Here is a 230,686-nt window from a genome sequence, read left to right as displayed (position 1 = left end):
GGTGTCTACGCTTGTGATTTTTCATGACAATAACCCTGCTAAACAATCGTTATCAAGTTATCCAGGTAATCGGCGCTGGTGGGTTTGGCGAAACCTTTCTAGCAGAAGATGTCCACATGCCTTCTCGCCGTCGCTGTGTAATCAAGCAACTAAAGCCGATAACCAATAATGACCCGCAAACCTACCAAATTATCCAACAACGGTTTGAACGGGAAGCAGCAACCTTGGAGTTTTTGGGTGAAAGTAGTAACCAAATTCCGAAACTCTATGCCTACTTTTCTGAGAATGGGCAATTTTACCTCGTCCAAGAATGGATTCACGGGCAAACCTTAACCAAAATTGTCGAAGCTAAAGGATTTGAGAGTGAAACTGCTGTTCGCCAAATTCTCTTGAGTCTGCTTTCGGTTTTAGATTATGTCCACAGCAAAGGCATTATTCACCGGGATATTAAGCCTGAGAACATTATTCTCCGTTCTGTTGATGGCAAGCCAGTTTTGATTGATTTTGGTGCAGTCAAAGAAACAATCCGTTCGGTGGTGAGTTCTCCGGGATACCCGACGCGATCGCTCGTTATTGGTACGCCTGGTTATATGCCTAGCGAACAAGCGGTTGGCCGCCCAGTTTACGCTACAGATATCTACAGTTTAGGCTTAACGGCAGTTTATCTGCTGACTGGTAAACACCCGCAAGAACTACAAACTGATCTCAAAACTGGGGAAATACTTTGGCAAGATCACGCTCCTCATGTCTCTTCCCAATTGGCTCAGGTACTCAATCAAGCTATTAAGCCTCATGCTGGCGATCGCTATAGTACTGCTAGTAAAATGCTACACGCTTTGCAGTCTGCTAGTAATATACCTACTGAGTTAGCTGCAAATACTCCTACAGTTAGCTTTTCTCCCACGACAGCGAGACAAACTCAGCCATTGTATTCTCCGCAAAAAAATTCTGCTGCACCGTCTTCCTCTGATAGAAACTGGCAAAAACCTGCTGCGATTGTTGGTAGTTTGCTTATAGGCGGCTTGCTTAGTGCAGTAGCAATTTCTAACATCACTCGTCAGCAACAACCAGAAACAACTATTGCCACAAGCCCTACTCCATCGCCATCTTTGCCCACTCCTGCATCTAGCGAACCGCCTGTTTCTTCCCAAACTTCTCCAGTTCCAGTTGTGCCGACTTCACCAGCACGACGGCGAGTAATTCCCGATCCTTTGCCAACCTCTGATCCCCCAGTTATATCTATACCACAGCCAGAGAAGGAACCTGTAACTTCAGATACTCCAGCGCCAGTAGTCTCCACACCACACCCAGAACCAGAGAATGAGGCGATACCTGCTTTGGGCAATGCCAGCCCAGTTCCCACACCAGAAATGCGTTCTACGCCACAAAAGAAGCCGCGTAGTAAATTAGCTGCCACTACCAGCAGGCAAAGCGTTCCCGCATTTCCTACAGGTACATCAAGAAACATCGTAGAAGCTACCCTCGGCAAACCAAATCGAGATTTAAGAGGCGCATGGGGTAATACCCGTGCTGTCGTTTACAAACTAGTGCCAAACAAAATTGACCTCGGCTACTTATTTGATCGTAATTCTAAAGTACTGCGTCAAACTGAGGTATCTTTTGCCGAATCGGTAGACCCGCAGGTAATGGAGACTACCTTGAATGGAATGTTAGGTGGACAAGCTACGGAAAATATAAAGCAGGGACTCAAACAAGTACAACAGCGTCAATCTGATAATTTTAGTTTTAATAATGGCTCAGTTAAGGGTCAGATTATCCGCCAACAATGTAATTTTATTTACATTAGTATTTGGGATGAAAATTTACATGATTTTGTGAGTCCATCTACAGCCAAAAGCTGTTAAATTCCTGGGAAACATTGTCCTCAAAATTTAGATTTTTGTATTCTAGAAGACAGATTCATGATTTAATATAGTTATTTATTAGTCATTAGTGATTAGTCATTAGTTAAATTATGAGTCGTAACTAACTAAGTCGGTGCGAATAAATTGAACTATGTTAAATTTTGTAAAATTATTGTAATTGAGTTCGTATCAAGGACTTCAGTCCTTCTTTTAGGACTAAAGTTCTTACTACAAACCTTTAATTATTTACGCCATTTTACTTAATAGCCAATTCCCAATTCCCATTTTCAAAACTAAGTTTCAAATTCTTAATCTTCATAAAGTTTTAAATACCATTATTAACTTTTTAATAATACTTGTCTCAGCTTCTACATTCATGTCGTAAAGTGCGATGGTAATTGTGTAATCTAAAGACAGCAAAGCTAATTATTCAATTGAGGTCTGATGACTCCTACAATCATGCGTCAGCTTTGGTCAGTGGTTGAAACTGCCCAAGCCAAGCTCCTCTTACAACTGGATGATGCTAGCTTGGTGCAGTGGTTAGTGAAACAAACCGAAACACAAGTGTTGTTAGATTCTAACGAAACTGATTATCTGTGCCACTACATTCAATCTCGGCTAGCCCTTATACGTGATATTGCCCATGAACGTCAGTGTTCATGATAGCAAAATCACGATGAATTGATTGATAGTCAAGTGTTATTACTATTGACTATTGGCTTTTTGGGGAAAATAACCTTCCACTAAGCAGTCAGAGCCGACTACACGCCAACGAACACGTTCTAATGACAAAGCCTCAGTCATGGTAGTAAAACCTAAATCGCCCACAGGTGTGGGAGCAATGCTACCACCAATGATTTTCGGGGCAATAAATGCTAAAACTTTTTGTACTGCTCCTTGAGCGATCGCACTAGCAGCTAAGGTTCCACCACATTCCCACAAGACGCTACAAAAACCGCGCTCATACAAGTACGCCATAGCCTTATCTGGTGTAAGTGATGTTAATTCCACCACCTCCACTCCCTGCTTGAGCAACAGTTCTTGGAAGTCGGGATTAGCACCCTTCTCTGTCAACACCAAAGTTGGAGCATCCGCAGTTTGCCACAGACGGGCATTTTCCGGTAAGTTGAGATGGCGACTCATCACCACCCGCAGGGGATTATGTGCTTCCACCTGACGGGTGGTTAAGTAAGGATTATCTTGGCGAACTGTATTACCGCCGACAATTATTGCATCGCAAGCCGCCCGCAGCTGATGTACTTCAGTGCGGGCTTCTTGGCTTGTTACCCAGGCGCTGTGACCAGAGGTAGTAGCAATTTTGCCATCTAAAGTCATGGCATATTTTAAAATTCCTAAAGGTCGTTTGTAGAGAATGCGATGCACAAAAGCTTCATTTAGCTGATGACAAGCTGATTCTTCTACTCCTACCAACACCTCGATCCCCGCCGCACGTAAACGGGCAATACCACCTCCAGCTACTAGTGGATTGGGATCAACCATACCCACCACTACTTTTGCCACTCCTGCTTGGATCAATCCTTCTGAACACGGGGGAGTACGCCCGTAGTGATTGCAAGGTTCTAGTGACACATAGATTGTTGCACCACGAGCGCGATCGCCTGCTGCTCTCAAGGCAAACACTTCTGCATGAGGCTCACCTGCACGAGGATGAAACCCTTCGCCGACAATCTCGCCATCCTTGACAACCACCGCTCCCACTAGCGGATTTGGCGAAGTCCGTCCTAAAGCGCGGCGAGCCAGTTCCAAACACCGCAGCATCATGCGAGAGTCAAAGTCACTTCCGATTTTTTCCTTTGGTGGTGAATTCAATCCAACTGTTGACTCCACTAGATGTTTACTTTCCTGAGTGTAATTTACTAAGGATGCATCTGCTTGAGCGACCACTGGGGAATTATCCATAATTTTAGGCAATACTGTAAATATTCTGCACGCGATCGCACAGCCTTTCCACAGGAGAATCGCGCTTTGCTCCTGATAATTAAACAGATTAAATCCAGGCGCTATTATTGGCTATCTCAGCTTATGTGATATTTCACTCAACTGTAGCGTTAACTATCCCACTTCTAGCCAGGAGATATCAACATTCCTGCCTGTAAAGCGAACGGCACAGACAACTCTTTCAACCAGATGCACCAGTCCAAGGCCCAATCGGTTTCTCTGGTAGTTCTTGCTGATAGATTTCCTCTTTGTAGAGTTGGAAACCTCTTGCTTGGTAATTAGCAAGTGCATGACTACTATCCAAACTACACGTATGAACCCACACTCGCTTTGCTCCCATTGCCCAAGCTTTTTCTACACCAACACTCAGTAAATGTCCACCAATAGACTGCCCGATAAACTGTCGTAGTAGACCAAAGTAGGCAATCTCAACATTATCGCCTGGTTGTGCTTCTAGCTCAACATAGCCTGCGGGTGTTCCTGAAAGATATGCTACCCAGGTGTGGAGTTCTGGACGGTTTAGATATTCTAACCAGCTTTCGTAGCTCCAGTTTAAACGGCTAATCCAATACCAGTCGCCACCTACGCTTTGGTATAAAAAGCGATTTAACTCAGGGCATGGAATCTCAGCACGGATGACCGTAAGTTTTGGATTGCTTGAAAAAGTAGGACGAAGCTGACTTGGATCAAGCATTTCTAAATACCAGGTGGTCACATCAATTAACATCTAGGAATCCGGTTTGATTGCTGAAAAGGTTTTAAATTACAATTCAACCTAATAGCCTTTTTTATCTATTTGAACCACAATCTCTTGTAGGGTAGCACAGCTGGTTGTGCTACCTTACCATTTACAGCGTCGCTACAAGCTCCTTTAAGCGATCGCGTCCATCGCGGAAGACAGGCCAACCATCCCCCACCAACACTGCTTCTACCCGACTCAGTTCTGCTAACCTGCGAACAGAAGCAACAGCCTCCTCTCGATTCAGCAGCTTATCATCTGGTAAAATTGTTAAACTACCTGCTTTGCGTGCCCTGACTAAATCTCCTGTAATCAAAGTTGTCTCCTCCAGTAATAAAGCCAATTCACCGGGAGTTTTGGAGCCTTGGAGTTCAATTACCTCCAGTCCTGGCACAAATTCTTCACCGTCAGACAGCCAGCGATCGCAAGGTATAGGGAAAGTATCTTTTTCTGCCACAGGGCCAGCTATTTTAGCATAAGTTTGATCGGCAATATCTTTACTTGCCCTGACATGCTCAGAATTCGTCAGCACAATCCAAACCACACCACCGAGGGATTTGAGATGATTCCAATCATGGTTTGATAGGGCTACTGGGTCAATCAAGATGTTGCCATCTGGCCGAATCCAGGCAATCCCATTGAAATCAATATTTCTTGCCGGATTGAAATTAGACCAGCTATAGAGATCGGGACGGTGCAAAGATTTCATGATGATTCTGGATCAGTACTTCAATAATTGACTATTAATATCAATAATTAAGTATATAGATTATAAGGTTGCATTCCCTCTAAATCTGGAATTTGAGTATACTACGATAAATTAATGCCTATTACGTTCTTGCAGATATTTCCAAATTCGGCTACAAAACTGATGTTCAAATCGGAGTATTAGCTATTAAGACACCAATACCAATACTGCTCGCGTAAAGGATTTTTAACTCGGAATTGGGTTTCGGGAAAAGGTTACTGGGTTTAGGTTAAAGGTTTTTTCTTTCCCCTTTCCCGCAACCCCATTCCCCAAAACCCGAGAAGTATTGATTAAGACACTGGAATCTCAATGACAAATTCTGTTCCTTCACCAAGCACAGAATTGCAACTCAACCGCCCATCATGGGTTTCCTCAACAATTTGACGAGCGATCGCTAATCCTAATCCCGTACCTTTGCCAACCTCTTTAGTTGTAAACAGGTGGTCAAAAATCCGCGTTCTAACCTCCTCTAGCATCCCCTGACCGTTATCTCTGATGCGAATTGCTACCGTGCGTTGGTCACTGGATACTTCGGTGCGAATCAGTATTTGCTGATGATTGGCTTGTACTTGGGCAAAAGAACACCCTTCAGTGGATGTATCTAAGGCATCAATTGCATTAGCAATAATGTTCATAAATACTTGATTTAACTGCCCTAAAAAACACTTGACAGGGGGTAATTCTCCGTATTCCGTGATGACTTTGATCGCTGGACGTTTTTCGTTAGCTTTGAGGCGATACTTCAAAATCAATAGCGTACTCTCAATCCCTTCATGGATATTACAAGCAACTTTTTCGGTAGTATCGGCTCTAGAGAAGGTGCGGAGACTGATGCTAATGTCCTTAATTCGTTCTGAAGCCACCTTCATCGAGCTTACTAATTTTGGTAAATCCTCAGCCAAGAATTCTAGGTCAATTTCTTGGCCATGCTCAATGACTGCGATCGCAGGAGTCGGATGATGTTCTTGGTAGCATTGGATATGGGCGAGTAAGTCTTGAATATACTCTTCGGCATTGTTGACACTGCCTTTGAGAAACCCAATGGGATTATTAATTTCATGTGCCACTCCTGCAACCAAGTTACCCAAGGTTGCCATTTTTTCATTTTGCACCATTTGTAATTGGGCTTGTTGGAAATTTTGCACCGCTTCTTCTAAATCCTGAGATTTATGGCGTAAATGAGCTTCAGACTCTTGTAGTGCAGCTTCAGCAAGTTTGCCTTCGCTAATATCTATAACTACGCCATCCCATACAATCGATCCATCGGCTTGTCGCTCTGGCTGGGATGCACCTTGAATCCATTTCATGGTTCCAGAAGGTGTGATAATTCGCCATTTGTGTCGAAATGGTGTGATGTTTTCAGCAGAATAGATTATCGCCTGCTGAATGCTGGCAAAATCATCTGGATGTTCCAGAGAACGGAGATTTTGTGTTCCTGCCATTATTTCCTCTGCTTTGACTTCATAAAGTTTGTAGCAGCCAGAACTAATGTAGGGCATTGAAACTGAACCGTCAGGATTTAAACGTAGTTGGTAAATTGCCCCAGGAATATTATCAGCGACTTTCTGGAAGCGGGCTTCACTGGCACGGAGTTGAGCAAGCGATCGCTCTAGTTGATGGGCATAATTTTGAGATTCTTGATAAAGACGGGCATTATCTAAAGAGATGGCGGCTTGGGTGCATAGCAGTTGGATAACTTCAGTGCGATCGCTTGTAAATGCACCAATTGTCAACGGATTTTCTAGATATAGCAGCCCGATGAGTTTACCCTGATTTAACATCGGTGTACACAACACACTCTTAGGTTGTTGTTGCATGAAATATGAGTCGGCGATAAAATCAGTTTGTGCTGTTGCATCATCCAGCACAACAGTTTTTAAGGTGCGTTTGACAGAGTTTACCAGTGTAATGGGAATGTTTTGGCTGGTTGACAATGGCACAGATACTAAAGTGACTCCTTCATTGATGGTGGCTACAGCTTCAACCACTAAGTTGTCCTGTTGGAGTATAAGCAGGGCAGCTTTTTGTGCCCCAGCATTTTCCATCACCACTTGCAATAGGGTAGTAAGTAATTTCTCTAATTTAATTTCACTGGAGAGAGCTTGTGAGGCTTTAAAGATGGCGTCAAAATCGAGGGCTTCAGAAATACTGCTGCTAGAAAGGTTTGTGTGAATGGTTTGATGTGGGAATGATGATGCATCGACCGTTGAACTGAGTTGAAAGCGATTAAGTTGCCCTTGTAAGATGGGAGCCAGGAGCTGGGGATAGCGTTTTTCTAAGTCCTCGGTTTTAGCTTGAGCGCCCCAACGGGCATAGCAGTAATAAGCTTCTTGCATATAAGCTTGGGCGATTTTTTCTTTGCCCCAATCGAGGTAGAACTTGGCAGCTAGTTCATTGCCCAAAGCTTCTTCTTGGATGTATTCGTTTTCTTTAGCAAGAGAAATGGCGCGATCGTACAATTCCATTGCTGCCATCTTTTCGCCCAGAACCCGATAGCGTTCTGCTTCCACCAAATCAAATTTGTGCTGGAAATTCATCGGTGCGAATTTGGCTCGAAACTGCAATTTTTCCTGGTTTTCGCTAACCTTCAAAAGTAATTGTTCTTGTTGAGGTGGTTCAGCCGTTGGATAAACAGCAAGCCGGGACAAAGAATCGTAGTAGTAGAAGACAGGTACAGATAGCATTCCTGTGCCATCGTTGAGGTATTGCTCTCCCTGATTTGCATTCTCAACTGCCGCCGGAAAATTTTCAAACAAATAACTGAGTGTTAACTTATTTAAGAAAAATATATGGAGTGTTAATTCGTCGTTTTCTTTGATAAGCGTAGATAAAAGTTGTTCTTCTTGACAATATTCCCCAATGAGGCACTCTGGATTGTTGCTATATTCGGTTAGATTTTTAATACTTTGACAGATTATATTTGACCAATTTAATAAACGCTGATTTTTGGCGAAATTAGATTGGTAGGCTTTGATATCTGTTAGCAAGATTTCCAAAACTTCTGTGCCACTTAAATAGACATAGAATAACTTGAAAATCATGGATGAAAGTACATGGAAAAAATCACCTGTCTCTAATCCAATATTATGAGATTCCTGCAATAAACTAATTGAGGTGCGAACATGTTGTTTATTGCATTGATTCAATGCAGCTACCTTAAATATAGTCATGCTCTGAACAGATTTTGCTTGAAATTTATCTACAAGCATTAAACCTAGCTTGCCAAATTCATAACCTGACTCCAGTTGGTTACAACTATTAAGTACAATTCCAAAATCTGCGTACCCTGGTGCAGAGAGTGGTGCATTGCCGTATTTAAGAGATAAATTCACCTCTTCGCAGGCAATAATTGGCAACAGATTGGAGGAACTCTGATGGATGGCGGGAGCGATGCTAGCGATAATCCGCAAAGCAACCAAAGCTTTGGCATCATCCATCAATGGCAAATCAACTAAGCTCTCAATACTTCTGCCTGCCAAGGTGGAGAGCGTGTTTACGACATATTGCTGAATGTCTAAAGGCGTTACTGATTCGGGTAATGTCACCCCAAGTTGATTGAGAAGTTCACGCCCGGCTGCGATCGCTTGGAATGGTTGACCCTGCACCTGATAAGCTTGGAGTTGAACTTCATAAACTTTCACTCTATCCAATAAGGTAGTTGTTTGTTGGATAACAATCTGGATTAGAAATTCCATTAGCTCAAATTGATTGCTGAGAAAGGCAGCTTCGGCGGCTTCTTCGTATAAACTTAGAGTCAGTTCGTAGGCGATTTCCCAACTATTAATTGTCAGCAATTCCATTCCGGAATTTAAGTAATGTATTGCTGCACCATAAGCGGTAGCTTCTTTCGCTTTTCGACCAGCATTTAGATTTAATTGAGCTAATTTTTGACGTTCAATTGGCTGGGTAATTAGCAATATTCCCCGATTTAACTGACTAACAATCTCAAAAATTCGCTCCTCTTGCTGAGACTCAGAGGTATTTTGCAAGAGTAATTGACCAATTTTTAGATGGGTAAATTGTTTCTGCTCACCTGGAATTAGAGAGTAAGCCGCTTGCTGCACCCGGTCATGTAAAAATTTATAGGTGGGGACTTGGAAATTTGAATTGAAGGGGTTTGAGTCAGAATCATGCCCGCTATCTTGAAAGAATTTATAAACTTCACTAGTAGGTAAAATTAACCCTTCTTGCAAAGCTTTCCATAAAGATGCTGCCGTTTCGGTTTCCGATTGTTCAGAAACAATTGCTAAGGTTAGCAAATCAAACTGGTTGCCAATGCACGCGGCTAATTTCAACACATTTTGCGTTGCTGCTGGCAATTTCTGCAACTGTAGCGCTACGAATTCTACCACATCATCGGTGAGGGCGAGTGTTTTCACACCAGCAATATCACATTGCCAGTATCCTTGCTGAAAATTAAAAGTAATTAGTCCTTCTTCATACAATGCTTTGAGAAATTGCGTTATAAAAAATGGATTTCCCTGAGTTTTTTGATAGATGAGTCGCGTTAGAGGTTGGGCAGCTTCAACTGAACAACTCAAGGTATCAACCAGCAATTGATTTAAACTGGCTTTACTTAACGGGGCTAAAGTAATGCTGTGAATGGTGGCATTAGCTTTGCGAATATCCGTTAAAGTCAGCGTCAAAGGATGCGCGGTAGAGACTTCATTATCTCGATAAGCTCCAATTAAAAGTAAAGATCCACTTCCTGATTGGTTCATCAGCAACTGCATCAACTTGAGTGATGCAGAATCGACCCACTGCAAATCATCGAGGAAAATTACTAATGGATGTTCTTTTGTGGTGAATACCTGAATGAACTTTTGAAAAAGTAAATTGAAGCGATTCTGGGCTGCACTTGGTGAAAGTTCTGTTGCAGGTGGTTGTTGACCAATAATTTGTTCGAGTTCGGGAATTACCTCAAGAATAACTTGACCCTGATCACCCAGCACTTGTAAAATTTTATTTTTCCAAGTTGACAATTGGACATCACTTTCATTCACCAATTGCCCCATTAAGTCTCGAAACGCCTGGACAAAAGCGGAAAAGGGAATATTACGATTAAATTGGTCATATTTGCCTTTGATGAAGTAGCCTCTTTGTCGGACAATGGGTTTGTGAATCTCGTTGACCAAAGCAGTTTTACCAATACCAGAAAAACCAGCCACCAGCATTAGTTCTGTCTGATTGTTGGTAACGCGGTCAAAGGCTTTTAGCAGAGTTTCAACTTCATGCTCACGACCATAGAGTTTTTCTGGGATAATAAAGCGATCGCACACATCCCGTTGAGCAATTGGGAAACTTGCAATTTTCCCCGTTTTATTGAGTTGAGCCAAACAATTTTCTAAATCATATTTCAGCCCAAATGCACTTTGATAGCGGTCTTCGGCATTTTTTGCCATCAATTTGCTGACAATAGATGAGAGTACAGGCGGAATTTGCGGATTAATCTCATGTACTAAAGGCGGAAGTTTGGCAATATGACAATGTACCAATTCCATTGCATCGTGCGATTTAAATGGTAATTCCCCTGTTAGTAATTCGTAAAAAGTTACACCCAGAGAATAAAAATCAGTACGGTAATCAATTCCCCGGTTCATCCGTCCAGTTTGCTCTGGAGACAAATAGCCGAGTGTCCCTTCTAACACATTAGGACTCATAAGAACTTGAGTTTCCCGTGGCAGTAGAGATGCAATACTAAAGTCAATTAATTTAACTTCTTTAGTTTCTGGATTAATTAAAATATTGGCGGGTTTAATATCTTTGTGAATGATCCGATGACGAATTAGAATATCTAATGTATTGCACAGAGCGATCGCAATTCGTAAAAACTCCATCAGAGATTCTACGCTTCTCCCCACTCCCCATTCTTTAAGAGAAATTCCCCCAAAATCTTCCATTACTAACGCATAGCCATTCTGATAGGGTTCCAGGCTGTAGGTTTGGATGATTCCAGGTAGATTCAGATTTTTGGCGATAGTGAACTGATTGCGAAACTGTACCAATTCATTGAAACTGGGATAAGCACTTTTCATCAGCTTAATCACCACAGGCTTTCGGTCAGCTTCTCGATCAGCGCGATAAACTAAGGTTCGAGAACCATTGTAGAGTTCTTTGCTAACGTCATATCCGGGAATGCTGACCATACGACTTAATTTTTGAGACCTCAGTACTTAGGGTTCCCAAAAACATGGCAATATTTACAGCTAAGGTGGGCAGAAAATGAATGAATAGCTATAAAGATATTTTAGGAAAGAGACTAGAAAATCGTCTATGTGGTGAGGATGCTATTAATCACAAATATGTTCTTGACGATCATTGATAGTAAGCAACTCGTGCAGGGCGATGTTCTCCAAGTTCCTCTAAAATTGCTTCAAATTCTGCCCAACTGATCTCGCGCAATGTCAAGCACTGCCCTGGTTGAAGGTCGATCTGGCGCAGTTGCAGTGTAACAACCATTTCATTCTCCGTACGGTTCACTCTTTAGCTAAAACAAATAGCCGGACTTGTTAAGAGAAGCCACTACTGTACTCGGAGTCCAAAGTACAGTGTGTCTTTACGAAAGGGAGAAAATGTCAAGCAAAGGTAGAAAAATCTAGATTGGGTGGGATATCCTGAATTCTCCCTGGCCCGATCGCTCGCAACGCTTCTTTGAGTAAAATATCCCCAGTATACAAGGCACGTCCGACAATCACACCAGTCACGCCTTGAGGTTCTAATGCTAACAAACTCAACAAATCGCTAACAGAACTTACTCCACCAGAAGCAATTATTGGGATGGAAATTACTGCTGCAAGTTCTCGCAAAGCTTCTAAATTGGGGCCGATAAGTGTACCGTCACGGTGAATATCTGTGTAAATGATGGCGGCTGCACCCAATTCTTGCATTTGTACAGCCAGTTGGGTTGCTAAAACTTCTGAGGTTTCTAACCAACCGCGAGTTGCTACTCGGCCGTTACGGGCATCAATGCCAATAATAATCTGCCCAGGAAATTCTTCACACAGTTGTTGCACTAACTGGGGTTGTTCTACGGCAATGGTTCCGAGAATTGCCCACTGTATGCCTAGATTGAATACTTGTTGCACGCTGGTGCGATCGCGCAATCCTCCGCCAATTTCAATGGGCACTGACACCGCATGAGCGATCGCTTCAATTGCTCCCAGGTTTACTACTTTACCTGCTTTAGCACCATCTAAATCAACTATATGTAATCTGGTAGCACCTTGATCTACCCACTGTTTGGCAACATCAGCAGGATTATCGCTAAAAACTTGCGAACGATCGTAGTCTCCCTGATACAGTCGCACACAGCGACCTTCTAGTAAATCAATTGCTGGAATTACATCCATTTACTTTTTCCTCATTGCAATTAAAACTCTAGCTATAGCTGGGTTTATGATCTTTAATTTTTCATTTTTAATTGCCTTACAGCTTGCCCAAAACCCAGCACAAGCAAGATATTAGAAAGGGTCAAAAATACTTCTGCACCACCGTGCAACCAATCTACATCTGCCAAAGACTTGCCATAATGCAATACAGCATAAATTCCGGCTGGGATGGTGATGGCAACAAAGACGAGAGTACCGTAAAATCCATACAGCGCTAAACGCGGCATTTGCGGACTGCGGCTGATAAACCACAAGAAACCCAAATAGGGAAACAGTGAAAGTGCAAACAGGGTTTCTTTAGAAATCATTGCTCTGATTTAATAGGTTTTAGTTCGACAGTGTTAGGAGACTTGGTAGAACGCCAAATCAAATACGCTGCTGCCCAAAGCGTAAAATTACCAACTAAGGTCATGGTAGCTTGAAGTGTTACCAACCATTCTAGAGATTCGGCGTTGTCGAAATAATGCCAGGTACAGGCACACATGGCGCTGACTAAAGCTGGTAACATGGCAAGGGATAATCCCCACCAATTGCGATTACCAGTGAGTTCGCCGTAAGTCCAAATTAACCAAATGGCGACAATCCACTCAATAACGCTAGAAATATGAATAATCCAGGTGGGAATCGATAGGGCGTGCATAAGAAAGTTAGGAGTTAGGAGTTAGGAGAGACGCGATTAATCATGTTTGTACAAGAGAGACGCGATTAATCGCGTCTGTACAAGAGAGACGCGATTAATCATGTTTGTACAAGAGTTAGGAGTAGTGGTGTCAAGGTGATATGTAGCTTGAATTTTATATTTGTTTAAACAAAATCTTTGCTTGTTCTTTTAGAATTTTAAAGATTTCGAGTTCAAAGGCTCAACGTCCGAGTTCAGAGGCTCAACTTCCGAGTTCAAAGGCTCAACGTCCGAGTTCAAAGGCTCAACTTCCGAGTTCAGAGGCTCAACTTCCGAGTTCAGAGGCTCAACGTCCGAGTTCAGAGGCTCAACTTCCGAGTTCAGAGGCTCAACGTCCGAGTTCAGAGGCTCAACGTCCGAGTTCAGAGGTTCAACTTCCGAGTTCAGAGGTTCAACTTCCGAGTTCAGAGGGGGTTCTAACTATCTTCTGCACTATTCAAAGTAGAACTTAGGATTGAGTTTATCATTTGTATCGTGGACAGAGATTCATTTAACAATAACTATTAATCCAAAATCCAAAATCTAAAATCCAAAATGGTCAAGATACGGGCGTTATTATCTGGATATTACGGTAAAGGTAATGGTGGTGACGAAGCTTTGTTGGCAACGCTTTTGCAAATGTTACCATCTCATGTGACGCCTGTGGTACTTTCGGGTAATCCAAAGGAAACGCGCGATCGCTACAATGTAGAAACCTGCGATCGCATGGCTCCTTTAGCTGTACTGCAAGCTTTACGCTCAAGTGATGCCTTGATTTGGGGCGGCGGGAGTCTCATCCAAGATGTTACCAGTACTATTAGCCCATTTTATTATGGCGGACTGATGGCATTGGCGCAAAAAATGGGTTTGAAAACTGTTGCTTGGGCACAGGGTATTGGCCCATTAGTGCGTCCGCAAACTCGTTGGTTGGCATGGCAAACCTTTGGTAATTGTACCAAAATTAGTGTCCGCGATCGCGCCAGTGCTGCTTTATTATCTGATTGGCAAATTCCTTGTATTATAGCTCCTGACCCGGTTTGGGCGTTGGAATCAAAACCAGTTCCCGGACTTTGGGATTTACCTGCGCCGAGAGTTGCACTAACGTTGCGATCGCATCCTCAGCTTACAGAAACACGTTTAGCAAACTTAACTCGTGCTTTGGTTGACTTTCAAAAAGCTACACAAACTTTTATTTTACTACTGCCATTTCAAAAAAGTGAAGATTTAAGTATTGCCGAAGCCATTCAACCACACCTTAAAGATGTTAGCAAGATTTTATGTCTGGAAGATCCGCAACTTTTGAAAGGTGTGTTTCGCGGCGTGGAAATGGCAATTGGGATGCGCCTACACAGCTTGATTATGGCTGCATCTGTTGGTTGTCGCTGCTTTGCTCTCAGTTATGATCCTAAAGTAAATCGTCTCATGGAAGACTTGCAAATGCCTGGATGGGATTTAGCTAGTTTACCAGATGACCCTAATTTGATTAGTCTGACTTGGATGGAGCATTACGCTAATGGCGATCCGTTATCACCAGACCAAATACAATCTTTAGTAGATAGAGCATTAATGCACCGCGAGTTGTTGAGCGACGCTTTATGTAATAAGTAAGATTAAACAATGGTAGAGAACTTACAAGCTGTACAAAATAATCAGGTTATGTATATACGTAAATACGTCTTTCCCGGCTTTTATTAATCATTCTTTTGGGGAAAAGAGAGTCATTGTCAAAATTATATGAAGTAGTTATAAAGATACCTTAGTATTTATTATCTAGATTCACTTTAGCGATATTATTTACTAAATGCAAAAATAATTATAATGATAAGTTTTGGTTTTTGGAACCTAATTATAGTAATTTTAGTTGCTATAATTCTCAGAAATAATTGGCGATTAGATGGAGAAAAGGCAGCCTGGAAAAATTCTTTATTCTTAAAATCTTCAGTAATGCAACGGTTGATACAATTTTTTCGTCAACCAATTGTTAACTTCCTCATCCAAGCAGGTGTTGTATTAGTCGTTACAAGATTCCTCTGTTATACAGGTTGGCTACTTTATTTCCTAAATCAGCCAAATCCACCTTTATGGGATTTTCAGTGGTATTATGTGGCGAGTAAATTGGCTCATCAGCATCTGAGTCCTTTTAATGTCGAGATTTTTAATCAGACTTTCTGTAGCATAACTACGGTGTGTGGCTCTCTTCCACCGTTTGTCTATCCACCTAATATTATTCCTCTCATCTGGTTTCTCGGTTATTTTTCGATGAATACTGCATTTAAAATATCGATTTTAATGCATATATTAGCAATTGCTTTAGCCTTGTGGGGAGCGAATATTTTACTAGAGTCTAAGTCACGAAGTTTCAGAACTATTTGCACAATTTCGGTTGCCTTGATTTATGGCGTAGTTCGGGATCTTCAAGTTGGTAATGTTGCAATTTTTATTGCAGTTCTTATTTTATGGATGTTTATATTCGCTAGAAAAAATCAGGATATTCTAGCAGGAATTTGCTTAGGAATTGCCCTTTTTAAACCCACATTAGCTGCATTATTCATTCTGTATTTTCTACTTAAGAGACGATTCTCTCTAGTTTTTGTAGCTGTGATCACAGTAACTTGTCTAGCATTTTTAGGTCTAGCCTTGACAGATAATTCTTTAACACAATTTGTCTCGGATGCATTTCGTGGATTTTCCCTCTGGCAAACCGATCCCGCAGTTAGCCCTTATATATCGATTAGTCGTCTAGATTTGATGGTTGTGGGGCCGAGATTACTTCCCAATAACCCATTTTTTGCCAAGCTTTTGTCAAACTTAATTGTTTTGATACTTCTGGGTTTGGCGGGTTGGTATTGGTATCTACAGCAATCTTTCACCGAATGGTCAAAAAAAATATATTTAGCAGAAATGGCAATAGTTTCTTGCTTGAGTATTGGCATCACCTATTCGCAAGAAACTAGTTCTGTAATGTTAATACCTGCTGTTGTTTTTTTACTAAATGATTTGCTGTATCAAATCAGGAGTTGTAAATTTTCTAGGAGAAGAATGTCTGTTTGGTTAGCAGGGGTTTGCTGTCTTGCAGTGCAAACAGCAGTTATTCATGGCTGGCTCATCCACTCTCTAGCAAACCGATGGAACGTGAAAGCAGGGGAATTGCCATACATTATGAAAATAACTATCTTCGCTCTACCGAGTTATGCAGTTTTAGGAATCACTTTGAGTATTTTAGTCTTAGCAATTAGTTCCCTTCGTCAAAAACAGGTGATGAAATATGATTAGAGAAAATGCAATCTTTGGTGGATAGTGCCAAGCTACGCGCAGGAAGAAAACCTAAATCTAGATAGTTTGTGGGAAGTAATCGAAATCACGCCATAATAAAATCACACAAGCGCGTAAATTTTCTTGATATGACACAGGTATCGCACCCACGACGCACCCGCATTATACAAGCATCAACCTTAGCATCTGAAGAAGTACCCCACTATCAGGAAGAACGTGATGCTTTTGCTATAAAGTGTCGTGCTGTTTTTGAGCGCTTACGTCCAACTCTGATTGAAACGCATTACAACTGGCATATTGCCATCGATCCTAAAACAGAACAGTACCTCATTGACCCAACATTCTTAGGAATAACGCAAAAAATCCATGATGCTTATGGCAATACTAACGAAGTAAAACTCACCATATTCCGACTCAACGATACAGGAACCTGCGGCAGGTTATGATTGCAGGTTCGTTTGGGGATAATGGCGAGCTACTATTTGAAATTGAGCTTGTTGCTGCTAATGATGAGAAATTTTCTGTTGAAGCTTTATTCGATACCGGGTTTACAAATGGGTGGTTAGCCATCAATACCCAAGACTTGGAAGTATTGGAGTGGTCATTAATGAGCGCACAAATCGAGATGCAGACAGCGCGAGGGGAAGCACAATTTGATATCTATGAAGGCAAACTCATCATTGACGGAACTGAATTTGTAATTCCCGTTCATGTTGGAAATGATATTCCTGATACCATCATAGGTTCCTTGTGGCTGGACATCATGCAGTTGGTAGTTAACAAACCGAAATGTTTATTAACCCTTGAGATATTGGTGAGCAGTTAAGTTCCCTAAACCAATTCAGTCAAGACTTAGCAAGAATATTTTCCATTCTCCAAGTTCCAATCTTAGATGAGAATCTAATTTGAAAATAGGGGTTGCTGATTCGTTTCACCACTAACGATACCTGACCATTGAACTTTTTTCTCTTTCTCCCGGCGGTAAGAAAAGAAATGCTCTGGAGTTTGGAAAGTGCAATAAGGTGCGATCGCAATTTGTTCTGCACTAATCCCCATATTTTCCAGTTGTAAGGTATTCACTCGCCGCACATCTAACCTTACCTTTCCAGGATTAGGATCTTCTAGTAAGGGTGAATTTGGTAATTCATACAATGCTTGAACAATTTTTTCTTCGTTGTTATATGGTATAATACTAGCCCCAATTTCAGCAGCCACTTCGATAGAGACTTGGTAAACCTCACCAGCGATCGCTGGCCCCATCGCAATACGTAAATCATCGAGTCTACTGCCTTGAGATTGTAATCGAGCGATCGCTAAGGGGACAATCTTCTTAGCAGTCCCTCGCCAGCCCGCGTGTAATGCTGCTACCCGTCCAGTTTGCACATCCCCAATCAACACGGGTGTACAATCTGCACTAGCTACCCAAATGGCTTGGAGAGGCTGTTCGCTAAGTAAACCATCCGCCGATGCTAAATCCTCCTCAGCAGAGCAAAAGATGCTTTCAACTTCTTGAGGGGTGAGAACAGTATTGCCATGAACCTGCTTTAAGCGATAGACTGATGCCTCTGGTTGCAATACTTCTGTGATAACTTGTGGCGATCGCGGCCAAAACTGCTGGGTAAAGAAGCCGTGATGCCAACGTTCCAGAATACTACAAGTTAGATAGGGCAGTCCTTCCCAATTGTGCCAGTGCCAAGTGTGCATCTTCAACCAAACCTAAACAGAACTCACTCATCAGCCAATCAATGCTAACTTGAACAACGGAATTTGGGTTAATTGCTGTGGGATTTAATTTGCAAAACTTGGAAGCAGCCTTGAAAGCAGGGCGTAAGTATACATATTTACCATTTTCCCTCCACTTTTTTGAAAGTGTCTCTTCAACAAATCAAACCCTCTGGAACTTACTCAACCAAGGGGCAATTTCAGGAACAGTAGTAATCGCCACTGTACAATCTGCTGGACGGGGACAATGGGGCCGTGAGTGGATTTCTCCGGTTGGCGGATTATATGTTTCCGTAGCGATTTGTTTAGACCACAAAATAGAGGCTACTGACAGCTACCAGCTAACTTTTGCTACTGCTTGGGGAATTGCGTCTCAATTGCGCCAATGCGGTGTAGATGTTGGGATAAAGTGGCCCAACGATTTAGTTTTAAATGGTCGCAAACTAGGCGGCATTTTGACAGAAACCAAAGTAAACAAAGGACAAATCACTCAAGCAGTAATTGGTGTTGGTATTAACTGGACAAACCCAGTACCAGAAACTGGAATCAATCTGGAATCGTGGCAAGCTTCTCAAGATTTCAGAGCAATTTGTTGTCTGGAAATGCTCACCTCTAAAGTCTTGCTAGGAATAGAATCCGGTATGGAGTGCCTTTACCAAGAAGGAGTAAAGGTACTCTTGTCTCACTATTTAGATTTGCTTATAAATATGGGCGATCGCGTCTACGTCAACAATCTTTCAGGTAAAGTAGTTGGGGTGACTTCTCAAGGAAATTTACGAGTTGATTTAGAAACACATGACACAAAGGGACTAATTACACCGGAAATTTATATTGAACCCGGTACAATCAGTTTGGGGTACCATAAATCTTCCGTTTAAATTTGAGGTTTGTTCAAAATTCCGCTCTTTGGGCAAGACAAACCACTAGCATCATCTCTTTAGGCTAATTACTACACAACTGAGAGAACAAATGACGCAGCGCAATAATTCTGCCCCTCATCGTTTACATTACTTATGGCAGCAAGGTCTAACAAAAAAACGTTTTGCTTCAACACTACCAGCTCAGAGCCTCTGTTGGCTGAGTAGCGTCAGCCTCCTTAGCGGCGGCTTTGTGTTTGCCCAAACGGAAACACAAATAGACAACATAGTTCCCACAGTTGAAAATTCCAAGCCTTCAGCAGTTATAAATCCAATTAAAAAGCAGACTGTTGCGCCCGAAGCCGCTCAAGCACAACCGGAATTTTCCCAACGGCGAGCCAGACTCAGAAAGAGATTAGCCAAGCCAGAGGTTGCTCAATCAAAAGAGCCAGTTAGGCAGTCTACACCCAAAATCGAAGCTGCTCAACCTGTTGTGATTACCAGACAGTCAAAACCCAAGGTAGAAGCATCCCAGGTTACTCCTGCACGGGTGAGACAGGAAAAACCCAATACCCCTTTCCGCTCTTTACCTGAAAAACTTCCAGAAGTTGCTCAACCATCAAATAACTCGAACAGCGCTGTCAGTGCAACTGCGGAAAAAACCAAGGATTATAATAACGCCTATATTGATCCTAATAATTATGACAGTGGTGCCACGGCTACTTATCAAGCACCAAATTCTGTAATTCTCACAGAACGCTCCAGTGGTTGTCGAGCCATTTTGCCATCAGGGCAAAGTGTATTAGGCGGCGTTTGCGCCAAAGTACCGCAAAGGAGTGTAGCTGATTCTAATAGTAAACCAGCACCTACTTGGCTTAGAAGAAGTCAAAATGCACAATTACCAGTAGTTCCACCCGTACGGCAGATTGCATCTTCTTCTAGCAATACCAGCAGATGGCGTAGTACTCCAACTCAAAGTGGTTCTAGCGGCGTCACCAAGAGCGGATTTAGCCCTAATCGGTTTATCCCAAGTCCTAGCGAGTTCAGCCCCACGAGAGTGAGTGCAACTCCCATCGCACCCAGTGGCGGTACTTTACCTCCACCAATGGCAGATGGCAACATTGCACCTCGTCCCAGCAACGTAGCTTATGACTTCTCACTGGCATCAGTATTGCCGCAAATCCCCTACATAGGGAGAGTTGCCTATAGTGGTACGGGGATGATGTATCCATTGTCTATACCTGCTGCCATCACTTCTGTATTTGGTTGGCGAATTCATCCAATCACAGGTAATCAACGCTTCCATGCTGGTACAGATTTAGGTGCGCCTACGGGAACACCAGTTTTGGCTGCTGCTGCTGGTCAAGTGGAAACTGCTAACTGGGTGGGTGGTTATGGTTTAACCGTTATCCTAAATCACAAATCTGCTGAACAAACTCTCTACGGTCACATGTCAGAAATCCTTGTTCAACCCGGTCAGTGGGTACAACCTGGAACTGTCATCGGGCTAGTTGGCAGCACCGGGAACTCCACAGGCCCTCACCTGCACTTTGAAGTTCGTCACCTGACACCGAACGGGTGGATTGCTACTGACCCAGGCGTGGAATTACAAAGCGCCCTCAGCCAGTTAGTACGAGGCTTGCAAACTGCTCAGGTAAGCCAGGAACCAGGAAGTTAGAAGAAGCTGAGGGGCAGGGGAAGCAGGGGGAGCAGGGGGAGATGAGGGAGATGAGGGAGACAAGAACAATCCCCCATGCCCCATGCCCCATGCCCCATGCCCCATGCCCCATGCCCCATGCCCCATGCCCAATGCCCCATGCCCCATGCCCCATGCCCAATGCCCCATGCCCAATTACAAATACCCGTGTTCTGCTAAGAATGCGGGTGTGATGCCATCCATACTAGTTTCATCAGTGGTGGTGTGTGGGTTGCTAGGGTAAAGGAATTTTTCGACGTATTTGCCGAGAATATCTCCTTCTAGATTCACCAAACTTCCAGAAACCAAATAGCGAAGATTTGTATCGGTGTATGTGAGGGGAATTACTGCCACCTTGAATTGAGAGAGTTCTGGCTCATAAGCCGCTACAGTAAGACTGATGCCATTGACAGCTATGCTACCTTTGGGGACAATATACCGTGCGATCGCCTCGGAAGCAATAAAGGTCATTTCCCAAGAACTAGCCGTTTGTTCTGCCACTAGCAATTGACCGATGCCGTCTACATGACCCATCACAAAATGACCGCCAACTTTACTGCCCACCCTTAGCGATGCTTCTAAATTGACATATCGCTGTTGCGTTTGCTCACCTCCTAAAGTAGTGCGACGGAGCGTTTCCGGTGAAGCCGTGGCAATAAACCCGTCTTTTAAAACTTTTTCTACTGTCAGGCAAACACCATCTACTGCAACACTGTCACCATAAGCCAAATCTTGCATAATTACTTCACACGAATGGCTTACGCAAGTAATTTGCCAAGAATCACCCCCTAAGGGTTCCATCGTTCCTAATGCCTGGATTAATCCTGTAAACACGGCTTTTTTGTCAAACTAACTCTATTTATTGCCTATTTTTGCTTGAAATCAATTGGTAATTCTCACAGAAATCTCCAACATCCAAGTATATTTTCTGACTTTTTTCGTATAGGAATATTAACACATTAGCATCCTTCACAAGGCATACTTGGGTAAGAAGGTTATTGTCGAAGAAGACCAATTTGACTTACTCTGGTTTTCACCACAAGTTCGGAGTTTAATAGAAGCAATTATAGAGAACGAATGCTTATGTTTATTACTGTCGCAAAACCGCCAAAAAAGGGGTACTATTTGTTACACAGCATCCAAGGCTCTCGAAGCATTGTAGAGGCTTAGGCAATGATTGAAATGAAAGTCGCTGGCATAGCATTAGATGCCATAACTCGTAGCCCGATTGTCCTTTTGAAAGATTCTTCAGATCGGCGGGCTTTGCCAATTTACATCGGTCAGGAACAGGCTAGGGCAATTATGGGTGCGCTGGAGAATCAAAAGCCTCCCAGACCCTTAACCCACGACCTGATTGTGAATCTTCTAGAGACTTGGAATATGACTCTAGAAAAGGTGATCATTCATTCCTTGCAAAAGGATACATTTTATGCAGCTCTAATCGTCCAGCAAGGCGAGGTTAAAAAAGAAATTGATGCGCGTCCTAGCGATGCGATCGCCATTGCCCTCCGTACAAATACCCCCATTTGGGTAATGGAAGAAGTGATTGCTGATGCTTCTATTCCTGTCGATCGTGATGCAGATGAAGCCGAACAGCAAGCCTTCCGTGAATTTGTTTCCAATCTCCGTCCTGAAGATTTGATTAAGCGCTTTGGTAATGATGACAGTTAAAAAAGTTATGAGTTATGAGTTATGAGTTAGGAGTTAGGAGTGATTTTGCTTCAACTCCTAACTCCTAAGCAAAAAAAGTTAAAAGTTAAGAGTTATGAATTACTTCCTTTAACTTCTAACTTTTAACTCCTAACTTCTAACTCCCTAAGTCCTAACTCTTTGTTAAAGATGCAATACCGACGGTTTGGGAAAACGAATCTGCGCCTCTCGGTTTTTTCTCTGGGAACAATGCGCTACCTGGCTGATTTTGAAAATGCTCACCAGACTATCGAACAAGCCTTAGCGTTAGGAATTAATCATCTAGAAACCGCCAGAGGTTACGGCAAAAGTGAGGAGTATCTTGGTAGGGCGTTAAAAGCTGGGTTGTCAGTACCCCGAACGAGGCTTTATATCACTACCAAAATCTCTGCCACAGCAGATGCTGACACCATGCGTCGGTGCATCGACGAATCCCTAGAACGATTACAGCTAGATTATTTAGATTGCTTAGGCGTTCATGGCTTGAACACCTGGCAACATTTAGAGTGGGTGCAAGCCAAAAATGGCTGTATGCAAGCCGTAGAAGAAGCTGTTGCTGATGGTCGAGTGCGACACGTTGGTTTTTCTAGCCACGGGTCATTAGAGCTAATTCAGGCAGCAATAAATACAGATTTTTTTGAATTTGTCAATCTGCATTATTACTATTTTTTCCAACGGCACGCACCAGCGATTCAACTAGCTGCTGAAAAGGACATGGGCATTTTCATTATTTCCCCTGCTGATAAGGGGGGACGCCTCTATACACCACCCCAAACTCTAAAAGACCTGTGTTATCCGTATTCACCCTTAGAATTAAACTATCGATTTTTACTTGCTGATAGCCGTATTACTACTTTGAGTATCGGCCCAGCAAACCCAGATGAATTAAGGGAACCTTTGCGAATCGCTGACGATGATGAAGAGTTAACATCAGCAGAAATTTCTGCTTTTGAACGGTTAGAAAATCACCAAAAAGTTGCTTTAGAAACTGATAAGTGTAGCCAATGTTATGCTTGTTTGCCCTGTCCAGCAAATATCAATATTCCAGAGGTATTGCGGTTACGAAATCTTGCAGTGGCATACGATATGACTGACTATGGGCAATATCGTTACGGAATGTTTGAAAATGCCGGTCATTGGTTCCCTGGAATCAAAGGTAACCGTTGTACAGAATGCGGTGACTGTTTGCCTCGGTGTCCAAAAAAGTTAGATATTCCAGCTTTATTGGAAGATGCTCATCAAAGATTAAATGGGAAAGTAGGTAGGAGATTGTGGAGTTGACACTCTCCGGTCTAAAGACTTACTGTGTACACACAAGTCGGAAAACCTCATGCACATTGGCTTGAATCTGGTAGGGTGCATTATGGACATTAATCCTAATGCACCGAAAATCAGAGACTTTGTACAGTCGGTATGCAACAAGATTATTAGACCGTACCTCAGCGATCGCTGCCAACTGACGCTCCTATCTTCATTTTATCCAACCTCTTTGGGACGAACTTCAAATTCAGAACGCGCACGGAAGAAACAAACATCAAACTCAAAGAAGAAATTAGCTTGCCCTAAGATTAAAGGCACATTGGATGCTTGTGTCCAAGCAAATGCAAGATTAATGGTGGGGAATGAACTGACTTGAGCATCAACAACGACTGCACGAGCTTCAAATCGAGCCAAGTTTCCTGTCAATAGAACTGAGAGAGTTTCATCTTCCCAAATTAAGCCCAGTTGTAAACCCAACTCATAGGGCAAAACATTAACGCTTGCACCTGTATCCAATAAACCTTCAGTGTTCAGAGATTGATCATTAAGACTGAGCCTCAAAGGTATGTATGGCATTTGATCAACCATGCCAAGGCTACTATCAATGATTTTGTAGGGAAATTTTTGAGTGTCAACCATTCTTCTCTTGCTGCTTTGTCGCCAGAAGATTCATCAAGACATTGGCAGCCTCAGAACAATTGTACGGCGACCAGACTGGATACTCCCGGTTCGCAACAAAGAAGTTTGCATCTTCTTCCTTGACCAGTTCTGTAGCAAGGAACTGCATTAGCCGAAGCTTGTCAATTTTTGGAAGTTCTTGGATTTGTGACATTAGTTCAGCTAATGGCATTTGAGAATCTCCTCGTTTGAAGGCTGGTGAAAGGAAGCGATCGCCCTCTCATTTTAGCCTTGCGATCGCATCCACGGTTGCAGCTGAAAGTGCAATCTGGCTTCTGGTTAGTACTGCCAGAGACAAGTGATACTGGGTTTCCTGTTGCCAACCGAGCCTACGGCGATAGGCGATCGCCCTACTTTGACCTGTGCAATTGCACCCTCTGGAGCTATATGTATAACGACGTATAACAGCTAAGTTGAGCGACGGCTAGTATCCTTCGCATCCTCACCAATATCTCTCGCCCGTCCGCTCCAACGTGTTGTTAGACTGGGCTTTCGTGATAAGTTCACAACTTCTCTTCCGCCTTCGGCTTGCTGCTTTTGCAAATCAGCAAAGATGGCTTTCAAATCATGATTGAAGGAGCGAGAATACTCTTCACGAATTCTGTGGATCTCTTCAACAATCTCATCCTGATACATGATTAACCTCCGAGCAGTTCATAGGGTGTACAAAGAATCGGCAACTCGTATCCAAAATCAAGACTGATTTCTGCCAATTTTCTTTGAATTTGGGCATTGGCTATGTGCTTACAGTTCCATGTAAAGGTAATCCATACTGTGAACTGTTGCGACTGCAATATGAACAGCATCAACATCAGCTTTTGCGGGAAGACTACTGCCTTCCAAAAATTGCTCTGCTAAATCAAGTACAGGTTGGTTCAGATCGAGTAACGCAAGATTGCGAATAATCTCTAGTCGTTGAGATGCAATTTTGGCATCTCCTTGGGAGGTTTCTTTTACAACTGCTTGAGATGAGTAAAGTTGGAAGTCACTGCGGCGCGTATCCCACCACTCCCAATACGGTTCGGTTAAGGCAAGAGACGCGATAAATCGCCGTCTCTACAAAGGACTGATTATTGTAAAGACGGCGATTTATCGCGTCTTTGGATCTAGGGCGTGTCATCAAAAAACCTTATCCGAACCGTATTGCCACCACTCCCTCGTTATCTCAATATTTCTACATAACAGGGTAGGCTTTCCCAGCTATACTCTAAATCTTTGGTCTCATGCACACCTTGCAGAACGAGGAAAACTTTTGACCCGATGAGATCTGGACGACTGTATCTTGATTGAAAACATGACCATAAAGGAAGATCGAAAGTCGAAGCAAAATGTCCCAACTTTTCGTCAAGGAAAAACTCTATTCGACCTTTACTAGTTTCAATAAACACGGAGGTTTCTAGGAAATTAACTTTAAGTCAAACTGTTTACCACCTAACTATTTATTATACGGGAAGTTTCCGTATTGTAAAATTTATAAAGATTAATATAGAGTTAAGTAGATCCGCCCAAGCTGGGGTATCTCGCGGCAAGAAAAATGAAGATTAAAAAAAAAGAAATATCCTGCGCCAATCACTAACGGTTTTCCGCTACAGTGGACGGGCTGTAAGCCTAGTATGGACTACTAGCCGATCGCTTACTATTCTTCTGGCTAGTTTAACAATAGTTGCTGGTCTTTTACCGGGGGCGATATCTTACATCAGTAAGTTAATTGTGGATGCAGTGGTACTTGCCTCTCAAGTTAACTCACAGAGTAATGGTTTTGTCAATATTTATCCTTCTCTATCTTATGTAGGATTAGAAGCGATCGCTGTAATTTTACTAGCAGGCAGTCAACGGGGAATCACCATTTGTCAGTCGTTATTGCGGGCGCTAATGGGTCAGCGAGTGAATGTACTAATCTTAGAAAAGGCGCTGACACTTGATCTTAGGCAGTTTGAAGACTCAGAATTTTATGACAAATTGACCAATGCCCGCCGAGAAGCATCAGTTCGTCCCCTTTCTTTAGTAAACCGTACCTTTGGGTTAGTGCAAAATGCCCTTTCCCTATTCACCTACGGCATTTTGTTAGTAAATTTCTCAGGTTGGGCGGTGGTGGTGCTGATTTTGGCAGCTATGCCTGTATTTATTTCCGAAACAAAGTTTGCTGGAGAAGGCTTTCGCTTGTTTAGTTGGCGTGCACCAGAAACTCGTCAACAGAACTACTTAGAAAATCTGCTAGCAAGAGAAGATTTTGTCACAGAAGTCAAACTCTACCAACTGGGAGAGATGTTGCTAGGGCGTTACCGCAACCTGTTCGATCAACTCTATGGCGAAGACCGCGATTTGACTCTGCGGCGAGGATTATGGGGGTATCTGCTGGGTTTAGTTAGTACTGCTGCTTTTTACTTAGCTTATGCTTGGATTGTCCTGGAAACGGTGCTAGGTAAGATTTCCTTGGGAGATATGACAATGTATCTGACTGTGTTTCGCCAAGGACAGTCTACTTTCTCCAATGCCCTTACTTCTATTGGAGGGATGTATGAAGATAACCTATATCTCTCAAATCTCTACGATTTCCTGGAAGAAGAAGTACCAAAATCTTGGGGTAAGGCAACTATTGGTTTAAATCCTCAAGATGGCATCCGTTTTGAGAACGTCTCATTTACTTATCCAGGAAGTTCCAAACCAGCGTTGACAAATATTTCGCTGCATTTGAAACCTAGAGAGAAACTAGCAATTGTCGGTGAAAATGGTTCCGGTAAGACTACCTTAATCAAACTACTTACCCGACTCTACACCCCTGACTCTGGGCGAATTTTCTTAGATGGCTTGGATTTGCAAGAATGGGATGTGGATGTGCTGCGGCGTCGGATTGGTGTGATTTTTCAGAACTTTGTCCGTTACCAGTTCACTGTGGGGGAAAATATTGGCGTGGGCGATGTAGAACATCTCGAAAACAAAACACAGTGGAAAACTGCTGCTGAAAAAGGCATGGCCCAATCTTTTATTGACCAATTACCCCAAAGCTTCCAGACTCAACTTGGTCGTTGGTTTAAGGGAGGACAGGAACTTTCTGGGGGACAGTGGCAGAAAATTGCGCTGTCTCGTGCTTTTATGCGATCGCAAGCAGATATCTTGGTGTTAGATGAACCAACATCAGCAATAGATGCCCAAGCTGAGTTTGAAATTTTCAATCATTTTCGCGCTATTACTCAAAATCAGATGGTGCTTTTGATTTCTCATCGCTTCTCGACCGTAAGAATGGCTGACAAAATTCTAGTTATAGAAAACGGAGAAGTTATAGAACAAGGAACTCACAAAGAATTGTTACAGTTAGGAGGACGTTATGCCAAGTTGTTTCTGTTACAAGCAGCTGGTTATCAATAGGATGTGAGCTACTTTGTGAATTTAAATAGTAATAAGCTAATCGGCATTCAAGTTGCATAATCAGGGCGGGCAAGATGCCCACCCCACAAGATATTGAGAAAATTTTAATAACCCAAGTTGCTGGTTATCGACTGATATGCACTTGTTATCACTCAATTCATGCGATCGCGTACAACAAAGTTGGTGCCTAGCGCCAACGTGCCGATGCCATTGTTGCCAGCATTCAGCTACTTAAATGCCTATTAGTTGTATAAATTACTTATTCAATAAAAGCTTGTTGAAGAGTAAAAGAAAAAATGAATGCTTGTAGCTTAAGTAAAAACCCTTGATAAGTGACTGCATGTATTGATTTTGGAAAAACACAAGTGATACTACTAAACACAGTTTCGATATAATGCCGAGTATGTTGTTTAATATATTGATTCCAAGGCTGGTCTTGACGCTTGGAGTTCTTTTTCCTCATGACTTTTAAAGAAATGTGACTTGTTTGTTCCAAGTCATCCTCAATCGTGTAGTCGGTGTAAGCTGAATCACCATAAATTTCACTACCAGGTGGTAGATTCAAGGGTAAGGCATTTAAAGCACGTACATCGTTGGCACTACCAGGCATAAACACAAATTCGACAGGAATACCATTTTTGGTTGTTAATAACTGAACTCGAACCCCGTAAAAATATCGTTTTTTCGATGCGATGTAACCTCTATACTGCGCCGACTGTATTATTTTTACATTAAAGATACGGATGTTATCGCAGATGGGCACTGGGAACGAGTCTAAAAGATATTCAGTGGAATCACTAATTTCCTTCAGTGCCATTCCCACTTGATGAAACAAGTCGTTGATTAACATTGAGACACTGTGTAATCTCCGGTTAAATCGTGACTTTTCTAACATATTAGATATCAACTTATGTTCTTTCATATAGGTACAAGCCTTACTATGATTACCATTAAAGAACATCGCCGATGTTATTGCCGTTGTAATAATTTCTGCGTCATTCATCTCTCGACGACAATCTTCATTATGCCCAATCGCCTTTAACAGGTCGTCTATGATAGCATATATGGAAATTATTTCGTTTAGCATTTAGCCCTCCTAATTTTCTCTTCTTGGAGGGCATTTTATTGCTTTACTGTCCCAAAGCGATCGCCCATAAGAGTAACTAGCAACTTGGGTTAATATGCAAATTAGATGTGTTTTAGCTTACCTAGTTTGGGCTGCGCCTACGCTCACTTTGTACAAAGCACATAACATCTCTATCTAACCACGTTAAACTGTTCAGTAAACATGAGTCATTAGACGCTGCGTATCGTTAAACATTGCTACCTGATAAAATTATGCAAATAACAAAACAGCGATACTATACCCCAGAGGAATATTTAGAGCTAGAAGAAGCTGCTGACTACAAAAGTGAATACATTGATGGGGAAATAATTCCTATGGCGGGTGGAACAGTAAATCATAATCAAATAGCACTCAACTTAAGTACTGAGTTAAATTTCGCTTTTAAAAAGCAGAACTACCGGGTTTTTATGGGTGATGTTCGTCTATGGATACTCCAAAAGCGTACCTACACTTATCCAGATGTGATGATTCTGGCGGGTGAACCAGAGTTTTTTAACAACCGAAAGGATATAATTCTTAATCCACAGATTATTGTTGAGGTTTTATCAAAATCGACCAAAGGGTATGACCGCGAAGATAAATTTCAGGCTTACCGAACTATTTCAACTTTCCAAGAATACCTATTAATTGACCCAACTCGAATTCATGTAGATCAATTTTCTAAAACGGGGAAAAAGCAATGGACGCTTCGTGAATATGATGAAGAAGATGAAGCGATCGCACTTGTAACCGTACCTTTTGAGATTTCCTTACAGGATTTATATAACAAAGTGAAGTTTGAGCCTGTTGAATCGGAAGAGGAAAGTGCTGATATTGAAGGATTGGCATAAGGGTGCGTTAAAAACCTTGCTGTTGTCTAAGCTTTTTAGAAGCTATATTTAAGTCATACAGGTTCTGAAATGATACCTGTACTCAAAATATTTCAGAAGTATCAAAAGCAAAATAAGATGGTTTATAAGATTGCCTTATTCAATCACAAGGGTGGTGTCAGTAAGACCACAACGACTTTTAATTTAGGTTGGATGCTTGCTTCAAAGGGTAAAAGAGTTATCCTTGTAGATACAGATCCTCAATGTAATCTAACAGGAATAGCTTTAAAAGAAGAAACTGAAGATGACGAAACAAGGATAGAAAACATCTACAATACACATTCAAATATAAAAACTGGCTTGGCTGCTGCTTTTGAGTCACAGCCACGGGCTATTGAAGCTGTAGATTGTATTCCGATAGAAGGACAAGAAGGTTTATTTTTATTACCTGGTCATGTCGGCTTTGCTGAATACGAAGTAACGTTAGGTATCGCACAGGAACTCAGTGGATCAATTCAGACACTCAAAAACTTGCCAGGTGCTATTTCTGATCTCTTAGAAAAAACTGCTAATAAATTTAATGCTGACTATATTCTGATTGATATGAGTCCAAGTTTAGGAGCAATTAATCAGAACTTACTAATGACAAGTGACTTTTTCTTAGTGCCTACAACTGCTGATTTCTTTTCTGTGATGGCAATTGATTCTCTATCTAGGATTTTACCAAAGTGGTGTAATTGGGCAAGGATGGCAAGCGGAAACCCTATATTAAAGGAAGCTACTTATCCATTTCCAGAATTTACCTTGAAATTTTTAGGAACGATAGTTCAAAACTATAGAATTATTAGGGGTAAAGAAACAGCAGCATTTCAAACATGGATAGAGAAAATTGAGCGAAGAGTTGTTTCTCAACTAGTTCCAATTTTACGTGATAATAATCTGCTATTGCCTAATAATGTCTATTCTAATCAGGATATTAATAGGAATTTTACCCTGACAAAAATTTCTAACTTTAACAGCTTAATTGCTCTATCACAGCAACACAGGACACCTGTTTATGCGCTAACACCTGATCAGTTAAATCAAAAAGGCAAGGTGTTAGATAATAATCAGGCAAAGCAAGAGGAGTTTAAAAAAACTTTTTCTGACTTAGCAGATAAAATTATTGCACTATCATCCAGTTATGCAGTCAGCGCTTGACCAATTTCGCATTAGTATCCAGCGTGTTCGGGATCTGATTGCTCTTCATACTTCCGTCAAGACTCAAGCTACTGCTGCTTTGGATCTTTCAGACATTTTACGAGCTGCTCTAGTTCTAACTGTTAGTGCCTTGGATTATTATATTCATGAGGTTGTCACATTGGGTATGCTGGAAATTCATCGAGGACAACGTGCTGAACCAACATCTTCAGCTAATACCGCTCAATCGGCCTTTTCCCGTTTTCAAGTTTCCTTGGGAAGCGCCCGTGAGGATAGAAGAATAGCCATAGATATTGCCTCTTGGATAGAGAGTGATATACAGCAGGTTTATGGAGCTAACTTTTTACAGCAGTCTCATACTATTTCTGGTTTAATTCCAGCTATATCAAATAGTATTTTGAACAGATTAAATAATACTTCATGGTTAGAAGACGAGATTCGAGAACGTTTAAGTTATCAAAGCTTTCAGCAACCTGACAAAATAGCTGATGCAATCAGACAAATTTCGGATAAAAAATTGTGGGATGAAGTTGCTACTAAAATGAGTCAGCCTTCTAAAAATATTAAGCAACAACTTGCTTTAATTGTGGATCGCAGAAATAAAATTGCTCATGAAGCAGATATAGATCCTACCCTCAACATAGGTAATCGCTGGTATATCGACGAATCAATGGTTGGTGATACAGTAGATTTTATTGAGCAGGTTGTAGAGAGTATTCATCAAATTTTGTAACTTTGGGTGGATCAAGGGTAGATATTGTTGACTAATTGAGCAACATAGGCAAGCAATCGTTGTAGATAAATGAGGGCTAATATCGCCCTATTAGTGCAGAGTATCTTAAAAATATTTAAGCTACTTTTAACGGTTTTTGAGGAAAAGTAATTGGTTCTGGCAAAGGCTTTCCTTGCTCTTCATACCATTCAATCAGAGACTCAATCACCTCTTGCCCATGTTTAGCGGCTTCTTCATAACTCTTACCATGAGTGTGGAATTGCTGCCAAGGAAATTCTGGTAAGTGTACCAAGTAGCAATTATCCTCATCTGACCATTGAATTACCATACTGTAGCGATCGCTCATTATTCCTCCTCTATTTCTTCTAATTGTTTCAAAACACGATTGACTTGCTTTTCCAAGTATCGGGGTGCATCGTCTCCATCTTTTCCCGCAATCGTAACTGGTTCATCAGGTATCAATGGGTGAGTCCAGAAGGTATGACTACCTTTTGCAGGACGATAGACAAACCCAGCCTTCAACAAAATAGCTTTTAACTCTCTAATTTTCTTGGGCATCTACCCTAAATTTAAATCCTTTAATATTCGCCTAATTAAGTTAACCGAACTCTCTAAGTATGGTTGCTATCGGCAGAAATAGTGATAGTTCATTGTCTTGAAAAGGAATAAACTCATACTTGAGATAAAATTCCTTTGCTTGTAAATCGATAGCATCAACTCTCACGGCGTACATACCAATTTCTTGAGAAGCACGAACAGCACGATAGAAAGCATCAGCTAATAATTCACCTCCCAAACCTTGTCCTTTAATCAAGTTATCTACAGCTAATCTCCCAATCAGCATTGCTGGAATCGGATAGGCAGGCATTCCACGATTATAAGATTCCGGTAATGATTCATACTTAATAATGCTGGCACTGACAGTATAATAGCCATCAATCTTCAAGCTTCCTGATGCCGGAATTGCTACAAATGTTTTAGCAATTCCTTTATTATTATTTTGGCGTGCATATTTCTTAAGATAATCATTCAAAATTGTATAACCGCAATCAAAAGAATCTTTTTGATGCGTTTTATCAATTGGTACAAAATTCCATCTTGCCTCGCTATCACTTGTCATACTTCTGTCTATATTTGTGAATAGCAGATTTGAGTTTTCCCTTCAGTTCTGGCGGATTTTCCATTACTGACATAAACAAATCTCTATCACGATTTGACAGCACAAGCCTTTCATTTGCATCTATATCTTGCTTGGCAACTGACAAAACATGAAAAAGTGTATAAGCACTCAAAGAAATTCCTTTAAGACTCGCAGCAAGTTCTAATAGTTCTTTTTGCTCTTGCGTAACTCGTAAATCGATACGACAATCTTTTGCAGATGATATTTCTGACATGACTAATTCTCACCTTTAGCTGAGTCTCTATCTACAGCATAACTGATGTTAGTGGACAATGTACACACAATATTTGAACCCAGGATCATTTTTTCATCACCTCCAGGTGAACTAAAACATTAGCGTGGCGATAGCGATGCCTGCGGCAAAACGCACCATCCCCTAATAACTTCGATAAAATCACTATGGTGCTAGTTAACCCTCCCTAAATCTGATGAAAAGCGATCGCCCTTTCTCCCAAACCTCCCTTCAACGTCCCGAACTACTCGCGCCAGCAGGTAACTGGGACTGTGCTAAAGCTGCTGTGGAAAATGGGGCAGATGCGATTTACTTCGGTTTGGATCGCTTCAACGCCAGAATGCGGGCACAAAATTTTACTGAGGCGGACTTACCCCAATTGATGACATTTCTGCACCGTCGCGGCGTAAAGGGTTATGTCACTGTCAACACACTAATATTTCCCAAAGAACTAGCAGAAGCGCAGCAATATCTCCGCACAATTATTGCCGCAGGTGTGGATGCGGTGATTGTTCAAGATATTGGTGTATGCCGTCTCATCCGTCACCTGTCGCCCGATTTTCCCATCCATGCTTCCACCCAAATGACGATCACTAGTGCAGCTGGAGTGGAATTTGCCAAGTCCCTCGGCTGTCAATTGGTGGTGCTGGCGCGTGAATGTTCTCTTCAGGAAATCAATAAAATTCAGCAGCAGATTGCCCAACAGGAAACTTCGTTGCCCTTGGAAGTCTTTGTTCACGGTGCTTTGTGTGTGGCGTATTCTGGTCAGTGTTTGACTAGCGAGGCTTTAGGCGGACGTTCTGCTAACCGAGGTGAATGTGCCCAAGCTTGCCGGATGCCCTACGATTTAATCGCTAATGGCGAAGTTGTGAATTTAGGCGATCGCAAATATTTACTTAGTCCTCAAGACCTAGCAGGGTTAGATGTTTTGCCAGATTTGGTCAAATCAGGAGTAACTTGTCTCAAGATTGAAGGTCGTTTGAAAGCCCCAGAGTATGTTGCTAATGTCACCCGTGTTTATCGGCAAGCTTTGGATGGAGTAATGGCGGAATTAGAAAGACCTAACCCTCTAACCCCCGTTATGGAGAGGGGCTGGGGGAGAGGTCAATCAGATCAAGAACACTACAACTTAGAAATGGCATTTTCTCGCGGACTCTACACGGGTTGGTTTGGCGGGATTAATAATCAGGAACTAGTTCATGCCCGCTTTGGTAAAAAACGTGGGGTTTATTTGGGTGAAGTCAGCCGCATTCACAACGAACAGGTAACAGTAAAACTGGAAGCGCCTGTAAAACCGGGAGATGGAATTGTATTTGACTGCGGTCATCCAGAAGCGAAGGAAGAAGGCGGCCGGGTTTATGCTGTGGTGTCCAAAGGTAAAGAAACCATGCTGACATTTGGGCGAAATGACTTGAACTTGCGCCGAGTGCATATAGGCGATCGCATTTGGAAAACCAGCGATCCAGAACTCGATAAGCAACTGCGGCAGAGTTTTGCAGGCGAAAATCCCCAATTTCAACGTCCGATTGACTTGGAGGTTTATGGAGAAGTTGGTCAGGCCTTGATTGCGATCGCCCGCGATCGACTCGGTAATATTGTCCAAGTAGAGTCTGCAATTGTACTAGTGGAGGCACACACCAAACCCTTAGATGCAGACCGTTTACAAGAACAATTCGGTCGTCTCGGTAACACACCTTTCTGTTTAGGAACGCTAACTAACTACCTCAGTGGTACTTTTATGTTGCCCGTCAGTGAATTGAACCGGATGCGGCGGGAAATCGTAGCAAAGTTGGAAGAATTGCGAAGTCAACCCAAACGCTGGCAATTACGTTCTGACGTCTCTTTCCAAGACTTACTACCCTCCTCATCTCCCACCCTGCGGGAAGCAAAAGCTACATCTCCCTCACTCATCGTCTTAGTACGAAACCTCAAGCAACTCCAAGCTGCCCTGAAAGCTGGTATTGAAATCCTATACTGTGAATTTGAAGACCCCCGCGCCTACCGAGAAGCCGTTCAAATGGTGCGCCAACAACAGCAAAAAAACAAAGCAGACAATTCTTCACTCCTAACTCCTAACTCCTGTACAGACGCGATTAATCGCGTCTCCCCACTCCCCACAATATGGGTCGCACCTCCCCGAATTACCAAACCGGGGGAAAATTGGATTTTGCAGCAAGTACGTGCTTCAGAAGCAGATGGCTATCTAATACGCAACTATGACCAATTGCAATTCTTTGCTCAAGATCGTTGTATTGGAGATTTTTCGCTCAATGTTGCCAACCCCCTAACAGCAGACTACTTTCAGCAACACTTTGGTTTAGAAAGGCTGACGGCATCCTATGACCTGAATATTACCCAACTACAAGACCTGCTCACCAGTTGCCCACCCCAGTGGTTTGAGGTGACAATCCATCAACACATGCCGATGTTTCACATGGAACATTGTGTATTTTGTGCCTTTCTATCTACAGGTACAGACTACACTAACTGTGGACGACCTTGTGAAAAGCAGGAAGTGAAATTGCGCGATCGCATTGGTAGCGAACACGTCCTCAAAGCAGATGTAGGTTGTCGCAATACTGTATTTAACGGCACTGCTCAAACCGGAGCCGAGTACGTACAGCGTCTCATAGAACTAGGATTACGTCAGTTTCGCATTGAGTTTGTCAATGAAACACCAGAACAAGTGAATAAAACAATACATTGTTATACTCAACTACTGCAAGGTGAGATTACAGGTTCTCAACTCTGGCGCGAGTTGAAACTGCAAAATCAATTGGGTGTAACTCGTGGCCCTATGGGAGTGTCTGCATTGCGATAATAATTATTGCAAGCTGCCCTATTCACCACTGCTGGGCAGCTTGTTTAACTATTTCTACAAGCTTCAACACAGTTGGGGATGTCTCATTGTTTCGCCAAATCATTGCGATGGCTGCGCCAACGTCTGCAACGAACGCTACTTTTGGGATAGGTTCTTGTAAAGTTTTATAAACCACCCCAATCCGTTGCAAATTTTGCAAAGATGCTGGGACGATCGCCACACCCATCTCAGCTGCTACTAAGCTAACAATAGTTTGCATCTGGATAGCTTCTTGGGCAACCTTAGGACTAAAGCCTGCTTGCTGGCAAAGACTAATGATTAAGTCGTAAAGTCCTGGTGCTAATATCCTGGGAAATAAAATAAACGGTTCATTGGCAAGGGATGTCAAACATACATTAGATTGACTCGCTAGCAAATGTGCTTCAGGTAGTGCCACCATCAGCGACTCTTGAAAAATTGTTTCGCAGTTAAATCTATTTTCTTCAATAGGTGGACGCAATAATCCTACATCCATTCGACCCTCTCGTAACCACTCTAACTGTTGATCTGTAGTCAGTTCATGCAACTCGATGTTCACACCAGGAACGTAACTACGAAAAGTTCGCAAAATAATAGGCAAAATATTATACGCCGCAGAACTGACAAAGCCGACCACCAACTGTCCAATTTCGCCGCGACTGGTTTGCCGCCCGACTTGGATTGCCTGTTGTAATTGCCTGATAATTTGCTGCACTTCACTCAGAAACACTTGCCCCGCTTCTGTTAACTGTACTTTTCGTTTCGTGCGATGAAACAGTTCAAAACCCAATTCTCCCTCTAGCTGCCGAATTTGTTGACTTAGGGGAGGTTGGGCAATGTGTAATCGTTCCGCCGCCCGTCCAAAGTGCAATTCTTCGGCCAAGGTGACAAAGTAGCGCAAATGTCGTAGTTCCATCTGTTACCTAAACTCATATCTTTAAAATATTAGTTAAGGTGAAAATATATATTGGACATAGTTAAAAATATTTTCTACTGTGATAATTAGGCGGTGATGAATCGGCAAATCAACACACTGTAATTTCACTACTTATGAATAATCTTTCAATACCTAAAAATTCTTGGAATGCTGCTCTTTACCAAGATAAACACGGCTTTGTCTGGCAGTATGGTGAGGACTTACTAAAATTCCTCAACCCTCAGCCAGGAGAATCCATTTTGGATCTTGGCTGTGGTACGGGACAACTCACAGAAAAAATTGCCCAAGCTGGTGCTGAAGTCATGGGAGTTGATTTTGCACCCGCGATGATCGAAAAAGCCAGAGAAAACTATCCCCATATCCGCTTTAATGTTGCTGATGCTAGGAACTTTCAAGTAGATAAGCCATTGGATGCTGTGTTTTCCAACGCTGTACTACATTGGGTGAAAGAAGCAGATAGTGCGATCGCTTCCATCCATCAATCTTTAAAACCCGGAGGCCGTTTTGTGGCAGAATTTGGTGGTAAAGGAAATGTGCAAGCGATCGCCACAGCTTTAGAAAGCGCCTTAGAAGCAATTAATATCCCCACACAAGCCCTAAATCCTTGGTATTTTCCTAGTATTGGCGAGTACGCCACCCTACTAGAACAGCAAGGCTTCGATGTTATTCATGCCATGCTTTTTGCGCGTCCAACTCCTTTAGCAGAAGGAGAAGCAGGAATGGCCAACTGGATTGAGATGTTTGCTAGTCCTTTTTTAGCAGGACTGTCTAGTGAGCAACAAATACAAGTAATTCGCGTCGTGGAGGAATATCTCAAGCCAACGCTGTATCAAAAAGGAACTTGGACAGCAGACTATCGAAGAATTCGCATCGTTGCCATCAAAGTTTAAATTATGCGAATTTTTACTAATGCCTTAATTACAAATTAGTATCAGCTATGCATATACCTAAATTGTGCGATCGCCAGAGATTACTTTCATTATTACTAACCATTAGCCTCACCACTTTACTAGTCCCGCCCTCACTAGCACAAACCCCCTCAATACCGTCGCCTTCTAGTGCGCCTCTGGAACTAGACTTATTGACAAAGCCAAAAGACTATGTGATCACAGCCAACACCATAAACCCAAAAGGATTGACCGTCCCCAGTTTATGGTGGGCACAACAAAATTCTGAAAGAAAGCTATTGGATAATTGGATAGCATATCCAGGTTCTGAAAAAGAACCCGCACGAGTAGACTTAATCGTGAATCAGCAAATTTGGAGCTTACTAGACTATGTAGAGCGCTACGACTTCGTAAATCGCTTGGGTAGCAGTGCACGGAACTTTGGTTACAATGTCCGGGTATTTAATTATCAAAAAGAACCCCTAGCAACCTACACTTGCAACTTTAATACAAGTCCAGCTTTATGCAGTATCCAAACGACTGTTAAGAGCAAGATAGGGTTACAGCGTTTACTCTAAGTAGGTCGGTGTGAATATTTCTCATCAGGTTCAGGCAGGAGGCAGGAGCCAGTAGGGAAGAAGGTTTTAGTTTACTTTACCTTTGTTAACATAGTTTGGTTTTTCCAGATGTTCTACTTAGTCAAAAGTTAGGAATTAGAGGAGATGAGGGACATGGGAAAATTTCAATGCCCAATGCCCAATGCCCACTGCCCAATGCCCACTGCCCAATTCCCAATTAAACCTTAATTTTGGCAAATAAAGACTCGTATTGTTTTATTGCTGATGGGGGTAAGGGAAGCAAAAATTCGCTTTTATCAAAAACTTGACGATTGCTCTGTAAAATACTCCATAATGCTTCTTGGATATCGGAAGCGACCAGATTTGTAGAAATTGGCGAATTACTTTTGGTCAACACCGAAATTTGTTTAGCTGTGCTTGGTTGCCAACAAAAGTCAATCCATTGATCTGATAAAGTACTTTTAGTAGTAATACCTGCGGGACGTACCCACAAATCTGCCCAGATTGCTGTTCCTGACTGGGGGATAACTGCGCCAAGTTGCGGATAACGTCCCAGAACTGGCAATACATCGCTTGACCAACCAACCGCTAGCCAAGTGTCTCCCATAATTAGAGGTTCCAAATAATTATTGGAACTGTAGAACTTCACCTGTTGGTTTAATGTCTGTAATTCCTTTTCCAAGTCTGGTACTTGGTCAATATTCTCTATATTGTAAGATTTTCCTAACTTCTTTAAGGCAAGACCAATAACTTCTCGCGGTTGATTAAGTAGGGAAATACGCTGCTGCATTCCATCTCGCCACAAATCACGCCAATCTTTGGGCGTCCATCCCAATTTTTGCAATTTGTCACGGTTATAAACAATCACCGTGCTACCCCACCTGTAAGGCGCAGCCCAGACCTTTCCTTGAGTGTCCAAGTTACCTTGGTCGTTGCGCGTTACCAGTTTCTTCCACCTTTCATCTAAAGCAGACCACTGTTTTAATTGGTTTCCCTGTACCTCTTGGAGTGGTTGAATCAGTTTCTGCTCAATAGCTGCTTTTAGCCAGTAATCTCCCAATGTCACTAGGTCTGCATCAGCTGTTTTTTGACCTTGCATAAAGGGTATAAAGCGTCTCCATGTCTGCTCATCAGTGGCTTTTGGTTTCTGCTGCCAATTTTGTAATTGCTGAAATAAATCCTGTATCTGCTCAACTGGAGCAAACTTTAACTGCACCTGTTGCTGCAAACCTTTGTGGAATTGATTAACTACCTGACCAGGTATAGAACCTTTTAATAACTGTATTTTTAGTTGCGTCTGGTTGTTTCCACCACAGCCAAAAAGCAGTTGTGAGAGTGCCAATGTACTTGTACCTAGCAAAAAAGATCGTCGATCCATTGATTTTGGATTTGAGATTTTTAATTATACCTAATATTAAGCAGAGATTCACCAGAGGCTGACTAACTGAAAAAATCTAGTTAGAAAATTAAAGGTATTTTTTCTTGACAATACCGATAATTTTGACTATTTGAATCAAAATAGCGATTTTTTGAGCAAATAGCTACCTAAAAATTAAATTATCTCCATAATTTTCCTTATTAGTACTTATAGTTAAATTTTACTTATATTTATAAGTAATGATTGAAATGTTACATTTGCACCAAAAATTATCAATACTTAAATAATCCATAAGTATAGTTAAGGTCGAGAGTAAATTGAATAACATAAAGAAAATGTACGGATGAGGGTATTAAATGGAGCCATTACAGAAGCAAATCCTGACTTTAAGCGAAAAACTGGATGCGCTCTGCCAAGTGATTGAGAAGCTTGATGGTAAAGTCGCTCAAGCTTTCTCAGAGTGTTCTTTAGCGAATACACAAGCAAAGGATAATTATCAAGAAAATAGCGCGGCTGGAGGCTACCAGTTCAAAGGACGTAACAATTTAAATCCAGAAATGGAACACAAGGATGTCTTGACAGATGGTATTTATCTAGACATGCATCGTCAAGGTGGAGATAACATAACACCAGAAATTCAAATACAACGACTGACAGCGCAATTAACAGCAGCATACAATCGCATTGCTGCCTTGGAAGAACAATTACTTAGAGAGAGAATTCATTAAATTTAATCTCAGTTCTACTAATTAAAAAAATGGCTAGAGAGAAGGAAGTAAAGCTTTTAAGTTTAACTAATTTTGGGGTTTAAGTTGCATAGCAACTAACAAGCGGAAAGTTTTGTGGCTCTTTCTCTCTTAGCTCGACTTTATTCAAAATTAAGAACTCGGTTTTTTTATCCAGCAAAAACCCTGGTTTTTTTGGCATCTTGTTATCGAATTGGTTGATGACGAGTCAGACAGCTTTCGCTAAGATTGACCTTTTGCAACCTGCTCCTACTCAACCGCTAGGCTATTACGACTATTTCGGCAAACTACTTAGCCCTAAGAATTAATGAGATGCTGTACTTAGCCGTTCAAGTTGGGCTTCAATGGCTGCCAAAAGCTGGTGTTGCTGCCAATCTTGACTAAGATGGGCGGCTATGCAAGCGGCTCCAGCACCCATACCTTCTTTCACAAAGCCCTGCTCATAAGCTCTGAGTTGGGTATAACGAGAATCAGCAAAGCTTAGATGGGTTGCTAATAGGGGAGGTGTTCTTCCACTCTGAGTTAAGCTGGCTTTTTCTAAGCTGAGGGCTAAGTCAACTGTAGCGCCAGTAGGATCTTCTGCCACCCAGCGAGTTGTGCCTACAACTACTTCTTCTGGTTGCCATGATAAGGCGTAAGTTTGAGCAATCGCACTTATCAGCGCATAAACCGCCAGCATTTGCGTCCCACCAGCAAGCATTACACCACAACTTCGACTAGCAGCGATCGCCATCCCAGCTACCACCACTTGCATCGGATCACCCACAGCAGCGACGAGTTGCAAGGGGTTAACAGGGGAGGATGAAGGGGATGAGGACGACAAAATAAAATAATTTTCTCCCCCTGCTCCCCCTGCTCCCTGCTCCCTGCTCCCCCTCATCTTCTCCAGCCCAGCTTGCACTAGTGCCCACTTTTGCGCGTGGTTACAAATAGGGTGGCTACTGTTAACTTTTCCAGCAGCATCTATACCCAAACCAGTTAAGATTGCTTGGGCAGTTGTAGTGCCTCCAACGACGCACTCACCGAGAATCACATACTTATGTTGGTTATCGGCAGCAAGGCGTTCACCCCAAAGTAGCCCTTGTTTAAACAAGTGGTGTACAGTTGTAATTTCCATAGCAGCACCACTACTTAAACACCGAGCAGGCGTGCCGCCCAAATCAATTACTGGCACAGCCGGAGGCTGAGGTAAACCAGCATTAAACAAATGAACTGGTATCTTTAGTGACTCAAAGACAGCGCGAGAAATCAGCACAGGCGAAGCCCCAGCCGCTAATGGTGGTAAGGGATATTTGGCTTTATGTTCTGGGCCATAGTACAAAAACTCAGCATCGGCACAAGCAGTATATTTCCGATCCTCTGGAGTGCGACCGGCTGCTGAAATCCCTGGAATTAAACCAGTTTCAGTAAATCCTAAAACACAGGCAAATACGGGTAGACAGCCACGATACCGACGTAGCCATTCTTCACCCTGTTCTTTTTGCGTATAAATGCGAATTTGGGAATTGGGCATTGGGCATTGGGCATGGGGAATTGGGCATGGGTTATGAGTTAGGATTCATTCATTTAACCAATGACAAATGACTAATGACTATCCTTCATAATCCATGAGGACTTGTACCCAGCGTGGTGGAGGAGGAATGGGGTTACCTAGACGATCAAAAAGCAACCATGCTGCCAGGTGTACTATAAAAAGGTAGATAAAGTTGTTGAGTAGAATTAAAGCGATCGCTCCCACTTGAATTAAAAACACACTGGGACTCGTCAATAAACTCAAGTTAAAAAATACCCACTCTATGAACTCAGTCACCTGGGTAATTACATAAATCCATAGGTCTTCACCTGACAAAACAGACAGCAACCACAGCCGAAAAAAGACCCCCAAAGTACCCAACAGTGTACCCAAGGTGATGGAAGTAATCCAAGGAATACGACGACGATACCACGTTGCTCCTAAAAGCACGCCCATAAACCCGTAGGGCATGACAAACAGCAAACTACGGGCTGGCCCCATCAGTACCGTCAACAGTAACCCGGAGGTGAGTGCTGCCATCCATGCCGCACGCCTGCCCCAACGCAGATAAACTAAAGCGATCGGTACCGGAAAAAATATCCGCAAAACTGGCCCCAAGGGAAAGTAGAAATTAATAAACCAAATCAAGCTAGCGGCACTTGCTAAAAACGCTGTTTCTACCATTCTTAAGGGCGCATCAGCTTTGAGTTGAGGAGGCATTAACTGCTGTTCTTTGTCTAACCAATGATTGTTGAGAGTTGGAGGCTTAGGCGATGGATCTTCCTCTGGCTCATCTGGTAAAGAATCTAAAATACTCATATCTGACAAGTTTTAAACGATCATTCTTTCTAAGGCTGACAAATCGGGAATACAAATAGTGTCTTGATCCCGTTTAATCAAGCCTTTTTTTTCTAGCCTTGTCAACACTCTTGTCACAGTTTCCCGCGCCAGTCCGCTCAAACTACTCAATTCTCGATGAGGTAAATTGGGGATTTCGGTTCCTGTTTGCCCTTTTTTTCCCTGTCCTTCTGCCAAAAATACCAACGTATCCGCTACCCGTGATTGGCTATCAGATTCTCGCAACCGCAATCGGCGATTTACTTGCCGCAAACGTCGTGCCATTAGTTGCGCCAATCGAACTCCCGCTAAGGGTTCTATCTGAAGTAACTTGACAAAATCCTGAGCAGGCATACTACCAATTACCGTTGGGGCCAAGGTAATCACATCTGTAGATCGAGGCACTTCATCTAGCGCCGCCATTTCACCGAACAATTCCCCTTTACCAAGAATATTTAGCGTTACTTCTTTTCCCTCCAGATTGTAGGTGCGAATTTTTACCCATCCGTCCAGAATAAAATACACAGAACCGCCCCAGTCATTTTCCAGCAGAATTACCTGATTGGCTGGGTGATTGCGGGTAACAAGATGGATGAGGGCTGATTCTACAGCAGTTTCTGGCAACCCTTGAAAAAAGGGAGCCGACGACATGATCATCCAGGAATTAGCCTGTGCTTGCAAGCTATATCGGTCTTCCATTACGACATCTTTATTCAAGCGGCTATATATACACACACAACAAACAAGAGCGCCATTTTCAGCCTAAGCTATCATTGCACAGCTCCCTTTCAAAAAGAAAACTAAACTATGCTACATAAGAAAGCGACAACAACCTTTTTCTAAATAATCTTTACCTATAAGTTTAAACGAGGTAATAGTTTTGCAAAAAGTAGTTTATAGCCGACGGTTGTATTGCTTAGGGGCTAGCTGCACTGCAAACTTGATTAGTTCACAATATAGGCAAACAACATTAATGATACTAAAGGGAGTAAATTATTGCTCAGGTATTTTAGCCATTTTCAAAAATAGGCAATTTAATGATCTGTAAAACTAAGCTTCCACACAAAGGCTGACTGAAGATTGCCACGACTCGCAGTAATCCATAACATAATGACAGTCACAAGTCCAAGCAGGGGCTTTTGCCACTCAAAACTTCTCTTATGACCGACGTTGCGCGTAGCAATATATCATAAAGTACGCTGATTGTAAATTAATTGTCACATTAGTTGACATATATCTCTAAGTAAGGTGATAAAAGTGACTTCCAGTGCAGACGAAATTCAAAAGCTGATCGCAGACATTGACAACTTACTTGCCAGTGGTGGCAAGCGGATGTCTAGATTTCTGTCTGGTCAGGCGCAAGAGCCTAAAGAAGTTTTAGAACGAATTCGCAACTTCTTGGTGAGGCTAGAAGAAAAAGAAGCATTAGAGAACGGCATCCCAAATCAGTCTTCTAAAGAATCGCGTTCGCCTTTATTAACAAAATTTATTGAGCAAGGTTATAATCAGTCTCCACTACCCCGGCCCGAACCCAATCAGGAACAGAGTAGTGTTGGGGCAGGACAATTAAAAAGTGAGTTTTCAAGCTTGATTCAGCCATTGCGATCGGAATTAGAATTGCTCTTGCAAGAACGCGCCGCTCTCATACAGGAAATTAGGCAGCTAGAGCAAAGACGATTGCAAAATTACTCCTTAGCGCAGCAGTTGACAAACCAAGAGCAGATGATTACCGAGTTTTTACAGGTACTCATGAGTCGTCTTGTGCCAACTTTAACGCCACTGCTAGCACAGACGCGGGAAAATTCCGCCACTTCAGGAGCAAATAGTGCAAACTCAGAATCACGAATCTCTGCAACTCAACCGTTATTAGAATCACCAGACCCTGTGGAACGTTTAACTCACTTGTCCAGGGAGTTGGATCAACGTTTATTATCACTAGATGGGACTGTAAATGTAGTATTTGAAGCACTACAGCGTAACATTAATACTTATCACGAGTCCCTGTCGCAAGCATTGGCAAGAATGCATAGTCAGGGGATGCAAGGCGAACAGTTGATGGCCAGCTTTCTCAACAATTTGACCCAGGATTTGCAGCAGCAATCCCCTAGTTCCCAACCATCTCTTTTTGAGGTCGAATCTGATACACCAGCATCATTAACTGATCCCGCCGAGATTTCTGCTGGAGTTGCACCCCAACCCTTAGAGCTTATACAGCCAGAAACATCTTCACTTACAATTGATTCTAAGCAACAGGATACTAACATTACAGAAGATTTAGATGCAGCGCTGTTGCAGCTTGGTATAGACTCGTCTCAATCTTCCCAGCAGACTGAATTACCGCAAGATATTTCCGCGTTAATCGGTGATGAAGTAGACCAACTTTACGCCAGCTTATTTGGTACTGGTAATGTTAATAATCCAAGTATTGAAGTTTCCACAGCCTCAGAATCAACGTTGAACATCGCTGAAGGCGCATCTGTCCCTCCAAGTATGAATTCTGAGGCTGTAATAACAGATACGGCGGATCTGTTTGATCTGGGCAACGTTAACCCAGAAACAACCCAACAGACTCCAGTAGAAACTACAGCATTATCAGATTCACACGAAGAACTATTTTTTGAAGAAGATACAGATATAGAGCTTGTTAGTTTCTCTACTCCACAATCAGTTTCCGCAATTGACAGCTTGGAGATCGGCAATCAGCCAGCTAGCACTGATACAATTAATACTCTAACTGAGCTATTGCCTGATACAGGTAATGAGCAGGAACTACTGGAAGTGTCATTTTTTGAGGATAATGGCACAACTACAGCACCAGTTACTCCCGAAGTAAAGGAAATTGCGGAAACTGCGATCGCCAAACCGGAAGTATTAATTAACGATAATCAGCCAGAACTGTCTTCAGATGACTACATCGCTGCCTCGCCACAAGAAAACTTGCTTTGTATTGAGTCAAACCAGGCTCCAGCCGTACTTGATATTTCTTTAGATGAAGAACAGTTGCAGCAATTAGATCAGGATTTAGCTAATTTTGATCTACAGCTAAATTCTGAGTCGCAGCCAGCTACTAACTTGGATATTTTCTCAGGACTACTTGATGAAAATCTACACATAATTCCTATAACTTCCCCTGAGCGGTCAACAGAAAATCTCCAAATAGTAGAAAATACCTCAGCAGTTCCCCAGGTAGAAACTAAACCAGAAAAGGAAATCACTACTCCTGTTGAAGAAAGTTCTTTACCTCCAATTTCCAACTCCATCAACAATCCAGAATCGCTCGATGTTCTAGAATCAGTCTGGTATTTAGGAATTGATTTAGGTACAACAGGAATTTCTGCGGCATTATTAAATCGCTCTACTTTTGTTGTACATCCTATTTACTGGTCAGCAGAAAATCCGCCGGGAACAACTTCTTTTCAGCAATCATTTCGTTTACCAACAGAGGTTTATCTGCCTACAGCTTCTGTACCCCACGGAGAAAACGAAAGTATCGAAGTACATGAGCGGACTGCACCTGCGGCTGTTGCCCAAGATAAAGTACCCGATCAGATTAACACTCCTGCAACACGGACAACAACAGATGCGACGACAAATAATCTCTACTCGGCGCAGTTGAAGCCTTATTTACAAGTAGCCATTCCCTACAAGAGTGAACGGCAGAAATGGGAACCTGTTTTGCAATTAAATGAATTTTCCGCAGGCCCTTTAATTTGGGTTGTGCGATCGCTCTCTAAGCTACTATTAACCCTCAAATCTGAAAAAACTTCTACCACCCCTAGTTTAATGGCTGCTGCTATGGGGATCAGCGAACAAGATTTCCCCAAAATTATCAATAATATTGCTGGTGTAATTTGCACCTGTCCATCTAGTTGGTCGGAACAATACCGCTTCAACGTGCGGTCAGCTTTACTCACCAGTAAACTCATCCAACATCCGCAGCAAGTCTTTTTTGTCGAAGAAGCGATCGCTAGTTTACTCCCAGAACTCGATGCTGCTAACGGTGAGCAAATAAAATTAAGCCAACATCAGGGTTCTCATCCGGCAAAAACCAGCGAAGATCCCATTGTTGGCAATACCCTTGTGATTAACATTGGGGCAACTGCCACAGAAATGTTGCTGGTCAATCTCCCAGAAACATTGCAGCAATTGACATACAATGATTTCATGCTCCACAGTTTTGCTTATGCTGGTAAGGGAATTGAACAAGATATAATCTGCCAGTTGCTATTGCCACCGAAATCTCGGCAATCACGCCAAGAAACACAAAGCGATGGCAAAACTATCACCAATAATCCTTGGCAATGGCAATCGTCAATTCCCGGTTTAGACCAAATGCGTTGGCAGAGTTTAGGGTTGGAAGAATTAGAACTACCCAGAGTCGGAGAGCCAGATATCACCGCTCGGATTCGCCTCCAGCAGCGTCTAGAAAGTTCCTTGCTAGGACAGGCGGTATTAGATGCCGCACTAGCTCTAAAGCTGATTTTGCAACACCAAGAGTCTTTTACCTTAGAATTGGCCGATCAGCAGTGGATTTTGCAGCGACGAGATTTAGAAAGCCAGGTATTTATCCCGTTTGTGCGTCGCCTGAACCGAGAACTCAATAAGTTATTGGTAGCTCGTGGCATTCCCACAGAATCCATTAATCAAGCTATCCTGACTGGTGGGGTGGCTTGTGTCGGGACGGTGAATCGTTGGCTACGGCAAAAACTCCCCAGTGCTAAGATTATTCAAGATTTATATCTTGGCGAAAACGGCGCTCCTAATTGCAGCCGGGTTGCTCATGGTTTAGCGATGCTGCCTCTGCATCCCCAGATATTAGATATACCCAGACAACAATACACTGATTATTTCCTATTTACAGAATTGCTGCGGTTGCTACCAGACCGATCCCTATCTTTCGGTGAAGTTATCCAGTTATTTGAGGGTCGTGGGATCAATACTCGCACTTGTCAGCAACGCCTGCTAGCTTTTTTGGAAGGTGAACTGCCTTCGGGTTTGATACCTTCAGTTACAGATTCGGCTTGGCTGACTCAGAGTTCGCAAGAAAATCCTGATTATCAGGCGATCGCTACAGCACCACTTTTTGAAAAACAAGGGAGTCTCACATATCGTCCCAATTCCCAACAACTGTTGTCTTTGCGTCGCTATCTAGATGCAATTAAGGTTAGTAATCAGCAATCACTGGAGGAAGTATACTTAGCAAATTTCGCTTTAGAGGTTAATCATTGACATTAGTAAGTAAGTCGGTGCGAATAAATTGAACTATTTCAAGTAATGCAAAATTATTGTAATCGATTTCGTAGTAAGAGCTTCAGTCTTTCTTTTACAACTAAAGTCCTTACTACAAACCTTTAATTATTTACGCCGTTTTACTTACATCACGAATGAACCTATCCTACAAATAATATATGTGCTACAAAGCTCAAGCATATTGAGAACTGATTTTAGCTTATGGGATGAAATACTATAATTTTATAAATTCCCACCTTAATTAAAAGATTCTGTAAACTTTAGGTTTTCGGTTTTTATATTGTTTAATTTTTGTGTATGTTAACACTCAGTAGTATTGACAAAATCAATAGAAATCATTTAATAATTATGTTCATGTCTACACTACTGATTCAAAAAGTCCTGTTGTAGATAAGTTTAGTCGTTGTGAATCATCTTTATCTTTATTCAGTTAATTGCTCGCAACAGCCTTTCCACCCGTCAACCTTAAGCGTGAGAAAACGATTAATTGACATTGTTGGAGCCATTGTGGGGCTGATGATTACGTTTATCGTAGCAATTTCTGTAGCAATTGTTACTTTTATAGATGCTCCAAGCCCAATATTTTATTCCCAAATTCGCTGTGGTTTAAACGGAAAAACTTTCCGCATCTGGAAATTCCGTTCGATGATCGTCGATGCTGATAAACTCAAGCATTTGGTTGAAAACCAAGCCAAAGGTCACATCTTTAAATCTTTTGACGATCCTCGCATTACTCCTGTGGGTAAATTTTTGCGGCGTACTAGTTTAGACGAATTTCCCCAATTTTGGAATGTTCTGGTAGGAGACATGAGTTTAGTTGGTACTCGTCCACCGACTCCCGATGAAGTCAGCAATTACGATCCACATCACTGGGATAGATTGCGAGTCAAACCAGGTATTACTGGAGAATGGCAGGCTAATGGACGTTCCAGTATCACAGACTTTGAAACAATTGTCAAGATGGATCTAGACTATCAACGTAAGTGGTCTGTAACTTATGACCTGAGTCTGATTATTAAAACTATTGGGGTAGTTTTGAAGAAGACTGGAGCTTATTGAATTTGTCATTAGTTTTTTTCTAGGTTCGTGCATCTCCACTTTTTTATTCAACCCTTGACGCCGCTACCAGTTTCTGTGGGTACAATGTAACGTTGTAAAAATAAAAATAGTAATAATACTGGGGCGATCGCAATTACTGAACCAGCAGCTACTAACCGCCAGTCAAGGGAAAATGTACCTGCTAGCTTTGCGACTCCCAACGGAAGAGTGTATAAATTCTCATCTTGGATGACAATTAAAGGCCACAAAAAGTCACTCCAAGCACCAATGAATACAAAAATAGCTAAAGTTACCAATGCTGGGCGAACTGCTGGTAACATAATATGCCACCACAAACCTAACTCAGAACTGCCATCCATTCGAGCCGCTTCTTCTATCTCTTTGGGTACGCTCATAAAAGCTTGACGCAACAGAAAAATGCCAAAGGCAGAAGCTAAACTCGGAAAAATCATCCCTAAATAACTATTTCTCAAACCCAACTGGACTGTCAAAATATAAAGGGGAATCATCACGATTTGGAAGGGAATCATAATCGTAGAGACGATCGCCACAAAAATCCAGTCTCGCCCGACAAATGATAATCTTGCCAACGGATAGGCAGCTAAAGCGCAAAACAGCAGATTTAAGCCCACAGTCAGCACTGACACCAAAGTACTGTTATATAGGTATTGTCCAAAAGGTAAAGAGTTCCACACACTAAAGAAGTTATCTAGTGTAGGTGAGGCAGGCAATAACTGTGGCGGCGACTGCAAAATATTTTCTGTAGGCGATTTCAAGGCTGTACTAACTAGCCACAGTAAAGGAAAGAGCATCACCAGTGCGATCGCTCCCAATAGCGCATACATTAGCAGAATCTGCGATCGTGATTTTTTCCAGTTCAGCATTTGATTAATAACTTTCCCAGTTCTCTAAATATTTATTACAACTTTCTTTATAACGCTAAAATTTGCTTTCAATATTTTGCACTTGCTCAAATATTTGGTGGATGCTCACCCATTTTCACCCACATTTTCCGCACACGAGTTAATTGCAGACGATTCATTTTTAAAGTATAAATTGTTACTTTACCAATGATTGTAAGTCCTACAATTTCTGTAGCATCTTCACTCCAAGTAAAATGATCTGTCCACAATTGCTGTTGTGGATTAAATAATTTCACCTCATTCTGAGTATTAGGGTCAATTGCTGTTTGACGAGTTGCTTTATAACGATTACAAGATGGACAAGCCAAGCATAGATTTTCAAATACAGTTTTCCCTCCAGCAGATAAGGGAATGATATGTTCAAATTCAAAGATAGTGACTGTTAAAGCTTCAGCTGTGCGACAGTAAGTACAACAATCAGCAAAATAATTACGAATTTCCTTTTTTAATTCAACAGGAATGTAAACACTCACGCTAGTTGCTGTTTATTTTGAAAAATATTTAAGGTATATCTAGCTCTAGTTTTAAGAATATTTAATTGGTCAACCTGTGCCAATAATCTGTCTAAGGTTTCCGTTTCGTCATCTGACAAATCATTATCAGAATTTTTAACTAACAATTCCTGTAACTGGATCTGAGCTTTGGGAGATAAATAACTTTCTGCCAAAGCTTGCAACTCATCTAGATTTAAACCAATCAATAATTCCGAATCTACAGATAAGTTAGTTAGCTGTTGATAAGTTTCTAAATCTAACAGTACTCCAACTTTTTTTCCCTCTGCATTAGTGACATACTGAACTGAGTCAGACATGGCTTTACTTAAGAATTTAGTTAATTTTATTCTAACCTATCATTAAAAATCTGGTTAAATAAATTCACATAATTCTGTTATGGAATTTATTTACATATTAATATAATTAAGTCTCTTCACTTTCTGAATTCCCTAATTCTTCCAGAATATCAAAGAAGTCGTTCATTATTTTGGCATCTCATTCTTTTACATCACTCCATGTTTGACTGTTGTGAATGATATCTTGTGTTTCTAAAAGATAAATACCCAAAGCATTTTTTAAAATTCCAATTGATTCGACTTTTGAATTAACTACTCAATCTTAAAAATTTAATAATAGAAATAGATTTTTTTTCGGCAGATTCATTCAATATTTTATTCAACTTTTCAGTTAGTTCCTTATCGTTATTCATAGTTTTTCCCCAATTTATAAGAGGCATTATATAGCAATCCGATTTGATTTTTGAATCACTTGTAGAGGTAAGGGACTGGGGATTGGGGACTAGGAACTGGGAAGAAAGAATAAAGGTGTACTGAGTTCTGTTCAAAAATCAAATATGAGTCCTATATTGCAAAAATTAAATATTTATCATATTCTTGAACGATTAGTCTCATAAAAACAATCTACAGCAATTATAAAATTATTTATTCATTAAACCAAGATTACTAACTTATTTTAAAAGTCGGTAATCTTGGTATTTCAAGTTTTACTAATTAGATTTAATTGGCATAAAGTCCGATGTTGTACACACAGCTTTTAAAAGTTTATCTGACAGTTTGAAGCAAATTCACCAAAACAGTGCTGAGTGCTGAGTAAAAAGTAAAATTAATTGCACTCAGCATATAGGGTCTGAAGCCCCTAAATTTATTTATGAAAAAAATAAAAATATTTTTTTTGAGACACGTAGTGCAAGAAAAAATACGTCCTTTTTTTCAATCCCCTAGTTTTAACTATGGGGTTATACTCAGCACTCAGCACTCAGTACTCAGCACTACTGAAAGTGATTAATCTTCAACCGCTACATAAGGTTGTGGTTCCCGCGAACGTTGGGCAATTTGTTCTCGTCGATACTTCGCAAGTTCGCTGTAAAGCCTCTTGCGAGAGAGATTCACGCTGCCAACAGGCTCATGTTCTAGCAATGTATGCCAAGGGGAAAACAATATACCCTCATCTAAACGTTTGCGTTCTTCAAAGTCAAATTTCTGACTGGGAATGCGGACAGTTGCAACTTTAATAAACGGTGAATCTGCTTCTTGCCATTCTTTAACGTGGTCTTCAATCGGCGTTTTTTCATCGTCTACATAAAACTGAATTAAAAAGTCAAAAGACGCTTCTCGACCTTCTTTAGTCAAATATTTGACAATCGCTTCTCGGAGGTAATTTTCTGATTCTGGAAGTGTTTCTGGTGGTTGTTCAGGCTGTTGAGATTTGACAGACAATTTTACAATGCGATTACCAAACTTAAACGGAGCCATGCTCCAATATTGAATCAAAAGCGGATTTCCTACCTTGTGGCTGACAATTTTTTGTAAGATAGCGAAGGCATAACCAAGTTCTTCCAGGCGCTCTGGGGTAAGTTCTCCACTACCTGCTTTGGAAATATCAGCATAATCACGAACGTCTTTGGTAAAGAAAGTAGGATAATTGTTGAGTATAAAATCTTGAGTTTTTTGTTCATCATCCAGCACTTTTTGCCCGTCCACATTCATCACCTTAATGGCGATACCGCGAACATCAGGTTGGCTATCGGAGTTGAATTGACCACGCTTTTGAGGCGCACCACCATTAGAGAAACGAATCCACACAGGATAAGTTTGGGGCGTTTTGAACAAACCTACTCTCAGGTCTTCAGGAAGATTGGGTTCAATAATAAACTCTCCCGAAAGGAGTCCATGACTTTTGCTATGAATTTGGCGGAGGTCTGGGCCGGTTTTTTGTTGAGCTTGCAGGCTAGTTGCGATAATATCGTCGATTGTTGCTTCCTGCTCAATGGTAGATGACGTTGGGTTAGTCATAAAACATTTGATGATGTGTCCTCACCATCCTGAATCCTTTAGCCTTTCTGAGTCAATCCGGTTTCCGTAGAAACTGCTTGTAGTGGTTTATCCCAAGGTTCACTAAGTATTTCGGACAAATAGGCAAACTCGAAGACAATTCCGATAGTCGGCTTTGTCTGCCACTGCGGTAAACTGAGCAAGCGATCGTAATATCCACCGCCATAGCCTAAGCGATATCCTTGATAGTCGCAAGCGACACTAGGAACAAGAATCAAATCTACTTCAGCCGGATCTAATAGGGGAGCGTCGGGGTGTGGTTCAGTAATGCCATAAGCGCCGCTTTGGATAGAATCACTCGGTGTCCAAATATGCCAAGATAGGGATTTTTTATCAATGCAGCGAGGAAATCCCCAACGGTACTTGGTGCTTGCAAATAGTGGACTGAGATCGGGTTCTTGGCGAAAGCTGAAATAAGCGAGTATTGTTTTTGCTTGGGTAAACAAAGTAGAGTTTTGTAAATGAAAGCATAAGCGATCGCTTTTTTCTCTCCAGTCTCGAACGGGCATTGATTGACGGGTTTTAAGTAAAGTGCGCCTTAGTTCTGCTTTATTTAATTGATGATTAACTTTGTCCATGAAAATTTATAGCTTCAAACAAATAAGCTGGGCAATGCCCAGCTTATATCAGCTTACACTTAGCGATACATTGTTATAGAGCGTGTTGACGATACCATTCAATAGTATTCTTTAGCCCTTGCTCAAAGCCCACCTGAGCCGTGAAATTAAAGGCTTGCTTTGCTCGTTCAGTATCTAAACAACGGCGGGGTTGACCATTAGGCTTGTCAGTTTGCCAAATAATTTCACCCTTAAACTCCATCAATTCGCAGATTAAAGTTACTAAATCAAAGATGGAGATTTCATAACCTGTTCCCAGGTTAACTGGTTCTGATTCGTTATAGAATTGAGTTCCCATAACAATCCCCCGCGCTGCATCTTCTGAATACAGAAACTCACGGGTGGGACTGCCATCACCCCAAACTGGGAGTTGCTTTTCTGCCTTAATTTGGGCTTCGTGAACTTTGCGAACTAATGCTGGAATAACGTGAGAACTTCCTGTGTCAAAGTTATCTTCTGGGCCATATAAATTCACTGGCAGTAGATAAATTCCATTAAAACCGTACTGCTGGCGGTAAGATTGCAATTGGACTAAAAGGGCTTTTTTCGCAATTCCGTAGGGGGCGTTGGTTTCTTCTGGGTAGCCATTCCAAAGATCATCTTCTTTGAATGGTACGGGGGTAAATTTAGGATAGGCGCAGATTGTGCCAACACAAACAAACTTTTCTACTCCAGCTTGATAGGCAGCATGAATTAGCTGTGTTCCCATCATCAAGTTATCGTAGAACAACTCAGCAGGTTTTTCACGGTTCAGACCGATACCCCCAACATGAGCTGCTAGGTGAATAATTACGTCTTGCTGGTCAACTGCGCGTTGGCTATTTTCCCAAATACGCAAATCACAATCGCGCGATCGCGTTACTGTAATCTTCTCATGATTAGCCCCTGCTTTACACAGTTGATCTATCACCTGACGACCTAGAAACCCCGACCCACCAGTGACAAGAATGCGTTTATTTTTTAATTCTAAGCCAGTCATATTTTTATCCTCTGTGGTGCGAATCAGAAGTGCAAAGCGCCCAGTTGTTGACGAATAGTCGCAATATCTAATGGAAATTGCGAACCATTTCCATTAGGTGAAGTCTGACCCAATGCTTGTAAATCTGCTTCTACCATTAAGGAAACTAGTTCTTCAAAGGTTACTGATGGTGCCCACCCCAACTTCTGCCGTGCTTTGGTAGAATCGCCAATCAATAACTCTACCTCAGATGGACGAAGATAACGCTCATCAAACTCTACATAATTTTCCCAATTGAGATTTACGTAATTAAATGCCAGTTCTAAAAACTCGCGCACCGAGTGGGTTTCACCAGTAGCAATTACGTAATCGTCTGGCTGGTCTTTCTGCAACATCAACCACATTGCTTTGACGTAATCCTTTGCATAGCCCCAATCTCGCTTGGCGTCTAGATTACCCATGTAAATTTTTTTCTGCTTACCAGCAACGATACCAGCCACTGCTCTAGTAATTTTGCGGGTTACAAAGGTTTCACCCCGCCGTGGTGACTCGTGGTTAAAAAGTATGCCATTACAAGCAAACAAATTATAAGACTCACGATAATTTACAGTTTGCCAGTGGGCGTATACTTTCGCACAGGCATAGGGACTACGAGGATAAAAGGGCGTTGTCTCGGTTTGAGGTATTGCTTGTACTAAACCGTACATTTCTGAAGAACCCGCCTGGTAAAATCGCACCTGAATTCCGGTACGGTGCTGATAGTCCCGAATTGCTTCCAACAGACGTAACGTTCCCATTCCGACAGCATCCACCGTATATTCTGGTGAATCAAAGCTTACTCTGACATGGGATTGAGCGCCCAGGTTATAAATCTCTACTGGCTGGACTTCTTCTAAAATGCGTCGCAACGTTGTACCATCTGTCAAGTCACCATAATGAAGAAACAACCGCACTCCCTCTTTGTGGGGGTCTTCGTAAATGTGATCGATGCGGTCTGTGTTAAAGGTAGAAGTCCGGCGAATAATGCCATGAACCTCATAACCTTGTTCCAACAAAAATTCACTTAGATATGAACCATCTTGACCAGTAATACCAGTAATCAACGCTCGTTTCTGTTGCGTCATGCTTAATTATCCCTTATGTCTTTGATTAAAAAGTTACAGCCAATCTGATACAACCTAGCAACTAATTGCTCAATTGCCTAATGGTAAACCTACGAGTTATTTGTTGTTAAGAGACTTTCTCCGTAAATAGATATACTTAATAAAAAGTAATTTAACACGTAAGTTTAACCTAGATATATCAAGATTGTTTAAATATATATATTTCTTTTCCTATATAAATTAAGATTCTTTTTGTGTACGTTCTTTGTTTGTGAAAACTTTATAATGTAATAGGTTTTGTAAAGACTGAATAAAATAAATATTTTAAATTAGACTTTTGCCAAAAATCCGAATAAGAGCAAAGCAAACCACAGATACACACTCAAAAAAGTCTAAGTTAAGTAGAAACGCATAAATTATAGATAACTATATAGATAAAAAAGAACAATCGTTTAGTCTTAAATAAAAATTGGTATTTAGGGGCATTAACTGCCCCACATAATCGACCCTAAATAGTTATTTAGTATGCCCCGTTATTTTTGGGCAGAATAACCACATCAACAGTTTTCAAGATGATCCATAAATCAAGCCAGAGATTCCTAAACCTAGCATAATGCAGGTCTATTTGAACTCGCCGAGGGTAGGGAATATCATTACGCCCAGACACCTGCCACAAACCTGTAATTCCTGGACGGATTGTTAAAATCTCATCAATGTAAGAACCGTATTTTGGCAGTTCTTCTGCTACCAAGGGTCGGGGGCCGACTACACTCATGTCCCCTTTTAAAACGTTCCAGAACTGGGGAAATTCGTCTAAGCTAGTAATTCGCAAAAATCGACCAATTTTGGTAATCCGGGGGTCTTGTTTCAGCTTAAAACTGCTTTCAAATTCTTGTCGCAATTCGGGTGATGTTTCCATCATTTGCATGAGGATTTCATCAGCATTGCTTACCATTGTTCGGAATTTAATACAATTAAACGTTTTGTAATTTTTCCCTACCCGTTCTTGGACATAAAAAATTGGGCCTTCTGAGCTGAAAGCAATCAGCAAGGCCAAAATTAAGTAGACGGGCAAGAATAAAATTAACACTGACAGCGAAAACACTATATCGAACAGTCGTTTGGCAAACTCTCCGTTTAAACCCTGAAAAGATAAACCTTTAGGTTTAACTTTTGGTGTTTTCGTTTTTTGAGGGCGTTTTAAGAAACGCGTAGACGTTCTGGTGTCTTGCCTTACGCCTCGTTTGCCGGAGAGGAGTGAGCTCTGGGCAGTCATCATACTCCTTAATAATCCACACCACACATAGTCCCAATATTAAAGCCAAAATGAGGTGCTTCTGGGGAAAATTGCCAAAAGCCTAAAAAAATAAGACGTTATTCAAGACCATCATTGCAAAAATGGTCTTTTTTCGTTACATTTGTTTACAAAATCTAGATAACGATCTGCAAAAATTTGCGGTGAGAACTGCGCGGCGTGCGATCGCATATACTCGGAACTGAACGAACCCTCATACACTTCAAATTTTTCTACTGCCTCCACCAAAGCCGCCTCTGTTTGCGTCTTGAAGAATATACCTGTCCCTGTATCCGCACCAGAGCGGATATCTCGCACTGTTTCTAAAGCACCTCCTGCACCGTAGGCAATCACTGGCGTGCCACAGGCTTGTGCTTCCACTAGAGCGATACCAAAATCTTCACAAGCTGCATATACAAACGCCTTAGCCCTAGACATATAGTTTTTTACCACATTATCGGATTGCCATCCCAGTATTTGGATATTAGAGTTTGCTATCTCGCGAATTTTGTTCATTTCATCTCCTGTACCAATGACTACTAATGGTCGCTTTAGTTGATTAAAAGCCTTGACAATCAACGATATTTGCTTGTAACTCACTAACCGGGAAACTGTCAGGTAAAAGTCCTCTTTCTCAGACAGAAATGGAAATTGAGCAATATTCACTGGTGGGTAAATGACTGTTGCTTCTCGTCGATAGCAACGCCAAATCCGCCGAGATGTATGTTGCGAGTTAGCAATGAAATAATCAACGCGATTAGCACTCAATACATCCCACTGGCGCAAACGATGTAATAAATATCGTGTCACCCACCCAGCGACACCACTACCCATTTTGCTGTGGCGCAGATAATCAAAAGTCAAGTCCCAGGCATAGCGCATAGGGCTGTGACAGTAGCAAATATGCATCTGTTCGGGAGTGGTAAGGATTCCTTTGGCAACAGCGTGGGATGAAGACAGAATTACGTCATAATGCCGCAAATCAAGTTGTTCAATTGCCAAAGGCCACAAAGGCAAGTATTTTTGTATACCGTTGCGGGCAGATGGTAAGTTCTGGAGAAACGTCTTGCCAATTTGACGCTTATATAAATAACTTTCAGGATTACTGGATTCAAAATCTATGAGAGCATACAAATCAGCATCAATATGATTCAAAATTTCTCGTACAACGAGTTCTGAACCACCGGTGGCTTTGGGTGTCAGCCACTCATGAACCAGAGCATATTTCAAGGGCACAGCTAACTTGAATAAATTGAAATTACAAAGGGCAACTTGATGACGTTAACTGAAAAGTCTTCCCCTGTGATTAATTAATGGGAAGCGCCCCAGATTAGCACATAAGACGCAATTTTACCTTAGAGGTTCCAGATGGATGCTGCAACCTGATAATCTCAGAGTGGGGAATGGGCATTGGGCATGGGGCATGGGGCATGGGGAATGGGGAATGGGGAATGGGGAATACTAATAGTTATTCTTACCCTGCCTCCCCTGCTTCCCCTGCCTCCCCTGCTTTTCCCCTACTCCCCACTCCCTACTCCCTACTCCCTTGACAACAACTGATATAGAAATGGTGAATTTATGCGAATTTTAATTATTGGTGGTACTCGGTTCATTGGTGTCTATTTAACTCAACTATTAGTGGAACAAGGACATGAGGTGGTGCTGTTCAATCGGGGAAATCGGCCAGCACCTGCTTTAGAGGGAGTAGGACAAATTATAGGCGATCGCACTGATGCTACTCAATTAAAGGCAAAATTATCACAAGAAAACTTTGATGTCATTTTTGACAATAACGGGCGGGAACTTATTGATACTCAACCACTGGCGGAGATTTTTCAAGACCGAGTGCAACATTTTGTCTATATGAGTTCTGCGGGGGTCTATCTCAAATCTGACCAATTGCCCCATGTCGAAGGTGATCCAGTAGATCCTAAAAGTCGCCATAAGGGTAAACATGAAACAGAAGCTTACCTGACTCAATTGGGATTACCTTTTACTTCCATTCGTCCTACTTATATTTACGGGCCTCGTAATTATAATGAGTTGGAAGGCTGGTTTTTTGATAGAATTGTGCGCGATCGCCCCATTCCCATCCCTGGAAATGGCTTGCATATTACCCAGTTTGGTCATGTAAAAGACTTAGCTAAAGCTTTGACTCAGGTTTTAGGCAATGAACAAGCCATAGGACAGATTTATAATATCTCTGGCGATCGCTTTGTCACTTTTGATGGTTTAGCCCGTGCTAGTGCTGTAGCGGCTGGCAAATCACCCGATAATGTAAAAATCGTCCATTACGACCCGAAAAAGTTTGATTTTGGCAAACGCAAAGCTTTTCCGATGCGAGTGCAGCATTTCTTTGCTTCAGTAAATAAAGCGCAAACAGAATTAAATTGGCATCCTGAATATGATTTAATTTCTGGGTTGCAAGATTCTTTGGAAAATGATTATTTGGCGAATGCAAAAGATAGGGCTGATGTTGATTTCTCTGTAGATGAAGAGATTTTAGAAGCTGTTTAAAAAGCAAGGTTATCTTAGAAATCACTGATTCACTGTAGCTATCTGCAACTAATTGAAATGCTTGAAGTTTGTCAGTGTAGCGGTCAAACACAATGTAGTAAGGAACTCGTAAAATCCTCTCATAAACTTCCCATTTGGTTAGCGGTTGGTTAATCTCCCGCAAAGTTTGTCCTAAGTCTTCTTTTTCAGTGCCAGGAGAAAGCAATTCTACTACTACAAAAGGAGCAACCCCTTCTTGCCAGATGACATAACTCAGACGCAGGTTTTGCTGTTCGTAGAGACGTGAAACTCCCACAGCAGCAAACCAGTCCGGGCGTTTGTACCATAGTGTATGCCGAAGGTCATAGTAAAGGTTTAAATCAGTGCCAACAAATACCTCATCTACTGGATAGTTGGGTGGAAAGAACGTTTCGCGCAAAAGTTGGGGTTGAAAAAGGTGAAATTCGTCAGGCAAACCAGAGTCCTCCGGGTATTCACTGGGAAGATCGTACATGGTGGGTAGGGTTTCTATTGGAGGGCGTGGAGGGTCTGTTTGGTACATAAGGGGAATCCTGACCGACTAATTTTAAGTTAACGGATCACGATAAAAGTTTGACCAAAGTTAAAAGAAAATATTTTTTCTTATACCTGGGAAAGATGCGATAAATTGCATCTTTAGTTTTTACTGGAACAGGAATTTAAAAGTGGTATACAAACCCTGAACTTGAATAAAAAGGAAGAAATGGTGTAAATGTGTCGGAAATGTTTTACCTAATGAAAGCAAAGATTTAGGTATATCTTTTAAGGATTTAATATTTAAATTAACTGTTTATGGGGCAATATCCACTCCACAATGTTCTAGAAGCCAGGGCCCGTTTGGGTGAAGGCCCCATTTGGGACTCAACCAAAAACCTACTGTACTGGGTCGATATTTATAACCATCGGGTGCATCAGTTCAATCCTGCTACGGGGGAAAACTGCTTTTTTGATGTGGGAGATGTCGTCGGTGCGATCGCAACAGCAGGTGCAGATAGATTAATCATGTTACTGCGCCATCATCTGGCATTTCTCAATACCCAGACAGGTGAAGTCACCCCCATTTTGGAAATTGAAGGAGATTTACCAGATAATCGTTTCAATGATGGTAAATGTGACTCTCAAGGACGTTTTTGGTTTGGCTCAATGTGTTCTTTAGAAAAACCACAGGCTAGCCTATATCGTTATGATAATGATGGTTCATTGCATGTAATGGAAACAGGATTAACTATTTCTAATGGTTTAGGGTGGAGTCCAGATCAAAAGACATTTTACTTAACAGATTCTCCTCAGCAAAAAATATATGCTTACGACTTTAATTCAATAACAGGAAATATTAGTAATCGCAGAGTTTTTATTGATTTAACTCATGAATCCTTCCATCCAGATGGTTTGGCAATAGACAGTGAAGGGCATATTTGGTCAGCTATGTGGGATGGATGGTGTGTAATTCGTTTTAATCCCAAGGGTGAAGAGATATTGCGGATAAAGCTACCTGTGCAAGTACCAACTAGCTGTACTTTTGGCGGCGAAGATTTGCAAACACTCTACATAACCACTGCTTCAGTTGGACTCAGCCAAGCAGAGATCGAAAAAAGTTTTTACTCTGGTGATTTGTTTGCTCTCCAAACTGATGTTGCTGGATTACCTAATTATAGTTTTTCTAAATTATAGAAATTTCCAGGTAATTAAATTATTGTCTTATGTTTTATTGTCTCCAAAGTGCCACTTGCTGTTTAAGTTCTTTCATATCTAAAGAATCGCTAGCAAAAGCTTTTCGTAAAAGTGAATGAGGAATAAATTGATCATACTTTTGAATTTCTGGTGCTTCTGAAGTACTGAGTAAATCTTCTGAGGTAATTCTTTGCTCACACAATGAAGCAATTTCGTGATGAAGATATTTAAATTTATCCTTGCCTAATTTAATTGTTAAATAATAAGGATTAACTCCGCCAATACTTGTAATTTCCAACGATTCTCGACAGTAGGAGTTGAGTAATCTTTCTAAAGTGCGATAAGCAACCGTACCCATCCAGGGAAAAATGCAGCATTTACCCTTTTCTAATTGCAATATATTTTGTTTATCTAATCCTACCTGCTGCACCAATTGGCGAACTTTACGTAATCGTTGCAAAGCATTTTTTTGCAAATAGCTGTACTCGACATTTTCAAATAGAACTTGTTGCATTCGTTGTAAAACTTTGGTGTGAATAGTACCACTACCACCACGCCAATAAATACTAGCTTTACCCTCGGCTTGTTTAACAAAAATAGCTTTCTTTTTAAAGTCAACTTCTACGACTTCCCAAGTTCTCCCAGCTAAAGCAAATTGATTTCCAACAGCAGGCGGTGTGACGATACTGCCAATTTGCGTTGCACCTTGCTTAACAATATATTCTTGCTGTTCAGCAAAGACAGCATAAAACTGGAATTTTCTCACAATCTTTTCTCCTGCCAAACCCAGAATTAATTTACCTTGCTCAGTATGCTGAATATGACCAATATCAATTAAATAGCGGAGCAATAATTGAAAATCTTCTTTTAAAATAGCAGCAAAGGGCGGCAAGCTAAAAATTTGTTTAGCTAAGGCATTAGGTGAAATTTCTGCTGCTGCTGTTAAAATACTCATTGTTTGGTGATACAGCAAACTCAAAGGATATTTAATCGGTCTAATTGGTTCAATCCATTGCTCCTCTAAATAAAGTTGAATGATAGCAATAGACTGCAAAATTTGCCAGGGTATTTGCTCCGGTAAAGAAGCTTCTAATAATGGTTTGTCTTCAGTACAGATAAAGCGCATATCAGCAGCTTCACCTCTTCTGCCACTACGTCCTAAACGCTGTAAAAAGCTAGCTACAGACAAGGGTGATTCTAACTGAATAACTCGCTCTAAATGACCGATATCTATGCCTAATTCTAAAGTCAGAGTGGCGGCGGTAACTGCTGGATTGTTAGGTTCACGCATCGCATTTTCAGCAGCTTGCCGCAAGCTAGCAGATATACTTCCATGATGCACATGATATATATCTGGTAGCCTTTGTTCTGTAGCAATTTGTCGCAAAGATGCTATTACAGATTCAGTTTGCGTGCGATTATTAGCGAATATCAAACATTTGCTAGATTGGCTGAGGTTGAAAATATATTTTTCATAAGCTGTCGCCTCTGATTCATCTACTTCATCAGTAATATAAAAATGTTCTACAGCTAATTTAATTTGGCGTTTTATGCCGTCAGTTTGCGGTGTAATCACTGGCTTATCTGTTCCTGAACGCAACCAATCTTCCGCTATTGAGTAATCACCAAGAGTTGCCGACAAACCAATACGGCGCGGTTGCTTTTGCGTCAACTTTGCTAAACGTTGTAATTGACAAATAATTTGACAACCGCGATCGCTTCCCATAAAAGTGTGAATCTCGTCAATGATGACAAATCTTAAATCACCAAATAAGCGAAGGAGATCGTTATTTTTGTTGATTAACAAGCTTTCTAAAGATTCTGGTGTAATTTGTAGAATACCTTGAGGGTTTTTTAAAAGTTTGTTTTTTCGAGTTTGAGAAACATCACCGTGCCAGTGCCAAACTGGAATATCTGCTTCTTTAAGTAAGTTGTTTAGACGCTCAAATTGATCGTTAATTAAAGCTTTGATTGGACTTATATATAATGCTCCTATAGTTGCAGCAGGGTTAGCATGTAACAGAGTCAAAACTGGTAGGAAAGCTGCTTCTGTTTTACCCGCAGCAGTTGCAGCAGTAACTAGTAAATGAGCATTGGTGTCAAATATAACTTGACAAGCGGCAATTTGAACTGGTCGTAATTCAGTCCATTGGTGATGATAAATATATTCTTGGATGAAAGGTGCAAGTCGGCTAAAGGCGTCGCTCATATTTTTTATGGATAAATAGTGTGGACATTAGTTGCTTTCGAGCGATCGCTACCCTTAAATTTCTACCGTAGAAATTCAAGCATAAAAGCATTGGTGGCAGAAGTTCCCCCTGCTATGTCATATTGTCATATATGGAGATTGTTGCATAATTGTTTAATGTCTATTCAAGTCTACGGAATTCCCAATTGCAAGACTTGCAAAAAAGCTTTGACGTGGCTCCAACACAACAACATTAACCCCCTCTACGCTGTTTCGTTGAGGGGGTTGAGGGTAGGTTTCTTGTACCTCACTTAACCGAGAACTGGTATAGTGCAATCGCCTTTTTAGATTTGGTGCGATCGGAAGCCGATAGGCCCTTCACCAGAATATGTCGTAGTTCCAGTTAGGGTTTTCCCACTATCACTAGATGTGACGTTGAGCGCCACTACATTCTGTCCCACACGAGCACCGATTAGCCAAGTTCCACCAGGATTCCACGGTGCTGTATTACCACCCCACTGGTTTTCTACTGTGTAGTTGTTGCCGGCGATAATGTTACCTTTAAAGCCGATGGGGCCTTCACCAGCATAAGTGATAGTTCCAGTCAGGGTTTTACCACCGTCGCTGGATGTAATATTGATCGCAACAACATTTTGATTTGCCCGAGAGCCAAGTACCCAAGCCCCACCAGGATTCCACGGAGCAGATGAGCCTCCCCATTGGTTTTCCACATTATAGACACGGCCATCAACAGCAGCACTCTTAAAACCGATGGGGCCTTCACCAGCATAAGTGATAGTTCCAGTCAGGGTTTTACCGCCATCGTTGGATGTAACATCGATCGCAACAACATTTTGATTTCCCCGAGAGCCAAGTACCCAAGTCCCACCAGGATTCCACGGAGCAGATGAGCCTCCCCATTGGTTTTCTACGTTGTAGGTGTCGCTCCCAGTTAAGGTAGCCCTAAAACCGATGGGGCCTTCACCAGCATAGGTCGTAGTTCCATTAAGTGTCTTGCCGTTGTCACTTGATGAAACTTTGAGTTCGACAATGCGCTGATCTGCTCTAGCTCCAATTACCCATACTCCGCCAGGATTCCACGGAGCAGAGGCACCACCCCACTGATTTTGTACATTGTATAGATTATTAGCATTAGTTGTTGTTGTAGCTGTCATTGTTTTCCTCCAAAGTTTTGATTGTTTAGTCAAAGTGAATCTATAGCAATCCAATTTGATTTCGGAAAAAATTACGCACAATTAACAATACCTCCGCCAAATTACGAGGCTTGACATCGAACAAACCTAAGATTTTAAATACTTCTTTTTGCCATGTAACAAAAAATTCAGTCAAGAAAATTCTGTTCTGTATGGCTTAGTAGAAGTAGTTTTAACTGTTGTGTACATTTGAGTGCAGATTCTAGTTTCTGCCTCATAGTCAAGCAAGCGCTTGTCTTAGGCTATTTTGGCAAAAGTACTGTTAAACAGCAAATATGCTTGTTTTACGCTGTCGTATTTATACTAATACAATTATGCTTAAAAGCACAAGGGTAGTTAAGAAAATTTTTGATAAAAATGTTGTTTTGCTTCACTAACCGAGCCGTGACATAGTTAATAAATCCTTTAGTACAGCCCGGTGCATCAGTTATATTTATACTTGCAATCACTTTTTTCATGGGTGCTGAGTGCAATTATTGCTTTTTTACTCAGCACTCATTACGGGCTAAACCATAGCTATCCGCTAACAGCACTCAGCACTGTTTTGGTAAGTACTTGGGAAAATTTTGTTGATTTTTACTCCTATTGACTCAAGGCAGATTAACATCTGTCAGTCAAACTGAATTAACAGAGGGAAGTATATGATGAGGCAAAATCCATGAATAAATATAAGGAAATATTACGTGTCATCCTTGCTATATGCATCATTGTGGTTGGAGTGACACACTTCCTTGTTCCAGAAGAATATGTCAAAATTGTGCCGCCGCAACTACCTTACCCTTTAGGATTAGTTTATCTCAGTGGCTTTTATGAAATTTTGGGTGGTATTGGTTTATTAGTCCCGCCTGTAAGTCAAGCTGCTGCTTGGGGACTTCTTGCTCTTTTTATTGCTGTTTACCCTGCCAATGTTTATATGGCGGTTAATCTTATTAAGATTGAACATATACCGAATTCACCTTGGGTACACGTAGTCAGGCTTCCCTTGCAAGCAGTTTTAATTGCTTGGGCTTGGTGGTACACGAAATCTTATGATGGGGAAAAACAAGCTTCTATTATTCCCAAGTCGCTCATTCCCAAAGAATTAGAATTGAAATAAGGGCGTTTTTTTATATCGGAATTATGCGCGTTGCAACTTTGTTTGGGATAACACTCTCGTTAGCAATAAGCATTGGAGTTGCTGTTCCGGTGACTCAAGCGGTGCAGCTTAGAGATGGTACAGTCTACTTTGTAGAACCGCCGAAACTTGTTAAAGCGACAACTACTTACAAAGATGTGAATGTTTGGGGTGGAACTTATTATTTTACTATTAATGTGCCGGAGAATGCTGGAGAATCGCTCCAGAAGGTAACGATCGCACAAAAGGAGGGAACAGACAACATCCGCTACAATCTTAAGGATACCCGCGCATTTGTCGGAACTCGCGATGCCTCCGGCGGGCTACGCCTACGCAAAGAATCTCGGCTAACACTAGGCCCAGTCACAGCAGAACGCAAGACACGAACTATTACTGTAAATTTTGATCCACCTGTGACTCCGGGACAGACAGTTACAATCGCCCTCCGCCCTGTGAGTAATCCCAGCATTTCTGGTGTTTACTTATTGGGTGTGACAGCGTTCCCAGCAGGTGAGAAATCCCACGGACAATTTCTCGGCTTTGGACGGTTTCAGTTTTACAGCAATAGAAATAGCTGGTGGTTTCCATAAGCATCGCTATATCAATGCTATGAAAAACACAAGTTTGTGTAATCAAAGACAGCTTAATCTTATTGAGAATCAATACGGCAAGTGAGCGATCGCAAAACTTTGGAATAACTCTATATCGAAGTAGAATTAGTGAGCGTATAAGGAAAGCATTTTTATGAGCATCCCACTTGTAGACCAGCCCACAGAAGAAAAACTGGTAACTCTCAAGGATGTTTCTTGGGAGCAATTCAAAGGGATTGAGGCACAACTTCAGGAAAACCGCAATGTTAGACTGTCTTATTTGTCAGGAATATTAGAAATTATGTCCCCTATTGGAGATAAGCATGAAAAAGTGAAAAGTACTGTTGGCTTGCTACTAGAAGCTTATATGAAAGAGTTAGGCATCCGGTTTTATAGACGTGGTGGTTTCACTTTGGAAGAACCCGGCTATGCTTCTGGCACACCAGATGAGTCTTACAGTATTGGCACAGAAAAAGAAGTTCCTGACATTGTGATTGAAATTATCGTCACCAGTGGAACCATCAACAGGAAGGAGTTATATAAACCTAAAAAAGTGCCTGAAGTCTGGTTTTGGAAATCTAACTCTATCAAAATATTCCGTCTTAACAAACAGGAAGAGTACGAACAAGTAGACCGTAGTGGGTTTTTTCCAGATTTAGATCCAGCTTTGCTGCTCAATTATATCGCCATGCCTGACCAATATGACGCTGTTGTTGAATTTGAGCAGATAATCCGAAATCAATAAATATTTATCCCCAGATTATTTGTAAATTTAAAATAAATCCTGGTAAAACATTTTCTCCTGATAATTCTCGGGGAGATGTTAATATTTCTACTGGTTTCCCAACCCGATAGATTTCTACCTGAAGCATTTTCGGATTAATTAACCAACCTAATTTAACTCCGTTATTGATATATTCCTGCATTTTGGCTTGCGTTTCTCGCAAACTATCGCTTGGTGACATTAACTCTAAAACAAAATCTGGTGCGATCGGCGGAAACTTTTCTTGTTCTTCAGGTGTGAGTGCATTCCATCTCTCTTTTTTTATCCAAGCTACATCAGGAGAACGGTTTGCACCATTGGGAAGTTTAAAGCAGGTGGAAGAATCAAAGCCAACTCCTAGTTGAGTTTGGCGATTCCAAATCACAAAATCTGCCGAAATTTCTGAATTGCGATTTCCAGTCTCTCCGCCTGTTGGTGGCATTATTAGTAGTTTTCCCTCTGCATTCCGTTCAAATTTGACTTCAGGGTTTTCCCGACAGAGTTGATAAAATTGGTTGTCGGTGAGTTGGATAATGGGATTCAAGTTGACGGTGATAGCTGTCATGAGGATTATCTTGAGGGTGACATCAACTTTAGTTAAATTGTAAGCAATTATGAGTCAGAATATCGACGCAGCTAGGATTTCTATTATTATTCCGACTCTTAATGAAGCAGAGAATATTAAAGAGGCGATCGCAACTACTCAACCCAATACAAATATAGAAGTAATTGTGGTAGATGGTGGCTCTGATGATGATACTGTAGCGATCGCTCAGTCTTTAGGTGTCAAAGTTATCTCATCGTCTTCCGGTCGTGCTGTGCAAATGAATACGGGTGCTGTAGCTGCTACTGGGGATATTCTGCTGTTTCTCCATGCAGATACTTGTTTACCAACTGGGTTTGATGACATGGTTCGCATAGCTCTACAACAGCCTGAGACTGTAGCTGGTGCATTTAACTTACGGATTGATGCATCACTTTTAAGTTTACGATGGGTAGAGTGGGGAATAAATGTGCGATCGCATTTTTACCAAATGCCTTATGGCGACCAAGCAATTTTTTTAACAAAAGCAGTATTTCAGCAAATTGGCGGTTTTCCTGAATTGCCTATCATGGAAGACTTTGAACTCATGCGCCGTTTAAAACGCATCGGACGGATTGTAATTATTCCCACATCAGTTGTTACCTCAGCCCGTAGATGGTTACAAAAGGGAGTGTTTAAAACCACGCTGCTTAATCAAATAGTAATTATTGCTTATTTGCTCGGCGTTTCACCTGAGCGAATTTGTCGCTGGTATCGCCGAGAAAAATTTAAGAGAATTTAAGCTGTTTCTCATACAAGTAATATATCTTAGGGACATTAGATTTTACGTGTAATACCAATTGGAAAGAAGAATGCGACAAATAGACCATTTGTAGAGACGCGATTCATCGCGTCTTCTTCACCCAAGGATGTGTTGCAATCATTAATTGAATTGGTATAAGTTTCAAAATATGAGCCTCAGAAGGTCAACGTCGAGCCTCAGAAGGTCAACGTCGAGCCTCAGAAGATCAACGTCGAGCCTCAGAAGGTCAAAGTTGAGCCTCAGAAGGTCAAAGTTGAGCCTCAGAAGGTCAAAGTTGAGCCTCAGAAGGTCAAAGTTGAGCCTCAGAAGGTCAAAGTTGAGCCTCAGAAGGTCAAAGTTGAGCCTCAGAAGGTCAAAGTTGAGCCTCAGAAGGTCAAACTTATAAAAATGAAGAAGCGTTTGTTAAATTCCAAACTCAAACTACTACTCTTAAGTTGCCTAATTGTCACTCTCATAATTGTCGCTAAACAATTCAACTTTCAGGGACTTTTACAAACCTCAGTGATTTGGGTTGAGAGTCTTGGCGTTTTAGGGCCTATTGCTTACATAGTCATTTACAACTTGGCAACATTACTGTTTATACCCGGTTTCCTCCTAACGCTCAAAGGCGGTTGTCTGTTTGGAGTATTTTGGGGATCAATATATGTGCTAATTGCTGCAACAATTGGAGCAACCTTGGCTTTTATCATTGGACGCTACCTTTCACGGGATTGGGTTTCCCGACAAATGGAAAAACATCCTAAATTTCAAGCGATTGATTTAGCAGTTGCCAAAGAGGGATGGAAAATTGTCTTGTTGACTCGCCTCAGTCCCATTTTTCCCTTCAATTTATTGAATTATGCTTTTGGAGTAACACAGGTTTCTCTCAAAGACTATATATTGGGTTCCTTTGGAATTATTCCTGGTACTGTGATGTACGTTTATATTGGTTCGTTAGCTGGTAATCTTGCCATGATTAACACCTCTTATCAACCAACTACTCCAGAAACTCAAGTCTGGCAATGGGTAATGCGAGTAATTGGGTTAATTGCTACCGTTGCTGTGACTGTGTATACCACAAAAGTTGCTCAAAAAGCATTAGCTCAGAGTGTGGCATTAGAAAAAATAACAACCCATGACAAAATTAACAATAATTCAGATATTTAAAAGTATTAATACCAGAAACTTACAGAAGTTTTTTAGCTTAAGTGTATTAATATTACTAATATTGGCGAGTGCTTTGGCATTCAACACAGACCCAGCTTTGGCACAAGAATCTGCAAATCTAAATTCTTTCAATCCCCAAGCCATTTTACGGGACTCGTTGCAGTGGATTGATAGCCTGGGTGCGCTGGGAGCCATAGCTTTTATTGCTCTTTACATTATCGCTAGCGTCGCTTTTTTCCCAGGTTCTATTCTCACCTTGGGGGCTGGTGTAATTTTTGGTGCAGTTTGGGGTTCTCTCTACGTATTTATCGGTGCAACCCTTGGCGCTACTGCTGCTTTCCTTGTAGGACGTTATTTAGCAAGGGGCTGGGTTGCTCGGAAAATCGCAGATAACAAAAAATTTGCCGCCATTGACCAAGCGGTTGGTAGAGAAGGATTAAAAATTGTTTTGTTAACGCGATTGTCCCCAATATTTCCTTTCAATTTATTAAACTATGCTTTTGGTATCACGGGAGTTTCACTTAAAGATTACTTCATCGGCTCTGTAGGTATGATTCCCGGAACCATTATGTACGTTTATATTGGTTCCCTTGCAGGTAATCTGGCCATGATTGGTACTGAAGCTCAACCTACCAACCCAACTTTACAATGGGCAATTCGCATCTTGGGTTTGATTGCTACAGTAGCTGTGACAGTTTATGTCACCCGGATTGCACGTAAAGCGTTAGAAGAGGAATTATAAGGGCGCACAAATTGTACATTTTTACTGTGGTCTATTCAACTGCAAATTGCTCTAAATTATCAATTTAGGACTTACGCAAAAATTGCTAAAAAGCTTAATTTCTCGAACCGCCAAGACGCCAAGAGCGCCGAGAATTCGTAGAGTGTGCGTAAGTCCTACAATTGTTGAAATGTTTATACAGGAAAGCTTCAATTGTATCTGTCAATTCCCAAACGGACAAAACAATTCAAAGGCTGTATTCCTTATTAAACAAGCATAAAAAATAAAAGACTGAGCCGCCTAAATTCATTGGGATTCTTAATTTTGAATTTTGAATACTCCCAAAAGGCAGCTGACTTTAGTATTTTCAATTCTTAAAAGAGGTTTCGTCAATGACCAATTCAGATTTAGAGAGAGTTACAGTTCGCCCAACGGATGAGTATAACCAAAAGTTGGTGTCTTACGTTCATCCGCCAAATTGGGTTAATCCTCAACCCGCAGATGTTTACGATTTGGTAGTAATTGGTGCTGGTACGGCGGGATTAGTAGTGGCTGCGGGTGCGGCGGGTCTGGATTTGGGTTTAAAAGTGGCAATAATTGAAAAGCATCTCATGGGTGGAGATTGCTTAAATGTTGGTTGCGTACCATCTAAAACTATTATTCGGTCTGCTCGCGTTGTTGGCGAAATTTGGGATGCTCAAAACTTGGGTGTTAATATTCCCCAACATAATATTGATATTGATTTTCCCAAAGTCATGGCAAGAATGCGGCGGATAAGAGCTGGTATCAGCCCTAATGACTCGGCGGAACGGTTTCAAAAGTTGGGTGTCGATGTCTTTTTGGGTAGCGGGCGATTTGCAACTAAAAATACGGTGGAAGTTGGCGACAAGACTCTCCGGTTTAAAAAAGCTGTAATTGCAACAGGCGCAAGAGCTGCACAATTGGCGATTCCGGGAATTGAAAAGGCGGGTTATCTAACTAATGAGACGGTTTTTTCTCTGATTCAACGACCGGAACGTTTAGCGGTGATTGGTGGTGGCCCCATTGGTTGCGAATTAGCGCAAGCTTTCCGGCGCTTAGGTTCTGAGGTAGTACTTTTCCATAGCGGTTCTCATCTTCTAAATAAAGAAGATGCAGAGGCTGCTAAAATTCTCCAAAAGGTTTTGATTAGCGAAGGAATTCGCGTGGTGCTAAATTCCAAGTTGGAAGAAGTGGTAACTGTCACCGAGGGGAAACGGCTTTACTTTTCCTCCAATGGTCATCGAGATTCGGTGACAGTAGATGAAATTTTAGTCGGTGCGGGGCGATCGCCAAATGTTGAAGGTCTGAATTTAGAAGCAGTGGGTGTAGAATATGACTTGCGCCAAGGTGTGAAGGTAAATGATTATCTTCAGACGACCAATCCCAAAATTTATGCAGCTGGCGATATCTGCATGAACTGGAAGTTTACCCATGCTGCTGATGCTGCGGCGCGAATTGTGATTAAAAATACGCTGTTTTCTCCCTTTGGCATTGGACGCTCCAAACTCAGTAGTCTGGTGATGCCGTGGGTAACTTATACTGACCCAGAAATTGCCCATGTCGGATTATACGAACACGAGGCTAAGAAATTAGGTATTGAGGTGACGACAATTAACATACCTTTTAGTAGTGTAGACCGAGCGATCGCAGATGGTGAAGAGTCAGGATTTCTCAAAATCCACCATAAAAAGGGGTCTGATGAAATTATCGGTGCAACTATTGTCGCTAGTCACGCGGGTGAGATGATTTCAGAAGTAACTACGGCAATGGTGAATAAAATCGGTTTGAGTAAGTTAAGCAGTGTAATTCATCCTTACCCCACTCAAGCCGAAGCGATTAAAAAAGCTGCTGATGCTTATCGTCGAACTCTACTGACATCAAATACTAAAAAATTGTTGGGATTTTTAACAAAGTTATCTTAAGCAAAATCAGTAAATAGTTGTCTGACTGTTCACTGATAACTGTTAAGTACATAACTAGCCCATTGGCTCGAACGGAGCTTTCTGAAGGCATGACCTACACTGCCAATACTGCGTAGGTTTTGCCTTAAAAATCAAAGGCTTTGTTGGGTAACATAAATGTTCAATCCAACTTACAAATCTTTAAAACCTACGCAGTATTGCCTACATTGCTACCAGCCCTGGCTGTGTTGCCCACTCACTAAAATCGCATTTTTGCGATAAAGTTTCTAATATGCGTAACTTTATCCCAGACAATGCCAGAAACACGAATTATTTTCTTTCAGGATGATAGAGGAGAAGTTCCAGTCTTAAACTGGCTAAACAAATTACTCAAACAAGATCGTAAGGGATATGCGAACTGCATCGCCAGAATTGAGCAATTAGCTCAGTATGGTTTTGAATTAAGACGACCCGCCGCAGATTTTGTACGTGATGGTATTTATGAACTAAGAGCCAAGCACGTTAAAGTACAGTATAGAATTCTGTATTTTTTTCATGGTCAAAACGTAGTGATTTTAGCCCATGCCATCATTAAAGAGGATAACCAAGTTCCAGATCGAGAAATTGATTTAGCATTAACATACAAAAATTTATTCATACTCAATTCAAAAGTTCATACTTATATTCAAGCAGAGGACGAAACAGATGAAGAAAACTGATGATGCACTGAAAATTATTAAAAGAATGATGAAAGAAGATCCAGAATTACAAGAGATGGTTAGAGAATCATCAATAAATGCTCAAGTATCTCAAATCATCTACGATGCACGCAAACAGGAGGGACTAACCCAGCAACAACTAGCCGCAAAAGTCGGTACTACCCAGTCAGTTATTGCTCGATTAGAAGATGCTGACTATCAGGGACATTCTTTGTCTATGTTAGCTCGGATTGCAGCAGCTTTAAATCAAAAAGTAGAAATAAAAATGTTACCTAAAGAAGTTGCTTAAAACCTACACCCTGACGCTGAAAGTAACTTCAAAATTCAAAATCCAAGACATTTTCAGACGGGGATTTAAACCCCGACTGAAAGTGACGCTACGTCCATACGTAGGCGAATTAAACCATTTTATTTACAATCAAACCCATAACTTACGCATTGACAAGTAAGACTCTAAACAGGTCGGAAGCGATCAATCTCACCCCCGGTCAAGTTTGCATAGTACAGATTACCATCCTTTCCAGTGGTGATTTGTGTAGGGACTCCTAAATTTGGCCTGTCTGCTTGAGAAGCAAACCGCTTAACTGAGATAAGTTTCCCCTGACTATCAAATTTCAAAGCATCGATAGTTCCTTGACTGAAATCACCAACGAATAATGCATCTTGATAGATTGAAGGAAAAGTATTGCCTGTGTAAAAGTCACCCAAGACGATGGAATTAGAACCAAAATGTTTATAAGTGTAAGCCGGTGCTGTAACAGGTTTACCACTACTATAGAAGGCTTTCGCTGCATCTAAGCTAGAATACTTTGGTTGTTGCAGATTGACGATATTGCCATTTGTATCAAGGCCACCTTCATAGAATGGCCAGCCAAAGTTAGCTCCTGGTTTTCCGATATTGACCTCTTCGTAAGAATCGAAGCCAACATCACCAATTATGGGGGTATTGGTGTTTTTATCAATTGTGAAACGGAAGGGGTTACGCAAACCTAAGTTATAAACTTTGGAACGATTGCTATCAGGATCGCCGTTATAAAAAGGATTACTTGATAAGCCTTGACCAGTAATCGCATCAATCCGCAGGATCTTGCCAGACAGATTATTGACATCCTGAACACGAATTGCTCGCGGATCTATCCCATTGTAAGAAGTACCATCTCCTAAGCTCACAAACAGAGAACCATCAGTGCCAAAGCGCACAGAACCAACTGAGTGAGATTCACTATCGTTAGCTATAAAGTTTTGGACATTTTGGACTTTATCGAGATTATTGAGATAATCTTGTAAGCTGGTAAATGGCTTACCAGTATCTTTGTTGAGAATTCCTGATGGTGCCAAGCCAAGTGAGACATTTGTGCTATTTCCATCTGGGTGGCTAATATTTTCCCAAGTGCCATTAGTACCTAGCAGTACAACTTCACTACCAGCAATAGCAGTAGTGTAATTAGTCTTGGGGTCAGCTTCTACCCTAATTAGCCGTGCAGTCCGATTCCCATTCTGATCGGGATTGTCTAATGTGCTATTGGGATTGTTTTTAGAGTTGTTGGGATTGGTTTCTGGTGGATCGTAGGTATACAACAGGTAAACGTAATTTTTGGGGTTTGTGGCTTTGCCAAAATCTGGATGTACGGCAATTCCTAAAAGACCGCGATCGCGCGTATCATTAACCTGTCCAGAGATATTGATGAATGGTGTTGATAATAAAGTGCCGTTGTTCAAGACTCGCACTACCCCATTTTTCTGGGCAATGAACATGCTCTTACCGTCAGATGTCCAGTCAAAAGCTGTAGGCTGATTCAAACCAGAAGCTACTGTCTCTAAAGCAAAGTTACCAGCGTCATCATCAATAATTGTGATAGTTGTCTGTTGAGTATTTAACTGTACTCCAACTGCGTTACTGAACTTCAAAGTAAATGTTTCATTTACTTCCCCAACGGTGTCATTCTTAAGGACTATAGAAATGGTCTTGCTGGCTTGTCCTGCTGCAAAGGACAAGGTTCCAGATACAGCCTGGTAGTCAGATCCAGCTTTAGCAGTCCCATCCACGGTTATGTAGTCTAGGCTAGCAGCCCCCAAAGTGTTACCCCGTGTAACTGTCACCGTAGCAGTACCGTCATCCTCATTAACTACTGGCTTACTGAAATCGAGGCTAGAGCGATCGTTATCTTGAATCGTAATTCCCAGAGTTCTTTGAAGTCCTAATGTTGCTCCCTCTGTCTGATCGATGACAAAACTAAAGGTTTCATCTGTTTCTACTAAAGAATCGTCATTGATTGGAATGGATATCTGTCTACTGTTTTGTCCTGGTGCAAAAATAACTGTTCCAGCGCTTTCGGTGCCTTCACTTCCGTAGTCAACTCCTGCTGTTGCACTACCAGCTAAGGTTGCATACTTGACTGAAGATGTGCTGCTTAAATCACCAGTTCTTAACAACGTTATGCTTACACTACCAGCACCTTCGTTGACAGTCATGGAAGATGATCCTAATGTGATAACGGTCTGAATATTTGGTGAATATAGTTGTGACTGAGGAATGATTTCCTTGGTCTGAGAGGAACTTGACCAAGACAGTTGAGCAACTGCATCATATTTATTTTCGTAGTACTCAAGTTTAATATCGTACTTCTGACCTGCAACTAGTGCGATCGCGCCACTGTATTCTGTAGCAGATTGATTGACAAATTTATTGATGATTTGCTGACCATTCACCCACAGCCGCACACCATCATCACTTGTGGTGTAGAAGTTGTAAGTCTCGCTGTACTTGGCTTCTACCTGACCCGTCCAACGCACTGAGAAGGTATCTGCACCGATGGATGGATCTGGAGAACCAGCACCCCAGTTAAAGTTAACTGTCGCATCTGTGCGAGTTTGCTTCAAGTTGGTGAAGTCGATGTTGTCGTAGTACTCTGCTTTGAGTCCGTTACCATTACCAACTGTGGTGACATTACTATACAGTTGCGACTGAGGAATGATTTCTTTGGTCTGAGAGGAACTTGACCAAGACAGTTGAGCAACTGCATCGTATTTATTTTCGTAGTACTCAAGTTTAATATCGTACTTCTGACCTGCAACTAGTGCGATCGCGCCACTGTATTCTGTAGCAGATTGATTGACAAATTTATTGATGATTTGCTGACCATTCACCCACACCCGCACACCATCATCACTTGTGGTGTAGAAGTTGTAAGTCTCGCTGTACTTGGCTTCTACCTGACCCGTCCAACGCACTGAGAAGGTATCTGCACCGATGGATGGATCTGGAGAACCAGCACCCCAGTTAAAGTTAACTGTCGCATCTGTGCGAGTTTGCTTCAAGTTGGTGAAGTCGATGTTGTCGTAGTACTCTGCTTTGAGTCCGTTACCATTACCAACTGTGGTGACATTACTATACAGTTGCGACTGAGGAATGATTTCTTTGGTCTGAGAGGAACTTGACCAAGACAGTTGAGAAACTGCATCGTATTTATTTTCGTAGTACTCAAGTTTAATATCGTACTTCTGACCTGCAACTAGTGCGATCGCGCCACTGTATTCTGTAGCAGATTGATTAACAAATTTATTAATGATTTGCTGACCATTCACCCACAGTCGCACACCATCATCACTTGTGGTGTAGAAGTTGTAAGTCTCGCTGTACTTGGCTTCTACCTGACCCGTCCAACGCACTGAGAAGGTATCTGCACCGATGGATGGATCTGGAGACCCCTCACCCCAGTTAAAGTTAACTGTCGGATCTGTGCGAGTTTGCTTCAAGTTGGTGAAGTCGATGTTGTCGTAATACTCTGCTTTGAGTCCATTCCCTTGAGATAATACGCGATCAATGCTTTGTAGAGATGATTGAGGAGTTATTGGACTTAGAGATGTTGACAATAGTTGATTTTGTGAATCAGTCATTGAGATATATGCCTCACAATAGTACTAAAAGTAATTCCATAATCAATGTTCAATAATCAGTTTTATATTGAACATTTTCCAAAAATATGTAGCTTTTTAGGTGTTAATTTATTCACGAAAAAGCAGCAAACAACTGATTAATATATTCCTTAATCTCGATACTATTCCATTCAGTTACTAATACATTTTTGTGTGTCTAATATTGTGTTACTTTGCTTATCTATGCTGTTTATTTGTATTAAATTCAAAACAGTATAAAGTGACAGATATTGCTTTATCTTCCTTAAAAGCAAATATATATAAAAATGTGTATGACAAAAAATACTAAAGATTGCTTCAAGGGTGTATTAGCCCTTATAATCTTTGTTTTGTTTTGACAATTTTCTAACTTTTGATGGATGTAAATATAAGTTTGGTGAGTTTAATCAAAAATTATAAATCACCTCTCTTGAGAGCTTCTAATCTCAATAATATGCAGGTGCATGAAGTTGAGGTGAAGCAACCCCAATCGGGGCAGATACATATCTAAGTAGCTAAAATAATATCTTTACATATTATTACTTAAGTATTTTCATTGAATCAATTAATTTACCATTTGACAATAGTTTAGGGGTTATGTCTATCTTCTTTATGGAACCTTGTTTAAAGATTCATATTGATTTATCTTTTTTAAAGGAATATAAAAGTTTCGATAATTTTTAAATAAAAATTACTGATCTACCGGATGAAGTTTTTGTTTAGCCTTTACATAGTTATTAATTACATAAAATTTGGATAAAGAAGGCTTTTAATATTTAAAGATTTGAAAAAGTATTATTTATCTATGCTTCATATTGAGTGTTAATTCATATCCTTATTAGAAGATCCAGCAAAGAATAAGCTAATCAACATTCAAGTTGCATAATAAGGGCAGGCAAGATGCCTACCCACAAGATATTGATAAAATTTTGATATGTAAATTAGATGCAATACTGCTCGGGTTTTGTATTTTTAACTCGGAATTGGGTTTAGGAAAAAGGTTAAAGATTTTTTCTATCCCTTTTCCCTTTCCCTTTTACCCAAAACCCGACAAGTATTGAAATTAGATGTGTTTTAGCTTAGTAGTAATAGCGAGTGAAGCAAAAAGTTTTGCAAAAGCCTCACCAGTCATGTATTTAAGCTAGAGAATACAATCTGCTGGAATTAGAGATTATCGTACTTTTCGAGTAAACCTGTTGTCGGTGTATCCAGAAAATAGTTACACGACAACTTCTCTACATTCGCGCAGCGTGTGCTTTGCGCGTAGCACGATCCTCTACAGAGTGCGCTGAACGTAAGGAATTATCAGCGTCTGAAAGCTTGATTATTTACTTATTTACAAAAGTTTTCAATTTATTTAAAGTCAGAAAATCACAAGTTTAACCCTGTACATTCCCACTTTCCCCTAGACTAAGGGCAGCAACCTTGTTCAAACTGGCTGAGGAAAGTAGACTTTGACTGAGATCAACAATTTTAACTCTACCATCCAGAATGTCTCACGCAGGGAATTGCGAGATTTAGTGCGGACTCAGCTGCAAATGCTCCTAGAAGCAGGAGACTTGCAGGGAGCAAAAGCTATTCTCGTACCTGTGCAGCCTGCGGATATTGCCGAGGCGATTGAGGGTTTGCCAGAAGCGATGCACGCTTTGGCTTTTCGCTTGCTTTCTAAGGATGAGGCTATCGAGGTTTATGAATATCTCGACTACAGTGTTCAAGAACGCTTAATTGAGGAACTTAAAAGTCAGGAAGTCCGTGATATTGTCGATCAAATGTCGCCGGATGACCGAGCTAGGTTATTTGACGAATTACCGGCAAAAGTCGTTAATCGTCTGCTAGAACAACTTAGTCCAGCAGAACGCCAAGCTACAGCCCAACTATTGGGTTATGAAGCTGATACTGCTGGGCGAATTATGACGCTAGAGTTAATTTCACTAAAGGAAAACTTTACAGTATCTCAAGCTCTAGAGCGAATTCGCAACTTAGCTAATGCTAGTGAGATGATTTATTATCTTTATGTCATGGATGCTGAAAGGCGCTTAACGGGGATTGTATCGTTGCGGGAGTTGGTGACTTCTCAGCCTGAGCAAGTTATTGGCGAAATTATGACCCGTGATGTGGTGTTTGTCCACACTGATACAGACCAAGAAGAAGTTGCCAGATTAATCCAAAGATATGACTTTCTAGCTGTGCCTGTGGTAGATCGAGAACAGCGTCTAGTAGGTATTGTCACCGTCGATGATGTAATTGATATTTTGCAACGCGAAACCACCGAAGATATCTACGCCTTGGGTGGTGGTGTGCAGTCTGGGGGCGACAACTATTTTCAGATGAATTTACTGGAAATTGCTCGGAAGCGGGTTGTATGGTTGTTGGTGTTACTTGTAACCAATACCATTACAGGAACGATTATTAAGTCGCAAGAAGACCTTTTAGCAAAAGTGGTGACATTAACAGCATTTATCCCTTTGCTGACTGGTACTGGTGGTAACGTAGGTGCTCAGTCTTCTACAGTGGTGATTCGCGGGATGAATACCGATGAGATCCGATCGCTTGGTGTATTGCAAGTAATTGGTCGGGAGGCGATCGCAGGAGCATTATTAGGAGGAATGTTAGGCACGATCGCTACTGTCTGGGCTTATTTTCTGCAAGGACGATTAGAGGTTGCGATCGCTGTCGGCACTAGTCTAGTAGCTATTTCTCTTTTAGCTTCTATCTCCGGTTCCGCATTGCCGTTTCTATTCCGCTATCTCCGTTTAGATCCGGCATTAATGTCAGCACCATTCATTACCACAGCAGTTGATGTCCTGGGCGTTTTAATTTACTTCAATTTGGCACGGGTAATTTTAAACTTATGAAAAGAGTTATTGGTCATTAGTGAAGAATAAAGTCCAAATGACTAACTTTTACAATTCTGATTCTGTATCTGGGGCAACAATTTCGCCAGTACCTAATTGCAGTATCATGTCCTGGTCAGTAATCAATCCACTAAGTTCTTTTACTTGTAAATTCATGTCTTCACAAGCTTGTCTAAGTTCTTTGGCAAATTTGTTGAGGTCTTGACCATAGCCACATTGATAAGCAGCAGTTTCAATTCCTTGCTGGGCATTTGCTCTAGCACAATCTACTAGTTCTGTGCCATTCAATGGTGTAGGAGATGCCATAGACGTACTTATTATTTCTTAAATGTTTGCTGCTAGATAGACTATCAATATTCCCGCATTTCCTCATCCCTCCAATGGAAGACCATTAGGGTAGAGTTAGAATCTGAGAGCTAGAAGTTGAAAGTTAGGAGTTGAAAGTTAAGAGTTATAAATTAAGAATATATTGGTTATAACTCCAAACTCCTAACTCTTAACTATTTCACTTAGCCATTGACAACATCTCCACCATTGACATGTAACACTTGTCCAGAGACATAAGAAGCATCATCAGAGGCTAAATATACATAGCTAGGAGCAACTTCTTCTGGTTGTCCGGCTCGTTGCATTGGTACTTGTTTCCCAAAAGTTTCAACTTTATCTTCGGGGAAAGTTGAGGGAATTAAAGGTGTCCAAATTGGCCCTGGCGCAACAGCATTAACGCGAATTCCTTTGGATACTAAATTTTTTGATAAGGAACGAGTAAAAGCAACGATCGCACCTTTTGTAGAGGAATAATCTAGTAACTGTGGGCTACCTTTATAAGCTGTTACTGATGTAGTATTGATGATAGAACTGCCTGCTTGTAAATGCTTGAGTGCAGCTTTAGTCATGAAAAACATCGAGAATATATTAGTGCGAAAAGTTCGCTCTAGTTGTTCTTCGGTGATTTCTTCGATACTTTCTTTTGGATGTTGTTCGGCGGCGTTGTTGATGAGAATATCCAGTTTCCCAAACTCACCAACTGTTTGTTGGATCGCTTGCTGACAAAAAGTTTCATTGCCAATATCACCTGCAATGGTTACTGCACGACGCCCTTGTTTTTCTACCAATTGTTTTGTTTCTTTGGCATCGTCGTGTTCATTGAGGTAAAGAATCGCTACATCTGCACCTTCTTTAGCAAATGCGATCGCTACAGCACGACCAATACCACTATCTGCACCTGTAATCAATGCCACTTTATCTTGTAACTTACCACTACCCCGATACTGGGCATCATCTGCTTTGGGTTTTGGCGTCATTTCTGATTCAACACCTGGTGTTTCTTGCTGCTGTGGCGGTTGTAATTTTTGCTCTTTTGGGTCTTTTTTCTCTTTTGATTTAGCCATAGGTTTTGTCTCGCTAGTTTAATATTGATTGAATGTAATTGGATATTGGGAAAAGCCGTTTCCAATCATCTACTCTCCATTTCAAAAGTAAACCTTGGATCGAAACTTCAACCCAAGGTTTAATTTTTGCTTTGGCTCCCACTAGCCATTTGCAACTTTAGGCATTTATCCACTCGATGCTTACCAAACGTACTTATGACTGGCAATTGTACGCGGCTGACATTATTTATCCTCACACCTGACACACACTATTCACTTGACCACGAAAAACAAGTACATAACTCTCATGCAATGAAGAATTTCTGCTTCTCATGTGCTTTTAAGTTAACTATTATGTCGCTATACTTTATCACTCCATAGACGTAAAACAAGCTGCAATTTGCTCAACCTTAAGACGTAAAATAAATTTAATCAATTAGAGTTACTGAATTAGTCTATAATCAATAGTTATTTATTGCGCCTGAATAATTAAGCCATTTTCGCTAAATGAAAATCAAGATTTATATTTTATCACTTAGTGGTTACAAAAATACTTACCTCAATACCATCTATTTTTGTTAATGTTAATATTTATTTAGACTGATATCTGCATAGTTGCCTTGTTGCAGACTAAAAGGTATCTGACGACTAGTTTGCATAATAGTCCAAAAGCCTTCATGGTGCGCTACATTGAGATTATTAGAGGGTAGGGTTATGGCAATACTAAATATTTCTGAGTCAGAGCAGGTTGAAAAGTTTCACCACTTACAATTAACCCTGAGCGATCGCTGGAAAACGAGCGAGTCATTTGATAATAATGAAGCGGATATTTTAATTATTCCCTCCTTGAGTATCGACCAGCGCGAACTCCAAAAGATCGAAGGCTGCGAACATTATGAAGAAAGATTACTATTTTCTTTAATTCGGTTGCAGAATCCCCGGACTCGGCTGGTTTATGTAACATCAGTACCGTTGCATCCTAGTATCATTGATTATTACTTGCAATTGTTGCCAGGAATTCCGTTTTCTCATGCTCGCAATCGCTTGCTGCTACTTTCTACTTACGATTCCTCGCTTAAACCCCTGAGTCAAAAGATTTTAGAACGTCCCCGCCTGTTAAAGCGGATTCATCAAGCTTTGAGGCTAGATAAATCATTTATGATTTGCTACAACTCTTCGCACTGGGAAGGCGAGTTGTCTGTAAAATTGGGTGTACCTTTGTATGCTGCCGCACCAGATTTACAGATTTGGGGGACAAAAAGTGGCAGTCGGCAAATCTTCAAGGAAAGTGGAGTACCCCATCCAGATGGTAGCGAAAAAATTTGGAACCACACAGATTTAGCAGAAGCTACCAGTGATTTGTGGGAACGACAACCGACATTAAAACGGGTAGTGGTAAAACTCAACGAAGGCATTTCGGGAGAGGGAAATGCACTGTTGGATCTTAGACCAATTGAGAATCTAGCACCGGGTAAAGGTACTCATGTCGAAAGGGTAGCAGCAATTAGCGATCGCTTTTCAACAATGCGCTTTCAAGCAAAACTTGAGACTTGGGATAATTTTTCGGGAAGAATCCCTGAGTTGGGGGCAATTAGCGAAGCATTTGTGGAAGGTGAAATTAAGCGATCGCCCAGTGTTCAAGGACGGATCACACCCACAGGCGAAGTGGAAATCCTTTCAACCCACGACCAAATTCTTGGAGGCCCAGACGGTCAGATTTATCTTGGTTGTAGCTTTCCGGCTGATGAAAGATATCGATTGCAATTACAGCAATTGGGGTTACAAGTTGGCAGAAAGTTAGCAGAAAAAGGCACTTTAGAGCGATTTGGTGTAGATTTTATCGCCGTTGATCAGGGTAACGGTGAGTGGGATATTCAGGCGATCGAAATTAACCTGCGTAAAGGCGGTACAACTCATCCATTCATGACCTTGAAATTATTAACGAACGGTCGCTATGACCTTTCCACAGGATTATTTTATAGTCAGCAAGGCCGTCCAAAATACTACATTGCCACTGATAATCTGCAAAAAGAGCGCTATCAAGGATTATTACCTAATGATTTGATGGATATCATTGCTCATCACAGACTGCACTTTGACAGTGGTACAGAAACGGGTACAGTGTTTCATCTGATGGGTTGCCTTTCGCAGTTTGGCAAGTTGGGATTAACCAGTATCGGAGATTCCCCACAACAAGCACAAGATATTTATAACAAAGTCGTGAAAGTTCTGGATGAAGAAACTCGCAGCGAAAATCGTGATTTATCGGCGATTTCAGATTACTCTTTTCCCGTAGCTTGGGATGAACATAGTTAAAGAATATCGTTTGCAACATTCTTTTATATTATGTCCGGGTAATTAGTTCTGATTCCCGTAGTCATTGCACCCTACCCCGCCAAAGCTATGCTTTGTTTCTCCTAAGAGCAGGCGGGTAGGGCGATCGCGTTTCAAGATGTATTCTTTTGCCGTTAACCTGACTTGCTACCCGGATTTCTCAGTAAGAAATTGAGCAAGTCAAAATGTAAAGTCTTATAAAAATAATTCACTTTTGCATAAAACTCGCCTGATTAAGCCAGAGATAAAAATAGAGGGAAAGTAAACTTCTGGAGTGCCAGACATCCTCTCCAGCATTCAAGCTTGATTTCAAACAGCACTAACAGCAACTTGAGAATTGAATTGACTGCAAAAGTAGTGAAAGAATTGATTGAGTTAGGTAAAATTTATGGCAAATATTATTGAAACCAAGGGTAAACTGTTCGTTGGTGGCGATGGCAATGATAATTTCTCAATCGGTGGGTATCAATATGACCCCGACGCCTTCGGCTTTAGACCATATACTTCATCAGCCAATAACACCCTCAACGGTGGCGCTGGTGATGATGACTTGAGTGTTCAGGGTTCAGAAGGCGATAACCTGCTTAATGGTGACGCTGGTGACGATACTCTTGACACCAGTTATCTATTGGTAGGCGATAGTGGTCCATACCTTATTCCCTCCGAAGGTAATAACACCCTCAACGGTGGCGCTGGTGATGATCGTTTGTATGCTAATTCTTCATCAGGCAATAACTTGCTCAATGGTGACGATGGTAACGATTCTCTGTTTAGTTATGGCTTCTTCCAGATAGAGCAGGGTAGATATTATGACATTGTTCCTGGCAATAACACCCTCAACGGTGGCGCTGGTAATGATAGGTTAGATATTGACTATTCAACAGGAAATAACCTACTCTCTGGAGGCGATGGTAAGGATACGTTGGATATTGGCTATTCAACAGGTAATAACCTACTCTCTGGAGGCGATGACAATGATTCTCTTAGTGCCTCTGGCGGTTACGGATACAACGGCGGCCTCCCAGAAGTGTATCGTGAGGCATCCGGCAATAACACCCTCGACGGTGGCGCTGGTAATGATACGTTGAGTATTGACAATTCAACAGGCAATAACGTACTTTCTGGAGGGGATGGTAATGATTCTCTTAGTGCCTCTGCTGCGTTAGGCAATAACACCCTCAACGGTGGTACTGGGAATGACACCCTAATTGGAGGATCTGGTACTGATACCTTTGTTTTTAATAGTTTCAATGAAGGTATTGATAGTCTTTATGGCTTCAACGCTACCAATGAACTTATTCAAGTATCGGCTGCTGGTTTTGATTGCAGATTATCAATCGGTTCACTTAAGGCAAGTCAATTTACGATTGGAACATCTGCAACCACTTGCGCTCAACGATTTATCTATGACTTCACCACAGGTGCGCTGTACTTTGACCGAGATGGTAGTGGGGGTAGTTTTACTCAAATACAATTTGCACAACTATTTGGTGGAGTTTCACTAACCGAAAACAATTTTGTGGTTGTTTAATTACAGCAAAATTCAGAATTCAGAAGTTAGTACAACTTGAACCGTTTCTTGCGAATTTAACTGCAACTTTGAGTGAGCATTGCCGCTATTAATGGCAATTTCTACCCAGCCGTGACTGCCAACTAAAGCTATTATCTCTCCCACCTTGACATCACTGTAAGTTTCACAGCCTGGTATAGTCAACCCAGCAGCTTGCACAGACCAAGTTTTGCCTTGTACGTAACTCCCTGCAATGTTACTGACTAAGTTGCCAAAGTGGTCAATATATTGAATGCAACCCACTACACCAGTGGTTGTTTGCTTGCACTCGCCTATATCCAGTTTTACCAAACTTGCTGGATCAATTTCTCGTCCTAGCTGTTTGAGAGACACACCACTAGCAAGATTAGCTCCCACTGGTGCAAAAATATCTCTACCGTGAAAAGTCTTGCTTGGTTGAGGAGTTCGCCAATAGTTAAGATTTGTAAGTTCAACGGCTGCGATCGCTGGACTTTGACTAAGTACCCCGCTAAAGATACCATTATCTGGCCCTACCAGAAACCCTTGAGCAAATTCTACTGCGATCGCTCGTCGCTTGCTTCCCACACCCGGATCTACTACTGCCACATGAACTGTCCCCACTGGGAAATAGGCATAAGCATTCATCAGAGAAAATCTGGCTGCGGCTATGTCTTGCGGCGGGATTTGGTGCGTTAAGTCTACTACCCTCAGTCTGGGGTTGATTTGGGCTATAACACCCTTCATTATGCCTACATAAACATCGCGATCGCCGAAATCGCTTAGTAAAGTTAGGAGTGGTTGTTGACTTGCCTGCTTCTTAGGCATCTTTTTGCTAAAATATATATTAAGTTAGAAAATTCTGTAGCAACAGCTACAAAATTTGTGTTATGTTAAGAATGCAAGACATAAAGCAAAAAATTAAAGAAGGTAATCACTATGAATCAAAATAGACTACAAAGTGGCAGAAAAATACAAGAAGCTCACAGAGAGAATATTCAAAAAAGCCTAGAACATCGCTTGCAAGTAGCCAGAGCAAAGGGCGACGAACAGCTGATTCGTCAACTGGAAGCTGAGATGAGGTATTCCAGTTAGATCAAGTTTTCAATGTTCTTAGTTTGTTGTGTAACCCGCTGTAGCGGGTTTTTTTTATGGGCGATCTTCAAAATATCAAAACGTTAACCGAACCGTATTGACCCCACTCCCTACTCCCTATTCCCCATTCCCCACCTTCATACGCACCTTCCCACAAACATAAACTTAACGCAAAGAGTCTAAAAAAGCTTAATTTCTTGAACCGCTAAGAACGCCAAGAATCGTAGAGTTTGCGTAAATTATATTCTCTTCTTCACAAATTTGCTGGCTGGTGTGAATCACCAATCTCCAATTCAAGAAAATCAGCCCATAGGTAATTTATAACATCAAGCTATTACAACTATCCTTACAAAGGAACCCCTAATTTTTATATAACTCGCTATATGGTAGATATTTATATTATTGACCTATTTGTGATTGGTCTACTTCTACTGATGGTCACATTAGGGTCAGGTTGGATTGCTCGTTTACCTCTTTCTTTTGCTCTTATCTATCTAGTAGTTGGTATTTTGCTAGGCCCTTATGCCTTTGGGCTGATTCAATTTCGTCGAGATGACGTTTTTAATGCCGAAGTGCTGGAAAAAATAACAGAACTTGTAGTAATTATTTCTGTGTTTAGCTGCGGCTTAAGAATTGTTCGTCCTCTAAGGTTGAAAACTTGGGGCATTACGGCGCGATTGATTGTATTTCTGATGCCAATTTCAATTTTGGCTCTGGCTGTTGTGGGTAAGTTGTTTTTAGGGATGAATTGGGGAGAAGCGATTTTATTAGGAGCAATTCTTGCACCTACCGATCCAGTATTAGCATCAGAAGTACAACTGACCGATATAAACGATGAAGATGAGTTGAGATTTGGTTTAACTTCGGAAGGTGGGTTAAATGATGCTTTAGCTTTTCCCTTCGTTTATTTTGGTCTTCATGCAATAAAAGATGATAACTGGGGTAACTGGTTTAAAGACTGGATTGCGGTTGATTTAATTTGGGCGATCGCAGCTGCTATTGTTATGGGAATTGTTGTTGCAAAATCTATAGTTTGGATTGAAAAAAGAATTCAAAAACGCCGTCGTGCCGATAAGTTAATGGAAGATTTTATTGCTATCAGCACAATTCTAATAACTTATTCTTTAACAGAAATGGTGAATGGCTATGGATTTTTGGCAGTATTTGTTGCTGGATTAGTTGTCCAACGCAGTTACAGAAATCCTGAAAAACCGCTAGCACAGTTGGAATTTGTTGAGCAAGTTGAAAAACTGCTGGAAGTTGGAACAATTTTACTATTGGGATCAATATTATTATTCAAGCCAATGCTTAACTATGCTATGCAATCTTTATTAGTAATTATTTTACTATTATTCATAATCCGACCCGTAGGAGTTTGGATTAGCACAATAGGCAAACGCCCTGTAGAATCACACCGCCGAACCTTTCATCCAGGAACTAGATGGTTGATTGGATGGTTTGGTATTCGCGGTGTCGGCTCTTTATATTATCTGGCTTATGCCTTTGGTAATGGTTTAAAAGGTGAGGCTGCCGAACAAATTGCGTGGATAACTTACACTACTATTGTTGCTTCTGTGATTATACATGGCATCAGTGCAACTCCATTAATGAAATGGTATGAGCGCAATATTGCTAATCAGATAAAGCCTAATGTTCCCGCCACAATAGATGAATTTGAGTAAAAACAAATATAGGGTATGTTATGCCAAGACTAACGCACCTTAAATTGTTGATGGTACTGTACTCTCAACGATAACACACCCTAAAATTTAAATTTATAAACCTGTGACTCCAAACCCAAAAGAGGCTTTAAATATTACTCCCCAACGCTAGTAAGGAAGCTGTTGGGGATTAGATATATATTCCCTATTTACCTGTCACCTTTTCAATAACTTCTTTTGCTTTTTCACCAAAAGTTTCTGGCGGATTTTGTTCTTGTTCTGCCTTCAAATTCCTTTCGTAAGTCTTCTCTATAGTAGTAAGGTTTTTTGAATCTTTTATCGCTTGCTCATAAGCTTTTTGTCGTTCTTCTTCTTGAATGCCAACACCTGGGTCAAATTCGTTAGCACGATTAATTTTTTCTTCAGAATTTGGTTTATACTCTGGAGGTATTAGCTTTAATTCTTCAAGAGTAGTTGCATAACTAGGTTGCTGAACAAAAATGAAAGAACCTGACAAGCTAATGAAAATAATTAAACCAATAACCAAAAAGCTTGAACGTAATGCTTGTTTTAAAGTTAATAGAATTTTTTGCACGAAAAACTCCTCCTGTTGTTCTGTTATAAGCCCTGGTTATGTATAAATATGTTCAATATTTCAGGCTCACAGGCATCCTAAATGTTTAGGTACAGTTTTTACTTCTACCGCAAGGTATATTAATTTTCACATCTAGTACCGCAAGGCGGAAGTCAAAAGTCAAAAGTCAAAAGGAATATAGCGTAAGAGTTTTGTTGATTTGGAATGGGTGGTTTATTTACGCCATGCTGTACTAGTAGGGGCGTACATTTGTACGTCCCTACCCAATACTTCTCGGGTAAAGCATTTTTAACTCGAAATGGGGTTTGGGGAAAAAATTACTGGGTTTGGGTTAAAGTTTTTTTCTTTCCCTTAACCAACTATGATTAACTTTAATCCCTCGGCTTTGCATTACCTTTTCAAATAAATTTGTTGGGAGTGCTTCTTCCACAGCAAAAACACCTGGTTTCTTGAGTTTGCGTTCTAGCAATAACTGGGCAATACTACCTGTGCCGCAACCAGAAGCCACGGCTGTATTTTCATGCACTACAGTTGAACAATAAACGGCGGTTTCACCATCTTTTTGTCCTGTAACTTCCGAACGAACTGCTACACCAATCCCAGTAAAATTATTAGTGACATCTGTCATTGAATGGCTGACATGAGACAGAAATTCAATCATGTAACGACGCTGCATTAACCACTTGGGAAAAACGTGTGCCGCAATCCAAGTTAGATGATTATAAAAATCCGGAACAGAGCCAAACTTAGTAATTACAGTTTTTACTGATGGGAAAGCTTTGGGCAGTGTAAAGGTTTCTGGCATATCAAACCAGTAAACCCCGGTGCGTCCATAGGGAGGTGGAAAATCAACTAATTCTCTTTCACTATAAGGCTTGATTATCTTCCATTTTCCATCTATCCAAGTTTCAAAAGGATACTGCAACCCAAGAAAAGTTGTCCGCATCACTGTAATGCCAGCACCGCCAGAACCAGAAACTAAATAACTTAAATGGATCTTTTCTGGTTTATCAAATTGTTCAACACCTTGACGTACCATGCTGTTAGAAATACCAGGAAAAATGCCAGTATTAATAATTGCTGTCACTCCGGCGGCAGCAGCTTTTTCACTAAAATTGAGAGCTTTGCTGGTATAAGAACGATGGTCACTGACATCTACATAATTAACGCCTTGAGCAATACAAGTTTCAAGAACATTAGTGTCTCGATAGTGAAATGGGCCAGCACAATGGATGACTAAGTTAGAGTTTGCGATCGCATCTCGCAACTTGTCAACTTCTGCCAAGTCCAACACCAAAAACTGCACTTGTCCTCCTGAAGACAAGCTAACAGCCTTCCCAAATTCCGCAGAACGTCCAGTAATGGTAATTTGAGCTTGCGTATGGGTAGCAAGATCCTGAGCAACACTGCTACCAATCCGCCCCCGTCCACCAAGAATTAAAACGCTGTCTGTCATTACTCCAGCATTCGCAACAATAATTTAATTTGAACAGTTTTCCGTCCCCTTTGCCATCGGTTACAAGTATGACTTGCTTGCTAAGGGAGGAAGACTTTTTAATTACTGGTATTTGATAAGTTATTGCGCCTCAATTTGCCTAACTACCGTCAGCGCCGAATAACTCACCCCAGCCGTACCTTCGCCGGGATGGGTGGAATCACCAACTAACCATAAATGCTGGATGGGTGTACGATTGGCGAACCCAAAGGGGCCAAAAGTGGGAATCCTTTGACCAATACCGCCAACTATACCGCGATCGCGGGCTGTGAAATGGGCAAAGGTGCGCGGTGTTGCGGCTTCTTGATGAATAATCGTTTCTGGTTTGAGATAGAAGTATTGGGCAAGACGAGCGATCGCTTCTTGGGTAAACTTTTCTTTTAGTCCTTCATAATCATCAGTCTGCCACCACTGTGCAGGATCGACAAATGAAGAAGCGATAATTGTCGCTTTCCCTTCCGGTGCGCGGCCATCCCCAGGATGACTGACGGAAACAAACAGGGAATTATTCTCGCCAATGGGGCCATTGACATCGTACAGAAATTGCAGGTGGGGAGGGCATTCAGGCGGAATCGCGCTGGCATCTACACCTAAATACACTACAAATGCGCCCGATGCTTGGGGTAGTTTTTCCACCCGATTTTTATATCCAGATGGCGCTTGTCCCAACAACTGCACCAAATTTTGCACCGTGACATTGCTAACGATGTGGTCGGCGGCTTCTGTCCAGACTTCGCCAGTTTTCTGATTTCTAATGACTACAGCAGTAGCTTTGCCGTTTTCTACTTTGATTTGTTCTACAGTGTGGCGCATCAACAATTTACCGCCATCTCTTTCTAAGGATTGTACCAAGCGATCGCTTAATACTTGCATACTTCCCTGGAGGTGAAACAATCCTTGGGGCAGTTGGGATACACTCAACGCTGTGGCAGCATAAAGTAATGCTGTTTGTTCTGCATCCACCTGGGAGTATAGCTTCAATTGCAAATCTAAAAAAGTTCTCAGTCGTTGGTCATTTCCCAGTCCACATAACCGTAAAGCATCTCCTACCGTAAACAAAGTGAAGGGTACAGTAATTAATGTACTGGGACGCACCGCTTGCGCTAGTTGCCACAAATCCCATAAATTACGCGGTGGTAGCACCGGATCGCGTCCTTGAAATTCCCAACTGGCATTAAACAAAGTTGCCATCAATTGCCAAAACGGTTCGCTACCAGGAAACTGTTTTTGTCGTTCCTCTTGCCATTTCTCTTGGTCGCGCCAGACATTAATCGGTGTGCTTTCCCCAGGTAAATATACCGCACAAGCAGGATCGCAAGGCGTTGCTTGCGGTAAATCTATTGACAATTCTGAGAAAATGCGGTGGTGAATTCCCCCTGGTTCCAACCCCGCCACCTGAGTTGCGCCCACATCAAAGGTAAATCCCTGCCGTTTAAACGTCGAAGCACAACCCCCTGGTACGAGAGCCTGATCTAAAATTAAGACGCTGTAACCTCTATGAGCTAATAATGCTCCAGCAGTCAGTCCACCTATTCCCGCACCGATAACGACAACATGAGAGTTACTTTTGTCAAGAGAAATGCTGGACATTGATTAGTTTATTTAAAATTCTTAACATTTTTAATTATAATTTTACCTTCTCTGCGCCATCTGTGCCCATGCAAATATTTCTAGTATCGGTGAGAGCAGATTCTAACTTTTTGTAAAGATTGCATAGCAAAATACGTAAAGTTATCTGCTTGATATTGAGAAATTAATAGAGGTTTCCTTTAAGGATGAAATTACATGTCAGTATCAGCTTCTTTAGACCTGTCTAAAACTTTCTTCCTTAACAGCTTACCAGGAGCTAATCAGACAATTTATTTAGATTTCGACGGCAATATCACCTCTGGTACTCTCTGGAACACAAGTGAACGTCCGGCTAACATTATCACCCCTGCCTTCGACTTCGACGGCAATACAGCATCCTTTAGCTCAGTTGAACTTGAAAGAATTCAGTATATCTGGCAGCGTGTCGCTGAGGATTTCAGCCCGTTTAATGTTAATGTCACAACGCAGGCTCCAGCAGATATTAACGATTTAATTAAGAGCGGCAGTGATGATACTCGCTGGGGGGTGCGTGTTGCGATCGGCGGTAGCTATGACGATTGGTATGGTAAAGCAGCCGGAGGAACCGCCTATGTTGGTTCTTTCAACTGGAATAGTGATACTCCTGCCTTTGTTTTTGATGAAAATACGATCAACGGTGATGAGAAGGAGACGGCTGAGACTATCTCTCATGAAGTAGGTCATACGCTGGGACTTGAGCATGATGCACGAATAACCCCTGCTGAAGAATACTACCAAGGACATGGTAGTGGAGAAACCGGTTGGGCACCGATCATGGGATCAGCGTATTACCAGAGCCTAGCCCAGTGGAGTAAAGGCGAGTATGCTTCTGCTAACAATACTGAGGATGATTTGCAAATTATTACAACCCAAAATGGGTTCACCTACCGAGCCGATGATTCTGGTGATACAATTGCGACAGCAAAGCCACTAACCATTTCTAGTACGTCTATCAGTAGTAGTGGCATCATTGAGCGCAATACAGATCTAGATTTTTATAGTTTTGTCACAGGTACTGGTCTGATTAGCTTGATAGTGAATCCTTTTAGTCGAGGGCCAAACTTAGACATTTTGGCAGAGCTATACAATTCTGCTGGTACCTTAATTGCATCGTCTAATCCTACAGATTTACTATCTGCAAGTATTACAACAAATGTCGTTGCTGGAAATTATTACCTCAAAATTGATGGTATAGGAAAAGAAAATCCTCTTTTAACTGGCTACACGGATTACGGCAGTTTGGGGCAGTACTTTATCAGTGGTACTCTAAACTTTCTTAATATCCAGCGATGGGCAACTGGGCAAGGCGGGTTTTGGGATACTCAAAAATGGCTAGTCGGCAATTTTAACGCAGATGGGAAAGATGATTTAGTCAACGTCTTCAATGATGGTGGGGGTCTAGCTAGTATCGATACTCACTTATCTAATGGTGAGAGTTTTGGTATCCAGCGATGGGCAACTGGGCAAGGCGGGTTTTGGGATACTCAAAAATGGCTAGTCGGCGATTTTAACGCAGATGGGAAAGATGATTTAGTCAACGTCTTCAATGATGGGGGTCTAGCTAGTATCGATACTCACTTATCTAATGGTGAGAGTTTTGGTATCCAGCGATGGGCAACTGGGCAAGGCGGGTTTTGGGATACTCAAAAATGGCTAGTCGGCGATTTTAACGCAGATGGGAAAGATGATTTAGTCAACGTCTTCAATGATGGGGGTCTAGCCAGTATCGATACTCACTTATCTAATGGTGAGAGTTTTGATAGCCAGCGATGGGCAACTGGGCAAGGCGGGTTTTGGGATACTCAAAAATGGCTAGTCGGCGATTTTAACGCAGATGGGAAAGATGATTTAGTCAACGTCTTCAATGATGGTGGGGGTCTAGCTAATATCGATATTCACTTATCTAATGGTGAGAGTTTTGCTATCCAGCGATGGGCAACTGGGCAAGGCGGGTTTGGGGATACTCAAAAATGGCTAGTCGGCGATTTTAACGCAGATGGGAAAGATGATTTAGTCAACGTCTTCAATGATGGGGGTCTAGCCACTATCGATACTCATATTTTGATTACATAAGGAACAATAGGACTTGAGATAAGTTTGCTTTGGGGTATGATTACTTACTCAGTGTCGTTGGTAAGCGCAATGTTAAAGTTAATGTTTGGATTTATTTAGTGTGGCATTATCTTAGCCGATTGAAAAGAAGTACTAGGCAATGGCTGAGATAGAAGCATTTTCAATTGCCGATTCAACGTTTTAGCCTTAACGTGGAATTGCTAACTATATATTAAAGACGCGAGGAGCGATCGTGGGGCAGACACAGGAGCTAGGACAGATTATCATCCTGAATGGTGCCCCGCGATCGGGGAAGTCAAGCATTGTTGCAGTAATCCAGGAGACATTTGATGGTCTGTGGATGAACTTGGGTGTCGATAGGTTTATGCAAATGACTCCCCCACGATACCTGCCTGGGATCGGTCTGCGGCCAGGGGGAGAACGCCAGGACATCGAACCCCTTGTGCCCATTCTGTACAGCGCTATGTATGAGTCCATCGCTGCCCACAGCCGCTTGGGTCTGAATGTCGTGGTTGATGTTGGACACCATGACGCCTACGCAATCTCACGGGGCATTCTGGCCGATAGTGCCCGGCGTTTGAACGGATTGCCGGTTTTGTTCGTAGGCGTTCGTTGCCCCATTGAAATCATTATGGAACGGCGACAAAAGACGAGGGGGAAAGTGGAAAATGCAGCCTACTCGTTAATGCCACATCCGGTTCAGTTATGGCAACGTGAAGTCCACATCCCTGGCATCTATGATCTTGAAGTCGATACCTCGTTGTTAAGCCCAGGTGCGTGTGCCGAGGTGATACGTAAGCACCTCGCAGATATTCCAACACCGTCAGCATTCCAACGACTCGCTGCACACCATACTTAACCTGTCGTTATCAATAGACTTCTTGCATAAGTCGGGAAAAGGGAAAGGGGGAAGGGGAAAAGGTTCTGTTTTGTCCCCTTCCCCTTTAACTTTTACCCTTTTCCCCAAGAGTGCAAAAAGCACTTTTGCAAGAGGTCTAATATTGCAACTGTAACGGGAGCAACGCGAAAAAGTGAGATCGGGGTTTAGTTCTCAATTACACCCCTATATTCTCAACAAAATCTGGTTTTTTAGTTGCGATCGCATCCTGAAACAAGCTATATACGTCCCAGATTTTAGCACCTCACAAAATCGCGTTGCTCCCACTGTAACGGTCTTCGAGTTCACGGGAGCGGTCTTCGAGTTCACGGGAGCGGTCTTCAAGTTCACGGGAGCGGTCTTCGGGTTCACGGGAGCGGTCTTTGGGTTCACGGGAGCGGTCTTCGGGTTCACGGGAGCGGTCTTCAAGTTCACGGGAGCGGTCTTCAAGTTCACGGGAGCGGTCTTCGGGTACACGGGAGCGGTCTCCCTTGCAACGTTAGTCACTAACACCCAGTTTATGTATGCTATTAGAAGGTTTGAACTCTAAAACTGTAACTAAAATGATTGCCCAAGATTAAGACGATGTTCGTCAGGCTATGCGCTAAAGAATTGTTAAACCTTAAGAGCAAAATCACCGCTAAAAGCCTGATTAAAGTTCTCTGTTCACCGTTTCCTTATATTACGGAAAAATCGTGGTGCTGGAACACGGTTAGAGTATCGGATAATTTCTTTGCCTCATCGCGTCTTCTTTGAGCTTTTGCGTTTCACTCATCCCCCGAATCGACTTTTGCCAAATTGGCGTGAGATTATTGTATGTTTATTACTACAATTACTATTGATGCTAGATAATGGGAAAGCTTTGACATTTGCTTGCCAATTTAGCCCGGAAACAATAACTAAGACTTATGCGAACTCACTATTGCGGCGAACTCCGAAAAGAACATATTGGAGAAACTGTTACCTTTTACGGATGGATAGACCGTCGCCGCGATCACGGTGGTGTGATATTTTTAGATTTACGCGATCGCTCTGGAATCGTCCAAATCGTCAGCGATCCGCAACGCACCCCAGATTCTTATGAACAGGCGAACGCCCTGCGAAATGAATATGTTGTCGAAATCACTGGTAGAGTAACACAACGTCCCGAAGAATCGCTGAATACCCGCATCCCAACAGGCGAGGTGGAAATCTACGCTGATAAAATTCAACTCCTGAATGCTGTTCGCAAACAGTTACCTTTCCAAGTTTCTGTAGCTGACACCGAGACAGTGCGGGAAGACTTGCGGCTGAAATATCGCTATTTGGATTTGCGGCGCGAACGTATGGCGCAAAATTTGCAACTGCGTCATCAAATTGTCAAAGCCATGCGTCGTTATTTGGAAGATTTGGAAGGTTTTATCGAAGTCGAAACCCCAATACTTACCCGTTCTACCCCAGAAGGGGCGCGGGATTATGTTCTACCCAGCCGCGTCAATCCTGGCGAGTGGTATGCCTTGCCGCAATCACCCCAGCTATTCAAACAATTGCTGATGGTATCCGGCTTAGATAGATATTATCAGATTGCGCGTTGCTTTCGTGACGAAGATTTACGCGCCGACAGGCAACCGGAATTTACCCAGTTGGACATGGAAATGAGCTTCATGTCCCAAGAAGAAATTATCGAACTGAATGAAAACTTAGTTTCCCATATCTTCAAAACAGTTAAAGGCATTGAGTTGCAGCGTCCTTTCCCCCGCCTAACTTACGCTGAGGGGATGGAACGCTACGGTAGTGATAAACCAGATACCCGCTATGCTTTGGAATTAGTTGATGTCTCGGATATTGTCAAAGACTCTGGTTTCAAAGTCTTTCGAGACACTGTTACCAATGGCGGTATCGTCAAAATCCTGCCCATTCCCAATGGTAACGATGTAATTTCTAATGTCCGGATTAAACCAGGCGGTGATTTATTTAAAGAAGCCAGCGAAGCCGGTGCTAGGGGTTTAGCTTTTATCCGCGTCAGAGATGATGGCGAAATTGATACCATTGGTGCGATTAAAGACAACCTCAGCGTTGAACAAAAAGCAGAAATTTTACGCCGCACAGGTGCTTCTTCTGGACATTTGTTATTGTTTGGGGCAGGGGAAGCTGCTACAGTTAATAAGACATTAGATAGATTACGGCAAGCGATCGCTAGAGAATTTAACTTAATTGATCCAGAAAAAATCAACTTACTCTGGATTACAGATTTCCCCATGTTTGAGTGGAATGCTGACGAAAAACGTCTAGAAGCACTGCACCACCCGTTTACAGCACCACATCCTGATGATTTGAGCGACTTAAAGACTGCACGCGCCCAAGCTTACGACTTGGTACTCAATGGCGTAGAAGTTGGCGGCGGAAGTCTGCGGATTTATCAGCGAGAAGTTCAACAGCAGGTGTTTGAAGCGATCGGTTTATCTCCTGAAGAAGCACAAAGTAAATTTGGCTTTCTCTTAGAAGCATTTGAATATGGTACACCACCGCATGGTGGCATCGCTTACGGTTTAGATCGTTTGGTAATGTTGCTAGCTGGAGAAGAATCTATTCGAGATGTCATTGCTTTTCCGAAGACACAACAAGCACGTTGTTTGTTAACAGATGCACCTTCGAGTGTAGATGCTAAACAGTTGAAAGAATTGCACGTTGCTTCAACTTATAAACCAAAGTCTTAGTTAACCAGGGAATTGTCTAAGTAGGGTGGGCAATGCCCACCGATTACTTGAATTGAGAAAGGAAATATTTTTCTTGATTTCACCTCCCATTTCCCTTAACAAAGCAGTATTGGGTATAAACTGCATTGAAGTTACAAGGACACTCAATGGAAGTTTTATTGGCTAATATTAATCATCTTGAAAGTGTTTCAGTACTATTTGATCGGTATCGTATTTTTTATAATCAGCCATCAAACCTTGAAGCTGCCAAAGAGTTTCTCAAAGAACGTTTCAACAATAATGACTCGGTAGTATTTGCAGCTAATGACAATGGAGAATTAGTTGGATTTACTCAGCTTTATCCCGGCTTTTCTTCAGTGGCGATGAAACGGATATGGATATTGAACGATTTGTATGTGGAAGAGCCGTATCGTCGGAAGGGAATTGCAAAGTTATTGATGAGTGTTGCGGAAGAATATGCAAAAGAGAGTGGAGCCGTTCGAGTGATTTTAGCTACTCAAATTTCTAACATAACAGCGCAAAAACTTTATGAAGCGCGAGATTACGTTAAGAATGAAGAGTTTTACCATTATGCTTTACGGTTGCAATAATAGGATGACAACAAACAAACTCAAAGCCTTAGAGGCTGTTTGAAAAGTTTTGAGAGTAGGACTTACGCACACTCTACGAATTCTCGGCGCTCTTGGCGTCTTGGCGGTTCGAGAAATTAAGCTTTTTAGCAATTTTTGCGTAAGTCCTAGAGAGGTCAAATTTTATGCTAATCGCCTCACCATGATCCGGATCATAGCAATGTAGATAAACGTCTCCGATGTTTCGGGCAATAGCTCATAGTCTCTGACCAATCGCCGACACCGCATGACCCAACCGAAAGTGCGCTCTACTACCCAATGTTTTTGAGTAATACGAAGCTTTTGGTTTGTTCTGGTCGCAGTACCATCTGCACAATCCAACAGGAAAAGTCTATCACCCACTGCATGAACAGCGCACCATCAAAGCCGCCATCCACCCAGATGGTTGTCAAACGAGATACCTGCTTGCTAGATTGTTTGACCAATTTGAGAACTTTTTTGCCGGTATGTTTTACTCATGCTGCTCTCTCAGTGGTGTCTATTATCTATTCACAGCTTATACTTAGAGAGTTTTTTTACCACCTCTTTGACTTTTCAAACAACCTCTTATCCCTGGTCTATAGGAATCCGGTTTTATTTGGAGAAAATATACGTAGGATGTGTTAGCACAGAGAGTACGGCATCAAACTCGTGTTCATAGTGCGTTACGAACTCCGTTCTAACACACTCTACAATACTTAATTTCGTTCAAAAATCAAATAGTAATCCTATATATTCCCTACTTTCTCACTTAGATATCGCTCATTTTAGTACAAATATACTATAATAGATATAGCGTCCACAAAGCCTAGTAAAACGTATAACGGCTCTGTGAACACCTTCTGGAAGATGGATTCAAGGGTTAGTTCGATGATGAAGCATTACATTCTCAACCTCAATCCGACTGCCAAGCATGAATGGGATAGGTGTATTTTACGTGACCCGTTGACTGCCAAACGCCCAGACATTGCCAAATTAATTGCTGAAGCGGTTGGTGCTGATACAGGCAGTTATTTAGTGAGCGTAAATATCGAAGTTCAAGTTTTAGAGCAAGCCGCAGTCCCTCAAGCCGAACAACTCTCGCTTTCATTTCCAGAAGTGAGTGTGCCGTCACAAGCACAACTGCGGGAAGCGGCTTGAGCTATAGTGCAGAGTTTAGCAGAAATATAAAGCCTGCATAAGCAGGCTGACTTCGTGTAGCCGCAGACTGAAGTCTGACGGCTAACGGAATCATGAGTAGATTTGAAAAAACGAACCGCCAAGTACGCCCAATACGGTTCGGTTAAAGGGGAAAGGGGAAAGAAAAAACCTTTAACCTAAACCCAATTCCGAGTTAAAAATCCTTTACCCGAGCAGTATTGAATCAGGTAGTTATAATCTGCCAGACAGAAGTTGAGCAATTTGCTGATTAATTATTGCAACATCAAAACGCCGACTAGCAGTAGTCCGGGCATTATTAGCTATAGTTGCAGTTATTTCCGTCTCCTGAAGACAGGTGATAATTATTTGTGCAAGTTCCTGGGGTTCTCCTGGTGTCACTAGAAAACCATTAAGTCCATGTTCTACTAATTCCATTACACCGCCAGCTTTTGCTGCAACTACAGGTTTTGCACATAGCATTGCCTCTACAATCACTCTACCAAAGGGTTCTGCGGAAATAGAGGTATGTGCTACTAAGTCACAAGCTGCCATTAACTGGGGAATATCAGAACGAAATCCTAAAAATTTGACGCGGTTTTCTAATCCTAGTTCAGTAACTTGTTCGTGTAACTGTTGGACATAATCTTGTTCGCCAAATAGTGCATCACCCACTAAAATTGCCGTCACCTCTGACGGACATTTGGCAAGGGCATCAATTAAAATATGCTGCCCTTTCCAAGGTGCAAGACGGCTAAAGTGTCCGACTACAAATTTTCCTTGTAATCCTAACTGTTGCTGTAATTTATTAATGTCAGACTCATCAGTTTGATAGTTTTTTGGTTCAAAGCCGTTATAGACAACTTCGATGATATCTGGGCGTCCTCCCGCTTGTATAAAGGCTGTTTTACTTGCTTGAGAATTGGCAATTACTAATGATGCAAAACGATTAACTAAGTTAACAGCAATGCGAAGATTAGTTTGGCTAAAATGTTCTGTGGAAAGAATATCATGTAAATGATAAACCAAAGGGCGACGGCTGAAGAAACTTGCTAATGCTCCGACAACTAATGCTTTTTGGGTGTTGGCATAGATTAAATCGTATTCACGCGCTATTTTAACTACTTTAGTAATCAAAGGCGCAAGTTGTCCCAGACTCTTTAATCCTTGTAGCAAACTGCTTTCTTTACGAACTTGGATTACTTGAGTTGCAAGAACTTCTACTGGGATATGATTTTGCTGCAATAAATCTTTAAATGGCCCATCTGCAAATAAACCTACCAAAGTGTTATCTCTGTACGGTTTAGCAATATCTATTAAACACAATTCTGCGCCACCTGGTTTACCACTTTGATCTAGAAAAAAAATTCTCATAAAACCTTCTTGTAATACAATATAGTTCAGACGCGATAAATCGCTACAAAGCAATTTTCGCGTCTCTATTTTATTAATTTAATAGAACATTCCGTACTTGTTGGGCGATTTGATTCCAGTCATAGTTTCTGGTAGCGTACTGGCGACAGGCTTCTCGTGAAGGTACGGGGATATTTCGCAATAGTGCTTGTTCTAATTTTTCAGCAATAGCTGAGGCTTCTGTTGAAGTAGTAATTAAATCGGGTGAAAATCCTGATAAAATTTCTGGCATTCCTCCAACTGGGGTACATAAAACAGGAGTACCACACGCTAAAGACTCAATTATTACTAATCCAAATCCTTCAAAAGATTGGCTAGGCATGACAGATAATTCAGCAGCTTGATAAGCTATAGGCAATTGCTCATCAGGTAGAAAACCTAAAAATTTAACGTTGTCGTCTAGTCCTAATTCTGTAGCCTGTTGTTGTAGTGCAGCTTGGATGTGACCACGACCTGCGATCGCAAGCCAAACATCTGGTATTCTGGGCTTAATTATAGCCAGTGCCTGTAATAACTTATCAACTCCGGTTCGATGCACTAAGCGGCGCGATGTAAATAGGATACGGCGATTAGTTGGCCAGCCTAGCTTTGTACAAGCCTCCTGGGGTGATAAATTTGGCTGAAACCAGTTAATATCAACTCCACCAGGAATAATATTAATTTTGCCCCACGGTACTTGATATTTATCATGTAAAATTTTACCAAATGCTTTGCTCAAAACAATGAAGCGATCGCAGCGATTATAAGTGTTTTGTTCTATTAGCCAGTGCTTGATTAAAAGACTAAGGTTTTTATTAACTACCTCTTGCTGACTCTCAGAAGCCCAAGGGCCATGAAAGTTAAAAGTAACTGGGACTCCCTTTGGTAAAATATCTAAAATAGGAAAGCTATATAATGCAAAGTGCAAATTAATAGCATCTGGTTTGCCTACTCTTGTTTTCTGAAAATTAGTGCGAATAGACCATAATCTTTGCCAAATAGCACTGTCAGGACTCGCTAAATTAGTCAACTTAATCGGCGAATTTCTTTCAGCTTCTGGTAAACCGACTCCGCATAATTCAACCTGGTCTTTATTTGCAGATAATTTATGAGTTAATTCATAAATATACCTTTCTAATCCTCCGGGGCTTTTGGGAAACCAGCCCAATCCGAGAGTGAGAATAGATGCAGATGATGAAGCATAATTTTCTGGTTTATTTTCCACTGATATATCTCCTATAAATATATTAAAACAGATGCATTTTTACACGCTCTTACATCTGTATCCAAACCTGAATCAATAAAATTTTCAAATATACATTACCAATAAAAGTTTTTGTATAGAACACCAATTTATAAACTATTTATATGTCAACGTCAACAAGGAATTGAAACTGTGTTTTTAGTAACTAAATAATACTTAGTTAGACATGTAACCTGCCAATCAAGAAAGCTGAATGCTATATATAGAAAGAGAGAAAAGCTGATAAAAAGTAATAAATTTAGAATTATTTTGTATTAGTTTTTACCACTGATATTAAATAACAGGTAAATATTAATACCTGAAATATACTAATTGAAAAATCAAAGAATCAGGTGAGTTTTATAAAGCTTATGTAAAACTTGCTATTAAATGTCATGTCTATACATAGCCTGTATCTTAGCCACTTCAAAATAGTTATATTTTTTGCGGATTACCGAAAAAGTGATTGTATATAAATAATTAAAAGCTTAAAAAGTATATGAAAAATAAATTCCTGGCGCAGTTAATAAAACTCCGTCACCAACTCAACCAGCACCTCAAAAGAATATTTAAAATTCGATATATAAAAAAAACTAAAACTTTCAATTTTTTACTCAGTTTGACTGTTGGACTAATTGTTACTACCCTTGGAATTACAACAGACTGGGCAACAAGTGGAACACGCACGCTTATCTACAAAACCTCATCGATAAGTAATACTATTGACAGCGAAAGACTGGTACAAAACAATACTGAAATACCTATACTTACACACAAAGAAATCTCGATAAGTAATACTATTGCCAGTGAAAATCTGCTAGTACAAAACAATACAGAAACATCCACACCTACCTATAAAACATCGTGGATAGGTAACACGATTGGCAGTGGAAATCTGCGAGTACAAAACAATATTGAGGCAATGTATGTTGCTTCTGATGGCACAGTTTATACTAACAGCCATTGGGATGAAGCGGGAATGGAAGCAGCCATCTATAAGGATGGTAAGGTTATTGGTGCTATTGGGGATACTCACGGCTGGAGTCGTGGTGGTGGCATAGCTGTAACAGCAAATAGTAAATATATTTACATTGCCATGACTCAGGGATCTAAGGGTAAAACTAATGAAGATTACCCAGCAGAAGGAACAGCTTGGCATTGCGTTAGACGCTATGATTTGTCGGGAAAACCTGCGCCTTTTTCTAAAGGGCGTGGTTGGGATAAAAGTATGTTAATTACCAGTACTAAAAATGAAGTCACTGGATTAGCAACTGTGGGAAACGAGTTGTATGTGAGTGATTTTGCTACCAATCAGATTCGTGTCTATGATACTGATACGATGAAAGAACTACGCACTTTTACAGTTGCTAATCCCGGAGCAATAACTATCGATCCACAAAAAAATCTGTGGATTATTCAAAGCAAAAATGGTAGTAAGCCTGCCAAGATTCTTCATTATTCGCCGAGTGGAAAGCAATTACCGCAACAGATTGCAGATATTGTTGAACCAACTGCGATCGCAATTGATCATCAAGGTAAGCTGTTGGTGGCAGAAAATGGGCCGCGTCAGCAAATGTTGATTTATGACATCAAAGATAAGCCGACGCAAGTGGGTAGTTTTGGTTCTAAAGGCGGTATTTATGCAGGAGTTCCTGGTGAAGTTGGAGATTTGAAACTTTATGGACTTACCGGAATTGGTACAGACGCTTCAGGCAATATTTATATAAATAGTAATGGTTTCAACAAATCAGGAACAGATTTGCGGAAATTTTCGCCATCGGGAAAACTAATATGGCGATCGCTAGGATTGATATTCGTCGATAATGCAGATGCCGATCCTAAAACTGATGGTGTAGATTTATTCACCAAACAAGAACACTATCTCATGGATTACAGTAAGGCTGCTGGTAAGCAATGGACTTACAAAGCCTACACCTTAAATCCTTTCAAATATCCTCAAGATCCCCGTCTGCATACATCGCCAGATGGAACCTTTGTTCGCCGCATCCAAGGAAAGCGGTTTCTGTTCCTCACAGATATGTATAATAGCTTTCTGCAAATATATCGTTTCAATCCAGACACAGATGGTAAAGTAGCTATTCCAACCGGAATGTTTGTCGGTAGCAATGGCGCAGATAAACCATTTCTCAAGGGGAATTGGCCACCGAATCAACCAAAACAAGGGGAATGGATCTGGCGCGATCGCAACGGAAATGGCAAATTTGAAAAGAACGAATATGATACCAGCAAAGATTATCCCTATATCGGCGGCTGGTGGGTAGACAGCAAAGGAGATGTTTGGAAAGCTTTGCGAACAGAAGATGGCATTCGACACTATCCTTTACAGGGAATAGATGCTAAAGGCAACCCCATCTACAGCTATAGTTCGATGGAAAAGCAAACTACTCCCAAGATATTTAACGACTTGCGGCGGCTCGAATATTTCCCCCAAACAGATACTATGTACTTGTCAGGCTTTACAGGAGATCACCCTGCATTCGGTGACGATACTGGAGTTGCTGGATCTGAGATTGCCCGTTTTGACAACTGGAGTAAAGGAAATCGTACTCCCCGTTGGCGAATTGTGATTCCCTATGACACCACGGGTAAACGCGAAGTATCTACGGCGGCTATGAGTGTGGCGGGAGACTATGTATTTGCCGTAACAGTCAAAACCGCAGAGGTATATGTCTATAATGCCAAGACAGGAGCGCAAGTACAACAGTTAAAACCAGGCCCAGAAGTTGGCAGCGAAAGTGGCTGGATTGATATACCTTATGGTATCCGCGCTTTTCGTCGTTCAAATGGTGAACATCTGGTATTTGTGGAAGAAAATTGGAAAGGAAAAGTAATTATCTATCGGCTACCAGGGTAAGCGTTTAATATCGTGTGCGCTTAAAAAAGGTTTAGGAAATAGCTATAGCAATCCTATCTGATTTGTAAAAATTTGCGGTGTCCAGATCCACGACTTATCAAATAAATCGAAGAGCTAACTTTTCACGAATAATTTAGGATTCTATAGCCGCCCTAAATCATTTGTGAAAATTCTACATCCCCCCATATTTTTTTACCACAATTGAATAGCTAGTTGATAATCCAAGACTTGTCCATTGTCGCCAACAGCTTCCAGAATCTTGGTTTTCCAGACTTGCAGTTGTGCATCTGATTCTGATAGCAATTGCGCCATTAAGTCTCGGAATGCTTTACCCCTAGCTACCTAAAAGCAGTAAGCGCCGTGCATCGAATGTATTTGGATTAGTTATAGAATATTCATCAATTACCTTATGGAACGCCTTTTAAACTATCTTTTGTTGTTTTTGACTTAGATGCATTGCAATTCCTTTCTCGTAGTAAGCTGCTTCATTAATAAAAATAGGATAAACAGTAAACTCTCCTTCATAGAAAATTTCTTTTCCTTCAAAAGTTATAAACATTGGATCGCCTGGATTCAAAGGTTCATAATCTCTAAACTGAAGGTGGGGGTGAATCATGGCTTTAATCTCCCCGCGTTGGCGCAGCCCGCCGTAGGCATCGCTTCTTGGATAATCGATAGTCCTAATGTATTGATAAAATGTAAGCGTACTGCTTTTCTGCGGAATATTACCTTGGTTGTAAGCTTCAAAATAATCTAGAATTCCGTAGATAAGTTGTTCTGTTTGCTGAAATAATTCGGCATTTAAGATATTTTGAGCCACAGCACCAACTTCTATAACAAAACCCAATTCGCACAAAGAACGGAGAAAACCACCTTCTCTAGATTGTTGATTAACAAAAACCTTTACCATCGGATTTGTAGAACTCAAATAAGCGCCTAACCGGAGTAAAAAAGGATGCATGTCACAAAAAATCAGACTTAACCCCATGTTGGCAGTTGTGCTATGCAAATCAACTATTACATCTACAGAGGGCTGATTTTGCGGTTGCAATATCTGTTGAATTGCTTTTGCCCGTGTATCTTCATAACTTGAGAGTTGAGGATTTTGTAAGCCTTGATTAGTGAAGCAACGATTTAAATCTTTGTCAATGTATCGTTTGCCTTCTTCAATAGCTTTGAGATTACCAAGTAATGCCAGAGTTTCAAAACTTGCTCTGTGGATTAAATTTGGATACTGCTGAAACTTTTTGACAAGATGTACTCCTGTTAACTCATTACCGTGGTTTCCTCCAACGATCGCAACTCGTTCAATCTGACTCATAACAACCTCATCTCTAAAAAATTACCCTACGGTTATTGAGAATGGTGCAAGATACAAGATAGAAGTATACCTGCTGCTGACTAAATCTTGTAAAAGGCTGACGCGATGTCTACGACGGGCTACGCCTACGCCCATATTAGAGCCAAAATGTGATAACTGTTAAGCTGTTGGTTTTAGTACAAAAGGGGAGGAAATTTATGGAGTATAATTTTCAAGCGCTCGCTGAACTTTACAAAAACGCTCTCCTCAACGACGTACTCCTCTTTTGGGAAAAATATTCTCTCGATTGGGAGCAAGGCGGCTATTTTACCTGTCTTGATCGCTACGGCAAAATTTATGATACCGACAAATTCATTTGGCTGCAAAACCGCCAGGTGTGGACTTTTTCCATGCTTTACAACCAGCTAGAAAAACGCGAAAACTGGTTAAAAATTGCTAGCAATGGCGCTAATTTTCTCGCCCAACATGGCAGAGATGGTGATGGTAACTGGTACTTTGCTCTCACTCGTGAAGGGAAACCACTGGTTGAGCCTTACAATATCTTTTCTGACTGCTTTGCAGCAATGGCATTTAGTAAATATGCACTCGCTGGCGGCGAAGAATGGGCAAAGGATGTGGCGATGCAGGCTTATGATAACGTATTACGCCGCAAGGACAACCCCAAGGGCAAATATAATAAAACCTATCCCGGCACACGCCCGATGAAATCGTTGGCTGTACCAATGATTTTAGCTAACCTGACTTTAGAAATGGAATGGTTGCTACCAAAGGAAACGTTAGAGAATGTCCTAGCTGAGACTGTCCGGGAAGTGATGGCCGATTTTCTCGACCAAGAACGGGGACTAATGTACGAAAACGTTACCCCTGACGGTTCCCACATAGATTCTTTTGAGGGACGGCTGATTAATCCAGGTCACGGTATCGAAGCTATGTGGTTCATCATGGATATCGCGCGTCGCCAAAACGACACTAAAACAATTAACAAAGCTGTTGATGTCGTGCTAAACATCCTGAATTTTGCTTGGGATAGCGACTACGGCGGATTGTATTACTTTATGGATGCAGATGGTCATCCTCCACAACAATTGGAATGGGATCAAAAGCTGTGGTGGGTTCACCTAGAGTCTTTAGTTGCATTAGCAATGGGTTATCGCTTGAGTGGGCGTGAGGTATGTTGGAAATGGTATCAAAAGATGCACGATTACACTTGGTCACACTTTGCTGATTCAGAATACGGTGAATGGTTTGGCTATCTCAATCGGCGGGGAGAAGTATTGTTGAACCTTAAAGGTGGCAAATGGAAAGGATGTTTTCACGTACCGCGTGCATTGTACCAATGCTTACAGCAATTTGAGGCATTGTGATGCCTGCGGCAGTAAACAACGCAGTCAGTTTAATCTTCAGGGAAAACGCATCTGATTTTTTATGCTCAAAGAATTATTTGACATAGACTATAGAACCGATCCACACTGGATAGTCAAGTCATACTTTAATGCAATAGCGGGTATCTCTTTCCCTTATGCAATCAATACTCTTCTTAAAGGTATTGGATATTGTAATTGCACGAGGAAGAGATGAAGATTATCTTGCTCATCATCCGTATCCCGAAGATATTTTGTTGGTTATTGAAATTTCAGATAAAACAATAGATTACGATCAAACAACCAAGTTGTCTTTGTATGCAGAAGCCGGAATTTATCATTACTGGATTGTGAATTTACCGGCTCGTCAACTTGAGCATCACAGCCAGCCATATCAAAATGCTCAAAGTAAGTTTAGCTATCTCAGCAAGCAGATTTTTCTATCTAACTAACCCAAGTTGCTAGTTACTCTTATGGGCGATCGCTTTGGGACAGTAAAGCAATAAAATGCCCTCCAAGAAGAGAAAATTAGGAGGGCTAAATGCTAAACGAAATAATTTCCATATATGCTATCATAGACGACCTGTTAAAGGCGATTGGGCATAATGAAGATTGTCGTCGAGAGATGAATGACGCAGAAATTATTACAACGGCAATAACATCGGCGATGTTCTTTAATGGTAATCATAGTAAGGCTTGTACCTATATGAAAGAACATAAGTTGATATCTAATATGTTAGAAAAGTCACGATTTAACCGGAGATTACACAGTGTCTCAATGTTAATCAACGACTTGTTTCATCAAGTGGGAATGGCACTGAAGGAAATTAGTGATTCCACTGAATATCTTTTAGACTCGTTCCCAGTGCCCATCTGCGATAACATCCGTATCTTTAATGTAAAAATAATACAGTCGGCGCAGTATAGAGGTTACATCGCATCGAAAAAACGATATTTTTACGGGGTTCGAGTTCAGTTATTAACAACCAAAAATGGTATTCCTGTCGAATTTGTGTTTATGCCTGGTAGTGCCAACGATGTACGTGCTTTAAATGCCTTACCCTTGAATCTACCACCTGGTAGTGAAATTTATGGTGATTCAGCTTACACCGACTACACGATTGAGGATGACTTGGAACAAACAAGTCACATTTCTTTAAAAGTCATGAGGAAAAAGAACTCCAAGCGTCAAGACCAGCCTTGGAATCAATATATTAAACAACATACTCGGCATTATATCGAAACTGTGTTTAGTAGTATCACTTGTGTTTTTCCAAAATCAATACATGCAGTCACTTATCAAGGGTTTTTACTTAAGCTACAAGCATTCATTTTTTCTTTTACTCTTCAACAAGCTTTTATTGAATAAGTAATTTATACAACTAATAGGCATTTAAGTAGCTGAATGCTGGCAACAATGGCATCGGCACGTTGGCGCTAGGCACCAACTTTGTTGTACGCGATCGCATGAATTGAGTGATAACAAGTGCATATCAGTCGATAACCAGCAACTTGGGTTAACTAGTCAGTAGCGATTCCTGGATTTGAAGATGCATTATTAGACTTGAGCCGATTGTTTCCAGAGAGTACAGTCGCTCCCGTGGTTGGATACGATTGAACTTGGTTAGCCCTACCCCACACCATACCCTGTATATTCTCTGGCATAGACAGGCTGCAAGCCCAATACAATATCTTGTTTTAGTACACCCATTGCTACCAATTCATCAGCAATCAACTTATCAGTTTGGTTACGTTGAATCCAAATTTTATGGCTCTTAATGTCTAAATGCATCACGCAATTATAAATGCGGTGATGTTTATCCCATCCCAAATCAACAATTTGATAATGGTCGTGTTCTGTATCAAAAAGTATTTGCGTCTCAATTTCGCCGTTTATAGGTCTAACATCGCCGTATTCAGTCAATAGTTTTTGAATACACTGACGATAAAATGCTAGTTTATCCATTTAACTATCACCTCATCCACTGGATCATATACAATCAACTTTATTCGGTATTGCTGCACTGATGCTTGGGGTAAATCACGTTGGAAAAACGATTCATAAGCGGCAATTGGCACTGCTAAGTATAATATGCGTTCTCTTTCACTAGCTTCTAAAACTAAACGGTAGTTCAAAAATTGCCCCAGTGCCAGATGAAAATCAAACAATGCTGAGTCACTCAAAAAACTTTTAATTTCAACCGCAATCTTTTCTCCTGCTTTTTCAGCCGCTAAGAGTCTTTCTGCACCTAAATCTATTCTAACTTCATCATCCTTGCCAAACTCGATCCTTAATGGGTCATGTGTAATTATCCACTGCTCTTTCTGAAGACCCTTCTTGACTGCTTCATGGAATAAGTCTTTGGCCGACATTTCTTTCACTCACACACTTTTTTACCTGATTTTAAATCAATACGCTTGGCTTTGTGGAAAATTGTAGGTTGGGTTGAGGCAATGCGTTACCCAACATTTTGCGCTTCGTAGAGTAATTTGCTTGTTCTTCTAGTTCAGTGTCTTCATCATTAATCACAAACTAAATTCTGCTGCGCCATCCTCATCCACATCTGCGTCTTTACCCATAGCAGTAGGTTTAAATTTAGAGCCATGAATTAATTCACCAAACGCAATTCCTGGATTTTGGTGAAGAATATTCAGCACACTCATAAAATCTCGCACAATTTCCCCTGGTGTCAGTAATGCTTCTGCACCCAAGCGATTAATAATTTCTTGCACAAACTCTTTCAACTCACGATTTGTCAAAGTCTGTTCATAGCCAAAATTGAGTGCATGAATTTCAGCTAAACGTTGCAGAAGCGTCAAAATTTCTGCTTCACTCAACGGATTTAGCCGAATCACTGGGCCTAAATGTTCCTGAACATTAGCTTGTGCAACAAAACGGCTTTCTTTTGTGCGTCTTTGCCAAGCTTGGTCTGCAAAAAGTCCTCGTTTGGGGTCTTCTAAAAACTTGGTTGTTCCACCAACGACAATGCCAAGATGTTCTGCTTTACATTGCATGGTGTCGTTAAACATTGCCAGGAGTCGATTATAATTCTTTTCCCGCGTGACTGTAGTAGATATTTGATATAAATGTACAGCTTCATCAACTAAAATTAACAGTCCTTTATAGCCAATTTCAGCGACAAATTTCGCAAACAATTTTATATAGTCATACCAACTATCATCATCAATAATAACGCGCACTCCTAAAGCTGCTTTTGCCTCAACTTTAGTAGTAAATTCTCCGCGCAACCAGCGCATTGCCGCATTTTTTAAATTATCATCATCCAATCGGTAGCCACGCCAATAAGCAATAATCACGCTACCAAAATCAAAACCGTGAACTAAGCCTTCAATATACTGAACTACTTCCCTAATTTTCGATTCAACTTGGTCATCAAAACCATCGTCATTCGGACGCATTTCCGTTTCTTTAACCACTTCTTGTTGAATTTTATTAATCCATCCTTCTAAAATCGAGACTAAAGCACCACCATCAGGACGAGTTTTTGTAGCTAGGTGGCTCATTAATTCTCGATAGGTAGCTACACCTTCATTGCTGCTTCCAGCTAATCGGCGTTCAGGGGATAAATCAGCATCAGCTACTACAAAACCTTGCTCCATAGCCCGGTTACGTATTAGTTGCAATAAAAAACTTTTACCAGAACCGTAGTTACCAATTATGAAGCGAAATGCTGCTACACCTTCTCCAATATCATCAAGATTTTGTAATAGGCTTTTGAGTTCTTTTTCTCGGCCTACTGCTATATATTCAACTCCCACTCTTGGTACTACCCCAGCACCAAGGGAATTGATTAAAGCAGTGGAGATTTTTTTCGAGATTTTGAGCTTTGCCATGTATTACACTTCACTTTATTCTAAACACAGAAGCACACAGTAAGTTAGCTAATACCAATTTAATGTGAAGCTGCACTAAATAAGTAACTCTCTATTCTTGGCGTTCTTGGCGTTCTTGGCGGTTCGTTTAATATTCTATGCATCTTCATAGAGAATTGGTATAAGGTACATACTCACCTTACTACTAATCTGACGACGGCAATAATAATTTAATTTGACGAAGCATGTCTAGCTATTCGGTCTTCATACATTGCAATTATTCTTTTGACATGCGTCATATATTCAGGGTAAACTTCTGGAATTTCTGAATTTGAATCAATTATTAATTCACCAATAGTATCATTTGCTCGTTCATTTATAGAATCGATTAACAAATTTGGCATAGTAATGTTTGCTTCAGCAATTTTTTTAATAGCAGTATTAGGATTATCTTGTTCAACTATAGCTTTTAATACTTCTAGTTCGTATACTGGGAGATTTTCTAAAAAATTAGTCCATTCTTCAGGTAAACTTTCTGATGTATCAGCTTCTGAATTGTTGATGATTGCTGTAGTTTCGATTATCTCAGAAAACGGAAACAATTCATTATCATCTTCATGGGAATTATCAGACAAATGTTCTGAATTGAATGTTTCTGTTTGTTGTAGTAATTCCCATACTTGATTTTGTAAGGAATCTCGTTCTTCTTGCAATAATGAAACTTGCTCTTGCAACTGCTGTAATTCAGCTTTATGTTCTGCGATTTGGGTTCGTGAAGAATCTAGGATAGCTTGGATATTTTCTCTTTCGGCTTTTGCCGCTACTAACAATTGATTTTTTTGGGTTGTCTCAACTTCTAGCTCTTGAATTGCAATTCGCAATTCGTATAATTTTTCTTCTAATTGGGGTTTGAGTCTGCCTAAAAGAGTTAAATTACTTTCAATTTCTTGTTTTTCTTGCTGGAGTTCAGAAATTTGACTTTGCAAATGGGTGATTTCACTACGAGATGCATTACAATTCGACTCTAGACGGCGCTTTTCTGCTGTGAGGACGGAAAAAGCATTGTTCAATTCTGTTATATTTTTCTGCAAGTTATTAACTTCAGTTTGCAGGCTATTAATTTCAGTTTCTAATTGCTTTTTCTGTCCGGTAAATGTTCTTAATTCTCGATGTAAACTCTCTCTTTGGTTACGGCTTTCTGTTACTTGATTTTGCAGTTGTTGTGACTCTGCATATAATAAATTATGATGTTCTTCGATTTGATTAATTTCTCTGACTACACGAGCCTTTAAACCCTCCATTTCTTTAATTCGTTTGTGGATAGAACCTAAAATAAACATTTCATAATTTCTGCGTCGCTTATCTACAAACAATGCTGTTGCATAGATAGTAACGGCTGTAATTAAACCTGTGAGAAAGGCTTTATTAAAATCCCAGTTTGGGACGAGGCTAAGACCAAAACTCACACTAAAGGCAACTATCCCTAGTATAAATCGATTGCTGATCATTACTGATTGCATATTGCTGGTTTTTAGCGTAGTTAAATTATCAGAAAAAGTAGCTCTCATAGTAATTAGTAATTTGTTATTAAAATACACATAGGAAAATGCTTAATATTAATTGCTGGGTGCATTGTTCTTTGTACCAAAAAGTCTTAAATCTGCTTTTAAAAAATCTACAAACTGCCGTGCTGTGCGTCCAGAACGACCGTTGTGGCGAGTTGCCCATTGTAATGCTTGAAATTCTAAATCTTCTTGGGTAATATTAATTTCAGCTTGCTTGGCTAGATGTTGTACAATTTTTAAATAAGTTTTTTGATCGGCTGGTTCAAAGGTCAAGGTTAAACCAAAGCGATCGCTAAACGAAAGCTTCTCCTGCATCGTATCCCAAGCATGGATTTCTTCGTTATCCTTAGGAGTAGGTCTATCCACAAAAAACTCCCGAATTAGGTGGCGGCGATTGGAAGTAGCATACACAACTACATTTTGTGGTCGTGCGGTTAAATTACCTTCTAAAACTACCTTGAGCGCTTTAAAGGCATCATCATCTTCTTCAAAGGAAAGATCATCAACAAAGATGATAAATTTTTGTGACACTCCTCGTAAATGTTCCACGATTTTTGGTAAGTCTTTTAAATCAGATTTTGCCACTTCCAATAAGCGGAGGCTGCGATTACTATATTCATTCAACAAAGATTTTACTAAAGAAGATTTGCCAGAACCCCGACTACCGTAAAGTAATACATGCAGTGCCATCTCTCCTGATAATAAAAACTCTGTATTTTTCAGCAAAGCATCTTTTTGAGACTCATAACCTACAAGCGCACTCAGCTTAATTGGATCAGAATACCGAATACCGATAAACTGCCCAGCTTGCCAACGTAAAGCGCGATATTCTGCAAATAAACCAGAGCCACATTGCCGATAATAAGCCGCTAACTCTTCTACAGCATCACCCCAATTATCTAACTCTTGTAGATATGTAGCGAATGTCTCTCCTCCTACCAATTCTTGCTCTTTATACCACACTACTGGCGAAATCGGCATGTGCGCCACGCCTTGTATCCACTCACTTAAAGAAGCGCTGCTACATTCATAGAGACTTTGCAATACTTGTAAATCATGCCGAACTGCTGCGACTATTGCTGGGGGTAAATCCTCGAATTCTTGCACTTGGGCCAGCTTTGTAAAAGGATTATCAGAGAAGAGAATTTGAGTAATTAAATAGTCTTCCCAATTTTGATTTTTAGCAGCCAAAGCGTGGAAGTAACTACCGTAGGCTTGCAGACAACCCCGGGCATCGGCATCAGTGTAACGTATAGCTTGCAACAGTTCCAGAAATGCCATCCCCACTTCGCCTTGCAGAACAGACTGGTACAGTAAAAGTGAGGCTGCTTGGCGCTGGAGATATTGAACCTTTGTATATGAGGAAGTACTTGCTATTGGCATCGCTTGATTATCCATCAATTAACTGTGTGGTATAGCTAAATAGCTATGGTAAATTGTCTGCTGACACTGGCAGTAAAGTCAAAGTCTACATAGGTTGTAACAATGAATTTAAGTATAATTGCTGCTTTTGCCTACGGCATATTAGCGATCGCTGGTGGCATTATGGGCTATATTCAGGCTAGAAGTAAGGTTTCACTTTTAAGTGGTAGCATTAGCGGTTTATTACTATTGCTAGCGGCTTACTTTCAACTTCAGGGGCAAAGCTGGGGGTCGATTTTAGCGGTGATAGTTACTGGTGTTTTGGTAGTTGTTTTTGCAGTTCGACTGGCTAAAACACGCAAGTTTATGCCGGCGGGATTGATGACGATTTTGGGTATATTGGCTTTGGGGGTGATGGTGAGGAATTGAGGGGGGAATTGAGGGGGGAAATTTAAACGCAGAGGAACGCAAAGGGAAGCGCGGAGGTACGCAAAGTTGTGGTTAGCGCAAAATTTGGTCAATCATTCGGTTGGCTTGGGAAGAATAACTGCTGCCAAATAAATTGAAGTGATTCAAAATGTGATAGAGGTTATAGAGGGTTTTTCTTTGCTCATAGCCTGGATCTAGGGGAAAGACTTTGTTATAACCTTGGTAAAATGCTGCGGGGAATCCACCAAATAATTCTGTCATGGCAATATCAACTTCGCGATCGCCAAAATAAGTTGCAGGATCAAAAATTACTGGTTCTCCTGAGTTAGTACACCCAGCATTTCCGCCCCATAAATCGCCATGTACTAAAGAAGGTTGCACCTGATGCGCCATTAGTTCAGGGATTGCTGCTAGTAATTTTTCTGAAGAGGGGAAATTTCCTCCCTTTCGCCTTGCCAATTGAAATTGATAACCCAGGCGATGTTTAATATAAAATTCTGTCCACTCTGCTGTCCAAGTATTGATTTGGGGTGTGGAACCAATGGTATTGTTAATTTCCCAACCAAAACCTTGGCTACTGCTAGCTTTGTGCATCGCCGCCAACTTGCGCCCCATCTCTTCCCAGGAATTGCTGTTACCGTTACCGAGTTCTAACCATTCCAGCACGATGTAGCTAGAATTGTCAGCTACACCCCAACAAATAGGTTTGGGGACGCGAATACTAGCTGTTGCTAGCATTTCCTTTAAACCCATTGCCTCAGCCTCAAACATCGCAGCTTGGGATGCTTGGTTAATCTTAAGGAAGTAGGTTATCTCACCATTAGAAATAGCATAACCTTGGTTGATGCATCCGCCACCAACCGATCGCCGTTGCTGACTCTGAAATTTTTCGCCAGTCACCTGGGTAATTTGAGCATCGATTTTAGTCCACATGATTAAATTGGGGAGTGGGGATGAGGGAGCAGGGGGAGCAGGGGAAGAAGAATTATTGATTAATTACCAATGCCCAATGCCCAATGCCCCATTTTTAATTTTTAATTTACGGCTTGACGACAACTACACCATAAGCATCTGGGGAAAGATACTCTTTGGCTGCTTGCATCAAGTCAGTTGCATTTTGGCTCTGAATATGATCTGGGTAATTAAAGGCGGGTTCTAAATCTCCCACCAAAGACTGATAATAACCATACAACCCAGTGCGATCGCTTGGTGTTTCATTGCTAAAAATAAATCTGTTTGCTACTCGCCGCCGCACACGGGCAATTTCTGATTCTGTGACTAATTCGGTTTGGACTGTGCGAATATGTTGAGCGATCGCATCTTCTACTTCTGCTAAATTTTCCACTGCACATTTAGCTGAAATATAAAATGTCCCTTGCAGCTGATTGCTCATGTTGCTCACAGAAATTGAAGAAACTAATCCTCGTTCTTCTCGTAAATCCCTCACCAGTCTTGATGTCCGTCCATGTCCCAAAATTCCGGCTAAAACATCCAGTCCATAGGTGCGATTTAACTGAACCATTCCTGGAACTCGCCAAAGCATGACTAGCCTTGCTTGCTGGAGACTTTCATCTACAAATTCTCGACGGACAATTTCTGTAAATGGTGATTCAGTGGGGAGTGGGGAGTGGGTAGAGACGCGATTAATCGCGTCTGTACTGAGTGGGGAGTACTGAGTTTTAGTGGCTTTTGTAAATCCTTCAGCAACGGTTGCAATTAATTCTTCCACAGGCAAATTGCCCACAGCTACAGCAGTAATTGATTGGGGTTGATACCAACTAGCATGAAAATCTCGCATCTGCTGGGGTTTAAGTTCGGCAATCACCGATTCTGGCCCCAATACTGCACGGCGATAAGGTAGTTTATCATAGGCTGTCTCCATCGCCCGCCGAAATGTCCGCCGTTGGGGATTATCCTCTGAGCGCCTAATTTCTTCTAAAACTACTAATCGCTCCCGTTCAAAAGCATCATCAGGAATACTCGCATTTGATACTACATCTATTTGTAGTGGAGCAAGCTCGGCAAAATCTTTGGGGGCTGTGGTTATATAGTAATGAGTATAATCTTGGCTAGTTGCGGCATTGGTGACAGCACCCCGTTCTTCAATCCGACGTTCAAACTCGCCGCTAGCCAGTCGTTCTGTTCCCTTAAAAATCATGTGCTCTAAAAAGTGAGCCATGCCGTTAATGGCATCAGATTCTACGGCTGAACCAACTTTAATCCATACGTTGAGGTTTACAGCTTCAACTGGCATCTGCTCCGCTATGATTGTCAAACCATTGGGTAACTGATGCAGGGTTGGGGTATTAAGACGAGGAAGTTTCCGCAGGGTTGAAGTCATTGCTACTTGTGTGAGGAGCTACGTTACCTCTTTATCTTATCCGTGACGAAGAGAGAGGGGAGGAGGGGGCAGGGAGCAGGGGGCAGGGGGAAAAGGAGTTTGAGCCTTGTTTACTTTTATTCACAGAGTATCAACAAATGCGAACTCCGAATCAACAAATGCGAACTCCGAATCAACAAATGTGAACCCCGAATCAACAAATGTGAACCCCGAATCAACAAATGTGATCACCGAATCAACAAATGTGAACCCCGAATCAACAAATGTGAACCCCGAATCAACAAATGTGATCACCGAATCAACAAATGCGAACTCCGAATCAACAAATGCGAACTCCGAATCAACAAATGCGAACCCTAAATCAACAAATGTGATCACCGAATCAACAAATGCGAACTCCAAATCAACAAATGCGAACCCTAAATCAACAAATGTGATCACCGAATCAACAAATGCGTTGGCGTAGCCCGCCGCAGGCATCGCCAAAATAACGTTAGAAAGGGAAAAGTGACGTACTCCACACACTCCTATCGACGGTGAGTGTGGGCTTCTCAATGACTCTTCTGTGAAGACATTAATTGAGCTTTGAGGGCGTGCGTCCCACGCGCCTTGATGTTTATAGCTGCATTCAAATCCCTGCACAAACTAGTATGACAAACAGGACAATTGTGCATTCTTTGAGATAGCGGCTTTTTAACTTTGTGACCGCAATTAGAACATTCTTGGCTAGTGCCATTTGGATTGATTGCTATTACCTAATATGAAAAATAAACAATTGCGGCTAAGAATGTCTGAGCGCAGATTTAACAAACTCAAGGAATATGCAGAATATGCAGATAAAACTATGACTCAAGTGATAGATGAACTTATTGACACGTTGCCAAACACAAAAAATGCTGACTCCTCATCGACCCCCTGCCCTGTCAATCCTGTGGATTGAATTGGTTGTGGGTCAATTCGTCGTCAGCCAAAAATTCATCCCATATCCGACCCGAAGGGCGGTGTGGGATGAATTTTTGATTTAGCTAAAACACCTAATTCCCTCCCCTTGTAAAGGGGAGGGTTAGGGAGGGGTAATTCAATAACCTGTGTGTACACCGTAGCCAACTCGGAGAGGAACAGACTTGAACTTTAATTCAAGACAGCGAGAGGTTCGTCGAACTAACGAGAGTAAGGGTGATTGAAAGTTTCCCAAGCAGCAATAGCCGCTTGTTGCAGGCGAAAGCTGAAGTCTACTAAGTCTTTCATCATTAAGTGCCAGTTTCTCTCAGCTTCATCCTGAATTATCGCCCAAGAGTCTTCTAAGCGATCGCTTTCTTTCACTTTCCTGCCTTCAATCAATTCTCGTGCTTGTCGCACAGCTTTTAAATAAGTTTCATGGGTGAGAGTACCTGCTGACTCCGCTTGGCTGCGTCTTTCTAGTGCCTCAATCAGCGCTTTAGTTTCGCGCTTGACTTCATCACTTTCGCCGGCCATTTCAGTTTCTACTAATTTATCTGTTTCAGGTCTAATTTCTACAATTACTAAGGATTCAGTAGATTGAACGCACCCCAACTAATTGCTTGCAATATAGTTGGGGATTCTTTCGCTAGGAAACCCTAAGATTTCTCAGCGTATCCAGAGTTACTGGCGTTCTCAGTGTGTCGTTGGAACTTTTGCCTACGAACACTCTAGAAAAGTGCTTATCTCCTACAATTAACGAGTACCAGGATCTAGCACCAATATTGTAAGAAGCAGAGAGATCAGCGTTGTACTGCTTATCATTTTTAAATACAGCCAAAGAGTAATTAACAAACTTCGGCGGGTTGAAGTCCCCGGCTTCTAACAAGCCGCAAGTTTTGTGGCGGGGTCTAAATCCCCGTTACAAAACGTAATTGCGAATTGCGAATTGCGAATTGCGAATTGTTAATCTTACTCCTTCTAACCTTACCACTTCCATCAAAAGCGTAAGCACTGGTGTATTTAGGGTTAATAAAAATTATTTTACCTCCCAATTCATTCCATCTTTGTTGTGTCAACTCAACTATTTTACAGTGACACCAAAGATGGAATTTTTGCTTTTGCAGAGAACCCTTTCTACCTGCCTTAGCTTTCCATCCAGATAAATTCTCAAACACAATTACTTTAACATTGTGAGTTTTCGCAAACTCCACAATGTCTCTCATAACCTTACGAGATATTTCTAAATTGATGTTGGCTGACTTGCGGTAAAGTCCTTTGCAAAAACCAGTAGGTAGTTTTCGTTTTGTTAGATTAGCTGTTTGTGATGATTTCTTCCTAATCATCATTCTACGTTGATTTCTGCGGTCTATGTCTCTGGCAGGGTTAATGAACTTCCTTGCCTTTACAGTACCGTTTTTACCAACAATTGAGACTGTAGCAGCATTGTTAATGCCCATATCAACACTGCATACAAAATCAGAGTCTTCTGTATCAACCTTCTTAATTTGAACGGGCATAGAAAGTTGACTTTTGTTTTTGCTAACAACTAGAGCAGGTGATTGTATCTGATTACCATCAATTAGATGACGAGATCAACCATGCCTTTTGACTTGAATATTGTTAAGCCATACCCAATCAGTTCCACTCCACACTTTCATATCAACAGTTTGATAATTTAAACCATACTTTACCTGCTGACCTTTATATAAAGCAGGATAAGTTTTGCACGTTGCAGTTAGTCCAATACGGTTCGGTTAAAGGGCAAAGGGAAAAGGTATTGGTTTTCAATACATCCTTTACCCTTTACCCCTTACCCTTTCCCCAGACCACAAGGAAAGTGAAAAATGCTTATCCGAACCGTATTGATATACCTCTACTGTTAAAACCATTTGGCGTTTTTGCTCTTTATCCGCTACTAACTCCCAAACATCGGTTCTAACTTCCTGTATGGGTTTCTTTTTAGTTCTTGCTTTACTCATTGGCTTTGTCTCGACCTTGACAAAGATATACTACCAAGCTCCTGTTTAATTGTCAATATAGTTATTGAATTAGTTATGGATAATGATATCAAGCTAAAAACCCGTTCTAACAGTGCTTTTAGACTCATCTATCATTTAGTTCTGGTAACTAAATTCCGTCGCAAATCTTTAACGGCGGAAATACTCACCAGGATGAAATCAATCATCAATGAATTACTGTTTAAATGGGAATGTGAGTTAATTGAGTTTGGTGGAGAAGCAGATCATCTGCATCTGTTGATTGAGACTCATCCCAGTGTTGACTTATCTAAATTAGTAAATAATATAAAAACTGTAACTTCTCGGAAGTTACGCTCTGAATTTTCTCAACATCTAAAAAAGTTTTATTGGGCAGAAAAACCTCAGTTTTGGTCTGGTTCTTATGCGTTAATTAGTGTTGGCGCACAAGCACCACTGGATAAACTTATAGAATATGTGCACAACCAAGAGAAACCAGAATGAATCGTTGCGGGAGCATTTTATACTGGTTTCCCTAACCCTACCTATAACGAAGTTTAGGTAGGGACTGCGCTCAACATTTTTGTTCAATTACTGGGGTTTCAATGGATTCGATGTTGTTATAAGTCATAGTTTAAACATCCTTAAATTGCAAAGCTTACTCTCGGATGAAAACTGCACCCTGTACTGTTAGTCATAAGTCATTGTCAATTCACAAAGGACTAATGACCAATGACTAATGACAAATTAATAAACTGTTGTTGGCAATTGTTGCTCTAGTTTCAGCAATGCTGCAACTCGCTCCTCTGTAGCAGGGTGACTAGAGAACAAGTTACCCATAAACTGTCCAGAGATAGAATTGATAATTAATAATGGCTCATAAGCTGGATTGGCATTTAAGGGCATCTGCCTTGCCGAGCCTTCTAAACGTTGTAGCGCCCTAGCTAAGGCGCGGGGATTACCGGTTAATCTAGCTGAACCTGCATCAGCAGAGAATTCTCGTGTGCGCGAAATTGCTAGCTGAATAATAGTTGCAGCCAATGGCGCAAGCATTACTGTTAATAAAACACCCAAAGGATTTGCACCTCTGTTGTCATCTCGTGAACCACCGCCAAACCATAAGCTATAACTAACCATTTGCGCTAGGAATGAAATAGCACCAGCAACCGTAGCAGCAACAGCTTGTGTGAGGGTGTCACGATTAATAATGTGGGTAAGTTCGTGGGCGATAACGCCTTCGAGTTCATCCTCTGGCAATATATTCAAAATGCCTTCGGTGACAGCAACAGCAGCGTGTTCTGGATCGCGCCCTGTAGCGAAGGCGTTTGCACCTTGGCTTGGGACAATATAAACTTTGGGCATGGGGATGTTAGCGCGATCGCTTAATCTCTGCACCATCCGATAAAGTCCCGGTGCTTCCCCTTGACTCACGGGCTGGGCTTGGTATACTGCTAGAGCAATCTTATCTGATTGATACCAGGAAAACAGGTTTGTTACTGCTGCTAAACCTATTCCTATTATCAAGCCACTAGTACCGCCAATTACCCAGTAACTAATTGCGATCAAAAGACCACTTAACGCAGCTAGCAAAACAGCCGTTTTTAATTGATTTGTCATATTTTCGCTCTCCTGCTAATGCTGTATTATTTTTCTTTGAAACAGCATTAATTAAGCTACGTTTTGATTGTATCCAGTTAAACTTAGATATATGGTACAGAAAACCTATCAGACAAGTACGGTTTTCCCACTTAACTGTTATAAATACTAATTTAGTTATTTTTGATACTTTCTCTCATGGTAGTAAAAAGTTTTTCTATAGATACTAAAAAGGCATCTATCTGTAGAAGCAAATTGTTTATTCAGGCAGAAATTTCATAAGTGATCGCTATTGTATAAGGTTAAATAGCCACTCAATCAAAAGGAGAGGAAGAAATCGTACACAAATTTGCTGGGCAAAAGGTGTCTGAAATCCTGAAGTACAAGAAGGGTAGTATAAAACAGGCTCCACTCCCGGAAGAATCGCCCAGTTGGGATGAGTTTTGTGAAATGTTATGGGAGGAGATTGAAGCGGGAGCAGAGGTAAATCAACCGGGTTTTAAAGTTGTTCGTAAGTTATTAAGCGATAAGAGGTTTGACAAATGAAGAATCATGGATTTGGCAAACTAGTTACGTTTCTAAATCAATTGGAACAAGAGAGAATTAGTTACACTTTAGCCCATCATCGGGATGAAACTATTATGGTGAATGTGGCGGTGGCTGGTGAACGATGGGAAGTGGAATTTTTTGAGGATGGTTCGGTTGAGGTAGAACGATTTGTTAGTAATGGAGAGATTAATGGGGAAGAGGTTTTTAGTGAGTTATTTGCTATGTATTCAGAGCCAGAAAATCATTCTGCCAAACATACCCAAAATGCTAAGTTTACAACCACGACATGAAAGCGATCGCGCTTCGTTTCACCTTAAAAATTACACCTTGAATCAGGATATGTATAAAGGATCAATTCTCACTTAATTTCAAACAAAAAATTCTTTAGGCTTCTTGAAAAAGTTAAAGTTTTTGCAACTGCACGATCATAATTTCCATTTACCTGACTATCAATGATTGCAGTAGTATTCAAGAAAGCCTCTTTACATTTATTGTCTTCCGACAAAGTTATTTCCATTACTTCGCAATACTTAATGAACTTATTCGATATTATGCTAGGCATATCCTTGCCTGATACCTGTATTCTAAGAATATTAAGCATATGGTATTTAAACGGACTATATTTTGCGTCTATGTGTTTCTTTCTAAAGAGTGCATCTAAACGAAATTTTGCATATGCGCTGACGTAATATCCTATTGGATGATGATCAGATAAAAATATATTTTGTTTAGTTTCATCTTGCAAATTTGCATGGTATCTACCTGCATTATGAGCTTGTTCAAGAAACATAGATGCAAAACATCTCATTTGAGAGGGTATATCCACTATTCTTATTTTTTCAATACCTTCAATCCCATTAAATTGTCTTGGTCTTCTTTCATAATATAGTTGTTTATCTTCTGGTAAAGATTTGTAATATTCCTCAAGTTTTTTCTGAAAATCAGTTAACGATTCAAGCTCTTCAAGTTTTACTGGTGTCTGTCTGTTATTAGCTTTAATAATGTTGTTTTTTAATCTACTGTCACGAGCTAGAGCAATTACTTTGATTGGTATACAAAGAGAATCATCAATCGATTCTCGGTTATGATACAGAACATAGCTAGTTTGGCATCCATTAACAATTTGATAATCTGTAATAGTAATCCGATCTCCAACAACATTGATATCTTCTGCAACAATAGTTATGCCGTTGTTGTAGAGTACAAACGATTTGTGATCATCAGATTTTATCGTTGCCTCTATTTCTTGATTAACATCATTGTTTCCCTGAAAATCTCGTACATTATCGTAGAATAGTCCTCTGATAATGTTATCAGATTCATCAGTAATCAATTTCAAGTACTCGCGTGCCGGTAAGATTCCAATATACGCCTCTCTTACATCTTCTATCTCAGGCAATGCAGTACGCTTTTCAAACTTAATTTGTCTTGATATTTTATTATTTGCTAACCGATATAAATTTTGAAGACTGTCAGCATCAATAGGAGAAAAATAAACTTTTTCAAACATTTGCATATTTTCAATATTTTTCTTTAAAGTCTCAATTGTTCCCTTAAGATGCTGATCATCAAACCATTTACCAGTTGTAACATAGTATAATTTACATATTGGGTTCCTATTTTTAAAAAGATTGCTTTGGTTATATATCAGTCCTATTATTTCTGATTTATCCCGTATTTTATCATTTTCAGGTAGCTCTGGATTTTCACTAAAAAAATCTTGAGAGCCTAATAAAAACTTAGCAATGTCACCAGCATCAAAAGTGCTACTGGTCTTGGATTGAACTAAAATAAATTCAACATCTAAATATCTATTTCTTTTCTCTAAATCTTCAAGCTCTTCTTTCGAGCTAATTAAACTACCATTAACAAGAATTGCAATACCATCTAAGGCTTTATCAGTACCACCGCCAACATGGATATCTTCAAGTGAAAAAGTATCATTATATTCTTTAGATACTATACAATAATTAACAAAATGCTCAAAAAGCTCAAATTGTGCTAAGTCTTCAGGAAGAGACTGTTCTTGTCTAAAAGCCTTTAAAAATCCACTTGTGATCCTGTCCATAATTTCCTTATTCTTTATAGAGATTGTAGTATAGCAAAAGACAAGCCACTACGGAATATTCTAGGTGTAATGTTGTAAACACAAATAAAAAAACTATTTAACTCGGTATTTTTCTAACTTTTTGCCTAAATGCGATCGCAACTTCCAGCAGATCGGGTGCTACTGCATATAGCGTTATAATTGCAATATCCAAATTTGGCAGTAACTGACAATGAGCGATGCCTAATTGCTTATTTACTAAATCATCGCTTCCAATTCTTCCAAAGCTTGAAAACTTCCTACTTGCCAACTACGTTCTACGGCAGCAGGGATAATCTGAGTAATAGCTATATCCTCAAAATTAGGACTGATATTAGATTTTATATATTTCCCATCTCTGAGCAAATAAATAGAAAGGTTTCCACTGTCGTAAACCCATAGTTCTGGGACTCCAATGGCTTCATAAGCATCAAGAGTAGTTTTTGATGTGACATCAGTCTCGATTGCTAAATCTGGCGGCGGATCATCAGGCTGTAAGCGGCGATGACCAATCATTTGTTGATAATTCTGAATATAAAAGCAAGCATCAGGTTCAACTCCTGCTACACCTTGCCGTTTAAAAGTAGTGGAACCAAAAGGTTGGTATCTAATATCTTTAGCCTTCAGCAATATTTTTACAATATCAGAAATTAAATCTTTAGGTATTTCATGTTCTGGTAAAGGAGCCATAATTTCTAAAGTACCCTGGCTATAGGCAATTCGTGTAGTTCTTTTTTCTCCTAATTCTTGTAAAATAGATTCAAATTCTTCCCAGCTAACATCTGGAATTGTCACTGTACTACCAGGTGCTAACTGCATCTGGCTAACAGGTTTAAAAACGGGGATGGCAGAAGTCATAACCAGAATACAAGTAAGCTGATTTTTAATAATTATCTGTCAGGTTGCGGTGGATAATATAGCCCACCGTAACCTTTAGATTAATGAATTGAGTTTAACAAAAGCGGCTAAAAGCGATCGCTCTACACCTTAAACTTCTCAGTAATCCGCTTCATCGCCTCTTCGACATTCTCCCGGCTGTTAAACGCCGAAATGCGGAAGTAACCTTCACCCGCAGCACCAAAGCCAGAACCAGGTGTCCCCACAACGTTGACAGTTTGCAGCAACTTATCAAAAAATTCCCAACTGGATAAACCATTAGGAGTTTTCACCCAAACGTAAGGCGCATTCACGCCGCCATAAACTGATAATCCGGCGGCTGTGAGTTTTTCGCGGATAATTTTGGCGTTTTCTAAATAGAAACTCACCAATGCTTTGATTTGTGCCTGTCCTTCTTCAGAGTAAACCGCTTCGGCTCCCCGTTGGATGATGTAAGAAACACCATTAAACTTGGTAGACTGGCGGCGATTCCACAGTTTCCATAGTTCCACATCGGAACCATCGGCGGCTTTTGCTGTGAGTGTCTTCGGTACAACGGTTAACGCGCAACGGGTTCCTGTAAAACCTGCATTCTTAGAAAAAGACCGAAATTCGATCGCAACTTCTCTTGCACCTTCAATTTCATAAATTGAGTGAGGAAGCGACGGATCGGTAATATAAGCTTCGTAGGCTGCATCAAAGAAAATAATCGAGTTATTAGCTTTGGCATAGTCTACCCATGCCTTTAAATATTCCTTGGTAGCAGTTGCGCCAGTGGGGTTATTGGGAAAGCAGAGATAAATTAAATCGACTTTCTTTGAGGGAATTTCGGCGGTAAAGTTGTTATCAGCCGTAATTGGTAGATAAACTAAACCCTCAAACTCGCCTTTATCGTTGGCATCTCCCGTATTTCCCACCATAACGTTAGTGTCTACATATACGGGGTAAACGGGGTCAGTAACGGCAATTATGTTGTCATGTCCAAAGATTTCTAAAATATTGCCGGTGTCGCACTTGGAACCGTCGGAGATAAAGATTTCCGAAGCATCTATATCGGCTCCCCGTGCTTGGAAATCTTGAGTTGCAATTTTCTCCCGTAACCAAGCGTAGCCTTGTTCTGGCCCGTAGCCTTTGAAGGTATTGCGATCGCCCATTTCTTCCACAGCTTTAATCATAGCTGTGCGGCAAGCCTCCGGCAGAGGTTCGGTAACATCACCAATGCCCAGGCGGATGATTTTAGCATCAGGATTGGCTTCTGCAAAGGCATTCACCCGTCGAGCAATTTCTGGAAACAGATAACCCGCTTTCAGTTTCAGGTAGTTGTTGTTAATAGTTGCCATTATGTAAATATGAAAAACGCCCTCAAATAGCTTACTGCTAATTTATGAGGGCGATAACTTTGTTATGGGAAGTGGCGATGAGAGAGCAGGGGAAGGATAACTAATGACAAATGACTAATGACTAATGACTAATTAGACATTTACTGGCAGTTTATTATCAGCTGATGTGTAATTGCGATCGCTAATTACAAACTCCGTGAGCGATTCTTGACCTGTAATCAATCTTGCTCCGCGATTACGGGTGAAATAGTTCCATGCCCACTGAATCATTACTACTAATTTGTTGTTAAATTCAATTAAGAAGTAGATGTGAATCACTAGCCAAAACAACCATGCAACAAAACCTTTCAGCTTGATAAAGCCCAAATCTACCACAGCAGAATTGTGTCCAATCATTGCTAAACTACCATGATCGGTATAAGCAAAGGGTGGCAAATTTTTACCTGCGAGCCGCTGTTTAACTAATGTTGCGACATATTCACCTTCTTGCTTGGCTACAGGTGCAACACCAGGTAGGGGTTTACCATTTTGATGAGAAAAATTTGCTAAGTCGCCAACTACAAAAATATTGGGATGTCCCTTAATACTCAAGTCAGGTTCGACAATAATCCGTCCAGCGCGATCGCACTCAGCACCTGTGCGTTCTGCTAGCACTTTCCCCATTGCTGAAGCTTTCACACCTGCTGCCCATAATACCGTTTTTGAGGCAATTTCTTTAACTTCTTCGCCTTGTTTGAGGGTAACAATATCATTTTCAATATTTGTCACCAGTGTTTTTGTCTGCACAACCACCCCCAACCGCGTTAGAGATGCTTCCGCTTCTTGTGATAACTCTGGTGCAAAGGGTGGCAGAATCCGATCCAATCCTTCTAATAACAAAATCTTGGCTTCTGATGTGTCGATGCTGCGGAAATCTTCTTTAAGGGTTTGATTTGCCAATTCTGCGATCGCACCCGCTAACTCTACACCAGTAGGGCCACCACCAACAATTACAAAGGTTAACCAAGCACGGCGTTTTTCTGGATCGGTTTCTTTTTCTGCGGCTTCAAAGGCTGTAAAGATCCGGCGACGCATTTCTATGGCATCTTCTACAGTTTTCAAGCCGGGGGCGAATTCTTCCCAGTTGTCTTTACCAAAGTAGGAATGCTTGGCTCCTGTGGCCACAATTAACGTATCGTAAGCTATTGCTTCGTCGCCCACAGTCACTTGTTTTGCTTCTGGATCAATATTATTCACCTCTCCCAGCAGCACTTTCGTATTCTTGCTCTTGCTGAGGACAGAACGCAACGGTGAGGAAATATCCGCAGGAGATAGCGCACCTGTGGCGACTTGATATAAAAGGGGTTGAAATAGATGAAAGTTACGTTTATCGATCAGAGTAACGTTTACCGCAGCTTTAGCGAGCGTTTTTGCCGCATAAAGTCCACCAAAACCACCGCCAACAATAACTACTTGATGGGGTGGATTATTGTCAAGTGAATTTACCATAAGAAATATTATCGTGTATGCCGACTATTGTAACTATTCTTAACAGATTTGTATCAAAATTGTCATCATATATTTTGTATTGCTCTTTACATTTGAAAAAGTATTAAAGTAATCGAGACTACAGGATAAACAAAATTGTTTAAGAGAAAGGTACAGACAATAAGAGTTTGAAATATATTAATCCCTCTTTATCTGTGTAGATTTATCAAAGGTAGATGTAGAATTTATGCAAGTTTAGTCAGAAATAGTTGACTCTGGTGTTTGTGTCAAACGTGGTGAACGAGTTCGCCGCCAACGCCTAAAGCCATAGACAAGAGCAGCAAAAATTAACAAATAGGGGCTGTAAACAATTAACCAAATACCCAGTTTGAGTAAGCCAACGGAAAATGCACTCAAAGAGTGGGTGGAGTTGTTCCAAGTTTCCTTAACTTGCAAACCCAAGGCAGGTTGGGGACTGGTACTAGAAACTGCTGCTTCTAGGTTCAGCGTAATAGTGGAATAAGCAACTTGATTTTGTAGGCTTTTGAGTTGGGCATTAATTTGTTCTATGGTTTCTCGGACATTACTCAGTTCTTGGGCAACACTAAGCACATCTCTAATAGAACCAGCCCGATCCATAATTTTTTGTAAATTGGCTTCGGTTTTTTGCAAATTGGTTAATCTGGCTTGGAAATCTACGAGGCGATCGCCTACATCTTCGGCAGTGATATTACGACTCTCGACAGTGCCCAATTTAGCTAGCTCTTCTAAGGTAGGTTCTAGTCGGTTCTCTGGTATCCGCAATTGTATTGTTGCTGTGTGACGCGGGTTGTCGGTTTTGGGTTGTTGTTGTCTCAACCCGATTAAATCCCCTTGCTGTTTATTAATAATTTGCGAAACAGCATCAATAGTTTTATCTACAGAGTTGACAGTCAAAGAAATTGCTGCTTTTTTGATCAGTTGGGGACGAGAACGAACTATTGATGAAGCTTCCGCCTTTTGAGAAATACTGCTTTCACCAGCAGGTGCAGATGCTCGATTTGCCATCCCATCGGCGGCCATCTGAGGTAAAGCCGAACTTGTTGAGCGTTCAGAAGAAGCGCAACTGGTGAAAATCACCCCTCCTAATAATGCACTTATAAATAAAGCAGATGTGCGCGGGAATTTAGTCGAAGCGTACATAATCTACCCCCAGATGGATGAAGTTAACCCCAGTATTACTGAAGTAAAACTCAAAACCTGTATTGTTGCGATTTATGTAACAGGGTTAGTCATTTTTATTTACAGAGAATGAAAATTCATCTTGATGAGATATCTCAAAAAGATTATTAGTAAGTCATTTGACGATTATTTCAAAAAATATCTGCAACAAGTCTGTTTGCCAGTAGGGTAGTAAAATTGCTTTCTGGTAGTTGATATTTTTGAAATTGTTTGATTTTGAAAACAAGTTGGATCTGCGATCGCCAGTGTAAATCTGCCTTTATACCAATTTAGAATCCCCTACCGTATCTTGTCGGTCAAAATTCCCTGGCACTTTCAGCAGCCTGTCTCAATGCTAAAAAAGCTTCTTTTAGAGGTTGGCTAACGGCACTGTCTGGTTCTGTTAGCACTAGCTGTTGGTAGGCTGACAAAAATTGCGATCGTAGTCGATGGAACAAATGCAGAAAGTGACGTACAAAGCTGATACAATCCAAAACCACAATCTCTATACCATCTGTACGGTCGTACATAATTGAAGCATATTCCTGAATACCTTCTTCTATCGCATCCGTCGTGATAAAAATATAGTTGTCAACCCGCTTGCCTGTGCTGTTGATTTTTTGCAAAGCACGGTCAATATCTGCTAACGTGACGCGTCGGGTCTTCATTTCATAGCTGGTAATCACCTTCTCATCATCAACTAAAGTAATTTCCAAATCTCCCAAAGCACCTGTCTGCTCGTCTGCTGCATTGTGGGATTCTAGAGGTAAAAAACGCTCCCCAATATATTGTTCTGCTACTTGATAGGCAGCAGCAACAATTAGTACAGGAAGGCGGCTTGAACCTCGGCAAGCCAAATGCTGTTTCAGGAGTGTGATAATTTCTTCTGCTGACAAAGGTATTGCATCTTCCGACTTCTTCAGGTCGGCTAGTAGTGTTTCCATACGTTGCCGCTTCTCGTTCCGAGCAATAATTAGACAGCGAATGGTTTGGGCTAGCAGTTCTTCAGCAGTTATTCTGCCTTGATGAACATCATCAAGTAATTGCAGCGCGGCTTCGTAGAGTTTGGGCGGTCGTCCCACCAGATTGACTGCTGGAGTTAAGGTGATGTTACGGTTCCGCAGGGCAGGGGTGAGGAACGCGGTAGTGGGATTACAGGGCAATTCGTGCTTGTTAATGAATGCTGTGATGTAACTTTCATCGTAGTATCGTCCAGAGTAAGCATCTGGTGTGCCTATTTCGGTGTAAGGCTTGCGGATATCAACATTCCCACGGTGAATTGCTGCCAAAGAGCAGGCCAGCAACAAACGAACTACAGCACGATTGCCTACATAGCGCGATACATAGTCAATTTTTTCGGCAATGCTGGGGTTGGTGACAATCGGTTGTGCTATCGATGCTTCGGCTTTTTGTAAAGCTACATCAAGGATAGCTGCTGGGGTTGTGGACATGGAGCGATTTCTTCAACAGTAAGTGTGGAGGCTTGAGGGTCATAATTGAGCCAAAGTACTTCTTGCCGTAACTGCTTGATGGAATGGCAGTGTTTCATGGGCGCTTTAATGCAGTTCCAGTCACCGTAAAGTTCCTGCATCAAGGAACAATCATAGCCTGAAAGGGCAACTTTACCTTTGACTGAACGCAAAACATCAGCTAGTTGCCGATGCTGGTCGTCGGTCATTTCATAAGCGTAAGCCTTGCTATCCCCACGGGAATCGTGCGGGTAGGGAGGGTCACAGTAAAATAATGTTTCTGGACTATCGTAGCGTCGAATAATATCAATTGCTCGGTCGTTCTCAATTTGCACGCGTAGCAACCGTTGCACGATTTCGGGCAGATCCTCAACACTGCCTAGCCACCGAGAAACTGCACCAGCCATTCCAGCGCGGCTAGTAAGTTTGCAGTGCGCCCATCGTCCAACACTGGCGGTTTGTGCCAAGCCTGTTCTCACCTGTCGCGCCCGGACAAAAAATCGTCTAGCCCTTTCCAGGTCTGGCAAACTCTCTTCTTCTTTGGCAATAGCAATCCGAAATTCTTCACGCGAAAATGGGGTTAACCCAATCGCCTCGATGAGTTGGTCTTTTTGGTCGCGTAGTACGCGAAAAAAGTTGACTACCTGGCCATCAATATCATTGTAGGTTTCCACAGGCGAAGGCTCCCGGTTCAATAACACGGCTGCTGAACCACCAAAAGGTTCGCAGTAGTGGGTCGTTTTTGACAACAAGGGTAAAAGCCAATCTAAATGACTGTACTTGCCGCCATACCAACCAAATGCAATTTTCTTTGCCATGAAAGCCAACCTCAAAGGGATTGCTTTACCCGAAACCGAGGATAAGGGTAAAACGCAATTTATTATATAGTGTCGAGAAATAAAGTATAAACAAACAAAAATACTTGCATTATTTTTTCAGAGAATAATCTATCATTCTTTTTCGGTAAGGCGATCGCCAACAGTATTAGATACGTGTAATTTCAGGCAAAATAGTCTGCAAAAGCCTATCCTGTCTGAGTTTTAGCAATTCTTCTCCAGCCTAACCACAGAGAACAGTACATACTCTGTGCTAGCAAACATATTAAATATATAGACTTAAGCCGATGCTTGCTTCATATTTATGGGAGCTTTAATTATGGAATTGAACACAAGAAGAAACTAAGCAACAAGATTTGATTACCTGCTAAAAGCTGATGTATAAGAGTTTCAGATAATTATTCTTTCGCAATCTACTTGCTCGGTCGCGGCTAAAGCTACCTTATTAAGTGCGTTCCAAACATAACAAACTCCTTGCCGCAGAGTATCGAATACTACAAGCGATCACAGAAAATTAACGTGGAGCTAGTGAGGCTGTCACCAGGGGCAAACAAACCATATAGTTTGAATAAATTTCAAGATAATCATCTGTAAAAATCTGGAGTTTTCACTGCTTACTAATTCTCCAATGTGTACCTGTATAGTTTTTTCCTATGTTAGGAGCTAATTTAACAGAGCCGTCCTCTGTTACACCGTCTAACCATTTTGATTTTCCCTGATTATCTAAGGCAACTACTCCATCACTAAGTGTCTTGATTCTCCAATGTGTACCTGTATAGGGACTTTCTGTGCTAGGAGCTAATTTAACAGAGCCGTCCACTGTTACACCGTCTAACCATTTTGAATTATTATTAATTACTCCCTGATTTTCTAAGGCAACTTCTTGATCACTAATAACCTGTATCTTCCATTTAGCATGAGCATCAATATTAGAAGCTAAACTTACATTATTATTTATGTCAGAAATTAACCATTTTAAACCAGTAGGCGATTTTCCTAGACATTCTAATGAAATAACATTACCATCTTGTGGAAGTGAAGAAGTTAATTTACTGCTCTGAATAAACGAGACAAACCCTGCTAAACCAATTATAACAATTACACTATATCTAATGAATTTGTTTTTAGCAAGTTGAATAAAGGTATTAACGTTGACACTAGGAGCAGGACTAGACGATAGAAAAGTTGGCTGCTGATTATTGGTGAAATTCTGACTTAACCTCTGATTACAATTGAGTTTGGCTGCAATTTCACTTAAAATGGTCGCATAATTTCCGTGGCGAAAAACCGGAGATAGTTCCTTACAACAAAGCTTGCAAAGAGCTTCTTGTTCACCTATTTCATTCAAATGCCTAATAAGTAGTAGAAAAAAGTCAGAATCCGAAGAATCTCTGATAAATGAAAGTCGCTTGGGGTCGATTCCAATGCTAAAACATAGTGCTTCTCGTGTTCTTGATTGTTGGCTACGCAGTAAAAGATTTATTAATGTGTCTATATCAGTTTCGTCTAAAAAAAATTGAGTTGACATACTTTTAACTCTTCGCACTAGTTACAATTAAGTTTGGATTTAAGATTTTTCAAATCAGCCGAGTACTTCCCTCTTTGAAACACAACTTCAAGTTCGGAGCAGATTTTCCCAAGAGCTTGTTTATCATCGGTAGTATACAAATAGTCAATTAGCTCTAAGGCAAAGTCAGCATCGGTGGATTGTCTTAAAAATCCAAGTTGATTTGATTCAATTCCAATTCTTATACAAAGTGCTTTTCGTGCCGAATATTCTGCACGTCTACTACGTATTAAGAGTTCTGTAAGTAATTCTTTGTCGGAGTCGTTTAGTTCTTCAGGTGCAGGTTCGTTCGTGATTGGAGGCTGTTCTTCAATAGAAACTGCCTTTTGAATATTTGGCTTCTTCTTGAGAACCGGGGTTAGTTGCTCTGGAATACCTGCCAACCGAATTGCAGCGCAACCTAATTTGTGGGCAAACTCAACAGATCGTCCTGCTCCTAAAGCATCGTAAAAACCCACAGCAAATTCAATTGCTGCTTTATCTCCGATAGCCTTTTTCATGCCAATCACATAATTAATTTGTTGTGCGATCGCAAGAGCTTGCACTTCCGAATAACAGCCATTCAGAACAACACACTCAACTTGCTCTGCAAACAGTTCAAACAGTCCCGCTAAAGCTTCTCCATCGACCAGCTTTGCCGAACCTATTTCATCTTCAAATACTAAACCTTCATCTCCTGTTCCATGCCCAGAAAAATGAACAATAGAAGGATTGTTATCCAGCATAGCCCGCTGGATGTCCCTCGGTCGCACTGCCCACTTCTGTTCTAAGACAAACTGCTCACGCTGTTTGGCTCGCTGCAATCCAGCATCAATTTCACGCACTTCCTCATCCAAACGCAACGGTTTTGTGCCTTGAGGATTTGCTGCCAAAATTAAGATTGTTTGCACCATTTACTAAACTCCAGTTACATAAGTTGAGCAGATTCTCACTCAAATGGCTTTACCAGTAGCAATAACATTCGATTTGGTACTAGCCTCTTATCTTTTTATCTCCCCAGCTTGGGAAACCTTGTTGGTTTCGAGCCATTGCTCGATTAACTCAATTACTATTTGGCTCATCTTCTTACCCCGCATGACACAGGTAGCATGGAACCGTTTCTTTAAGTCATCTGTGATGCTAATGTGCATTGTGTAGATTGATATTATGTATGTAATTCTTACACAAATCTACAAATGTAAAAAAGGCGATTCCGAAAAAATCCAGTTGTTTTGTTGAGAATAATCCGCCATTCTTTCTCGGTAAGGCGATCGCCATCATTGCAGTATCGCTCATCAACTTGGCCTTTTTCTAGTTGACAGTTCAGCTGTGGTTACTCAATTTGAGGTACAATCTTAAGCCTGCCAATAAATGACGATGCTTGCTGACAGGAGATGCTTCTATGGCCCGGATGTATTATGACGAAGATGCCAATTTAGACCTTTTGGCTGGAAAAACTATTGCTATCATCGGCTATGGTTCTCAAGGTCATGCCCACGCTCTCAATCTCAAAGATAGTGGTTTGAATGTGATTGTGGGACTATATCCGGGTAGTAAGTCAGTAGCAAAAGCTGAAGCTGCTGGGTTAACTGTGAAGAATGTTGCAGATGCTGCCAATGCTGCTGACTTTATCATGATTTTGTTACCTGATGAAGTCCAAAAAACTATTTACAAAAACGAGATTGAACCAAATCTCGAAGAAGGGAATGTGTTGGCTTTTGCCCACGGCTTCAATATTCACTTTGGGCAAGTTGTACCACCAGCTAACGTAGATGTGGTGATGGTAGCACCCAAAGGGCCGGGGCATTTGGTACGCCGGACTTATGAAGGTGGTGAAGGTGTACCAGCCCTGTTTGCAGTTTATCAAGATGCTAGCGGTCAGGCACGCGATCGCGCCATGTCTTACGCTAAAGGTATCGGTGGAACTCGCGCTGGTGTTCTCGAAACTACTTTCCGCGAAGAAACCGAAACAGATTTATTTGGCGAACAAGCGGTATTGTGCGGTGGTTTGAGTGCTTTAATCAAAGCCGGATTTGAAACTTTGGTAGAAGCTGGTTATCAACCAGAATTGGCTTATTTTGAATGTCTGCATGAAGTCAAGCTGATTGTTGACTTGGTTGTAGAAGGCGGTTTAGCTAAAATGCGCGACAGCATTTCTAACACTGCTGAGTATGGCGATTATACTCGTGGGCCGCGGATTGTGACTGAACAAACCAAAGCTGAAATGCAGAAGATTCTTAGCGAAATTCAATCTGGACAATTTGCACGAGAATTCGTTTTAGAAAACCAATCTGGTAAACCAGGATTTACCGCCATGCGTCGCAAAGAAGCTGAACACAAAATTGAAGAAGTCGGCAAAGATTTACGCGCTATGTTTAGCTGGTTGAAAAAAGCTTAAGCAAAACAGAAAGCCAAAGAACTGAAATACATTCCACACTCACCGCTTGTAGTGAGTGTGGGCTTCTCAAGATAATGTCTGTGACGACTCTCACCGCTAACTGCTTTTCAGTTAGCGGGAGCATCTAGCTTCGCAACTAGAGTTTACTGATTCACAGGACTAGTAACCTAGTATCCTCCACAGTCTGCAACGATGCGTCCACACCGCCGTTTTGTACAAGAAACCAAAGTTTTGTACAACCCAAGGCAACTGATTTTACGCACCCAACCTGACAGATAAAATCTGTACTTTTGGATGCAACCCCATATCAGTTTTCAAGGTTCAGTCTGTTGGCTTGGGCTTTTGTTTTCCGGTCTTGTCTGCGACACGCTGCGCGAACGACTCCAACAGTAGACTACTGACTCGAGCTGCTTAATTATACCCCGAAATGCTTACCATACAAAGGTTTTAGTTTATGAAGATTAGAAAAAGATTGGTAAATATAAGGGTATCGAACCCTTATATTTACCCCTCCTATCCCCCATCCCGCCAATCGGAGTACCGATGTGGCGGGAGTACCCCGGAGGTTTGAGATGGGATGTTCATGAATTGTTAGCTGATAAATTACCACCCCATTGTTCCAGGGCTACCTTTAAATGGCCCGACAATATCAGCAGTAATCCATCCCCCGTAAAAATCGCCAGGTTGAGACATAACTAGCTCATCATTTACATAGCAAGCATCCATTAAACTAGGGTAAAAAGCGTAGTATTCTTGAATCGTTACAAAATCAGGTGTGGGTTCAATATATCGCCAAGCAGCGTTATTTATATACTTTTCACCGATGCTGATATCATAATATTGACACTTACCTTTCCATTCACACCAAGTTTTTTTAGGTGTTTCAATGAGATATTCTAGTTTAATATCTTCTGAAGGAAGGTAATAAACCGGAGGATGGCTAGTTTCTAAAACTCTTTTAGCTTTAATTGTTTCTGCTAAAACAGTACCATTACAAATTATCCGAATTGATTTGTTGCTATCTTCTAAACGAGCCGGACGAGGATAATCCCAAACTGATTCTTGACCTGGTTTTGGTACGATTGGATTTGGCCTCATTCTCAGTAATCTCCTTTGAAATCTTGAGCAATTCTAAAACCAGCGTGTTGATAAAAGTAAGGACGAAACCAGTTGCGATAGGTTGGTAATGCCATTGAACCGTTAGTAGCCCAAGAACCGCCAAGCATCATCTGATGTTTATCATCAAAAAACGGTGCTGCTTGATCTTTGTAAAGCGGATGAGGTTGAAATCCTGGTAGGGGGTTGAATGTGTCCGCTAACCATTCCCAGACGTTTCCTCTAAGATCGTAAAGTCCAGAAGCACTATTAGCTGGTTTGAACATTCCCACCGGGCTAGGGGAAATGAATTGTAAGTTGAGATTATAGTTACTTGATAACTGGTTATCCTCAGAGGTAAGTAAGGCTTGATTCCATTCAGCTTCAGTCATCAAGCGCATGTCTGAGCCTTGAAAACGACAAAATGCGATCGCTTCGTAGTAATTTACTTCTACAGGCCAGTCTAAGGGTAAGTCTATTTTGTCGAATGTGGCTCGATAGCGATAACCATCCGGGAAGGGTATCCAGAATTTGGGATGTTGGACGTTGTAGAGTTGCTTCCAGTCCCAAGATTCAGCATTCCAGTAATCTGGATTGTTGTAACCACCAGCTTGAACAAATTTCAGATATTCGCCGTTAGTGATGAGATATTGACTAGCTAAAAATGGTTTCACTTCAACAGTGCGATCGCCATATTCGCTATCCCAACCATAAGTAAGATCATCCTTGGGTTTTCCTAGTTTTACCATACCACCTGAAACCCGCCGCATTGCATTGTTGGGAATGTTACCCTTACTAGGTGCGTAATCCCAACCTTGGGGACGTTTTAGGCGATTAGTAGGTAACTGACGCACCAGCATCGAAGAGGTTTCAAAGTGAATCCGACTATGTTCTATTCCCATCAGCAAAGCCCAGAAGGGATGCTGTTGATGAATTAGGAGATCCAGGGGAGTCTTTTGAATAACTTTTGTAATTGCTTCTCGCGCCTTATCTCGATATTGCCAAACTTTTTCTACATCAGGCCAGCTAACCCCTTGCATAGCTGCGTCGAGTTCTGTCGGTGTTTGAGGATCAACTCCGATTTCAAATAGGGTTTCGTATTGCGAATTAATTCCAGCTTTGATTAAACCAACGCGAATTAATTTGTTGATAAAGAAAACAGCTGAGTGACCAAGATAAAAAATTAGACGGTTTCTTAAAGGATCGGGGTTAAGATAAAAAGTTTCTTCCCCGACCAAACTTTTCATGAGTGTTTCTTCAAGTTCCCAAGAATTCTCAAAGTAATTGAGCAGGCTTTGTGAACTGCAATCATTGAGTGTGGGCACTTGCGTTGATGTCAGTTTATTTATCGTTGGAACTAAAGCCATGATATTTTTGACAGAACATTCATCAGACAAATTCATAAGTTACAACTTATTACAAAAAAATGTTGTTAATTACGTTTTGTCTTGTGTCGTTATGATCAGACAATTTACTAAATTTGTAAATAGATAAAAGGTGTAGTTAAAATTACTCTAATTACGACTTGTCAAAATAATATAAATAATGTATAAACTTTGAAAAAGTATAGGTGAGTTAAAACACTTATTAACTGTCTTATTGCTATCAAGTTAAGATTGTAATTAATTAGAGAAGCATACGGCGATGCCTTCACAGTAGGCATCGCGGATTTTAGATTTTATCTAATCTAAAATCCCAAATCGAGTTAGCGATTCACCGCCGCAGCTTCCCTTGCTGCTGCTGCTTGATCTGGGTGGATACCCAAGCGAGTGAGATTAATCCGACCTTTGTTATCAATTTCGCGCACTTTGATAATCACTTCGTCGCCCACTGCGACTTCATCCTCAACTTTGCCAACGCGGTAGTCAGCTAGTTGTGAGATGTGGATCATCCCTTCTTTTCCAGGCAGAAATTCCACAAATGCACCTATCGGGATAATCCGAGTGATGCGTCCTGCGTAGACATCCCCTTCGTGTAACTTGCGGGTCATGCCTTGGATGATGTTTCTGGCTCTCTTCGCCTTATTCTCATCCACAGCCGAAATGGTCACGGTGCCATCATCTTCGATGTCAATTTTTGCACCCGTTTCTTCTGTAATCCCCTTAATAGTCTTGCCTCCAGGCCCAATTACCAGACCAATCATGTCTGAATCAATCTTGATTGTTAACAGACGTGGAGCATAAGGTGAGGTTTCAGTCCGTGGCGTGTCAATGCACGCAAGCATTTTCTCTAGAATGTGCAACCGGGCTGATTTTGCTTGGTGAACGGCTTGGGAAATAACCTCCAACGACAAACCGGAGATTTTCATATCCATTTGCAAGGCGGTAATCCCGACATCCGTTCCGGCAACTTTGAAGTCCATGTCGCCCAAAAAGTCTTCAATGCCCTGAATATCGGTGAGGACTCGCACTTCGTCCCCTTCCTTAATCAGACCCATTGCTGCGCCACTGACGGGTTTGATAATTGGTACACCAGCATCCATCAGAGCTAAGGTGGAACCGCAGACTGAACCCATTGAAGTCGAACCGTTGGAGGAAAGTACTTCCGAGACGATGCGAATTACGTAGGGAAATTGTTCTTTTGACGGGATTACAGGTAGTAGCGCTCGTTCTGCTAATGCGCCGTGACCAATTTCGCGCCTTCCTGGGGCCCGCATTGGCTTGGTTTCCCCGACTGAGAAAGGCGGGAAGTTGTAATGATGCAGATAACGTTTGTGTTGATCTAGCTGCATGTCATCGTTGAGGTTTTGGGCATCCCCAGGTGTACCCAGAGTACAAGTGGATAATACCTGAGTTAGTCCCCGGTTAAATAAACCACTCCCGTGGACTCGTTTTGGTAAAACATCAACTAAACAAGAAACAGGTCGCACTTCATCAAGTTTACGACCATCAACGCGAACGTTATCTTCGACGATTTGCCGCCGCATGAAGTATTTGGTAATATCTTTAAAAGTGTTACCAAGTGCCTTGCTATTTGCAGTTGCAGCAACTCGAATTGGATCTTCTTCTGGCAGTTCGGCGATCGCTGTAGCAATTTCATCCTTGACGACATCTAAAGCGGCATCGCGTTCGGGTTTGGTGAAAGTAAATTGAGACAGGATTTTCTTAATTTCACCACTAGCGCGATCGCGGATATAATTTTCTAGCGTCTGGTCTGCTTCTGGTGGTGCTTCTTGCACTATTACTAGACCCAGTTCTGCTACTAAATCTTGCTGCGCTTTGATTAAGTCCCGTACTGCTTCATAACCAAAGTCAATCGCCTCGATAATATCTCGCTCTGGCAATTGATTGGCTCCCGCCTCCACCATGATTACGCCATGTGGTGAACCTGCTACTACTAGATCCAAGTCTCCGGCTTCAATTTCTGCATAAGTAGGGTTAATGATAAAATCATCTCCCACTAAACCAACCCGCACTGCTGCCATTGGCCCATTAAAAGGAATCTGGGCAATTAAAGTAGCGATGGAAGCGCCTGTAACTGCTAGCACATCGGGTGGAACTAACTCGTCCATCGACATCGTTAAGGCAATAATTTGCAGGTCATCCCGTAGCCATGAAGGGAACAGGGGACGCATGGGGCGGTCTATAAGACGGCTGGTGAGAATTGTTTTTTCTGGTGGACGACCTTCTCGGCGCATGATCCCTCCGGGAATCCTACCAGCGGCATATAGCCTTTCTTCATAATCTACTGTCAGGGGAAGAAAATCAATGCCTTCTCTGGCTTGCGATCGCGTAGCCGTTACTAAAACGGATGTGTCCCCTGATTCTATCAAAACCGACCCACCAGCCTGGGGAGCTAGTAGGCCTACTTTCAGTCGAATATCCCTTCCATCGAAGGATATTGACTTATCAACTTCTGCCATTCAGTTTTTTTTCCTTCTCTTTCGCTATTCTCTTTCTGTGGCAATCCTAACATTTATGCACTATGACTGACTTCTAGTACATACAAAGATAGATAAGTAGTTCAACCCAAAGCACGATACATCATCAGCGCGTCTACCGTTTGTTCATCCTCTAGCTTCGCCGCACACGGAATGCGCCCAATAATCTCAAATCCTAACGACTGCCAAAGTGTAAATGAAGGTATATTAGTTTCAAAGACCAAATTGAACATTACTGCTTCATAGCCCAGGTTTGCTGCTATTAAGAGCATCGCTTCTCCCATGAACCGCCCGATCCCCTGACCACGTAACCCAGGTTGTACAATAAAACCAGCGTTGCAAATATGGCAACACCGACCGGGGAAGTTTGGTTTTAAATAAAACGCCCCTAATATTTCTTTTGGTTTGTGTGTAGCATCCTGAACAGATGTCCTGACAACAAAGGCATCTTTACTCAACCAGTAAGCTGAAAATTCTGCCTGAGATAGAGGTTCCTTTTGGGGATAAGTTTTGCCCTCAACAATTACAACATTGAGTAATGCTCTTACAACCTCCTGTTCTTGAGGATGCATATAATCTAGTTCAACTATTATCCCGTTTTTTAAAAATTTAATTAAGGGAAAAATCATTACTAATAATATTAATGTGAAATTAATTATATTATAATTTTTAGCTAAAAACCTTCTTATTAAGAAGATGCAAAAAGTAGAATAATTGCGGTTTTGATTCTTGAAATTTGGGAAATCTGAGTAGTTAGAAAATGGCGATTTTACATTGTAATTGGTTACTAAAAAATCAAAATGGTTGTTTATTTATTTGGGGAGAAACTTGGCGATCGCCACGAGTGAATTTCGAGCCTAATGGTTCTGGAAATATACCACTAAATCCATTGGCGATGACATCAGTTGAGTTGAATGAGTGGTTGCGTTTGCAGAACATGGCGATTACCAACTTCATGCAGCAACCCCAAGTTGCGATGCCTGCGGCAAGCAAAGCGATCGCTACAACTGGACGAACGCGCAAAGCTGCCACTACTACTGAGATCAGTTTACCAACGTATTCGCAAATTATTGCCTTACCAACTTATATTCCAGAAGGCAGTAACGAAGAAACAACAGCGATCCCTGTACATTCTGCCAGTTTGGAACTAAACACAGACTCTCCGCAATATTTGCAACCGTGGCGAGTTGAAGGTTTTTGTCTTAACCCCAGCGAAGCAGTAAAATTTCTCGCTGCTATTCCCTTAAATGCGACTAACGGAGAAGATGCCTTTTTAGGAGGAGATTTACGTTTTTGGTCGCAAGTTGCCCGATGGAGTTTAGATTTAATCTCACGGTGCAAGTTTTTACCAACAATTGACCGACAAGCAGATGCTGCATTTGCTGCCAAATGGCAAGTACTTCTAGACAGTGCTGTAGATGGAACCCGTCTAGAAAGATTTTCTGCAAATATGCCGTTGGTTTGTCGGACTTATCAAGAGGGACTGGGGACTGGGGACTGGGGACTGGGGACTGGGGAGGAGTTTTCCCAATCCCTAATCCCTAATCCCCAATCCCTACTTTATGTAGACTTCCCTACCGAACCTCAAGAATTGTTGCTGGGATTTCTCAACAGTACGATAGATGCCCAAGTGCGAGGAATGGTGGGTTCTCAACCTCCAATTGAAGCTAAAGCGATCGCATCTTTACCAGGTGGGGTGCGACAATGGTTGCAAGCTTTAACTAATGTATCTGATACAGTTAATGCAGATGCAATTGAAGTGGAACGACTGGAAGCGGCACTGAAAGCTTGGACTATGCCGCTACAATACCAATTAACGCTTAAAACTCTATTTCGTACCTGTTTTCAACTGCGTTCTCCAGAGTCTGGCGAAATAGATTGGACATTGGCGTATTATTTACAAGCGGCAGATGATCCTGATTTTTTGGTCGATGCGGCAACTATTTGGAACAATCCAGTTGAACAATTGGTTTATGAAAATCGGACAATTGAGCAACCACAGGAAACATTTTTGCGCGGTTTGGGGGTAGCTTCTCGATTATATCCAGCGATCGCACCCAGTTTTGAAACCGAATATCCCCAATCTTCTCGGATCACCCCCATGCAAGCTTATGAGTTTATCAAGGCTGTAGCTTGGAGGTTGGAAGACAGTGGTTTAGGAGTAATTTTGCCTTCTAGTTTGGCGAACCGCGAAGGATGGGCGAACCGTTTAGGTTTGAAAATTACTGCTGAAACCCCAAAGAAAAAGCAGGGACGTTTAGGATTGCAAAGTTTGCTAAATTTCCAATGGCAATTGGCAATTGGTGGACAAACTATTTCTAAAGCTGAGTTTGATAAACTTGTGGCTTTAAATAGTCCGCTAGTAGAAATTAACGGCGAGTGGGTGGAATTGCGCCCCCAGGATATCAAAACAGCCCAAACCTTTTTTACCACTCGCAAAGACCAAATGGCGCTTTCCTTAGAAGATGCCTTGCGTTTCAGTACAGGGGATACCCAGGTAATTGAAAAATTACCAGTGGTCAGTTTTGAGGCATCTGGGGCGTTGCAAGAGTTGATTGGGGCGTTAAATAATAATCAAGCGATCGCACCTTTACCGACACCAGCAGCCTTTAAAGGACAGTTGCGGCCTTATCAAGAACGTGGTGCTGCTTGGCTATCTTTCTTGGAACGTTGGGGTTTGGGTGCGTGTCTTGCCGACGATATGGGACTCGGTAAGTGTGTAGCAAATAATACTTTAGTAAATGTAAATGGACTGTTACGCACAGCAGAGACAATCTGGACAACTCACGCTGGAGAAACAGAATTTGACGGCGAGGGATTTTGGGCTAACCCCACAGAGCAATTATTAGTTAATTCCATAGATGAAAAAACTGGCAAAATTGTCCAAGCTAATGTTAGACGCTTGTATCGCCAGCAAGTCCACGAGAAATTACGAAAAATCACCCTAGAAGACGGTAATAATATCACTATTACTCATCGTCATAAATTGTTGACAAATAAAGGTTGGACAAATAACTTACAGGTGGGTGATTACGTTTGTGTCCCAGGTAAAACACTTTGGAATGGAGAATCACAAGATCCTGATTTAGTCAAGTTTCTTGCTTGGCAGATTGCTGAAGGGCATGAACTACCCGATGTGGGAAGAGTGACAATATCCCAAAAAGACACCAAAGTATTAGAGGATCTACTCCAGATTTGCCAACGCATTCAAAACCGCTATAACCTCAAAATTAACAGCCCTAATATCTCTACCTTCCCTAACAGAGTTTCTGCTCTTCGAGTTAACAGCCAAGCCTATCGGGAATTCTTAGAAGCTAAAGGTTATGTTTGGGGGAAACTGTCGGCAGAAAAATCTATTCCGTCCTTCATTATGCAGGCAGACTTGGATAGTGTGCGGATATTTTTACAAAACTATTTTGATGCTGAATCTGCTGTTGTTTTAAGTATGGGGAGTATTGAGATTTCTACAGCTTCAGCCTTACTAATTCAGCAACTTTCTGCACTGTTGCGGCGTTTCGGCATTTGGTTGCGAATATCGCCTAAACAGAAGTGTGCTACTAATGGAACTCGTACTTTACGCACCTACTATATTGGTGTAATTGGAGGAAATTCTGCCCGCAGATTTATCCAAGAAATTGGTTTTAATAACTCAGAGAAACAGAGCAAACTAGAACTAATTTGTCAACTGATCAGCAACACAAATATTGAAGGAATTCCTGCTTCTGATATGGTTGCCCAAACAGTCATAGCAACGGGACTTCCGTTGCGACATTTTGGGATGCACAACACTGTTTATATTAATGGTTCCCAGCAATTTTCTAGAGATAGTTTACAGCGAGTAATAGCTGGAATGAGCCGTATGATTAGTGGAGAAGCCCAAGAACAGTATCAGCTACTAAAACCTTCCAAGTGGACAACTCAAACTTTGTCAGCATATAGCAGCCTAGATGTAGAACAGTTGAGCTTAATAAGACAGTCTTTGCAATGTCTTCTCGACCAAGAGGTATTTTATTGCCGGATAGAATCAATAGAGGACATAGATTACGATGGATGGGTTTATGACTTTGAAGTTAGCGAACATCATAATTTTGTCGCTAACAATATTATTTGCCACAACACTGTCCAATTCATTGCTTTTCTGCTGCACTTGAAAGAACAGGACGTACTAGAAAATCCAACACTGCTAGTTTGTCCAACTTCCGTTTTAGGCAACTGGGAAAGGGAAGTCAATAAATTTGCACCAAGCCTGAAAATTTTGCAATATCACGGTGACAAACGCCCAAAAGGAAAAGCGTTTTTAGAAGCAGTGAAAAAGCACGATTTAATAGTTACCAGCTACTCACTACTTCATCGAGATATCAAGTCATTGCAAAGTGTCTCTTGGCAGATAATTGTTTTAGACGAAGCCCAGAATGTGAAAAACCCAGAGGCGAAGCAGTCAAAAGCAGTCCGGGAATTAGAAGCAACATTTCGCATTGCATTAACGGGGACACCAGTAGAAAATAGACTGCAAGAACTCTGGTCTATTTTGGATTTTCTCAATCCTGGCTATTTAGGCAATAAGCAATTTTTCCAGCGTCGATTTGCCATGCCAATTGAAAAGTATGGTGATACGGCTTCTTTGACTCAGTTACGTTCATTAGTGCAACCATTTATACTGCGGCGATTGAAAAGCGATCGCGACATCATTCAAGATTTACCAGATAAGCAAGAAATGACCGTATTTTGCGGTCTGACTGGTGAACAAGCTGCATTTTATCAACAAGTTGTAGAACAATCTTTAGTAGAGATAGAATCTGCTGAAGGATTGCAACGCCGGGGGATGATTTTAGCTTTGCTAATCAAACTCAAACAAATCTGCAATCACCCAGCCCAATACTTGAAACAAGCGACATTAGAGCAACATAATTCAGCCAAACTTCTGCGGCTAGAAGAAATGTTAGAAGAAGTTTTAGCAGAAGGGGATAGAGCTTTAATTTTCACACAATTTGCTGAGTGGGGTAAGTTACTTAAACCCTATTTAGAAAAACAACTTGGGCGAGAAATATTCTTTTTATATGGCAGCACCAGTAAAAAACAACGTGAGGAAATGATCGACCGTTTTCAACACGATCCTCAAGGGCCACCAATTATGATTCTTTCTCTGAAAGCGGGTGGTGTCGGACTGAATTTAACACGAGCAAATCATGTATTCCACTTTGATAGATGGTGGAATCCAGCCGTGGAGAATCAAGCCACAGATAGAGTATTTCGGATTGGTCAAACCCGGAATGTGCAAGTACATAAATTTGTTTGCACAGGCACTTTAGAAGAAAAAATTCATGACATGATTGAAAGTAAAAAACAGCTAGCTGAACAAGTTGTAGGTGCTGGTGAAGAATGGTTGACAGAACTGGATACAGACCAGCTTCGTAACTTACTAATACTCGATCGCAGTGCAGTAATTGACGATGATGCAGAATAAGTTCGTAGTAAGGACTTTAGTCCAGTAGTAACAATTTTCACTCACCACTGAAGTGCTTCTGGAATGCCTGCCTGCGTGCTGCCAGGGCGGCTGAAAATCCTTCTTTAAGCCGCTCTGCCTGATCTTCAGCATGGGAATTAGCACCCTCCTGTCGAGCAAGGCGCTGTAACGGGGCCGAAATAGCAATCCTCTCCTGCTCGTAAGTGCGTAGAGCAACACCGAGTTGTTCCCCATCACCTAGATCAGTACGGGCTAGAACTTTAGCCAAGGCTACCACATCCTGTATGGCCATAGTTGTGCCCAATCCCAACGATGGCCGCATCGGGTGGGCCGCATCACCCAGTAGGGTCACACGTCTCAAGTCCCCCCACTGCGGCACTGGTTCCCTGTCGAAGACACCAGTTTCGATGATGGTCTCAGGCTCAGTGGCTCTAATCACACTTTCAACCAGAGGGGGCCATTGCTCAAATATTTGCAGTACCGTCTCTAGCGCTGATGAACTTTTCGAGTGATTCAAACGTAGGGCTGTGCCACCCCAAGCAAGCAATTCCGTACCCGCATCCATTATCCAGAAGTTCTTTTTTTCTCCAACCACAAGTTGAAATCCAGCAGATTCAAGGAAGGGAGCGGTAAGTGAGGGCAAGTTTTCCCGTTTCACAATCCCCCTCCAAGTCATGGTTCCTGTATAAAGAGGGGCACCATCTGCAACGGTAATGCTTCTCACCACAGAGTTGTAACCGTCGGCACCAATTAAAAGTCGGGCACAGACATCTTCCTGGTCACGGAACTTCAAACGCAATTGCTCTTGACCCTGGACTGAAGTCCGAGTGAAACCGATGAGGGTATGGTTGAGATGAAGTGATACCGTCGCGGGCAGTGCTTTATAAAGACAGGTCTGTAGGTTATACCAGCATAGCCAGGTGAAGCCTGTCCCGGCAAGTGGGGATTCATCAGCGAAAAGAACCTCGCCATTTGGCCGCATCAATATCTGCTGTTTGGGATTCACTGCCAACAGCCGCACCTGCTGCGCCAGTTCGGCATCGATCTCCGCTAGGGCAGCATAGCCGGGATCACCCATCCCTAGAGCAGCGCCAATTGGTCGCAACAGGCGGGCTTGCTCAAAAACCCCGATCGAGAAGCCAAGTCGTGCTAAAGCATGAGCGGCACAGAGTCCACCTGGCCCCGCTCCAATGATTGCGACATCCAAGACATTATCGGTCGAATTGACTTCAATCATCCCGTTCACCTTGTTCCAAAGCATGACTATAGTGATTAATTTTCAACTGAGGAGCATGATCACATACGATACCAAAAAGTGGGTTCTGACTCAGGAAAAATGGGGCAATGCAGTGATTAATGTGAATAAATTTTTGCTAAAAAGTTGATAAAGTTAAAACCAATGGGCAGTGCCGTGCCTCTACGGGTGTACCTCACGTAAACAAGAACCGCTATAAGTAAGTTGGCACCATAAAACCAAACTGTGTGAAAAATATTCCATAATTTTGAATTTTAAATTGATTTATGACTAATTACACATTACAAGCAAGTCGAGAATGGTGGTCACAACAATGGCTAGATTTGCTAGATTCCTATCGGTTTAAAAAGCGTTTAGAACGTGCTAGAAACTATGCTCGTCAAGGGAATGTTTTGAGTATTGAATTTAAAGGTGCAAAAGTATTAGCTAGAGTACAAGGTAGTGAAGTAGAACCTTATAAAGTTTCCCTTTCCCTTGAACCTTTTAGCGATGAACAGTGGGGTTATGTAATTGAAAGCATGTCTCAAAAGGCAATTTTTGCTGCCAAATTACTAGCAGGAGAAATGCCACAAAATATAGAAGAAGTCTTTACTGCAAATGGTCTTTCGATATTTCCATTTACCCTCGGTGATGTCCAGAGTAAATGCTCTTGTCCTGATAAAGCAAATCCCTGTAAACACATTGGTGCGCTGTACTATCAGTTAGGCGATCGCTTCAGTGAAGACCCCTTTGTACTATTTCAATTGCGCGGACGCACCAAAGAGCAAATTATCAGCGATTTACGTCAATTACGTAGTGCCAAGATTCAGGTCAATACCACAGAAACGCCCGATATTCAACAGTCAATTTCTAATAATAAATACTCAGTAAAAATTGACTCTTTCTGGCAATACAATGAGCCACTAGAGTCATCATTAGTAGTGATTGCGCCTTCCACTAATGAGATGGTATTAAATGTATTAGGAGCAATCCCCCTAGCTAAGGAAGAGGAAAATGCAGTAAATTCAACTTCGAGTGATGTGGTAATGAAGTATTTGAATACAGTTTACAGAGATGTGAGTCAAAAGGCTTTTTTAGCAGCAATGAATGTGGGAGGAAGTTGATATTAATTCGTAATTCGTAATTACAGCATTTTTCATCTAGTTCCCTCCCCTTTATGAGGGGAGAGTTAGGGAGGGGTATTTTTGTACTTCATTAATTTGTAATCTGCTGTATTTTTCGTGAGATTGTTGTAATTTTAGTTTCAAACCAAAGTACTGTAGTTCAAAGAGCCATCTGCAAAGATAAAATTCTCAAAACCTGTTGTTGAGAGCGTAATCACATTTTTATTGTTATTGAAGCTAATGTTAGCTGGGTTTAGGGCATTGCCTGAAATTACACCAGAAAAAGTGAGTTCGGAGCGATTGAAAGCACTGAGGTCTAAGGTATCAAAACCTTTTCCACCATCTACAGTCCCAGTACCAAACCCTTTGAAGTAGTCATTTCCAGTGCCTAGATCAATACCGATACCGCCACCAATAGTAACTTTTTGCTGAACTTCATTGATGGTACTGGTGGCTGTAATAAAGTCATTGCCATCACCAGTCCGGATCGTTCCTTGTCCAAAAATGCCTATGGCAGTACCAGTAGGATTCCCATAATTACTATCAATTGTTGTGCTAGCAAGTCCCGTAAGGATGTCACAACCATTGCCAGTATCAATTACTCCATCGTTGGAGATGCCTATGACGATGAGGTCGGGGACTAAACCTTTGCCAGAACCAGTAATTGTGTCGTTACCCTGCCCTGTGGTGATGGTGGCACCTTTCATGTTCTGGATGCCAGTTCCATCATTAATTTTGTCGTCAAAGTTGCCAGTAGAAGTGCCAGTGCCTATGATCGTGTCTTCTCCGTCTCCGGTATCCAGTTTCTTACTGTTAATAACGCCAGTTCCAGTACCTGTACCTGTACCAGTGCCTGCGATCGTGTCATTTCCGGCCCCAGTATTGAGATTACCATTATTGCTGATGCCAGTCCCTACACCGCCAGTGCCGAGTATAATTCCATTGCCGGGAATGCTGGCAATACCGATGCCTGCGATCGTGTCATTTCCGGCCCCAGTATTGAGATTACCATTATTGCTGATGCCAGTCCCTACACCGCCATTGCCGATCAAAATCCCGCTACCGGGAATGCCTGCAATACCGATGCCTGTGATCGTGTCTTTTCCCTCTCCGGTATCCAGTTGTCCAGTGTTGCTGATTCCAGTCCCAAATCCACTATAACCGCCATAGCGGCTGTCATTACCAGTGCCGCCCTGACCTGTGCCCGCGATCGTGTCATTGCCCAACCCAGTATTCAGTTTGCCACTGTTGCTGATGCCAGTCCCTGTACCGCCACCGCCGCCAGCCGTGAAATAACCGCCGCCGTTGCCGCCGTTGCCGCCAGTGCCATTGCTGATGATAGTGTCATTGCCCAACCCAGTATTCAGTTTGCCACTGTTGCTGATGCCAGTCCCTGTACCGCCACCGCCGCCATTAGTGCCAGAATCAACAGTAGGCTCATCCGTGCCGTTGCCTCCAAGACCCCCAATACCGTTGCTGATGATATCGTCGTCGCCCGACCCAGCATTCAGATTGCCATTATTGCTGATGCCGATTCCAGCACCGCCTTCGCTGCCATTGACGTTCTTACCGATAGCACCATCAGCCCCTTTACCGCTAGTGCCGTTGCCTTTAATGGTGTCCAATCCTAAGCCTGTATCAATGAAACCTCCAGTTAAAATATCAATCCCGATTGCTGGAAATTTATTTAAATCTTCCCCTACGATTGTGTCGTCACCAGCAGTACCTGTAAAATTGGGTGGAACTGTAAGTCTAGGCATAATTAAAATTCTCTAAATTTAAAACAGAGATGTGAGCTAGAAAGCTTTTTTAGCAGCAATGAATGTGGAAGAAAGTTGATACCAATTCGTAATTCCTAATTATTTTTCCTGAGATTGTTGTAGTTTTAGTTTCAGACCAAAGTGCTGTAGGACAAAGAGCCATCTGCAAAGATAAAATTCTCAAAGCCTGTTGTGGAGAGCGTAATCACATTTTTATTGTTATTGAAGCTGATGTTAGCTGGGTTTAGGGCATTGCCCGAAATTACACCAGAAAAAGTGAGTTCAGAGCGATTGAAAGCACTGAGGTCTAAGGTATCAAAACCTTTTCCACCATCCACAGTCCCAGTACCAAACCCTTTGAAGTAGTCATTTCCAGTGCCTAGATCAATGTTGATACCGCCACCAATAGTAACTTTTTGTTGAAGTTCATTGATGGTACTGGTGGATGTAATAAAGTCATTGCCATCACCAGTCTTGATAGTTCCTTTTCCATAAATGCCATAAGCAGCACCACCAATTGTTGCTGTAGCCTGCCCGGTAAGGATGTCACAACCATTCCCCTGATCAATTACTCCGTCGTTGAAAATGCCGTATGCAGTGCCATTTGCGCCTGGTATTTTGCCAGTACCACCTCTGCCCCCCTGACCAGTGCCGGTGATAGTGTCATTCCCATCCCCTGCATTCAGATTGCCACTGTTACTAATACCTGTTCCAGTGCCACCATTACCGCCATTACTGTCATAACCGCCATTACTGCCATTACCGCCATTACCGCCGATACCAGTGCCAGTAATAGTGTCATTCCCATCCCCTGCATTCAGATTGCCACTATTACTAATACCTGTTCCGGTGCAGCCATTAGCGCGGTTACTATAGTAATCGCCTTTTTCGCTGTTAGCGCCGATACCAGTGCCGGTGATAGTGTCATTGCCATCGCCAGTCCGGATCGTTCCTTGTCCAAAAATGCCTATGGCACTACCACTGTCATAGGGAACACCACCAATTGTTGTACTAGCAAATCCTGTAATGATGTCACAACCACTGCCAGTATCAATTACCCCATCGTTAGAGATGCCTCTGACGGTAAGGTTGTAGGCTAAACCGTTGCCAGAACCAGTAATTGTGTCGTTGCCCTGTCCTGTGGTGATGGTAGCACCTTTCATGTTCTGGATGCCAATTTCATTAATTTTGTCGTCCAAGAAGCTCCCAGTACCAGTGCCAGTGCCTACGATCGCGTCTTCTCCGTCTCCGGTATCCAGTTGCCCAGTGTTGCTGATGCCAGTTCCAGCACCGCCACCGCCATAGCTATAGTCACCAGTACCAGTGCCAGTGCCAGTGATCGTGTCATTTCCTGAGCCTGTATTGAGACTGCCATTATTGCTGATGCCAATCCCGACACCGCCTTCGCCGGGTCCAACTCCAGTACCGGGAATGCCCCCTATACCGATGCCAGCGATCGTGTCATTTCCGTCTCCAGTATCCAGCTGCCCAGTGTTGCTGATACCTATCCCAAATCCGCCCTTGCCGGGATAGCGACTGCCAGCACCAATGCCGCCCTTACCAGTGCCAGTGATCGTGTCATTGCCCAACCCAGTATTCAGTTTGCCACTGTTACTGATGCCAGTCCCAAATCCACCGCCGCCGCCAAAGGGAAAGAAACCGCCGCCGTTGCCGCCGTTGCCGCCAGTGCCATTGCTGATGATAGTATCGTTTCCCAACCCAGTATTAAGGATGCCAATGTTACTGATGCCTGTCCCTGCACCGCCGTTGCCGCCTTGATTGCCAGAATAATCAACAGTAAAATCATCCGCGCCGTTGCCTCCACGACCCCCAATACCCTTGCTGATGATATCGTCGTCGCCCGACCCAGCATTCAGATTGCCATTATTGCTGATGCCGATTCCAGCACCGCCTTCGCTGCCATTGACGTTCTTACCGATAGCACCATCAGCCCCTTTACCGCTAGTGCCGTTGCCTTTAATGGTGTCCAATCCTAGGCCTGTATCAATGAAACCTCCAGTTAAAATATCAATCCCAATTGCTGGAAATTTATTTAAATCTTCCCCAATTAAAGTGTCAGAATCAGTAGTGCCTGTGAAATTGGGTGGAACCGTAAATCTAGGCATAATTAAAACTCCTGAAATTTAGATTACTAGGACTTACGCATTGACAAAATTCAACTTATGTCAGTTAACTCGGTTCTGGTTACTGAACAGAAGTTAAGCTCAAAGAGCTTAACTTCCTATCATCTTTATAGGTTTGAGATCTATCAACTTATTCACTTATAGGGGAGAAAAAAGGCAGCAAATCGCTGACAAATTTGATGTCCGCAATAGCACACAATAGCCTATTTGTAAAGTGCGTAAGTCCTAGTAGAGTATTTTGAATTCTAAATTCTGTATCTGACTCCTTTTTATTGTCCAAACTCAAGCCTAGCCTCTTCTACCAAATCAGCTGTCACAACCTCTTGCTGTGCTTCACGAGCCAGCTGTTCAATTCTGGCTTTAGCTTGAGAGCGGACAAAAAAGGGAATATTTTGTAACTTTTCTTTAGCTTCAGATGTCCATCGCAGAGCATCAATAAAATTAGAGTCGCTCATAGTATTAATTACCTTGGTAAGCCGCTCACTTTAATCAATAGATGACTAATTTTCCTATAAAAAAAGCCCTTGCTTTTATGCAAGAGCCTCTAAATTATTTAGTAGTCAGTGATGAAATAAACTTTACAACCTAATCTAGGTCGTCCATAAACATCACTGGCTCAGTCTCACGGTTAATTCCTTTCTCAAAACCACCAGCCGCAGCTCGTGCGCGACCAGCGTGCCACAAGTGACCAACTAGGAAGAAGAATCCTAGTACGAAGTGAGAAGTCGCCAACCAAGCGCGAGGAGATACGTAGTTGAAGGAGTTAATTTCAGTAGCCACACCACCCACAGAGTTCAAAGAACCTAGAGGAGCATGGGTCATGTATTCAGCAGCGCGACGAGCTTGCCAAGGCTGAATATCGTTCTTGATTTTTTCCAAATCAAGACCATTGGGGCCACGTAGAGGCTCCAACCAAGGTCCACGGAAATCCCAGAAGCGCATGGTTTCACCACCGAAGATGATTTCACCTGTTGGAGAACGCATCAGGTATTTACCTAGACCTGTGGGACCTTGAGCAGAACCGACGTTAGCACCCAAGCGTTGGTCACGAATCAAGAAGGTCAAAGCCTGAGCTTGAGAAGCTTCTGGGCCAGTAGGGCCGTAGAATTCGCTGGGGTAAACGGTGTTGTTAAACCAAACATAGATGGAGGCAATGAAGCCCATCAACGACAGAGCGCCCAAGCTGTAGGAGAGGTAAGCCTCACCAGACCAGATGGATGCACGACGTGACCAAGCAAAAGGCTTGGTAAGAATGTGGAAAATACCGCCAGCAATACAGATAAAGGCAATCCAGATGTGACCACCGACCACATCTTCCAAGTTATCGACGCTGACAATCCAGCCTTCGCCACCGAAAGGAGACTTGAGTACATAACCGAAGATAACTGCTGGGTTCAGTGTAGGATTAGTAATAATCCGAACGTCACCACCGCCTGGCGCCCAGGTGTCATACAAACCACCAAAGAACATTGCCTTTAGTACCAACAGCAGCGCACCGCATCCCAAAATAATCAGGTGGAACCCGATGATGTTGGTCATCTTGTTCTTGTCTTTCCAGTCGTAACCAAAGAAAGAAGAGTATTCTTCTAAGGTTTCTGGGCCACGAACGGCATGATAGATACCGCCAAAGCCAAGGACGGCTGAGGAAATTAAGTGGAGTACACCAACCACAAAGTAGGGGAAGGTATCGATAACTTCACCACCAGCACCAACGCCCCAACCTTGGGTAGCAAGGTGAGGTAACAGGATCAAGCCCTGTTCGTACATGGGCTTTTCGGGAATGAAGTGAGCGACTTCAAACAAAGTCATCGCTCCAGCCCAGAATACAATCAAACCAGCGTGGGCAACGTGAGCACCCAGTAGTTTGCCAGACAGATTGATTAAACGCGCGTTACCAGACCACCAGGCAAAGCCAGTGGATTCTTGGTCACGTCCAGTACCGCCTAATATATTTGGTCTATTAGAGAGCGTTACCACGTGGTAATACCTCCTCAGGGAATACAAATTGTTCGTGGGGTTGATCTTGAGGAGCCATCCAAGCGCGGATACCCTCGTTAAGCAAAATGTTTTTGGTATAGAAGGTTTCAAACTCAGGGTCTTCCGCCGCCCGCAATTCTTGGGAGACGAAATCATAAGCCCGCAGGTTGAGTGCCAAACCGACGATGCCGACGGCGCTCATCCACAAGCCTGTGACTGGCACGAACAACATGAAGAAGTGCAACCAGCGTTTGTTAGAGAAAGCAATACCGAAAATCTGTGACCAGAAACGGTTTGCTGTCACCATTGAGTAGGTTTCTTCAGACTGGGTTGGATTGAAGGCGCGGAAGGTGTTAGCACCATCTCCGTCTTCAAACAAGGTATTTTCCACTGTGGCTCCGTGAATGGCACACAACAAAGCACCACCCAATACACCCGCAACACCCATCATGTGGAAGGGGTTGAGTGTCCAGTTGTGGAACCCTTGCAGGAATAATAGGAACCGGAAAATAGCAGCTACGCCAAAGCTAGGTGCAAAGAACCATGACGATTGTCCCAAGGGGTACATCAGGAATACACTGACGAATACTGCAATGGGAGCGGAAAAGGCCAGGGCGTTGTAAGGACGGATACCTACTAGACGAGCAATTTCAAATTGGCGCAACATGAAGCCAATCAAACCAAAGGCTCCGTGCAAAGCCACAAATGGCCACAAACCACCCAATTGGAACCAACGGGTAAGGTTGCCTTGAGCTTCTGGGCCCCACAAAAGCAATAGGGAATGTCCCATGCTGTCGGCGGGGGTGGATACTGCCACTGTTAGGAAGTTACAGCCTTCTAGGTAGGAGGAGGCTAACCCGTGGGTGTACCAAGAGGTGACGAAGGTGGTACCGGTCAGCCAACCGCCTAGTGCTAGGAAGGCGCAAGGAAACAATAGTATCCCTGACCAACCTACGAATACGAAGCGATCGCGCTTGAGCCAGTCGTCTAATACGTCAAACCACCCTCTACTAGGGGCGCGTCCAACTGCGATGGTCATCGGACTAAAATCCTCTTTTTACTAAAATTGCAACGTTTCTAAGACAGTGCGGAGAGCCAGTGTAACCGACTGCCGTGAGGAATTAACGTTTTTTTTGACAATCTCAACAGCGTCAAAGCAACTGAGATTCTGAGAGAAAAGCTGATTAATGAGATCAGCTTTTCTCTTTCTCTATGCCATTACACGTACCATCGGCTAGTAATCTAGCTTGTGGTAACTTAATGATTCTTAACTTATCATACTACTCAGGGTTTTTGCCTGATACACAGAAGCAAATTAGTCATGAAACACAAACCTTATAAATAATATGAATATCAGAAATTTTACAATTTGACACAACTTTTCTCAGAAATGTAAAAAAATTTAGTCTACCTTGACATAGATAGGGAACTCATTCCCAAATGGTGAAAAACAGTCAGGGAGCAGGCAAGAAAGAGGATAAAGGGGCAGGCAAAGCAGGGGGAGAAAAAAATTACCGAACAATAAGCCTCTTTGCTCAAGAGCCTCCCCTGCTGATCCCAACCGCATTTGGAAAAAAAAATTTATCAGCCATTGAGTGAAGAAATTTAAGACTTAGTGCCTTAACAAATTATATAAGTAGCAGGAACAGGGAAGGGGGCGGTTGAGTTTTTGTCAACAATGTTTGGTAAAATGTGGATGGTTACTTCGCCGCCACAGTCGTTGATACACCTCTAGAAATAACTATGTGAAACGTTGGACAAGGGGAAAGGAAGTTGGCACATCTTGACTAATACAAATAGCTTAAGTGGTTTGTCCCTTAGTGCAAGTAAGCCATCATCCGGGACAGTAAAATTTGTAGGGTACAGGGTAAAAAATTCATCGTCTACGGTAAAGTATACCGTGGGCTTAAAACAGAGCTTCAGTGCCTCCTAAGCAATAGCTAGATTGGTATAGAAGCACACACTCTATGCAAGAGCATTAAGTGTGCAAGTATGTGACAGCAAGTATCTCACGGGGCAATGGTAGTTCAATGACGGCATCAACAACGATTAACAAAGGCGATCGCCTCCTGCATCAAAATGTTCTCGGTTCTCGTCGGTTCAGTAATTACTGCTGGGCAACTATCGTTACGTTGGGAGCAAGCGGCTTTTTATTAGCTGGGATATCCAGTTACTTAAAAGTTAATTTACTCATAGTTTCCGATCCAACTCAACTGGTATTCGTCCCCCAAGGATTGGTGATGGGTTTATATGGCACTGCTGGCTTGCTATTAGCCACATATCTATGGCTAGTAATTTTATGGGACGTAGGAGGCGGTTACAATGAATTTAATCAGGAAACTGGCACAATTAAAATATTCCGTTGGGGATTTCCTGGCAAAAACCGCCGAATTGAGATTGACGGCCGCATTGAAGATGTTCAGTCAGTGCGAATAGCCGTCAAAGAAGGTCTTAATCCTCTTCGCGCCCTCTATCTACGCATTAAGGGCCGGCGAGATATACCCTTAACACGGGTTGGACAACCGTTATCTTTAACAGAGTTGGAAACAGAAGGCGCAAAATTAGCCCGCTTTTTGGGAGTGTCATTAGAAGGACTTTAAGGGAGTAGGGAGTGGGGATAAGGGAGCAGGGGGAGCAGGGGAAGAAGAATTCTTGATCAATGACCAATTCCCAATTCCCAATTCCCAATGCCCAATGACCCACGAAACGATAAGATACTCTGGTTAAATCGGTAACAGGCAATGCGGTTAAAAATTTCACAATTTTTGCTTTCTCTTGCGCTCATCAGTGCTTTGATGTTGGGAGGATGTTCAACACAGCAAGTCGCTTCTAATACATCTTCTCCAATCTCGACAGCTACCTCGACCATAAACGAGGCAAGCAGCAAGACAACTACTGAAGCAACATCTTCATCTCAAACTAATAGTGATATTCCTGGACTAGCAGATTTACCACGTCTTGATGGCAAGGCTACTGTAGTACTTACGGTTAAAGGTTCGCCGATTACTATCGAAGTAGATGGCACTGATGCCCCTATTACAGCCGGCAACTTCGTAGATTTAGTGCAGAAGGGTGTATACGATGGTTTAGTTTTCCATCGAGTTGTACGGGAACCCCAACCATTTGTTGTTCAAGGGGGCGATCCACAAAGTAAAGACCCGAAAGTTTCAGCAGATAGACTGGGAACAGGTAGCTATATTGACCCAAAAACGGGAAATGCTCGTTATATACCTTTAGAAATTAAGGTGAAAGGTTCAGATACTCCGATTTACAATAAACCCTTTGATGCTACTGCTCAACCGGTCGTATTGCCCCATAAACAGGGTGCAGTAGCGATGGCGCGATCGCAAGCACCAGACTCCGCTTCTGCCCAGTTTTACTTTGCTTTAGCAGATTTGGCATTCCTAGATGGTAACTATGCTGTGTTTGGCAATGTCACTCAAGGCTTTGATGTAGTGAACAAAATTCAGCAAGGCGATCGCATTGACTCCGCTAAAGTCACACAAGGTGCTGAAAATCTGAAAATACCAGGGAAGTAGAGGAAGAGGGCAGGGGGAAAATAACTACTAACTCCTGTACAGACGCGATTAATCGCGTCTGTACTCCTAACTATTAACTCCTAAATTGGCAAAGGTTGTTGTCACTGGTATTGGTTTAATTTCTGCCTTGGGTGGAAACTTAGAAGATAGCTGGCAAAATTTGCTAGCAGGTAAATCTGGAATTCGATTACATCAACCTTTTCCAGAATTTACACCACTTCCTCTAGGTTTGATTGGTCAACAACCATCTGAATTGACAATGTTAACTCAGATGGTTGTAGCTTCTGCTTTGCAAGATTCTGGGTTAGTTTCACATGTACCTGATTGTGCTGTAGTCATTGGATCGAGTCGCTCTTATCAAGCGTCTTGGGAAATCATGGCGCGGCAAATGTATAAAGACGCAGCGAATTTACCCATGTCCTCTTTTGGAAATTGGCTACATACATTACCTCACATGAATGCGATCGCAACTGCAAGACAAATCGGTGCATCAGGTATAGTTTTAGCACCGATGGCGGCTTGTGCAACTGGAATTTGGGCGATCGCTCAAGCAGCTTTGCTTATCCAAACTGGGCAATGTCAACAGGCGATCGCAGGTGCAGTGGAAGCGCCGATTACACCCCTAACTTTGGCTGGTTTTCAGCAGATGGGTGCTTTGGCGAAAACTGGAGCTTATCCCTTTGATTTGCACCGAGAAGGCTTAGTGTTAGGCGAAGGCGCAGCTGTGTTTGTCTTGGAATCAGCAGAGTTGGCAAAACAGCGTCAAGCAAAAGTGTATGGTGAAATTCTCGGTTTTGGCTTAACTAACGACGCATATCATGCTAATTCACCAGAACCTGAAGGTGAAAGTGCGATCGCTGCTATCAAACAATGTCTAGAACGTAGTTGCCTCTCACCAACTGATATTGATTACATTCATGCTCATGGCACAGCTACCCAGCTAAACGACCAAATGGAGAGCATGGTAATCCAGCGTTTGTTTCCCCAAGGGGTGGCAGTTAGTTCCACTAAGGGAAGCTCGGGCCACACATTAGGAGCATCTGGAGCTTTAGGTGTGGCTTTTTCCCTTATGGCATTAAAGCATCAAATTTTACCCCCTTGTGTAGGGTTGCAGCAGCCAGAGTTTGATTTAGATATCGTTACATCTGCACGTTTAAGTAAAATTAGGCAGGTACTATGTTGCAGTTTTGGCTTTGGGGGACAGAATGCAGCGATCGTACTAGCAAGGTAAAAACTTGTCAGTTTAACTATCTGACCAACATTATATATAAGTTTTACTTAAGTCTTTGCTCTTGATATATAATTATCCTGCTTTTGCAGCTTTAGCAGGATATAAAAAATAAAACTGTAACAAAAACTACAAAATACCTATTTTTATAAAAAAAAGGATAAGCTAAATACAGATGATATCCGGTTCGTAAAGATACCGTGATTAGGAGAAAATTTTATGATTTCAAAATCTCTGTTGCTGCCAGAACCTGCTTCTCCAGCGCATATATGCCCATTTGATCAAGCATGTAGCTACTTAGAAGCGGCAGCTAAAGAATTAAATTTAAATCAAGGTTTGCTAGAAATTCTCAGCCATCCGCGTAAGGTTGTGACAGTTTCCATTCCCGTGAAATTAGATAATGGAGAAATACAGGTTCTTGCTGGACACCGAGTGCAGCACTCCGATGTTTTAGGCCCCTACAAGGGTGGAACCCGTTACCATCCAGCTGTGACATTGCGCGAAGTATCTGCTCTAGCAATGCTGATGACCTGGAAATGTGCTTTGTTAGGTATTCCTTACGGTGGTGGCAAGGGTGGCATTCCCATAGACCCAAAACGCTACAGTGTTGGCGAACTAGAGCGAATCACCCGCCGTTATATCAGCGAGTTGATTAAAGATATTGGGCCTGCTGTAGATATTCCTGCCCCAGATATGGGTACTTCGTCCCGTGAGATGGCTTGGATGATGGACACTTACTCTGTGAATGTCGGTCATGCTGTACCAGGGGTTGTAACTGGGAAACCGCTTTCTATTGGTGGTTCACTGGGACGAGAAATGGCAACCGGACGTGGCGTGATGATTATTATCCGTGAGGCGCTGGCACAGCAAGGTAAATCCTTAGCAGGTATGCGAGTAGCTATTCAGGGTTTCGGTAACGTTGGTAGTGCCGCAGCAGAATTATTACATCAAGCAGGCGCAAAAGTTATTGCTGTTTCAACCGGTGCTGGTGGAATATTTTCCGAAGTTGGTCTTGATATTCCCAGGTTGAAAGTCTATGCTGCTGAAAATCGCAAGAGTATTATAGGTTTCCCGCAATCTGTACCAATTAGCAATGCAGATTTATTAACTTTGCCCTGCGATGTTTTAATACCGGCAGCTTTAGAAAACCAAATCACTGAAGAAAATGTAAATCAAGTGCAAGCACGAATTGTCGCAGAAGCGGCTAATGGGCCGATTACCCTTGAGGCTAACTTGGCGTTAGAGGCGCGGGGTGTGACAGTGCTACCCGATATATTGGCGAATGCTGGCGGTGTGGTAGTCAGTTATTTAGAGTGGGTGCAGGGCCTTTCCTACGTATTTTGGGATGAGGAACGTGTCAACCGCGAAATGGAGCATTTGATGGTACAAGCTTACCATCGGGTGATTCAGCAGTCGGAGGTACGGCAAATTCCTCTGCGATTAGCTGCTTACACTTTAGGGGTAGGTAGAGTGGCTCAGGCGCTGATTGACAGAGGTCTTTATCCTTAATATTTGGCAATATTTCACCCCGGCATAGACAGCAGTTTTTAATTGAATAAAAAACATATAAGGGCATAACAATAATATTGTGCCCTTATATGTTATGAATAACCAGTATTTCTGTTAAGCGATCGCTACAAAATAACTAGTACTAAGTGTCTGTTCTCTGACAATCATCCACTTAGTACATTCTTTATTTCACCAAACTTGATTTTGTGCCACTTCACCAAAAATTAATATTAGTAATTATTGCCCAGAAGGTGCAGCAGCATGAATTAAGTCTGGCTTCTCGTCACTAGGAGGACGCTCAATAGTTTGATCCGATGTGGGACGTTGATGGCGTAGTTTACCGCCGTAGGCATCGCTAGTTTGAATCTGCACAGGTTTACCCGTCTCAATTGACTCGTAAAGCGCTTGAATAATCGAAACATCAATCAATCCTTCCGTCCCAGATGGTTCTGGGTCTTTATCTTCGAGAATACAATCAGAGAAATAGGTAAATTCAGCCGCTAGTTGATCGTGATCCTCAAAGGTACGCTCCTGAGTTTCACCATTAATTGTCAGGTAATGCTTGATTTCTCCCTGCCAAGGATATGCAGGATTTACTCGTAAATCGCCTTGAGTACCGACAATCTGATAGGTTGAAACACTTGCCCCTCCAAAGCTACAGGTAAATGTTGCCAATCGCTCATTCGGGAAACGCAAAATAACGCTAGCCATTTCTTCCACTTCGCTGAAGCGTTGTTCTCCATTATTGGCAGCTACGGCAAATACTTCAATTGGTTCATCTTGAAATAGATAACGTGCAGCATTCAGGCAATAGATACCAATATCATAGAGCGTCCCACCACCAGTAACATCTCGTAAACGAATATTGCCTTCTTCTACTTGCTGAGTAAAAACCGAGTTGAAAATTCGTGGTTCACCAATTTGCTTTGAACGCAAAACTTCTACTGCTTGTAAATTGGCTTCTTCTAAATGTAAACGATAGGCAATCATCAGCTTCACATTATTGTCATTGGCAGCTTTAATCATTGCCTCACACTCTTGTTCAGTCACTGCCATCGGCTTTTCACATAACACATGAATTGCCTGATTAGCAGCCCGCACAGTATAGTCGCAATGCAAGTGATTCGGCAGCGCAATATAAACTGCATCAATCTCGCCACTTGCCAAACAGTTCTCATACTCCTCGTAAGAGTAAGTATGATGTATACCATACTTTTTGCTCAGTTCTTCGTTTTTAGTGGGGTCATCTGAAACTAGTGCCACTAATTCTGAGTTTTCGGTGTTGGCAAACGAAGGTAAAGCAGCTTCTTGGGCAAACCAACCTAAACCAACAACGGCGTAACGAATTTTGCGCTTATCATTTGTAGCAGTCATTATTCTACTCCTTGATGAAGAATACTTTGGTGATTTAAATGCACTCATTACGTGCAAATCAGAGTTAACTGTTTATGCAAGATATTGGAGAAAATTGCATTATTACATTGCTAATGCAGCTTCTATATGATGAATAGGATCTTGTATATTCTCAATGACTTGGTAAATTAAAACCTCATTCTTTCAGTAAACTTTAGTTTAGACTTAAGGAATATTTGCGCTATTGCACCTTAACTGAAATTCATAACCTCAGCATGATGGATACTGAGTATATAGCGCTAGCAATCGCGTTTACTTGTTGTCCAACGCACTGGTTGGGGTAAAAGTCTAGTTTATTTTTTAGCAACTCGCTTGTTACGAGATCAAGGTGCTGGTTGTACTCTTTTGATTTCGCCATTACTAGCTTTGATGCGAAACCAAATTGCAGCAGCCCAACGCATTGGTGTAAAAGCCGAAACAATTAACTCCAGCAATACAGATAAATGGCCACTAATAGCACAACAGTTGATAGCAGGAGAAGTAGATATTCTGCTTATTTCTCCCGAAAGACTAGGTAACGAAGATTTTCGAGAAAAAATTCTTTTGCCAGTATCTCAACGTATAGGTTTATTTGTTGTTGATGAAGCCCACTGTATCTCTGATTGGGGACATGATTTTCGCCCTGATTATCGACGGATTGTCAGAATTTTACAAGCATTGCCGCAAAATATCCCAGTATTAGCAACGACTGCTACAGCTAATAATCGAGTAGTCAATGATATTATTGCTCAATTGGGTTCAAATCTGCGTGTTTCCAGAGGAAATTTAACCAGAGAAAGTTTGCATCTGCAAAATATTTCTATCCCTAGTCCAGCAGCACGAAGGTGAGAAAAATTAACAGACCAGTCGTTTATAGAATTAATCAACCAATAACTCAACTCTCTTTATTATGATGGTGTTACAGAGAGTATTTTTTTATGAGGGGTTAGAGGCAATTATGAGTATTCAAAAACTGAAGCATAATTGGTGTATAAAACACACAGTTTCTAATAGAAATAATAGGATTTGAACAAAGTATATGGTCATACAAATAGAACCAACAACTCAGACTTTATACGACCAAGATTATTACCTTTGGCTGAGGACAACCATCAACCAACTTCGCGCTGGTCAGTTTTCATCTGTGGATTTAGATAATTTGTTAGAAGAATTAGAAAGTATGGGTAGGAGTCAGAAGCGAACAGTGAAAAGTCTGTTAATTCGACTTTTTGAACATCTGCTTAAGCTTACATACTGGGATGTGGAAAGGGAGCGCAATGAAGGGCATTGGAAAGGGGAAATCAGGACATTCCGTAGAGAGATTAAAGATGAACTCAAAGATAGTCCTAGTCTTAAGCCTTACATTTTAGAAATATTTGATGAATGTTATCAAGATGCAAGAAAAGAAGCAAGCGATCGCTCTCAACTTCCCATTGATACATTCCCTGTTACAATTATTGGCTCTTTAGAACAAATTTTAGATGAAAACTGGTTTCCTAGTCATTAGTCATTGTCATTTGTTCAAGAGATACCACGCCCACCTAACGGCAAAGCTCAACTTAATATGCGCTTAAACGCGATCGCTTATATTAAGTACTGCATTGTATCCAAAATAGAGCAGAAAATAAGTGCAAATGCTTTTTAGCTTGATCTAATCGTCTTCCACAGTCTGCTTTTTATCATAACTATACGTAACCATCCATTGCTTATCTACCAAACCCGATTAAAATAAATACGCAACTTGGGCTTCCATAGGAGTTATCCAGCCGTGCAGCCGGACTTAATAGGCTTGGAAATTAGTAAGGGGGAATTAAGACGTTTGACTGGGTTCGATCCAGAAGACGTTTTTCGCCCCTCGGTTTTGCGAGATAGCAAGAAGCGATTAGGGTTTTTTATCAATGAATTGCTGGTGACGCTGGCGCTAACGCCAATAATTGTTGGTTTTATTTACGCGTTTATTATTCTGCCAACAATTGGTTCTTCAATTAAATTTGGAATTCTTTTACTAATTTTAGTGCCAATGCCGATATTAGTAGGGCGATGGCTGTGGCGACAGTTGACCTGTCCTGAAGGACTGACAATACTTTTAGATGAAGTTGATAAATATCATGACCTGGTTGCTGCTATAGATATTAATGACCAATTGGCAGCGTCAGGAAACGTAGAAAGCAGTTTCCATGACCGAGATCAAGTAATCGCGGCCCTGCAACTAATTAGAGAAGATTTAGTCCGCGCTCTGAAAACGGAACGAATTTTGCGGGATAATAAAAAATTGCTTGCTAATAACCAAGAGTTATTTGTGAATAATTTAGCCAGTCTGCAAGCTTTACAAGTTAGTAGTCAAGCAGGCGAATATGCTCAACTGCTAAATCAATCATTGCAAATTGCGATCGATGTACAAGCAGAAATCAGAAAATTGCACAAAAGCTGAGTAGATGTTTGTAAAAGCTTGGGCGGCTATAAGTCGCGGCTACACAGACAAAACCTGCCTCCGCAGGTTAGAAAAATCTTAATTTATTAGTCCACGGAGGTGGACTTTGCGTGTATAGTTGCGAATTCTATTCGCCTAATACTTATAAAACATCCTCTAAGTAGAGATTACCTAAATGAGCAACAAACCAAAAATAATTGTCCTGGATGATGACCCTACGGGTTCTCAAACAGTCCACAGCTGCTTGCTGCTAATGCACTGGGATGTGGACACTTTACGCATCGGGTTGCAGGATGATTCGCCGATTTTCTTTGTGCTGACTAATACTAGATCGCTAACGCCAGAGTCAGCTGCATCTGTCACTAAAGAAGTTTGCCAGAACCTGAAAATCGCTTTGAATGCTGAAGGAATTGAAGATTTTTTGATTGTCAGCCGTTCTGATTCTACTTTGCGGGGACATTATCCCATTGAAACTGATGCGATCGCAAAAGAACTCGGCCCTTTTGATGCTCATTTTCTCGTACCAGCTTTTTTTGAAGGTGGACGCATCACTCGTGACAGCGTTCATTACTTGATTATCGGCGGTGTACCTACCCCAGTGCATGAAACTGAATTTGCCCGTGATTCAGTCTTCAGCTACCATCACAGTTACTTACCCAAGTATGTCGAAGAAAAGACTCAAGGACAAATTAGTGCCGAAGCTGTAGAAAGGTTTCTCCTAGCTGATATTCGTGCTGGTAGTTTGGAACGCTTGTTACAACTTAAAGGTAATCAGTGCGCTGTTGTCGATGGTGAAACTCAAGATGATCTCAACCGCTTTGCAGTAGACATATTAGCAGCCGCAAGTCAAGGGAAACGCTTTCTATTTCGCAGTGCAGCAAGTATTTTAACAGCTTTAGCCGCTTTACCACCCCAACCCATTGCTGCCGAAAATATGGCTCAGTACGTGCGCCAAGGCAAACCAGGTGCAGTGATTGTTGGTTCCCATGTGAAAAAGACTACCCAGCAATTAGAGGCGCTATTGCAAATAGAAGGAACGGTGGGAATTGAAGTGAATGTAGCACGATTACTTGATAATGCAACTCAATCTGCGGCATTGCTAACTGAAATTCAAGAAAGTACACGGGCAGCACACGAGGCTGGCAAAACACCAGTGGTTTATACTAGCCGTCAGGAACTGAATTTTAAAGATGTCAACACACGATTGGAGTTTGGAGAAAAAGTTTCAGGTTTATTGATGGATATTGTACGCGGTTTACCATCTGATATAGGATTCTTAATCAGCAAGGGTGGCATTACTTCTAATGATGTCTTGAGTAATGGACTAGCTTTAACTTCAGCCCGTTTACTCGGTCAAATTTTAGCTGGTTGTTCAATGGTGTTAACGCCATCCGATCATCCCCAGTTTCCTGATTTACCTGTGGTGCTGTTTCCCGGTAATGTCGGCGATACTGATGCTTTGGGGACAGTTTATCAGAGGTTGACTGTGCCAATTTGAGATTTAAGATTTGAGATTAAATAATCTTTTGGTTCATGCCAGACTAACATCTTGCTACACGCTTTAAGCTCTTGTGGGTAATACAAATCCAAAATTTAAAATCCAAAATCTGTGTATCCTTTGTCTTTTGGCTAGTACTTCATGACTTCTGATTCTGCTTTTCCCGATCTAAAGTCAAATTCTGCACTTCCTAATGCAGAATCAAACTCTATTCTTTCAGAGGTAGAGGGAAATCCTACTGTTTCTGATGTAGAGTCAGATCCTATCCCTCCTGATGCGGAGTTAAAATCTGTCCTCCTTTATCTAAAATCAAATACTGTCCTTGAAGATGTAGAGTCAAATCCTGCTAACCCAGATGTAGAGTCAAATCCTGATCCGGCATCAGATTTTATTCTTACTGATTTAAATCCTAATGAGTCAGCAATATCAGGGTATCGCGTAAATGACAATAGTCAAGTCCAGTTAAAAAGTAAGGAGGGACGGCTATCATTAATTCTGCCCCCGGAATCTCAAGTATCTGCTTCAGAACTGAGTTGGTCTGATATTTGGCAACAAATAAGACAGCGTTTAAATGCAGGCGATCGCTTCCGTATATCTAATACTCCTGTGCATCTAATGGCACAAGACCGCTTAGTAGATGCCAGACAACTCCAAGAACTCGCCGAGGCTTTGAGTGAAGTGCAACTGCGGCTAATATCAGTCTCGACTAGTCGTCGGCAAACTGCGATCGCTGCCGTCACATCTGGGTATTCTGTAGAACAATTACAGCCCGTAACTTCTTTGAATTCCGAGCCAAAAGCTACAGCCATACCCCAAGAAGATGCCCTTTATTTAGAAATAACAGTCCGTTCTGGAATAGAAATTCGTCATCCTGGTACAGTAATTATCTTGGGAGATGTAAATCCAGGTGGTATTGTAATTGCAGATGGAGATATTATCATCTGGGGTCGCCTCCGGGGAATCGCTCATGCTGGTGCTGGAGGCAATCGTGAGTGTCTGATTATGGCTTTGCAAATGGAACCAACCCAACTACGGATTGCAGATGCTGTAGCTAGGGCACCAGAAAAACCGCCAATGCAGTTTTCTCCAGAGGTGGCACATATTACGCCTCAAGGAATTCGTATCGCTAGGGCTACTGATTTTTCCAGAAACCAATTTACCAAGAGCAATCAAGACCCATAAATATTTAGTTAAAGAATGAAGTATAAAGGATGAAATAACATAAATATTCATGCCTCGCCCCTATCAGGGAGAACAGATATTTCTTCATACTTGATACGATACTTCATACTTTATACTGCAATTTACTGTTTTATATTTTCTGAACCCTTATTGACCGCATTTCTATCATGACTCGCATTATAGTGATTACCTCCGGCAAAGGAGGAGTGGGTAAAACCACAGTTTCAGCAAATCTGGGCATGGCTTTAGCCAAAATGGGGCGTCAAGTTGCCTTGGTTGATGCGGATTTTGGTCTGAGAAATTTGGATTTGCTACTAGGGCTAGAAAACCGCATCGTTTATACTGCGGTGGAAGTCTTAGCCAGAGAGTGCCGCTTAGAACAAGCCTTAGTGAAAGATAAGCGCCAACCCAATCTCGTACTTTTGCCGGCAGCCCAAAATCGCTCAAAAGATGCAGTCACACCTGAACAGATGAAGTTATTGGTGAATGCACTGGCGCAAAAATATCAGTACGTAATCATCGATAGCCCCGCCGGGATTGAAAATGGGTTTAAAAATGCGATCGGCCCAGCAAAAGAAGCACTAATTGTCAGCACCCCAGAAATTTCCTCAGTTCGTGACGCTGACCGGGTAGTAGGGTTACTTGAGGCACAAGGTATCAAACGTGTTCATTTAATAATTAACCGCATCAGACCCGCAATGGTGCAGGCAAATGATATGATGTCAGTGCAAGATGTTCAGGAACTTCTCGCCATTCCCCTGATCGGGGTAATCCCTGACGACGAGCGTGTTATTGTATCTACCAATCGCGGCGAACCCTTAGTGTTAGCGGAAAATCCCTCTTTAGCTGCCACAGCCTTTGAGAACATTGCTCGTAGATTAGAAGGGGAAAGTGTCGAATTTCTGGAGATCGACTCGTCCCAAGACAGCATCTTCGCCCGTATCCGAAGGTTGTTCAGGACAAAGATTGTTTAACTTACTTTTCCAGTCTCCGCGCCAGACCTATTCGTAATGATTGAACTTCTAGAACGACTTTTTTCTCGCGGCTCTGATAGCAGTCGAACTCAAGTTAAACGTCGCCTGCAATTGGTGATTGCTCACGATCGCGCTGATATAGACCCTCAAACGTTGGAGAAAATGCGGAAAGAAATCTTAGATGTAGTCTGTCGCTATGTCGAAGTTGAGACGGAGGGCTTAGAGTTCTCCTTAGAAAGCAACCAACGAACGACAGCTTTAATTGCTAATTTGCCCATCCGCCGAGTTAAAGGAGCCATACCTGAATGGGAAAGGGGTGATTAGTCTCTGTAGTTTTAATTTTAAGTATTTTTACTTAAAGCTTGAGTTAAATAATCATTTTAGTTGATAGTTATGGGCGAATTCTACGATACGCTTCATAAATTGAGTACTGCGAGAACTATTCTCTTCAGAGACTTATTGCGTGGGAGCGATGTCTGACGACAAGCGACTCCGTGTCTACGCCTTTACCTGAATCACAATGTAATCTCCCCTCGAAGCCTGTTAACGTAATAAATGAAGTTCTGTTGGTATTGAGGCAAATAACCTGTGACAGCCAGAGAGCAACTAATTCAGGAAATTGAGCAGGTTTCAGATTCTCTAGTTGAAGAAGTGCTAGACTTCTTACTATTCATAAAAGGCAGACAGGATCAGAAAAATTCCATATCTGATGGTGAGAAAAGCCAGCCATCTGAGCAAAGCATTCTAGAGCGCATGGGAGGAATTCCCCAGCATTTGCTCTGTGTTGGTAATTTGTCAGATCGAGATGTTCGGAGAGCAGTTATTGCATCGCGGATACAGCAGAGCCACCAACAGAAATCATGACCTATCATTCTACAATTTTGGTAGATACAGGTTTATTGGTTGCCTTTTACGACTCAGCAGATTCACATCACAATCAAGTGGTTGAGTTTTTTGCTGGATGTACTAGTCGATTGTTGACGAGTGAAGGTTGTGTCACTGAAGTAATGTGGCTATTAGCCTCTGACTGGCAAGTGCAAAACGAGTTTCTGTCCCACCTAGCAAATCACATCTATGAGTGTGAATCGCTTACGCCTCAATATTTTTCTCGGATTGCTGAACTGAATGCCCAGTACGCTGATTTACCAGCAGATTTTTCAGACTTGTCCCTTGTGGTAATTTCTGAACGCCTGAATGTTGCTGCAATCGCCACACTGGATAAAGATTTTGATTAGGACTTACGCACACTCTACGAATTCTCGGCGCTCTTGGCGTCTTGGCGGTTCGAGAAATTAAGCTTTTTAGCAATTTTTGCGTAAGTCCTAAATTTATTTCTTGGAAGTCCCTTAAGTAACAATGCCCGGCAATACCTGCCGTTCTTGCTAGCCTACGCACAATTCAGAACCCAAATTTCCGATAAATAAAAAAAATCTCCCGTTGTCGTCACTCCTAACAACGGGAGTATATAAAATATTTAATAAATTATCGGTAGGCTACTTGTGGCCCTGCCCAAATTTCTGTAACCTTTTTACCAAAAGTAATTGGTTGATCTTCATCTGTTGTAGGTACAGTCTTGCCATCATTAGCAACTTGCATTAATGGCCAGTTTTCCTCGCCCAATTCACCTGCACGGAACAACACATGATCCGGTTGCCTTTTACTCCAACCTAACAATACTGCAATTTTGTCATGTTCCTCCTCCTTAGCATTAGCAGGAGCAACTGTATTAGCGTGATTTTTTAGCCGATCCCAAATCACTGCACTATCTGTAGAATCACCTGTATTAAATATACCTTCAAACTTTCGTGCTAAGAAGCGATCGCCTTTTTCTGACCAGCTAACTGGAACTAATACCCCAATTTTACCACTGGGATCAGTTTCTTCCGACGACGCACCCTTTACAGCCTTTACCTGTAATAAAGGATCGTTAACAGGAGTAGTTGAAGCCATCACCCACAACTTCTTAGTGTGCATATCTTGGACAAACAACACGCTAGTTACACGGCTGTTGTACATTTGGGGTTTTACCTCTAGTTGCACCCGGCTATAAACTGCATATTTCCCATCTGGAGAAACCACGGGTACGCTACGATAGTGACGCACTCCCGAACCACCCTTGGAACCAATAGCTTCTTGAGTCGCTGTAATCCATTTCCAAGGAATAGGATGAGGACTACCTATAGGATCTATTTGTTCTGCTTGGGACTCATCACGGGGTTCAGAAACAGGTATTTCCGTTGTTGTGGTTGGTTGTGATTCTCTAAGAGTTGGTGCTACTTGAGTTGCTGTCAATGATTCAATTAAAGATTTTTCTCTAGAGAGATAATTTTCTTGTCCTTTCAAAGACTTGATATTAGCAGCTTTGAGTTTTTGGATTAAATTAAGCTGACTAACAGGAACATCTGTTAATGGTGCGAGTTCAACTGCTGCCAAAGAATCAGGAATAGTTAAATCGCTGCTTGAGACAGAATTATGTATTTGAGTTAAAGACTCTATTTTATCGGCTGGTAATACTTGCGGTTCCTGAACAGCAATACTTTGTGTTGGCACAGAGTCAAATTCTTCTATTAAGGAGTCAATTTGCTCTGTTTTTGATATTTCAGCTATCTCAGGTTCCCCAACTACAGCTATTTCCTTTGATACAGAGTCAGAATCTCCAGTCATCGAAGTTAGTTTAGATACTTCGTATTTTACTGGGAATGATTGAGCGGATGCCCCTAGTAAAGGTGCAATTATTATTACAGCAACAACATAATTGAGAAATGGTTGGGCGCGGAACCATCCTGACAGCAAAAGGGGTTTAAGCATTTGTAGACTCTCTAGAGGGGCGGTTGCTATGTGAGAAGCAATACCTATGCAGCAATGGGCAGGCGATAATTATATGTATAACAAGAAACTAAAAACTTTGACGATATTTTTGCTTCAAAGTTCGCTGAGTTTTACAAAAATTAAGTATCATTGTCAACACCTTTTATTACTCAGGTACTGGATGTTTTTTTACAAGAATATGCGAGTATAGTAAATATGCTGACAAGTCAGTAATTACTACACAAGATGTAATCTTGCTAGTTGCTATACTTAACCACACCAAAAACAGGTATTAGTCAAGGGATATTCAGCGTGTAATAACGCTGGCAACCAAAAGTTAGATAAATCGCCTATTGGGGATCGTACTAGCGATCGCTAGTACACAAAAAATAAGCCAGGTTACACACTAATATAAGAGGGCAAACCCTCATAATGGTAAACGTGAGGCGTTATGTGAAAAGCTCTTAAGGCAGACGCACAATACATCATACTCAGAAAATACTGCTGTCAGCAACCCAAAGTTATAAACTGCAATCTTAACTACAGAAATAGTTAGAAGACGCAATAGTATTTTAGAAACCCAATTGCATTTAAAGGCAATTTGGAGCAAATTATCGGGAACACAACAAAACTTACTCGGTAGATGCTCTAGCGGATCGTGACGAGACACCACTAAACTATTAGGCTCACTAAAGGTAGATGCAATTGATACTAGTTATTACACTTGTCAACTTAACTATTAAGTTAATCAAGAAGCCTTTCGTTTCACCAATACGAAAATATTGTACCACCAAACAGCCGATATTATTTACCATTAATTAATCACTAACGATTAACAACTAATTATTAATGAAAATTGTATTTTTTGGTACACCGCAGTTTGCTGTACCCACATTGGAAAAGTTATTGAATCATTCAGAATTTGAGGTGTTAGCAGTTGTCACCCAACCAGATAAACGCCGGGAGCGCGGAAATAAGCTGACACCAACACCAGTAAAAGCGATCGCTACTGCTCACAACTTACCAGTATGGCAACCCGAACGGGTGAAAAAGGACACCGAAACTTTAACCCAACTCAAACAGTTAGATGCAGATGTGTTTGTTGTTGTGGCTTATGGACAGATATTATCGTCAAAAATCCTAAATATGCCAAAATTGGGCTGTATTAATGTGCATGGCTCGATTTTACCGAAATATCGGGGTGCAGCGCCGATTCAGTGGTGCTTGTACAACGGTGATAAGGAAACGGGGATCACGACCATGTTAATGGATGTGGGGATGGATACTGGCCCAATGCTACAAATAGCCACTACACCGATTGGATTATTAGATACTGCCCAAGATTTAGCCTTCATACTAGCTGCGATCGGTGGGGATTTGTTGGTAGAAACTCTGTTGAAATTGGAACGCCAGGAAATTCAACCAATTCCCCAAGATAATTTGGAAGCTACTTATGCACCTCTGATTCAAAAACAAGATTATGGTTTGGATTGGTCAAAAAGTGCTATGCAATTACACAATCAAATCAGAGGCTTTTACCCTAACTGCACCGCTACCTTTCGTGACAACCTGCTGAAAATCACCGCTTCTGCTCCCCTTGGTTCTGTGAGCGATGTCTGGCGACAAGCCGCTTTGCGTCTACGCGATCTCCCACCAGAATTACAAGAATTAGTGCATAAATTACCGGATTTGTCAAATGTATCAGACAGACCAGGAGAAGTAGTTAATATTACCAAAGGAATTGGGGCGATCGTCCAGACTGGAGAAGGTTTGTTGCTGTTGCGAGAGGTTCAGCTAGCTGGTAAACGTCCCCAGTCGGGATGGGATTTTGTTAATGGTACCCGCTTAACTGTAGGAGAAGTTTTTGGTGCGGGGAGTTGAGGAGTTGTCAATTTTAGATTTTGGTCACACCTTTGGTGCGCTAGAAGCGCAACTTGGATTTTGGATTAAAGGAAAAATCCAAAATCTAAAATTTAAAATCTAAAATTAAATGGCTTCTAACTTTTCATAAAAGCGGCAAAATTGGCAAGGTCCATCTGGGTTGACTGCACACCGCATGATTTCTGAATGAGCATTATAGGAGCAGGTAGCATCGCCAATTACCCACCGCCCTGCTACCAAACTTTTCTCAGATGGTCGTTTAGCCGACTGCACGTAAATGGCAATATTATGCAAGCGGTAGCGCCCTGCTCTAAGTTGGTATCGATGGCGGCGTTCTAAAACCGCATAGGTTTTACCTTCAAAATCGAGATAATTTCCGGGTTGGGGTGTCCAATCAAGTTGCACTTTACCGAGGGACTCACGCGGATGCGTCAGAATCACCTCAGTTTGTAAAGAGTCTGGCTCCATAAGCTTATGTGATTTGATTTACATTATAAGGATGGTATCGCAATAGCTTTCTTTAGCTTACCGAATTTAGATTACAATTAATGATTAGCTCTTTGCATCCCTACGGATTAGGGCAACCAAAATTCAGGTAAGATAGATTTGCCCAAGTCACGGAAAGTTTGGTTGAGCGATCGCGCCACTTGGATATGCGGTTCATCCTCTTCTACAGCTAAAATCTCAGAAGGCTGACCTTCTCCCAAATAAGACACCACCAAATTCGCCGCCTCCAAACCAGTAACATAAGCCTTTTCTTGTGACCAAGAACCATGACGGTTCACAATCCAATCTCCACTCATAAATACATTCTCAAAACTTGTTTTAGCGGGCAACATATAACGATAACTGCCGGGTGCAAAGTGAGTTACCGCTTGCGGTAGCCGAATTACACTACTATCAATTATTTTTGCCTGCCGAAATGCTGGGATACAAGTTGCTAAATAACCTTGAACTATTGCTAAAATCTCCTCATCGCTTAAATTGAGAAATTGATTCGCGTGATAAAAATCAGCTTCAATAACTGTTCCTGGCTCATTGCGATATTCATCATGTAGAGCATTCAAATCAAAAAACGTCCAACCTGTAGTTGCGTCAAATCCAAAACAAGCAGTAGAAGGACGAGGAATATCAATTTTGCGGTCAAACCATAGCCGCGTTGCTAAAACATCAATTGCTCCTAAATTGCTCAAATTACGGAATTCTTCACGACTTTGTAAACAAGGGCTAGTTGAGACAATTTTCTTCATTCCTGTGATCCCAACTGCAAAAATCACCGCATCTGCTTCAATTACTTCATCACCGCAAACCACACCCTTAGCTCGATGATTATTATCAATAATTAAGTCTGTAACTCGACGTTTGGGTAATACTCGCGCCCCAGCTTTTTCGATACGTTCCACCCAAGGACGAAATATTTTTTCTCCAACAGTTCCCCGACACCAAACTACATCAAAATCTGGTTGATGAGCCAGAATAAAAAAGTAAAGCATCCCTAAAGTTGCGGCAGCTGAACATTGTTCGCCAGGGGCAAATAAGCCCACTAATAACATTGGTTCAAAAGCATCTCGGTAAAGCCGTGCAGAAACATTAAAGTCTTTGAATAATTCACGGGCAGTTACAAAGTCATAGCGCCGCCAAGCTGCATCAGAATTGTCAAAATCAACGACAGCATAAAGTAAAGGTAAGGCGCTGAGACGGTCAATTAGTGGCAGCCGCTTAAATTGAGTGTAGAGAAAAGTTCCCAGTGGCGAGGGGAGCCGTGGTAAGTCTTGAAAAATTGGTGATTCAACTTCCAAACCTGCTGGTGAATATTGTGAAGAACGAGTCCAAGTAGTAAAAGGATTAATTCCTAATTCATTGATTAAGGAAAAAATATTTTTGTAAGGATACCAAAAGCCATGAATGCCAGCTTCAACAGATTTTCCGGCGCTTGTTTGCCAACCTGCCACCAATCCACCGGGATAAGGGCCTGCTTCTAGAAGTGTCACATCATAGCCTTGTTTTGCCAAATGGTAGGTTGCTCCTAAACCAGCCCAACCAGCACCTACAACTACCACCCGTTTTTGTTGTGACCCTTCTACCATCCCAGCCTCCGATTGTTGCAGTCTATCAACTAATGTATACGAACTTGCCCTTCTCATCAGGTAATGGCTTGCTATTACAACGGTTTTCCTTTAGATACAATAGCTTTGGTAGCATAGCTGTGCTACCCTACGAACCATATTCCATTGAATTAAAAACAGTTATAGACTTTGAGAAAGGCTAAGGTGAAGCGATTCAGTAAAAATTGCTTGCGGTTAATGCTGAGTTAAGAGTATAACAGAAAACAGACTTTACTATTGATGAGGAATAATCATAATGTCTCAATTAGCAAATATAAAATCCAGCCTGAATGACTTTGAATTACGAGATGGCATTTATTTTCCTAACGACTATGAACAATTGAATAATACCCAACATAAAAAAAGATGGGACGCAATTGGTAAAACATACTATGGTTCCCAAAAAGTTGAAAAACTTGCAGATACATCACCCATCAAACAAGATTACACTCTATTAACTGGCACACCTGGAGGGACTTGGAACAAATTTCCACTAAATAAATCTGTTGATTCTATTTTAGAGATTGGTTGTGGTTATGGTCGCGCACCTTTACATCTATCTAAAGCTAAAAATTTGAGATGCGAAAAATATTATGGAATTGATATTTCTGAACCTTTGTTGCGGCGTTTAATCAAGGTTAAACAAGAATACAATTTTTTTCCTGAAGCTGAATTTAACTTAATTTGCAATTCTGCTGAAATATTGCCTTTAGAAGATAATTCTATAGATTTGGTAATTTCTAATTGCGTGTTTATGCATATTCCAGATGCACAATTAAGAAATTTGCTAGCTGATATATCTCGCGTACTAAAACCTAGTGGAATTTTCGTTTTTAATCATTCCTTTCACAACAAGTCTTGTCCTTCTCATATTATCCATAATTTTATCAGAAGGCTGAATCCATTTGTGAGAAATCCAGTTTATCTCAAGCAATATACATCTACTGAAATAAATGAAATGTTGGCAACTGCTGGGATGAAGGCTAAGTGTCCCCAATACATTGTTGAACCAACCCAAGAATATGCAATTTTGCCGGAAACGATTAAAGGAATTCCAGTGCCGTTTGCTAATGCTATCAATAGAAGTCTTAAGCCATCAGATGCTTTAAAAGAAACTTTGGCTTATGGTTTTAGTGCCTATAGCACTCAACTGGACTAATTAAGAAAGTATTTTTTGTCACAATAGACCTATCTTGAAAATAGGGAGTAGGGAGTAGGGAGTAGGGAGTAGAGAGTAAGGAGTGGCGAGTGGGGAGTAGGGACAAGAAATTTTCATTACTCCTTGTGATAAGAACCTCACGTCGCCAAAGCTACGCTTTGTTTTCCCTCCCGAAGAGCGGTGAGGGGTTGGGGGTGGGGTGTTGGGGACTTTTGCAAGAAGTTTAATGAACTGAATACAAAGGATCTATGGAAGCACAACAATGTTGTGCTTTTATTTTGATAATAAATGTAATCTACCAACTTTTACCAACATGTTTTAACTAAAGTTGGTAAATTAGGGATTAGTTGAGCTAATTCTTCCCTCTGCAACTATGCCATTGGATTTATCGCCTCTTTGGATATCACTCAAAACTTCATTACTTGCTACATTTATCACATTTTTCTTGGGTATCGCTGCTGCCTACTGGATGCTGGGATATCGTGGCAAAGGTAAATCGTTGATTGAGAGTATCTTTATTGCGCCACTGATTTTACCACCTACGGTTGTCGGTTTCTTGTTGCTGCTATTTTTTGGCAAAAATGGCCCTGTAGGGAAATTCATGGAGGCTTTTGACTTCACCATCGTCTTTACTTGGTATGGTGCAGCGATCGCAGCTACCGTAGTTTCTTTCCCTTTAATGTATAAAACTACATTAGGAGCTTTTGAACAAATAGATGGTAATTTGCTACGAGTAGCCAGAACCCTTGGTGCAACAGAAACCACAATCTTTTGGCGCGTCAGTTTTCCCTTAGCATTACCCGGAATTGCAGCCGCCACAATGCTCGCTTTCGCCCGTGCTTTGGGAGAATTCGGAGCTACGCTGATGTTGGCTGGTAACATTCCTGGACAAACGCAGACAATCCCAATGGCGATTTATTTTGCTGTGGAAGGGGGAGCAATGAATGAGGCGTGGTTCTGGGCGATCGCAATTATGGTGATTTCTCTATCTGGAATTATTGCAGTCAACTTTTGGCAAGAATTGAAGGAGAAGAAGGGGGGAGTAGGGAGTGGGGAGTGGGGAGTGGGGGGAGCAGGGGGAGCAGGAGGAGAAAATATTTATACCCCGGACTCTAGCTTTGAATCTGGTGGATTGTTTGTCAATATTGAAAAAATACTTCCTAGCTTTGATTTAAAAGTTGCTTTTACTACTGATGAGCAACCCTTGGGATTATTGGGGGGTTCTGGTGCAGGTAAGAGCATGATTTTGCGTTGCCTTGCGGGCATAGAAACGCCTACAATCGGGCGCATAGTTTTAAATGGCAGAGTTCTGTTTGACTCAGAACAAGGAATTAATTTACCCAGCCGCGATCGCCGCATTGGTTTTTTAGTGCAGAATTATGCTCTGTTTCCGCACATGAGTGTGGCGCAAAATATCGCTTTTGGCTTGCCCAAAGGACTATCGGCTGGGAGTATTAAAGTGCAGGTTGAGGAGCAACTAATAGCGATGCAGTTGCAGGGATTAGGCGATCGCTATCCGCACCAACTTTCTGGAGGTCAACAACAACGGGTGGCTTTAGCAAGAGCACTAGCAAGTCAACCGGAAGCATTACTTTTAGATGAGCCGTTTTCAGCACTTGACACCCATCTGCGTAGTCAATTAGAGCAGCAAATGACAGAAACTCTTGCTGGCTATCAAGGTGTGACTCTATTTGTCACCCATAATATGGAAGAAGCTTATCGGATTTGCCCGAATCTATTAGTATTGGAGCATGGTAGAGCCGTTCATTATGGTTCAAAACATGATATTTTCCAGCATCCTAGTACTGTTAGTGTCGCCCAACTTACCGGATGTAAAAACTTCTCCCGCCTTATTCCTCAGTCATCGCAACAAGTGGAAGCGATTGATTGGGGTTGTAGCCTGAAAGTTATTGAACCAGTCAAGAGCGAATTATCCCACATCGGCATTCGTGCCCATCAGTTCATTTTTACCAATGACTCATCACAGGAAAATACTTTTCCCTGCTGGTTAGTGCGAACAAGTGAAACGCCTCACCGGATGACGTTGTTTCTCAAACTACATTCGGCTAGCAAGAATTCTCAAGATTATCATCTGCAAGCTGAAGTTTTTAAAGAAAAATGGGCGACTATGAAAGACCAAGCTTTTCCTTGGTATGTGCGTTTAGATCCTCTGCGCTTGATTTTGATGGAATGAACGCACAGATGCACCGTCAAATATGATTCCTATATTAAGATTTATATTTATTTCGTTAAAAGTGAAGCTTCCTACAGATGTAACATTATTTACTAACCTTTTCTAGTTAAACTCAAATTTTCTGTGATATATTTCTGTAATCAACAATATCTGTGATGTAGGTAATATTGTAGTAAATTTTAAAATTTAGTATTATGTCTAGTCAAAAACAAAATTCCAATCAAGCATTTAAGCAAACACAAGCTATCGGAACAAAGAAGAAAAAACCACAGCCTCCCGCAGACATCAAAAAACCAAACAAAACTGAATAAAAAGTATTATATAGCGTTTCCTAATCATATATAAGTGACATCAGAGCAAGCTCTCGAAGAGCGGTGAGGGGGTTGGGGGTGGGGTTCTCTACCTACTCAACCGAGAACCTGTATAGTTCCCAGTAGAGACTTAATTTAAATTAAATCTCTACAATTTTCATCAAAAATAAATAAGCTTATTTATTTTTCGCTTGAGTTTTTGCCTGTTCTAAAGCTATTTCTTTAATAGCCTGGTATGAATTAACATTTGAAGTACCTTCAATAGCTTTAACTGCCAAATCTTGAACTTGTTTCAGGGCAGATTCGAGTTGTTTAGAAAGATTTTGAATCCGCGTCTCTTGATTAGTAATAGTTTGTTCGAGAGATTGCAGTCTTTGTTCATAGAAACGCTTTTGCCCTTCCACTTCTTTAGAATATAAATCTGATTTTACTTTAGCTTGGTAGTGGGCAATGCCTTTGCCTTCTTCTGTAGCTTTTTTGATAGCTGCTTCCTTATCTTTCGGAAAAGCCTCTACCTTTGCTTTTAATTCTTCAAATTGTTTTTCTCTCTCAGAAATTGCTTTCTCCCGTTCAGCCCACTGTTTTTCTGTTTCTTGTAGTAATTCTTCCAGTTGCTTATACAGCGTTTTCTGCTCTTGTTCGTATTCGTCACTTTGCAATTGTCGCTGAAGTTCTAAATTATACTTATACTCTGACGCATCGCGTTGCCGAGTTTTATTCAAGTTTTCATTCCGTTCTTTTATCGCTTGTTGGTGTTCCTCTTGTTCTTTTCCCCAAGTATTCCTTTGCTCTAATATTTCTTGAAATAACACTTCAGAACGCTGGCTATATTCTTCTTGATAAGCTTTAGTATTATCTTCATAAGCTTGGATAAGAGTATCCAAAATATTATCAGAAATTTCTAAATTGTGTAGTTGTGTTAATTGTTGAATTTCTTCTTCTAAAGTTCGCCTGATTTCTTCTAACTTAGAAGCCTTTGTGGTTAGCTGTTCTGATAATTCATTAGCAGCACTGCCAAAACCTAATTGAATCTTCGCCAAGCTTTCAATTGTATTGTTCATCTTCTGTTGGACACTAGAAAGCTGAGTCATAGCTGTTTTTTGTTCTAATTTAGGCTGTTCTTGAGTTCCAGACTGGTTTTCTTTTGCAACTTGTTCGAGTTGCGATTTCAGCGCTGCTTTTTCTTTAGCTAACTCCTCATACGCCTGAAGAATTTCTACTTTAGTATTCTTATCAGTCGGCTTTTTTACCACCACAACAAACCTCCTCTTCAGGAATTCAAAATGATTAAGATGCTACAGACTAATAACTACTTAGGATTAGAACTACCAAAAGCCCTCATAGCTAAGTCTTGTGCTTGTTTTAATGCAGTTTGCAATTGAGCAGAAATACCTTCTATTTGTTCAGACTGTTTTTTAATTGTTTCTTCCAGAGATTGAATTTTTTGTTCATAACTTTGTTTATTAGCTTCCCATTCTTTTTCAAATAAATCAGCCTCAATTTTAGCTTTTTGGCTGGTTTCTTTAATTGCCTCTTCCCTAGCTTTCTTAACAGCTTCTTCCAGTTCGCTAGGAAATTTAGTTACCTTTTGTTCATAATCTGCAAACAGTGGTTGACGTTCTGTGGATATCTTTTCTCGTTCTGCCCAATCTTTCTCTTTCTTTTGATAATTTTCTTGTATTTCCCTTTGTTGTTGGCGTTTTATCGCTTCGTAGCTATCTGTATTTAGTTTACGATCAGTCTCTAATTTATACTGATATTCTTCTTGCTCTTGCTGGCGATCTTTAGCTAATAAATCATTATATGCTTGGAGTTTATCTTCATACTCTGCTTGCTCTTTTTGCCATTCTTTCCGTCTGATTGTAATTTCTTTCTCTAGTGTTTCTCTTTTGCTGATAGTATCTTGTTCTAGGGTTTTTAATTTTTCTTGGTGTTCTTGACTTAAAATGTCTAGAGTATCCGCTACAACTCTGATTTGTTGAAGCTCTTGTAGGCGTTGAGTTTCAATTTCTATAGCTCGGTTCAATTCATCTAACTTGGAATTTTCCTGAGCTAGTTTTTCAGATAATCCATTGAGAATACTGCCAAACTCCAATTGTAAATCAGCTAAACCTTTGACAATACTATCAACTGTATATGCAGAAGCTACTTGTAGAATTTCTTGACTTTTTGCCTTTTCTGCTTCCTCTTGTTTAGTTGCTATTTTGGATTCGAGCTTTTTTCTTTGGATAATAATTTGTTGAAATGCTTGCATTAGTTGTTGTTTGCTGTCCTTGACTCCAACTGTAGTCATCTTCCAACTCCCTTCAATAGGCAATGATTTATTGGGTAGCAAGCCATACCAATGACTACCCTATGCAGACATCAGAATAGCTTTAAAATCAACATTTTTAACGCAGTGTAAATACGGAAAGATCAGCAAAGGACACTTAGGTAGTACGAATTTTCCACATAATATTTTTCAGGTATGTAGCGTTTCTCAGTTGAGTCCAATAGTGACCTAACCCCCAGCCTCTTCCCTTCTAGAGAAGAGGAGTAAGATTCAAACCTAGAGAGGTCGGAGTGTATTACATACAAAGGAAAAGTGCTATGTTTTCTCTTTGAGAGCTATAGTACTATTGTACTAAAGTAAATATACTCAATTTAATCTGCTCTTGTCAAGATAATTAGAAGCTTGCGGCTATAGTGATTTTTGATTTAGGAGGTGCTGTGGCTTATGTTACTTTTTGTAAAGAAAATCTAAAAGAATCAACCCTAGTAGAAGCGTAGTTGCAGTAAGGCTAGATAATAAATTTAATCATCCTAATTGATACAAGCACAGTCCCAGACTTTTGTGATATCAATGTATACCACTGAATCGACCAAATACTCTGCTAGAACGGACATTGGACAAGCCAGCCGGATTCTAGTAGTAGAAGATGAAGAATTAATCCAGGAAATGCTAGCTGTAGCCCTTGAAGAGGAAGGTTATGGGGTGACAACAGCACCCGATGGACGGTCTGCTATAGAGTATCTCAAAAGTTTTGAAACCAATTCGGGGGAACTTCCCTTTGATTTGCTCATTCTTGATTTGATGCTGCCTCAAATCAATGGGCTAGATATTTGCCGTTTGCTGCGTCATCAAGGAAACCCAGTACCAATTTTAATGCTGAGTGCTAAGGGTAGTGAAACTGACCGCGTGCTGGGCTTAGAGGTAGGAGCAGATGACTACCTGACCAAACCCTTTAGTATGCGAGAGTTAGTGGCTCGTTGTCGTGCTTTACTCCGCCGCCAACGCCTAAGTAATTTACCACAAGTACCAGTATTAAAATTCAAGGATATCACCTTGAATCCCCAAGAATGCCGCGTGCTAGTTCGTGGTCTAGAGGTGAATCTTTCTCCCAAAGAGTTCCGCTTGCTGGAACTGTTTATGAGTTACGCCCGCAGGGTATGGTCACGGGAACAATTGCTAGATCAGGTTTGGGGGCCAGATTTCGTTGGCGATAGTAAAACTGTAGACGTTCACATTCGGTGGTTGCGGGAAAAATTAGAGCAAGACCCCAGTCATCCCGAATATATTGTGACTGTACGAGGTTTTGGCTATCGGTTTGGATAATTAGTTGGGATAGTTGTTAGTTTTTAGTAGTCACCAAAAAACTAACAACTCAAATGCTTTTATTGGGATTTTTTCTGGGTTTAGCGGTAGGCATTGGGTTTTGGGTTTGGCAACAGGTTCAACTTAACCGTTACCTGGGGCGCTTACTCCGGCCGTTAACCTCGCATTCTTACAAGATGAGACTGCTGCTGATTCCTGGGTTGCGGCAGGAAATAGCAATGGTGAAGCAGAACCAACAAGATTTGCAGCAGTCGTTGCAAACTTACCAAGACCTGCTAGATTTTGCACCAGTAGGATATTTGCAGGTGGATGAGGAAAATCAACTGCTGTGGTGCAATCAACAGGCGCAGGAAATTTTGTATCTGCACTGGCAACCAGAACAGGTGCGCTTGTTACTGGAGTTGGTAAGGTCTTATGAACTTGACCATTTAATTGAGCAAACTCGTGATTTGCAAAAACCACAGATGGGAGAATGGATATTTCATCCATCTTGTGATGATGCCGCAGAGATGGCAACAATAAAATCTTTGGCTTTACGAGCATCTAGCTTGCCTTTACCCAATGGACAAGTGGGAGTATTTTTAGAAAATCGTCAACCCCTATTAGATATAAATCAAGTACGCGATCGCTATTTTTCTGATCTAGCACACGAACTCAGAACGCCACTAACCTCGATTCGCTTGGTTGCGGAAACTTTACAAATTCGCTTGGAACCACCTTTAAATCGCTGGGTTAACCGCCTAATGCAAGAAGTTGACCGACTGATTAACTTGGTGCAAAGCTGGCTAGACCTCACCCAAATGGAAGCAAACCCAAACATGCAATTGCAAGCCAAAGCTGTAGAATTGCGATCGCTAATTACATCAGTTTGGGAAACACTAGAACCCTTAGCAGTGCGTCAACATCTGTCTCTTTCTTATTCTGGCCCAGAAAATCTTTGGATTAAGGCAGATCAAGCCCGTATGTACCAGGTTTTTCTCAACTTGCTAGACAATAGTATTAAGTACAGTCCTCCTAGTACAAATATTCACATTGAAGCGAAAATTTTATCAACAAAGGATAATGATGCTGCTTCCCCAATTCTCGAAATAAATCTTATTGATTCTGGAGTCGGATTTTCTGAGGCAGATTTACCCCATGTTTTTGAGCGATTTTATCGAGGAGATAAAGCGCGAACCCATTCCCCACAAGATGGTAACTCCATAGGGGCGATCGTTGGCAATGGATTAGGATTAGCGATCGTTGAGCAAATTATTCTCGCCCACGGTGGTTCAATCAAAGCTATGAACCATCCAGAAACTGGTGGTGCGTGGATGCAACTCCAATTTTGTGAAGTTATGGCAAACTCTTTAAGCCAAGACTATAGTTAATAGTAATCTTCACCTTTGAGATAACAAGTGTGAAAGCTGTCCATTACAGTTCTAATCCTCAAAGACCCGAACTTGCACGCGCCATTAGGCGCTTAGAACGGGATGTCTTACGCATGGGTGCTTTGGTAGAACAATCATTTCGCCTCAGTCACCAAGCGTTATTTGCTCGTAACTTAACAGCAGCTGAGGAACTTCCGCGATTAGATAAAAAGATTGATCGCTTTTATCGTCAAATCGAATCAGACTGTACGGCGATTATGACGCTACAAGCGCCTACGGCTCAAGATTTGCGCTGTTTAAGTGCCTTTATGCAGCTGGTGCGCGATTTAGAGCGCATTGGCGATTATGCTGAGGATTTAGCTGAGATTGCGATTAAAATTTTTCCTTACGCGCCTCATTCGTCAATGCCCGACATTGAAGCTATGTCCCTTCACGCGCAGTCAATGCTAGCAACTAGCTTGAAGGCTTTGGGAGATTTAGATGAAGCTGGTGGACGCCGTTTAAAGCGCTTAGATGATACTGTAGACGATGCGTATGATCGCGTTTATCAGACTTTAGCCCAACAACGCGATGTGCCTGGTGTAGTCGAGCCAATTGTACTGCTAGCGCTAGCAATTCGTTGTCTGGAACGCATGGCAGATCATGCCACTAATATCGGTCAAAGGGTAGCATATATTGTCACTGGTCAACGCTCTTAATTGACGGTTCATGAGTCTACAGGCTTTAGCCACTACCTCTACAAACAAAGACTGATGACTCAAGCGACTTAGTAAGCTAAAAAACATCTAATTTGCATAATCGAATTAAATATAACTTTTGTAGGGTGGGCCGAAAAGCCCATTCCTATATTTGTGCCTACATATCTCCTGAATCTTAAGAAAATATTAAATACTTAAAAGTAAGTTAATTAAATATTTTACTAAAAGCTTACCTATTCTTAAACTTGCACAATTAAAGTAACGGGTAAACAACTAAAAAATTCCGGTCTATCTTACTGATACAGCAAAATTCAGAATTCAGGAGCAAAGTCGGAGACGCTCCGCCTTCGTCAGAATTAAGAAGTAAAACAGGCTTTATATCTGGCTTTGGGACTTAGCTTGTGTACAACACTTTCCTTGAAATCTGCTGTAAATACCTCATTCTATAAGTTGTTTACAGAAAAAAAAATTGAGTTAGTCTCTAGCTCTAATTGAGAAGAATACACTGCCAATTATATAGGTAGTAGATACAAATTATTAGAGTTTCTTAATGATTGTAAATAGCGAGATTCCCTGATAATTATGTAGTTACGGTTAATGATATATTCCACAACTCCTACTTCAAATTCTGCCTTGTCAAATAGCTCTGCTTTGGGTGGACAATTACCCCAGCAGATATTTACCCGTAGGGAAGTAATTCCGTTTCAAAATGATGTACTTTGGCGGATTGAACACGGTGCAGTTCGTACCTTAACTTGGAGTGAAGATGGAACATTCATCACTCTCGGTTATTGGGGACTAGGGGATCTGATTGGCTATCCTTTGTCTAGGGTCAAGCCCTATCAGATTCAATGTCTCACAGGCGTGGAAATAAGCATTGTGCCACCTCATTTGTGGCATCAAGATATTAATGCTTTGTTGTCTCATATTCAACAGTCAGAAAATCTACTAAGCATTGTGCATCGAAAACCAATTTCGCTACGCTTATGGCAGTTTTTAGTGTGGTTAAGTGAAAAATTTGGACGTGATATAGACAAGGGTAAGCTAATTGATCTAAATGTTACTCATCAAGATATTGCTGAAGTGTTAAATACCACGCGAGTAACAGTTACTCGGCTCCTACAACAGTTGGAGGAAGAAGGAACAGTTTTACGTCACAAACGCCGCATTATTTTGCGGCTACCAAATAAAATAATTCAAAATTATAGTTCAGCACTATATTAAAGGGCTTGTATTTATCACAGTATAAAGGTATAATCATGACCGTGATTGTGTGTGAAATTCCTGAAAGTAACGTGTTTTAAGCATTTTATCGTGACTGGATTATGTAGGTGTGAGTGAAACTAAATAACATGAAAAAAGCATTCTGGAATCTTTGTAAGGTTAGTCCGGTTGTTTTAGCTGCTGCATTTTTCGCTGCTAATAGCGCTGTAGCTGCTGAAGTCAACGAACAGGTAACAAATGTTGCCCAGTTATCTGAAGCTCAAGATTATAACAACATGAGCCAGGTAACATCAGTTTCGCAATTTTCGGATGTGCAGCCCACAGATTGGGCATTCCAAGCTTTACAATCTTTAGTTGAACGCTACGGCTGTATTGCAGGTTATCCCAACAGTACTTATCGTGGTAACCGTGCTTTGACCCGTTATGAATTTGCCGCAGGTTTGAATTCCTGTTTAGACCGGGTTAACGAACTTATTGCTACAGCTACTGCTGATTTGGTTACTAAACAAGACCTGACTACTTTACAGCGCTTACAAGAAGAATTTTCTGCTGAACTAGCAACTCTGCGCGGTCGCGTCGATGGATTAGAAGCCCGCACTGCTGAGTTGGAAGCTAATCAGTTCTCTACTACTACCAAGTTGGTTGGGGAAGGAATTTTCGCCGTATCTGATGTTTTTGGTAACAGTAGAGCGCTTCCTGGAGGTTCTACAGCCGCCCGAACCGACTTGAATTCCAACACGACTTTTAGTGACCGGGTGCGTTTGAACTTATACAGCAGTTTTACTGGTACAGACCAGTTGCAAATCCGTCTGAATGCTGGCAATATCGTGAATAATGCTGGTGTGAGCGGTACTAACATGACCCGCTTAGGTTTTGACGTGAGTGATGCTACCAACTCAGTTGCAATTGATAAAATCAACTATGCTTTTAACTTTGCTAACGCTCTACGTGTCAAAGTTGACGCTAGTGGTGGTGAATTATACGAAAACGTCAACACCTTCAACCCTGATTTTGCAAGCTCTGGTAGGGGTGCGCTCTCTCGCTATGGACGTTTCAGCCCCATTTATCGTCAAGGTCAAAATGGTGCTGGTCTGACTGTTACTTTCAATCCTGGCGGGCCTCTCAGTTTGACTGGTGCTTATTTAGCACAAAGTACTAACAACGGTAATATTGTTAATGGCTTTGGTGCTAATAATCCGGGTCTTAATAACGGGCTATTTAATGGTGATAACACCATCTTTGGTCAGTTATCTTTCCAACCCAGCAAAGCCTTCAATATTGGTTTAACCTACGCCCGTAGTTACTTCGCTGGCAATGGTGCTAACAACCTCTTTCAAAGTACAGGTAGCGCCTTTGCTAATAATCCCTTTGTTGCGCCTGGTACTACTACTCGCACTGAATCCAACAACTACGGTGTAGAAGCTACCTTCCAATTTAGCCCTAAGTTGGCTATTAGTGGTTGGGGAGGTTACACAACTGCTGATGCTAGGAGCGGTGGTAATGCAGGTGCAGACGCAGATATTTGGTACTGGGCTGGAGCGCTTGCTTTAAAAGACTTTGGTGGCGAAGGCAACGTCTTGGGTGTTATCTTTGGTCAACCACCGAAAGTTACTGGTGGTAGCATCAAAAATGTCGCTGGCAATACTAATTTAGACGACAGTACCTCTTATCACTTAGAGGGTCTTTACAAGTTCAAGGTTTCCGATAATATTCAGATAACTCCTGGCTTATTGGTAATCTTCAATCCAGAGCATAACGACGCTAACGACACTGAATATGTAGGTACTCTACGTACTACCTTCACCTTCTAAAATTGGTGATGAAATATAAAGCTGAGAATTAGATAAACAAAACCCCACGTAAATGTGGGGTTTTGTTTAGGAAGAAAATTAACTATGTAGGATTATAATCTGGCTGATTGGATATATCTTTTGGGGGGCGATCGCTACTCCAAGCCCACCACACAGAGCCACAGTGACAGTAGTAAAACTCTTGCCATTTGCGACGACGGTCTTCTGTAAGTACAGGCGATCGCCGATTTAGCCAAACTTTTTCAGCTTCTCGGCTACTTGAGTGGCAATTAGGACAGCAAAATTCATTGGCATGTATTGCCTTATTTGTCCATTCAGGCGGAAGGGTAGCAAACGCGTCCATGTTGTTACAAGTGTAGTAGCAATGGTTATCGAACAGAATTCAGGAGGCAGGAGTCAGAATTCAGTCTGCTGAATCAATATTCTTATGGCTTCATCTGAATCTATTCACTTTCTCGCCATTTATAGAGGTTTTTACTAATAAAACAACCATTTAGAAAGACTGCCAGAGCATCTCACAAATCAAAGGTTAACATGAATGACAACTAAAATAGTTACCATGCACATTATGGCTAATAATTAAATTTATGGAGCCAAATGTTGAAATTCGTCGTTTGTTAGATGTGATGCCTGCCTCTGGTCGGATGACGACAAAAATCGTTAGTAAGCCAGAACAAGCAAAAGTGATTGACGCCTCTTTTCCCCAACCCTGGAATCAGGCGCGACCGATATATATTAATTTCGATTTGTGGCGTCGCTTGACCAAGCCGCAACGAGACTTGCTGCTATTGCAGATGGTTAGCTGGTTGACCGGGGTAAAGTGGTTTAAGCCCGACATTTATCAAGGTGTAGTACTAGCGGGACTGTTAGGGGGATTATTAGAAGCAGCACAATCAGATGTGGTGGGTGTAGCCGTAGCTGGGGGATTAAGTGCGATCGCTGCTTTTCGGATCTGGCGCACTAATAAATCTCAAGAGTCAGAATTGAATGCCGATGCAGCAGCAATTCGCATAGCACAACGGCGTGGTTATTCAGAAGCTGAAGCAGCGCAGCACCTGTTATCTGCAATTGAAGCGATAGCCAAAATTGAAGGACGTTCTGGTTTAAATTTTACCGAGTTGATTCGTTGCCAAAACTTACGAGCGATCGCGGGTTTATCACCAGTAGGTATGCCAGAAAGTTATAACTAGAAATCAGAAAGAATCCATTCGTCTAAATAGTTAAAGAATCAAGATAATATTTTGATGAATAAGTTGTCTCTCAGATTGTGATAGCATTTTTAGAAAGATTTTTAACTAAAAATGCTAAACAAGAAACTCATCACATATATTTCGAGATTACCTTTTCATTCTCCTTGGTTTATTATCATTATTTTTTCTGTTCTTGGTTTAATAGGTATTCTCAACCATTCCATGTGGCGAGATGAACTAAATCCCTGGCTCATTGTCAGAGATAGTGAATCTTTAGGGGATTTAATTGCAAATATTCGTTATGAAGGTCATCCTCTTCTATGGTATTTTTCTCTGGGACTTCTGAGAAAAATAGTCGATAATCCTATTATTATGCAAATTTTTCATTTGGCAATTACTGTTGTTTCGGTTACTCTTTTTTGCCTGTATAGTCCTTTTAACTATCAACAAAAGTTTCTTTTTTCTTTTGGTTTCTTCCCTTTTTATGAATATCTTTTAATTTCTCGAAACTATGCCTTTAGTATGTTATTTGTTTTTGCATTCTGTACAGTTTTTGCATCCAGAAAAAAAACTTATACTTATTTGGCAATTTTATTGGGTTTACTAGCAAATAGTAGTGCTTATGGCTTATTAGTATCATTTTCTTTATCATTGACTTTGCTAGCTGAACTTTGTTTTGATAGTGAACATCGCCAGCAGTATTTTAATCAAAGCCAAAAATACGACTTATTTTTAAGTATTATAATTATCATAGTTTCTTTTATTTTATGCATTTATATTATTACTCCTCCAACAGATAGTTATCTTCATGGTGGGTTAAATAATGGTTGGTTAACAAAATTAGATATCCGTCATTTATTACGAAGTATAAGTAGAATATTTGGTGCTTATTTATTAATTATTCCTCAACATAAAAAATGGCTGGATTTAATTATTTGTGCGACAATTGCTCTATTAATTGTAATTTTAACCTTAATTAAATTATCTAAAAAGCCAGTAGCATTATTTTTCTACATTATAGGTAATTCTGTAATATTTGCCTTTACATACTTTAGATTTATAGGTATGCCTCGGCATTTTGGACATTTATATTTAGTTCTAATAGCCGCTCTATGGCTAGGAAGTTATTATCAAGAGTCTCTAGTTATACTCAATAAAATTTCTGTCCATCCAAATTCAATCATATTTATTTATAAATGGCATCATATCGCTTTGATGCTAATTCTTTATGTCCAGTTTCTGGGAGGTATTTATAGTTTTTCAAGAGATTTAGTTGTACCATTTTCTGCTAGTCGGGAAACAGTTCAATATATTCAAAAAGCTGGGTTAGCTAATGAGTTTATTGTTGCCAGTCGAGATGCAAATATGGCTCCTTTATCGGGTTATCTCAATCGAAAGCTTTACTATCCTGAGATTCAAAAACTGGGAAGCTTTACTTTATTTAAAACTGGTCGTAAAGATGTCGAACAAACTGGGATATTAAGCCAAATTAATTCTCTACTCAAAAATAAAGATGAGCAAAAGAGAATTCTGCTCATCTTAAATCGTAAACTGAATGTCAACCGCAATGATTTGAAAATTGTTCCAATCAAAGATTTTCAGAGAGGCTGGGTGGATACTGAACGATATTATCTTTATTGGATAGAAGAAGCATAAGCATAATCCGCCGAATTTTGCAGATATTAGGCAGATTTGAGTCAAATTTCGAGTTAAAGATAAGACGTTTTAAAACGCTGTTCTATCTTAGAAACTAAAAGTTTGACTATTAGACAAGCAACATATATTGCCCAAATACGCCAGAAATAACCCTTTTACGTCCTTTGAGTTAGCTGGCCACCAGTGATAACTAGCTGCAATGCATGAGGCTAATCTACACTGGAATAAGAGAATATGTCTTTAACTAACTTAGATGTCGAGGCTAAGAAGTTTCGTCATACCTTCTCGGTGTTGCTGATGTAGTGCTTACCTTGTGTGGTAAAACTTAACTTAAATTCTGTCAGTTACTAGCGGAGTTGATAGGAATGGGTACTTTAATTGTTATTGGCTTGATAGTGGTTTACGGAGGCGGCGTTTGGAAGTTTTGGAATGGGTTTGGACGGACTAATTTTAATCCCACTTTGACCAATCGCATTGGTTTATCTTTGCTATGGCCAGCTTTGTTTATTACAAATCAATCCTATCGTCGAAACTTTAGAAAAGCGTTGAAGGGCTAGAGTTTATTCTTAAGTGTAAAGTCATCTAAACCTGATGGTGGCATATATCCCAATATAAATCTAACCCTCCAACCCCCTTTCCCTAGTAGGGAAAGGGGGTTGTGTTTGCTCATCCTAGAAGGAGAGAAATTAAGGGAGAGATAAGTTCGTAGTGCTTACAAGTGCAACCCGTTAGCAGTTGGAAAGTATTTTAGCTGATGAATTTACGAATTATTTGCCATTAGTTAGCAGATGGATTACTCCACCCACAGCTGCACCATCAACAGCATTCCCAAGGGTATCTCTGCTATTACCAGTAATTGCGCCAGTTACTGCGCTAGTGCCTGCACCAACTCCGACATCTTGAACAACGCTACGATGACGGCGATTGCGAGTGTTTCTCAAACCATTTGCACCATTGACAGCTGCACCAGTGACACCACCTCTTACAGCATTATTTAATACATTACCCTTTCCTCTAACTGCTCCGGTGACCACATTGGTAACAGCCCCAATACCTGCATCTCTTAATACTTGGTCATCAGCAGCAGCCGGTTTAGCGGGAACTAACGTGACACCAGCTAAACTTGCAGCCATGAGGCTGGGTAGAAGTGTGCGTTTTAGGATATTATTCATTGTGTTACCTTCTCAAAACATCAAACAATTGTATAAAGGCAAAGTTACTGAAGTCATAGAAAATCATACTTTTTCCATTTGACAACAGCAACTATTTATTGTTTGAGGACATATACATAATCGCATTTATAAAGTTATAACTGCATCACCTAAAAGCATGAATATAAATTAGGTCTTCAGAAGGCCTTGCTGATTCATTAGGCGATACTAGAGATTACACATTGACAAATTAAACTAAAGATGCAATAAAGATTTTTGGGTATAAAAGTTTCATTTTTTCAGTACTAGCAAGCGGTTTGTGATGATAAACCCTGTACTGTTTACCCTATCCATCTAAAGATAGTTGACAAAATAAGTAAACTAACTAGCAGGTTTAATATTCAATTCTCTTAGTTTAGCAGCCAAGCGTTGCGTAGGCGTAGCCCGTCGTAAACATCGCTCCCATTTGTTTGTAGCAAATCACCCTGATTATTTCACCACCGCAACCAGGGTAATTCTAGATTTTGATAGCGGCCTTGCCAAATTATTAATTCCCCAGCCATCGGTTCAATACCATAATGGTCACGTTCATTAGCAGGTAATAGCTGATATTGACACCTGAGCGATTGATACACCTCTACACTGGCTTTCTTCACTTCATAAATGCCAGAAATATTCTAAGAATCGGTTTACACCAATTTTCTAAAATTAATCCGATGGACTCTTACCAAATCAGAATCATTGGAAACAGAATTAATCCGCGATCGCTAGCTCAATAATTTCTAAATCATCTATTAATAAAATTTTATAGGTTTGACAAAATTTATTAAACTCAGCTAACTGTCTAGTAGCATTGATAGCTAAAAGACCTCGTTTGACTTCATAGTAAGTTATGCAACTAATAAACACATCTTGTTTTAGACGGCGAACTTCCCTAAACTTCTGATCTACAATTACATTTCTCTTCAAAATATAACTAACAATATTTGAATCTAGTAAATAACTCACCTTATTGGTCTTCCTTCTACTACTGCATCAAAAATAGCTATTTGCTCCGGTGTTAAATCATTTAACGTACCTGAAACTGCCTCTAAAACTAAAATACTATCAATTCTGTCTGTCAAATCATCATCTTTAATTTCATTCATTTCTTCTGGTGAAAATTTTCCAAATAGTTCAACTAACATTTGGATCATTTCCCGTTGGTTTAACTTTACTTGATATAAACTATTACCTTGAAATAAATTTTCTACAATTGGCGATATCCGATTGATAAGTTCCTGATGATAGCTAAAAACTTCTTGCATAACTTCCTACCAATATCTAACTCATTAACTCAATTATAAACAATCTCACTCAGCGCCCCTCTATGTAAAAAAAAGGCGGGCCTTTCAGCCCACCCTACAAAATTTTGAGAATATTCTGTTGCTATTAACCCAACAATTGTTTAGCCTTAGCTAATACATTATCAACGCTAAAACCAAACTTCTCTAAACAAACACCACCTGGAGCTGAAGCACCAAAGCGATCAATACTAACAGTATCGCCTTCAGTACCCACATATTTGTGCCAACCAAAACTAGCGCCGGCTTCTACAGATAAACGCTTGGTGACAGCTTTCGGCAAAATGGACTCTTTATAAGCCGCATCTTGTGCTTCAAAAAGTTCCCATGAAGGTAGCGAAACAACACGAACTTTCTTACCTTCAGCCTTGAGTTTTTCGGCTGCGCCAACGGCGAGGCTCAATTCTGAACCAGTACCAATCAAGATGATATCAGGTGTACCTTCGCTATCAACAACGGTGTATCCACCCTTTGCTACGCCCTCAACTGATGTACCTGCCAAGTTGGGAACGTTTTGACGGGTGAATGCCAACAGAGATGGAGCGTTTTGCTTCGCTTGCTCGATCGCTATTTTATAAGCGCCAGAGGTTTCGTTACCGTCTGCGGGACGAAACACTAATAAATTAGGAATAGCTCGCAAGGAAGCTAGAGTTTCAATGGGTTGGTGTGTCGGGCCATCTTCACCTTGTCCTATGGAATCGTGAGTCATTACCCAAATCACCCCAGCTTGAGAAAGGGCGGATAAGCGGATGGCAGCACGCATATAGTCTGTGAAGATCAAGAAGGTAGCACCGTAGGGGATTAATCCTGAAGTGTGCAGCGCTATACCATTACAGATTGCGCCCATCGCATGTTCCCGCACACCAAAGTGGATGTTGGGGTTTTCGTAGTGTCCTTTTTGGAAGTCGCCTTTACCCTTGATTTCGGTCAAGTTGGAGTGAGTCAAGTCAGCCGAACCACCAATCAATTCAGGTAAAACTGCTGCCAATTTGTTGAGGCAGGTTTCTGAGTGTTTACGGGTGGGCAATCCTTTGTCTTCGGGGGTGTAGGTGGGTAGTACTTTATCCCAACCGTCGGGTAGCTTGCCGCTTAGGTAACGTTCAAATTCAGCCGCTTCTTGGCCATACTTAGCTTTGTAGTCGGCAAAGGTCTTGTTCCATTCGTCTTCGTAGCCTGCACCGCGCTCAACTGCTTTGCGTGTATGGTTGAGGGCTTCTTCGGGTACTACGAAAGGTTCGTATTCCCAACCCAAATTTTTCCGAGTCAATGCTATTTCGTCTGCACCTAAGGCAGCACCGTGAACGCCGGCAGTGTTTGCTTTATTGGGGGAACCGTAACCAATAATGGTTGTTACCTTGATGAAAGAAGGCTTATCAGTGACAGCTTTAGCCGCTTCAATTGCTTTAGCGATCGCTTCTAAATCTGTATTGCCATCTTCAACGTGTTGAACGTGCCAACCGTAAGCTTCAAACCGCTTGGAAACATCTTCGGTGAATGCCACATCTGTGGAACCGTCGATGGAAATGTGGTTGTCGTCATACAGAGCGATGAGTTTGCCTAATCCCAAGTGTCCTGCAAAAGAACAAGCTTCACCGGAAATTCCTTCCATGTTGCAACCGTCACCTAAAATTACGTAGGTGTAATGGTCAACAATCTTAGTATCCGGTTTGTTAAATTTAGCGGCAAGGTGCGCTTCGGCGATCGCTAAACCAACTCCATTAGCAATTCCTTGACCCAAGGGGCCAGTTGTGACTTCCACGCCTGGGGTCATGAAGTTTTCGGGGTGTCCAGGGGTTTTGGATTCCCATTGACGGAATTGTTTGATATCTTCAATGGTGACGCTATCGTAGCCTGCCAGGTACAGTAGGGCGTACTGCAACATTGAGCCATGACCGGCAGACAAGACAAAGCGATCGCGGTTAAACCATTTGGGATTCTTGGGATTAAACTTCAAAAAGCGATCCCAGAGGACAAAAGCCATCGGAGCCGCGCCCATTGGTAGTCCTGGGTGTCCCGATTTTGCTTTTTCTACGGCATCAACAGCCAAGAAGCGGATCGAGTTAATAGCCAGTTCTTCGACGGACAATTCTTTGGCGGATTGGGTTGCAACAGTCATAATCTCTTGTTTTTAACGACGGGTTAGCACTCTTCGTAGCTTCTCTTGCTGGGGTTATTTTAGATTCCCCACAGTATCCTCATCATCCCACTCCCGCTTGTCGATGGACAAGCGGGATCTCCTGAGTTTCTGGTGATAAATCAAGCTGATAATTGGGTCATGTTGAACGCTTAAGTTATATCGGAATGATATCTATGATACTTTGGGCATTGGGCATTGGGCATTGGGCATTGGGCATTGGGCATGGGGCATTGGGCATGGGGCATTGGTTATTAATTCTTGTCCCTCACTCACTCCCTCATCTCCCTCATCCCCCTAATCTCCCCCTGCTCCCTGCTCCCCTGACTTCTAAATTCTGACTCCTGACTTCTTTTAAACGTATTTCTTAAAGGCCAGTGTGACATTATGACCGCCAAACCCAAAAGAATTGGATATTGCCACCTCGACTTTTTGAGCGCGGCTATAGTTAGGCACGTAATCTAAGTCACACTCTGGATCGGGATTTTCCAGATTTATTGTCGGTGGAATTTGGTCATTAGCGATCGCCAGCACTGTTGCGACTGCTTCAATACCTCCAGAACCGCCCAATAAATGACCTGTCATTGATTTGGTGGAGCTAATTGCCACTTTATAGGCATGTTCTCCCAAAGCTTTTTTGATTGCTGAGGTTTCTGTTGAATCATTAGCTGGGGTACTAGTGCCGTGAGCATTAATATAGCTAATATGTTCAGGAGTTATGTTGGCATCTTTGAGCGCTAGTTCGATTGCTCTAGCGGCTCCAAGTCCACCAGGGACGGGGGAAGTGATATGGTAAGCGTCACAGGTCATACCATAGCCGATCATTTCGGCATAAATGTGAGCGCCGCGACTGAGGGCGTGTTGCAGTTCTTCTAGAATTAAAATTCCTGAACCTTCACCCAAGACAAATCCATCACGATCACGGTCAAAGGGACGGCAAGCATGAGCCGGATCGTCATTGCGAAAAGAGAGGGCTTTGCAAGCGGCAAACCCAGCCATCGATAATGGTGTCACAGCCGACTCTGTTCCGCCGCAAATCATTGCCTGGGCATATCCCCCTTGGATTAACCGAAAAGCATCGCCTACAGCGTTAGAGCCAGCAGCGCAAGCAGTTACAGGACAGGAATTTGGCCCTTTAGCACCCGTGTGAATTGCCGTTAATCCTGCTGCCATATTGGCGATCATCATCGGTATCATGAATGGACTACAGCGATCAGGCCCACGGTTGAGGTAGATAGTTTGCTGGTCTTCTAATACCTTAATGCCGCCAATGCCAGAACCGATCATGACACCTACCTGTTCTGCATTCAGTTCATTAATAACTAACTGCGCGTTAGCTAGAGCCTGTTTTGCTGCCGAAACCCCAAATTGGGCAAATCGATCCATGCGCTTGGCCTCTTTGCGTTCCAAGTAATCATGTGGATCGAAGTTTTTTACTTCACCAGCAATGCGGCAATCATGGCGAGACGCATCAAAAAATGTGATGCGGTCAATGCCATTACGTCCACTCAATAATCCATCCCAAAATTCTGTTGCTGTGTTACCGATAGGTGTAATCGCGCCAACACCAGTTACAACAACGCGTTTACGTGTATAATCTGTCATGATTCAGTTAAAGGTGGCGAAAAAGCAGCAGGCATTAAATAGTGCTAAGTTTTGTTAGCGTTAGCGGGGCGTTGAGCCAGTCCTGAGTTCTGAGTTTTGGAAGCATCCAAAGATGGAGAAAACTCCGAACTTTTGCCTCCTAAAACTCTAACTCCTAAACCCTGTACAGACGCGATTAATCGCGTCTCTCAGCACTCAGTGAAAAGTCAGATCAGTGGTTTTTGCCTAGATGCCCGGAGGGGGCATGGCATTGCCATCTAAACTTCAAAGACTCAAAACTTTTTTAAGCTGATGCGGTAACTTTGTTATTGATGTAATCTACTGCGTCTTGAACCGATACAATCTGTTCGGCAGCTTCGTCAGGAATTTCGATATCAAATTCTTCTTCCAAAGCCATCACCAGTTCAACGGTGTCTAAGGAATCTGCTCCCAAATCTTCCATAAATTTGGACTGGGGAGTGATTTTGTCAGCATCATCAACACTCAGTTGTTCGGTGACGATTTTCTTGACCTTATCAAAAAGTTCCGTTTGGCTCATAAATAATAAAAGTCCTTAACCAGTTGCTAGGTTCTGCTCTTTACGGGAAACATTGTTTTGAGCATATACATCTTATCGTCAAGCGCGATCGCCCGTATACTACCAAGGATTTTTCTGTTAGAAAATCCCTCCCCTTACTCAAAAGAATCGGGTAAGTTTTCTTAGAATTGGGTATAGGAGCGGACTATACCATTGCCAACAAGATGTAAATGTTTCGGTTGTCCAATTATTACTAACTTTTTTTACAATGTCTCGGTCAGTATTTACAGCCTTGCTAGCAATCAGAATATATAGACGCTGCGGCTTTGAACCTAGACGGTTAAAAAGACAGTGAACGTCAAACATACCTAGCTTAGGTGCTAACAAGGAATCATAAAACAGTTATTGTTTTAGAGCGATCGCTCTAACCCAAACATACCTCTATGCTATCTCAGACACTTAAATACGCTTACTTCCCTGGTTGTGTTGCCCAAGGGGCCTGTCGGGAACTTTACCAGTCAACTCAAGCGCTTACCCAAGCACTGGGTATTGAACTGGTTGAACTTAAAAAAGCTGCTTGCTGCGGTTCTGGCACATTTAAAGAAGATTCTAAACTGCTTGAAGATACAGTCAACGCCAGAAATATTGCCCTAGCTGAAGAATTAAATTTGCCCTTACTTACCCATTGCAGCACTTGTCAAGGTGTTATCGGTCATGTGAACGAACACCTAAAAGAATGCCAAACAACTGACCCTGCATACATTCAACAGGTTAATGGCTTGCTGAATAAAGAAGGCTGTTCACCTTATCGCGGCAGTACCGATGTTAAACATCTTCTTTACGCTTTGGTAACAGATTACGGTTTAGAGGAAATTACCAAACGTGTCACTCGGAAGTTAACTGGATTAAAATGCGCGGCTTTTTATGGCTGTTATCTCCTCCGTGCCCAAAAGTCCATGCCCTATGATGACCCGTTCAAACCGGAAGCGATGGAAAATATGTTTCGGGCGGTGGGTGCGACGCCAATTTATTACCGAGGCCGGACACAATGTTGTGGTTGGCCCTTGGCTAGTTATGCCACTACCCAATCTTTCAAGATGGCGGGGATGCATATTCAGGATGCTTTGACATCTGGCGCTGACTGTATAGTTACACCTTGTCCACTGTGCCACTTAAATTTAGATTCGCGTCAGCCAGAGGTGGAAAAGGTGATTGAGCAAAAATTAGGTTTACCAGTGCTGCATTTACCGCAGTTGATTGCTTTAGCACTTGGGATTAGTCCAAAAGAACTGGGTTTAGATCGCCACGTTGTTTCTACCAAGCCAGTATTGGAAAAGTTAGGATTTTAGTTTGTGCAGTACAAGGTAGGGGCAATTCATGAATTGCCCCTATAGCACGGTCTATTTCCCATCAAAAATAAAAAGTTTTAAACCCACCTGCATGGGTTTAGTCTGTATAGCCACGACTTTTAGTCGCCAGGGCTATCTTTAAATTTACGTTGCAATTGTTTTAGCGATTGATACATATCTGGCAGGCGACTATAAACAGCACATACCTTGAGATATAGTTTGTAAGGAATGGCTGGAGATCCGCAGACAACTTCTCCTGGTGCAACATCGCTGTGAATTCCAGTTTGAGCAGATGTCATCGCCCCATCTCCCATCTTCACTTGATTGACTATCCCTGTTTGTCCAGCTAAAATCACGCGATTTCCCAGTTGAACACCTCCCGCCATACCAACCTGACCTGCGATCGCACAGCCAGAACCAATTTTGCAACCGTGACCTATTTGCACTAAGCTGTCAATTACTGTATTGCGACCTACCCGTGTTTCTCCGACGGCTGGGCGGTCAATGCCACTGTTGCAGCCAACTTCTACGCCATCTTCTAAAACTGTATAGCCAGATTGTTCCATTTTGAACCAACCAGTCTGGATAGGAACAAAACCAAAGCCTTCTGCACCAATGACAGCACCACTGTGAATCACGCAATCTGCACCGATGCGGGTGCGTTCGTGGATGGTACAGTTGGCGTGTAAGGTGGTGCGATCGCCTATTTTGGCATCTGGATAAATCACCACATTCGGATGAATAATTGCGCCATCGCCAATTTCTACCCTTTGTTGAATCACAGCATGGGGGCCAATATAAACATCATTACCAACTTTTGCCGTAGAGTGAATCACAGCAGTGGGATGAATTTCTGGGATAGGGCGATATGGTTGGTAAAAAAGTGCGATCGCTTTAGCAAACAACAGTCGCGGTTCTGGGGTTGTGAGCCAGACAATACCCCTCTCTTGTGCAAGCACTTGTAATTTTTCGTCTTGAGGCAAAATTAAAGCACTAGCATTGGTTTTAGCCACAAAAGATCCAAATTTTGCCCCTTCTACGTAGCTGAGAGTACCGTTGCTAGCTTCATCAATGCCTGCTACCCCTGTAATTTCTGGGTCATGGTCTGGGTTGCTAGTCAGGCTATGATTAGTGACGGCATTACCAAATTGGCGGAGGATTTCGCTGAGTTTCATTGTTGGGTGTATTCAAAATTGATCTACAAAGGATAGTAGCTTTATTTTTGCCGCTTTGTACTAGCTAGATAATTAGTAATTAAGCTCAAGATTATTTATTCTCTAGAAACTTCGAGGTTTTAAAATGATTAATAATATACAAAAATTAAGAGAGCGTTTGTTTACTAGTGGAATAGTAACAAATGAGCAAGAGTTACAAGGATGTACCTCAGAGGAAATTGCATATATTGAAAGTAAATATGGAGTTTTACCAAAAACTTACAGAGAAATCTTAGGTTTACTTGGGCATAGTGCTGGAAAGCTTGTTAGAGGTTCGGAATTTGAGTTTTACTTTGAGCGACTTATCAAAATGAATGAGTGGCAACGAGAGAGTCTCCTTGAGTCCATTGCTGAAGGAGACGAATGTACAACCTTGCCTGATAATGCTTTCTGTATCTGTGCTTTACATGGAGATCCGTGGTTTATTATTGCCGATGGACAAGATGACTCTTGTGTTTATTTTCTACATGACGATTGCATAACAATCAAAGAGGCTAGTAAATCTGTGATGGATTGGATAGAGGGATTTGTAGAACAAGCTGAATATTTGATAAATAGAGGACTGAGATAATATTTTAAAGTTATATTTTTGAGAATAAATAAATTTTAACTGTAACATTTATAGTAGTCTGCTAGATTAATTTTTATAAGTTAGTAGTAAGGAATAAAGTCCTTACTACCAACTTAAACTATCTGGCTATTCGCCATTGCTATCCCTGATAAATACCCAGTTGTCCAAGCACTTTGGAAGTTAAACCCACCAGTAACACCATCAATATCTAAGATTTCTCCAGCAAAATAAAGACCAGGAACTAACCTACTTTCCATCGTCTTAAAGTTGACTTCTTTGAGGTTGACACCGCCACAGGTAACAAATTCTTCTTTAAAGGCTCCTTTGCCGTTGATTAAGTATTGCCCCTGAGTAAGTTCTTGCACCAGTTTATTTAAGGTTTTACTAGATATTTCTGCCCAACGGTCTTCTGTGGTAATGCCTGCACGGGCAATGATATATTGCCAGAGACGATGGGGGAGATCGACGCCGCGATGCAATGCGATCGCTTTCTTTCCCCATTCATCTTTGACTGCTAAAACTTTTTCTCGCACTTGTTCTTGGTGCAAATCAGGCAACCAATTAATCAATAATGTGGCTTGATAGCGGCTTTCGTGCAGAACTCTCGCACCCCAAGCAGAAAGCTTCAGAACAGCCGGGCCACTCAAACCCCAGTGGGTAATTAGTAATGAGCCAATTTGTTGTAATTGGGATTTTCCACCCCCAGATAACCGCAATTGCACAGGGTTAACGCTAACTCCAGCTAGAGCTTGCAATTGAGGATCAGCAATGTTGAAGGTAAATAGAGAGGGTACTGGCGGTTCTATTTGATGACCTAACTCTTTAACAATTTTATAACCCACAAGGCTGCTGCCGGTTGCAAGAAGTAAGCGATCGCATTTAATCGACTCTCCCGATTTCAGAAGAATATCAAACCCCCCATCTGGTGCGGTTTTAACTGAAGTTACGTGTGTACTGATACGAAGTTTTACCCCAGATGTCGCCACCGCTTTAATCAAACATTCCACAATGGTTTCTGAAGTGTTGGTGACAGGAAACATCCGGCCATCGGCTTCAGTTTTTAGATAGACTCCAGCAGCAGCAAACCAAGCTACTGTGTCTTGAGGCCCAAACCGAGTCAAAGCACCCCGCAAAGCTTTTGCACCTCTAGGGTAATTTTGCACCAACTCTTCAGGCAAAAAGCAAGCATGAGTAACGTTGCAGCGTCCGCCACCAGAAATTAGCACTTTCGCTAGGGGTTGGCGACTAGCTTCGAGTAATGTAACTTGGGCATCAGGATTGGCTTTAGCACAAGCGATCGCGCCAAAAAATCCTGCTGCCCCACCCCCAATAACTACGATTCGTAACGGTAGCAAGTTCTAAAATTTCTCAATAGCACGTACTTTACTAGGCTAGCCGTTATCTTCACTCTTCAACTACTTCAAATTGATCTTTTGTGGCACCGCAAGTCGGACATACCCAATCATCTGGTATATTTTCAAAGGCTGTTCCTGGTGCTATATCACTATCTGGATCGCCTACTTCTGGGTCATATTCATAAGCGCAAACAGTACATATATACTTTGCCATGTTCGTTTCCTCTAGTAAATTGTTGGCTTTGCTTCAGTATTAAATACTTCTGGTAGTTATACCAATTCTCTATGAAGATGCATAGAATATTAAACGAACCGCCAAGTACGCCAAGAACGCCAAGAATAGAGAGTTACTTATTTAGTGCAGCTTCACATTAAATTGGTATTAGTCAAAATAGGCTTAGTCATTAGTCATTAGTCATTAGTTCAGGAGAAACCATGCCCACCCAACGGCAGAGCTATGGGCATCCCTTGGGGCATGGTTTGAATTAGTTCGATATCATTAGTTTTTTCGCCCAGGAGTGGCGCGGTATATACCAAAAACTCTTGTACCACTGACCAATGACAAATGACAAATGACAAATGACTAAAAACGCCACCAAGTTCTTTGAACGTAACTGATAATTGCGATCGCGATCGCCCCTAATAGCAGTAGCCAAATTATTCCACCTGGGATAAAAGTGAGAATACCAAAACCTCTCAGTACCCAGACGGCTACGCTAATGCCGAGAAGGATACCGAAAATCTGGATTAATCTACGATTTAAAGAAGATTGACTCACCTACTTTTCCTCTCAACTCAACAGAGATTACACTTGATATTGACAACAAAATATGAAATTACGATGAAGTTACAGTTTCATTAGAAATAATACGTAAAAATCGAGATATCCTATCCAAATGTTGGGGTAAAGTACTTGATATTAGGTCGTTTCTGTGCCATTCTTGCTGTTAATAACTTAGTTTTTAATTTATAAATACCGCTATTATCAAGTCTACTTAAATATTGATTGTGTTAATTGTGATAAGAACTACAGTTTTTCCAGTAAGATAACTGAAATAATTACCAAAAACTCGCCGTTTCTGTAAAGGATAGGCATTACACTGTAACTAAAATTGAATGGGTTGGATCTAAATCAAGTTTTATGGCTTGTAGTTTCAACTCCATTTTAGGTGGATGAGTTGAGGAGTAACTAAAATCATGATGTCTGTGTCTCATATCTCAGACTCAATTATTGCAGGTTCAGATATGGCTTGGAGTCAAGATAAGCAAAAGTTGCTGGTACAGGGTGAAATTTTAATAGAAACACGATCGCATAAAACCTGGGGTGGCGCGGTGACAGCCTGGATGTATGTGCCGATGGTGCGATCGCAAGTCTGGCAACAATTAACTGATTACCCCCGGTGGGTTCAATATTTTCCCGATATCACTAAAAGCGAGATATTACACAAAGGTGAAGTCAAACGCCTGTATCAAGCAGCACAAAAAGCCTTTTTCTTTTTCACAGCTCAAGTTGAAATTTACCTCAACGTTGTAGAAGTGCTGGGGCAACAAATCCAATTTCGCATGGAAAAAGGGACTTTTGAGGATTTTGACGCCAATTTAGTACTCAAAGATTGCGGTAACGGCACAATACTTGCTTATACTGTGCAAGCTACACCTCTTATTCCAATTCCATCAATTTTCATTCAACAAGCAATGAACTTTGAATTGCCTGCAAATATGCGTAAAATGCGACAAGTACTTTGTAAGAGTCAAAATAATTCGTAATTTGTAATTATTACCTTACGAATGTTTCACAAAAAAACGCCAAGAGGCTCTTGCTTAACTTGGCGTTTTTTTATGAAATCATCTTGGTCATTAGTCATTGGTCAATATTCATTAGTATTATTAAACACGAAAAATCACGTATAACTACTAATAACTAATGACTTCGATTTCCCCCCGGCTTGAAGCCGGGGGATGAGTTAATTAAGTCACTTTGTCCTCTTGCTCCCTGCTCCCTTGCCTCTTTCTCAATTAGCTGCTAAATACCTCAGCAGGTAAGCGACTAAAAGAAAGACGCTCATTTTGTACATCTACAAAGATGGTGTTGCCATCGGTGAATTCACCGCGCAAGATGGCTTTAGCGATTTGAGTTTCTAACTCTCGCTGAATCGCCCGCTTCAATGGACGTGCCCCATAAACTGGGTCATAGCCTACTTCGGCTAAAAAGTCAAGTGCAGCATCCGAGAGCTTGAGGGATATTTTGCGATCGCTCAATCTTTGCCGTAATCTTTCCACTTGCAGTAGCACAATATGCCGTAATTCCTTCTTGTCCAAACCGTGGAAGATGATAATTTCGTCAAGCCGATTCAGGAACTCTGGACGGAAGCTATTCCGCATTACTTCCATTACTCGACGGCGCATTTCGTCGTAGTGGGTGTTATCTCCGGCGACATCCAGAATATACTGCGAACCGATGTTGCTGGTCATGATGATAATAGCGTTTTTGAAGTCCACCTTATGACCTTGAGCATCAGTAACGCGACCATCATCAAGGATTTGCAAGAAGATATTAAATACATCGGGGTGTGCTTTCTCGATTTCGTCGAAAAGAATCACTGAATAAGGACGGCGACGAATCGCTTCTGTAAGTTGTCCGCCTTCTTCATAACCCACGTATCCTGGAGGCGCACCGATTAAACGAGAGACGGCGTGTTTCTCCATATATTCAGACATATCGATTCGCACCAGCGCATCTTCGCTATCGAACATATACGCCGCCAGCGCTTTCGCTAACTCGGTTTTACCCACACCTGTAGGCCCAAGGAAAATAAAGCTAGCAATAGGACGATTGGGATCAGCTAATCCAGCCCGCGATCGCTGAATTGCATCGGCTACAGCTGTGACTGCTTCTTCTTGTCCAACCACCCGACGGTGCAGTTCATCTTCTAAATGCAGCAGTTTTTCTTTCTCAGATTCCACTAACTTGCTGATAGGAATTCCTGTCCATTTAGAAATAATTTCAGCAATATCACCTTCTGTGACTTCTTCCCGTAATAGTGATTTACCACTTCTTTGAGCATTTGCCAATTCAGATTCTACTGTTTCCAATTGACGGTGCAAACTGGTTAAATTCCCGTATTTCAACTCCGCAGCGCGGTTAAGGTCGTAGTCGCGTTCTGCTTGCTGAATCTCTAAGTTAACCCGTTCAATCTCTTTTTTCACAGACTGAATTTTGTCAATGATATCTTTTTCAGACTGCCATTGAGTATTCAGCGTTTTTTGTTCTTCTTTGAGATCGGCAATTTCTTTTTCCAATCTTCCTAGACGTTCACGAGAAGCAGCATCGCTTTCTTTTTGCAGCGATAGCTTCTCCATTTCCAATTGCAGAATCTTGCGATCAATTTCGTCGAGTTCTTCAGGTTTGGAGGTAATCTCCATTTTTAATCTCGCGGCGGCTTCATCCACTAAGTCAATGGCTTTATCAGGGAGGAAGCGATCGCTAATATAACGACTCGACAATACGGCTGCTGCAACTAAAGCACTATCCGAAATTTTCACCCCGTGGTGGTTTTCATAACGTTCTCTCAACCCGCGCAAAATCGAAATGCTATCTTCTACACTGGGTTGATCGACATAAACTTGCTGGAAACGTCTTTCTAGTGCGGCATCTTTTTCGATATATTTGCGGTATTCATCTAGGGTTGTCGCCCCAATACAGCGCAATTCGCCCCGCGCCAACATCGGTTTTAATAAGTTACCAGCATCCATCGCGCCTTGGGTTGCACCAGCGCCGACAACGGTGTGAATTTCATCAATAAATAAAACAATATTGCCGCCAGATTCAGTAACTTCTTTTAATACTGCTTTCAGACGTTCTTCAAATTCACCCCGGAATTTTGCCCCCGCAATCAAAGCACCCATATCTAAAGCGATTAACTTGCGGTCTTTGAGGGATTGAGGTACATCACCTGCGATAATGCGTTGTGCTAATCCTTCGGCGATCGCAGTTTTACCAACACCTGGTTCACCAATTAGCACAGGGTTATTTTTGGTGCGGCGAGAGAGAATTTGCACAGTCCGACGAATTTCATCATCTCGCCCAATCACTGGATCGAGTTGACCTTTACGCGCAGCTTCTGTAAGGTCACGCCCGTATTTTTCCAGTGCTTCGTATTTGCCTTCTGGATTTTGGTCGGTCACTTTTTGGCTCCCTCGAACTTGTTTAATAATATTTTTTAGCTTGCCTTCGTCTAAACCAAACTCTTGGAATAAAGCTTTGCCAAAGCGGTCATCTTTAGCGTAAGCCAGCAATAAGTGTTCAATAGAAATATATTCGTCTTGAAAGTCTTTACGATATCCGTCTGCTCGATCTAGAAGTGTATCCAAGCTGCGTCCTAAGTAGACAGAACTGCTAGTACCAGATACTTTCGGCTGACGTTGAAAAAATTGTTCAGTGCGATCGCGCAGTTTTTGGAGGTTAACACCCGCTTTAGTGAGAATCCCAGTTGCTAGACCATCTTGTTCTAGCAGTGCTTTCATCAGGTGTTCACTTTCAATTTGCTGTTGTTGATATTGTTTAACAATATCCGGGGTATGGGCGATCGCTTCCCAGGCTTTTTCTGTAAATTGGTTAGGATTAGTAGGTTGCATAGGCTTTTTCAGGAACGTAGAGGTGCAGCAGTGAGACAGCGCTGCGGGAGGGTTTCCCTCCGCAGGCGACTGCGAACCCGGAGGGCTTGTCAGAGGCTACCACCAGAACACCAAGTAAAGATAATTTCTGCTGTTAATAGATATTGTATGAAGAGGGGAGTGATCGCCTAGATCGGTGTTCACGTCTTGTAAAAGTCGTATTTTCCCGTAGTTCCGATTTTCCTATGTGCGATTCTTGTTCATTGCACAACCACTAGAACAACTTATGGAATGAAAATTCGACGTGTCCCTATGTAATTTTCAATGTAAAGAACAATTTCAAGTAGGCGGTTAACACAGAGATCCCGGTAATCAGGGTCATTCAAAACTCGATCGGCATCTCCAATCGTGATAACAGGAAACGAAGTCGGCGTATTTTCTTCCTGCAATACTTGCTCTAGGGAATCCTTTCCTTTCATTCTACGATTGGCTGTGAGTAGGAGCATCTGATTTGTTTGAGCAAATCTCCACACAACTCTGTCGCTGCTATTAACTGATAGTGACATCTCTTCAAGAAGAACAAAGCGGATTGAAAACAAATCTTGCCAACCTTGATTTGTGATGCTGCCTGATAAAAGCAGTGCGTGTCCCTCAAGATTATGATCGACGAGAAAAATCATGTCTGGGGTTCAAGTTTGGCTCTCAGTCTGGCTTTCTGCAACTGAAGTTTTTCCCAAGCCGCTTCTCGTCCGGGTGGTGGCGGCATCTTGGCAATTTTCTCAACCAATTCACGATTCTGTTCTTCGTAGTACTGCCGCAGTTCTTCAGCTTCCTTGAGAACGAGTTGATACTCAGCTTCAACCTCTTGACGATGCGTTTCAATGTAAGACAAAGCATCATTGACTTGCTCATCTGTCAAGTTGAGCATGGCACGAATGAACTTTGGCGGATACTGTTCTGTCACATAGTCCATCACATCGTATAGGGTAATGCGCGTACCTGCGATCGTCAGTCCTCGTTCTGTACGCGCGATCGTTGCTTTTTCAGCTTTTTCATTAAATGATGAAGTCATACCGCTTACTTCTCAAAAGCTTCTCCTATCTTACCTTAGTCATTTATGGAATTGATGACGAACACTATCACTCTTACCTTAGTCATTTATGGAATTGATGACGAACACTATCACTATCCAAATGTGAATGATGAAAACGCGGCTTGGGTTATTTATATAAGTTATTTAATAGAAAGTTCATACTTGCTTTATAAATTATTTTTTACTTAAGTATCTTACCAGATTGGGGTTTAGCAGAATTACTGAACCAATTATAGGTAATAGACCAATAAAATATATTAGCTGATAAGCCTGCTAAAAGGGGGAGCATCCACTTTTGGAAGAAACATAATTCTGATACTCCGAAAACCCTACTATATGGTTCATCTAAAAAAGTAGATCCGCCGAAAGTGGATGCTCCCCTAAAAGGTAGTTAGATTATTGCAGGTAAAAATCGCCTTTTAACCATGCAAAACTTTTAATTAAGATATTTATTGATTCTATGAAACGAATTCTAGGATTAGTAATAGCTTCTTTAATAGCATTTCCTTCGACTGCATTGGCTGCTAATTGGGTTTTAGTTAACGAATCATCAGATGGTACTCGTATTTTTATTGATAATGAGTCCTATGAAAAACGAGGAACCATAGCATGGTATTGGCAGTTAGTGAAGCAAGAGGCTGAAAATGATTGACCCCTACGACTTTGAAGATGATGACTTTGACTTTGAGGATGAAGAGTTATTTAAAATAAAGCCAATCAGCCAAATGACTGAAGGGGAAAAGCTACAGAGGTTTAAGCGGTTCTTTGACAGCAGTAGCCGTGCGATGTTGCAAGACTGTCTATTTCGCATCGTTAATTACGAAGATGGTACGGGTACGTTAGAGATTCTTTGCCCTAATGAAATCGTAAGACAACGCCTTTCCAAGAAAAAGCGCAAAATTACCAACAACATCAACACCTGCTGGAGCCATATTAGATGGTTTTCGCTATGTGTTCAGCAAGATAATGAGTTGCATTGCCAGAAGTTTACCCGTAATGGTGATTTAGTGACATCTTAAAAGAGGGAGCAGGGGGAGTAGGGGAAGAATAACAATGACAAATGACAAATGACAAATGACTAAAAAACAAAAATTTCCTTACTTAGTTGGTTCTAAGTGGACGGCACAGCAAAAAGTCGATGGTTGGCGACACTTCCAGGTAGTCAATCGGAAAAATCAGGCTAATTGGGTTTATGCCGAAATGGTTGCTGCTTGCGATCCGAAAGTCCGTTTTTGGATAAATGCTAAATTATTACAAGATAACTCCCAGTGGCAAGCTGGCTGGCAAACATTACAGGAAATCCACGGACTTGAAACTGAGGTGTCCTAATTCCCTTCTATAGCTCGACTGAAATAAATTTTAGGATTTATGTCCACTCTAAAATTGTTCTCTTAGCCCACGGAGGTGGACTTTGCTTTGTTTAGCCGCGAATTCTATTGCTGTGGCTCTTGGAAAATATTTGACAAATTAATAATTTTTTACAAAATCAGAGTAACTTACTCTCAAGCAGCAATTAAATGCTTGTGACTACCGACTGAAAACTGGCAATTTATCTGCGATACCTTCTCTACGAGAGGCTTCGCCAACGGTGAGCTACGCTAACGCAAATTTCAGTAATATTTCAAGCATCAGGCTGCATATACCTTTCTTTACCCTTTCCCCTGGGCCCCAATGCCTTGAAAACACGTTATCCGGCCATCAGCTAATTGTATGAAAAGTATTCAAAAAAGCCAATTTCAGATTTTTTGTTTTTTGTAACTCTTTTTATACAAATGAGTAATAAAAACTGTTTTTTTATAGTTTTTAGAGCTTATAAAGCCTCTAAGCCCGATAAAACCCTAAATAAATATAATTGTGATTTAATTCATCAGCTAAGACCGTTTTCCAAATTAAGAGCCACTTTCTTTTCTATGTAATTTGCCCAATAATGACATTCACAGACCTCACGCATCGCCATCTCAGGAAAGGTGAAGGCAAATGTTTGAGCCACAAGTTTGACAAGAAGCTATAAGAGGCAAATAAAAGTGAAACTAGCAGTCTACGGAAAAGGTGGTATCGGTAAATCCACAACTAGCTGTAATATATCCGTCGCCCTAGCTAAACGTGGCAAAAAAGTGCTGCAAATTGGTTGCGACCCCAAACATGACAGTACCTTTACCCTGACTGGGTTTTTGATTCCTACAATTATCGATACCCTCCAAGAAAAAGACTATCACTACGAAGATGTCTGGCCTGAAGATGTAATTTATAAAGGCTACGGCGGCGTGGATTGCGTAGAAGCTGGTGGCCCACCTGCGGGTGCTGGGTGCGGTGGATACGTAGTCGGCGAAACCGTAAAATTACTTAAGGAACTCAACGCCTTTGATGAATACGATGTAATTCTTTTTGACGTTCTGGGTGACGTAGTTTGCGGTGGTTTTGCAGCACCACTCAACTATGCTGATTACTGCCTGATTGTTACAGACAACGGCTTTGATGCTTTGTTTGCGGCAAATCGGATTGCGGCTTCAGTCCGTGAAAAAGCAAGAACTCACCCACTGCGTCTAGCTGGGTTAATTGGCAACCGCACCTCCAAGCGCGACTTGATTGAAAAATATATAGAAGCAGTGCCAATGCCAGTTCTAGAAGTTTTACCTTTGATTGAAGATATCCGTGTTTCCCGTGTGAAAGGTAAGACTTTGTTTGAGATGGCAGAGCAAGATCCTTCTCTAGACTACGTTTGCGACTACTATCTCAACATCGCCGACCAAATTCTGGCACGTCCAGAAGGTGTTGTGCCTAATGACACACCAGATCGTGAGTTGTTCTCTTTGTTATCCGATTTTTATCTAAATCCGGGTAAACCCCAGGTTCCTAATTCAGAAGAGGAACTAGACTTGATGATTGTATAAATCACCAAGTTCTCAGGATGGGGGACAATAACATGGCATTCTTTCACAGCTTTACAGGCTCATTAAAACAAAAGTGGTTGCAATTTTTCCAGAACAATCGGGACTGGATCACGCTGCACATGCAAGTAGAATCGGTATACACACCTGATGGCGGGAAGCGACCACCTTCTTACCTCATCCTGGGAGTTGTTAACGCCCTAGAGCCAAAACTAGCGCAGTTAATGTTGCCCTTTGCCAAACTCAATCCTGATGCTGATACCCTGATTGAAGTACTGGATTTGCATTTTGACCCAGATTTCGCTCTTGGTAATCGCTTCGCCAACCCAGAAGTAGAGAGATTCGTAGAAGAAGCAGCAGCTGTCATTGACGAAAAGCCTGAATATGAAACATTGACACATTCTCATACAAATGACTTTGCGGCGATGGCAGTAATTCAAGAAGTCACAATCGGGGATTCTGAGGAGCAAAGCCTAGAACTCAGTGATTTACAAGAAACCGAAGATGCCTTTGGTGATATTTCCTTATCCAACGGACATGACTCAAAAGAAGAGTCTCTCGAAACCTCTAGTTTAGAAGCAAATGAGTTTGGGGACATGGGCTTCGGTACAACAGATGCAATGGAAATCAAGCTCGATGAAGACGAGGCGCTTGAAGATAGTTCACTAGATGAGAATGCGTTTAAAGACGTGTTGTCAGATGTCTGGAGTGATGAAACAGCTTTACAAAAGGCTGAAGAAAATAATGATTTTTTGGGGGAAGAACTGCCAGCAGGCGTTTTTGATGAATCAGAAATTGCCCGTCTCTTCCCCAACGCTTAATTATTGCCGTTCCTCGCAATTTAAGTTTTAGATTTGGGATTTTGGATGAGGAATTAGGGAAATTGTCGTCAGACAAAGGTTACTTTTGTTGTCCCAGTCTTCAATCCAAAATTATCAATCTAAAATCTAAAATTGGTTGACCTGTCATTAAATATCAAGGGGAGAAAAAACCAAAATGACTGTCGCTCAACAACCAGAAGCTTTAAGCTTTGAATGTGAAACTGGAAATTACCATACCTTTTGCCCAATTAGCTGCGTGGCATGGTTATATCAAAAAATTGAAGATAGCTTCTTTTTGGTGATTGGGACAAAAACTTGTGGCTACTTCCTGCAAAATGCGATGGGGGTGATGATTTTTGCAGAACCCCGCTATGCAATGGCAGAGTTGGAAGAGGGCGATATTTCGGCACAACTAAGTGATTATGAAGAGTTAAAGCGGTTGTGCTTGCAGATTAAACGCGATCGCAATCCTAGTGTAATTGTCTGGATTGGCACTTGCACCACGGAAATTATTAAAACAGATTTGGAAGGTTTAGCACCGAAACTAGAATCCGAAATCGGGATTCCCATCGTTGTAGCGCGGGCAAATGGTCTAGATTACGCCTTTACCCAAGGGGAAGACACCGTATTAGCAGCAATGGCTAACCGTTGTCCTGATAAGGCTCCGGTGGCAGAAACAGAGAAAAGTGAACGTAATGCGATCGCAAAATTGCTAAACTTCGGTAAGAAGAAGGAAGATGTTGCCCAAGATGAATCTGAGTATGTAGATCATCCACCCTTGGTTCTCTTTGGTTCTCTTCCCGACCCCGTGGTGACTCAGTTAACCTTGGAACTGAAGAAACAAGGCATCAAAGTTTCCGGCTGGCTACCCGCGAAGCGCTTCACAGAACTGCCAGTACTAGAAGAAGGGTATTATGTCGCTGGTGTCAACCCCTTCCTCAGCCGCACAGCTACCACCTTAATGCGCCGCCGTAAGTGTAAACTCATTGGCGCACCCTTCCCCATTGGCCCCGATGGCACCCGTGCTTGGATTGAGAAAATCTGCTCGGTGTTTGGTATAACTCCCAAGGGTTTGGATGAACGGGAAGCACAAATTTGGGCAGGTTTAGAAGATTATGTGAAACTGATTCGTGGTAAATCTGTATTCTTCATGGGTGATAACTTGCTGGAAGTTTCCCAAGCAAGATTCTTAATTCGTTGTGGGATGACAGTTCACGAAATCGGCATTCCCTACATGGATAAGCGCTATCAAGCTGCTGAGTTGGCATTGTTGGAGAAAACTTGCCAGGAAATGAATTCACCTCTGCCAAGGATTGTAGAGAAGCCGGATAATTACAATCAACTTCAGCGTATTTATGAGTTGAAACCAGATTTGGTAATTACTGGTATGGCTCACGCTAACCCATTGGAAGCACGGGGTATTAATACAAAGTGGTCTGTGGAGTTCACTTTTGCTCAAATTCACGGCTTTACGAATGCGCGTGACATGTTAGAGTTGGTGACTCGTCCGTTGCGTCGGAATAATAATTTGAAAGATTTGGGTTGGGATAAGTTGGTGAGAGAAGAAGCGAAGATTTAAATTTGGGTTTAGATTGAGCAACAGCATATAATTAAGGCGAACTTTTTGGGTTCGCCTTTTTTGTCTCACAAAGGTGCAAAGGAAGAGCGCCTAAAAATAGTTACAATCAGGTGGATATTGCTAAATCATAACTTAGAGAATATTTAACCATTACAGTTAATTATGTTTAAGCTCAATCGACAAAAGCTACCATTTCTAGAGTCTATTGGTTGGCAGCTAAAAAATGTATATCAAATGAGTGAGAAAGAAATTGTTCAATTGTATGAACGCAATTGGCATCATCAAACTACCTTCAATAATTTAAAACAAGAAGAAAAGGATTTTGTTCATTATTTAGCAAAAAAATATAACTCTTGGATATTACCGGATTTTGAAATGTTTCATCTCGATCATCATAATAATATACTTAAAATTATTAATGCTTTCAATCCAGAAGTTTTCAAAAAAGCTTCTGCATACTTTGGCGGTGGTACACTCTTGGCGTTAGAATATGATGAATACAGGCTTAGTAAAGATATTGATTTTCTCTTCCCTTATGGAACTGAAAATTACAGATATTTAAGAAATTTGATTTGCGATGAAGGAATTGTAGCATTATTGGAAAGTACAACAGATATCGAATTAGGTGACAGTACAATAAATCAATATGGTATTCGTTTTCCTATTGTAGTCAATGAAACAACTATTAAAGTAGAAATTGTAGCCAATGGGATTTTTACTTTAGACTCTCCTGTTTACCCGAAATGGACAAGAATACCTTGTCTGAGTATAAGCGATAGATTTACATCAAAACTAATGGCTAATGCTGACCGATGGAACGATTCAAGTACACAATCTAGAGATTTGATTGACTTAGCAATATTGCGTGTAAATAACGAAATCCCCGCACGTGCGATCGCTAAAGCTGAAGAAAGCTACGAAATAAAAAAGCCATTAATTAAAGCCATCACTAATTTTATTGAAAAAGAAAGATATAGAGATAAATGTTTTCATGAGTTAAACATACCTGAAGAAAAATTTTCCATAATAATGGATGGGATAAATTTGCTTCTTGTTGACTTTGAATCTATGAATTAAAGAAATTTAAAATGTAATAATCACTAGCAAACGAGCGAAAATTTATTATTGATATGTTTGTAACATGGCTGTAAGTATGCTGCTGGGTTAGAAGTGAGTAAAATGTCAATATATTTTTTAATACGTGAACGGAGGACTTTTGCTCCTTCTTGGAATCGGCGAAGTGCTGTATCGTGTTCTTGCAATTCTAAATAGCAACGTGCTTCAGCTAGGTAAGCTAAAGATAAAGTTAACAGATATTCATCAGCAATTTGGCTTTTTTGCTCAATTTCGTTATCGGTATATTCAGCATAAATATGCTCTGCTTCTAAAAAGCGGTTAATAGCTTGTAGCGCGCTACTTCTACGATTTTCAGTTTTACCCATCGTAAAGGCATTAGTTGCTAATTCGATTGCAGCACGAAAATTAGCATAAAAACTGAGGTCAATTTTGCGATTGACTTTGTTCAATAGTTCTTCCGCCTGTTTTAAGCGTTTTTCTAGCTCCTTGAGGCGCTGCGCTATTACAGCAAAGCCCATTACTGAAACACCAAGGTTAAGTACGCTAGCCGCAGTAGTTATCTGTAAAATTCCTTGATTAAGTTGTAAACTTTGCCCAAGTTCTCCTAACTGATTTTCAATACCACCTAAACGTCCGTTGACATCAGCTAGTCCTTTCGCTGTGACAGCTGCATTAGCCCCTGAAACAACAAGGTTAAGTAAATTATTAGGAGAACTAGTTGGCGTTGGTACTAAATCTCTTAACCAAGCTACAACTTGTTTTGTGACAGCATGTTGAATTACACCGCCAGTTCGTACATATATACCACTAGCTAACCCCTTTGCAATGTGAGGGGCAAGTGCAAAAGTTAATGTAAGTACGTCCATAATCTTCTCCTATTTAGTAAAGCATCAGCAGCCTGATATTTTATGGCAAGCCACTTCTACGCAGCAAATACCTGCGCTTTACTCAGTATTCCCAGTTTGAGTTGTAGTTTACGCAATAGCGATCGCTCTTTTTAACGAACCGTCCACGCCAATAAAGAAAAGCGATCGCTCTTTTTAACCAGAAGATGCAGAGCGATCGCAGATACAATCATAAGTAAAAGCAAGGTAGTAGAAAATGGCTGAAATCGTCACCCTTCAACTCCCTGAAACACTGGCACAAAAAGCAAAGGAAATCGCTGCTTTCACACATCGGCGACTTGAAGATGTATTACTAGAATGGATTGATCGCACCATTACTGAACTACCTCTGGAGTCTCTACCCGATGAGCAGGTTTTGGCTATATGCGATATGCAGATGGAAACTCAGCAGCAAGAGGTTTTCAGTGAGCTAAAAGGGTAATGGTTTTAGGGGAAGGGGACAATACAGAATTTTTTCCCCTTCCCCCTTCACCTTTTCCCGACTTATGCAAGAAGTCTAATGAGAAAAATCTCAGCTTAAATTTGGCATTAGAGGAATTACGGTCTACTCAAGCTCAACTTGCAGAAACTGAGGATAATAGCGATAAAACCTGAAAAATCAATTTTTTTGGCTGTAAATAGCTTAAAATTTTTCCCAACCACTCAATTAATGCACAGTGGAGCAAACACTATTTTCACTGGAAAATCTTGCTGAAAAGCTAATGTTTAATTTATTACTACAACAATAGCCATCTGTAACTGCTGATTGCTAATGTCCAAATCTAAGGAGTCAATTATCAAACTAGGACAGGTCGGTGGCAACAAACCTACCATTTAATTACAGCCAGAAAGCCCAAAATTAAAACATGCGTGACTTTTGACTTTTAAATGCGTGACTTCCGCCTTGCGGTACTAGCCCCCATAGACACCCGTTTTTTTGTTAGTATTCAAAAAAACCTATTGACACATTTTCAGATCAATTGTTTGTGATTTGTAAGTAAATGTAAACAATTGTTTCAAAAGAAAGCACATGAGGTTTAATGACTGATTATTTCCAAGGAAATTTCCCATTACAATCTGTCCCACTGACGAAGAGTGTGGCAAAGAGCCACGCCCATACAGAAGAGGAGAGCGGAAAATTAGCTGCAACGATAGCCGAAGCTGCATCAGACCGCAAAGCGGGTGAGATTATATTGCTCAAAGTAGCAGAGGTATCTTACCTAGCTGATTACTTTGTGATGATGACTGGCTATTCTAAAGTACAAGTCAGGGCGATCGCTCAAGCAATTGAAGGAAAGGTCGAAGCTGAGTTGCAACGGCGTCCCATAAGGACAGAAGGAAAAGTTGAGGGGAGTTGGGTACTACAAGACTACGGTGATGTGATCGTTCACATCATGATGCCCAAGGAACGAGAGTTTTATAATTTAGAAGCGTTCTGGATTCATGCAGAGCGTATTTCCCTTCCAGAATCTGATGAGGGTGAGGGTAAGCCAACATGATTAGGTCTTCGGTTTCAAATTGCCCAGTTCCTACAGACCAACAACCGCTTAATGAGTACGAAGAGTTAAAAAATTCCTGGCTATTTCGTGATACCACTTTAGATTTGCGCGAGTATATCACGAAAATAGCTTGGATTTGGGGTTTATCTTGGCTGGTGGCAGGGCCTGTGGCAGCAGCAAGTTTTCCTCCGAACAAGTATATTGCACATTTTATCCTCTGTGGTGCAGCCGCCGCGAGTGTTGGCGTAGTGCTGGCACTGGTAAGGTTGTACTTAGGCTGGTTCTACGTGTGCGATCGCCTTTGCAGCCCCACAGTCTTTTATGAAGAGTCAGGCTGGTACGACGGCCAAACTTGGACAAAACCAGAGGAAATCCTCAACCGCGATCGCTTGATTGTCGCATACGAAATCAAACCCATCTTGCGGCGGTTACAATTTACCTTCGCTGGCTTGGCGGGAATGTACGTTATTGGTACTATAGTTTGGCATTTGTTTTAAAGAGTCATTGGTCATTAGTCATTAGCTAAGGACTAATGACTAATAACTAATGACTAATTAATTAAAAAAGGTGATAAATATAAACCCATGACAATGGGAAAACGAACTCAAGCCACAGCACTGGAAGTCCGGTTGCTGCGGGAAGGTATTATTGAATCCAGGCATATAGTCCAAGCTGTTGTATGCGACGAACGAGGACGGGTTCTAACCGTTGCCGGGAATTCTGAAACTGCTGCATTTATCCGTTCAGCGCTCAAACCATTTCAGGCACTCGCAGTCACCACCACAGGTACACTGGAACGCTATGACCTCAGCGATCGTGACTTAGCAATTATCACAAGTTCCCATAAAGGAAGAATAGATCAAGTCCGACAGGTATTTAACATTCTTTGGCGGGCTGATCTTGACCCAACTATGCTCCAGTGTCCAATTCCTGAAGGTAAGCACAGTCCTCTGGAATACAATTGCTCTGGTAAACATGCGGGAATGTTAGCTGTTTGTCAGCAACGTCGTTGGCCCTTGAATAACTACTTAGATCGCAAGCACCCAGTACAGCAGTTGATTTTAGGCAAAGTAGCAGAATTGCTGCGAATGCCAGCTGAAGAATTTATCAGCGCTCATGATGACTGTGGCGCACCAACTTATCTGATGCAACTCGGTCACATGGCATCTTTATATGCATTGTTAGCCTCTAGTACCAATCTGGATATGGAGCGCATTGTCCGTGCGATGACTCATCACCCCGCTATGGTTGCTGGAGATGGAGAATTTGATACGGAACTAATGCGCTTAACTCCAGGGGAATTGGTCAGTAAAACTGGTGCAGAAGGAGTGCAGTGCATTGGTAGACTCGGCGAAGGCTTGGGATTGGCGATTAAAGTTATGGATGGGGCAAAACGAGCAAAATACGCCGTGGCTATTCACTTACTCCAGCAAATGGGTTGGATTAGTCCCAGTGCCGCCGAAAGCCTCTGTGAAAAGTTTGTCACCTTAGGAAAATACAAACGTTTAGAAGTAATTGGAGAATTATCATTTTTGTAGTTGCCAAACTCTTGACTATGGGTTATGATATAAAAGTCAAGAGCAACGCGGGATAGAGCAGCCTGGTAGCTCGTCGGGCTCATAACCCGAAGGTCAGTGGTTCAAATCCACTTCCCGCCACCAAATCAAAGATAAAATAAAAACCCTGCAATCAATGAAGATTGCAGGGTTTTTGTTTTATTTTGATCTATTCTGGAAGAAATAGCCATCTAAAAGGCGCGGAGAATCATGGTTGTGAAGTTGCAGCGACCAATTTTAGTGGGAGGATTGGGACTGTCCTTTTCTCTGTGGATGTTGGACAGTTGGCACGATTCTATAGTGCAGGTGGGTGAGTTTGGTTTATTGAGTGCCTTAGCTGTAGGCGGTGGTTTGTGGTTATTCCAAAAAAATCGCCCGAAAGACAGTTTAGAGCAGCTAGATAGTATGGTAGTGGATCGGGCGACTGTCGAAAGTGCGATCGCTAAAACTGAAACTGTAATTAACCAACTCGCACAAGAAGCTGAAAACCATACAGCATTAAAGGTACTCAAAGAACAAGTTGCCCAACTGTTGTTGGAGTTAGACAGACAAGAAATTAAAGTTGCAGTGACTGGCGGTAAATCCGTGGGTAAAAGCACTTTAATTAAAGTGTTAAAGGAAAATGTCGAGACAGGAAATTTAGTGTCTCTAGAAGAAACAGCACCTTTATTTAGAGAAGCGGGTGACAATTCAGATGCAGATGTTTTAGCCGAAGTAGCAAAATCTGATTTTGTTCTGTTCTTAACAAACGGTGATTTGACAGACTCAGAATTTCAAGCCTTACAGCAGCTAAAAGCAGCAAATCAGCCCACAATCCTGGTTTTGAACAAACAAGACCAGTATTTAGCCGATGAAAGCGCCAGCGTCTTGCTGTCATTGAAACAGCGAATGCAGGGAAATGTAGTTGCAACTGCGGCCTCTCCCATTCCCATCAAAGTCCGAAAGCATGAGGCTGATGGTTCTGTGCAAGAGTGGATGGAACAACCAGCACCAAATATCCAGCAGTTGACTCAGCAGTTGGGTGAATTGACACAGCAGGGACAACGGCTAGTTTGGTTAACAACCATGAGAAAAGCCGGATTGTTGAAAGCTGACGCGAAAAATTGGTTGAATGGAACTAGACGCGATCGCGCCACCCCAATTATTGAACAATATCAATGGATAGCTGCTGCTGCTGCCTTTGCTAACCCAGTCCCAGCCCTTGATATCCTAGCGACTGCGGCAATTAATGCTCAGATGGTAATGGATTTGGGTAATATCTATCAGCAGAAATTTTCCTTGGAACAGGCCCAAACCGTAGCTGGAACAATGGGAAGTTTGATGCTGAAACTGGGTTTAGTTGAACTTTCTACGAATGCTATTACTACTGTTCTAAAAAGTAATGCTGTTACCTTTGTTGCTGGTGGCGTAGTGCAGGGAGTAAGTGCAGCTTATCTGACTAGAGTTGCAGGATTAAGTCTAATTGAATATTTCCAACAGCAGGAAATAGCAATAGATTCTGGGACTGGCTTGAATTTGGAGAATTTGCGGCAAACCTTACAAAAGGTATTTGGGCAAAATCAGCAAATTGGTTTTTTGCAAGGTTTTGTTAAGCAAAGCATGAAGCGTTTGTTGCCAGAAGCACAGCACGTTGAAGTCATTGGTATTCAGAAAGCGGTGGGATAATTTGATGCAGAAGATTACCAAATTTTAGATTTTGGATTTTGGATTGAATGATTCAAATTCCAAAATCTAAACTTGGTTTTAATCCCTCAATTTTAATTGGGGATACAAACTAAATAAACATCTTTATTGAAATAAAGATGATTCATCCGTGTTGTCAATCTAAAATTTAAAATCCAAAATTAGCTGTAGGTAAACCTAAAATTTACCCAAGCCTAATTTAGGCTTGGGTGTATTTAACAATTATTGTGATTGGGAGTTAACAAAAAATTGTGAATAAGGGTAGTTAGCTACACAGCACCACTGTTTCTATTAAACAGAATAGCTATAGTTTTGAAAATTAGCTTTAAATCGTACACCAAACTCCAATTTTTTTGATACTGCAAATCTAGGCGAATTACATCTTCAAAACTACGGACTGTAGAACGCCCGTTTACTTGCCATTCGCCAGTCATACCAGGTTTTACATCTAAACGTTGCCACTCCGGTACTTCGTAGCGTTCCACTTCATCGGGTGTCGGTGGTCGAGTGCCTACTAAACTCATTTCTCCTTTGAGGACGTTCCAAAATTGGGGTAATTCATCAAGACTAGTTCGCCGTAAAAAGCGCCCTATTTTGGTAATTCTGGGGTCATTCTCATTTTTGAAAAAAGCACCTTGCACTTGGTTTTGAACTTGGGATTTCTTCGCTTCCGCATCCACACACATAGAACGGAATTTCCAAATCTTAAACCGTTTCCCCATCCAACCACAACGAATTTGACTAAAGAAAATGGGCCCGGGATCATTAATTTGAATAGCGATCGCAATCGGAATAAATAAAACTCCTGTAATTAATAAACCGACCACAGACCCCACAATGTCTAACAACCGTTTCATCCAAGATGCCACAGAAGGGTGAGTAGTGGGTAACTGCTCTACTTTACGGGAAGTTGTTTTGCGATTATCTACTAAGTCTTCCTGTTTTATTAGCGGCGCATCATTTACAAGCTCTAAGGGGAAAACCTGATCCAATCCCGTCAGTTTTAGAACTGCCATTATTTGAGGTGTTACATTCCGCAGTGTTAATGTAATCCCTTGAGTCTGGGCATATTTAAAATTACTGACCAGGGCACCTAAGCCACTACTATCCATAAAAGTAGTTTGGTGAAAGTCAATAATGATTTGCTTAGGATGTGAATTGGGCTGGATTAAGCTTTGGCAGGTTTGCTTAAAGCCTAAAGCCTCCAGCACGCTCAACCGCTTAGGCATCTGCACTATAGCCGTGTCGTTTAGGGAATTAACTGGAAAATCGACCTCTGTCGGTTGGCTAGTCATGAAGCTCTGCACTTTCGTTGCCATGTATAATGTAATCTGCCAAACATTACTTTGTCCTAGAAAATTACCTAACCTAATATTGGAATCAGTAGTAATAAGGACTAATTTCAATTTACCGGGGCTGAGATTGGAGATCGCTAGCGACGATTCACAATAGAACAAGAAGCCAAAAAATATCCTTGTTGTTGTGCCGCCGCAGCGCGATCGCGTTGCTCTCATCAAATGATTGCTAAAAATACGGTTACACCTACCGCACGCCTAATTGAAATCTTTTCTGCCATTCAAGGGGAAGGACTAAATGTAGGGACGCGTCAGATATTTATTCGTTTTGCTTTGTGTGATTTGCGCTGTCAGTTTTGTGATAGTGTCCACACTTGGAATGCACCTGCTAGTTGTCGGATAGAGCGATCGCCTGGATTGCGCGACTTTGAAATCCACTCTAACCCTGTCTCTCTACCCATACTAGTTGAATGGGTCGAACGACAAAATGTACCTTCTCTACACGATAGCATTAGCTTAACTGGAGGCGAACCACTTCTTCATGCCCCATTTTTAACCCAGTTTCTACCCGAAGTACGAGCCATAACTGGTCTACCTATATACTTAGAAACTGGCGGACATCGCCCAGAACAACTGGCAATAATTCTCCCTTACTTAGACTCTGTAGGTATGGATTTAAAATTGCCCAGTGTTAGCGGCGAAAGTCATTGGCAAGAACATGCTAAATTTCTCCAATTATGTCATGACTCATATTTAAATGTTTTTGTCAAGATAATTGTGTCTCAAAACACAGATCCAGCCGAGTTGGAACGTTCAGCTTTGCTAGTGGCAGAGGTTAGTCCAGATATCTCAGTATTTTTACAACCTGTTACGCCTTTAGCAGTATCTGAACAATTCTCCTCAATACCTGTGTTTGCCCCTACGGCTGATCAAGTTTTAACGTGGCAAGCTTTGATGAAGGGCTTTCTCAAGTATGTGCGTGTGATCCCTCAGACGCATAAAATGCTGAACCAGCTGTAAAATTTGAGTTTGATAAAGATGTAATCAAGAAAAAAGTAAGATTTTATGAAAGGCAGTTAAAAGCAAAACACTCTTTGAGGGATATTTCCGCAACGCTCACAGAGAAATTACTTAACAGGCGGGTGACACAAGGGGAGTGTTGGCATTCAAACTAATTTAAGCTGTTCTACATTTAAATTGCATATACTGGGCGGGCAGGATGCCCACCCCACAGGAATTTATATTTAAGTATATTTAAGCTTAGATGCGTTTAACCAGATATCGTAGACTATTGCAAAAGTAAACTATTGATTTTTTTCCCAGCTTTCATAATAGTCTTCTAATATTGACCTACAAGCTTTTGATCCCCCCAACCCCCCGATAAATTGGGTGGCAAAAACCCTTCAAAGTCCCCCAATTTATCAAGAGATTTAGGGGGATCTTTAACGATTTTGATTTTATACAAAAATATGTATAAAACGTATCAGAGTTGGAGAAGGGCTAACTTGAACTTTAATTCAAAGCAGGGAGAGGTTCATTGAACTCAGCTTGATTTAGGTATTTTGTGGGATGGGCAATATCCACCCAACCTAATTTCTGGTTTCTAGAGTGCGCCCTCGTCTGGAGTTTTGGATTTAGCTTTTGCCTTATTAGCACTGCGTTTAAGGGCAGAGAGCCTTGCTTCGTATTTCGACCGTTGGCGCTTACTAGGAGTATTGTCAATCAGGGTTTTCAAGGCGCTACCTAGACTCTTGTAGGCATTGGGGAGGGTATAACCAAACCGAGTTGCTAAAGCGATCGCTTTCTCATCAGCATTGATCAATTCTCTTAGTTGCTTTTCCCCACTATTCTTTTGGTACAATCGCCAGCCTGACACACCACACAGCGACAAAGCTAACACCAGAAGCAATCCATCTTGTACCCACAATTCGCCTACAGCACCACCTAAACCGATGGCTAGTGCTGCCATTTCCCAACCATCTTTAGGAATCGTGTCATTTTGAACGCGGGCAACTTCATGCCAGAACAGCAGATTACGCTGATCCATTGCGAGGGCATCCCATTTCACCAAGTCAATTTGAATTTCTACCTGGTCTTTACCAATTTCTTCGCAACGAACCAGGGGTGGATTGACCTCAGTTGTGCCTTCAACCGTGACCCAGCTCTGTAATTCTGGCGGTAGTAAGCCTTTCAACCGCCGTAGTTCACTCATTTCCGCTTTGGCAGAGGAGGTTGCATAGGATGTCATAATATCCAGCCCCAGAAAATTTCAGTATATAGTGAGGGTATCACTTTGGAGTATAGCGATTTAAGTGATGATCCGTCTCACTCACCCTTAAAACTTCCTCGCTTTTTTCGCGATTCCATTGCCTTTTCTAACAAATCTAGCAATCCTGGGGCTTCTTCTTGGATACTGAGTAACAGTCTTTCCCCAAGTTCTATATTCCCCGGATCAAAACCTGTTGCCATTACTTCTTTCAGGCGAGGTATTGCTATGCTATCCACAATCTGGATTAAGCCACTCAGACAACGGTGAAATTGTTTTTCTGTAAGAATCGAGTCTTCTAAAGGAAACTCAATAATGGCACGAATTTCGCCATCAGATGGGTCATACTCCCATTGCAACATTTTGGTTTCCCAGGAAATGGCAAGCATTGTCTGTAGGATAACTCCCTTGTGAGGATGTTCTTGAATTCCTGCCAGAACTTGAGGGGCAAATACCCGGAAAAATTTTCCCTCTTCATCCAGTTGGACAACTATTAGAAAATCTTCTAGGTTATCAGCCTCCACACCTGTTATAATTCGGTCTTCTTCATCATCAAAACGGTAGTCCCAACCAAGGTTGTCTAAATAGTTGGCAATCTGTTTGAGGTTAGCTCCCATAAAAGCCTCATAAGGAACGTGGAGCAGCTGTTACCAGACCTAGTTTAACCTGCTAGGGGTAGTTGTTTAGGTTGGTGTCGCTACAAGCGATCGCCTAAAAGTCAATACGCTTGGGTTAAGGACAAGACTTATCCAAAATTAAGAAAAAACTAATCAATTAATGATTGGTTTGAGTCAAAAAATGCGCCGTAGTAAATCCCTTGTAGACGAACAGTTTTATAGTCTCGCCTGTTACAACCGACATGAGGTTTACCTCGTAGTCTTACTTTTCCTCCATCATCCACGCTCACTAGCGATCGCTCAACTAACCCTCGAACCCACTAAAACAACAGAACTCAGCGTTACCTATATTCACTCTCATAACAATTTGAAGACGGGAACTAGAAGTGAATTAACCAGCGATCCATTTAATGATGAGGCAGATGCGATCGTTGCTAATTCATTTGGTGCAGAAGCTGCTTGGCAACTTAGCCCAGTTATCACTCTCAGTGCTAGAGTTGGTTTTATTGATGCAAAAGTAGAAGATTTACTAAAAGATTCCAATGCGTCCATCTTCACATGGGCAGTGCTACTAGCTCTCAGAGATATCGGACGAAAAGGTAGCTTTGGAGGATTTACTGTGGGTCAACCTCCGAAAGTGACTCACAATAGTTTCGGCGATAGCTTCAAAGATGCAGAATCGTTAAGGTTTTAAGTTGAGCATTTTGTGTAATCTAATACTACTGCTGTAAATTAAACTTCTTGTTTCCTAACTCTTGTGGATTGAATTGCTCCACGTTCTGCCGTCAAGGAGTAACACAAGGACTCATACTGATTTAAAGCTTGCTCAAAAGCATAGTTTTCAACAGCATATTTGCGACTTTTATAACCTAGAGTTTTGACTTTTTCCGGATTTTGATACAAATCTAAAACTGCCATTGCTAAAGCTTGGGGATCTTCTGGAGAAACGATAACTCCGCCGCCACTTTGCCTGATAGCTTTTGCTGCCGTACCATTATCGGGGACAGAAGCAACCAAAGCTCGTCCACTGGCAAGTAGCACTTGAATTTTTGACGGCATATTGAAGGATACAACATTTTTCTTTTGCACCACTAAACCAACATCAGCAGCTGCTAACATTTGTGGCAAAGATTTGCGGGGTTGAAATGGTAGTAGCAAAACATTATTTGCGCCGCAGTCTAGACATTCCTGTTGCAATCGCTGTAACCCTTTTGCCTCTCCAACGATGACAAAAACAATATCTGGAATATGACGCAACACAGAAGCAGCTTTAACAACGCTTTCTAAGCCTTGGGTTAGCGCAATGTTGCCAGAATAAAGTACTACAAATTTGCCATTCAGGTTATGTGCAGCGCGGAAAGGGTTATTTTCTTTAGGCAAAGGGCGGATAAAATTGACATCAACCCAGTTGGGAATTTGCACAATTTTGTCAGCTTCTACGCCCTTAGCTCGCAAATTGTCCACAAACCCATCGGCGATGACGCTAATTTTACTGGCAGTGTGGTAAGCAAATTTTTCCAACACTGTAAATAACTTTATAAGCAATTTATTTTTTAGTAGACCGACATGGACGGCTGCTTCTGGTAATATATCTTGTAGATTTAAGATTACAGGACAAGCACGTAACCATCCTAAAAGAGCAACTGGTACACAGCTTGGCAAGGATGGCGATGTCGAGAGAATAACATCTGGACGCCAACCGACGAGGGCGGGCACAAAACTAGTGACAACGAAACTAGCATCTAGTAATACCCGATCTAATAGGTTGGGTTGGGGACGAATCCAAACGTAACTGCGTTGAATTTGAACGCCATTTTTATATTCGTTGAGATACCACCTGCCCCGATATTCCTGGTAAATTTGACGCTCAGGGTAGTTGGGCATAGCGGTGACTACGCGCACTTGATGCCCACGTTTCACTAGTCCCTCTGCTAATTCAGTCATCAGTGGGGCAATACCAATTGGTTCTGGATAGTAGTTGTAGGAGTAAATTAAAATTCGCATAAAAATTAGTCTGAAGTGCCCCGGTTTTTTATTTCATGACAAATATTTGTCTTAAACATGATTTGGAGTTTGAAAACTCCTATATTTATTAATTGTGACTTCAGACTCTTTTTCTGTCAGGTATTTTCCTTAAAGATTGAGTAAATTTTGATATTAAACACTTAGAGAGAGTGTGAATTTTGTGACTATTGAAGCAATCTTAAAATTGTTCATTTTTAATCAGTACGTAAGTATAAACCCTATATATTTCGATATTAATTAAGACTGTTTTATGCCAGTATTTATTGAATGAGCGATCGCCCTTGTATTTTCTCCTTTTTTGCTGGTTCAGGTTTCCTAGATTTAGGTTTTGAAACCAACGGTTTTAAGCTTGTTTACGTCAATGAAATCTTTCCCCCATTCATGGCTGCATACCGCTATTCACGCCAGGTTCTCAATCTACCGTTACCAGAATACGGGTATCATGATGGAGAAGTAGGAGATGTAACCCAACTTCTTGATGGGTTACAAACACAACACCTCCGGGAGCTAGTACAAGACTGCCGTAAATCTCATAATATTGTCGGCTTCATTGGCGGGCCTCCCTGCCCTGATTTTTCTATTGGCGGAAAAAATAAAGGACGTTTAGGAGATAATGGCAAGCTTTCCGCTTCTTACGTTGAATTAATTTGCCGCAATCTTCCAGATTTCTTTCTATTTGAGAACGTTAAGGGATTGTGGAAAACAAAAAAGCACCGTTTATTTTTTGAATCGCTCAAGCAACAATTGCTGGAAGCAGGCTATATATTAACAGAGCGATTAATTAATGCTATCGAATATGGTGTACCCCAAGATAGAGAAAGAATTATTCTCATTGGTTTCCGAAATAGTTTTATCAACGATATAGGAATAAAAATCGGTAGTGAAAATTTCCTACCTGAAGAGATTTTTCCTTGGGACAATCACATTTTATATCCTCAAACAAGGGTTTTTGCTTATCCTTGGTGTAAGTGCGAACCATTCCAGGAAAATTCCATCATCCCTTGCCCTGACGGCATACCTCAAGAATTAACAGTTGAACATTGGTTTAGAAAAAATAATGTTCTAAAGCATCCCAATGCTGAAAACTGTTTTCAACCAAGGGCAGGGATCACAAGATTTGCTGCTATTGATGAAGGAGATGATTCTAAAAAGTCTTTTAAGCGTCTGCATAGATGGCGTTACTCTCCAACAGCTTGCTATGGAAATAATGAAGTACATTTGCATCCCTATAAAATCCGACGAATATCTGTGGCAGAAGCTTTAGCCATACAATCTTTGCCTGCAACTTTTGTGCTTCCAGAGAATATGTCGCTCACGAATATGTTTAAAACTATTGGTAATGGCGTACCATATTTGGCATCAAAGGCGTTAGCTAAAACTATTTTTGACTTCTTAGGAACTGGTGCAAAAAATGCTGTTGATATTTTTAAGCTTACTACTGTCTAATGTCAACTTAAACACTTACAATAATTCCGCGACATCTACAAAGCTGACATCTAATAAAAGTCAGCAGCTTCTTTTCAGAATAAACTTGTAATAGATATGGTTTAATATATATATATAAGAAATGTTTTAATTTTTTATAAAGTTTAATAATCAATCACTGGCAGAAGACACGATGGCAGCAGACTATCCAAACATTGATATTGCGCCATTTATCGATCACTCCCTCTTAATGCCAACGGCTACTCCAGAGCAGGTTGAGCAGTGGTGTGAAGAAGCATACAGATTCAATTTTGCGGCGGTTTGCCTATTTCCCGCCTATGTCAAACAAGCAGTCGAATTCCTGCACGGCAAGAACCCGAAAGTCTGTACGGTAATTGGCTTTCCTTCTGGTGCGACGACTTCAGCAGTGAAACTGTATGAGGCTCAAGAAGCGGCGGATAATGGAGCTACTGAGTTGGATGTGGTAATGAATTTGGGTTGGTTGAAAGCTGGTAAAACTGAAGAAGTCCACCGGGAAATTGCCGAAATTTGTGAAGAGACTGGGCAAACTGTCAAAGTAATTTTGGAAACCAACCTGTTGACAGATGCGGAAAAAAAAATAGCTGCTGAAATAGCTATGGAAGCGGGAGCAGCTTTCTTAAAAACTAGTACAGGCTGGAATGGTGGTGCAACAGTGGCAGATGTACGTCTTTTGCAGGAATTTGCTAAAGAAAAAGTAGGAATTAAAGCCTCAGGTGGTATCCGCACTATCAATCAAGCTCTAGACTTAATCGTAGCAGGTGCTACTAGATTAGGCACATCTCGCGGTATCGATTTGATCCGCCAGCGCGATAACCTGGGAAAGGGTGAATAGTCATTTGTCCTTTGTCCTTTGTCCTTTGTCATTTGTCATTTGTCCTAAGCTAATGACCCTTAAGCAATGACTAATGGACTAATAACTACTAATGACTAGTGACTAATGACTAATGAGTAGAACCTACAAAGCAACGGGAATTAATCTTAAAACCCAAGTGCTGGGAGAATCGGATAAAATAGTGACGATTTTGACACCAGAATTCGGTCTGATTCGAGCAGTGGCTCCAGGGGCACGCAAGCACAACTCCAGCCTGGGAGGGAGGAGTGGTATGTTTGTTGTGAATGAGCTATTGATTGCAAAAGGGCGATCGCTTGATAAAATTACCCAAGCACAAACGTTAAAAACTTATCCTGGTTTAGCTAAAGATTTGGGAAAATTAGCTGCCAGTCAGTATTTAGCAGAAATAGTCTTGTGTCAAGCTTTGAGCGAACAACCCCAAGAAGAACTTTATGAGTTGTTCAATGAACATCTCCATCGGTTGGAGGCGTTATCTAGTGCAAATCCATCTGGGGTTTTGGCTCATCTGGCTCATGGGGTGTTTCACCTTTTAGCGTTAGCAGGAGTAACGCCACAAGTACAAGTCTGCTGCCTATCTGGACACCTCCTCAAACCAAATTTTACAGACCCAAACTGGCAGGTAGGATTTAGTATCCCTGCGGGTGGAACGGTTTCTTTAGAAGCTTGGGAACGTTTGCGAAGAGAGGGTGAAAGGGAAAGGGAGATACAAAGAAATTCATCTTTTTCTCCATCACCTAATCATCCCATTATCCCATTAACTCCAAAACCTGGCTCCCAAACAGTTGTTGTGCATCGGCAAGAAATCCCTGTGATTTCTAGTCGTCCAGGTGCTATGGAACTGGCTTTGCTTCAACATCTGTCACAACCAGAGATAATGCAAATTGATGGTGCTAGAGATCATGACTGGTTATCTGTTGAACAGATTTTGCGCCAGTATGCTCAGTATCAATTAGGTCGCCCTATTCGCTCTGCTACCTTGATCGACTCTTATTTTGCTGCCAACCATGATGCAACCGTCTGATTTGGATAAAAAAATCCTACCTTTGTCACCAAGCCTCGCGAAAAAACAAAATAGGGTATCAGATCCTACAGTTAGGAATCACTTGAGTGCTGTTTCAAAGTGTACATCTAGTCAAATAAATGGACAAGGAATGTCCCCAAAAGACGTTTCTAAAAACAATCAAAATTGCACAGACCAGATCCCAAAAACTGATATTCTAAGTCAATCAGAAAAACAATCTGATGCACAAGAAAATAGCAACGGGCAAATGCCCGTTGCTACTATCCCAGAAAAAGAACCACCAACATTAAATGGCTTTGGTTCTGGTGGAGAAGCTGTTTCAGGAAATATCAAACAGCAGGGGTTTTTACCTGTATTAAAAAACCCTAATTTTTTAGCTCTTTGGGGCGGTCAAGTTTTCTCCCAACTAGCAGATAAAGTTTATTTGGTACTGATGATTGCTTTGATTAATACTCAGTTTCAGGCTAGTAATCAAAGTATTAGTGGTTGGGTATCAGCCTTGATGATGGCTTTTACGATTCCAGCAGTATTGTTTGGTTCCGTTGCTGGTGTGTTTGTCGATCGCTGGTCGAAAAAGGCTGTGCTGGTGGCAACTAATATTTGGCGCGGCATCCTGGTTTTGTCAATTCCCTTTCTGATGTGGTTGACTCATGATTGGAAACCCATAGGAGTTTTGCCAGTTGGTTTTTTGATCATTCTGGGTGTAACTTTTTTAGTTTCTACGCTGACGCAGTTTTTTGCACCGGCAGAACAGGCGGCAATTCCCTTAATAGTAGAAGAACAGGATTTACTCTCGGCAAATTCGCTTTATACGACAACGATGATGGCATCGGTGATTGTTGGGTTTGCTGTCGGGGAACCATTATTAGCGATCGCCGATGGACTTTGGCTACAAATTGGTGGTAGTGGTAGTTTAGGCAAAGAATTTTTAGTAGGTGGTAGTTATGCGATCGCAGGAATAATTTTATTCCTCCTAGCAACTAAGGAAAAACACTACCACCCCGATACAGAATTCCCTCACGTATTCTCTGATTTGCGAGATGGTTTTGCCTACCTCAAAGCAAATCATCGTGTCCGTAATGCTTTGCTTCAACTGATTATCTTGTTTTCTGTCTTTGCTGCATTAACTGTTTTAGCCGTTCGCATGGCAGAAATAATTCCTAACATGAAAGCATCCCAGTTCGGCTTTTTACTAGCAGCCGGTGGTGTTGGGATCGCGGCTGGAGCAACAATTCTCGGTCAATTTGGGCAACGCTTCTCTTATACCCAACTAAGCCTATGCGGTTGTATGGGCATGGCAGCATCCCTCATTGGTCTATCAATCTTTACAACCCAACTGTGGCTAGTACTGTTACTGATAACGCTATTAGGTATCTTTGGAGCACTAGTGGGAATTCCCATGCAAACAGCGATCCAAACAGAAACACCTCCAGAAATGCGTGGTAAAGTTTTTGGTTTACAAAACAATGTAATTAATATTGCTCTCTCCTTACCCTTGGCATTAGCAGGTGTAGCAGAAACCTTTGTAGGATTACAGGCAGTTTTTTTGGGATTAGCTGCGATCGTCTTTTTAGGAGGTATATTAACCTGGTATAACTCACACAAATAGTTATCAGCTAACAGGAGCTATTATTAATTACTTTTAAGTAATTAATATTTACTTAAAGCTTTTGTGTTCGTGGTAAACTGTGACCAGTGAAAATTTATCACATACTTGCGGGATATCAATCTGACATTAGTCAGAATAAGTTGTTTAAATATCAGAAATTAACAACTTATAAGTAGAATAAATAAAGCCATAAATCCATCGGTTTAATCAGCTTAAAATGGGCTTTTTAAACTATATTCTGTTGAGAATCTGTAATAACTAAAAAACCAGCAAGTATAGCTAGATAAAATAAAAATCACGAAGGACACATAGGTAATAGATCAAACCCGCTTTTCTTACAGCTAAATAAAGAATGCGTATAGCCTGGATTGGAAAAAAATCACCCTTTTGCGGCAATGTCACCTACAGTCGAGAAATTACAAATGCCTTGTTAGATAGGGGACATCAAGTTAGCTTTCTTCACTTCGCCCAAGAAGACTCTGAACCTGAAAATTGGCCAAATCTTCGAGAGGTTTCCCTCCCTTTTATTTATAAGTCCCAGGTTTACACAATCCCTACTTTTAAAGCAACCAAACTTTTAACGGAGTCGCTGCGAGAAATCAAGCCAGATATAGTCCATGCTTCCTTGACGCTATCTCCTCTAGACTTTTTTCTACCAGAAATCTGTGAGGAACTGAGGTTGCCCTTAATTGCCACTTTTCACACACCGTTTGCTGGTAAGGGGGCAAAGCTGATATCGGGAACACAGCTTTTGGCTTATCAGCTCTACGCACCTTTTTTAGTTAACTACGATCGCGTAATTGTATTTTCCCAAATTCAGCGAGAATTATTAGCAGGGATGGGCGTGAGGGAAGAGAATATTGCTGTAATTCCCAACGGTGTTGATACTGTCAAGTATTCTCCAGGATTTTCTCAAGTCAAAACAGAATTTAAAGCCGAACGTTTATTTGTCTATCAGGGTCGCATAGCACCAGAGAAAAATGTCGAAGCCCTCCTCCGGGCTTGGAAGCAGTCGGCAATGGAGCCTGGTACTAAGTTGCTAATTGTTGGCGATGGACCTTTAAAGTCTTCCTTAGAGCAGTTTTATGGTTCAGAATACGGCATTATCTGGTTGGGATTTGTTGCTGATGAAGACCGACGGATCGAAATTTTGCGGGGCGCAGATGTATTTATTTTGCCTTCATTGGTAGAAGGTTTGTCCCTATCTCTGTTAGAAGGAATGTCATGTGGATTGGCTTGTTTAGCAACAGATGTGGGTGCAGATGGAGAAGTATTGGAAAAGGGCGCAGGTATAGTTATAAATACTAAAACAGCGCGATCGCAATTAAGAACCCTCTTGCCAGTGTTGCAAGACCATCCTGAGTTAACAACCTTACTAGGGCAAAAAGCTAGACAGCGTGTATTAGACCGCTATACCCTTAGTAAAAATATTACTCTGCTGGAAG

Annotated in this window: 205 protein-coding genes, 1 tRNA gene and 7 pseudogenes (1 of these 213 cut by a window edge); 104 read left to right on the top strand and 109 right to left on the bottom strand. The window is 41.5% G+C overall.

The window, feature by feature from the left end:
- Positions 1-23 precede the first annotated feature (23 nt).
- A complete protein-coding gene (locus tag CDC33_RS30605; RefSeq protein WP_109012127.1) occupies positions 24-1,865 on the top strand; it encodes a serine/threonine-protein kinase in 1,842 nt (613 codons plus the stop codon).
- Positions 1,866-2,309: 444 nt separating this feature from the next.
- A complete protein-coding gene (locus CDC33_RS30600) occupies positions 2,310-2,528 on the top strand; it encodes a hypothetical protein (RefSeq protein WP_109012126.1) in 219 nt (72 codons plus the stop codon).
- A gap of 42 nt (positions 2,529-2,570) precedes the next feature.
- Here CDC33_RS30600 and ribD read toward each other — a convergent pair whose 3' ends face one another.
- The 8 genes from ribD to CDC33_RS30565 form a co-directional block, all read right to left on the bottom strand.
- Entirely contained in the window at positions 2,571-3,785 is a 1,215-nt protein-coding gene (gene ribD, locus CDC33_RS30595) for a bifunctional diaminohydroxyphosphoribosylaminopyrimidine deaminase/5-amino-6-(5-phosphoribosylamino)uracil reductase RibD (RefSeq protein ID WP_109012125.1), read from the bottom strand.
- A gap of 220 nt (positions 3,786-4,005) precedes the next feature.
- Complete coding sequence (locus CDC33_RS30590) at positions 4,006-4,551, bottom strand: GNAT family N-acetyltransferase (protein ID WP_109012124.1); 546 nt, start codon at positions 4,549-4,551, stop codon at positions 4,006-4,008.
- A 121-nt stretch (positions 4,552-4,672) separates the two neighbouring features.
- Positions 4,673-5,272, bottom strand: coding sequence for an MBL fold metallo-hydrolase (locus tag CDC33_RS30585; protein WP_109012123.1), 600 nt, complete (start codon positions 5,270-5,272; stop codon positions 4,673-4,675).
- 329 nt (positions 5,273-5,601) lie between these two features.
- Positions 5,602-11,457, bottom strand: a complete 5,856-nt coding sequence (locus CDC33_RS30580; protein ID WP_109012122.1) for an ATP-binding sensor histidine kinase — start codon at positions 11,455-11,457, stop codon at positions 5,602-5,604.
- Positions 11,458-11,626: 169 nt separating this feature from the next.
- Complete coding sequence (locus CDC33_RS37975) at positions 11,627-11,770, bottom strand: hypothetical protein (RefSeq protein ID WP_219930077.1); 144 nt, start codon at positions 11,768-11,770, stop codon at positions 11,627-11,629.
- 116 nt (positions 11,771-11,886) lie between these two features.
- Entirely contained in the window at positions 11,887-12,660 is a 774-nt protein-coding gene (gene hisA, locus CDC33_RS30575; RefSeq protein WP_109012121.1) for a 1-(5-phosphoribosyl)-5-[(5-phosphoribosylamino)methylideneamino]imidazole-4-carboxamide isomerase, read from the bottom strand.
- 53 nt (positions 12,661-12,713) lie between these two features.
- The gene (locus CDC33_RS30570) at positions 12,714-13,007 is read right to left on the bottom strand and encodes a DUF3593 domain-containing protein (RefSeq protein WP_109012120.1); all 294 of its coding nucleotides are present in this window, start codon (positions 13,005-13,007) and stop codon (positions 12,714-12,716) included.
- Positions 13,004-13,339, bottom strand: a complete 336-nt coding sequence (locus CDC33_RS30565) for a DUF2499 domain-containing protein (RefSeq protein WP_109012119.1) — start codon at positions 13,337-13,339, stop codon at positions 13,004-13,006. Before CDC33_RS30565 ends, CDC33_RS30570 begins: the two co-directional genes overlap by 4 nt.
- Before the next feature lie 573 nt (positions 13,340-13,912).
- Here CDC33_RS30565 and csaB point away from each other — a divergent pair.
- The 4 genes from csaB to CDC33_RS30545 all read left to right on the top strand — a co-directional run bounded on the left by csaB (position 13,913) and on the right by CDC33_RS30545 (position 17,456).
- On the top strand, positions 13,913-14,965 hold the full coding sequence (gene csaB, locus CDC33_RS30560; RefSeq protein ID WP_181374181.1) for a polysaccharide pyruvyl transferase CsaB: 1,053 nt from the start codon (positions 13,913-13,915) through the stop codon (positions 14,963-14,965).
- 210 nt (positions 14,966-15,175) lie between these two features.
- Entirely contained in the window at positions 15,176-16,630 is a 1,455-nt protein-coding gene (locus CDC33_RS30555) for a glycosyltransferase family 87 protein (RefSeq protein ID WP_109012118.1), read from the top strand.
- A 128-nt stretch (positions 16,631-16,758) separates the two neighbouring features.
- Positions 16,759-17,076: a hypothetical protein gene (locus CDC33_RS30550; RefSeq protein WP_109012117.1), complete on the top strand. Its 318-nt coding sequence runs from the start codon at positions 16,759-16,761 to the stop codon at positions 17,074-17,076.
- The gene (locus CDC33_RS30545) at positions 17,073-17,456 is read left to right on the top strand and encodes an aspartyl protease (protein WP_109012116.1); all 384 of its coding nucleotides are present in this window, start codon (positions 17,073-17,075) and stop codon (positions 17,454-17,456) included. Before CDC33_RS30550 ends, CDC33_RS30545 begins: the two co-directional genes overlap by 4 nt.
- Positions 17,457-17,530: 74 nt before the next feature.
- Here CDC33_RS30545 and pgeF read toward each other — a convergent pair whose 3' ends face one another.
- On the bottom strand, positions 17,531-18,334 hold the full coding sequence (pgeF, locus tag CDC33_RS30540; RefSeq protein WP_109012115.1) for a peptidoglycan editing factor PgeF: 804 nt from the start codon (positions 18,332-18,334) through the stop codon (positions 17,531-17,533).
- A gap of 77 nt (positions 18,335-18,411) precedes the next feature.
- Here pgeF and CDC33_RS30535 point away from each other — a divergent pair, with 77 nt between their 5' ends.
- From CDC33_RS30535 to CDC33_RS39265, 3 genes are all read left to right on the top strand, one after another.
- Positions 18,412-19,230 (top strand): biotin--[acetyl-CoA-carboxylase] ligase, encoded by an 819-nt coding sequence (locus tag CDC33_RS30535; protein ID WP_109012114.1) that lies wholly within the window; start codon positions 18,412-18,414, stop codon positions 19,228-19,230.
- A gap of 91 nt (positions 19,231-19,321) precedes the next feature.
- Entirely contained in the window at positions 19,322-20,887 is a 1,566-nt protein-coding gene (locus CDC33_RS30530; RefSeq protein WP_109012113.1) for a M23 family metallopeptidase, read from the top strand.
- Positions 20,888-20,937: 50 nt separating this feature from the next.
- The gene (locus CDC33_RS39265; protein WP_181374180.1) at positions 20,938-21,099 is read left to right on the top strand and encodes a hypothetical protein; all 162 of its coding nucleotides are present in this window, start codon (positions 20,938-20,940) and stop codon (positions 21,097-21,099) included.
- On the opposite strand, the gene CDC33_RS30520 is transcribed toward CDC33_RS39265, so the two are convergent.
- A complete protein-coding gene (locus CDC33_RS30520) occupies positions 21,062-21,739 on the bottom strand; it encodes a riboflavin synthase (RefSeq protein ID WP_109012111.1) in 678 nt (225 codons plus the stop codon). The genes CDC33_RS39265 and CDC33_RS30520 overlap by 38 nt on opposite strands.
- A gap of 339 nt (positions 21,740-22,078) precedes the next feature.
- Between CDC33_RS30520 and CDC33_RS30515 the strand changes: the two genes are divergently transcribed.
- Positions 22,079-22,576, top strand: coding sequence for a bifunctional nuclease family protein (locus tag CDC33_RS30515; protein WP_109012110.1), 498 nt, complete (start codon positions 22,079-22,081; stop codon positions 22,574-22,576).
- A gap of 168 nt (positions 22,577-22,744) precedes the next feature.
- Positions 22,745-23,875, top strand: a complete 1,131-nt coding sequence (locus CDC33_RS30510; RefSeq protein ID WP_109012109.1) for an aldo/keto reductase — start codon at positions 22,745-22,747, stop codon at positions 23,873-23,875.
- A 195-nt stretch (positions 23,876-24,070) separates the two neighbouring features.
- On the opposite strand, the gene CDC33_RS30505 is transcribed toward CDC33_RS30510, so the two are convergent.
- Both CDC33_RS30505 and CDC33_RS30500 read right to left on the bottom strand, forming a co-directional pair.
- Positions 24,071-24,493, bottom strand: a complete 423-nt coding sequence (locus tag CDC33_RS30505; protein WP_109012108.1) for an aspartyl protease family protein — start codon at positions 24,491-24,493, stop codon at positions 24,071-24,073.
- On the bottom strand, positions 24,486-24,704 hold the full coding sequence (locus CDC33_RS30500) for a hypothetical protein (protein ID WP_094342777.1): 219 nt from the start codon (positions 24,702-24,704) through the stop codon (positions 24,486-24,488). The genes CDC33_RS30505 and CDC33_RS30500 overlap by 8 nt, the downstream gene beginning before the upstream one ends.
- A 26-nt stretch (positions 24,705-24,730) precedes the next feature.
- Between CDC33_RS30500 and CDC33_RS37970 the strand changes: the two genes are divergently transcribed.
- A complete protein-coding gene (locus tag CDC33_RS37970; protein WP_146195867.1) occupies positions 24,731-24,937 on the top strand; it encodes a hypothetical protein in 207 nt (68 codons plus the stop codon).
- Between the two features lie 3 nt (positions 24,938-24,940).
- Here the strand turns inward: CDC33_RS37970 and CDC33_RS30495 are convergent, their stop codons facing one another.
- Together CDC33_RS30495 and CDC33_RS41415 are read right to left on the bottom strand one after the other, a co-directional pair.
- Positions 24,941-25,168, bottom strand: a complete 228-nt coding sequence (locus CDC33_RS30495) for a hypothetical protein (RefSeq protein WP_109012107.1) — start codon at positions 25,166-25,168, stop codon at positions 24,941-24,943.
- Between the two features lie 349 nt (positions 25,169-25,517).
- Positions 25,518-25,652 carry a hypothetical protein gene (locus tag CDC33_RS41415; RefSeq protein WP_280524437.1) on the bottom strand — a complete coding sequence of 45 codons (135 nt, stop codon included), beginning with the start codon at positions 25,650-25,652 and terminating at the stop codon, positions 25,518-25,520.
- A gap of 437 nt (positions 25,653-26,089) precedes the next feature.
- On the opposite strand from CDC33_RS41415, the gene CDC33_RS30485 reads away from it, so the two are divergent.
- Positions 26,090-27,898 carry an ABC transporter ATP-binding protein gene (locus CDC33_RS30485; RefSeq protein WP_109012106.1) on the top strand — a complete coding sequence of 603 codons (1,809 nt, stop codon included), beginning with the start codon at positions 26,090-26,092 and terminating at the stop codon, positions 27,896-27,898.
- Between the two features lie 259 nt (positions 27,899-28,157).
- Here the strand turns inward: CDC33_RS30485 and CDC33_RS30480 are convergent, their stop codons facing one another.
- Positions 28,158-28,985: an IS982 family transposase gene (locus CDC33_RS30480; protein WP_109006873.1), complete on the bottom strand. Its 828-nt coding sequence runs from the start codon at positions 28,983-28,985 to the stop codon at positions 28,158-28,160.
- A 251-nt stretch (positions 28,986-29,236) separates the two neighbouring features.
- Between CDC33_RS30480 and CDC33_RS30475 the strand changes: the two genes are divergently transcribed.
- From CDC33_RS30475 to CDC33_RS30465, 3 genes are all read left to right on the top strand, one after another.
- Complete coding sequence (locus CDC33_RS30475) at positions 29,237-29,854, top strand: Uma2 family endonuclease (protein ID WP_109012105.1); 618 nt, start codon at positions 29,237-29,239, stop codon at positions 29,852-29,854.
- Between the two features lie 117 nt (positions 29,855-29,971).
- The gene (locus CDC33_RS30470; RefSeq protein WP_109012104.1) at positions 29,972-31,033 is read left to right on the top strand and encodes a ParA family protein; all 1,062 of its coding nucleotides are present in this window, start codon (positions 29,972-29,974) and stop codon (positions 31,031-31,033) included.
- Positions 31,017-31,766 (top strand): HEPN domain-containing protein, encoded by a 750-nt coding sequence (locus CDC33_RS30465; protein WP_109012103.1) that lies wholly within the window; start codon positions 31,017-31,019, stop codon positions 31,764-31,766. The genes CDC33_RS30470 and CDC33_RS30465 overlap by 17 nt, the downstream gene beginning before the upstream one ends.
- 115 nt (positions 31,767-31,881) lie before the next feature.
- Here the strand turns inward: CDC33_RS30465 and CDC33_RS30460 are convergent, their stop codons facing one another.
- From CDC33_RS30460 to CDC33_RS30445, 4 genes are read right to left on the bottom strand one after another with little or no spacing between them, the layout of a single operon-like run.
- Positions 31,882-32,112 carry a type II toxin-antitoxin system HicB family antitoxin gene (locus CDC33_RS30460; RefSeq protein WP_109012102.1) on the bottom strand — a complete coding sequence of 77 codons (231 nt, stop codon included), beginning with the start codon at positions 32,110-32,112 and terminating at the stop codon, positions 31,882-31,884.
- The gene (locus tag CDC33_RS30455) at positions 32,112-32,324 is read right to left on the bottom strand and encodes a type II toxin-antitoxin system HicA family toxin (protein ID WP_109012101.1); all 213 of its coding nucleotides are present in this window, start codon (positions 32,322-32,324) and stop codon (positions 32,112-32,114) included. The genes CDC33_RS30460 and CDC33_RS30455 overlap by 1 nt, the downstream gene beginning before the upstream one ends.
- Positions 32,325-32,364: 40 nt before the next feature.
- Positions 32,365-32,886 carry a GNAT family protein gene (locus CDC33_RS30450; RefSeq protein WP_109012100.1) on the bottom strand — a complete coding sequence of 174 codons (522 nt, stop codon included), beginning with the start codon at positions 32,884-32,886 and terminating at the stop codon, positions 32,365-32,367.
- Positions 32,876-33,160, bottom strand: a complete 285-nt coding sequence (locus CDC33_RS30445; RefSeq protein WP_109012099.1) for a type II toxin-antitoxin system TacA family antitoxin — start codon at positions 33,158-33,160, stop codon at positions 32,876-32,878. Before CDC33_RS30445 ends, CDC33_RS30450 begins: the two co-directional genes overlap by 11 nt.
- Before the next feature lie 214 nt (positions 33,161-33,374).
- On the opposite strand from CDC33_RS30445, the gene CDC33_RS30440 reads away from it, so the two are divergent.
- Entirely contained in the window at positions 33,375-35,999 is a 2,625-nt protein-coding gene (locus tag CDC33_RS30440) for a U32 family peptidase (RefSeq protein ID WP_109012098.1), read from the top strand.
- A 22-nt stretch (positions 36,000-36,021) separates the two neighbouring features.
- Here the strand turns inward: CDC33_RS30440 and CDC33_RS30435 are convergent, their stop codons facing one another.
- Positions 36,022-36,933 carry a LysR family transcriptional regulator gene (locus CDC33_RS30435; RefSeq protein ID WP_109012097.1) on the bottom strand — a complete coding sequence of 304 codons (912 nt, stop codon included), beginning with the start codon at positions 36,931-36,933 and terminating at the stop codon, positions 36,022-36,024.
- A 134-nt stretch (positions 36,934-37,067) separates the two neighbouring features.
- Here CDC33_RS30435 and CDC33_RS30430 point away from each other — a divergent pair, with 134 nt between their 5' ends.
- Positions 37,068-37,844 (top strand): class I SAM-dependent methyltransferase, encoded by a 777-nt coding sequence (locus tag CDC33_RS30430; protein ID WP_109012096.1) that lies wholly within the window; start codon positions 37,068-37,070, stop codon positions 37,842-37,844.
- 47 nt (positions 37,845-37,891) lie between these two features.
- Positions 37,892-38,419 (top strand): hypothetical protein, encoded by a 528-nt coding sequence (locus tag CDC33_RS30425; protein ID WP_109012095.1) that lies wholly within the window; start codon positions 37,892-37,894, stop codon positions 38,417-38,419.
- Positions 38,420-38,636: 217 nt separating this feature from the next.
- Here CDC33_RS30425 and CDC33_RS30420 read toward each other — a convergent pair whose 3' ends face one another.
- A complete protein-coding gene (locus CDC33_RS30420) occupies positions 38,637-39,797 on the bottom strand; it encodes an extracellular solute-binding protein (protein ID WP_181374178.1) in 1,161 nt (386 codons plus the stop codon).
- Positions 39,798-40,153: 356 nt separating this feature from the next.
- Here CDC33_RS30420 and CDC33_RS30415 point away from each other — a divergent pair, with 356 nt between their 5' ends.
- Positions 40,154-40,525, top strand: coding sequence for a hypothetical protein (locus CDC33_RS30415; protein WP_109012093.1), 372 nt, complete (start codon positions 40,154-40,156; stop codon positions 40,523-40,525).
- 322 nt (positions 40,526-40,847) lie between these two features.
- Here CDC33_RS30415 and CDC33_RS30410 read toward each other — a convergent pair whose 3' ends face one another.
- From CDC33_RS30410 to CDC33_RS30400, 3 genes are all read right to left on the bottom strand, one after another.
- Positions 40,848-42,056, bottom strand: coding sequence for a nicotinate-nucleotide--dimethylbenzimidazole phosphoribosyltransferase (locus CDC33_RS30410; protein WP_109012092.1), 1,209 nt, complete (start codon positions 42,054-42,056; stop codon positions 40,848-40,850).
- Positions 42,057-42,134: 78 nt separating this feature from the next.
- Entirely contained in the window at positions 42,135-42,875 is a 741-nt protein-coding gene (locus CDC33_RS30405) for a DUF2232 domain-containing protein (protein WP_109012091.1), read from the bottom strand.
- A gap of 12 nt (positions 42,876-42,887) precedes the next feature.
- Positions 42,888-43,592: a Crp/Fnr family transcriptional regulator gene (locus CDC33_RS30400; protein ID WP_109012090.1), complete on the bottom strand. Its 705-nt coding sequence runs from the start codon at positions 43,590-43,592 to the stop codon at positions 42,888-42,890.
- 558 nt (positions 43,593-44,150) lie between these two features.
- Between CDC33_RS30400 and CDC33_RS30395 the strand changes: the two genes are divergently transcribed.
- Complete coding sequence (locus CDC33_RS30395) at positions 44,151-48,122, top strand: hypothetical protein (protein ID WP_109012089.1); 3,972 nt, start codon at positions 44,151-44,153, stop codon at positions 48,120-48,122.
- Positions 48,123-48,548: 426 nt separating this feature from the next.
- Complete coding sequence (locus tag CDC33_RS30390; protein ID WP_181374177.1) at positions 48,549-49,202, top strand: sugar transferase; 654 nt, start codon at positions 48,549-48,551, stop codon at positions 49,200-49,202.
- Between the two features lie 47 nt (positions 49,203-49,249).
- Here CDC33_RS30390 and CDC33_RS30385 read toward each other — a convergent pair whose 3' ends face one another.
- The 9 genes from CDC33_RS30385 to CDC33_RS30345 all read right to left on the bottom strand — a co-directional run bounded on the left by CDC33_RS30385 (position 49,250) and on the right by CDC33_RS30345 (position 58,178).
- Positions 49,250-50,086 carry a carbohydrate ABC transporter permease gene (locus tag CDC33_RS30385; RefSeq protein WP_109012087.1) on the bottom strand — a complete coding sequence of 279 codons (837 nt, stop codon included), beginning with the start codon at positions 50,084-50,086 and terminating at the stop codon, positions 49,250-49,252.
- 86 nt (positions 50,087-50,172) lie between these two features.
- Complete coding sequence (locus CDC33_RS30380) at positions 50,173-50,598, bottom strand: HNH endonuclease (RefSeq protein ID WP_109012086.1); 426 nt, start codon at positions 50,596-50,598, stop codon at positions 50,173-50,175.
- Positions 50,595-50,936 (bottom strand): hypothetical protein, encoded by a 342-nt coding sequence (locus CDC33_RS30375; protein ID WP_109012085.1) that lies wholly within the window; start codon positions 50,934-50,936, stop codon positions 50,595-50,597. Before CDC33_RS30375 ends, CDC33_RS30380 begins: the two co-directional genes overlap by 4 nt.
- A 984-nt stretch (positions 50,937-51,920) precedes the next feature.
- Positions 51,921-52,931 carry a catalase family protein gene (locus CDC33_RS30370; protein WP_109012084.1) on the bottom strand — a complete coding sequence of 337 codons (1,011 nt, stop codon included), beginning with the start codon at positions 52,929-52,931 and terminating at the stop codon, positions 51,921-51,923.
- Positions 52,932-52,969: 38 nt separating this feature from the next.
- Positions 52,970-53,548: a 5-formyltetrahydrofolate cyclo-ligase gene (locus CDC33_RS30365; protein ID WP_109012083.1), complete on the bottom strand. Its 579-nt coding sequence runs from the start codon at positions 53,546-53,548 to the stop codon at positions 52,970-52,972.
- 73 nt (positions 53,549-53,621) lie between these two features.
- Entirely contained in the window at positions 53,622-54,566 is a 945-nt protein-coding gene (locus CDC33_RS30360) for a GDP-L-fucose synthase family protein (protein WP_109012082.1), read from the bottom strand.
- A gap of 23 nt (positions 54,567-54,589) precedes the next feature.
- Positions 54,590-55,669 carry a GDP-mannose 4,6-dehydratase gene (gene gmd / locus CDC33_RS30355; protein ID WP_109012081.1) on the bottom strand — a complete coding sequence of 360 codons (1,080 nt, stop codon included), beginning with the start codon at positions 55,667-55,669 and terminating at the stop codon, positions 54,590-54,592.
- 499 nt (positions 55,670-56,168) lie between these two features.
- Positions 56,169-56,924 carry an undecaprenyl-phosphate galactose phosphotransferase family protein gene (locus CDC33_RS30350; protein WP_109012080.1) on the bottom strand — a complete coding sequence of 252 codons (756 nt, stop codon included), beginning with the start codon at positions 56,922-56,924 and terminating at the stop codon, positions 56,169-56,171.
- Positions 56,925-57,035: 111 nt separating this feature from the next.
- The gene (locus CDC33_RS30345; RefSeq protein ID WP_109012079.1) at positions 57,036-58,178 is read right to left on the bottom strand and encodes a glycosyltransferase; all 1,143 of its coding nucleotides are present in this window, start codon (positions 58,176-58,178) and stop codon (positions 57,036-57,038) included.
- Positions 58,179-58,520: 342 nt separating this feature from the next.
- Here CDC33_RS30345 and CDC33_RS30340 point away from each other — a divergent pair, with 342 nt between their 5' ends.
- Positions 58,521-59,459 carry an NAD-dependent epimerase/dehydratase family protein gene (locus tag CDC33_RS30340; protein WP_109012078.1) on the top strand — a complete coding sequence of 313 codons (939 nt, stop codon included), beginning with the start codon at positions 58,521-58,523 and terminating at the stop codon, positions 59,457-59,459.
- A gap of 24 nt (positions 59,460-59,483) precedes the next feature.
- On the opposite strand, the pseudogene CDC33_RS30335 reads toward CDC33_RS30340, so the two are convergent.
- A pseudogene (locus CDC33_RS30335) lies at positions 59,484-60,000 on the bottom strand (Uma2 family endonuclease); the annotation flags it as partial.
- Positions 60,001-60,269: 269 nt separating this feature from the next.
- Between CDC33_RS30335 and CDC33_RS30330 the strand changes: the two are divergent.
- Positions 60,270-61,148 carry an SMP-30/gluconolactonase/LRE family protein gene (locus CDC33_RS30330; protein WP_109012077.1) on the top strand — a complete coding sequence of 293 codons (879 nt, stop codon included), beginning with the start codon at positions 60,270-60,272 and terminating at the stop codon, positions 61,146-61,148.
- A gap of 34 nt (positions 61,149-61,182) precedes the next feature.
- Here the strand turns inward: CDC33_RS30330 and CDC33_RS30325 are convergent, their stop codons facing one another.
- Positions 61,183-63,357, bottom strand: coding sequence for a DEAD/DEAH box helicase (locus CDC33_RS30325; RefSeq protein WP_109012076.1), 2,175 nt, complete (start codon positions 63,355-63,357; stop codon positions 61,183-61,185).
- A gap of 156 nt (positions 63,358-63,513) precedes the next feature.
- On the opposite strand from CDC33_RS30325, the pseudogene CDC33_RS40720 reads away from it, so the two are divergent.
- Positions 63,514-63,594, top strand: a pseudogene (locus CDC33_RS40720) (arsenate reductase); the annotation flags it as partial.
- Between the two features lie 86 nt (positions 63,595-63,680).
- Here CDC33_RS40720 and CDC33_RS30315 read toward each other — a convergent pair.
- Positions 63,681-64,511, bottom strand: a complete 831-nt coding sequence (locus CDC33_RS30315) for a lectin OAA family protein (RefSeq protein ID WP_109012075.1) — start codon at positions 64,509-64,511, stop codon at positions 63,681-63,683.
- A gap of 697 nt (positions 64,512-65,208) precedes the next feature.
- Here CDC33_RS30315 and CDC33_RS30310 point away from each other — a divergent pair.
- From CDC33_RS30310 to CDC33_RS30300, 3 genes are all read left to right on the top strand, one after another.
- On the top strand, positions 65,209-65,646 hold the full coding sequence (locus CDC33_RS30310; RefSeq protein ID WP_109012074.1) for a DoxX family protein: 438 nt from the start codon (positions 65,209-65,211) through the stop codon (positions 65,644-65,646).
- 23 nt (positions 65,647-65,669) lie between these two features.
- On the top strand, positions 65,670-66,254 hold the full coding sequence (locus CDC33_RS30305) for a DUF2808 domain-containing protein (RefSeq protein ID WP_109012073.1): 585 nt from the start codon (positions 65,670-65,672) through the stop codon (positions 66,252-66,254).
- A 154-nt stretch (positions 66,255-66,408) separates the two neighbouring features.
- On the top strand, positions 66,409-66,999 hold the full coding sequence (locus tag CDC33_RS30300; RefSeq protein WP_109012072.1) for a Uma2 family endonuclease: 591 nt from the start codon (positions 66,409-66,411) through the stop codon (positions 66,997-66,999).
- 4 nt (positions 67,000-67,003) lie between these two features.
- On the opposite strand, the gene CDC33_RS30295 is transcribed toward CDC33_RS30300, so the two are convergent.
- Complete coding sequence (locus CDC33_RS30295) at positions 67,004-67,582, bottom strand: Uma2 family endonuclease (protein WP_109012071.1); 579 nt, start codon at positions 67,580-67,582, stop codon at positions 67,004-67,006.
- A 49-nt stretch (positions 67,583-67,631) separates the two neighbouring features.
- Between CDC33_RS30295 and CDC33_RS30290 the strand changes: the two genes are divergently transcribed.
- The 6 genes from CDC33_RS30290 (at position 67,632) to CDC33_RS30265 (ending at position 73,160) form a co-directional block, all read left to right on the top strand.
- Positions 67,632-68,342, top strand: a complete 711-nt coding sequence (locus tag CDC33_RS30290; RefSeq protein WP_109012070.1) for a TIGR04283 family arsenosugar biosynthesis glycosyltransferase — start codon at positions 67,632-67,634, stop codon at positions 68,340-68,342.
- A 408-nt stretch (positions 68,343-68,750) separates the two neighbouring features.
- On the top strand, positions 68,751-69,509 hold the full coding sequence (locus tag CDC33_RS30285) for a TVP38/TMEM64 family protein (protein ID WP_109012069.1): 759 nt from the start codon (positions 68,751-68,753) through the stop codon (positions 69,507-69,509).
- Complete coding sequence (locus CDC33_RS30280; protein WP_109012068.1) at positions 69,478-70,251, top strand: TVP38/TMEM64 family protein; 774 nt, start codon at positions 69,478-69,480, stop codon at positions 70,249-70,251. The genes CDC33_RS30285 and CDC33_RS30280 overlap by 32 nt, the downstream gene beginning before the upstream one ends.
- Before the next feature lie 371 nt (positions 70,252-70,622).
- Entirely contained in the window at positions 70,623-72,173 is a 1,551-nt protein-coding gene (locus tag CDC33_RS30275; protein ID WP_109012067.1) for a mercuric reductase, read from the top strand.
- A gap of 293 nt (positions 72,174-72,466) precedes the next feature.
- Positions 72,467-72,871: a type II toxin-antitoxin system RelE/ParE family toxin gene (locus tag CDC33_RS30270; RefSeq protein WP_109012066.1), complete on the top strand. Its 405-nt coding sequence runs from the start codon at positions 72,467-72,469 to the stop codon at positions 72,869-72,871.
- On the top strand, positions 72,858-73,160 hold the full coding sequence (locus CDC33_RS30265) for a helix-turn-helix domain-containing protein (RefSeq protein WP_109012065.1): 303 nt from the start codon (positions 72,858-72,860) through the stop codon (positions 73,158-73,160). Before CDC33_RS30270 ends, CDC33_RS30265 begins: the two co-directional genes overlap by 14 nt.
- A gap of 164 nt (positions 73,161-73,324) precedes the next feature.
- Here the strand turns inward: CDC33_RS30265 and CDC33_RS30260 are convergent, their stop codons facing one another.
- The gene (locus CDC33_RS30260; protein ID WP_109012064.1) at positions 73,325-76,768 is read right to left on the bottom strand and encodes a PA14 domain-containing protein; all 3,444 of its coding nucleotides are present in this window, start codon (positions 76,766-76,768) and stop codon (positions 73,325-73,327) included.
- A 1,472-nt stretch (positions 76,769-78,240) separates the two neighbouring features.
- On the opposite strand from CDC33_RS30260, the gene mgtE reads away from it, so the two are divergent.
- Complete coding sequence (gene mgtE / locus CDC33_RS30255; RefSeq protein ID WP_109012063.1) at positions 78,241-79,641, top strand: magnesium transporter; 1,401 nt, start codon at positions 78,241-78,243, stop codon at positions 79,639-79,641.
- Positions 79,642-79,689: 48 nt separating this feature from the next.
- On the opposite strand, the gene CDC33_RS30250 is transcribed toward mgtE, so the two are convergent.
- Positions 79,690-79,947, bottom strand: coding sequence for a hypothetical protein (locus CDC33_RS30250; protein WP_109012062.1), 258 nt, complete (start codon positions 79,945-79,947; stop codon positions 79,690-79,692).
- Positions 79,948-80,150: 203 nt separating this feature from the next.
- Positions 80,151-81,032, bottom strand: a complete 882-nt coding sequence (locus CDC33_RS30245) for an SDR family oxidoreductase (RefSeq protein ID WP_109012061.1) — start codon at positions 81,030-81,032, stop codon at positions 80,151-80,153.
- Between the two features lie 693 nt (positions 81,033-81,725).
- Between CDC33_RS30245 and CDC33_RS30240 the strand changes: the two genes are divergently transcribed.
- Together CDC33_RS30240 and CDC33_RS30235 are read left to right on the top strand one after the other, a co-directional pair.
- Positions 81,726-83,327, top strand: a complete 1,602-nt coding sequence (locus tag CDC33_RS30240; RefSeq protein WP_109012060.1) for a peptide ligase PGM1-related protein — start codon at positions 81,726-81,728, stop codon at positions 83,325-83,327.
- Between the two features lie 406 nt (positions 83,328-83,733).
- Entirely contained in the window at positions 83,734-84,876 is a 1,143-nt protein-coding gene (locus tag CDC33_RS30235) for a calcium-binding protein (protein ID WP_109012059.1), read from the top strand.
- 12 nt (positions 84,877-84,888) lie between these two features.
- Here CDC33_RS30235 and CDC33_RS30230 read toward each other — a convergent pair whose 3' ends face one another.
- On the bottom strand, positions 84,889-85,701 hold the full coding sequence (locus CDC33_RS30230) for an SAM hydrolase/SAM-dependent halogenase family protein (RefSeq protein ID WP_109012058.1): 813 nt from the start codon (positions 85,699-85,701) through the stop codon (positions 84,889-84,891).
- Positions 85,702-85,812: 111 nt separating this feature from the next.
- Here CDC33_RS30230 and pirA point away from each other — a divergent pair, with 111 nt between their 5' ends.
- Both pirA and CDC33_RS30225 read left to right on the top strand, forming a co-directional pair.
- Complete coding sequence (gene pirA / locus CDC33_RS39255) at positions 85,813-85,968, top strand: arginine synthesis PII-interacting regulator PirA (RefSeq protein WP_181374176.1); 156 nt, start codon at positions 85,813-85,815, stop codon at positions 85,966-85,968.
- A gap of 383 nt (positions 85,969-86,351) precedes the next feature.
- The gene (locus tag CDC33_RS30225) at positions 86,352-87,650 is read left to right on the top strand and encodes a cation:proton antiporter (RefSeq protein ID WP_109012057.1); all 1,299 of its coding nucleotides are present in this window, start codon (positions 86,352-86,354) and stop codon (positions 87,648-87,650) included.
- A gap of 184 nt (positions 87,651-87,834) precedes the next feature.
- On the opposite strand, the gene CDC33_RS30220 is transcribed toward CDC33_RS30225, so the two are convergent.
- The 3 genes from CDC33_RS30220 to crtD all read right to left on the bottom strand — a co-directional run bounded on the left by CDC33_RS30220 (position 87,835) and on the right by crtD (position 91,309).
- Entirely contained in the window at positions 87,835-88,224 is a 390-nt protein-coding gene (locus CDC33_RS30220) for a hypothetical protein (protein WP_109012056.1), read from the bottom strand.
- A gap of 331 nt (positions 88,225-88,555) precedes the next feature.
- Positions 88,556-89,680, bottom strand: coding sequence for a saccharopine dehydrogenase family protein (locus tag CDC33_RS30215; RefSeq protein WP_109012055.1), 1,125 nt, complete (start codon positions 89,678-89,680; stop codon positions 88,556-88,558).
- Between the two features lie 120 nt (positions 89,681-89,800).
- Complete coding sequence (crtD, locus tag CDC33_RS30210; RefSeq protein ID WP_109012054.1) at positions 89,801-91,309, bottom strand: C-3',4' desaturase CrtD; 1,509 nt, start codon at positions 91,307-91,309, stop codon at positions 89,801-89,803.
- Positions 91,310-91,504: 195 nt separating this feature from the next.
- On the opposite strand from crtD, the gene CDC33_RS30205 reads away from it, so the two are divergent.
- The 5 genes from CDC33_RS30205 to CDC33_RS30185 all read left to right on the top strand — a co-directional run bounded on the left by CDC33_RS30205 (position 91,505) and on the right by CDC33_RS30185 (position 97,563).
- Positions 91,505-93,400 (top strand): zinc-dependent metalloprotease family protein, encoded by a 1,896-nt coding sequence (locus CDC33_RS30205; protein ID WP_109012053.1) that lies wholly within the window; start codon positions 91,505-91,507, stop codon positions 93,398-93,400.
- A gap of 232 nt (positions 93,401-93,632) precedes the next feature.
- Positions 93,633-94,259, top strand: a complete 627-nt coding sequence (locus CDC33_RS30200; RefSeq protein ID WP_109012052.1) for a chloramphenicol phosphotransferase CPT family protein — start codon at positions 93,633-93,635, stop codon at positions 94,257-94,259.
- Positions 94,260-94,431: 172 nt separating this feature from the next.
- Entirely contained in the window at positions 94,432-94,827 is a 396-nt protein-coding gene (locus CDC33_RS30195; protein WP_109012051.1) for a hypothetical protein, read from the top strand.
- Positions 94,828-95,185: 358 nt separating this feature from the next.
- Positions 95,186-96,973 (top strand): aspartate--tRNA ligase, encoded by a 1,788-nt coding sequence (gene aspS / locus CDC33_RS30190; RefSeq protein ID WP_109012050.1) that lies wholly within the window; start codon positions 95,186-95,188, stop codon positions 96,971-96,973.
- 146 nt (positions 96,974-97,119) lie between these two features.
- Positions 97,120-97,563: a GNAT family N-acetyltransferase gene (locus CDC33_RS30185; protein ID WP_109012049.1), complete on the top strand. Its 444-nt coding sequence runs from the start codon at positions 97,120-97,122 to the stop codon at positions 97,561-97,563.
- A gap of 162 nt (positions 97,564-97,725) precedes the next feature.
- Here the strand turns inward: CDC33_RS30185 and CDC33_RS40715 are convergent.
- Both CDC33_RS40715 and CDC33_RS40710 read right to left on the bottom strand, forming a co-directional pair.
- Positions 97,726-97,866: pseudogene (locus CDC33_RS40715) on the bottom strand (transposase); the annotation flags it as partial.
- Positions 97,854-97,994, bottom strand: coding sequence for a hypothetical protein (locus CDC33_RS40710; protein ID WP_244919443.1), 141 nt, complete (start codon positions 97,992-97,994; stop codon positions 97,854-97,856). The gene CDC33_RS40710 and the pseudogene CDC33_RS40715, both read right to left, overlap by 13 nt.
- A gap of 457 nt (positions 97,995-98,451) precedes the next feature.
- Here CDC33_RS40710 and CDC33_RS30175 point away from each other — a divergent pair, with 457 nt between their 5' ends.
- Positions 98,452-98,721: a hypothetical protein gene (locus CDC33_RS30175; RefSeq protein ID WP_109012048.1), complete on the top strand. Its 270-nt coding sequence runs from the start codon at positions 98,452-98,454 to the stop codon at positions 98,719-98,721.
- 231 nt (positions 98,722-98,952) lie between these two features.
- On the opposite strand, the gene CDC33_RS30170 is transcribed toward CDC33_RS30175, so the two are convergent.
- Positions 98,953-100,092 (bottom strand): glycosyltransferase, encoded by a 1,140-nt coding sequence (locus CDC33_RS30170; protein ID WP_109012047.1) that lies wholly within the window; start codon positions 100,090-100,092, stop codon positions 98,953-98,955.
- A 73-nt stretch (positions 100,093-100,165) separates the two neighbouring features.
- Complete coding sequence (locus CDC33_RS30165; protein ID WP_109012046.1) at positions 100,166-101,335, bottom strand: glycosyltransferase family 4 protein; 1,170 nt, start codon at positions 101,333-101,335, stop codon at positions 100,166-100,168.
- Positions 101,336-101,852: 517 nt separating this feature from the next.
- Here CDC33_RS30165 and CDC33_RS30160 point away from each other — a divergent pair.
- Positions 101,853-104,228 carry an NHL repeat-containing protein gene (locus CDC33_RS30160; protein WP_109012045.1) on the top strand — a complete coding sequence of 792 codons (2,376 nt, stop codon included), beginning with the start codon at positions 101,853-101,855 and terminating at the stop codon, positions 104,226-104,228.
- A gap of 421 nt (positions 104,229-104,649) precedes the next feature.
- On the opposite strand, the gene CDC33_RS30155 is transcribed toward CDC33_RS30160, so the two are convergent.
- Positions 104,650-105,549: an aspartoacylase gene (locus CDC33_RS30155; RefSeq protein WP_109012044.1), complete on the bottom strand. Its 900-nt coding sequence runs from the start codon at positions 105,547-105,549 to the stop codon at positions 104,650-104,652.
- A gap of 197 nt (positions 105,550-105,746) precedes the next feature.
- On the opposite strand from CDC33_RS30155, the gene CDC33_RS30150 reads away from it, so the two are divergent.
- From CDC33_RS30150 to CDC33_RS30140, 3 genes and pseudogenes are all read left to right on the top strand, one after another.
- Positions 105,747-106,913, top strand: a complete 1,167-nt coding sequence (locus CDC33_RS30150; protein ID WP_109012043.1) for a n-acyl-d-glucosamine 2-epimerase — start codon at positions 105,747-105,749, stop codon at positions 106,911-106,913.
- A 185-nt stretch (positions 106,914-107,098) separates the two neighbouring features.
- Positions 107,099-107,362, top strand: a pseudogene (locus CDC33_RS30145) (Uma2 family endonuclease); the annotation flags it as partial.
- Between the two features lie 89 nt (positions 107,363-107,451).
- A complete protein-coding gene (locus CDC33_RS30140; protein WP_109006873.1) occupies positions 107,452-108,279 on the top strand; it encodes an IS982 family transposase in 828 nt (275 codons plus the stop codon).
- A gap of 261 nt (positions 108,280-108,540) precedes the next feature.
- On the opposite strand, the gene CDC33_RS30135 is transcribed toward CDC33_RS30140, so the two are convergent.
- The 5 genes from CDC33_RS30135 to CDC33_RS30115 form a co-directional block, all read right to left on the bottom strand.
- Positions 108,541-108,876 carry a XisI protein gene (locus CDC33_RS30135; RefSeq protein WP_109012042.1) on the bottom strand — a complete coding sequence of 112 codons (336 nt, stop codon included), beginning with the start codon at positions 108,874-108,876 and terminating at the stop codon, positions 108,541-108,543.
- Positions 108,864-109,283, bottom strand: a complete 420-nt coding sequence (locus tag CDC33_RS30130) for a XisH family protein (RefSeq protein WP_109012041.1) — start codon at positions 109,281-109,283, stop codon at positions 108,864-108,866. The genes CDC33_RS30135 and CDC33_RS30130 overlap by 13 nt, the downstream gene beginning before the upstream one ends.
- Positions 109,284-109,436: 153 nt before the next feature.
- On the bottom strand, positions 109,437-110,765 hold the full coding sequence (locus CDC33_RS30125) for an ATP-binding protein (protein ID WP_109012040.1): 1,329 nt from the start codon (positions 110,763-110,765) through the stop codon (positions 109,437-109,439).
- A gap of 209 nt (positions 110,766-110,974) precedes the next feature.
- Complete coding sequence (locus tag CDC33_RS30120) at positions 110,975-112,264, bottom strand: tellurite resistance TerB C-terminal domain-containing protein (RefSeq protein ID WP_181374244.1); 1,290 nt, start codon at positions 112,262-112,264, stop codon at positions 110,975-110,977.
- 96 nt (positions 112,265-112,360) lie between these two features.
- The gene (locus CDC33_RS30115) at positions 112,361-113,707 is read right to left on the bottom strand and encodes an ATP-binding protein (RefSeq protein ID WP_109012038.1); all 1,347 of its coding nucleotides are present in this window, start codon (positions 113,705-113,707) and stop codon (positions 112,361-112,363) included.
- A gap of 87 nt (positions 113,708-113,794) precedes the next feature.
- Between CDC33_RS30115 and CDC33_RS30110 the strand changes: the two genes are divergently transcribed.
- On the top strand, positions 113,795-114,100 hold the full coding sequence (locus CDC33_RS30110) for a TMEM14 family protein (RefSeq protein ID WP_109012037.1): 306 nt from the start codon (positions 113,795-113,797) through the stop codon (positions 114,098-114,100).
- Between the two features lie 72 nt (positions 114,101-114,172).
- Here CDC33_RS30110 and CDC33_RS30105 read toward each other — a convergent pair whose 3' ends face one another.
- The 7 genes from CDC33_RS30105 to CDC33_RS30070 all read right to left on the bottom strand — a co-directional run bounded on the left by CDC33_RS30105 (position 114,173) and on the right by CDC33_RS30070 (position 119,362).
- Complete coding sequence (locus CDC33_RS30105) at positions 114,173-115,033, bottom strand: fructosamine kinase family protein (RefSeq protein ID WP_109012036.1); 861 nt, start codon at positions 115,031-115,033, stop codon at positions 114,173-114,175.
- A 106-nt stretch (positions 115,034-115,139) separates the two neighbouring features.
- The gene (locus CDC33_RS30100; protein ID WP_109012035.1) at positions 115,140-116,441 is read right to left on the bottom strand and encodes a M16 family metallopeptidase; all 1,302 of its coding nucleotides are present in this window, start codon (positions 116,439-116,441) and stop codon (positions 115,140-115,142) included.
- A gap of 120 nt (positions 116,442-116,561) precedes the next feature.
- A complete protein-coding gene (locus CDC33_RS30095; protein ID WP_109012034.1) occupies positions 116,562-116,921 on the bottom strand; it encodes a hypothetical protein in 360 nt (119 codons plus the stop codon).
- 71 nt (positions 116,922-116,992) lie between these two features.
- The gene (locus tag CDC33_RS30090) at positions 116,993-117,187 is read right to left on the bottom strand and encodes a zinc ribbon domain-containing protein (protein ID WP_244919438.1); all 195 of its coding nucleotides are present in this window, start codon (positions 117,185-117,187) and stop codon (positions 116,993-116,995) included.
- Positions 117,188-117,602: 415 nt separating this feature from the next.
- Complete coding sequence (locus CDC33_RS30085; protein WP_109012033.1) at positions 117,603-117,995, bottom strand: hypothetical protein; 393 nt, start codon at positions 117,993-117,995, stop codon at positions 117,603-117,605.
- 296 nt (positions 117,996-118,291) lie between these two features.
- On the bottom strand, positions 118,292-118,900 hold the full coding sequence (locus CDC33_RS39940) for an IS200/IS605 family accessory protein TnpB-related protein (protein ID WP_244919382.1): 609 nt from the start codon (positions 118,898-118,900) through the stop codon (positions 118,292-118,294).
- Between the two features lie 279 nt (positions 118,901-119,179).
- Complete coding sequence (locus CDC33_RS30070) at positions 119,180-119,362, bottom strand: hypothetical protein (RefSeq protein WP_109009857.1); 183 nt, start codon at positions 119,360-119,362, stop codon at positions 119,180-119,182.
- Between the two features lie 75 nt (positions 119,363-119,437).
- Here CDC33_RS30070 and tnpA point away from each other — a divergent pair, with 75 nt between their 5' ends.
- Positions 119,438-119,863: an IS200/IS605 family transposase gene (gene tnpA / locus CDC33_RS30065; protein WP_109011110.1), complete on the top strand. Its 426-nt coding sequence runs from the start codon at positions 119,438-119,440 to the stop codon at positions 119,861-119,863.
- Positions 119,864-120,106: 243 nt separating this feature from the next.
- Here tnpA and CDC33_RS30060 read toward each other — a convergent pair whose 3' ends face one another.
- On the bottom strand, positions 120,107-120,976 hold the full coding sequence (locus CDC33_RS30060) for a zinc metalloprotease HtpX (RefSeq protein WP_109012032.1): 870 nt from the start codon (positions 120,974-120,976) through the stop codon (positions 120,107-120,109).
- Positions 120,977-121,497: 521 nt separating this feature from the next.
- On the opposite strand from CDC33_RS30060, the gene CDC33_RS30050 reads away from it, so the two are divergent.
- Positions 121,498-121,794 carry a hypothetical protein gene (locus CDC33_RS30050; RefSeq protein WP_109012030.1) on the top strand — a complete coding sequence of 99 codons (297 nt, stop codon included), beginning with the start codon at positions 121,498-121,500 and terminating at the stop codon, positions 121,792-121,794.
- A 68-nt stretch (positions 121,795-121,862) separates the two neighbouring features.
- On the opposite strand, the gene CDC33_RS30045 is transcribed toward CDC33_RS30050, so the two are convergent.
- The 10 genes from CDC33_RS30045 to CDC33_RS39250 all read right to left on the bottom strand — a co-directional run bounded on the left by CDC33_RS30045 (position 121,863) and on the right by CDC33_RS39250 (position 133,475).
- Positions 121,863-123,572, bottom strand: coding sequence for an AIPR family protein (locus CDC33_RS30045; RefSeq protein ID WP_109012029.1), 1,710 nt, complete (start codon positions 123,570-123,572; stop codon positions 121,863-121,865).
- A gap of 237 nt (positions 123,573-123,809) precedes the next feature.
- Entirely contained in the window at positions 123,810-124,448 is a 639-nt protein-coding gene (locus CDC33_RS30040) for a Uma2 family endonuclease (RefSeq protein ID WP_109012028.1), read from the bottom strand.
- Between the two features lie 122 nt (positions 124,449-124,570).
- Positions 124,571-125,806 carry an LL-diaminopimelate aminotransferase gene (locus tag CDC33_RS30035; RefSeq protein WP_109012027.1) on the bottom strand — a complete coding sequence of 412 codons (1,236 nt, stop codon included), beginning with the start codon at positions 125,804-125,806 and terminating at the stop codon, positions 124,571-124,573.
- Between the two features lie 132 nt (positions 125,807-125,938).
- Entirely contained in the window at positions 125,939-127,294 is a 1,356-nt protein-coding gene (locus CDC33_RS30030) for an NAD(P)/FAD-dependent oxidoreductase (protein ID WP_109012026.1), read from the bottom strand.
- Between the two features lie 234 nt (positions 127,295-127,528).
- A complete protein-coding gene (locus tag CDC33_RS30025) occupies positions 127,529-128,455 on the bottom strand; it encodes a DUF4349 domain-containing protein (protein WP_109012025.1) in 927 nt (308 codons plus the stop codon).
- 335 nt (positions 128,456-128,790) lie between these two features.
- Positions 128,791-129,924: a restriction endonuclease, SacI family gene (locus CDC33_RS30020; protein WP_109012024.1), complete on the bottom strand. Its 1,134-nt coding sequence runs from the start codon at positions 129,922-129,924 to the stop codon at positions 128,791-128,793.
- Positions 129,891-130,760 carry a DNA adenine methylase gene (locus tag CDC33_RS30015; RefSeq protein ID WP_109012023.1) on the bottom strand — a complete coding sequence of 290 codons (870 nt, stop codon included), beginning with the start codon at positions 130,758-130,760 and terminating at the stop codon, positions 129,891-129,893. The genes CDC33_RS30020 and CDC33_RS30015 overlap by 34 nt, the downstream gene beginning before the upstream one ends.
- 625 nt (positions 130,761-131,385) lie before the next feature.
- A complete protein-coding gene (locus CDC33_RS30010) occupies positions 131,386-132,306 on the bottom strand; it encodes a hypothetical protein (protein WP_109012022.1) in 921 nt (306 codons plus the stop codon).
- A 17-nt stretch (positions 132,307-132,323) separates the two neighbouring features.
- Positions 132,324-133,238: a CHAT domain-containing protein gene (locus tag CDC33_RS30005; RefSeq protein WP_109012021.1), complete on the bottom strand. Its 915-nt coding sequence runs from the start codon at positions 133,236-133,238 to the stop codon at positions 132,324-132,326.
- Between the two features lie 87 nt (positions 133,239-133,325).
- Positions 133,326-133,475, bottom strand: a complete 150-nt coding sequence (locus CDC33_RS39250; RefSeq protein WP_181374175.1) for a plasmid partition protein ParG — start codon at positions 133,473-133,475, stop codon at positions 133,326-133,328.
- Between the two features lie 251 nt (positions 133,476-133,726).
- Between CDC33_RS39250 and ilvC the strand changes: the two genes are divergently transcribed.
- Positions 133,727-134,722, top strand: coding sequence for a ketol-acid reductoisomerase (gene ilvC, locus CDC33_RS30000; protein WP_100900363.1), 996 nt, complete (start codon positions 133,727-133,729; stop codon positions 134,720-134,722).
- Between the two features lie 603 nt (positions 134,723-135,325).
- Here ilvC and CDC33_RS29995 read toward each other — a convergent pair.
- The 4 genes from CDC33_RS29995 to CDC33_RS29980 all read right to left on the bottom strand — a co-directional run bounded on the left by CDC33_RS29995 (position 135,326) and on the right by CDC33_RS29980 (position 140,326).
- Positions 135,326-135,820, bottom strand: a complete 495-nt coding sequence (locus CDC33_RS29995) for a DUF427 domain-containing protein (RefSeq protein WP_109012020.1) — start codon at positions 135,818-135,820, stop codon at positions 135,326-135,328.
- Positions 135,821-135,822: 2 nt separating this feature from the next.
- Positions 135,823-137,184: a 5-histidylcysteine sulfoxide synthase gene (ovoA, locus tag CDC33_RS29990; RefSeq protein WP_109012019.1), complete on the bottom strand. Its 1,362-nt coding sequence runs from the start codon at positions 137,182-137,184 to the stop codon at positions 135,823-135,825.
- A 338-nt stretch (positions 137,185-137,522) separates the two neighbouring features.
- The gene (locus tag CDC33_RS29985; protein WP_109012018.1) at positions 137,523-139,679 is read right to left on the bottom strand and encodes a polyribonucleotide nucleotidyltransferase; all 2,157 of its coding nucleotides are present in this window, start codon (positions 139,677-139,679) and stop codon (positions 137,523-137,525) included.
- 101 nt (positions 139,680-139,780) lie between these two features.
- The gene (locus CDC33_RS29980) at positions 139,781-140,326 is read right to left on the bottom strand and encodes a GNAT family N-acetyltransferase (RefSeq protein ID WP_109012017.1); all 546 of its coding nucleotides are present in this window, start codon (positions 140,324-140,326) and stop codon (positions 139,781-139,783) included.
- Positions 140,327-140,457: 131 nt separating this feature from the next.
- On the opposite strand from CDC33_RS29980, the gene CDC33_RS29975 reads away from it, so the two are divergent.
- Positions 140,458-145,161, top strand: coding sequence for a sll1366 family intein-prone helicase (locus tag CDC33_RS29975; protein ID WP_109012016.1), 4,704 nt, complete (start codon positions 140,458-140,460; stop codon positions 145,159-145,161).
- Between the two features lie 37 nt (positions 145,162-145,198).
- Here CDC33_RS29975 and CDC33_RS29970 read toward each other — a convergent pair whose 3' ends face one another.
- Positions 145,199-146,398: an FAD-dependent oxidoreductase gene (locus CDC33_RS29970; RefSeq protein WP_109012755.1), complete on the bottom strand. Its 1,200-nt coding sequence runs from the start codon at positions 146,396-146,398 to the stop codon at positions 145,199-145,201.
- Positions 146,399-146,682: 284 nt separating this feature from the next.
- On the opposite strand from CDC33_RS29970, the gene CDC33_RS29965 reads away from it, so the two are divergent.
- Complete coding sequence (locus CDC33_RS29965; protein WP_109012015.1) at positions 146,683-147,519, top strand: SWIM zinc finger family protein; 837 nt, start codon at positions 146,683-146,685, stop codon at positions 147,517-147,519.
- A 140-nt stretch (positions 147,520-147,659) separates the two neighbouring features.
- On the opposite strand, the gene CDC33_RS29960 is transcribed toward CDC33_RS29965, so the two are convergent.
- The 5 genes from CDC33_RS29960 to psbD all read right to left on the bottom strand — a co-directional run bounded on the left by CDC33_RS29960 (position 147,660) and on the right by psbD (position 154,439).
- A complete protein-coding gene (locus tag CDC33_RS29960) occupies positions 147,660-149,279 on the bottom strand; it encodes a beta strand repeat-containing protein (RefSeq protein ID WP_109012014.1) in 1,620 nt (539 codons plus the stop codon).
- Between the two features lie 131 nt (positions 149,280-149,410).
- Positions 149,411-151,405, bottom strand: coding sequence for a beta strand repeat-containing protein (locus CDC33_RS29955; protein WP_109012013.1), 1,995 nt, complete (start codon positions 151,403-151,405; stop codon positions 149,411-149,413).
- 287 nt (positions 151,406-151,692) lie between these two features.
- Positions 151,693-151,878, bottom strand: a complete 186-nt coding sequence (locus CDC33_RS29950; protein ID WP_109012012.1) for a PCP reductase family protein — start codon at positions 151,876-151,878, stop codon at positions 151,693-151,695.
- A gap of 130 nt (positions 151,879-152,008) precedes the next feature.
- Positions 152,009-153,400, bottom strand: a complete 1,392-nt coding sequence (gene psbC, locus CDC33_RS29945; protein ID WP_109012011.1) for a photosystem II reaction center protein CP43 — start codon at positions 153,398-153,400, stop codon at positions 152,009-152,011.
- On the bottom strand, positions 153,384-154,439 hold the full coding sequence (gene psbD, locus CDC33_RS29940) for a photosystem II D2 protein (photosystem q(a) protein) (protein ID WP_100900373.1): 1,056 nt from the start codon (positions 154,437-154,439) through the stop codon (positions 153,384-153,386). Before psbD ends, psbC begins: the two co-directional genes overlap by 17 nt.
- Before the next feature lie 401 nt (positions 154,440-154,840).
- On the opposite strand from psbD, the gene CDC33_RS39245 reads away from it, so the two are divergent.
- The 5 genes from CDC33_RS39245 to CDC33_RS29920 all read left to right on the top strand — a co-directional run bounded on the left by CDC33_RS39245 (position 154,841) and on the right by CDC33_RS29920 (position 159,676).
- The gene (locus CDC33_RS39245; protein WP_181374174.1) at positions 154,841-154,999 is read left to right on the top strand and encodes a hypothetical protein; all 159 of its coding nucleotides are present in this window, start codon (positions 154,841-154,843) and stop codon (positions 154,997-154,999) included.
- A gap of 431 nt (positions 155,000-155,430) precedes the next feature.
- Positions 155,431-156,000, top strand: coding sequence for a photosystem I assembly protein Ycf4 (locus tag CDC33_RS29935; RefSeq protein WP_109012010.1), 570 nt, complete (start codon positions 155,431-155,433; stop codon positions 155,998-156,000).
- Positions 156,001-156,141: 141 nt separating this feature from the next.
- The gene (locus CDC33_RS29930) at positions 156,142-156,939 is read left to right on the top strand and encodes a peptidylprolyl isomerase (protein WP_109012009.1); all 798 of its coding nucleotides are present in this window, start codon (positions 156,142-156,144) and stop codon (positions 156,937-156,939) included.
- An 85-nt stretch (positions 156,940-157,024) separates the two neighbouring features.
- Positions 157,025-158,170, top strand: a complete 1,146-nt coding sequence (locus CDC33_RS29925; protein ID WP_109012008.1) for a beta-ketoacyl-ACP synthase — start codon at positions 157,025-157,027, stop codon at positions 158,168-158,170.
- 216 nt (positions 158,171-158,386) lie between these two features.
- Positions 158,387-159,676, top strand: coding sequence for a Glu/Leu/Phe/Val family dehydrogenase (locus tag CDC33_RS29920; RefSeq protein WP_109012007.1), 1,290 nt, complete (start codon positions 158,387-158,389; stop codon positions 159,674-159,676).
- Positions 159,677-159,913: 237 nt separating this feature from the next.
- Here the strand turns inward: CDC33_RS29920 and CDC33_RS29915 are convergent, their stop codons facing one another.
- Entirely contained in the window at positions 159,914-161,050 is a 1,137-nt protein-coding gene (locus tag CDC33_RS29915) for a Gfo/Idh/MocA family protein (protein ID WP_109012006.1), read from the bottom strand.
- A gap of 297 nt (positions 161,051-161,347) precedes the next feature.
- Here CDC33_RS29915 and CDC33_RS29910 point away from each other — a divergent pair.
- From CDC33_RS29910 to CDC33_RS29870, 9 genes and pseudogenes are all read left to right on the top strand, one after another.
- A pseudogene (locus CDC33_RS29910) lies at positions 161,348-161,917 on the top strand (DEAD/DEAH box helicase); the annotation flags it as partial.
- Positions 161,918-162,107: 190 nt separating this feature from the next.
- Entirely contained in the window at positions 162,108-162,575 is a 468-nt protein-coding gene (locus tag CDC33_RS29905) for a DUF29 domain-containing protein (protein ID WP_109012005.1), read from the top strand.
- 261 nt (positions 162,576-162,836) lie between these two features.
- Complete coding sequence (locus CDC33_RS29900; protein ID WP_109012004.1) at positions 162,837-163,499, top strand: hypothetical protein; 663 nt, start codon at positions 162,837-162,839, stop codon at positions 163,497-163,499.
- Positions 163,500-163,674: 175 nt separating this feature from the next.
- The gene (locus tag CDC33_RS29895; RefSeq protein ID WP_109012003.1) at positions 163,675-164,997 is read left to right on the top strand and encodes a four-carbon acid sugar kinase family protein; all 1,323 of its coding nucleotides are present in this window, start codon (positions 163,675-163,677) and stop codon (positions 164,995-164,997) included.
- A 141-nt stretch (positions 164,998-165,138) separates the two neighbouring features.
- Positions 165,139-166,179 (top strand): septum site-determining protein MinC, encoded by a 1,041-nt coding sequence (gene minC, locus CDC33_RS29890; RefSeq protein WP_109012002.1) that lies wholly within the window; start codon positions 165,139-165,141, stop codon positions 166,177-166,179.
- Positions 166,180-166,346: 167 nt separating this feature from the next.
- Entirely contained in the window at positions 166,347-167,153 is an 807-nt protein-coding gene (gene minD / locus CDC33_RS29885) for a septum site-determining protein MinD (protein ID WP_109012001.1), read from the top strand.
- A gap of 36 nt (positions 167,154-167,189) precedes the next feature.
- Positions 167,190-167,477: a cell division topological specificity factor MinE gene (gene minE, locus CDC33_RS29880; protein WP_109012000.1), complete on the top strand. Its 288-nt coding sequence runs from the start codon at positions 167,190-167,192 to the stop codon at positions 167,475-167,477.
- Between the two features lie 264 nt (positions 167,478-167,741).
- The gene (locus CDC33_RS29875) at positions 167,742-168,017 is read left to right on the top strand and encodes a hypothetical protein (protein ID WP_109011999.1); all 276 of its coding nucleotides are present in this window, start codon (positions 167,742-167,744) and stop codon (positions 168,015-168,017) included.
- Complete coding sequence (locus CDC33_RS29870) at positions 168,014-168,388, top strand: type II toxin-antitoxin system VapC family toxin (protein ID WP_109011998.1); 375 nt, start codon at positions 168,014-168,016, stop codon at positions 168,386-168,388. The genes CDC33_RS29875 and CDC33_RS29870 overlap by 4 nt, the downstream gene beginning before the upstream one ends.
- 247 nt (positions 168,389-168,635) lie before the next feature.
- On the opposite strand, the gene CDC33_RS29865 is transcribed toward CDC33_RS29870, so the two are convergent.
- Positions 168,636-169,961 carry a hypothetical protein gene (locus tag CDC33_RS29865; protein WP_109011997.1) on the bottom strand — a complete coding sequence of 442 codons (1,326 nt, stop codon included), beginning with the start codon at positions 169,959-169,961 and terminating at the stop codon, positions 168,636-168,638.
- Positions 169,962-170,810: 849 nt separating this feature from the next.
- Here CDC33_RS29865 and fmt point away from each other — a divergent pair.
- Positions 170,811-171,842, top strand: a complete 1,032-nt coding sequence (gene fmt / locus CDC33_RS29860) for a methionyl-tRNA formyltransferase (RefSeq protein ID WP_109011996.1) — start codon at positions 170,811-170,813, stop codon at positions 171,840-171,842.
- Between the two features lie 105 nt (positions 171,843-171,947).
- Here the strand turns inward: fmt and CDC33_RS29855 are convergent, their stop codons facing one another.
- Positions 171,948-172,310, bottom strand: a complete 363-nt coding sequence (locus CDC33_RS29855) for a DUF6464 family protein (protein ID WP_109011995.1) — start codon at positions 172,308-172,310, stop codon at positions 171,948-171,950.
- A 107-nt stretch (positions 172,311-172,417) separates the two neighbouring features.
- Positions 172,418-173,929 carry a hydroxysqualene dehydroxylase gene (locus CDC33_RS29850; RefSeq protein ID WP_109012754.1) on the bottom strand — a complete coding sequence of 504 codons (1,512 nt, stop codon included), beginning with the start codon at positions 173,927-173,929 and terminating at the stop codon, positions 172,418-172,420.
- A gap of 274 nt (positions 173,930-174,203) precedes the next feature.
- Between CDC33_RS29850 and CDC33_RS29845 the strand changes: the two genes are divergently transcribed.
- Together CDC33_RS29845 and modB are read left to right on the top strand one after the other, a co-directional pair.
- On the top strand, positions 174,204-175,106 hold the full coding sequence (locus CDC33_RS29845; protein ID WP_109011994.1) for a class I SAM-dependent methyltransferase: 903 nt from the start codon (positions 174,204-174,206) through the stop codon (positions 175,104-175,106).
- A gap of 373 nt (positions 175,107-175,479) precedes the next feature.
- On the top strand, positions 175,480-177,300 hold the full coding sequence (modB, locus tag CDC33_RS29840; RefSeq protein WP_109011993.1) for a molybdate ABC transporter permease subunit: 1,821 nt from the start codon (positions 175,480-175,482) through the stop codon (positions 177,298-177,300).
- Between the two features lie 487 nt (positions 177,301-177,787).
- On the opposite strand, the gene CDC33_RS29835 is transcribed toward modB, so the two are convergent.
- Together CDC33_RS29835 and CDC33_RS29830 are read right to left on the bottom strand one after the other, a co-directional pair.
- The gene (locus CDC33_RS29835) at positions 177,788-178,867 is read right to left on the bottom strand and encodes a coiled-coil domain-containing protein (protein WP_109011992.1); all 1,080 of its coding nucleotides are present in this window, start codon (positions 178,865-178,867) and stop codon (positions 177,788-177,790) included.
- 53 nt (positions 178,868-178,920) lie between these two features.
- On the bottom strand, positions 178,921-179,904 hold the full coding sequence (locus CDC33_RS29830) for a coiled-coil domain-containing protein (protein ID WP_109011991.1): 984 nt from the start codon (positions 179,902-179,904) through the stop codon (positions 178,921-178,923).
- Between the two features lie 549 nt (positions 179,905-180,453).
- Between CDC33_RS29830 and CDC33_RS29825 the strand changes: the two genes are divergently transcribed.
- The 5 genes from CDC33_RS29825 (at position 180,454) to CDC33_RS29805 (ending at position 186,309) form a co-directional block, all read left to right on the top strand.
- Positions 180,454-181,206, top strand: a complete 753-nt coding sequence (locus CDC33_RS29825; protein ID WP_109011990.1) for a winged helix-turn-helix domain-containing protein — start codon at positions 180,454-180,456, stop codon at positions 181,204-181,206.
- 53 nt (positions 181,207-181,259) lie between these two features.
- Complete coding sequence (locus tag CDC33_RS29820; RefSeq protein ID WP_109011989.1) at positions 181,260-182,576, top strand: sensor histidine kinase; 1,317 nt, start codon at positions 181,260-181,262, stop codon at positions 182,574-182,576.
- Positions 182,577-182,605: 29 nt separating this feature from the next.
- Positions 182,606-183,274 carry a phosphate signaling complex protein PhoU gene (gene phoU, locus CDC33_RS29815; protein ID WP_109011988.1) on the top strand — a complete coding sequence of 223 codons (669 nt, stop codon included), beginning with the start codon at positions 182,606-182,608 and terminating at the stop codon, positions 183,272-183,274.
- 597 nt (positions 183,275-183,871) lie between these two features.
- Positions 183,872-184,498: a Crp/Fnr family transcriptional regulator gene (locus CDC33_RS29810; protein ID WP_109011987.1), complete on the top strand. Its 627-nt coding sequence runs from the start codon at positions 183,872-183,874 to the stop codon at positions 184,496-184,498.
- 128 nt (positions 184,499-184,626) lie between these two features.
- A complete protein-coding gene (locus CDC33_RS29805; protein WP_109011986.1) occupies positions 184,627-186,309 on the top strand; it encodes an iron uptake porin in 1,683 nt (560 codons plus the stop codon).
- Between the two features lie 82 nt (positions 186,310-186,391).
- On the opposite strand, the gene CDC33_RS29800 is transcribed toward CDC33_RS29805, so the two are convergent.
- A complete protein-coding gene (locus CDC33_RS29800) occupies positions 186,392-186,652 on the bottom strand; it encodes a hypothetical protein (protein ID WP_109011985.1) in 261 nt (86 codons plus the stop codon).
- A 244-nt stretch (positions 186,653-186,896) separates the two neighbouring features.
- On the opposite strand from CDC33_RS29800, the gene CDC33_RS29795 reads away from it, so the two are divergent.
- The 3 genes from CDC33_RS29795 to CDC33_RS29785 all read left to right on the top strand — a co-directional run bounded on the left by CDC33_RS29795 (position 186,897) and on the right by CDC33_RS29785 (position 189,712).
- Positions 186,897-187,499 carry a DUF3318 domain-containing protein gene (locus CDC33_RS29795; protein WP_109011984.1) on the top strand — a complete coding sequence of 201 codons (603 nt, stop codon included), beginning with the start codon at positions 186,897-186,899 and terminating at the stop codon, positions 187,497-187,499.
- Positions 187,500-187,721: 222 nt separating this feature from the next.
- Positions 187,722-189,155: a hypothetical protein gene (locus CDC33_RS29790; RefSeq protein ID WP_244919381.1), complete on the top strand. Its 1,434-nt coding sequence runs from the start codon at positions 187,722-187,724 to the stop codon at positions 189,153-189,155.
- A 365-nt stretch (positions 189,156-189,520) separates the two neighbouring features.
- Complete coding sequence (locus CDC33_RS29785; protein ID WP_109011982.1) at positions 189,521-189,712, top strand: hypothetical protein; 192 nt, start codon at positions 189,521-189,523, stop codon at positions 189,710-189,712.
- Between the two features lie 210 nt (positions 189,713-189,922).
- Here CDC33_RS29785 and CDC33_RS29780 read toward each other — a convergent pair whose 3' ends face one another.
- The 7 genes and pseudogenes from CDC33_RS29780 to acpP form a co-directional block, all read right to left on the bottom strand.
- The gene (locus CDC33_RS29780) at positions 189,923-190,327 is read right to left on the bottom strand and encodes a hypothetical protein (RefSeq protein ID WP_109011981.1); all 405 of its coding nucleotides are present in this window, start codon (positions 190,325-190,327) and stop codon (positions 189,923-189,925) included.
- A gap of 360 nt (positions 190,328-190,687) precedes the next feature.
- Positions 190,688-190,974 (bottom strand): annotated as a pseudogene (locus CDC33_RS42015) (Uma2 family endonuclease); the annotation flags it as partial.
- Positions 190,975-191,059: 85 nt separating this feature from the next.
- Complete coding sequence (locus CDC33_RS29775; protein WP_244919379.1) at positions 191,060-191,314, bottom strand: PIN domain-containing protein; 255 nt, start codon at positions 191,312-191,314, stop codon at positions 191,060-191,062.
- Positions 191,311-191,613, bottom strand: a complete 303-nt coding sequence (locus tag CDC33_RS29770) for a hypothetical protein (RefSeq protein ID WP_109011980.1) — start codon at positions 191,611-191,613, stop codon at positions 191,311-191,313. Before CDC33_RS29770 ends, CDC33_RS29775 begins: the two co-directional genes overlap by 4 nt.
- Before the next feature lie 124 nt (positions 191,614-191,737).
- Positions 191,738-193,765, bottom strand: coding sequence for a transketolase (gene tkt, locus CDC33_RS29765; RefSeq protein ID WP_109011979.1), 2,028 nt, complete (start codon positions 193,763-193,765; stop codon positions 191,738-191,740).
- A 372-nt stretch (positions 193,766-194,137) separates the two neighbouring features.
- A complete protein-coding gene (fabF, locus tag CDC33_RS29760; protein ID WP_109011978.1) occupies positions 194,138-195,388 on the bottom strand; it encodes a beta-ketoacyl-ACP synthase II in 1,251 nt (416 codons plus the stop codon).
- 283 nt (positions 195,389-195,671) lie between these two features.
- Positions 195,672-195,926, bottom strand: a complete 255-nt coding sequence (gene acpP, locus CDC33_RS29755; protein WP_109011977.1) for an acyl carrier protein — start codon at positions 195,924-195,926, stop codon at positions 195,672-195,674.
- A 422-nt stretch (positions 195,927-196,348) separates the two neighbouring features.
- On the opposite strand from acpP, the gene CDC33_RS29750 reads away from it, so the two are divergent.
- Entirely contained in the window at positions 196,349-197,254 is a 906-nt protein-coding gene (locus CDC33_RS29750; protein ID WP_109011976.1) for a CoB--CoM heterodisulfide reductase iron-sulfur subunit B family protein, read from the top strand.
- A gap of 119 nt (positions 197,255-197,373) precedes the next feature.
- Here the strand turns inward: CDC33_RS29750 and lpxD are convergent, their stop codons facing one another.
- Complete coding sequence (lpxD, locus tag CDC33_RS29745; protein WP_109011975.1) at positions 197,374-198,429, bottom strand: UDP-3-O-(3-hydroxymyristoyl)glucosamine N-acyltransferase; 1,056 nt, start codon at positions 198,427-198,429, stop codon at positions 197,374-197,376.
- 124 nt (positions 198,430-198,553) lie between these two features.
- On the opposite strand from lpxD, the gene CDC33_RS29740 reads away from it, so the two are divergent.
- The gene (locus CDC33_RS29740; RefSeq protein ID WP_109011974.1) at positions 198,554-199,039 is read left to right on the top strand and encodes an SMI1/KNR4 family protein; all 486 of its coding nucleotides are present in this window, start codon (positions 198,554-198,556) and stop codon (positions 199,037-199,039) included.
- A 113-nt stretch (positions 199,040-199,152) separates the two neighbouring features.
- Here CDC33_RS29740 and CDC33_RS29735 read toward each other — a convergent pair whose 3' ends face one another.
- The 3 genes from CDC33_RS29735 to CDC33_RS29725 all read right to left on the bottom strand — a co-directional run bounded on the left by CDC33_RS29735 (position 199,153) and on the right by CDC33_RS29725 (position 201,172).
- Entirely contained in the window at positions 199,153-200,394 is a 1,242-nt protein-coding gene (locus tag CDC33_RS29735) for a BaiN/RdsA family NAD(P)/FAD-dependent oxidoreductase (RefSeq protein WP_109011973.1), read from the bottom strand.
- Positions 200,395-200,443: 49 nt separating this feature from the next.
- Positions 200,444-200,608, bottom strand: coding sequence for a rubredoxin (gene rd / locus CDC33_RS29730; protein WP_109011972.1), 165 nt, complete (start codon positions 200,606-200,608; stop codon positions 200,444-200,446).
- A gap of 369 nt (positions 200,609-200,977) precedes the next feature.
- On the bottom strand, positions 200,978-201,172 hold the full coding sequence (locus CDC33_RS29725) for a hypothetical protein (RefSeq protein ID WP_100901319.1): 195 nt from the start codon (positions 201,170-201,172) through the stop codon (positions 200,978-200,980).
- A gap of 422 nt (positions 201,173-201,594) precedes the next feature.
- On the opposite strand from CDC33_RS29725, the gene CDC33_RS29720 reads away from it, so the two are divergent.
- Positions 201,595-202,161, top strand: a complete 567-nt coding sequence (locus CDC33_RS29720) for an SRPBCC family protein (RefSeq protein ID WP_109011971.1) — start codon at positions 201,595-201,597, stop codon at positions 202,159-202,161.
- Positions 202,162-202,410: 249 nt separating this feature from the next.
- Here the strand turns inward: CDC33_RS29720 and clpB are convergent, their stop codons facing one another.
- From clpB to CDC33_RS29705, 3 genes are all read right to left on the bottom strand, one after another.
- Positions 202,411-205,029 (bottom strand): ATP-dependent chaperone ClpB, encoded by a 2,619-nt coding sequence (clpB, locus tag CDC33_RS29715; RefSeq protein WP_109011970.1) that lies wholly within the window; start codon positions 205,027-205,029, stop codon positions 202,411-202,413.
- A 263-nt stretch (positions 205,030-205,292) separates the two neighbouring features.
- A complete protein-coding gene (locus CDC33_RS29710) occupies positions 205,293-205,688 on the bottom strand; it encodes an ACP S-malonyltransferase (RefSeq protein ID WP_109011969.1) in 396 nt (131 codons plus the stop codon).
- The gene (locus CDC33_RS29705; RefSeq protein WP_109011968.1) at positions 205,685-206,080 is read right to left on the bottom strand and encodes a DUF433 domain-containing protein; all 396 of its coding nucleotides are present in this window, start codon (positions 206,078-206,080) and stop codon (positions 205,685-205,687) included. The genes CDC33_RS29710 and CDC33_RS29705 overlap by 4 nt, the downstream gene beginning before the upstream one ends.
- 481 nt (positions 206,081-206,561) lie before the next feature.
- Here CDC33_RS29705 and CDC33_RS29700 point away from each other — a divergent pair, with 481 nt between their 5' ends.
- The 7 genes from CDC33_RS29700 to CDC33_RS29670 all read left to right on the top strand — a co-directional run bounded on the left by CDC33_RS29700 (position 206,562) and on the right by CDC33_RS29670 (position 212,466).
- Complete coding sequence (locus tag CDC33_RS29700) at positions 206,562-206,753, top strand: hypothetical protein (RefSeq protein ID WP_109011967.1); 192 nt, start codon at positions 206,562-206,564, stop codon at positions 206,751-206,753.
- Positions 206,746-207,120: a hypothetical protein gene (locus tag CDC33_RS29695; RefSeq protein ID WP_109011966.1), complete on the top strand. Its 375-nt coding sequence runs from the start codon at positions 206,746-206,748 to the stop codon at positions 207,118-207,120. Before CDC33_RS29700 ends, CDC33_RS29695 begins: the two co-directional genes overlap by 8 nt.
- Positions 207,121-207,175: 55 nt before the next feature.
- Positions 207,176-207,430, top strand: a complete 255-nt coding sequence (locus CDC33_RS29690) for a TIGR02450 family Trp-rich protein (protein WP_100901323.1) — start codon at positions 207,176-207,178, stop codon at positions 207,428-207,430.
- Between the two features lie 695 nt (positions 207,431-208,125).
- The gene (bchL, locus tag CDC33_RS29685) at positions 208,126-208,992 is read left to right on the top strand and encodes a ferredoxin:protochlorophyllide reductase (ATP-dependent) iron-sulfur ATP-binding protein (RefSeq protein ID WP_012410753.1); all 867 of its coding nucleotides are present in this window, start codon (positions 208,126-208,128) and stop codon (positions 208,990-208,992) included.
- 32 nt (positions 208,993-209,024) lie between these two features.
- Entirely contained in the window at positions 209,025-209,810 is a 786-nt protein-coding gene (locus tag CDC33_RS29680) for a DUF5331 domain-containing protein (RefSeq protein WP_109011965.1), read from the top strand.
- A gap of 175 nt (positions 209,811-209,985) precedes the next feature.
- Positions 209,986-211,389 carry a ferredoxin:protochlorophyllide reductase (ATP-dependent) subunit N gene (locus CDC33_RS29675; RefSeq protein WP_109011964.1) on the top strand — a complete coding sequence of 468 codons (1,404 nt, stop codon included), beginning with the start codon at positions 209,986-209,988 and terminating at the stop codon, positions 211,387-211,389.
- 162 nt (positions 211,390-211,551) lie between these two features.
- Positions 211,552-212,466 carry a nucleotidyl transferase AbiEii/AbiGii toxin family protein gene (locus tag CDC33_RS29670; RefSeq protein WP_109011963.1) on the top strand — a complete coding sequence of 305 codons (915 nt, stop codon included), beginning with the start codon at positions 211,552-211,554 and terminating at the stop codon, positions 212,464-212,466.
- A gap of 23 nt (positions 212,467-212,489) precedes the next feature.
- Here CDC33_RS29670 and CDC33_RS29665 read toward each other — a convergent pair whose 3' ends face one another.
- Positions 212,490-213,332: a hypothetical protein gene (locus tag CDC33_RS29665; protein WP_244919378.1), complete on the bottom strand. Its 843-nt coding sequence runs from the start codon at positions 213,330-213,332 to the stop codon at positions 212,490-212,492.
- A gap of 235 nt (positions 213,333-213,567) precedes the next feature.
- Here CDC33_RS29665 and CDC33_RS29660 point away from each other — a divergent pair, with 235 nt between their 5' ends.
- From CDC33_RS29660 to CDC33_RS29635, 7 genes are all read left to right on the top strand, one after another.
- Positions 213,568-213,792, top strand: a complete 225-nt coding sequence (locus CDC33_RS29660; protein ID WP_244919377.1) for a hypothetical protein — start codon at positions 213,568-213,570, stop codon at positions 213,790-213,792.
- Positions 213,792-213,965: a hypothetical protein gene (locus CDC33_RS39235; protein ID WP_181374172.1), complete on the top strand. Its 174-nt coding sequence runs from the start codon at positions 213,792-213,794 to the stop codon at positions 213,963-213,965. The genes CDC33_RS29660 and CDC33_RS39235 overlap by 1 nt, the downstream gene beginning before the upstream one ends.
- A 425-nt stretch (positions 213,966-214,390) precedes the next feature.
- Positions 214,391-214,849 carry a ribosome silencing factor gene (gene rsfS / locus CDC33_RS29655; protein WP_109011962.1) on the top strand — a complete coding sequence of 153 codons (459 nt, stop codon included), beginning with the start codon at positions 214,391-214,393 and terminating at the stop codon, positions 214,847-214,849.
- Positions 214,846-215,346 (top strand): CGLD27 family protein, encoded by a 501-nt coding sequence (locus CDC33_RS29650; protein WP_109011961.1) that lies wholly within the window; start codon positions 214,846-214,848, stop codon positions 215,344-215,346. Before rsfS ends, CDC33_RS29650 begins: the two co-directional genes overlap by 4 nt.
- Before the next feature lie 87 nt (positions 215,347-215,433).
- Positions 215,434-216,387: an asparaginase gene (locus CDC33_RS29645; RefSeq protein ID WP_109011960.1), complete on the top strand. Its 954-nt coding sequence runs from the start codon at positions 215,434-215,436 to the stop codon at positions 216,385-216,387.
- 46 nt (positions 216,388-216,433) lie between these two features.
- Positions 216,434-216,510: transfer RNA gene (locus CDC33_RS29640), tRNA-Met, on the top strand.
- Positions 216,511-216,615: 105 nt separating this feature from the next.
- Positions 216,616-218,070 (top strand): YcjF family protein, encoded by a 1,455-nt coding sequence (locus tag CDC33_RS29635; RefSeq protein WP_109011959.1) that lies wholly within the window; start codon positions 216,616-216,618, stop codon positions 218,068-218,070.
- A 287-nt stretch (positions 218,071-218,357) separates the two neighbouring features.
- Here the strand turns inward: CDC33_RS29635 and CDC33_RS29630 are convergent, their stop codons facing one another.
- Complete coding sequence (locus CDC33_RS29630; RefSeq protein ID WP_109011958.1) at positions 218,358-219,407, bottom strand: anti-sigma factor antagonist; 1,050 nt, start codon at positions 219,405-219,407, stop codon at positions 218,358-218,360.
- A gap of 198 nt (positions 219,408-219,605) precedes the next feature.
- On the opposite strand from CDC33_RS29630, the gene CDC33_RS29625 reads away from it, so the two are divergent.
- The gene (locus CDC33_RS29625; RefSeq protein WP_109011957.1) at positions 219,606-220,403 is read left to right on the top strand and encodes a 7-carboxy-7-deazaguanine synthase QueE; all 798 of its coding nucleotides are present in this window, start codon (positions 219,606-219,608) and stop codon (positions 220,401-220,403) included.
- Positions 220,404-220,986: 583 nt separating this feature from the next.
- Here CDC33_RS29625 and CDC33_RS29620 read toward each other — a convergent pair.
- From CDC33_RS29620 to CDC33_RS40705, 3 genes and pseudogenes are all read right to left on the bottom strand, one after another.
- The gene (locus CDC33_RS29620) at positions 220,987-221,631 is read right to left on the bottom strand and encodes a DUF3318 domain-containing protein (protein ID WP_109011956.1); all 645 of its coding nucleotides are present in this window, start codon (positions 221,629-221,631) and stop codon (positions 220,987-220,989) included.
- A gap of 77 nt (positions 221,632-221,708) precedes the next feature.
- On the bottom strand, positions 221,709-222,266 hold the full coding sequence (locus tag CDC33_RS29615; RefSeq protein ID WP_109011955.1) for a hypothetical protein: 558 nt from the start codon (positions 222,264-222,266) through the stop codon (positions 221,709-221,711).
- A gap of 152 nt (positions 222,267-222,418) precedes the next feature.
- Positions 222,419-222,544: pseudogene (locus CDC33_RS40705) on the bottom strand (ISKra4 family transposase); the annotation flags it as partial.
- Between the two features lie 17 nt (positions 222,545-222,561).
- On the opposite strand from CDC33_RS40705, the gene CDC33_RS29610 reads away from it, so the two are divergent.
- Positions 222,562-222,960, top strand: coding sequence for a carbohydrate porin (locus tag CDC33_RS29610; protein ID WP_244919437.1), 399 nt, complete (start codon positions 222,562-222,564; stop codon positions 222,958-222,960).
- Between the two features lie 38 nt (positions 222,961-222,998).
- Here CDC33_RS29610 and CDC33_RS29605 read toward each other — a convergent pair whose 3' ends face one another.
- Positions 222,999-224,270: a glycosyltransferase family 4 protein gene (locus tag CDC33_RS29605; protein ID WP_109011953.1), complete on the bottom strand. Its 1,272-nt coding sequence runs from the start codon at positions 224,268-224,270 to the stop codon at positions 222,999-223,001.
- Positions 224,271-224,558: 288 nt separating this feature from the next.
- Here CDC33_RS29605 and CDC33_RS29600 point away from each other — a divergent pair, with 288 nt between their 5' ends.
- From CDC33_RS29600 to CDC33_RS29580, 5 genes are all read left to right on the top strand, one after another.
- Positions 224,559-225,737: a DNA cytosine methyltransferase gene (locus tag CDC33_RS29600; protein ID WP_109011952.1), complete on the top strand. Its 1,179-nt coding sequence runs from the start codon at positions 224,559-224,561 to the stop codon at positions 225,735-225,737.
- Positions 225,738-225,909: 172 nt separating this feature from the next.
- The gene (gene deoC, locus CDC33_RS29595; RefSeq protein ID WP_109011951.1) at positions 225,910-226,590 is read left to right on the top strand and encodes a deoxyribose-phosphate aldolase; all 681 of its coding nucleotides are present in this window, start codon (positions 225,910-225,912) and stop codon (positions 226,588-226,590) included.
- A 112-nt stretch (positions 226,591-226,702) separates the two neighbouring features.
- Positions 226,703-227,632 (top strand): DNA repair protein RecO, encoded by a 930-nt coding sequence (recO, locus tag CDC33_RS29590; protein WP_109011950.1) that lies wholly within the window; start codon positions 226,703-226,705, stop codon positions 227,630-227,632.
- A complete protein-coding gene (locus CDC33_RS29585) occupies positions 227,619-229,241 on the top strand; it encodes an MFS transporter (RefSeq protein WP_109011949.1) in 1,623 nt (540 codons plus the stop codon). Before recO ends, CDC33_RS29585 begins: the two co-directional genes overlap by 14 nt.
- A 352-nt stretch (positions 229,242-229,593) precedes the next feature.
- Positions 229,594-230,686, top strand: the 5' portion of a protein-coding gene (locus tag CDC33_RS29580; RefSeq protein ID WP_109011948.1) for a glycosyltransferase family 4 protein. The gene runs 56 nt beyond the window's last position; only the first 1,093 of its 1,149 coding nucleotides appear in the window; its start codon is at positions 229,594-229,596; its stop codon lies off the right edge, out of view.

Origin of the sequence: Nostoc commune NIES-4072 (assembly GCF_003113895.1) — a bacterium.
Classification (GTDB): domain Bacteria; phylum Cyanobacteriota; class Cyanobacteriia; order Cyanobacteriales; family Nostocaceae; genus Nostoc; species Nostoc commune.
Note: the sequence above shows the minus strand (reverse complement) of the source record. Positions and strands in the feature narration are given on the sequence as shown.

Coding starts and splice junctions, on each gene's coding strand:
- CDC33_RS30605 (WP_109012127.1), top strand. CDS start 24: ATGACAATAACCCTGCTAAACAATCGTTATCAAGTTATCCAGGTAATC.
- CDC33_RS30600 (WP_109012126.1), top strand. CDS start 2,310: ATGACTCCTACAATCATGCGTCAGCTTTGGTCAGTGGTTGAAACTGCC.
- ribD (WP_109012125.1), bottom strand. CDS start 3,785: ATGGATAATTCCCCAGTGGTCGCTCAAGCAGATGCATCCTTAGTAAAT.
- CDC33_RS30590 (WP_109012124.1), bottom strand. CDS start 4,551: ATGTTAATTGATGTGACCACCTGGTATTTAGAAATGCTTGATCCAAGT.
- CDC33_RS30585 (WP_109012123.1), bottom strand. CDS start 5,272: ATGAAATCTTTGCACCGTCCCGATCTCTATAGCTGGTCTAATTTCAAT.
- CDC33_RS30580 (WP_109012122.1), bottom strand. CDS start 11,457: ATGGTCAGCATTCCCGGATATGACGTTAGCAAAGAACTCTACAATGGT.
- CDC33_RS37975 (WP_219930077.1), bottom strand. CDS start 11,770: ATGGTTGTTACACTGCAACTGCGCCAGATCGACCTTCAACCAGGGCAG.
- hisA (WP_109012121.1), bottom strand. CDS start 12,660: ATGGATGTAATTCCAGCAATTGATTTACTAGAAGGTCGCTGTGTGCGA.
- CDC33_RS30570 (WP_109012120.1), bottom strand. CDS start 13,007: ATGATTTCTAAAGAAACCCTGTTTGCACTTTCACTGTTTCCCTATTTG.
- CDC33_RS30565 (WP_109012119.1), bottom strand. CDS start 13,339: ATGCACGCCCTATCGATTCCCACCTGGATTATTCATATTTCTAGCGTT.
- csaB (WP_181374181.1), top strand. CDS start 13,913: ATGGTCAAGATACGGGCGTTATTATCTGGATATTACGGTAAAGGTAAT.
- CDC33_RS30555 (WP_109012118.1), top strand. CDS start 15,176: ATGATAAGTTTTGGTTTTTGGAACCTAATTATAGTAATTTTAGTTGCT.
- CDC33_RS30550 (WP_109012117.1), top strand. CDS start 16,759: ATGACACAGGTATCGCACCCACGACGCACCCGCATTATACAAGCATCA.
- CDC33_RS30545 (WP_109012116.1), top strand. CDS start 17,073: ATGATTGCAGGTTCGTTTGGGGATAATGGCGAGCTACTATTTGAAATT.
- pgeF (WP_109012115.1), bottom strand. CDS start 18,334: ATGCACACTTGGCACTGGCACAATTGGGAAGGACTGCCCTATCTAACT.
- CDC33_RS30530 (WP_109012113.1), top strand. CDS start 19,322: ATGACGCAGCGCAATAATTCTGCCCCTCATCGTTTACATTACTTATGG.
- CDC33_RS39265 (WP_181374180.1), top strand. CDS start 20,938: ATGAGGGAGACAAGAACAATCCCCCATGCCCCATGCCCCATGCCCCAT.
- CDC33_RS30515 (WP_109012110.1), top strand. CDS start 22,079: ATGATTGAAATGAAAGTCGCTGGCATAGCATTAGATGCCATAACTCGT.
- CDC33_RS30510 (WP_109012109.1), top strand. CDS start 22,745: ATGCAATACCGACGGTTTGGGAAAACGAATCTGCGCCTCTCGGTTTTT.
- CDC33_RS30505 (WP_109012108.1), bottom strand. CDS start 24,493: ATGGTTGACACTCAAAAATTTCCCTACAAAATCATTGATAGTAGCCTT.
- CDC33_RS30500 (WP_094342777.1), bottom strand. CDS start 24,704: ATGCCATTAGCTGAACTAATGTCACAAATCCAAGAACTTCCAAAAATT.
- CDC33_RS30495 (WP_109012107.1), bottom strand. CDS start 25,168: ATGTATCAGGATGAGATTGTTGAAGAGATCCACAGAATTCGTGAAGAG.
- CDC33_RS41415 (WP_280524437.1), bottom strand. CDS start 25,652: ATGACACGCCCTAGATCCAAAGACGCGATAAATCGCCGTCTTTACAAT.
- CDC33_RS30480 (WP_109006873.1), bottom strand. CDS start 28,985: ATGCTAAACGAAATAATTTCCATATATGCTATCATAGACGACCTGTTA.
- CDC33_RS30475 (WP_109012105.1), top strand. CDS start 29,237: ATGCAAATAACAAAACAGCGATACTATACCCCAGAGGAATATTTAGAG.
- CDC33_RS30470 (WP_109012104.1), top strand. CDS start 29,972: ATGGTTTATAAGATTGCCTTATTCAATCACAAGGGTGGTGTCAGTAAG.
- CDC33_RS30465 (WP_109012103.1), top strand. CDS start 31,017: ATGCAGTCAGCGCTTGACCAATTTCGCATTAGTATCCAGCGTGTTCGG.
- CDC33_RS30460 (WP_109012102.1), bottom strand. CDS start 32,112: ATGAGCGATCGCTACAGTATGGTAATTCAATGGTCAGATGAGGATAAT.
- CDC33_RS30455 (WP_109012101.1), bottom strand. CDS start 32,324: ATGCCCAAGAAAATTAGAGAGTTAAAAGCTATTTTGTTGAAGGCTGGG.
- CDC33_RS30450 (WP_109012100.1), bottom strand. CDS start 32,886: ATGACAAGTGATAGCGAGGCAAGATGGAATTTTGTACCAATTGATAAA.
- CDC33_RS30445 (WP_109012099.1), bottom strand. CDS start 33,160: ATGTCAGAAATATCATCTGCAAAAGATTGTCGTATCGATTTACGAGTT.
- CDC33_RS30440 (WP_109012098.1), top strand. CDS start 33,375: ATGAAAAGCGATCGCCCTTTCTCCCAAACCTCCCTTCAACGTCCCGAA.
- CDC33_RS30435 (WP_109012097.1), bottom strand. CDS start 36,933: ATGGAACTACGACATTTGCGCTACTTTGTCACCTTGGCCGAAGAATTG.
- CDC33_RS30430 (WP_109012096.1), top strand. CDS start 37,068: ATGAATAATCTTTCAATACCTAAAAATTCTTGGAATGCTGCTCTTTAC.
- CDC33_RS30425 (WP_109012095.1), top strand. CDS start 37,892: ATGCATATACCTAAATTGTGCGATCGCCAGAGATTACTTTCATTATTA.
- CDC33_RS30420 (WP_181374178.1), bottom strand. CDS start 39,797: ATGGATCGACGATCTTTTTTGCTAGGTACAAGTACATTGGCACTCTCA.
- CDC33_RS30415 (WP_109012093.1), top strand. CDS start 40,154: ATGGAGCCATTACAGAAGCAAATCCTGACTTTAAGCGAAAAACTGGAT.
- CDC33_RS30410 (WP_109012092.1), bottom strand. CDS start 42,056: ATGCCCAATTCCCAAATTCGCATTTATACGCAAAAAGAACAGGGTGAA.
- CDC33_RS30405 (WP_109012091.1), bottom strand. CDS start 42,875: ATGAGTATTTTAGATTCTTTACCAGATGAGCCAGAGGAAGATCCATCG.
- CDC33_RS30400 (WP_109012090.1), bottom strand. CDS start 43,592: ATGGAAGACCGATATAGCTTGCAAGCACAGGCTAATTCCTGGATGATC.
- CDC33_RS30385 (WP_109012087.1), bottom strand. CDS start 50,086: ATGCTGAACTGGAAAAAATCACGATCGCAGATTCTGCTAATGTATGCG.
- CDC33_RS30375 (WP_109012085.1), bottom strand. CDS start 50,936: ATGTCTGACTCAGTTCAGTATGTCACTAATGCAGAGGGAAAAAAAGTT.
- CDC33_RS30370 (WP_109012084.1), bottom strand. CDS start 52,931: ATGACTAACCCAACGTCATCTACCATTGAGCAGGAAGCAACAATCGAC.
- CDC33_RS30365 (WP_109012083.1), bottom strand. CDS start 53,548: ATGGACAAAGTTAATCATCAATTAAATAAAGCAGAACTAAGGCGCACT.
- CDC33_RS30360 (WP_109012082.1), bottom strand. CDS start 54,566: ATGACTGGCTTAGAATTAAAAAATAAACGCATTCTTGTCACTGGTGGG.
- gmd (WP_109012081.1), bottom strand. CDS start 55,669: ATGACGCAACAGAAACGAGCGTTGATTACTGGTATTACTGGTCAAGAT.
- CDC33_RS30350 (WP_109012080.1), bottom strand. CDS start 56,924: ATGACTGCCCAGAGCTCACTCCTCTCCGGCAAACGAGGCGTAAGGCAA.
- CDC33_RS30340 (WP_109012078.1), top strand. CDS start 58,521: ATGCGAATTTTAATTATTGGTGGTACTCGGTTCATTGGTGTCTATTTA.
- CDC33_RS30330 (WP_109012077.1), top strand. CDS start 60,270: ATGGGGCAATATCCACTCCACAATGTTCTAGAAGCCAGGGCCCGTTTG.
- CDC33_RS30325 (WP_109012076.1), bottom strand. CDS start 63,357: ATGAGCGACGCCTTTAGCCGACTTGCACCTTTCATCCAAGAATATATT.
- CDC33_RS30315 (WP_109012075.1), bottom strand. CDS start 64,511: ATGACAGCTACAACAACAACTAATGCTAATAATCTATACAATGTACAA.
- CDC33_RS30310 (WP_109012074.1), top strand. CDS start 65,209: ATGAATAAATATAAGGAAATATTACGTGTCATCCTTGCTATATGCATC.
- CDC33_RS30305 (WP_109012073.1), top strand. CDS start 65,670: ATGCGCGTTGCAACTTTGTTTGGGATAACACTCTCGTTAGCAATAAGC.
- CDC33_RS30300 (WP_109012072.1), top strand. CDS start 66,409: ATGAGCATCCCACTTGTAGACCAGCCCACAGAAGAAAAACTGGTAACT.
- CDC33_RS30295 (WP_109012071.1), bottom strand. CDS start 67,582: ATGACAGCTATCACCGTCAACTTGAATCCCATTATCCAACTCACCGAC.
- CDC33_RS30290 (WP_109012070.1), top strand. CDS start 67,632: ATGAGTCAGAATATCGACGCAGCTAGGATTTCTATTATTATTCCGACT.
- CDC33_RS30285 (WP_109012069.1), top strand. CDS start 68,751: ATGAAGAAGCGTTTGTTAAATTCCAAACTCAAACTACTACTCTTAAGT.
- CDC33_RS30280 (WP_109012068.1), top strand. CDS start 69,478: ATGACAAAATTAACAATAATTCAGATATTTAAAAGTATTAATACCAGA.
- CDC33_RS30275 (WP_109012067.1), top strand. CDS start 70,623: ATGACCAATTCAGATTTAGAGAGAGTTACAGTTCGCCCAACGGATGAG.
- CDC33_RS30270 (WP_109012066.1), top strand. CDS start 72,467: ATGCCAGAAACACGAATTATTTTCTTTCAGGATGATAGAGGAGAAGTT.
- CDC33_RS30265 (WP_109012065.1), top strand. CDS start 72,858: ATGAAGAAAACTGATGATGCACTGAAAATTATTAAAAGAATGATGAAA.
- CDC33_RS30260 (WP_109012064.1), bottom strand. CDS start 76,768: ATGACTGATTCACAAAATCAACTATTGTCAACATCTCTAAGTCCAATA.
- CDC33_RS30250 (WP_109012062.1), bottom strand. CDS start 79,947: ATGGCATCTCCTACACCATTGAATGGCACAGAACTAGTAGATTGTGCT.
- CDC33_RS30245 (WP_109012061.1), bottom strand. CDS start 81,032: ATGGCTAAATCAAAAGAGAAAAAAGACCCAAAAGAGCAAAAATTACAA.
- CDC33_RS30240 (WP_109012060.1), top strand. CDS start 81,726: ATGGCAATACTAAATATTTCTGAGTCAGAGCAGGTTGAAAAGTTTCAC.
- CDC33_RS30235 (WP_109012059.1), top strand. CDS start 83,734: ATGGCAAATATTATTGAAACCAAGGGTAAACTGTTCGTTGGTGGCGAT.
- CDC33_RS30230 (WP_109012058.1), bottom strand. CDS start 85,701: ATGCCTAAGAAGCAGGCAAGTCAACAACCACTCCTAACTTTACTAAGC.
- pirA (WP_181374176.1), top strand. CDS start 85,813: ATGAATCAAAATAGACTACAAAGTGGCAGAAAAATACAAGAAGCTCAC.
- CDC33_RS30225 (WP_109012057.1), top strand. CDS start 86,352: ATGGTAGATATTTATATTATTGACCTATTTGTGATTGGTCTACTTCTA.
- CDC33_RS30215 (WP_109012055.1), bottom strand. CDS start 89,680: ATGACAGACAGCGTTTTAATTCTTGGTGGACGGGGGCGGATTGGTAGC.
- crtD (WP_109012054.1), bottom strand. CDS start 91,309: ATGTCCAGCATTTCTCTTGACAAAAGTAACTCTCATGTTGTCGTTATC.
- CDC33_RS30205 (WP_109012053.1), top strand. CDS start 91,505: ATGTCAGTATCAGCTTCTTTAGACCTGTCTAAAACTTTCTTCCTTAAC.
- aspS (WP_109012050.1), top strand. CDS start 95,186: ATGCGAACTCACTATTGCGGCGAACTCCGAAAAGAACATATTGGAGAA.
- CDC33_RS30185 (WP_109012049.1), top strand. CDS start 97,120: ATGGAAGTTTTATTGGCTAATATTAATCATCTTGAAAGTGTTTCAGTA.
- CDC33_RS30175 (WP_109012048.1), top strand. CDS start 98,452: ATGATGAAGCATTACATTCTCAACCTCAATCCGACTGCCAAGCATGAA.
- CDC33_RS30170 (WP_109012047.1), bottom strand. CDS start 100,092: ATGAGAATTTTTTTTCTAGATCAAAGTGGTAAACCAGGTGGCGCAGAA.
- CDC33_RS30160 (WP_109012045.1), top strand. CDS start 101,853: ATGAAAAATAAATTCCTGGCGCAGTTAATAAAACTCCGTCACCAACTC.
- CDC33_RS30155 (WP_109012044.1), bottom strand. CDS start 105,549: ATGAGTCAGATTGAACGAGTTGCGATCGTTGGAGGAAACCACGGTAAT.
- CDC33_RS30150 (WP_109012043.1), top strand. CDS start 105,747: ATGGAGTATAATTTTCAAGCGCTCGCTGAACTTTACAAAAACGCTCTC.
- CDC33_RS30140 (WP_109006873.1), top strand. CDS start 107,452: ATGCTAAACGAAATAATTTCCATATATGCTATCATAGACGACCTGTTA.
- CDC33_RS30135 (WP_109012042.1), bottom strand. CDS start 108,876: ATGGATAAACTAGCATTTTATCGTCAGTGTATTCAAAAACTATTGACT.
- CDC33_RS30130 (WP_109012041.1), bottom strand. CDS start 109,283: ATGTCGGCCAAAGACTTATTCCATGAAGCAGTCAAGAAGGGTCTTCAG.
- CDC33_RS30125 (WP_109012040.1), bottom strand. CDS start 110,765: ATGGCAAAGCTCAAAATCTCGAAAAAAATCTCCACTGCTTTAATCAAT.
- CDC33_RS30120 (WP_181374244.1), bottom strand. CDS start 112,264: ATGCAATCAGTAATGATCAGCAATCGATTTATACTAGGGATAGTTGCC.
- CDC33_RS30115 (WP_109012038.1), bottom strand. CDS start 113,707: ATGGATAATCAAGCGATGCCAATAGCAAGTACTTCCTCATATACAAAG.
- CDC33_RS30110 (WP_109012037.1), top strand. CDS start 113,795: ATGAATTTAAGTATAATTGCTGCTTTTGCCTACGGCATATTAGCGATC.
- CDC33_RS30105 (WP_109012036.1), bottom strand. CDS start 115,033: ATGTGGACTAAAATCGATGCTCAAATTACCCAGGTGACTGGCGAAAAA.
- CDC33_RS30100 (WP_109012035.1), bottom strand. CDS start 116,441: ATGACTTCAACCCTGCGGAAACTTCCTCGTCTTAATACCCCAACCCTG.
- CDC33_RS30095 (WP_109012034.1), bottom strand. CDS start 116,921: ATGCCTGCGGCGGGCTACGCCAACGCATTTGTTGATTCGGTGATCACA.
- CDC33_RS39940 (WP_244919382.1), bottom strand. CDS start 118,900: ATGCCCGTTCAAATTAAGAAGGTTGATACAGAAGACTCTGATTTTGTA.
- CDC33_RS30070 (WP_109009857.1), bottom strand. CDS start 119,362: ATGAGTAAAGCAAGAACTAAAAAGAAACCCATACAGGAAGTTAGAACC.
- tnpA (WP_109011110.1), top strand. CDS start 119,438: ATGGATAATGATATCAAGCTAAAAACCCGTTCTAACAGTGCTTTTAGA.
- CDC33_RS30060 (WP_109012032.1), bottom strand. CDS start 120,976: ATGACAAATCAATTAAAAACGGCTGTTTTGCTAGCTGCGTTAAGTGGT.
- CDC33_RS30050 (WP_109012030.1), top strand. CDS start 121,498: ATGAAGAATCATGGATTTGGCAAACTAGTTACGTTTCTAAATCAATTG.
- CDC33_RS30045 (WP_109012029.1), bottom strand. CDS start 123,572: ATGGACAGGATCACAAGTGGATTTTTAAAGGCTTTTAGACAAGAACAG.
- CDC33_RS30040 (WP_109012028.1), bottom strand. CDS start 124,448: ATGACTTCTGCCATCCCCGTTTTTAAACCTGTTAGCCAGATGCAGTTA.
- CDC33_RS30035 (WP_109012027.1), bottom strand. CDS start 125,806: ATGGCAACTATTAACAACAACTACCTGAAACTGAAAGCGGGTTATCTG.
- CDC33_RS30030 (WP_109012026.1), bottom strand. CDS start 127,294: ATGGTAAATTCACTTGACAATAATCCACCCCATCAAGTAGTTATTGTT.
- CDC33_RS30025 (WP_109012025.1), bottom strand. CDS start 128,455: ATGTACGCTTCGACTAAATTCCCGCGCACATCTGCTTTATTTATAAGT.
- CDC33_RS30020 (WP_109012024.1), bottom strand. CDS start 129,924: ATGTCCACAACCCCAGCAGCTATCCTTGATGTAGCTTTACAAAAAGCC.
- CDC33_RS30015 (WP_109012023.1), bottom strand. CDS start 130,760: ATGGCAAAGAAAATTGCATTTGGTTGGTATGGCGGCAAGTACAGTCAT.
- CDC33_RS30010 (WP_109012022.1), bottom strand. CDS start 132,306: ATGTCAACTCAATTTTTTTTAGACGAAACTGATATAGACACATTAATA.
- CDC33_RS30005 (WP_109012021.1), bottom strand. CDS start 133,238: ATGGTGCAAACAATCTTAATTTTGGCAGCAAATCCTCAAGGCACAAAA.
- CDC33_RS39250 (WP_181374175.1), bottom strand. CDS start 133,475: ATGCACATTAGCATCACAGATGACTTAAAGAAACGGTTCCATGCTACC.
- ilvC (WP_100900363.1), top strand. CDS start 133,727: ATGGCCCGGATGTATTATGACGAAGATGCCAATTTAGACCTTTTGGCT.
- CDC33_RS29995 (WP_109012020.1), bottom strand. CDS start 135,820: ATGAGGCCAAATCCAATCGTACCAAAACCAGGTCAAGAATCAGTTTGG.
- ovoA (WP_109012019.1), bottom strand. CDS start 137,184: ATGGCTTTAGTTCCAACGATAAATAAACTGACATCAACGCAAGTGCCC.
- CDC33_RS29985 (WP_109012018.1), bottom strand. CDS start 139,679: ATGGCAGAAGTTGATAAGTCAATATCCTTCGATGGAAGGGATATTCGA.
- CDC33_RS29980 (WP_109012017.1), bottom strand. CDS start 140,326: ATGATTTTTCCCTTAATTAAATTTTTAAAAAACGGGATAATAGTTGAA.
- CDC33_RS29975 (WP_109012016.1), top strand. CDS start 140,458: ATGGCGATTTTACATTGTAATTGGTTACTAAAAAATCAAAATGGTTGT.
- CDC33_RS29970 (WP_109012755.1), bottom strand. CDS start 146,398: ATGATTGAAGTCAATTCGACCGATAATGTCTTGGATGTCGCAATCATT.
- CDC33_RS29965 (WP_109012015.1), top strand. CDS start 146,683: ATGACTAATTACACATTACAAGCAAGTCGAGAATGGTGGTCACAACAA.
- CDC33_RS29960 (WP_109012014.1), bottom strand. CDS start 149,279: ATGCCTAGACTTACAGTTCCACCCAATTTTACAGGTACTGCTGGTGAC.
- CDC33_RS29955 (WP_109012013.1), bottom strand. CDS start 151,405: ATGCCTAGATTTACGGTTCCACCCAATTTCACAGGCACTACTGATTCT.
- CDC33_RS29950 (WP_109012012.1), bottom strand. CDS start 151,878: ATGAGCGACTCTAATTTTATTGATGCTCTGCGATGGACATCTGAAGCT.
- psbD (WP_100900373.1), bottom strand. CDS start 154,439: ATGACCATCGCAGTTGGACGCGCCCCTAGTAGAGGGTGGTTTGACGTA.
- CDC33_RS39245 (WP_181374174.1), top strand. CDS start 154,841: ATGGTGAAAAACAGTCAGGGAGCAGGCAAGAAAGAGGATAAAGGGGCA.
- CDC33_RS29935 (WP_109012010.1), top strand. CDS start 155,431: ATGACGGCATCAACAACGATTAACAAAGGCGATCGCCTCCTGCATCAA.
- CDC33_RS29930 (WP_109012009.1), top strand. CDS start 156,142: ATGCGGTTAAAAATTTCACAATTTTTGCTTTCTCTTGCGCTCATCAGT.
- CDC33_RS29920 (WP_109012007.1), top strand. CDS start 158,387: ATGATTTCAAAATCTCTGTTGCTGCCAGAACCTGCTTCTCCAGCGCAT.
- CDC33_RS29915 (WP_109012006.1), bottom strand. CDS start 161,050: ATGACTGCTACAAATGATAAGCGCAAAATTCGTTACGCCGTTGTTGGT.
- CDC33_RS29905 (WP_109012005.1), top strand. CDS start 162,108: ATGGTCATACAAATAGAACCAACAACTCAGACTTTATACGACCAAGAT.
- CDC33_RS29895 (WP_109012003.1), top strand. CDS start 163,675: ATGAGCAACAAACCAAAAATAATTGTCCTGGATGATGACCCTACGGGT.
- minC (WP_109012002.1), top strand. CDS start 165,139: ATGACTTCTGATTCTGCTTTTCCCGATCTAAAGTCAAATTCTGCACTT.
- minD (WP_109012001.1), top strand. CDS start 166,347: ATGACTCGCATTATAGTGATTACCTCCGGCAAAGGAGGAGTGGGTAAA.
- minE (WP_109012000.1), top strand. CDS start 167,190: ATGATTGAACTTCTAGAACGACTTTTTTCTCGCGGCTCTGATAGCAGT.
- CDC33_RS29870 (WP_109011998.1), top strand. CDS start 168,014: ATGACCTATCATTCTACAATTTTGGTAGATACAGGTTTATTGGTTGCC.
- CDC33_RS29865 (WP_109011997.1), bottom strand. CDS start 169,961: ATGCTTAAACCCCTTTTGCTGTCAGGATGGTTCCGCGCCCAACCATTT.
- fmt (WP_109011996.1), top strand. CDS start 170,811: ATGAAAATTGTATTTTTTGGTACACCGCAGTTTGCTGTACCCACATTG.
- CDC33_RS29855 (WP_109011995.1), bottom strand. CDS start 172,310: ATGGAGCCAGACTCTTTACAAACTGAGGTGATTCTGACGCATCCGCGT.
- CDC33_RS29850 (WP_109012754.1), bottom strand. CDS start 173,929: ATGGTAGAAGGGTCACAACAAAAACGGGTGGTAGTTGTAGGTGCTGGT.
- CDC33_RS29845 (WP_109011994.1), top strand. CDS start 174,204: ATGTCTCAATTAGCAAATATAAAATCCAGCCTGAATGACTTTGAATTA.
- modB (WP_109011993.1), top strand. CDS start 175,480: ATGCCATTGGATTTATCGCCTCTTTGGATATCACTCAAAACTTCATTA.
- CDC33_RS29830 (WP_109011991.1), bottom strand. CDS start 179,904: ATGACTACAGTTGGAGTCAAGGACAGCAAACAACAACTAATGCAAGCA.
- CDC33_RS29825 (WP_109011990.1), top strand. CDS start 180,454: ATGTATACCACTGAATCGACCAAATACTCTGCTAGAACGGACATTGGA.
- CDC33_RS29820 (WP_109011989.1), top strand. CDS start 181,260: ATGCTTTTATTGGGATTTTTTCTGGGTTTAGCGGTAGGCATTGGGTTT.
- CDC33_RS29810 (WP_109011987.1), top strand. CDS start 183,872: ATGATATATTCCACAACTCCTACTTCAAATTCTGCCTTGTCAAATAGC.
- CDC33_RS29805 (WP_109011986.1), top strand. CDS start 184,627: ATGAAAAAAGCATTCTGGAATCTTTGTAAGGTTAGTCCGGTTGTTTTA.
- CDC33_RS29800 (WP_109011985.1), bottom strand. CDS start 186,652: ATGGACGCGTTTGCTACCCTTCCGCCTGAATGGACAAATAAGGCAATA.
- CDC33_RS29795 (WP_109011984.1), top strand. CDS start 186,897: ATGGAGCCAAATGTTGAAATTCGTCGTTTGTTAGATGTGATGCCTGCC.
- CDC33_RS29790 (WP_244919381.1), top strand. CDS start 187,722: ATGTGGCGAGATGAACTAAATCCCTGGCTCATTGTCAGAGATAGTGAA.
- CDC33_RS29785 (WP_109011982.1), top strand. CDS start 189,521: ATGGGTACTTTAATTGTTATTGGCTTGATAGTGGTTTACGGAGGCGGC.
- CDC33_RS29780 (WP_109011981.1), bottom strand. CDS start 190,327: ATGAATAATATCCTAAAACGCACACTTCTACCCAGCCTCATGGCTGCA.
- CDC33_RS29770 (WP_109011980.1), bottom strand. CDS start 191,613: ATGCAAGAAGTTTTTAGCTATCATCAGGAACTTATCAATCGGATATCG.
- tkt (WP_109011979.1), bottom strand. CDS start 193,765: ATGACTGTTGCAACCCAATCCGCCAAAGAATTGTCCGTCGAAGAACTG.
- fabF (WP_109011978.1), bottom strand. CDS start 195,388: ATGACAGATTATACACGTAAACGCGTTGTTGTAACTGGTGTTGGCGCG.
- acpP (WP_109011977.1), bottom strand. CDS start 195,926: ATGAGCCAAACGGAACTTTTTGATAAGGTCAAGAAAATCGTCACCGAA.
- CDC33_RS29750 (WP_109011976.1), top strand. CDS start 196,349: ATGCTATCTCAGACACTTAAATACGCTTACTTCCCTGGTTGTGTTGCC.
- lpxD (WP_109011975.1), bottom strand. CDS start 198,429: ATGAAACTCAGCGAAATCCTCCGCCAATTTGGTAATGCCGTCACTAAT.
- CDC33_RS29740 (WP_109011974.1), top strand. CDS start 198,554: ATGATTAATAATATACAAAAATTAAGAGAGCGTTTGTTTACTAGTGGA.
- rd (WP_109011972.1), bottom strand. CDS start 200,608: ATGGCAAAGTATATATGTACTGTTTGCGCTTATGAATATGACCCAGAA.
- CDC33_RS29720 (WP_109011971.1), top strand. CDS start 201,595: ATGTCTGTGTCTCATATCTCAGACTCAATTATTGCAGGTTCAGATATG.
- clpB (WP_109011970.1), bottom strand. CDS start 205,029: ATGCAACCTACTAATCCTAACCAATTTACAGAAAAAGCCTGGGAAGCG.
- CDC33_RS29710 (WP_109011969.1), bottom strand. CDS start 205,688: ATGATTTTTCTCGTCGATCATAATCTTGAGGGACACGCACTGCTTTTA.
- CDC33_RS29705 (WP_109011968.1), bottom strand. CDS start 206,080: ATGACTTCATCATTTAATGAAAAAGCTGAAAAAGCAACGATCGCGCGT.
- CDC33_RS29700 (WP_109011967.1), top strand. CDS start 206,562: ATGAAACGAATTCTAGGATTAGTAATAGCTTCTTTAATAGCATTTCCT.
- CDC33_RS29695 (WP_109011966.1), top strand. CDS start 206,746: ATGATTGACCCCTACGACTTTGAAGATGATGACTTTGACTTTGAGGAT.
- CDC33_RS29690 (WP_100901323.1), top strand. CDS start 207,176: ATGACTAAAAAACAAAAATTTCCTTACTTAGTTGGTTCTAAGTGGACG.
- CDC33_RS29680 (WP_109011965.1), top strand. CDS start 209,025: ATGGCATTCTTTCACAGCTTTACAGGCTCATTAAAACAAAAGTGGTTG.
- CDC33_RS29675 (WP_109011964.1), top strand. CDS start 209,986: ATGACTGTCGCTCAACAACCAGAAGCTTTAAGCTTTGAATGTGAAACT.
- CDC33_RS29670 (WP_109011963.1), top strand. CDS start 211,552: ATGTTTAAGCTCAATCGACAAAAGCTACCATTTCTAGAGTCTATTGGT.
- CDC33_RS29665 (WP_244919378.1), bottom strand. CDS start 213,332: ATGGACGTACTTACATTAACTTTTGCACTTGCCCCTCACATTGCAAAG.
- CDC33_RS29660 (WP_244919377.1), top strand. CDS start 213,568: ATGGCTGAAATCGTCACCCTTCAACTCCCTGAAACACTGGCACAAAAA.
- CDC33_RS39235 (WP_181374172.1), top strand. CDS start 213,792: ATGGTTTTAGGGGAAGGGGACAATACAGAATTTTTTCCCCTTCCCCCT.
- rsfS (WP_109011962.1), top strand. CDS start 214,391: ATGACTGATTATTTCCAAGGAAATTTCCCATTACAATCTGTCCCACTG.
- CDC33_RS29650 (WP_109011961.1), top strand. CDS start 214,846: ATGATTAGGTCTTCGGTTTCAAATTGCCCAGTTCCTACAGACCAACAA.
- CDC33_RS29645 (WP_109011960.1), top strand. CDS start 215,434: ATGACAATGGGAAAACGAACTCAAGCCACAGCACTGGAAGTCCGGTTG.
- CDC33_RS29635 (WP_109011959.1), top strand. CDS start 216,616: ATGGTTGTGAAGTTGCAGCGACCAATTTTAGTGGGAGGATTGGGACTG.
- CDC33_RS29630 (WP_109011958.1), bottom strand. CDS start 219,407: ATGGCAACGAAAGTGCAGAGCTTCATGACTAGCCAACCGACAGAGGTC.
- CDC33_RS29625 (WP_109011957.1), top strand. CDS start 219,606: ATGATTGCTAAAAATACGGTTACACCTACCGCACGCCTAATTGAAATC.
- CDC33_RS29620 (WP_109011956.1), bottom strand. CDS start 221,631: ATGACATCCTATGCAACCTCCTCTGCCAAAGCGGAAATGAGTGAACTA.
- CDC33_RS29615 (WP_109011955.1), bottom strand. CDS start 222,266: ATGGGAGCTAACCTCAAACAGATTGCCAACTATTTAGACAACCTTGGT.
- CDC33_RS29605 (WP_109011953.1), bottom strand. CDS start 224,270: ATGCGAATTTTAATTTACTCCTACAACTACTATCCAGAACCAATTGGT.
- CDC33_RS29600 (WP_109011952.1), top strand. CDS start 224,559: ATGAGCGATCGCCCTTGTATTTTCTCCTTTTTTGCTGGTTCAGGTTTC.
- deoC (WP_109011951.1), top strand. CDS start 225,910: ATGGCAGCAGACTATCCAAACATTGATATTGCGCCATTTATCGATCAC.
- recO (WP_109011950.1), top strand. CDS start 226,703: ATGAGTAGAACCTACAAAGCAACGGGAATTAATCTTAAAACCCAAGTG.
- CDC33_RS29585 (WP_109011949.1), top strand. CDS start 227,619: ATGCAACCGTCTGATTTGGATAAAAAAATCCTACCTTTGTCACCAAGC.